Source organism: Bradyrhizobium vignae (genome assembly GCF_900324035.1).
GTDB lineage: Bacteria > Pseudomonadota > Alphaproteobacteria > Rhizobiales > Xanthobacteraceae > Bradyrhizobium > Bradyrhizobium vignae.
In genome coordinates this window covers 6,090,297-6,320,033 of record NZ_LS398110.1, presented here as the reverse complement: position 1 = coordinate 6,320,033, position 229,737 = coordinate 6,090,297, and the positions used below count along the sequence as shown (strand labels likewise).

At 62.7% G+C, this 229,737-nt stretch carries 195 protein-coding genes and 7 pseudogenes (2 of these 202 running past the window's edge); 121 read left to right on the top strand and 81 right to left on the bottom strand.

Annotation, left to right across the window (positions count from 1 at the left end):
- The 3 genes from BRAD3257_RS42050 to BRAD3257_RS30665 form a co-directional block, all read right to left on the bottom strand.
- Positions 1-514 carry the 5' portion of a glycosyltransferase family 4 protein gene (locus BRAD3257_RS42050; RefSeq protein WP_347338407.1) on the bottom strand. The gene continues 470 nt to the left of window position 1, outside the view, so 514 of the gene's 984 nt are visible here — the first part of the coding sequence; its start codon is at positions 512-514; the stop codon falls past the left edge of the window.
- On the bottom strand, positions 511-1,917 hold the full coding sequence (locus tag BRAD3257_RS30670) for a hypothetical protein (protein ID WP_122404993.1): 1,407 nt from the start codon (positions 1,915-1,917) through the stop codon (positions 511-513). Before BRAD3257_RS30670 ends, BRAD3257_RS42050 begins: the two co-directional genes overlap by 4 nt.
- Positions 1,918-2,035: 118 nt before the next feature.
- Positions 2,036-4,000, bottom strand: a complete 1,965-nt coding sequence (locus BRAD3257_RS30665) for an HAD family hydrolase (RefSeq protein ID WP_122404992.1) — start codon at positions 3,998-4,000, stop codon at positions 2,036-2,038.
- Positions 4,001-4,372: 372 nt separating this feature from the next.
- On the opposite strand from BRAD3257_RS30665, the gene BRAD3257_RS30660 reads away from it, so the two are divergent.
- Genes BRAD3257_RS30660 through BRAD3257_RS30650 form a run of 3 tightly spaced genes read left to right on the top strand, consistent with a single transcriptional unit; the run spans position 4,373 to position 7,184 of the window.
- The gene (locus BRAD3257_RS30660) at positions 4,373-5,122 is read left to right on the top strand and encodes an FkbM family methyltransferase (RefSeq protein ID WP_244607747.1); all 750 of its coding nucleotides are present in this window, start codon (positions 4,373-4,375) and stop codon (positions 5,120-5,122) included.
- A 60-nt stretch (positions 5,123-5,182) separates the two neighbouring features.
- Complete coding sequence (locus BRAD3257_RS30655) at positions 5,183-6,433, top strand: glycosyltransferase (RefSeq protein WP_122404991.1); 1,251 nt, start codon at positions 5,183-5,185, stop codon at positions 6,431-6,433.
- Between the two features lie 58 nt (positions 6,434-6,491).
- Positions 6,492-7,184: a class I SAM-dependent methyltransferase gene (locus BRAD3257_RS30650; RefSeq protein WP_122404990.1), complete on the top strand. Its 693-nt coding sequence runs from the start codon at positions 6,492-6,494 to the stop codon at positions 7,182-7,184.
- Between the two features lie 57 nt (positions 7,185-7,241).
- Here BRAD3257_RS30650 and BRAD3257_RS30645 read toward each other — a convergent pair whose 3' ends face one another.
- The gene (locus BRAD3257_RS30645) at positions 7,242-7,553 is read right to left on the bottom strand and encodes a hypothetical protein (protein WP_122404989.1); all 312 of its coding nucleotides are present in this window, start codon (positions 7,551-7,553) and stop codon (positions 7,242-7,244) included.
- Positions 7,554-8,066: 513 nt separating this feature from the next.
- Here BRAD3257_RS30645 and BRAD3257_RS30640 point away from each other — a divergent pair.
- Positions 8,067-9,137 carry a glycosyltransferase family 4 protein gene (locus BRAD3257_RS30640; protein WP_122406839.1) on the top strand — a complete coding sequence of 357 codons (1,071 nt, stop codon included), beginning with the start codon at positions 8,067-8,069 and terminating at the stop codon, positions 9,135-9,137.
- The gene (locus BRAD3257_RS30635) at positions 9,124-10,194 is read left to right on the top strand and encodes a glycosyltransferase family 2 protein (RefSeq protein ID WP_122404988.1); all 1,071 of its coding nucleotides are present in this window, start codon (positions 9,124-9,126) and stop codon (positions 10,192-10,194) included. Before BRAD3257_RS30640 ends, BRAD3257_RS30635 begins: the two co-directional genes overlap by 14 nt.
- Positions 10,195-10,294: 100 nt before the next feature.
- Here the strand turns inward: BRAD3257_RS30635 and BRAD3257_RS41325 are convergent, their stop codons facing one another.
- The 6 genes from BRAD3257_RS41325 to BRAD3257_RS30600 form a co-directional block, all read right to left on the bottom strand.
- Entirely contained in the window at positions 10,295-12,367 is a 2,073-nt protein-coding gene (locus BRAD3257_RS41325; protein ID WP_244607745.1) for a carbohydrate-binding domain-containing protein, read from the bottom strand.
- 557 nt (positions 12,368-12,924) lie between these two features.
- Positions 12,925-13,488, bottom strand: coding sequence for a transglutaminase-like cysteine peptidase (locus BRAD3257_RS30620; RefSeq protein WP_122404987.1), 564 nt, complete (start codon positions 13,486-13,488; stop codon positions 12,925-12,927).
- An 808-nt stretch (positions 13,489-14,296) separates the two neighbouring features.
- Positions 14,297-14,650: a VanZ family protein gene (locus tag BRAD3257_RS30615; protein WP_122404986.1), complete on the bottom strand. Its 354-nt coding sequence runs from the start codon at positions 14,648-14,650 to the stop codon at positions 14,297-14,299.
- Between the two features lie 364 nt (positions 14,651-15,014).
- Positions 15,015-15,590, bottom strand: coding sequence for a hypothetical protein (locus tag BRAD3257_RS30610; protein ID WP_122404985.1), 576 nt, complete (start codon positions 15,588-15,590; stop codon positions 15,015-15,017).
- Complete coding sequence (locus BRAD3257_RS30605) at positions 15,587-16,747, bottom strand: ERF family protein (RefSeq protein WP_122404984.1); 1,161 nt, start codon at positions 16,745-16,747, stop codon at positions 15,587-15,589. Before BRAD3257_RS30605 ends, BRAD3257_RS30610 begins: the two co-directional genes overlap by 4 nt.
- On the bottom strand, positions 16,731-17,582 hold the full coding sequence (locus tag BRAD3257_RS30600) for a YqaJ viral recombinase family protein (protein ID WP_430648834.1): 852 nt from the start codon (positions 17,580-17,582) through the stop codon (positions 16,731-16,733). The genes BRAD3257_RS30605 and BRAD3257_RS30600 overlap by 17 nt, the downstream gene beginning before the upstream one ends.
- A gap of 249 nt (positions 17,583-17,831) precedes the next feature.
- Between BRAD3257_RS30600 and BRAD3257_RS30595 the strand changes: the two genes are divergently transcribed.
- Entirely contained in the window at positions 17,832-18,227 is a 396-nt protein-coding gene (locus tag BRAD3257_RS30595) for a hypothetical protein (RefSeq protein ID WP_122404982.1), read from the top strand.
- A gap of 568 nt (positions 18,228-18,795) precedes the next feature.
- Here the strand turns inward: BRAD3257_RS30595 and BRAD3257_RS39395 are convergent.
- The 7 genes and pseudogenes from BRAD3257_RS39395 to BRAD3257_RS30565 form a co-directional block, all read right to left on the bottom strand.
- Positions 18,796-19,029: a hypothetical protein gene (locus BRAD3257_RS39395; protein ID WP_145987046.1), complete on the bottom strand. Its 234-nt coding sequence runs from the start codon at positions 19,027-19,029 to the stop codon at positions 18,796-18,798.
- A gap of 256 nt (positions 19,030-19,285) precedes the next feature.
- Positions 19,286-19,621 carry a DUF5681 domain-containing protein gene (locus BRAD3257_RS30585; protein WP_145987045.1) on the bottom strand — a complete coding sequence of 112 codons (336 nt, stop codon included), beginning with the start codon at positions 19,619-19,621 and terminating at the stop codon, positions 19,286-19,288.
- Positions 19,618-20,040 carry a DUF5681 domain-containing protein gene (locus tag BRAD3257_RS30580; RefSeq protein WP_122404979.1) on the bottom strand — a complete coding sequence of 141 codons (423 nt, stop codon included), beginning with the start codon at positions 20,038-20,040 and terminating at the stop codon, positions 19,618-19,620. The genes BRAD3257_RS30585 and BRAD3257_RS30580 overlap by 4 nt, the downstream gene beginning before the upstream one ends.
- Positions 20,030-20,785, bottom strand: coding sequence for a DNA-methyltransferase (locus BRAD3257_RS41320; protein WP_244608038.1), 756 nt, complete (start codon positions 20,783-20,785; stop codon positions 20,030-20,032). Before BRAD3257_RS41320 ends, BRAD3257_RS30580 begins: the two co-directional genes overlap by 11 nt.
- 138 nt (positions 20,786-20,923) lie before the next feature.
- Positions 20,924-21,358: pseudogene (locus BRAD3257_RS42475) on the bottom strand (ParB/Srx family N-terminal domain-containing protein); the annotation flags it as partial.
- 275 nt (positions 21,359-21,633) lie between these two features.
- The gene (locus tag BRAD3257_RS30570) at positions 21,634-22,284 is read right to left on the bottom strand and encodes a hypothetical protein (protein WP_122404977.1); all 651 of its coding nucleotides are present in this window, start codon (positions 22,282-22,284) and stop codon (positions 21,634-21,636) included.
- Between the two features lie 358 nt (positions 22,285-22,642).
- Positions 22,643-23,101, bottom strand: a pseudogene (locus BRAD3257_RS30565) (winged helix-turn-helix transcriptional regulator).
- A gap of 607 nt (positions 23,102-23,708) precedes the next feature.
- Between BRAD3257_RS30565 and BRAD3257_RS42045 the strand changes: the two are divergent.
- From BRAD3257_RS42045 to tnpC, 7 genes are all read left to right on the top strand, one after another.
- A complete protein-coding gene (locus BRAD3257_RS42045; protein WP_430648833.1) occupies positions 23,709-23,819 on the top strand; it encodes a tyrosine-type recombinase/integrase in 111 nt (36 codons plus the stop codon).
- An 86-nt stretch (positions 23,820-23,905) separates the two neighbouring features.
- A complete protein-coding gene (locus tag BRAD3257_RS30555) occupies positions 23,906-24,199 on the top strand; it encodes a hypothetical protein (RefSeq protein WP_145987044.1) in 294 nt (97 codons plus the stop codon).
- 191 nt (positions 24,200-24,390) lie between these two features.
- Positions 24,391-24,651: a hypothetical protein gene (locus BRAD3257_RS30550; RefSeq protein ID WP_160118877.1), complete on the top strand. Its 261-nt coding sequence runs from the start codon at positions 24,391-24,393 to the stop codon at positions 24,649-24,651.
- Positions 24,652-25,501: 850 nt separating this feature from the next.
- A complete protein-coding gene (locus BRAD3257_RS40135) occupies positions 25,502-25,663 on the top strand; it encodes a hypothetical protein (protein ID WP_162500414.1) in 162 nt (53 codons plus the stop codon).
- Positions 25,664-27,710: 2,047 nt separating this feature from the next.
- The gene (gene tnpA, locus BRAD3257_RS30530; RefSeq protein ID WP_122404972.1) at positions 27,711-28,139 is read left to right on the top strand and encodes an IS66-like element accessory protein TnpA; all 429 of its coding nucleotides are present in this window, start codon (positions 27,711-27,713) and stop codon (positions 28,137-28,139) included.
- Positions 28,136-28,492, top strand: coding sequence for an IS66 family insertion sequence element accessory protein TnpB (gene tnpB / locus BRAD3257_RS30525; protein ID WP_122404971.1), 357 nt, complete (start codon positions 28,136-28,138; stop codon positions 28,490-28,492). Before tnpA ends, tnpB begins: the two co-directional genes overlap by 4 nt.
- A 122-nt stretch (positions 28,493-28,614) precedes the next feature.
- Positions 28,615-30,093 (top strand): IS66 family transposase, encoded by a 1,479-nt coding sequence (gene tnpC, locus BRAD3257_RS30520; protein ID WP_122406836.1) that lies wholly within the window; start codon positions 28,615-28,617, stop codon positions 30,091-30,093.
- Positions 30,094-31,078: 985 nt separating this feature from the next.
- Here the strand turns inward: tnpC and BRAD3257_RS39870 are convergent.
- From BRAD3257_RS39870 to BRAD3257_RS30495, 5 genes are all read right to left on the bottom strand, one after another.
- Positions 31,079-31,234 (bottom strand): hypothetical protein, encoded by a 156-nt coding sequence (locus BRAD3257_RS39870; protein WP_160118875.1) that lies wholly within the window; start codon positions 31,232-31,234, stop codon positions 31,079-31,081.
- Between the two features lie 927 nt (positions 31,235-32,161).
- Complete coding sequence (locus BRAD3257_RS30510; RefSeq protein ID WP_122404969.1) at positions 32,162-32,434, bottom strand: hypothetical protein; 273 nt, start codon at positions 32,432-32,434, stop codon at positions 32,162-32,164.
- Between the two features lie 460 nt (positions 32,435-32,894).
- Complete coding sequence (locus BRAD3257_RS30505; RefSeq protein ID WP_122404968.1) at positions 32,895-35,291, bottom strand: peptidase domain-containing ABC transporter; 2,397 nt, start codon at positions 35,289-35,291, stop codon at positions 32,895-32,897.
- 3 nt (positions 35,292-35,294) lie between these two features.
- Complete coding sequence (locus BRAD3257_RS30500) at positions 35,295-36,545, bottom strand: beta-barrel domain-containing protein (RefSeq protein WP_122404967.1); 1,251 nt, start codon at positions 36,543-36,545, stop codon at positions 35,295-35,297.
- Positions 36,546-36,674: 129 nt separating this feature from the next.
- Entirely contained in the window at positions 36,675-36,872 is a 198-nt protein-coding gene (locus BRAD3257_RS30495) for a hypothetical protein (protein WP_244607743.1), read from the bottom strand.
- Positions 36,873-37,574: 702 nt separating this feature from the next.
- Here BRAD3257_RS30495 and BRAD3257_RS30490 point away from each other — a divergent pair.
- From BRAD3257_RS30490 to BRAD3257_RS30465, 6 genes are all read left to right on the top strand, one after another.
- Positions 37,575-38,192 (top strand): sigma-70 family RNA polymerase sigma factor, encoded by a 618-nt coding sequence (locus tag BRAD3257_RS30490; protein WP_122404965.1) that lies wholly within the window; start codon positions 37,575-37,577, stop codon positions 38,190-38,192.
- A 124-nt stretch (positions 38,193-38,316) separates the two neighbouring features.
- The gene (locus tag BRAD3257_RS30485; protein ID WP_122404964.1) at positions 38,317-38,880 is read left to right on the top strand and encodes a hypothetical protein; all 564 of its coding nucleotides are present in this window, start codon (positions 38,317-38,319) and stop codon (positions 38,878-38,880) included.
- A gap of 70 nt (positions 38,881-38,950) precedes the next feature.
- On the top strand, positions 38,951-43,666 hold the full coding sequence (locus BRAD3257_RS39865) for a beta strand repeat-containing protein (protein WP_160118874.1): 4,716 nt from the start codon (positions 38,951-38,953) through the stop codon (positions 43,664-43,666).
- A gap of 12 nt (positions 43,667-43,678) precedes the next feature.
- Positions 43,679-45,499: a type I secretion system permease/ATPase gene (locus tag BRAD3257_RS30475; RefSeq protein WP_122404963.1), complete on the top strand. Its 1,821-nt coding sequence runs from the start codon at positions 43,679-43,681 to the stop codon at positions 45,497-45,499.
- An 18-nt stretch (positions 45,500-45,517) separates the two neighbouring features.
- Positions 45,518-46,873, top strand: coding sequence for an HlyD family type I secretion periplasmic adaptor subunit (locus tag BRAD3257_RS30470; RefSeq protein WP_122404962.1), 1,356 nt, complete (start codon positions 45,518-45,520; stop codon positions 46,871-46,873).
- Positions 46,874-47,968: 1,095 nt separating this feature from the next.
- A complete protein-coding gene (locus BRAD3257_RS30465; RefSeq protein WP_122404961.1) occupies positions 47,969-48,205 on the top strand; it encodes a hypothetical protein in 237 nt (78 codons plus the stop codon).
- A 999-nt stretch (positions 48,206-49,204) separates the two neighbouring features.
- Here the strand turns inward: BRAD3257_RS30465 and BRAD3257_RS30460 are convergent.
- Positions 49,205-49,717 (bottom strand): winged helix-turn-helix transcriptional regulator, encoded by a 513-nt coding sequence (locus BRAD3257_RS30460; RefSeq protein WP_122404960.1) that lies wholly within the window; start codon positions 49,715-49,717, stop codon positions 49,205-49,207.
- Between the two features lie 197 nt (positions 49,718-49,914).
- Here BRAD3257_RS30460 and BRAD3257_RS30455 point away from each other — a divergent pair, with 197 nt between their 5' ends.
- The 10 genes from BRAD3257_RS30455 to BRAD3257_RS30410 all read left to right on the top strand — a co-directional run bounded on the left by BRAD3257_RS30455 (position 49,915) and on the right by BRAD3257_RS30410 (position 60,536).
- Positions 49,915-50,553: a 2-hydroxychromene-2-carboxylate isomerase gene (locus BRAD3257_RS30455; protein ID WP_122404959.1), complete on the top strand. Its 639-nt coding sequence runs from the start codon at positions 49,915-49,917 to the stop codon at positions 50,551-50,553.
- 55 nt (positions 50,554-50,608) lie between these two features.
- Positions 50,609-52,162, top strand: coding sequence for a class I adenylate-forming enzyme family protein (locus BRAD3257_RS30450; protein ID WP_347338406.1), 1,554 nt, complete (start codon positions 50,609-50,611; stop codon positions 52,160-52,162).
- Positions 52,163-52,206: 44 nt separating this feature from the next.
- Positions 52,207-52,944, top strand: a complete 738-nt coding sequence (locus tag BRAD3257_RS30445; RefSeq protein ID WP_122404958.1) for an SDR family oxidoreductase — start codon at positions 52,207-52,209, stop codon at positions 52,942-52,944.
- 12 nt (positions 52,945-52,956) lie between these two features.
- Entirely contained in the window at positions 52,957-54,138 is a 1,182-nt protein-coding gene (locus BRAD3257_RS30440) for an acyl-CoA dehydrogenase family protein (protein WP_122404957.1), read from the top strand.
- A gap of 23 nt (positions 54,139-54,161) precedes the next feature.
- On the top strand, positions 54,162-55,289 hold the full coding sequence (locus BRAD3257_RS30435) for an acyl-CoA dehydrogenase family protein (protein ID WP_122404956.1): 1,128 nt from the start codon (positions 54,162-54,164) through the stop codon (positions 55,287-55,289).
- Between the two features lie 15 nt (positions 55,290-55,304).
- Positions 55,305-56,492, top strand: coding sequence for an acetyl-CoA C-acyltransferase (locus tag BRAD3257_RS30430; protein ID WP_122404955.1), 1,188 nt, complete (start codon positions 55,305-55,307; stop codon positions 56,490-56,492).
- Positions 56,493-56,516: 24 nt separating this feature from the next.
- Complete coding sequence (locus BRAD3257_RS30425; RefSeq protein ID WP_122404954.1) at positions 56,517-57,527, top strand: NAD(P)H-dependent flavin oxidoreductase; 1,011 nt, start codon at positions 56,517-56,519, stop codon at positions 57,525-57,527.
- 70 nt (positions 57,528-57,597) lie between these two features.
- Complete coding sequence (locus BRAD3257_RS30420; protein WP_122404953.1) at positions 57,598-58,305, top strand: SDR family NAD(P)-dependent oxidoreductase; 708 nt, start codon at positions 57,598-57,600, stop codon at positions 58,303-58,305.
- 50 nt (positions 58,306-58,355) lie between these two features.
- Positions 58,356-59,579: an ABC transporter substrate-binding protein gene (locus tag BRAD3257_RS30415; protein ID WP_122404952.1), complete on the top strand. Its 1,224-nt coding sequence runs from the start codon at positions 58,356-58,358 to the stop codon at positions 59,577-59,579.
- A gap of 204 nt (positions 59,580-59,783) precedes the next feature.
- Positions 59,784-60,536: a Crp/Fnr family transcriptional regulator gene (locus tag BRAD3257_RS30410; protein WP_122404951.1), complete on the top strand. Its 753-nt coding sequence runs from the start codon at positions 59,784-59,786 to the stop codon at positions 60,534-60,536.
- Positions 60,537-60,937: 401 nt separating this feature from the next.
- Here BRAD3257_RS30410 and BRAD3257_RS30405 read toward each other — a convergent pair whose 3' ends face one another.
- Positions 60,938-71,032 (bottom strand): VCBS domain-containing protein, encoded by a 10,095-nt coding sequence (locus tag BRAD3257_RS30405; protein WP_122404950.1) that lies wholly within the window; start codon positions 71,030-71,032, stop codon positions 60,938-60,940.
- A 1,027-nt stretch (positions 71,033-72,059) separates the two neighbouring features.
- Here BRAD3257_RS30405 and BRAD3257_RS40450 point away from each other — a divergent pair.
- A complete protein-coding gene (locus tag BRAD3257_RS40450; protein ID WP_164937090.1) occupies positions 72,060-72,197 on the top strand; it encodes a hypothetical protein in 138 nt (45 codons plus the stop codon).
- A 246-nt stretch (positions 72,198-72,443) separates the two neighbouring features.
- Here the strand turns inward: BRAD3257_RS40450 and BRAD3257_RS30400 are convergent, their stop codons facing one another.
- The gene (locus tag BRAD3257_RS30400; RefSeq protein WP_122404949.1) at positions 72,444-72,677 is read right to left on the bottom strand and encodes a hypothetical protein; all 234 of its coding nucleotides are present in this window, start codon (positions 72,675-72,677) and stop codon (positions 72,444-72,446) included.
- A 173-nt stretch (positions 72,678-72,850) separates the two neighbouring features.
- Entirely contained in the window at positions 72,851-73,429 is a 579-nt protein-coding gene (locus BRAD3257_RS30395) for a hypothetical protein (RefSeq protein WP_244607742.1), read from the bottom strand.
- A gap of 477 nt (positions 73,430-73,906) precedes the next feature.
- On the opposite strand from BRAD3257_RS30395, the gene BRAD3257_RS30390 reads away from it, so the two are divergent.
- From BRAD3257_RS30390 to BRAD3257_RS30320, 15 genes are all read left to right on the top strand, one after another.
- Entirely contained in the window at positions 73,907-74,326 is a 420-nt protein-coding gene (locus BRAD3257_RS30390) for an H-NS histone family protein (RefSeq protein WP_283809904.1), read from the top strand.
- A gap of 410 nt (positions 74,327-74,736) precedes the next feature.
- Positions 74,737-74,952, top strand: a complete 216-nt coding sequence (locus BRAD3257_RS30385; RefSeq protein WP_122404946.1) for a hypothetical protein — start codon at positions 74,737-74,739, stop codon at positions 74,950-74,952.
- Between the two features lie 102 nt (positions 74,953-75,054).
- Positions 75,055-75,561: an A24 family peptidase gene (locus BRAD3257_RS30380; RefSeq protein ID WP_122404945.1), complete on the top strand. Its 507-nt coding sequence runs from the start codon at positions 75,055-75,057 to the stop codon at positions 75,559-75,561.
- A gap of 1 nt (position 75,562) precedes the next feature.
- The gene (gene cpaB, locus BRAD3257_RS30375) at positions 75,563-76,522 is read left to right on the top strand and encodes a Flp pilus assembly protein CpaB (RefSeq protein WP_122404944.1); all 960 of its coding nucleotides are present in this window, start codon (positions 75,563-75,565) and stop codon (positions 76,520-76,522) included.
- Entirely contained in the window at positions 76,522-77,727 is a 1,206-nt protein-coding gene (locus tag BRAD3257_RS30370) for a CpaE/TadZ family protein (protein ID WP_122404943.1), read from the top strand. The genes cpaB and BRAD3257_RS30370 overlap by 1 nt, the downstream gene beginning before the upstream one ends.
- Entirely contained in the window at positions 77,724-79,169 is a 1,446-nt protein-coding gene (locus BRAD3257_RS30365) for a TadA family conjugal transfer-associated ATPase (RefSeq protein ID WP_122404942.1), read from the top strand. The genes BRAD3257_RS30370 and BRAD3257_RS30365 overlap by 4 nt, the downstream gene beginning before the upstream one ends.
- Positions 79,166-80,098 carry a type II secretion system F family protein gene (locus BRAD3257_RS30360; RefSeq protein ID WP_162500413.1) on the top strand — a complete coding sequence of 311 codons (933 nt, stop codon included), beginning with the start codon at positions 79,166-79,168 and terminating at the stop codon, positions 80,096-80,098. The genes BRAD3257_RS30365 and BRAD3257_RS30360 overlap by 4 nt, the downstream gene beginning before the upstream one ends.
- Positions 80,095-81,003 carry a type II secretion system F family protein gene (locus tag BRAD3257_RS30355; RefSeq protein ID WP_122404940.1) on the top strand — a complete coding sequence of 303 codons (909 nt, stop codon included), beginning with the start codon at positions 80,095-80,097 and terminating at the stop codon, positions 81,001-81,003. Before BRAD3257_RS30360 ends, BRAD3257_RS30355 begins: the two co-directional genes overlap by 4 nt.
- A 2-nt stretch (positions 81,004-81,005) precedes the next feature.
- Positions 81,006-81,653, top strand: coding sequence for a methyltransferase family protein (locus BRAD3257_RS30350; protein ID WP_122404939.1), 648 nt, complete (start codon positions 81,006-81,008; stop codon positions 81,651-81,653).
- Between the two features lie 54 nt (positions 81,654-81,707).
- Positions 81,708-82,154: a hypothetical protein gene (locus BRAD3257_RS30345; RefSeq protein ID WP_122404938.1), complete on the top strand. Its 447-nt coding sequence runs from the start codon at positions 81,708-81,710 to the stop codon at positions 82,152-82,154.
- An 8-nt stretch (positions 82,155-82,162) separates the two neighbouring features.
- Positions 82,163-83,578: a pilus assembly protein TadG-related protein gene (locus BRAD3257_RS30340; RefSeq protein WP_122404937.1), complete on the top strand. Its 1,416-nt coding sequence runs from the start codon at positions 82,163-82,165 to the stop codon at positions 83,576-83,578.
- A complete protein-coding gene (locus tag BRAD3257_RS30335) occupies positions 83,578-83,997 on the top strand; it encodes a TadE family protein (protein WP_244607741.1) in 420 nt (139 codons plus the stop codon). The genes BRAD3257_RS30340 and BRAD3257_RS30335 overlap by 1 nt, the downstream gene beginning before the upstream one ends.
- A gap of 396 nt (positions 83,998-84,393) precedes the next feature.
- A complete protein-coding gene (locus BRAD3257_RS30330) occupies positions 84,394-86,019 on the top strand; it encodes a type II and III secretion system protein family protein (protein WP_122404935.1) in 1,626 nt (541 codons plus the stop codon).
- A gap of 13 nt (positions 86,020-86,032) precedes the next feature.
- Entirely contained in the window at positions 86,033-86,431 is a 399-nt protein-coding gene (locus BRAD3257_RS30325) for a hypothetical protein (protein WP_122404934.1), read from the top strand.
- Positions 86,432-86,501: 70 nt separating this feature from the next.
- Complete coding sequence (locus tag BRAD3257_RS30320; RefSeq protein ID WP_122404933.1) at positions 86,502-87,038, top strand: tetratricopeptide repeat protein; 537 nt, start codon at positions 86,502-86,504, stop codon at positions 87,036-87,038.
- Positions 87,039-87,397: 359 nt separating this feature from the next.
- Here the strand turns inward: BRAD3257_RS30320 and BRAD3257_RS30315 are convergent, their stop codons facing one another.
- Positions 87,398-87,664, bottom strand: coding sequence for a hypothetical protein (locus BRAD3257_RS30315; protein ID WP_122404932.1), 267 nt, complete (start codon positions 87,662-87,664; stop codon positions 87,398-87,400).
- 615 nt (positions 87,665-88,279) lie between these two features.
- On the opposite strand from BRAD3257_RS30315, the gene BRAD3257_RS30310 reads away from it, so the two are divergent.
- Positions 88,280-88,558, top strand: a complete 279-nt coding sequence (locus tag BRAD3257_RS30310) for a hypothetical protein (protein ID WP_174221597.1) — start codon at positions 88,280-88,282, stop codon at positions 88,556-88,558.
- 78 nt (positions 88,559-88,636) lie between these two features.
- Here BRAD3257_RS30310 and BRAD3257_RS30305 read toward each other — a convergent pair whose 3' ends face one another.
- On the bottom strand, positions 88,637-89,374 hold the full coding sequence (locus BRAD3257_RS30305; protein WP_122406834.1) for a metallophosphoesterase: 738 nt from the start codon (positions 89,372-89,374) through the stop codon (positions 88,637-88,639).
- 590 nt (positions 89,375-89,964) lie between these two features.
- On the opposite strand from BRAD3257_RS30305, the gene BRAD3257_RS30300 reads away from it, so the two are divergent.
- A complete protein-coding gene (locus tag BRAD3257_RS30300; RefSeq protein ID WP_122404930.1) occupies positions 89,965-91,395 on the top strand; it encodes an undecaprenyl-phosphate glucose phosphotransferase in 1,431 nt (476 codons plus the stop codon).
- A gap of 44 nt (positions 91,396-91,439) precedes the next feature.
- Here the strand turns inward: BRAD3257_RS30300 and BRAD3257_RS30295 are convergent, their stop codons facing one another.
- The 3 genes from BRAD3257_RS30295 to BRAD3257_RS30285 all read right to left on the bottom strand — a co-directional run bounded on the left by BRAD3257_RS30295 (position 91,440) and on the right by BRAD3257_RS30285 (position 95,031).
- Entirely contained in the window at positions 91,440-91,727 is a 288-nt protein-coding gene (locus BRAD3257_RS30295; protein ID WP_122404929.1) for a hypothetical protein, read from the bottom strand.
- A 393-nt stretch (positions 91,728-92,120) separates the two neighbouring features.
- Positions 92,121-94,322 carry a Wzz/FepE/Etk N-terminal domain-containing protein gene (locus BRAD3257_RS30290; protein ID WP_122404928.1) on the bottom strand — a complete coding sequence of 734 codons (2,202 nt, stop codon included), beginning with the start codon at positions 94,320-94,322 and terminating at the stop codon, positions 92,121-92,123.
- 31 nt (positions 94,323-94,353) lie between these two features.
- On the bottom strand, positions 94,354-95,031 hold the full coding sequence (locus BRAD3257_RS30285; RefSeq protein ID WP_244607740.1) for a hypothetical protein: 678 nt from the start codon (positions 95,029-95,031) through the stop codon (positions 94,354-94,356).
- A gap of 485 nt (positions 95,032-95,516) precedes the next feature.
- Between BRAD3257_RS30285 and BRAD3257_RS30280 the strand changes: the two genes are divergently transcribed.
- The 4 genes from BRAD3257_RS30280 (at position 95,517) to BRAD3257_RS30265 (ending at position 100,273) form a co-directional block, all read left to right on the top strand.
- Positions 95,517-96,575 (top strand): acyltransferase family protein, encoded by a 1,059-nt coding sequence (locus tag BRAD3257_RS30280; protein WP_244607739.1) that lies wholly within the window; start codon positions 95,517-95,519, stop codon positions 96,573-96,575.
- A gap of 159 nt (positions 96,576-96,734) precedes the next feature.
- Positions 96,735-98,072: a hypothetical protein gene (locus tag BRAD3257_RS30275; RefSeq protein WP_122404927.1), complete on the top strand. Its 1,338-nt coding sequence runs from the start codon at positions 96,735-96,737 to the stop codon at positions 98,070-98,072.
- 9 nt (positions 98,073-98,081) lie between these two features.
- Positions 98,082-99,188, top strand: coding sequence for an acyltransferase family protein (locus BRAD3257_RS30270; RefSeq protein ID WP_122404926.1), 1,107 nt, complete (start codon positions 98,082-98,084; stop codon positions 99,186-99,188).
- On the top strand, positions 99,185-100,273 hold the full coding sequence (locus BRAD3257_RS30265; protein WP_122404925.1) for an acyltransferase family protein: 1,089 nt from the start codon (positions 99,185-99,187) through the stop codon (positions 100,271-100,273). Before BRAD3257_RS30270 ends, BRAD3257_RS30265 begins: the two co-directional genes overlap by 4 nt.
- Positions 100,274-100,290: 17 nt before the next feature.
- Here the strand turns inward: BRAD3257_RS30265 and BRAD3257_RS30260 are convergent, their stop codons facing one another.
- The 9 genes from BRAD3257_RS30260 to BRAD3257_RS41300 all read right to left on the bottom strand — a co-directional run bounded on the left by BRAD3257_RS30260 (position 100,291) and on the right by BRAD3257_RS41300 (position 115,082).
- Entirely contained in the window at positions 100,291-101,427 is a 1,137-nt protein-coding gene (locus BRAD3257_RS30260; RefSeq protein WP_244607738.1) for a glycosyltransferase family 4 protein, read from the bottom strand.
- Between the two features lie 81 nt (positions 101,428-101,508).
- Positions 101,509-102,951, bottom strand: coding sequence for a lipopolysaccharide biosynthesis protein (locus BRAD3257_RS30255; protein ID WP_145987043.1), 1,443 nt, complete (start codon positions 102,949-102,951; stop codon positions 101,509-101,511).
- A gap of 117 nt (positions 102,952-103,068) precedes the next feature.
- Positions 103,069-104,184, bottom strand: a complete 1,116-nt coding sequence (locus BRAD3257_RS30250) for an acyltransferase family protein (RefSeq protein ID WP_122404922.1) — start codon at positions 104,182-104,184, stop codon at positions 103,069-103,071.
- Between the two features lie 234 nt (positions 104,185-104,418).
- On the bottom strand, positions 104,419-108,327 hold the full coding sequence (locus BRAD3257_RS30245) for an RHS repeat domain-containing protein (RefSeq protein WP_122404921.1): 3,909 nt from the start codon (positions 108,325-108,327) through the stop codon (positions 104,419-104,421).
- Between the two features lie 515 nt (positions 108,328-108,842).
- Positions 108,843-110,234: a hypothetical protein gene (locus BRAD3257_RS30240; protein ID WP_122404920.1), complete on the bottom strand. Its 1,392-nt coding sequence runs from the start codon at positions 110,232-110,234 to the stop codon at positions 108,843-108,845.
- Positions 110,231-111,505 carry a glycosyltransferase family 4 protein gene (locus tag BRAD3257_RS30235; protein WP_122404919.1) on the bottom strand — a complete coding sequence of 425 codons (1,275 nt, stop codon included), beginning with the start codon at positions 111,503-111,505 and terminating at the stop codon, positions 110,231-110,233. The genes BRAD3257_RS30240 and BRAD3257_RS30235 overlap by 4 nt, the downstream gene beginning before the upstream one ends.
- A 30-nt stretch (positions 111,506-111,535) precedes the next feature.
- Positions 111,536-112,870 carry a hypothetical protein gene (locus tag BRAD3257_RS30230; protein ID WP_122404918.1) on the bottom strand — a complete coding sequence of 445 codons (1,335 nt, stop codon included), beginning with the start codon at positions 112,868-112,870 and terminating at the stop codon, positions 111,536-111,538.
- 103 nt (positions 112,871-112,973) lie between these two features.
- On the bottom strand, positions 112,974-114,116 hold the full coding sequence (locus BRAD3257_RS30225; protein WP_122404917.1) for a glycosyltransferase: 1,143 nt from the start codon (positions 114,114-114,116) through the stop codon (positions 112,974-112,976).
- A gap of 252 nt (positions 114,117-114,368) precedes the next feature.
- Entirely contained in the window at positions 114,369-115,082 is a 714-nt protein-coding gene (locus BRAD3257_RS41300) for a glycosyltransferase family 4 protein (RefSeq protein ID WP_244608036.1), read from the bottom strand.
- A gap of 570 nt (positions 115,083-115,652) precedes the next feature.
- On the opposite strand from BRAD3257_RS41300, the gene BRAD3257_RS30215 reads away from it, so the two are divergent.
- Positions 115,653-116,540 carry an aldose 1-epimerase family protein gene (locus BRAD3257_RS30215; RefSeq protein ID WP_122404915.1) on the top strand — a complete coding sequence of 296 codons (888 nt, stop codon included), beginning with the start codon at positions 115,653-115,655 and terminating at the stop codon, positions 116,538-116,540.
- A 51-nt stretch (positions 116,541-116,591) separates the two neighbouring features.
- Here the strand turns inward: BRAD3257_RS30215 and BRAD3257_RS30210 are convergent, their stop codons facing one another.
- The gene (locus BRAD3257_RS30210) at positions 116,592-117,440 is read right to left on the bottom strand and encodes an MBL fold metallo-hydrolase (RefSeq protein WP_122404914.1); all 849 of its coding nucleotides are present in this window, start codon (positions 117,438-117,440) and stop codon (positions 116,592-116,594) included.
- Positions 117,441-117,522: 82 nt separating this feature from the next.
- Here BRAD3257_RS30210 and BRAD3257_RS30205 point away from each other — a divergent pair.
- A pseudogene (locus BRAD3257_RS30205) lies at positions 117,523-117,627 on the top strand (DNA-binding response regulator); the annotation flags it as partial.
- 16 nt (positions 117,628-117,643) lie between these two features.
- On the opposite strand, the gene BRAD3257_RS30200 reads toward BRAD3257_RS30205, so the two are convergent.
- Together BRAD3257_RS30200 and BRAD3257_RS30195 are read right to left on the bottom strand one after the other, a co-directional pair.
- Positions 117,644-118,438, bottom strand: coding sequence for a transglycosylase SLT domain-containing protein (locus tag BRAD3257_RS30200; RefSeq protein ID WP_244607737.1), 795 nt, complete (start codon positions 118,436-118,438; stop codon positions 117,644-117,646).
- Positions 118,439-118,487: 49 nt separating this feature from the next.
- Positions 118,488-118,786: pseudogene (locus tag BRAD3257_RS30195) on the bottom strand (alpha/beta hydrolase family protein); the annotation flags it as partial.
- Positions 118,787-118,922: 136 nt separating this feature from the next.
- On the opposite strand from BRAD3257_RS30195, the gene pgm reads away from it, so the two are divergent.
- From pgm to BRAD3257_RS30175, 4 genes are all read left to right on the top strand, one after another.
- Complete coding sequence (pgm, locus tag BRAD3257_RS30190) at positions 118,923-120,569, top strand: phosphoglucomutase (alpha-D-glucose-1,6-bisphosphate-dependent) (RefSeq protein ID WP_122404913.1); 1,647 nt, start codon at positions 118,923-118,925, stop codon at positions 120,567-120,569.
- A gap of 289 nt (positions 120,570-120,858) precedes the next feature.
- Positions 120,859-121,908: an aromatic ring-hydroxylating dioxygenase subunit alpha gene (locus tag BRAD3257_RS30185; RefSeq protein ID WP_122404912.1), complete on the top strand. Its 1,050-nt coding sequence runs from the start codon at positions 120,859-120,861 to the stop codon at positions 121,906-121,908.
- Positions 121,909-121,911: 3 nt separating this feature from the next.
- The gene (locus BRAD3257_RS30180) at positions 121,912-122,664 is read left to right on the top strand and encodes a GntR family transcriptional regulator (protein ID WP_122404911.1); all 753 of its coding nucleotides are present in this window, start codon (positions 121,912-121,914) and stop codon (positions 122,662-122,664) included.
- Positions 122,665-122,675: 11 nt separating this feature from the next.
- A complete protein-coding gene (locus BRAD3257_RS30175; protein WP_122404910.1) occupies positions 122,676-123,656 on the top strand; it encodes a PDR/VanB family oxidoreductase in 981 nt (326 codons plus the stop codon).
- A 219-nt stretch (positions 123,657-123,875) separates the two neighbouring features.
- On the opposite strand, the gene BRAD3257_RS30165 is transcribed toward BRAD3257_RS30175, so the two are convergent.
- Positions 123,876-125,837, bottom strand: coding sequence for a putative bifunctional diguanylate cyclase/phosphodiesterase (locus tag BRAD3257_RS30165; protein ID WP_122404908.1), 1,962 nt, complete (start codon positions 125,835-125,837; stop codon positions 123,876-123,878).
- A gap of 262 nt (positions 125,838-126,099) precedes the next feature.
- Positions 126,100-126,460: pseudogene (locus BRAD3257_RS30160) on the bottom strand (nuclear transport factor 2 family protein).
- 175 nt (positions 126,461-126,635) lie between these two features.
- On the opposite strand from BRAD3257_RS30160, the gene BRAD3257_RS30155 reads away from it, so the two are divergent.
- The 3 genes from BRAD3257_RS30155 (at position 126,636) to hemC (ending at position 130,109) form a co-directional block, all read left to right on the top strand.
- On the top strand, positions 126,636-127,226 hold the full coding sequence (locus tag BRAD3257_RS30155) for a TetR/AcrR family transcriptional regulator (protein WP_122404907.1): 591 nt from the start codon (positions 126,636-126,638) through the stop codon (positions 127,224-127,226).
- Between the two features lie 252 nt (positions 127,227-127,478).
- A complete protein-coding gene (locus BRAD3257_RS30150) occupies positions 127,479-129,104 on the top strand; it encodes a GMC family oxidoreductase (protein WP_122404906.1) in 1,626 nt (541 codons plus the stop codon).
- A 24-nt stretch (positions 129,105-129,128) separates the two neighbouring features.
- The gene (gene hemC / locus BRAD3257_RS30145; RefSeq protein WP_122404905.1) at positions 129,129-130,109 is read left to right on the top strand and encodes a hydroxymethylbilane synthase; all 981 of its coding nucleotides are present in this window, start codon (positions 129,129-129,131) and stop codon (positions 130,107-130,109) included.
- Positions 130,110-130,506: 397 nt separating this feature from the next.
- Here the strand turns inward: hemC and hemE are convergent, their stop codons facing one another.
- Entirely contained in the window at positions 130,507-131,541 is a 1,035-nt protein-coding gene (gene hemE / locus BRAD3257_RS30140) for a uroporphyrinogen decarboxylase (RefSeq protein ID WP_122404904.1), read from the bottom strand.
- Between the two features lie 110 nt (positions 131,542-131,651).
- On the opposite strand from hemE, the gene BRAD3257_RS30135 reads away from it, so the two are divergent.
- Both BRAD3257_RS30135 and BRAD3257_RS30130 read left to right on the top strand, forming a co-directional pair.
- Complete coding sequence (locus BRAD3257_RS30135) at positions 131,652-131,867, top strand: hypothetical protein (RefSeq protein ID WP_122406831.1); 216 nt, start codon at positions 131,652-131,654, stop codon at positions 131,865-131,867.
- Between the two features lie 172 nt (positions 131,868-132,039).
- Positions 132,040-133,944 (top strand): annotated as a pseudogene (locus BRAD3257_RS30130) (diguanylate cyclase).
- Positions 133,945-133,992: 48 nt separating this feature from the next.
- Here BRAD3257_RS30130 and BRAD3257_RS30125 read toward each other — a convergent pair.
- Together BRAD3257_RS30125 and trhO are read right to left on the bottom strand one after the other, a co-directional pair.
- Positions 133,993-134,211, bottom strand: a complete 219-nt coding sequence (locus tag BRAD3257_RS30125; RefSeq protein ID WP_122404903.1) for a SlyX family protein — start codon at positions 134,209-134,211, stop codon at positions 133,993-133,995.
- Entirely contained in the window at positions 134,201-134,983 is a 783-nt protein-coding gene (gene trhO, locus BRAD3257_RS30120; protein WP_122404902.1) for an oxygen-dependent tRNA uridine(34) hydroxylase TrhO, read from the bottom strand. The genes BRAD3257_RS30125 and trhO overlap by 11 nt, the downstream gene beginning before the upstream one ends.
- 194 nt (positions 134,984-135,177) lie before the next feature.
- On the opposite strand from trhO, the gene ggt reads away from it, so the two are divergent.
- The 5 genes from ggt (at position 135,178) to BRAD3257_RS30095 (ending at position 141,399) form a co-directional block, all read left to right on the top strand.
- Complete coding sequence (gene ggt / locus BRAD3257_RS30115; RefSeq protein ID WP_122404901.1) at positions 135,178-136,764, top strand: gamma-glutamyltransferase; 1,587 nt, start codon at positions 135,178-135,180, stop codon at positions 136,762-136,764.
- Between the two features lie 180 nt (positions 136,765-136,944).
- Entirely contained in the window at positions 136,945-137,559 is a 615-nt protein-coding gene (locus tag BRAD3257_RS30110) for a (2Fe-2S)-binding protein (protein WP_122404900.1), read from the top strand.
- Positions 137,560-137,563: 4 nt separating this feature from the next.
- Positions 137,564-138,580 carry an FAD binding domain-containing protein gene (locus tag BRAD3257_RS30105; protein ID WP_122404899.1) on the top strand — a complete coding sequence of 339 codons (1,017 nt, stop codon included), beginning with the start codon at positions 137,564-137,566 and terminating at the stop codon, positions 138,578-138,580.
- 2 nt (positions 138,581-138,582) lie between these two features.
- Positions 138,583-140,874: a xanthine dehydrogenase family protein molybdopterin-binding subunit gene (locus BRAD3257_RS30100; RefSeq protein WP_122404898.1), complete on the top strand. Its 2,292-nt coding sequence runs from the start codon at positions 138,583-138,585 to the stop codon at positions 140,872-140,874.
- Positions 140,875-140,934: 60 nt separating this feature from the next.
- The gene (locus BRAD3257_RS30095; protein WP_122404897.1) at positions 140,935-141,399 is read left to right on the top strand and encodes an FKBP-type peptidyl-prolyl cis-trans isomerase; all 465 of its coding nucleotides are present in this window, start codon (positions 140,935-140,937) and stop codon (positions 141,397-141,399) included.
- Positions 141,400-141,542: 143 nt separating this feature from the next.
- Here the strand turns inward: BRAD3257_RS30095 and BRAD3257_RS30090 are convergent, their stop codons facing one another.
- A complete protein-coding gene (locus BRAD3257_RS30090; RefSeq protein ID WP_122404896.1) occupies positions 141,543-141,761 on the bottom strand; it encodes a CsbD family protein in 219 nt (72 codons plus the stop codon).
- Positions 141,762-141,890: 129 nt separating this feature from the next.
- On the opposite strand from BRAD3257_RS30090, the gene BRAD3257_RS30085 reads away from it, so the two are divergent.
- The 3 genes from BRAD3257_RS30085 to BRAD3257_RS30075 all read left to right on the top strand — a co-directional run bounded on the left by BRAD3257_RS30085 (position 141,891) and on the right by BRAD3257_RS30075 (position 143,485).
- A complete protein-coding gene (locus BRAD3257_RS30085; RefSeq protein WP_122404895.1) occupies positions 141,891-142,403 on the top strand; it encodes a cupin domain-containing protein in 513 nt (170 codons plus the stop codon).
- Between the two features lie 128 nt (positions 142,404-142,531).
- Entirely contained in the window at positions 142,532-142,960 is a 429-nt protein-coding gene (locus BRAD3257_RS30080; RefSeq protein WP_122404894.1) for a VOC family protein, read from the top strand.
- A 36-nt stretch (positions 142,961-142,996) separates the two neighbouring features.
- A complete protein-coding gene (locus BRAD3257_RS30075; RefSeq protein WP_122404893.1) occupies positions 142,997-143,485 on the top strand; it encodes a VOC family protein in 489 nt (162 codons plus the stop codon).
- 150 nt (positions 143,486-143,635) lie between these two features.
- Here the strand turns inward: BRAD3257_RS30075 and BRAD3257_RS30070 are convergent, their stop codons facing one another.
- Positions 143,636-144,766: a hypothetical protein gene (locus BRAD3257_RS30070; RefSeq protein ID WP_162500412.1), complete on the bottom strand. Its 1,131-nt coding sequence runs from the start codon at positions 144,764-144,766 to the stop codon at positions 143,636-143,638.
- 2 nt (positions 144,767-144,768) lie between these two features.
- Positions 144,769-145,470: a FecR family protein gene (locus tag BRAD3257_RS30065; protein WP_162500411.1), complete on the bottom strand. Its 702-nt coding sequence runs from the start codon at positions 145,468-145,470 to the stop codon at positions 144,769-144,771.
- Between the two features lie 191 nt (positions 145,471-145,661).
- Between BRAD3257_RS30065 and BRAD3257_RS30060 the strand changes: the two genes are divergently transcribed.
- Positions 145,662-146,951: a phospholipid carrier-dependent glycosyltransferase gene (locus tag BRAD3257_RS30060; RefSeq protein ID WP_122404890.1), complete on the top strand. Its 1,290-nt coding sequence runs from the start codon at positions 145,662-145,664 to the stop codon at positions 146,949-146,951.
- Positions 146,952-147,005: 54 nt separating this feature from the next.
- Here the strand turns inward: BRAD3257_RS30060 and BRAD3257_RS30055 are convergent, their stop codons facing one another.
- Positions 147,006-147,647 carry an OmpA family protein gene (locus tag BRAD3257_RS30055; RefSeq protein WP_122404889.1) on the bottom strand — a complete coding sequence of 214 codons (642 nt, stop codon included), beginning with the start codon at positions 147,645-147,647 and terminating at the stop codon, positions 147,006-147,008.
- Between the two features lie 413 nt (positions 147,648-148,060).
- Here BRAD3257_RS30055 and BRAD3257_RS30050 point away from each other — a divergent pair, with 413 nt between their 5' ends.
- The 13 genes and pseudogenes from BRAD3257_RS30050 to BRAD3257_RS29990 all read left to right on the top strand — a co-directional run bounded on the left by BRAD3257_RS30050 (position 148,061) and on the right by BRAD3257_RS29990 (position 164,269).
- Positions 148,061-148,282 (top strand): hypothetical protein, encoded by a 222-nt coding sequence (locus BRAD3257_RS30050; RefSeq protein WP_122404888.1) that lies wholly within the window; start codon positions 148,061-148,063, stop codon positions 148,280-148,282.
- Positions 148,283-148,331: 49 nt separating this feature from the next.
- The gene (locus tag BRAD3257_RS30045) at positions 148,332-148,538 is read left to right on the top strand and encodes a hypothetical protein (RefSeq protein ID WP_122406830.1); all 207 of its coding nucleotides are present in this window, start codon (positions 148,332-148,334) and stop codon (positions 148,536-148,538) included.
- A gap of 119 nt (positions 148,539-148,657) precedes the next feature.
- A complete protein-coding gene (locus BRAD3257_RS30040) occupies positions 148,658-149,818 on the top strand; it encodes a winged helix-turn-helix domain-containing protein (protein WP_122404887.1) in 1,161 nt (386 codons plus the stop codon).
- 131 nt (positions 149,819-149,949) lie between these two features.
- Positions 149,950-151,302 (top strand): MFS transporter, encoded by a 1,353-nt coding sequence (locus BRAD3257_RS30035; protein ID WP_122404886.1) that lies wholly within the window; start codon positions 149,950-149,952, stop codon positions 151,300-151,302.
- A gap of 194 nt (positions 151,303-151,496) precedes the next feature.
- Entirely contained in the window at positions 151,497-152,603 is a 1,107-nt protein-coding gene (locus tag BRAD3257_RS30030) for an efflux RND transporter periplasmic adaptor subunit (RefSeq protein WP_122404885.1), read from the top strand.
- Positions 152,604-152,886: 283 nt separating this feature from the next.
- On the top strand, positions 152,887-156,024 hold the full coding sequence (locus tag BRAD3257_RS30025; protein ID WP_122404884.1) for an efflux RND transporter permease subunit: 3,138 nt from the start codon (positions 152,887-152,889) through the stop codon (positions 156,022-156,024).
- Positions 156,025-156,058: 34 nt separating this feature from the next.
- The gene (locus BRAD3257_RS30020) at positions 156,059-156,658 is read left to right on the top strand and encodes a TetR/AcrR family transcriptional regulator (RefSeq protein WP_122404883.1); all 600 of its coding nucleotides are present in this window, start codon (positions 156,059-156,061) and stop codon (positions 156,656-156,658) included.
- Between the two features lie 180 nt (positions 156,659-156,838).
- The gene (locus BRAD3257_RS30015) at positions 156,839-157,462 is read left to right on the top strand and encodes a flavin reductase family protein (RefSeq protein ID WP_162500410.1); all 624 of its coding nucleotides are present in this window, start codon (positions 156,839-156,841) and stop codon (positions 157,460-157,462) included.
- 308 nt (positions 157,463-157,770) lie between these two features.
- On the top strand, positions 157,771-160,038 hold the full coding sequence (locus tag BRAD3257_RS30010) for an acyl-CoA dehydrogenase (protein WP_162500409.1): 2,268 nt from the start codon (positions 157,771-157,773) through the stop codon (positions 160,036-160,038).
- The gene (locus BRAD3257_RS30005; protein WP_122404880.1) at positions 160,038-161,321 is read left to right on the top strand and encodes an acetyl-CoA C-acetyltransferase; all 1,284 of its coding nucleotides are present in this window, start codon (positions 160,038-160,040) and stop codon (positions 161,319-161,321) included. The genes BRAD3257_RS30010 and BRAD3257_RS30005 overlap by 1 nt, the downstream gene beginning before the upstream one ends.
- Before the next feature lie 2 nt (positions 161,322-161,323).
- Complete coding sequence (locus tag BRAD3257_RS30000; RefSeq protein ID WP_162500408.1) at positions 161,324-163,420, top strand: 3-hydroxyacyl-CoA dehydrogenase NAD-binding domain-containing protein; 2,097 nt, start codon at positions 161,324-161,326, stop codon at positions 163,418-163,420.
- 21 nt (positions 163,421-163,441) lie between these two features.
- A pseudogene (locus tag BRAD3257_RS29995) lies at positions 163,442-163,853 on the top strand (acyl-CoA thioesterase).
- A 224-nt stretch (positions 163,854-164,077) separates the two neighbouring features.
- Complete coding sequence (locus BRAD3257_RS29990; protein ID WP_122404878.1) at positions 164,078-164,269, top strand: hypothetical protein; 192 nt, start codon at positions 164,078-164,080, stop codon at positions 164,267-164,269.
- Between the two features lie 237 nt (positions 164,270-164,506).
- Here BRAD3257_RS29990 and BRAD3257_RS29985 read toward each other — a convergent pair whose 3' ends face one another.
- Complete coding sequence (locus tag BRAD3257_RS29985; RefSeq protein WP_122406829.1) at positions 164,507-164,959, bottom strand: nuclear transport factor 2 family protein; 453 nt, start codon at positions 164,957-164,959, stop codon at positions 164,507-164,509.
- Positions 164,960-165,113: 154 nt separating this feature from the next.
- Here BRAD3257_RS29985 and BRAD3257_RS29980 point away from each other — a divergent pair, with 154 nt between their 5' ends.
- Positions 165,114-165,800, top strand: coding sequence for an HAD family hydrolase (locus BRAD3257_RS29980; RefSeq protein ID WP_122404877.1), 687 nt, complete (start codon positions 165,114-165,116; stop codon positions 165,798-165,800).
- Between the two features lie 89 nt (positions 165,801-165,889).
- Positions 165,890-166,732 carry a DeoR/GlpR family DNA-binding transcription regulator gene (locus BRAD3257_RS29975; protein ID WP_122404876.1) on the top strand — a complete coding sequence of 281 codons (843 nt, stop codon included), beginning with the start codon at positions 165,890-165,892 and terminating at the stop codon, positions 166,730-166,732.
- Between the two features lie 2 nt (positions 166,733-166,734).
- Here the strand turns inward: BRAD3257_RS29975 and BRAD3257_RS29970 are convergent, their stop codons facing one another.
- A complete protein-coding gene (locus BRAD3257_RS29970; protein ID WP_122404875.1) occupies positions 166,735-167,151 on the bottom strand; it encodes a type II toxin-antitoxin system VapC family toxin in 417 nt (138 codons plus the stop codon).
- Positions 167,151-167,402, bottom strand: a complete 252-nt coding sequence (locus tag BRAD3257_RS29965) for a type II toxin-antitoxin system Phd/YefM family antitoxin (protein ID WP_122406828.1) — start codon at positions 167,400-167,402, stop codon at positions 167,151-167,153. Before BRAD3257_RS29965 ends, BRAD3257_RS29970 begins: the two co-directional genes overlap by 1 nt.
- A 289-nt stretch (positions 167,403-167,691) precedes the next feature.
- Between BRAD3257_RS29965 and glpD the strand changes: the two genes are divergently transcribed.
- The 7 genes from glpD to BRAD3257_RS29930 all read left to right on the top strand — a co-directional run bounded on the left by glpD (position 167,692) and on the right by BRAD3257_RS29930 (position 175,407).
- Complete coding sequence (gene glpD / locus BRAD3257_RS29960) at positions 167,692-169,242, top strand: glycerol-3-phosphate dehydrogenase (RefSeq protein ID WP_122404874.1); 1,551 nt, start codon at positions 167,692-167,694, stop codon at positions 169,240-169,242.
- The gene (locus tag BRAD3257_RS29955) at positions 169,239-170,315 is read left to right on the top strand and encodes an ABC transporter ATP-binding protein (protein WP_122404873.1); all 1,077 of its coding nucleotides are present in this window, start codon (positions 169,239-169,241) and stop codon (positions 170,313-170,315) included. Before glpD ends, BRAD3257_RS29955 begins: the two co-directional genes overlap by 4 nt.
- An 11-nt stretch (positions 170,316-170,326) precedes the next feature.
- Positions 170,327-171,412, top strand: coding sequence for an ABC transporter ATP-binding protein (locus tag BRAD3257_RS29950; protein ID WP_122404872.1), 1,086 nt, complete (start codon positions 170,327-170,329; stop codon positions 171,410-171,412).
- Positions 171,412-172,386, top strand: a complete 975-nt coding sequence (locus BRAD3257_RS29945; RefSeq protein WP_122404871.1) for a carbohydrate ABC transporter permease — start codon at positions 171,412-171,414, stop codon at positions 172,384-172,386. The genes BRAD3257_RS29950 and BRAD3257_RS29945 overlap by 1 nt, the downstream gene beginning before the upstream one ends.
- A complete protein-coding gene (locus tag BRAD3257_RS29940; protein WP_091898072.1) occupies positions 172,386-173,192 on the top strand; it encodes a carbohydrate ABC transporter permease in 807 nt (268 codons plus the stop codon). The genes BRAD3257_RS29945 and BRAD3257_RS29940 overlap by 1 nt, the downstream gene beginning before the upstream one ends.
- Positions 173,193-173,203: 11 nt before the next feature.
- Positions 173,204-173,533, top strand: a complete 330-nt coding sequence (locus BRAD3257_RS29935; RefSeq protein ID WP_122404870.1) for a DUF2160 domain-containing protein — start codon at positions 173,204-173,206, stop codon at positions 173,531-173,533.
- A gap of 131 nt (positions 173,534-173,664) precedes the next feature.
- Positions 173,665-175,407 (top strand): ABC transporter substrate-binding protein, encoded by a 1,743-nt coding sequence (locus BRAD3257_RS29930; protein ID WP_162500628.1) that lies wholly within the window; start codon positions 173,665-173,667, stop codon positions 175,405-175,407.
- An 80-nt stretch (positions 175,408-175,487) separates the two neighbouring features.
- Here the strand turns inward: BRAD3257_RS29930 and BRAD3257_RS29925 are convergent, their stop codons facing one another.
- Positions 175,488-176,195: a TetR/AcrR family transcriptional regulator gene (locus tag BRAD3257_RS29925; protein WP_122404868.1), complete on the bottom strand. Its 708-nt coding sequence runs from the start codon at positions 176,193-176,195 to the stop codon at positions 175,488-175,490.
- Positions 176,196-176,355: 160 nt separating this feature from the next.
- Here BRAD3257_RS29925 and BRAD3257_RS29920 point away from each other — a divergent pair, with 160 nt between their 5' ends.
- The gene (locus tag BRAD3257_RS29920) at positions 176,356-177,552 is read left to right on the top strand and encodes an ABC transporter substrate-binding protein (protein ID WP_430648832.1); all 1,197 of its coding nucleotides are present in this window, start codon (positions 176,356-176,358) and stop codon (positions 177,550-177,552) included.
- Positions 177,553-177,561: 9 nt separating this feature from the next.
- Positions 177,562-178,605 carry an aromatic ring-hydroxylating dioxygenase subunit alpha gene (locus tag BRAD3257_RS29915; protein WP_122404866.1) on the top strand — a complete coding sequence of 348 codons (1,044 nt, stop codon included), beginning with the start codon at positions 177,562-177,564 and terminating at the stop codon, positions 178,603-178,605.
- A 210-nt stretch (positions 178,606-178,815) separates the two neighbouring features.
- Here the strand turns inward: BRAD3257_RS29915 and BRAD3257_RS29910 are convergent, their stop codons facing one another.
- From BRAD3257_RS29910 to BRAD3257_RS29900, 3 genes are all read right to left on the bottom strand, one after another.
- Positions 178,816-179,916, bottom strand: coding sequence for an alkene reductase (locus tag BRAD3257_RS29910; RefSeq protein ID WP_122404865.1), 1,101 nt, complete (start codon positions 179,914-179,916; stop codon positions 178,816-178,818).
- 177 nt (positions 179,917-180,093) lie between these two features.
- Positions 180,094-180,597 carry a DUF1993 domain-containing protein gene (locus tag BRAD3257_RS29905; protein ID WP_122404864.1) on the bottom strand — a complete coding sequence of 168 codons (504 nt, stop codon included), beginning with the start codon at positions 180,595-180,597 and terminating at the stop codon, positions 180,094-180,096.
- Positions 180,598-180,990: 393 nt separating this feature from the next.
- Positions 180,991-182,307: a lytic murein transglycosylase gene (locus BRAD3257_RS29900; protein ID WP_122404863.1), complete on the bottom strand. Its 1,317-nt coding sequence runs from the start codon at positions 182,305-182,307 to the stop codon at positions 180,991-180,993.
- A gap of 552 nt (positions 182,308-182,859) precedes the next feature.
- Here BRAD3257_RS29900 and htpX point away from each other — a divergent pair.
- Entirely contained in the window at positions 182,860-183,807 is a 948-nt protein-coding gene (gene htpX, locus BRAD3257_RS29890; RefSeq protein ID WP_122404862.1) for a zinc metalloprotease HtpX, read from the top strand.
- Between the two features lie 135 nt (positions 183,808-183,942).
- Positions 183,943-184,578, top strand: coding sequence for a tetratricopeptide repeat protein (locus BRAD3257_RS29885; RefSeq protein ID WP_162500407.1), 636 nt, complete (start codon positions 183,943-183,945; stop codon positions 184,576-184,578).
- A gap of 194 nt (positions 184,579-184,772) precedes the next feature.
- On the opposite strand, the gene BRAD3257_RS29880 is transcribed toward BRAD3257_RS29885, so the two are convergent.
- Positions 184,773-185,126, bottom strand: a complete 354-nt coding sequence (locus BRAD3257_RS29880) for a hypothetical protein (RefSeq protein ID WP_122404860.1) — start codon at positions 185,124-185,126, stop codon at positions 184,773-184,775.
- 172 nt (positions 185,127-185,298) lie between these two features.
- Positions 185,299-186,105, bottom strand: coding sequence for a hypothetical protein (locus BRAD3257_RS29875; RefSeq protein WP_122404859.1), 807 nt, complete (start codon positions 186,103-186,105; stop codon positions 185,299-185,301).
- 408 nt (positions 186,106-186,513) lie between these two features.
- Here BRAD3257_RS29875 and BRAD3257_RS40130 point away from each other — a divergent pair, with 408 nt between their 5' ends.
- Positions 186,514-186,807, top strand: coding sequence for an antibiotic biosynthesis monooxygenase (locus tag BRAD3257_RS40130; RefSeq protein ID WP_014497428.1), 294 nt, complete (start codon positions 186,514-186,516; stop codon positions 186,805-186,807).
- A gap of 82 nt (positions 186,808-186,889) precedes the next feature.
- Here BRAD3257_RS40130 and BRAD3257_RS29865 read toward each other — a convergent pair whose 3' ends face one another.
- Positions 186,890-188,335, bottom strand: a complete 1,446-nt coding sequence (locus BRAD3257_RS29865) for a helix-turn-helix domain-containing protein (RefSeq protein WP_122404858.1) — start codon at positions 188,333-188,335, stop codon at positions 186,890-186,892.
- A 222-nt stretch (positions 188,336-188,557) separates the two neighbouring features.
- Between BRAD3257_RS29865 and BRAD3257_RS29860 the strand changes: the two genes are divergently transcribed.
- The 3 genes from BRAD3257_RS29860 (at position 188,558) to BRAD3257_RS29850 (ending at position 191,183) form a co-directional block, all read left to right on the top strand.
- Entirely contained in the window at positions 188,558-190,189 is a 1,632-nt protein-coding gene (locus BRAD3257_RS29860) for an isocitrate lyase (protein ID WP_122404857.1), read from the top strand.
- Between the two features lie 32 nt (positions 190,190-190,221).
- Positions 190,222-190,434 carry a DUF4170 domain-containing protein gene (locus tag BRAD3257_RS29855; RefSeq protein ID WP_024341447.1) on the top strand — a complete coding sequence of 71 codons (213 nt, stop codon included), beginning with the start codon at positions 190,222-190,224 and terminating at the stop codon, positions 190,432-190,434.
- Positions 190,435-190,628: 194 nt separating this feature from the next.
- Positions 190,629-191,183 carry a hypothetical protein gene (locus tag BRAD3257_RS29850; RefSeq protein ID WP_122404856.1) on the top strand — a complete coding sequence of 185 codons (555 nt, stop codon included), beginning with the start codon at positions 190,629-190,631 and terminating at the stop codon, positions 191,181-191,183.
- 105 nt (positions 191,184-191,288) lie between these two features.
- Here the strand turns inward: BRAD3257_RS29850 and BRAD3257_RS29845 are convergent, their stop codons facing one another.
- Positions 191,289-192,173 (bottom strand): metallophosphoesterase family protein, encoded by an 885-nt coding sequence (locus BRAD3257_RS29845; protein WP_122404855.1) that lies wholly within the window; start codon positions 192,171-192,173, stop codon positions 191,289-191,291.
- Positions 192,174-192,265: 92 nt separating this feature from the next.
- Between BRAD3257_RS29845 and BRAD3257_RS29840 the strand changes: the two genes are divergently transcribed.
- From BRAD3257_RS29840 to BRAD3257_RS29825, 4 genes are all read left to right on the top strand, one after another.
- Entirely contained in the window at positions 192,266-192,757 is a 492-nt protein-coding gene (locus BRAD3257_RS29840) for an NUDIX domain-containing protein (protein ID WP_122404854.1), read from the top strand.
- A 233-nt stretch (positions 192,758-192,990) separates the two neighbouring features.
- Positions 192,991-193,176 (top strand): hypothetical protein, encoded by a 186-nt coding sequence (locus BRAD3257_RS29835; RefSeq protein ID WP_122404853.1) that lies wholly within the window; start codon positions 192,991-192,993, stop codon positions 193,174-193,176.
- Positions 193,173-194,114, top strand: a complete 942-nt coding sequence (locus BRAD3257_RS29830; protein ID WP_122404852.1) for a glycosyltransferase family 2 protein — start codon at positions 193,173-193,175, stop codon at positions 194,112-194,114. Before BRAD3257_RS29835 ends, BRAD3257_RS29830 begins: the two co-directional genes overlap by 4 nt.
- 95 nt (positions 194,115-194,209) lie before the next feature.
- The gene (locus BRAD3257_RS29825) at positions 194,210-194,725 is read left to right on the top strand and encodes a GNAT family N-acetyltransferase (RefSeq protein ID WP_122404851.1); all 516 of its coding nucleotides are present in this window, start codon (positions 194,210-194,212) and stop codon (positions 194,723-194,725) included.
- 248 nt (positions 194,726-194,973) lie between these two features.
- On the opposite strand, the gene BRAD3257_RS29820 is transcribed toward BRAD3257_RS29825, so the two are convergent.
- From BRAD3257_RS29820 to BRAD3257_RS29795, 6 genes are all read right to left on the bottom strand, one after another.
- The gene (locus tag BRAD3257_RS29820) at positions 194,974-197,349 is read right to left on the bottom strand and encodes a TonB-dependent receptor (protein ID WP_122404850.1); all 2,376 of its coding nucleotides are present in this window, start codon (positions 197,347-197,349) and stop codon (positions 194,974-194,976) included.
- Positions 197,350-197,496: 147 nt separating this feature from the next.
- Positions 197,497-197,895, bottom strand: a complete 399-nt coding sequence (locus tag BRAD3257_RS29815; protein WP_122404849.1) for a DUF2946 family protein — start codon at positions 197,893-197,895, stop codon at positions 197,497-197,499.
- A gap of 355 nt (positions 197,896-198,250) precedes the next feature.
- Positions 198,251-200,314, bottom strand: a complete 2,064-nt coding sequence (locus BRAD3257_RS29810) for a hypothetical protein (RefSeq protein WP_122404848.1) — start codon at positions 200,312-200,314, stop codon at positions 198,251-198,253.
- A gap of 7 nt (positions 200,315-200,321) precedes the next feature.
- Positions 200,322-203,132, bottom strand: coding sequence for a DUF4159 domain-containing protein (locus tag BRAD3257_RS29805; protein ID WP_122404847.1), 2,811 nt, complete (start codon positions 203,130-203,132; stop codon positions 200,322-200,324).
- Positions 203,129-204,073 carry a DUF58 domain-containing protein gene (locus BRAD3257_RS29800; RefSeq protein ID WP_122404846.1) on the bottom strand — a complete coding sequence of 315 codons (945 nt, stop codon included), beginning with the start codon at positions 204,071-204,073 and terminating at the stop codon, positions 203,129-203,131. Before BRAD3257_RS29800 ends, BRAD3257_RS29805 begins: the two co-directional genes overlap by 4 nt.
- On the bottom strand, positions 204,073-205,071 hold the full coding sequence (locus BRAD3257_RS29795) for an AAA family ATPase (RefSeq protein WP_122404845.1): 999 nt from the start codon (positions 205,069-205,071) through the stop codon (positions 204,073-204,075). The genes BRAD3257_RS29800 and BRAD3257_RS29795 overlap by 1 nt, the downstream gene beginning before the upstream one ends.
- A 276-nt stretch (positions 205,072-205,347) precedes the next feature.
- Here BRAD3257_RS29795 and BRAD3257_RS29790 point away from each other — a divergent pair, with 276 nt between their 5' ends.
- The 8 genes from BRAD3257_RS29790 to BRAD3257_RS29755 all read left to right on the top strand — a co-directional run bounded on the left by BRAD3257_RS29790 (position 205,348) and on the right by BRAD3257_RS29755 (position 211,239).
- Complete coding sequence (locus tag BRAD3257_RS29790; protein WP_122404844.1) at positions 205,348-205,959, top strand: DUF1285 domain-containing protein; 612 nt, start codon at positions 205,348-205,350, stop codon at positions 205,957-205,959.
- Positions 205,956-206,651 carry a CoA pyrophosphatase gene (locus tag BRAD3257_RS29785; RefSeq protein ID WP_122404843.1) on the top strand — a complete coding sequence of 232 codons (696 nt, stop codon included), beginning with the start codon at positions 205,956-205,958 and terminating at the stop codon, positions 206,649-206,651. Before BRAD3257_RS29790 ends, BRAD3257_RS29785 begins: the two co-directional genes overlap by 4 nt.
- The gene (locus BRAD3257_RS29780) at positions 206,648-206,911 is read left to right on the top strand and encodes a DUF6111 family protein (RefSeq protein WP_122404842.1); all 264 of its coding nucleotides are present in this window, start codon (positions 206,648-206,650) and stop codon (positions 206,909-206,911) included. The genes BRAD3257_RS29785 and BRAD3257_RS29780 overlap by 4 nt, the downstream gene beginning before the upstream one ends.
- A 10-nt stretch (positions 206,912-206,921) precedes the next feature.
- Complete coding sequence (locus BRAD3257_RS29775; protein WP_122404841.1) at positions 206,922-208,178, top strand: CCA tRNA nucleotidyltransferase; 1,257 nt, start codon at positions 206,922-206,924, stop codon at positions 208,176-208,178.
- Positions 208,175-208,945 (top strand): sulfite exporter TauE/SafE family protein, encoded by a 771-nt coding sequence (locus tag BRAD3257_RS29770; protein ID WP_122404840.1) that lies wholly within the window; start codon positions 208,175-208,177, stop codon positions 208,943-208,945. Before BRAD3257_RS29775 ends, BRAD3257_RS29770 begins: the two co-directional genes overlap by 4 nt.
- A 144-nt stretch (positions 208,946-209,089) precedes the next feature.
- On the top strand, positions 209,090-209,422 hold the full coding sequence (locus BRAD3257_RS29765; protein WP_122404839.1) for an MmcQ/YjbR family DNA-binding protein: 333 nt from the start codon (positions 209,090-209,092) through the stop codon (positions 209,420-209,422).
- Positions 209,423-209,919: 497 nt separating this feature from the next.
- A complete protein-coding gene (locus BRAD3257_RS39860; protein WP_160118873.1) occupies positions 209,920-210,096 on the top strand; it encodes a hypothetical protein in 177 nt (58 codons plus the stop codon).
- Positions 210,097-210,789: 693 nt separating this feature from the next.
- On the top strand, positions 210,790-211,239 hold the full coding sequence (locus tag BRAD3257_RS29755; RefSeq protein ID WP_122404837.1) for a GNAT family N-acetyltransferase: 450 nt from the start codon (positions 210,790-210,792) through the stop codon (positions 211,237-211,239).
- Positions 211,240-211,503: 264 nt separating this feature from the next.
- Here the strand turns inward: BRAD3257_RS29755 and BRAD3257_RS29750 are convergent, their stop codons facing one another.
- Positions 211,504-212,490 (bottom strand): cysteine synthase A, encoded by a 987-nt coding sequence (locus BRAD3257_RS29750; RefSeq protein WP_122406827.1) that lies wholly within the window; start codon positions 212,488-212,490, stop codon positions 211,504-211,506.
- 382 nt (positions 212,491-212,872) lie between these two features.
- Complete coding sequence (locus BRAD3257_RS29745; protein WP_122404836.1) at positions 212,873-213,241, bottom strand: antibiotic biosynthesis monooxygenase family protein; 369 nt, start codon at positions 213,239-213,241, stop codon at positions 212,873-212,875.
- 95 nt (positions 213,242-213,336) lie between these two features.
- On the opposite strand from BRAD3257_RS29745, the gene BRAD3257_RS29740 reads away from it, so the two are divergent.
- Positions 213,337-213,810 (top strand): MarR family winged helix-turn-helix transcriptional regulator, encoded by a 474-nt coding sequence (locus BRAD3257_RS29740; RefSeq protein ID WP_122404835.1) that lies wholly within the window; start codon positions 213,337-213,339, stop codon positions 213,808-213,810.
- A 30-nt stretch (positions 213,811-213,840) separates the two neighbouring features.
- Here the strand turns inward: BRAD3257_RS29740 and BRAD3257_RS29735 are convergent, their stop codons facing one another.
- Positions 213,841-214,746: a LysR substrate-binding domain-containing protein gene (locus tag BRAD3257_RS29735; protein ID WP_122406826.1), complete on the bottom strand. Its 906-nt coding sequence runs from the start codon at positions 214,744-214,746 to the stop codon at positions 213,841-213,843.
- Between the two features lie 94 nt (positions 214,747-214,840).
- Between BRAD3257_RS29735 and BRAD3257_RS29730 the strand changes: the two genes are divergently transcribed.
- Positions 214,841-215,818, top strand: coding sequence for a Bug family tripartite tricarboxylate transporter substrate binding protein (locus BRAD3257_RS29730; protein ID WP_122404834.1), 978 nt, complete (start codon positions 214,841-214,843; stop codon positions 215,816-215,818).
- A gap of 110 nt (positions 215,819-215,928) precedes the next feature.
- Here BRAD3257_RS29730 and BRAD3257_RS29725 read toward each other — a convergent pair whose 3' ends face one another.
- From BRAD3257_RS29725 to BRAD3257_RS29705, 5 genes are all read right to left on the bottom strand, one after another.
- Positions 215,929-216,135, bottom strand: a complete 207-nt coding sequence (locus BRAD3257_RS29725; protein ID WP_122404833.1) for a DUF2158 domain-containing protein — start codon at positions 216,133-216,135, stop codon at positions 215,929-215,931.
- A gap of 363 nt (positions 216,136-216,498) precedes the next feature.
- Positions 216,499-217,242 carry an HAD family hydrolase gene (locus tag BRAD3257_RS29720; protein ID WP_174221643.1) on the bottom strand — a complete coding sequence of 248 codons (744 nt, stop codon included), beginning with the start codon at positions 217,240-217,242 and terminating at the stop codon, positions 216,499-216,501.
- A 5-nt stretch (positions 217,243-217,247) separates the two neighbouring features.
- Entirely contained in the window at positions 217,248-218,135 is an 888-nt protein-coding gene (hemF, locus tag BRAD3257_RS29715; RefSeq protein WP_162500627.1) for an oxygen-dependent coproporphyrinogen oxidase, read from the bottom strand.
- Positions 218,136-218,155: 20 nt separating this feature from the next.
- Positions 218,156-218,788, bottom strand: a complete 633-nt coding sequence (queE, locus tag BRAD3257_RS29710) for a 7-carboxy-7-deazaguanine synthase (RefSeq protein WP_122404830.1) — start codon at positions 218,786-218,788, stop codon at positions 218,156-218,158.
- On the bottom strand, positions 218,785-219,261 hold the full coding sequence (locus BRAD3257_RS29705; RefSeq protein WP_122404829.1) for a tRNA (cytidine(34)-2'-O)-methyltransferase: 477 nt from the start codon (positions 219,259-219,261) through the stop codon (positions 218,785-218,787). The genes queE and BRAD3257_RS29705 overlap by 4 nt, the downstream gene beginning before the upstream one ends.
- Before the next feature lie 278 nt (positions 219,262-219,539).
- Here BRAD3257_RS29705 and petA point away from each other — a divergent pair, with 278 nt between their 5' ends.
- The 6 genes from petA to BRAD3257_RS29680 all read left to right on the top strand — a co-directional run bounded on the left by petA (position 219,540) and on the right by BRAD3257_RS29680 (position 226,281).
- Complete coding sequence (gene petA / locus BRAD3257_RS29700) at positions 219,540-220,070, top strand: ubiquinol-cytochrome c reductase iron-sulfur subunit (RefSeq protein ID WP_011085272.1); 531 nt, start codon at positions 219,540-219,542, stop codon at positions 220,068-220,070.
- Positions 220,071-220,132: 62 nt separating this feature from the next.
- Positions 220,133-222,205, top strand: a complete 2,073-nt coding sequence (gene fbcH / locus BRAD3257_RS29695; protein WP_122404828.1) for a cytochrome b/c1 — start codon at positions 220,133-220,135, stop codon at positions 222,203-222,205.
- A 19-nt stretch (positions 222,206-222,224) separates the two neighbouring features.
- Complete coding sequence (locus tag BRAD3257_RS39855; RefSeq protein WP_160118872.1) at positions 222,225-222,368, top strand: hypothetical protein; 144 nt, start codon at positions 222,225-222,227, stop codon at positions 222,366-222,368.
- A 79-nt stretch (positions 222,369-222,447) separates the two neighbouring features.
- The gene (locus tag BRAD3257_RS29690; RefSeq protein WP_122404827.1) at positions 222,448-223,122 is read left to right on the top strand and encodes a dienelactone hydrolase family protein; all 675 of its coding nucleotides are present in this window, start codon (positions 222,448-222,450) and stop codon (positions 223,120-223,122) included.
- Positions 223,123-223,427: 305 nt separating this feature from the next.
- Positions 223,428-225,593 (top strand): anthranilate synthase component I, encoded by a 2,166-nt coding sequence (locus tag BRAD3257_RS29685; RefSeq protein ID WP_122404826.1) that lies wholly within the window; start codon positions 223,428-223,430, stop codon positions 225,591-225,593.
- Between the two features lie 148 nt (positions 225,594-225,741).
- Positions 225,742-226,281: an adenine phosphoribosyltransferase gene (locus BRAD3257_RS29680; protein ID WP_122404825.1), complete on the top strand. Its 540-nt coding sequence runs from the start codon at positions 225,742-225,744 to the stop codon at positions 226,279-226,281.
- 115 nt (positions 226,282-226,396) lie between these two features.
- On the opposite strand, the gene BRAD3257_RS29675 is transcribed toward BRAD3257_RS29680, so the two are convergent.
- The 4 genes from BRAD3257_RS29675 to BRAD3257_RS29660 all read right to left on the bottom strand — a co-directional run.
- Complete coding sequence (locus BRAD3257_RS29675; protein ID WP_162500405.1) at positions 226,397-227,065, bottom strand: hypothetical protein; 669 nt, start codon at positions 227,063-227,065, stop codon at positions 226,397-226,399.
- A gap of 62 nt (positions 227,066-227,127) precedes the next feature.
- On the bottom strand, positions 227,128-227,880 hold the full coding sequence (locus BRAD3257_RS29670) for a P-loop NTPase family protein (protein WP_122404823.1): 753 nt from the start codon (positions 227,878-227,880) through the stop codon (positions 227,128-227,130).
- A 207-nt stretch (positions 227,881-228,087) separates the two neighbouring features.
- A complete protein-coding gene (locus BRAD3257_RS29665; protein ID WP_122404822.1) occupies positions 228,088-229,302 on the bottom strand; it encodes a M48 family metallopeptidase in 1,215 nt (404 codons plus the stop codon).
- 141 nt (positions 229,303-229,443) lie between these two features.
- Positions 229,444-229,737: the 3' portion of a LemA family protein gene (locus BRAD3257_RS29660; RefSeq protein WP_122406825.1), read on the bottom strand. It continues 267 nt past the right edge of the window; the window shows 294 of its 561 coding nt (coding positions 268-561); the start codon falls outside the window, past its right edge — the gene reads right to left on this strand; the stop codon is at positions 229,444-229,446.

The window sequence follows — 229,737 nt, the reverse complement described above, 5'->3', positions numbered from 1 at the left end:
AGGCCAAGGCGTGCTCATGTCCATTCGGAAGAACGGCAATGTCCGCCGAGCGGAGCGGCAGGTGCCGGGCAAGTTGTTGGGCCGAATAGGCTGAAACGGTGGTGATCCTTGCAGCGCGCTTGGCCAACAGCGGTTGCAGGACGCGATAGGTCGCTCGAAATGCTGGTCGATAGCTCTCCGGTGCATCGAACACGTTGCCGTCGTGAATGCACACGACCTGATCCGGTTTGACGGCCGGCGCCGTGTTGCCGAGATTGAGCAACCGTCCGGGCCACCGCCCGGGAAGAACCAATTGCTCCCAGAGGTGTCCGTCGAGAGGCCCCGCCGTAGTGAGTGGCATGGCCTGAAGCCGAGGATCGGGAGCGGCCTTGGGGGCAATGATCGGAACGATTGCGCCGGACCCGATGAGTGCTTGATTCATTGCTGCCGTGACGCCCTGGGCGTAGCGCTGCACGCCACTTGTGGGCTGAGTCAGATAGCGGCCATTGACGGCAAAACTGCTGGATGCATTCATGCTTTGGCTCCCGATGGTTCGGACGGCGTGAGCAGCACTCCTTCGAGGTGATCCCGCGGTGAGGCGCAAGCCAGCGCGGCGAGGGCATAAAACAGCAGACCTTGCTCCACGGTCGGAGCCGCCAATGTGTCACCGATGATGAGAGCCAAACATGCATTGCGCGCGGCTAGGCGAGCGTCGGTCTCAAAAGCACGCGGACCATTCAATGGTGCGAACAGGGCTGTTGCGGCGAAAAGCAGATAGAAGGCAGTTCCCGGAATACCAACGTTGGCAAGGAGTGCGATCGGAAAACTCGATGTGCGGATGGTTCCGAGCCCAACGCCAAAACCAAAGGAGTCAAAGAAGTTCTGTAGGGCAGCCGCATTCCAAGAGCTGCGCTCGACAGCCGAGGTCGTAGAGGATTTGTTGAGTATCAACGTATCGACATAGGCATGCACCGTTTCGCTAGCTCGCTCATCGAGGAGCACGCCCAAGATCAGGATGATCAAGAGGATCGGCGTGCATAGCACAGCGGCGGAACTGAGCGGACGGTTCGGCTGAAAGCCCGATCGCCGCAGAAGTCCGGCGTAAAGGATCAAGCCGACCAGTGGAGCCCCAGCAAATCCAGTCGAGGAGGTTGACAGAATGACGAGCGCCAGCGATGCCAGCGCCATCGGGCCGGTGAGCATCGGGATCCTGCCGCTCAGAAACAGGGTGCCGGTGAACGCGAACGCGCCGAGAGTGGCGCGCGCGAAGGCGGAAGCTTCGGGAAATGAACCGACGATCCGCTTTACACCGTTGACCTGATCATCGGAGTGCATTGTGTACTGGGCGTTCCGCATGAAATCGAGAAGACTTTGGGTGCCCGTCGCATACGTTCCGACGTCCAGCATGGCGAGCAGGACGTTTCCGGCGCAATAGCCGAGTACCGCGGCGACAACGGCGCGAAAGCCGACATGAGTCGTTGCGATCGCGGCCGTGATCCCGAAGCAGGCGAGATCCGCTGCCATGTAGACAGACTGAGTAAAATTGCTGGACACTGGCCCAAGCGGGACGGTCGAGCCGGTGTCGGCGTATTCCGACGCGCCAAGAGGAACGATCTGCGTTGCGCCAGCCAGTAAACGTGGCATCAGGACAGCAGAGCCAACGCCAAAGATCACCAAGCATAACAGCCAAAATCCAGGCTGGCCGAAGCTCATGGCTCGCATCGCAGCGGCAGCCTCGTGCCGCCGAGCGAGCACTGCCGCCACGGCGAAGCTTAAGAACAGGTGTGCCGGTTGGATGTTTGCACCGCCGACGAGAATGGCGGCGGCCGCGCCAAACAGGGCAGTGCCCATCAGCACGCCGAAGGTGGCGCGATAACCGAGCGGCAGGCAAAGCAACCCGAGGAGGATGGTCAAAATCCCGATCGGTTCTACCGACATGGCGCACCGGTGCGGGTTGGCTCGAGTGCGCCGCCTCGCGTCCTAACCGGAGTCGCGGAGCCAGCGCGGCGGACCGGAAACGACACATGAAGTGCTGCTGGATTCGGCATCGGCTGTTTCAATGCTGGCGAGCCATCATGCCCCTGACAGAATGTATGGAATCGAGCATTGGCAACAGAGCGTGCTTAAGAATGGGAAAGTGCCGAGCTATTGCGCCCTCACGCCAGAGTTCAAAGCGCAGCGATGCCAGCCTGTTCAACACCGGCTGGGGTTGCTCGGCGCGCAAGGCCTGCAGCACATCGGACCTGCCAAAATCGACGGATCGGCCCGGCACTTCGAGACATCGCAATTCGCCGGCGGTAGGCCGCGTAATGGCCCGCTTGAGCCGAACCCAGGCGGGATCGGCATCGCGCAGTGCCGCCGCCCCGCCATCGATCGGAAGGCTATCCACGTAACTGAGCGCGCCGGACAGCAGTTCGTTTCCGCGGCTGGCGTCGCTGATCCCAAGCCGGATATCGCCGCAATTGGCCGCGACATCCTCTCCCTCTTCGACAAAAGAAGTGACCGAGGGGACCCTGGGCTCGAACAAGCTCTCAATCAAATGCCAGTACCGCAGGACAGAGGAGCGGACGTCGAGCGGACTATAGCGATTGCGCTCAACCACGAGGCCGAACACCTGCTTGAAATGTTCTTCGCTGTGTCCCTTATAGTTTGATCGGGCAAACTGAATGGTTTCAATTTGTAGCGCCGGAAAGGCACTGGCCAATAGCCGCTGTGTGCTTCCATAGAGACCGGTATCGCACAACAGAATTCGGCGCGCATCGCCCCGGAGCTTGGCAAAGTGCCGCTCGAATAGCGCGTTCTGCCCGCAGACGTCAGACAAAACTGCCTTCGCGCGATCATCGAACAACATGGCGTAGAATACGTCTGCACGAAATGGCTGCTTCCACTCCTCTGGCAGCTCGTAGCGTCCTCCACCAAGGGCACAAGCCACATCAAGAAACGAGCGGCCTCGAAACTCACGGGCAATCTCTTCGAGCGCAGAAGCGCTGCGAACCAGCACCGCAGCCCGCGCCGCCACGAGGCGCGAGACCATGAAGTTCTGCCGCGGCATGCCGAGCGGCAGCGAAAGTCGAGCGGCGACTCGTTCGAAAACTTCCCTTATTCCAACACCGCCCCGGGCGCAAAACAGCAAGGTCGCCTTGTCGCATGCGTCCACTTCGGCGGCGTATAGCCAAATCAGCAAACAAAACTGAGTGACGATGGGCCCAAGGACAAGACGTCCAAACGCGTACGCATTTTCGGGTCTCTCCGCTGCCGAGCACTTGCCGCGCTTTGGTCGCGACAATGCAGCCCGAGCGGCAACCAAACCGCCATTCGCCTTGCGCAAATAGCTGAACCAGACGGGCCGGGGTGTATGAATGACAGTTAGTCCAAATGCCGAGGCTTGACGAACGTCGGCGTGCGGATCATCGCCGACGTGCAGAATTCGGCCTAAGGGCACCCCTTCTGTTTCGGCGACCCGGGCAAACAGCGCACCGTCACGCTTGGTGCATCCCTGATCGGCGCTGCTGTAGATCTGGTCAACAACATCGCGCCCATGAAAATGCCAGATCAGTTCATCGAGATCTGCAGACGACAGCATGGTGTCGCTGACGGCGACAATGCGGTAGCCCGCCGCTCGGCGTGCGCGGAGAAGCCCGGCCAAGTTCCGGTTTGCAGTGAGAGAGGTCTTCTCGACCTCGAGCTCAATTGCCAATCGCGCAGCGCTCAAGGAAGCCGGAAGACCCAGCAAGCGAAGTTGCCGATCAATCACGTCGGCCAGTCGAACCTCACCGGATCCGCGCACGGCGAGCGATCGGAAGGCAACTCGCTCCGCTTCCTGTCTGGTTCTCGACAGCAGAGCAGGTTCGATTTGCCAGCCGCGCTCCCGAAGAAAGCTGCTGAACAAATGCTCACCTTGCACAATCCGTGAGCGAGCGGAGCGTACGGTTCGCAGCAGAAGCGTATCAAAGACGTCGACGGATATCAGATCGATTCCATCGGCGGCTCTGACGCGCTCGGCTAGCCTATGTGACTTCATAAATTACCGAACTCCAAACGCACCGAAATGACGCAATACGCATAACGGTCGCAAATTGATTTATGCTAGGCGAGCTCCGCAATTAGATGTTGCTCAGATCAATAAATTGCTTGTAGCATTTTGCGTGCCAACTCTGAGAGGCGTTCATATTTAAGAATTATATGGATTGGCGAATTGCCAGCCGAATTCTCACGATCTCAGCTGACAATTCCAGCGAGGGGTATCTAGAGAATAATGATGCGATCGCTTACTAAGCATGGGATTTCCGCGCTTGCTTCTGTTGCCTCCAGGGCTGCACAAAGCGCGTCGTTGCGCAGGATGATATTCAATGGCATCCGGTTGCGGCGCCCTGAAGTGGAATGTTTTGGTCGAATGGACGAGATCCGCTTCTTGGCCTACTGCTTTCTAAATCGCGACCGATCGCGATCGCAAATATTTCAAGACCTGTGGGTCAGTTACGAGCTCGGAGAGAAGCAGGGCGGGTTCTTTGTCGAGTTTGGCGCAACCAACGGCGTTACGAATAGCAACACCTGGTTGTTGGAAAAGGAATACGGCTGGCAAGGAATTTTAGCTGAGCCGAATCCATTCTGGCACGACGCGCTCGCGCAGAACCGGGCTTCGCGCAAGGATCGTCGGTGCATCAGCTCGAGCTCAGGCAAGAAGGTGCGCTTCTTGGTAACGAACGAAGTGGATCCGGAGCTCAGCGGGGTGGCCGAATTCGCCTCGGGTGATCACTTTGCAGCTGTGCGTTCTGCCGGACGAGAGATCGAGGTCGAGACGGTTTCGCTTAACCAACTGCTGGCGGACTGCAATGCTCCTCGCAGGATTGACTACATGTCGATCGACACCGAGGGGAGCGAGTACGACATCCTAAAGAGCTTCGATTTCTCCCGGTACAGCATCGATTTACTCAGCGTGGAGCAGAACCGGAAAACGGAAGCGGCGATTCAGACGCTTCTGACGACGCGCGGATACAAGCGCGTCTTTGAGGAGTTCTCGCAGTGGGACGGCTGGTATGTGCATTCGGAGCGCATGATCTCTCGTCGTGGCACGAATCTTGACAGGTGCTTTGGCGCAAGCCCCGTCCAGAACTTGGCGTTGGTCGAGAAAGCGAATGGCTGACCAGACACGGGATGAGCTTTGAATGAAAGAGTTTTCAGCACGAGCAAGAATGCCACACGCATGTCATCGTTAGAGCCCGCGGCTGAAGCAAAGTGCATCAATGTCGCAATGTTGCTCAGCTGCAGTTCCTTCGAAGGATTTTTTGGGTGGGTACAGGGTCAGACGCGCGCCAGTTATCTCGAGCGCTATCGAAACGACTGGGCGTGGTACTATGCGCGCGGTTTGAGCCGAAACGGGATTAGGCCGTTGCTCTACATCCCCTCACTGCGGGAGTCGGGAAAGTTCGCCACAGATGTGGGGATCGACGTTCGATTTTTGCCACTCGAGAGTTGGTACCAGCTGATCGAACAGGTGTGGGTCAAGCGCCTGTCGCGCCGTTCGCGCTGGTCCTTATATGCTGAGGAACGGTTGAACACGATTGCCTTTATGCAGCCGCTTCGGAAGGCGCTGGCTGCGGACAAAATTGATCTGCTGTACGTGCAGGAATATTGGAGCGGCAGGTTCGATCACCTCGCAGGTCGAATTGATCTGCCAATCGTCGGTGCAGATCATGGTGGCCTATCGGATCGTGTCGTGAAGCTGTTCAAACGCGATAGCTTTCGCAAGGCGGCGTTGCTCTATGGTCAAACCGAGCAGGAGTGTCGCATCGTCAGTCGATATGGCGGTCGATCCCGTCTCCAGCCGAACGGCTGCGACGTATCGGAGTTCTTTCCGGATGCGGCCGCGAGCCGTTCCAAGACGATCCTGACGATCACGCGTTTGACCAACAGGCAGAAACGCACGACCGACCTAATTCGCGCACTCGCCAAACTTCCAGAGGAGTGGACGCTGGACATCGTCGGCACGGGGCCCGACAAGGACCTGATGCAGGGGCTCGTGGCCAAACTCGGCTTGTCGCACCGGGTGCGATTTCATGGATTTGTCGATCGATCCAAGGTGCGCGCGTTGCTGTGCCGGTGCGGCGTATACGTGATGCCCTCGGCGAACGAGGCGGTGGCACTTGCTGTACTGGAGGCAATGGCTTGCGGTGCGGCGGTGGTTCTGAGCCGCATACGGGCGTTTGAGCAATTGGTTACGCACGGAGTTAATGGCGTGCTGTTTCCCGTCGGTGACGTAAGAGATCTATCCGCCGCCATTCTGGATGCCTGGCGCAATCGTCAATCACTTGGCCGAGCAGCAAGCGAAACCGTCCACGAAACCTACAATGCGGAGAAGCTGTACGCGGAGCTTGCAGATAGTCTGCGAAGATCCGCTCATCACACTGTCGCCACCGCGGCGGAATCAAGCTTGAACTTGGAGGCTTTGTCTTAGCGGTATAGGGCGGGAAATCATAGGCGACGGGTCGCCATCTTTCGAGAAGGTTTGCGCAATGAAGGAATTATACGAGGGTGACGCTTACGGAAAGAACAATCCGACATGGCACGAGGAGGATGCGCCGTGGAAGGCCAGTCACGTCGCGCAGATGATCCGGCGAAACAACATCCCAACCGAGCGCATATGCGAGATTGGCTGCGGGACGGGCGAGATCTTGCTGAACCTGGAAAGGACGTTTCCGGACGCGCGCTTATCGGGGTACGAAATCTCGCCCGATGCGTTCAGGCGCGCAGCGGCAAAAAGTACTCAACGTACAAAATTTCACTTGAGCAATCTTCTGGGCGAACACGATTTAGAATTCGACGTTATTCTCGCAATCGACGTGATCGAGCACGTTGAGGACTATATTTCATTCATAAAGCAGTTGCGTCGGTTTGGAACATTCAAGATCTTTCACATCCCGTTGGATCTCTCCGCGCAATCCATTTTGCGGGCTTGGCCGATTGCCGACCTCAGACGCAATGTCGGACATATTCACTACTTCTTCAAACAGTCGGCGTTGGCCACGCTCGAGGATTGCGGCTACACGATTGTCGATCATTGTTACACCGCCAGTCGGTTGGAATTGCCCAATCAGGCCTTCACAAGTCGTCTCATGCGGCTGCCCCGCCGCCTGATGTTTGCGTTCAATGCGGATCTCGCGGTGCGTTTGCTAGGCGGCTACTCGCTGCTGGTCGTCGCAAAATGAGGACCGATCCCGCAAGTCTGCTGGGTTGCGGCCATAGGCTGAGCCCTGTGATCGGCCTCAGTTGGAAGCGATCGATCCTGAATTGGACCTTCGCTTATCCGCTGCAGCCAGCTCGTCTGGCGCAATCAGCTTGCGCGGATAGGCGCGAAACAGCGCGCGGATAGTGACCCCAACAAAGTAACCGCCTTGCAAGATGGCTTGGGTGGCGAGGACGGCAAGCACGGTCTCAAGCCCGCCGAGGCGCTGATTGAGTGCCAGGAAGATCGTGACAAGCAGGACCAGCAAGGCAAAGGGGAGCAATGCCCGAAATCGGAAGCGCAGCCCCAACACCGCTCCGAAAATTGCCAGTCCAATCGCCGCGTATTCCATTCCAGTGCCCTGCGATGCGCGAAGTCCCTTCGGAAGAGCTGAACTGAACCAACGTCCTTGCGACCGGTTTCGTGCCCCTCATGCCGCTTGGGACCGGAGTTCGACACCTTGCCTCGCCGCCCCACTGACGAACCCGTCAAGTTACGGAATCACCTGTGCGAGAACGTAAACTGGCAGTGTGGCAAGATCTTGTGGCGGTGCAGCACTCACGGGCGCCAAGCCAATTTGGTGCATCCGAACAATAACTTAGGCCTGCTTGTCAGACCAAGCCCTGTGAAAGCCGCCGACGAGTCAGAATAGCAAGCGGAGCAACCAGATCAAGTTGGCGCATTCCCCGTCAACGGCTTTTTTCGGCACAGGGATTGGTGTTCCGACCGATGTCACCTTGGCAGGGTATTTGCAGCGTAAGCACCGCTGGTTGTGTTTCAGCTTGAGGTTGGTCAGCCTGGCGAACGCGCTGGACCAAGGACTGGGGTGTCTTTCATCTTCCCTGGCTATTTGCCGCAGGTGTGCATGCGTATTGTACAATTGCTCAATCATACACGCCGGCTGAATGGTCATGTGCATGCCGCCGTGGACCTCGCCTGTGCACAGGTGAAACTCGGCCATCAAGTCGCAATGGTGAGCGGCGGCGGCGATTTTGATGCCCTGCTCGCGGAAAACAATGTCGAAACCATCCGCATCGGTTTGGAGCGTCGACCTAAGGAGCTGCTGCAGGCCACGCTGTCGCTCTATCGGCTGATGCGCGATTGGCGGGCAGAGGTGGTTCATGCCCATATGATGACCAGCGCCGTCCTTGCCTGGCCAATTTGCAAGTTGCTCGGAATCCCGCTCATCACGACCGTTCACAATGAATTCGAGCGAAGCGCAGTCCTCATGGGCCTCGGAGCGAGAGTGATCGCGGTTAGTGCAGCCGTCGGTAAGTCGATGCGAAGGCGAGGCATCCCACAGTCGAGGATCCGCGTGGTTCTGAATGGAACAATCGGTGCAGCGCGGTTCGAGCAAAAGGATCGCTCGCCAGCCTCGCTTCAATCACCGGCGATCGTGTTCGTTGGCGGACTGCATCCGCGAAAAGGGCTATCGGACCTCTTTTCCGCGTTCGATATGGTTTACGCTGCGCTCGGAGCAGGACGCTTATATATTGTCGGCGACGGTCCGCACCGCGAGCAATATGCCGTTCAGGTCAGCTCGATGGCATGCGCGTCGGCGGTGACCTTCTTGGGTGCTCAGGATAATCCTTTTCCGTTCCTGTCAGGAGCCGACATATTCGTGTTGCCGTCGCATGCTGATCCCGCTCCGCTGGTGCTGTCGGAAGCGCGGGAAGCCGGCTGCGCCATCGTCGCGACCGATGTCGACGGAATTCCTGAACTGCTTGAACAGGGGAAAGCAGGCCTTCTCGTTCCCGTGGGCAACCCGCAAAGACTTGCCGAAGTATTGCGCTGTTTGCTCCAGGACCAACAAGCCGTGCTGGAATGGAAAAAGAAAAGTCAGTTCAATCTAGAGTTTCTTACAATCGAGCGAGTCGCTCGGCAAACGCTCGCGATTTACCAAGAGGCGTCCGGTCCCATTCATGCTCACGCCTGAAGCAAGCGATGTCAGTGACCCAGCTGAAGCGACGGCGTGCTCGAGAATAGAGGCCATCGATGCTGCTAGGCTCGCCGTCATCATCACCTGCTTCAATTACGAGGCTTACATTGAGCGAGCGATCAGAAGCGTCTTAGACCAGAACTGCGATGCCTGCGAACTCCTGGTGGTGGACGATGGCTCAACTGACGGCTCGTGGGAGACGATCACCCGCTGCGCGGTGACTGCATTCAAGATCGAAAACCGCGGGCAGCTAGGGGCCTGCCTGTTTGGGCTAGAGAAGACCCAAGCAAGATTCATCTTGTTCCTCGACGCCGATGATGAGCTCAAGCCAGGTTCACTGGCCAGAATCCTGGTCGAATTGGACGAGCGCGTTGCAAAACTGCAATTTGGTCTGACGCTCATCAATGCCGAAAGCAGGCCTATCGGATCGTTTTCGTCGCTCGAATCGTTTCGGGAGCGCGACCGATTGGTCAATGAGGTGCTCAGACGCGGCGTCTACAAGACGCCACCGACGTCTGGAAACGTATTTCGTCGGGATGTCTGCGAACTGCTGCGCGAGGTGGACTATGACAAGGCCGTTGATGGAGTGATTTTGTTTGTTGCTCCGTTCTTTGGTGACGTCGTCAGTCTTTCCGAAGAGCTGGGAAACTACCGCGTCCACGGCCTAAACGATTCGCAGCTCGGTCAGCTTCCAAGCGCTTCGTTGCTACAGCGCGATATCAAGAGGTTTGTGGCGCGTACCGAGCACTTGCGCGCGATTCTCGCTCGAGTGGCTCCGGGCCGAAGATTGGTTGAGCCGCAAGGCGCCTTTTACTATCGCGAGCGAAGCTTCTGCCTCCAAATCGTATCGGGAAGCAGCTCACGCGCTTCGATGTTGCCGAAACTGATAGCGAGTGTTGGCTCCGAGCCTTTCCCAATCGTTCAAAAAATGGCACTGGTTGCTTTCTTTGTGCTTGCGGCCATGCTGCCTCGCGAACCAGCCAGAGCATTGATGGCCTACAGGTCTCGAAACCGGAGACGATCGGGACGTCTCCGCGTTGTTTCGCGGCGCTAGACAAGGCGCTGTCATGGGCCCGGTGGCGGCCGTTCTCGATGCATTATTCAGCTCCTCGGACCCGTCGCCCCCCACGGGCCGAGCTATCGGTTCAACCCATCTACCCAACTAGATCATGGAAGCTGAAGAGTTGGCCGAGCACATTTCCGATCGCGCCCTGCGGAAGGTTCGTTCCGTTGAAGCTGACGGAGTCCACGTAAAGATTGCGGTCGGTGTCGGGGGTGCCGTCCCAGCGGTCGTTGAGAAAGTGGACCAGGACAGTGTGATCGCCGGGTCCCCAATCCCCGTGCACCGCAATGGTCTCGGATTGACTTGCCGCATGCGATGCATGGGCCGTCAATGTCCCACCGACTTGGTTGCCATCGACCGAGATGGTGTAGAGCGCGTCTCCAAGATAGGCATCTTCGCTGATCTTGAACACGAGTTGATCCGGACCGGCGCCGATCGACGTTGATGAGCCGTTTTGTGTTTGTGAAGGCGTACTGGTCGAATTTGTCTGCGGTGGGGGCGTTATCACCGGCGTGGTCGTTTCGGCCGATGCACCATCGTGGAAGCTGAAGGTCTGTCCGAGTACGTTTCCGATGGCGCCTTGCGGAAGGTTCGCGCCGTTGAAGCTGACGGAGTCCACGTAAAGATTACGGTCGGTATCCGGGGTGCCATCCCAGCGGTCGTTAAGGAAGTGAACCAGGACGGTGTGATCGCCCGGTGCCCAATTGCCATGCACCGCGATCGTATCGGATTGACCGCCCGCATGCGATGCATGGGCCGTCAATGTCCCGCCGACCTGGTTGCCATCGACCGAGATGGTGTAGAGCGCGTCTCCGAGATAGCCATCTTCGCTGATCTTGAAGATGAGTTGATCTGGACCGGCACCGATCGATGGTGATGAGCCGTCTTGTGTTTGTGAAGGCGTACCGGTTGGATTTGTCGGCGGTGGGGGCGTTATCACCGGCGTGGTCGTTTCGGCCGATGCACCATCGTGGAAGCTGAAGGTCTGTCCGAGTACGTTTCCGATGGCGCCTTGCGGAAGGTTCGTTCCGTTGAAGCCAACGGCGTCCACGTAAAGGTTGCGGTCGGTAGCCGGCGTGCCGTCCCAGCGGTCGTTAAGAAAGTGAACCAGGACGGTGTGATCGCCGTGTCCCCAATTCCCGTGCACCGCGATCGTGTCGGATTGACCGCCCGCATGCGATGCATGGGCCGTCAATGTGCCGCCGATCTGGTTGCCATCGACCGAGATGGTGTAGAGCGCGTCTCCAAGGTAGGCATCTTCGCTGATCTTGAAGACGAGTTGATCGGAACCGGCGCCGATCGATGTTGATGTCGGTGTTGCTTGGGGTGTGCTCGACGCAGTTACAGCGCCGTAGGTCCCGGGATCATTACCCGCGGGAGATGAGACCGGCTCTAGAGAAACAGCTGTCGCCGATGGGTCGGCCGAATAAACGCGGATGTAATCGATCTTACTGGTGATAGGTATCCCCGCGAGGCTTGCGGGCTCTTGCGTAGCCAGATTCGCCAGAAGGTACATTGGCTGATGCATGTCGCTTGGCGTTGCGCGAGTCCCAACCAGCTGGCCATCGATATAGAAACTGATCTGCTCATTCTGCCAATTCACGCCATAGGTATGATAGCCAGCAGGATTTGGCAATTCGCTGTAGACCTGGAGCTGCGTCTGCCAATTTTCATTCAACACTCGGTCCGTTGTGTGAATGGTGCTGTATGCCCCTTTACTCCAGACGCCATAGTGCTCAACCACGTCGAGTTCTTGCCACCGTCCGAGCCCATTCGGGTCGGGAAGAGTTTTCACGGGCAACAGCCAAAATGCATCCCAAGCGCCTGGTAATGACGAGAACTCCGCCCGTATCTCGAAGTAACCGTACTGTTGTGAGAAAGTCCTCTGGGTTGTTATCAGTCCGGACTCCCAGCTCCCGGGAACTCCGAATGGAGTACGATCCGGAACGGCGGTAATCGCAAGCACTCCCTGGGAAACGGAGAAAGGATCGTATCCCGAGCTGGGGTCGACGAACGAGCTGGTGCCGAAGCCGACGTCGGACGCCGCATCGCCCAGCCATTCGGCCCTGGTGTCCGCCCACTTCGTGCCGGCGCCAGTAAGTGAAATGCTCCTGGAATTGAATTCATCGTCGAACGTCAGCTTGTAACCGCTAAGATCGATCATCGAAAATCTCCGCGAGTAAAGCCCTGAACGGGACGAACGAATTATTTTGCGCGAGAAATGCTTCGAAGTTGCTGTAGCGAAAAGTGTGAGAGACTCGCTCGCGATGCGTTGATCGTTCGACGGCTCGGAGTATCAAACTTGCGTCAGTAGACAGTTCACACGGATCGGGCCGTCAGTGTCGGCATGTGAGGGCCCGACATACCGCACGCCCTTCGAGACCAAGATTTAAAGGACCGGATCACCGCGATCTCTCTCGACTATACGCCCGTCAAACCTGGAAGTGCATGGTGACGGAAGTGCATCCCTGCACCAATTTTAGGCGATTGCCCGGCGCGGACGCTGACCTCACGGTCCTGCGTCAATCCTTTTGAATCACAATAGACGCAGAGCAGTGGGCTTGGGCCGAGCCAGTCAGTTGCGGTCCGCTCATACGCCTCAGAAGCCAGCCCGCCATGACTTCGGACCAAGGCACGCATGGCCAGGTCACGTCGACTCTCCGCCAAGCAGAAGGCAGAACGCCCGCTCCGCTCCACTCCAAGTCACGCGATTCCATGGACTTACGATACGGTAAGCCTGCGCGTCCAGAGTTGCGGGTCGTGATTCGATTGTATGCGCAGAAAAGCGTATTGGTCGGAAGCTTCGTTGACGTTGAGAATGACCGTACTCAGATTGTCGAGAACCAAGATAGCTCTGCCTTCTCGTACAAGCAGAACCAGGTGGTGCTCTCCGGTTGTCCGAATGCCAACCTCCGCAAGAAGAAGAGACGAACTCGGCCAACCTGCTCGCAGTAGCAGATGGCGCTTTGTGACAGCGTAGTCCGCGCAGTTTCCCTCGCTGGGAAAGATCTGCCAGTCATAGTCATTGCGGCTTGCCGCCAACGCCTTCGGCATGATGCTGAAATTGACCATGGAATTGATCTGGTTGAGCTCTCGCCATCGCTGACTGCGAGAACGGAAATCTATGTTGCGCAGATCGCCATGTTGCTGGCAATCTTCGGGATATCGGACGCAGAACAGCGCGAACGAAAGGGGAGCGGCGACTTGCTGTTCAAAACCGCAATAGGCCGGTTGGCCGCAAATCCAATAGATTATGGCAAGTGTGCTTGCAGCAAATCTGATCATCGCGTGGTGCCTGACACAAACGACTACACCATCGCTCTATATTGCAGGCGCAATGTGGGAACGCTATATCAATTATGGGGCAATTGATGCCTAGCCTTGAAGCGTCGCTGCCGCAGCCGTTTGCCGATCCAAGAACGCGGCGCTGTTGCGCGGACGTGGTCGCGAAAGACGCAATCACGGCCTCAGAGAAAGGGGACAGACTTAACGTGTAAAAATTGGCTTCTCTGTCCAGAAAATTGCTTGGCGCACCGAGGGCCCCGACGTCATTTCGAGCAGCCGCCGGCCGTGCGCGATCGTTGCAATTTGCGGTGCCATCGCAGTAGCTGTTGGTCCCGCACAACGTACCCGACGCCCAAGCCGAGCGACAACATAGCTGCGATCAGCCAGTCCATGATGGGCTAGCCTTGCTACTCGCGCCGCATCAGCTTCCTAATCGTATGGGCAGCTTCGGCTTGAGTGAACCTTGGAAAGTAATTGAAGCTCGATCGATGCAAGCAGAAGAGCGTCGTTCTCCGCTTCAATAGCCAGCCGCTCCGGCAAGTCTTCAGATTCTGCCAACTTGCGCCCTTTATCACAGCCTTCAAGAAATCTGGCGACCCTCGCGCGTGGCGTCATACAAATTCACTCCGAAGGCTCCGGATCTCATCGAAGGTAAAGTGACGTTGATGCAATTGTTCAGACAAATTCTGGAAACGATGGTTGTATAACTCTGGCTTGCCGTCAAGTTGACAAGTGCATTCCGCTCCCGATCGGAGAGCTCCTTCGCATAGCTTGGTAGGCCTTACCGCCGACGCTAGAGCCGGGCCGGTCATCCGCGAGATACGATCTTTGCCTGAGCGATCCCGACGCGCGCGAGAGTGGCGACCGAGATCCCGCAGACACCACCAGCCACTTTGACCAGCACATCCATGAGGTCACCATGTCTATCGAGAGTGAGCAGCTGCAAGGCTTCGAGGATAACTGCGCTACCGACGACGATCAGAGTTATGAGGATAATGCGATTCGAGTAGGCCAGCACGAGCACGAGACCGAGGATGAAGAATGCGGCAAAGCGCTCGACGTTAGGCGGCGCAATCATGGGACGATCGTGAATGGGAGCGAGCGTCACAAAAGCGAGGAGGGCGAGAGTCAACCATCCCGCGGCGAGAAAGAATTTGACCATGTCTGTTATGATCCAGAGTTCGTGTTCGGTGCAATGAGGCGAACGGCGCGAACATCTGGCCCTGTGTCGCAGCGCTTATCAACCGTATCGGATGATCAAAAGGTAGGCAGGGGCCGCACGATGGATCGGCAGGACCGTTTCGAGGCGCGAGCCAGTATTTGCGTTCGTCCGAGTGAACGAGGTCTACTCCGTTTGGCCGCACTTGAGCGCCTGCTGCGGCGGAGTTTGCACCCAAGGCGGCTCCGAAGCTTGCGGGTGCGATGCTCTACTCCGATGTGCTTTGCATCCCGCGTCGGGACTCCGATCAAGCGAGCATATCCGTGAGCGCAAGTTGGCATCGAAAGTGCGCGGTTGATCAGGTCTTTCAGCGCGGCCGGCGCATCGGTGCGCTGACGAAGCGCTGGTGCCTGATCTCGCGCAGCAGCAACGTGCGCTTGGTTTGTGCGGCGTTGAGCAAGCCTTCGAACAGGACCAGGACCTCGCGCGCCTGGACGTAGACTTCGGTGGTGATGGCGTCTTGATCCAAGCCATAGGCAGCAAGCCGCGCCTCGATCTCGGTCGCGGCGATCGGGTCAATGCGCCAGCTCAGGGCATTTTGCTGCGTGTAGTATTCGGCCTGCTGTTCGAAGTCGGGATCGATCCCGATCATGTCGATGCGCCGCAGCGTCGCTTCGATCGCCTTTTGGCGATAGGTGTCGAGCAGTTTGTGCCGCAACATGCGGTAGCGCTGGATCTCCCAGGACAGCTCGGCCACATCGATGGCGAGCAGCCACTCGATCGCGGATCGGGGCGCAAGGTCCGCAAAAATGGCCTGGCGCAGCGCGTGGTAATGGTCGAGCTGTTCACCGGGCAGCAGCAGGGGCGGCGGCGCCAGGGCCGCAAACTCGGCCGGTAGCGCAGTGGCGGTCAGCCCGGGTGCGGTTTGGAAGGGGCCGTTCATCGGGATGCGGCCTCCGCGCCCAGATTGGCGAGGACGGCTGCGGCGCCGGCCGCGCTGTCGACCCGACCATGCACCGGGCTCGCCGCCCACAGCTCCTGTGCGAGCGGCAGTGGCGCGATCTGCAGGTTCGCCCACCACGCCCGCTCGTTGCCGTGCCGATGCAACTCCTCGTGATGGGCACGGCACAGGGGGACTGTGAACTCATCGCTGACCTTGCGCCCGAGCGCCCGCGGCTGGGCGAATGTCAGATGATGGGCATCGCACGGGGTTTGCCGGCACACCAGGCAGGGCTGCTCCCGGACAAACAGCAGGTGCGCCTTGCTGCGCTTGCGGGGCGGCTCCTTGGGATGAGCGAGCCCAGCCTCGGGAAGCGCGGGCTGCAGCGCAGCGTCGGCGTCACCAGCAGGCGCTGCTGGCGGGGGTGTGGCGCCACCTAAGTCGGCCGACTGCTCGGCCTGAGCACGGCCAGCGTCCTCAAGCTTGGTCTGATAAGCGGCCTCGACGCGCCGGGCATCCGGCTCCTGCAGGCTGTTCTTGAGCGGCAGGCTCGTCATGGCCCAGCCGAGCAGATCGGCGCTGGCCGGCAGCGCTTCGAGCTGGAGCAACAACTGCTCCCGGAGTGCGGCGGACTCGCCCGGCCGCAGCACCGGGGCACGGTTGAGAACACCCTTGGCGGGTTTGGCTCTCGCGCTCGTGGTTGCTTGCGGCCCGGCGGCTGGCGGGGCGGCCAACGCGTCAGGGGCGTCCAGATCATCCTCGCCGGCAATCCCGACCAGCGCGAACAGGGCGTAGCGTCGGGCGTAGGTGAGGGCCGCGCCCATGCGATGCGGCGCCTCGATGTCCCGGGCGGCGCAGACCGGCCAGTCCGAGGAGATCCACTCGCCGGAGGAATGGGCGAGCAGTGTGGTGAGGTGGATGTGACCGGTGTGCTCCTCGACCCGGGTGGTCTGGATGGTGGCGATCTCCTGCTGGCTCAAGGTCTTGCGCACGATGTCGAGGCCGCTCGCCAGCGAGGCGTAGCGAAAGGTGCGGTCGTCATCGCGCAGGAACGGCGAGCGGATCTGAGCGGTCAGTGTCTTTTCCGGGTTGGTCAGCTCGGCTTGCGCGCGGGCCAGCGCCGCCGCGATCGCGCCGATATGTTCACTGGCCTGGTGCATGGATGGCCTCCATCTCAACCGGATCAAAGCTGACGGCGCCGGCCTTAGAGCGCTTGGCGCGAACGCCGTGGCCAAACGCCTCCTTGGCATCCTCCGGCAGCAGCTTCTTGAGCTCGGCCTTGGCCAGTTCGTGCTCGGCATGGGCGCCGCGGGTGCGCAGGTAGATCGCCGCACATTCGGCCCACAGATTGGACGCGCTCATGTCGACGACCTTGACGGCGGCGAGCCGCGGCCGTGGGGTCTCGATGCCAAACAGCAGCGGTGGCTCGCCGCTCTGCACGCAGCGCCAAAACTTCTTCTCCGCGGTCAGCAGCAGGTGCTGGTAGAGCGGGTCGGCATGCACGGTGATTTCGACCCATTTGCCGCCGCCGGTGATGATCGAGAGCACCGCCGAGCGCGCCGCGACCACCCACATATTGTGCTGCAGCTGCGCCATGTGCTTCTCGGCCGCGGCCTCCTCGGTAAAGTCCCAGGGCAGCATGAACTTGGCCTCGAACACCGCGCCGGTCGGCGCGACGATGCCGTCCAGCGTGGCCGCCATCCAGCCATGGACGGGGTGCCGCACCCGCTTCTGGATGTCCGTGATCGCTTGCCCGGTGGCGGCCTGGTACCAGCTGCGGTTGAGCGCTTCGGTGGCAAGGCCGAGCTGAACGAGCAGGTTGCGCGACAAATCTTGCGGCGCGATCTCGCCGCGTTTTTCCTGCCACAGGCGCATGAGCGCGTCCTGATCATCGCCCATGATGATGCGCGCGTCCGAGCCGCCAATGAAGGCGCGGCGGTCGTGGCGGTTCAACGTGATAACGGAGTGGGGCGCCTCGGCGCCGTCGATTGCAATCGTGGTCACCGGTCTCTCCTTGGTTCACGCGGCTTGCCGCCGCACCGCCAAAACCCCCGCCGCTGCGAGGGGAAAGACCGGGGCCAAGGGCCCAAGGCCGGTCCTGGTGATTAACGCTCCTTTCGCGCGGGAATGCCAGTGCTTTCTGCAGCAATTTTGCGCTTCGTTCGGCGCGAAAAGTCTTGAAGTTTCAGGGGGTTGGGGCGAGCTTTCGGGGGCCGCAACCCGTCCCGCCGAGGAGATTCGGAGATGACATCAATTCGACAAATCGAAGCCAATCGCAGCAACGCCAAGCGCAGCACCGGGCCGACATCGGCGGGTGGCAAGACGAGGTCCAGCCGCAACGCGCTGCGTCACGGGTTGGCGCGGAGCGATATCAGTGATCCTGCCGAGGCGGCGAATCTTGCCGTCGCGATTGCTGCCGGGCTCGGGCATCCGGTCACGCCCGATGCGGCGATGGCGCTGGCGCGCTCCAAGCTGGCGCTGCTGCGGATCCGCAGCCTGCGGCAGGCGAAGTTAGGCGCAGTTTTGACCGGCCCGCTGGCGAGAGATCTGAAAAGGCTTCAAGGGCTGGAGCGCTACGACCGGGCTGCTTTGGTGCAACAGCGGCGGACGCTCCGCTTGCTCAGCGGAGCGCGCGAGTGAGGCAAGGTCAGTTGGCTTCGTTCTGGAAATTGGCCGCACCGCCTCGATAGCTGCCGGCAATGTTGCTCGACTGCGCATCGACGATGATGGGCTTAGCGCTTCGGCGCCGAACCACGAGCCGACAGAAAGTCCCGGAACAACTTCAACGGATCAGCCCAGCACTGGCGACAAATTCCACGACGTCCACATCCGCCGGACGGATGCCACCGAGCAGTTCGACCCGTTCTTCTTCATTTGCCATTCGCCAAAGAGAGCGCTGAGCGCCCCCTTTGACCTGCTGCTATTCACGTCCGGGCCGGCCGTCAGTGAGGTCGTGAGACTCGCCGGGCGGCAATGGGTGCGATCACAGCCAGTTCAGCGTGTAATCGTAGCCGTTGTCCTCATAGGCCAGTGCCTGGCTGATGCTGTCGACTTGATCGTCGTGGCGGCTTTCAGAATCGACAGCTGGGTTTCGGTGAGCTTGGAGATTAGGACTTGCCTCTCCGGCAGCGGGATGCTGCACGAGGGCGAGCCCGCGGAGGCCCGAGGCGCTGGCGGGGCAGGCCTTAGGAGTGCTCCATAGGGCGTCCTAGGCTCTCGCGAGGCAATTGGTTGGTTTTGCGGCTTCAAGAAGCAGCCGTGGCTCGCGCAGTTCGATCTCGGGCGCGGCGGTCTTGGCGATGGCTACGTCCATGGACTCTCGTTTGGCGATGCCACCACACACGCTCTGTTCCCACAGGAAGTCGAGCGAAACCTGAGCAATCTTCTGGCTTTGTGGGTGCCGGCCGCCGCCCGGATCAGGCGTTTCGGATGCGCAGCCCAAGAATCGAGTCAGGCCATCTTTTTCATAAGCTCGCGTAGAACGTCGCAAAGCGTCAAATAGGCGTCGGCCGCCTGCGAGCGCGCGCGGATAGCAGGCTTGCTGCTGCGCCTCTACGAGTACGCATGGTGCTGAGCATGACTTCACCTCGCATGGCTTGAGCGTAGTGGATCACGGTCGACCCGGCGATCTGGCGCTCGCGGTCTTCGTGCCCATTCGGTGCACACGCCCTTCCCTAAATGGCGATGACTGCCCTTGCTCAAAGCTTCATGTCGTTGTCGCTGAGGACCGTGATGAACTTATCTCCGGGCGCGGCACTTCCCGGAAAATGTTTTCGTATCTGATGAAGCAATCGTGCAGCGCCCGCATCCTTGTTCAGAGCCAGAGTGTGAATCTGGCGCAGAAGCGCTTCCCAGCGCGTCATCATCACTTCACCACCGTCGAGTTCGATTGCGACCTGCTCATTTGCAACCTTGCGGAACAGATAGGCGGTCGACATCCGACGCTTTGCTTGCCTTGGTCGTCCTTTCGGATTGCCAGACTGGCCCTTCTTGAACCGGTTGGCTTTCGGCGGATTTCGGTATCCAGTGCTCATCTTGGATATCCCAGCTCCGCATTCAGTTCGTCTATGCGATCTTGCCAGTCGCGTCCGAAGCGCTGTGCCGCCTCGGTCGTGCCGATGAACTCGTACTCGGGGACGCCTCGAGCCTCAGGCACGAAGTATTCAGTGGCCATCTTGACGATAAGTCGGGCTGCTTTCATGTCTCCTCTGATCGCTTTCACGAACAACTGGCGAAACTGGATTTCGACCTTTGTCATCCGCTTGCGTTTGCCGTTGTCAGTCACACTGATCTCTTCGTTATCGATCGCCTCCAGGACCTTTCCGGGGTCGAGCAGCCGGGGGACTTTTTTGGGTTTACCGCTTGGATTCCCGGACTGGCCCTTCTGAAAGCGCGTCGCGACGGGCGGCTTTCCATATCCAACCTCATAGGGCTTTTTCGGGTCACCGCTCATCGCCCTGCTCCCTCTCGGCTTCGATTTCGCGGAAAGGCTTGCCATCCGAAAGGCGGACCGCGTCCCGGCCGGTCAGATTCTGCCAGCGTCGGATCGCGGTATCGACATAGAGTGGATCGACTTCGATCCCGCGACATCTGCGGCCCGTTCGCTCGGCGGCAAGCAGCGTCGTGCCGCTACCCAAAAACGAGTCGAGCACGATCTCACCTCGGTTCGAGCAATCAAGCAGCGCATCCATCACGAGTTGCACTGGCTTTGCGGTCGGATGCAACTCGAGCAGATTATTGCCCTTGCGCGCCTGTGTGCTCGCGCCGTCGTAGTGCCACACGTTGGTGCGATTGCGTCCATACCTGCCGAGCTCGATATTGTTGGTGTGCCGCCCGGTGCCGGACTTGAAGACAAACACCAGCTCGTGCTGGGAGCGATAGAGCGATCCCATGCCGGCGCTGCTCTTCACCCAGACCGCGATGTTCTTCAGCTCGGAATAGACTTCGCGACCGGCTGCGAGCAGTTCGTCGGCGTGACGCCAGTCCATGCACGCAAAGTGGATCGCGCCACTTTCGCTGTATTTTGCAAGCAGCGCGCAACTACGCGTCAGAAAGCGAGTAAATTCCTTTCGGCTGAGCTCGCCGGAGCCCTGGGCGAACTCGCGATGGCGGATCTTTCCCTTCCCGGAGACGTGACCGTCGATCGGAACATTGTACGGCGGATCGATGAACACGACATGCGCGCGCTCTTCAGTCATCAAGTAGTCAAAGGCAGCCTCGGAGGTCGCGTCGCCACAATGGACGCGGTGTTCTCCCAGTTGCCAGGTGTCGCCGGTCCGGCAAACCGGTACCCCGGTCACCGCATCGGCTTCATCGTTGGGCTCGACGGTCACTCCTTCGTCGTGCTTCTGCATAGCCAGATCGATCTCGGGCAAGCTGAAGCCCGTGATCGCAAGATCGAAGTCAAGATCGAGCTCTTTCAATTCCAGAAAATTCTCGCCGAGCAGCCGCTCGTCCCAGTGGGCATGCTGAGCCAGCCTGTTGTCTGCGATCCGAAGGGCCTTGAGCTGCGCCTGCGATAGATGCCTGATCTCGACGACCGGCACACGCGGCATCCCGAGCTTTCGCGCGGCGAGAACCCGGCCGTGCCCGATCACCACCTGCCTGGTGTCGTCGACCACGATCGGCATGACAAACCCGAACTCGCAGATGCTGTCCGCGATCTGATTGACCTGACTTTGGGAATGTTGTCGCGGATTGCGGGGATCCAGCACAAGATCTTCGACGGCTCGATATTGAATCTGAAGCTCGACCAAGCCGGCATTGGCCATCGCGTTGCGCCGAGCCGCAGCTTTGGCGCTCCTTTGAGATAAGTTGGCCATATGAGTTCCTTCCACGGGTTACCTGGGTGACAGAGCTGTTCGGGGACAAATGGCTGACACCGATCGCAGGGATCTCCCAGGCGCCATGCGGATGTGCTTCGGATCGATGTTCAGACGGATCTTCACGTTGCCTGGTCCTCAAAAATTGAAATTGCAGGGCGAGAGGATCGCCTATTCGGCGGCCAGGCATCGAGTTCACAAATTGAGGAAGAAAATGAACCCAGTCATTGGCCTAATTGGATCGACACAAGCTTCTGGGGAGCGATAGGTAATTTATTGTTTTTGATCATGAATTCGAATTCTCTTGTGTATGTTAGGACGTTGAACAGGAATTCTACGTCGGCGATCAGATTGCCGTAGCCAGTCTTCTTTTCGCCCATGCGCTCCCGATCGTTGATCGCCACAGCAACCGCGGCCGCAAGATGAATCACCGGAAGGCTCGGCCGCCATACCCTTGTCTTGAAGTTTTCTGGGCTGGACTGGTTCGCGTTCTCCATTACGAGTTCAGATAGTTGGTTGACCGAAAGCCGCTTCACGCCAGCCGGAAGTTTAAAGCGGTGGCCTTCAGCGCGTTTGAGGAACGCAATAGCGACTCTGGCAGCGGCCATGCGGTCGCGAATAAGTCGGTGCAGAGGCTTTAGATCTCTCTTGATTACCTTATTGTCGCGGAAGGCATACTTCGCTTTCACCGGCTCGTTTGGATCACCACCCTCCTCAAAGCCTGCTCGTAGGTGAGACGCGCAAAGGGATGCTGCGATTTCCGCGCGCTTCGCATCCGTCGCTGATGGAAAAGCGAGGAGTGCTAGCAATGCGGCCCCGCATTCGAAGAGGGTTTCATTGCGAGCGTCGATCACGAGCGTACGAGGAGAGGGCATTTGCGAGCTCCCAAAAAGCTAAAGAATAGTTCCCAATCAACTCTCAAACGCAGCTAGCGTCGTGCATATGAGTGGCTACTTCGATAACAAGGAGTAGCAACATGACGCTCGGTCGAACAAAGGCCGCCCCCGCATCACCTCCTAACAGACGCGCCGCGCTTTCCAAATCCGGTATGCGAACTAAGCACCTCGAACGTCCCATTGGAGGCGATTTGGAGGTCGCCAAGACAAGCACTCGCTTGCCACAGGCTGTCCAACCGGAAGTACGATTGTTGACGCTACGAGCCCTCAACCCTGTCAACTTTCCTTGCGGGGCGCGGCCCAATCGACTGGACTGAGCGACCATGGCGTCATCCGCCTATGCCCGCTCTTGACCACTCTTCGCTCGTTGCTGTGCTTTTGCATGAACCGGTGAAACGTGCCGGGCACCAGGTCCCGGATGGACATGCACAGCCTTGGCCGCCAGCGGCTCACCGCATTCAGAGCAGACCATCACGGGATCGAACATCCTCTTGCAGCTCCTGTGCTCGTGCAGCAACAGCCGTCCGCGCGAATAGACCATGTGCACGTTGCCCCCAGTGCACGATCGACATGATGATCGGGTACAGATCCAGGCCCTTCTGCGTCAGAATGTATTCGTAACCCTTTGGCGCGTCCTGATATGGGATTTTCCGCAGCACGCCGAAACGCACCAGCTCTTCAGCCTGTCGGCGAGGAGATGGCGGGTAATACATAGCGACGCCTGGAAGTCGTCAAACCGTCGGATGCGGAGAAAGCACTCGCGAAGGACGAGCAGACTCCAACGATCACCGATCACCGCGACGGTGCGGGCGAGCGAGCACGGCTCCTCTTCGAGTGCATCCCATTCATCAACTTCCTCCGCGTTTTCCGGATCGCGCCGTTGTGCCGAAGCAGTATGCGGCCCCGGCTGGTCGATCACACAGCGCTTTATCTTTGAGCAGGAAACTCTCGGGCCGGGACGCGGCCGCCGCTGGCGTTCAGCGTCACCATGTATGCTTGAAAAGGATCGCAGCGATCGAAGCTGCCGCTTGGTCTGGTCTAGTGGCAATCGTAGGCGTTGTGTTCGAGGAACTCTGGTAGCCCTGCGTGAGCATGGATGATCTGTGCCGTCGCTGGGAGAGATCGGCGATGTCAAACAATAGACTGGAAATACGTCCGTGGTCGCCCGAGGAAGAGGCGCATCTGCTCATCGCAAGCGGTATGACTGCAACCGAGATCGGCCGGCAGTTAGGCCGCACTCGTTTGGCGGTTTACGGTCGATTGCAGCGCTTCCGTAAACAGGAAGGTCGCGTAAGCCGCACCAGCGGGCGCGTTTTCCCGCAATGGGCCGGTTAGTCAAGCCCGAGCCAGGCTGCTAAGTCGGTGCTGGACGACGCTGGTGCACCGCAGACGATTGTGGCAGGATAATACGGCATGCGTTGCGCCATGCCTGTGCTTCCCTCTGGATCGAAAACGGCCACAACCCGAAGCAGATCCAGCGCCTAATGGGGCATAGCTCGATCAAGGGTATTTGACGTCTACGGGCACTTTCTTTCAAACGCTGACGCGGATCAACGCGCCGCCGAAGCACTTCAGGCCCGATTGCTCGGGAGCTAATTTGATGGATTGGTTTAAGTCTCGGTTTCGGCAAAGCAAGGTAATCGCCCCCTCCTGGCCGTTGCATCTCGATGCCAGCTCCGAAGGTGCATTATCTGTGGCTCTTCAAAGCTTACCCGTCGGCGCGAGCGGATGGATTAGCAAGAGCGAGGCGGCCAAACTCTACTCAACCAGCGATGTTGCCTTCGATGAATGGGACAGCGCGGGCATACTCGCTCTTTCCGAATTCGCGGCTTACGAAGAGCACCGCTGCGATTTTCGCTTGGAGTCCGATCGCGTGATCTTCACTCGCACGTGAGCGCCACGCCAGCGCAACACCAAGGAGCTAAGCATGCCCTGACCCGCGATGGCACCAAGACGTTCCAGCGGGTCGTTATTCATCTTCGCATCGAATGTCAGGCTGCACCGGCGAACGGGCCTTTAGGGTTCTTAGAGTTCGTCCGGCTCCTAGGTGCGATAGACTAGCATCCAACTGGCGGACCTTCGCTTGTGGGTACTTTCTGCATTGACGCCAATGTCGCAGAAATATCAACTCGGCGCATGAAGGAAATGCAAGCCCAACTAGACCTGCTGCGCGCGCAAATTGCTGAATGCGAGCGACTTCAGATTGTTGCAAAAAATCAGGCTAAGCGCGACGTATATGCGCGACTGATCGTGCGCTATCGGGCCATCGCTACTGAGCTGGAGCATGCGATAGCAAATCTACCGTCATCTTTCGACACCCTCCTACGCCGCACTGAGGAGGAGTAACACCACCGCACGACGTGCGCCTTGGCCTTAAGTTTGAATTGAGCGATGGGCTAATGCTGGCCTAGTAAACGCACTGTCGGACCCAGTAGCCACCGCTCACCCGTATCCACTGGCATGGGCTCGGCGGGGGCTCTTTGATGATCGGCCACCCATGAATATCGATGTCAGTTGGCGCGGTGATGCCGCGCCAAAAGACAGCATTCGCTTTGGACGAATGGCAAACCAAACCTCCGGCGAGGCAGACAGCGGCTACGCTGCACAGCAGGAAACGGCTCATTTGTCTGATCCCGGTGAGACGTTGAACCCTTGCCGATGCTACGCGAGCCGCCGGGTTTTATCCACACCCACGAGGAGAAGTATGCCACTCCGGGGGGCGCTCCCCAACGTACAACACGGGCCGTTGCCGCTATGTTGCGTTGCGAAGTGCGCGTTTGTGAGATCAGGCGCCTCGCTCCTAATTCGGTCCTTCGAAACAGTTCATTAGCTTTCACGTGGCTTGCTAGGAACGTGCCGATTACCGCCGATTGCGGCACATTGGAATGGGAATGCCGGCCCCGGCTGTTTCTCCCGACCCGCGGCTGGGGCCGTTTTTGAACTTTTGCTGTTCGTTCAACCCGGTCCATAACTATGTTTAGAGGCGTTGCCACAGCGCTGTTTGGAATGGGTATCTTTTCGCAGCTTGATCGAGCGTTCTTCTATGGCCGCCATACCGACGCCGCGCTCAAGATTGCGCAGGAGATTGGCCGAGGCTTTGGGCTGTAGGTCCGCCGGGCTGCGCTCAACACCGCTCGCGGGACTACTTCTTCAACAGCAGTCCCAACGTTCATGCCATGCGCCTCACCGATCCAGCATGGCGGCCGAGTTCGGCGGCTATCTTCGATGTGCCAAATCCCTGCCGGGCGAGCCTGACCAATCGTCCGATCTCCTGCTCGGCCCGTTGCTTTGGCTTCGGTGTTTTCATGATGCGGCGCTCGATCCGCACCAGTTAACCAGCGAGCGAAAATTAGCCTGAGAGACGGGGCGCGCGTGATGCTGCGGGACCAAGCCGGTAGCGTTGCCGAACAGGCGAACTTGCGGAACGAAAACGACCCGAAAGGCAAGTGAAAGGAATGCGCTGTCACAACGGGACGTTGGCATGGCCGATTTTAATACCGTCATCATTTATGGGTTGTATGTTCCTACCCTGGATTGCATATTTTTCCCGTTGTCGACCACCCTATTGCTTTCAACAATCATGGTTTGGGCAGCAATGAGTAATCGAGGTCGAGTTTACAACTATTCGACTATTCTGGGCGAGCGGGTCGAGCGACTGGTCGCACTTTTTCGAGAACTGCAGACCCTCCGGCGTCGCCTCCGAGCCGCGCAGGCGAGAACGATTGCCAGGACTGGCCGTATCTCTAAAGCCAGTCGTCGAAGGAGAGTGGTTCGTCGGAGATAGCTCTTGCGAGCTCGTAGAGCCGTGCAGTGCGATGATCGAACTTGCCACTTCCGCTTTCTAGGAAGCTCACGCCAGATCGCTCGACTGCGACCTCATTATCCGCTACCCGCCCAGCACCGAAGCGTCGGAGCAACAGTCGCACAGCTCTTTGGATCGGTGCGCGATTGTTAATTTGCGTCGCGCGCGCGATTCAGGCCTGCTCTCTCCTAACGAACCAGACAAATAGATGGGGGCGGCGAGAATGATCATACGGGCCGGGGCTATTGTTGCTTTGTTGCTGATTCCGCTGGGGTCCGAAGCCTTCGCTTCGCGTCACCACAGGCCCACGGGGCGCATCTCGTGCAGCGAGGTCAGATACTACGTCGCGAAATATTCGGCACAAGTGGCCGAGATGTACGCACGCAATCATGGCGCTACTGACGCACAGATCGAACGGGCGCGACGTTGCTTGCCCTCAAACGAGACTGCAGAAACCGAGCGACCACGCGCTTATACCGATTAAGGTCGTAGATCAGCCCGATGGAAGTGCTCTTGTGCGTCGTTTGCTACACCAGGATGTAGAGCTGAGTGCTAGCATTGCCGATGATCCCGACCTGCCAACGCTCCACGATTGCGCCCTGCAAACCATGGACCGCATCCTTCAGCTTAAATCGATCGCCTGTCAGGAAAGTGCTCTACACGGCCTTGGACACTGGCACCGCGACTACAGGGAGAAGGTCAGCCACATCATCGATCGCTTCTGCGAGGCGCATCCGGGATCGACCCGCGCCTGTCGGCCTACACCCAATCGGCTCGGTGTGGATGCGCCTATGATCCGCGGGCCATGGTTGCGCCCCCCCGGCGTTGAGTGCATCATCGCGACTCAGACAGAGGCGCCGCATAGCCCAAAACTGGGCCTACGTACTCATGATCGGCTTGCCGGCTGATGTCCGCTCAACCTCCAACAGCAGTCGAAGTGTGGGCATCTGCCGAGGTCGGTACAACTCGAGCATAAGGGCCCAGAAATCCGAGATGGGCCAATGCCAAGTCGGCATAAAGTCGCAATGGAGCGACCTCTAGTTTACGAGCTTGCGATTGCTGGCAATCCTATCTTCGTTGCAACGAGCAGATCGTAATTGTCTGCAAGTCTAAGGTACATCCCACGCAGCCCCTCATCTGACGTACCAAACGCTAGGGTTCGGTACTCCTCGGCTACGTGCCGATGCCGGGCAGCTTCCGCCATGTAATCCGTGCCCATCGCAAGCTTCCTGGGAGGACCATCCCTCCGAGGAGACCATTGCGATAGATCAATGAGCAGGCCCATCATCGGCCGGCGTGTACGGGCCGGACGTTGGCTCGAGCTGCACTATGCGCGGCTGCTGGGAGGAAAAGGCTCGCTTCCGGAGTAGACCACATCGGCCCCAGCCTGGAGGTTTTTCCGGATCGAAAAACGGAGCTGGGACCGAGAGGTCTGCCGCTGTCTGGTCGGCAAACACAGCTTCATCCCAAGAAATCGTCCGCTTGGGATTCAAATTTGTGAATCCGAGTCCATGGAATATTTGTAAGCGCTGTTCAGTGGCCACCTACCGGATGACGGGGCGATCTGCGAGTCTGCGGTCCGGTTTCGACCGTTAGGCTTAGAATGGACACAGTGCATACTGCTATCACGGAGCCGGTGCGGCGGCTTGAGGTTTTCACCGGAGCCGGTCGTCGGCGGAAGTGGAGCGACGAGGACAAGGCGGGGATCGTCGCGGAGATCCTGGCGAGTGGCGACTCGGTGTGTGCCGTGGCTCGACGGCATGGATTGTCGCCGCAGCAGCTGTTTGGGTGGCGGCGTCAGTTGCGAGAAGCCGCAGGCGGTCTTTCCGAAGCGGACGAAGTACAGTTTGTGCCCGCGGTCGTGGACGCCGTGGTGCCGGCGCCGACTGCTCACCGGGAGCGCAAAGCGGTACGCAAGCCAGATAGCGGGATCATCGAGATTGAAATCGATGGCATTACGATCCGAGCCGGTCGTGGGGCGGACACGGCGATGATCGCGTCGATCGTCCAGGCGCTGAAGGCGAGCCGGTGATCGGTCCGTCAGGCGCGGTCCGGGTGATGGTGGCGACCAAACCGGTAGACTTCCGCAAGGGCATGGAGGGTCTTGCGACCCTGGTGCGCGAGAGCATGGGTGCAGATCCATTCTCGGGAGCTGTCTATGTGTTCCGGGCCAAGCGGGCGGACCGGATCAAGCTGGTGTTCTGGGATGGAACGGGCCTGTGCCTGTTCGCCAAGAGGCTTGAGGATGGGATCTTCCGTTGGCCGAAGATCGAGGATGGTGTGATGCGCCTGTCAGCGGCACAATTATCGGCGCTGCTGGAAGGACTTGACTGGCGGCTTGTGCATGAGGCGCGGGAGACGCCGGCGCCAGCGCAGCCCGGATAGCTGTTGGCAGTACTGCGGCGAAGTGAATCAGGAGCGCCGAACGCGTCGCAAGATGGCGGCGAATATGCTCTGATTTGGGTGTGAGCGACGCCCTGCCTGACGATCTCGAGACGCTGAAAGCGATGCTGCTTGCCGAGCGGTGCGAGAGCGAACGGCTGCGTCAGATCATCAAGGAAATGCAGCGACACCGGTTTGGCCGGCGGGCGGAGACGCTACCCGAAGATCAGATGCTGCTGGGCCTGGAAGACGTCGAGCAAGTCGCCGCGGACGGCAAGACGGCACAGGACGTCACTGCAGCTGAAGGCCGCGATGCGCGAGCTCCCAAGCGCCGCGGCAACCGTGGCGCGTTGCCGGCGCACCTGCCGCGGATCGAGGTCATCGTCGATATCGAGGATAAGACCTGTCCCTGCTGCCAAGGCGAGCTACACCGGATCGGCGAGGATCGAAGCGAACGGCTGGACCTGGTCCCGGCGCAGTTCCGGATCCTCGTGACCCGGCGGCCCAAATACGCCTGCCGGGCCTGCGAGGATGGGGTCATGCAGGCGCCAGCCCCGGCTAGGCTGATCGAGGGCGGATTGCCGACCGAGGCTACCGTCGCCCAGGTGTTGGTCTCCAAATATGCCGATCACCTGCCGCTCTACCGGCAGGCGCAGATTTATGCCCGTCAGGGCATTGAGCTCGATCGTTCAACGTTGGCGGACTGGGTGGGACAAGCAGCCTTCCATCTGCGTCCGTTGCATGAGCGCCTCCTCGGCAAGCTCAGGCAACGGCCAAAGCTGTTCGCCGACGAGACGACAATGCCGGTGCTTGATCCCGGCCGCGGGCGCACCAAGACCGGTCAGCTCTGGGCCTATGCGGCAGACGACCGACCATGGGGCGGCGTCGATCCGCCGGGCGTCGCCTATGTCTATGCCCCCGATCGCAAAGCCGATCGACCGATCGTTCATCTTGCAGGCTTCAAGGGGATCCTGCAGGTCGACGGCTATGCCGGCTACGCCAAACTCGCTGAGCGGGGCACTGTTGAGCTTGCGTTCTGTTGGGCGCACATGCGCCGCAACTTCTATGAGCTCGCAACACCTGGCCCGGCACCTATCGCGAGCGAGGCGCTCAAGCGCATCGCCGAGTTCTACGCGATTGAGAAGGACATCCGCGGCCGCAGCGCCGAGGAGCGTCGCCTCGTGCGGCAGCAGAAAAGCCGGCCGCTTGCTGATACCTTCCAGAAGTGGCTACACGCAAAACTCGCCCTGATCAGCCAGAAGGGCAAGCTCGCCGACGCCATCCGCTATGCGCTCTCACGCTGGGAGGGTCTGACGCGCTTCATCGATGATGGCCGTATCGAGCTCGACAACAACGCCGTCGAACGTTCGATCCGTCCAATCACGCTCAACCGGAAGAACGCGCTGTTCGCAGGTTCCGACGGCGGTGCCGAGCACTGGGCCATCATCGCATCCCTGGTCGAAACCTGTAAGCTGAATGACGTCGATCCGCTTACTTACCTGACCGACGCGCTCACCAGCATCGTAAACGGCCATCCAAACCGCGACATCGACCAGCTACTGCCCTGGGCTCATCGCGCTCAAGCCCTCAAAGCCGTGGCCTGAGAACGACGCTTACGAATATTTCTGCCCGTGGGGACGAGCTGGCAACAGGTCGTGGGAACGATGGCACGCAAGACCAACAGTCGAACTGAGAGCAGGCAGGATCGCTCCTGGCCGCCCGCCGCGGTCGCAAGCCATGGGCGACGCGGCTAGCGCTTCCTGCTAGTGGGCTTGCCTCGGCGGGGGCGCTTCTTCGGCTTGGGCCTTGTTGGTTTTTCGCTCTGTTCAGCCGCGAGAACTCGGGCTCGGATTTCCTCTAATTCAACCAGTGCAGAAACGATGCTCTGAAGACGTTCGCGAATTGCAGCAGCAGGTATCACCGCTCGACCGCGGGTGCTCATGGACGCCCCCAACTATTCTTCTTTGGCGCCGCCGTTGGGCACCCGCTCGAAGTCTTCCCTTTTCGGCGAACCTAGTCCTTAACAAATTTAAACGACGACTACCGCGTCCCAGCCAGGTCGATTTGTTCCCGGAGGGAACACTGCAGCATCCTGTCAACCGCGTATTCTCGATCCGTGCGTAAGGTGTCCAAGCGCCGGCAGAAAGCAGAACGGCGTAAAGTTTATGCACGACCAGGACCTGCTTTCCGCCAGCTCGACCTTCTCGCGACTGTGGAGCAGCAGGAGCGCGCCAGGGTCGCCGCGCGGGACGATGAGGGTGAGCGCTCAAATCGCCTGAGAGGTTATGGAGCGCATTCACGGCCGCGTGTATGAAGCCATTTGAGGCCGCCAACGAAGCGAAGCTGAAACAACGCAATCCGATACTGTGCTGGTAACGCCCGTTGCGGGAGGCTCAAATGCGTAGCCTGATTTTCGGTGCGGCTCTCCTAGTGCTCGCAACCATCGGATGCTCGACGTTTATTTCGGCTGCCCTTTCCGCAGCACGGGATGCAAAGGCCGCAACATTCTCCGAGCGGTTCGCGCCAGCAATCAAGGTTCCCTCAAGCAGCTAGTCCTGCCAGGCGAACCGGCGAGCGGATTGCGAGGCCTTAATGGGGAGCTTTGTCTTCGCGCTTGAGGAGCTCCAGTCGGCGCTCTAGCTCTTCCTTCTTCGCCAAAAGCCTCCCGGCCAGAACATCATTGACGAGGGTGTGAAGTTGCCAGAGCTCTTCAAGAGCCATGCTCTCGAAAGGCTTCCGTTCCATGAATCCCCCCGACTCGCGTATGGCACAAGGCTAGCGCGAAATAAAAAACGGTGCCACTTTGATTCGTCGTTGTTCGCCACAAGCTTCGTGAGCCTCAGCGAGCTTTCAGTAGCTGTCGCGGGCCATCTCGGCCTTCATGATCTCGGCCAGTCCCGCGCACTCTTCGGCCCGATCTCTGAGCCGTTTAGGCGCAGCACGATCCATTCGGCAAGAGCCAAGCTCGGAAACGCATCCCACCACATATAGCAAATACCGTTGAGTGCGTTGCTCGCGGCTTGGCTGAGGTGAGACAGGCGAGGCTTGCAACGAGGCTCGAACACTTTGGCAAATAGAGAAGCGACAGACCTGACGCACCGAACGCGGCCTTCGACCGGAACACCAGTTGAATAGAGCCACCGGCGATCGCCGGCGGCATTGGTATTCACAAGGTAGGTTAGGCCCTGCGCGATTTGGCTGTCGGCAAATCCCTGTAGCGCCGGCTGCCCGATTTCGACAAAGGGAAATGGTCGATGACGAAAGCAAAAAAAACAACTTCACACGTTTGCGCGGAGTGCCAAGCGTGGGTACGAACGCACTAGACAAGGGCGGCTGAGGTCGGCACGCTAACCGCCTTGAAGGCGCCTCTACGTTAGCTTTCAGAGGAATCGCCTGAACCCTTTCCTGGTTGCTGCCCTTGGTCGCGAAGTTGCTCGAGCCTACTTTCGAGGAGTTCCTTCTTAGCGGCTATCCTCGCGGCCAGCACTGAATCGACGTCCTGGTGCAGCTCCCACAACTCGTCAATGGACATATCCTGGAGCTGCTTTCGGTCAATCATTGCACTGGAACGCGTGTCTCAACGGGCTGCTTCCGCCTCGGTCTTAGGCCGGTCTAATATAGGACTCGCCGGAACGCCCTGTTATGGAGAGCCAAATACCAGTCTTGTGATTCTCAGCCCGTCAGAGCCTTGACCCACTGCTCTTCGCCTGAGCCGCCTTCGCATTCGAGGGTGACAACCGGCCCGTCACCCAGAGCAAGCTTGACATTTCTTGCGTTAGTAAGGCTTCTTATGAGTCGTTCCGATCCCGAGATTGAGCCCTCAGCAAGTACGGGATCACCCTCAGGAGAAACGGTGAGCCAGTAAGAGACTCTCTCGTTGCGCCCGTCTATGATGATGGTCCCTTCGCCGATTAGATCATCGGTTGTCTCGTCATGCACGTCCATCGTTCACCCTCCAATCGGAGAAGCCCAGGCATCGCTCGCTTCTTGGTCGATGTACGTGGTGGGCATCCTGCCTGCTTTCGGCCACCCTGCGAACGAACCTGCTGTAGCGGTTGCCATGTTGTTTCTAGTCGGAAGCCGACAATCTGGACGCACCGTCGCGCAAATTTGGCCATGCGCAGCCGCATGCTGAAGCTGCGACGGAGCGCCTTTCGCAGCCCAACTCAATAAAAGGACTGTGCTGGTGATCTTCAATGGCGAGCCCGCGCCTGGCGGGCTCCGACTTGGTGCGCGCGAGCCTCATCTTCTGTGGCCACGGCCCTTCTCTCGATTGCCCTCCCGGAATTTGACCCTCAGGCGGATCAATCAGTCTCGCGTTTGGCCGGCCGATGCCACATCCGAGCCCGTCGTCGGACGACATCGAAGCGACGCCACCCGAGATCCAGACGGCGCGAACCCGAAATCAGCATCGCGAGAAGTCGATCTTGGCCAGCGCTTCACCCGGGTTATCGGCTTTGCCGCAGTCGCCGGACGGCTTGAGGTTGCAGTCGTCTTTCGACGGCCGGCCGTAATCCTTGGGTGGTTGGCAGTCGTCGTTGGCGTCCCTCGAGCCAGGATCGCGCTTCGCGCCATTGCCCGTGGCACCCCCGGGGCAGGCATCGCGAGCGTGCGCGGTCTCGGTCGATTTCGCGCCTTCGGCGGCAAACTCGGTGGCCCCGACATCTCGCTCAGGCGCCGCTGCTGGTCTGTCGCTTGTCATTCCGACCCGAAATGGCTTCGCCGCCGCGCCAAGACGGATGAACATATCCGCTCCCTGGGTGATCTCGGGTCGGTGCGCCACGCTCACCCGCGTCATGTTTAGATGCCGAAGATTCGCATTGATTTCCTTCTCCTTCTCGGTGTCGAGATGTGCCGTGCCCTCGTCCAGAAACAGGATCTTCGGTCGCCTATAGAGCGCACGCGCAAGTAGTACTCGCTGCTTCTGCCCGCTGGATAACGAGCTTCCCATGTCGCCGATGAGGCTGTTGTAGCTCATCGGCATTGCCATGATGTCGTCGTGGATCCCGGCAATCCGCGCGCACTCGATCATCCCCTGCAGATCGAATGTCGTATCAAAGAAGCAGATATTGTCGGCAATCGACCCCGACAGCAATTGATCCTCCTGCATCACCGCGCCAATTTGCTCGCGATAGACGCGCGCTCCGATCTGGCTCAGCGGAAGGCCGTCGATCAGAACCTCTCCGCTTGTCGGCTCGAGCAGCCCAAGCATAATCTTGACAAGAGTTGACTTGCCGCAGCCCGAGGGTCCCATGATCGTCACGAATTGTCCGGGAGCAACGCACAGATTGACGTTGTTGAGAATCAGAGGCTCTCCTTCTGCATACCGGAAGCACACGTTACGCAGTTCGATCGCGCCGCGAATCTGTCGGATATAGGACAGGTCCAGGTCGTGCCCCCGCTCGAGCGGGGTGAGCGCAATGTCGGCAAGACGCTCCAGGTGCAGTCCGAGAATGCGGACATCCACCAGCTTCTCGATCAACAGCGCTGTCCGCTCAGCGAACTGCAGCTTGTAGCTGACGAACGCGAATATCATGCCAACCGTGATGAGGTTGTCCAGTGCGAGACGAGCGGCAAGGTAGATCGTGATCACGTTCTCCAAGCCAAATATCGTGTCGTTCATGGCTTTGAAGCTGATCCTCGCCCGCCCTAGCCGCACGTTGGCATTAATATACGCAGCATAGCGGTTCAACCACTGGCCCTCCCGCTCGTTCTCTCGGTTGAGCAACTTTAGGCTTTGCACCGCTCGCACGGTTTCGATGAAGGTGGAGTTCTCGTCTGCCTTGCTGTGAATGGCGGCTTCGCTCCGTTGTCGGAACATGCCGAAGAGAGCGAGCCGCAGGGCGGCATACAACGCGAACGCCAGCAGGACGACAAGTCCGAGCTGGACGCTGTAGGTGAACATCAACGCCAGCATCAACACCGACATGAGACCGTCGATCAGCCCCGTGATCAATCCCTCCGCGAGCACGTTGCGGATGGGTTCGATCGAGTTGAAGCGAGACAGGATGTCGCCGATGTGCCGCTTTTCGAAGAATGAGAGTGGCAAGCGCACCAAATGATGAAACAGCCGCGCGCCGATTTGAAAGCTCAACGTGTTCTGCAGAACAAGAATGATGAACGAGCGGGTCGCGGTCGAGGCGACCCGTATCAGGAGAAGGAGCGCGAATCCTAGCCCGAGTACGATCAGCAGATCGACATCTCCTCTGGCGATGACCTCGTCAACGGTGAGTTGCATATAGAAAGGGGCGGCGAGTAGAAGAATTTCGATGACCACCGACAGAACTAATATTTGGGCGAAAGCATAATTGCTTCCGTTCATTCCGCTCCAGAACACCGAGAACGGCAGCCGCACTCTTTCATCCGTGCGACAGAACTTTTCAGTGGGCGAGAGTTCGAGCGCGACCCCGGTGAGGTGTCTAGACGCTTCAGTGAGGGGGAGCCATTTTTCGCCGGCTGCCGGATCGTGCACCACGATCCCTTTCCTCCTGTATGCTTTCAGAACAACGAAATGAGCCATGTCCCAATGCAGAATGGCCGGCACACGTAATTGGCAGAGGTGGCCGATCTCGATTCGCAGCGGCCGACATGCCAGCCCGAGGTGAGCTGCAATCTGCATGAGGTCGCGAAGAGTGACGCCCTTTAGGGACACCGGATGCCGGCGCCGCAGGCTGTTCAGGTCAGTTCGATGACCATGATAAGATGCTACCATGGCGAGGCATGCGAGCCCGCACTCCGTCGCCTCCGTCTGCCGGATGACTGGGAGGGATCTGCGTCCGCTGAAATTCAAAAGTCCCTGCATGCGCTACATCCTCGCGCTCAACACCGGATCGAGCAGCCACCTCATCAGGGACCGTTGCTCAAGGATCACGTCGGCCCGCAGCAGCATGTCCGGCTGAAGCGGCATCTTGCGGCCATAGGCGTCGATGTCGGGCCGCTCGAGAGCCGCCGTCACACGGTAAGCTGGTTCCTTGAGGGTGATCGGCCCGGTCGTTTCGTTGCCGGTCAGAATCGTGTGGGAGACCTTTGTCACGCTGCCGCGGTAGGTGCCGAATTTCTGATAAGGAAATGCCTCATAAAGTATTCTAACCTGCTGGCCGGGGCGCACAAAGCCAAACGCGCGTGTCGGAAAGAACAGCTCCGCCTGCAAGTGCGCATCAAGGGGAATGATTTCGAGCTGCATATGCCTTGGATCGGCGATCTGGCCAACAGTCGCCTGCAGCGTGGACACGCGGCCACTCGTTGGCGCCCTGATAACGTAAGCCTGCCGCCCGTTCACCTCGGCCGCGCGCTGTTCGATCGAGGAGAGTTCATTACGCAGTCCTCGGATCCGCTCTGCGGCGACGGTGGGGAGTTGCTCGAGTGTATGCCGAGCGTCTGTCAATTGGGTGCGCCGTGCGGTGATCTGCTGATCCAGCGAGACCACGCTCTGCTTTTGCTCAAGGGCGGCCTGCTCGCGGCGCTTGAGCTCAATCGTTGGCAATGCGCCGCTCGCGGTTAGCTTAGCGCCCGTTGATACGAAGCTCTCGGAAAGCTTCAGCCGCTCGTTTTGGATGTTCCGCTGGTCCTCGAGCTGGGCAATCTCTCCTTCAATCCCCTTGATCGTGGAAGCGAGGCGATCCTGTTCCGAGGCGGTTCGTCGATCTTCCGCATCGATCTGTCGCTCGACCACATTGCGTTGCTGCGTCAGCACTGCAAGGACGGTGGCATTGACGTCATCGCCACTGGCGGTGATTTGGGAAGTGACTACGGTCAGGAGCGGGTCACCCTCCGCAACCTCTTGCCCTTCCTTCACTTGTATCGCTTTAACGAAGCCCTGTTGTGGCACGAAAATCTTGGCTGTGCCGGAGGTCGGCGTGAGATACCCGGAGACGGTCTCCTTGCGCGCGTATTGCGCGATGGAGAGAAAGCACAGAATGAGTATGACGAGCCCCACCAGGCTCCAGCTAAGGAGCGTGCTCGATAGCGGCTGCAGCAATACGACCTCACCCCAGCTGTGGCGCTGATGCAAAAAATCGACGGCTTCCTTGCGAAATAGAGCTGGCCGAGTCGCCATGGGCGCGCCTTGCTGTGCTCTTACTCATCAGCGCTGCGCGGAGTAGCGTTCCGCCGCAGCAAGACTGCGGGTCGATACCGGAGAACCGCTTCCCCTTATGGAGAAGCGGTTCGCCGACGCATCTTGGCTTTACCCAACAAAGATTTGGGACTGGGACTGCTTGGACAGCAGGCCCACCTGAACTTGGTTTCCGCTGAGGACATTGATGTCGCCAGTTCGGATCAGTGATCCATCATGGCACCCACAGCCGCCGGTGCCGGCGGCCACGAGATCGAGCTCCTCATCTGACAGTTCGATAGGGTGAGCAAGATTGGTCATCTCTAGCATGTTGGCCTCCTTTCGATGTAAGTGGCGGAACATTGATGTAACTGTTGCCACGTCATCACTAGGTGCAAGACGCCAATTTGGATGCACGGCCGCGCAAATTTTGTGAGCGGCACGCGTTTGACGCTTTGCCGCATCCTGATTGTGCAACGTCTTATGCGAGGTGAGTCAAAGCGGGTGACGGTGCGGTTTCGTCATAACGAATTGGACGTTCGGATCTTCTTGACGGCGTGACGGAGATGCGACGCGTTTCGAACGAACGCGCGCTGGGACGCTATAGCGGAGTTCGGTCCAAGAACCGCCTTAGCCTTTTGGCTGCATGATCGCTGCGCAAAGGTCTTAGACGTGGTCGGAGATGTGTGCGCTAAAGTTATGAATGCGACTTAGCGACCGTTTTTGAAGCCTCCATTTTCGAAGTCGACGAAAGGGATAACGTCGCTTCGCACGGCGACTTGCCTGGCTGACGCGCACGACGCATTACCCGCCTGCGCCGGTGACGACCGTTGGCCATTTGGCGGTCGGGAAAAAGTTTGAAAACGTCGGGAACGAAGTTGATGCTGTTGACTTGAGTTCGCCGACGGTCGATTTCGTATTTTTTTAAAACGGATCATTTAAATTAATTTTAAATGCAGGGCATTAAATGCCACGGGCAGTCCTGCAGGTGAAAGCAGTCGCGAATCTGCTTTGTGAGGGGTTACTTCGACCATGCCCCATCCATGCGCCGATGTGACGAAGGGAACGCCTCGCTCCGCCCCAGCGCGGCACGAGGGTTATTCAAATTGCGAGACGGCGCTTGATTACGAAACCGCTCTGCTGGAGTGCGCCTCCGGATCGCAGTCGGCCGTCGGCAAGATCTACGCCCGGGAGAAGGAACAACTGCGCGCGATGGCGCACCGGATCGTGCACGACAGATCGCGTTCCGAGGACGTCATCCACGACGCATTCGCGCAGATTCTCCGATGTGCGAAAGACTTCGATCCTGCGCGAGGATCCGCCCGGGGCTGGATTTACGCGATCGTCCGCAACACAGCGCTCAAGATGCGGCAGAACGCCGGGCGCGAACTCGCGCTCGAGGATGATGCATTGAATGCCATCTGCGCGCGCGAACAGACCACTCCGAACCCTGCGTCCTGTATCCCAGACAGCATGACGCTGCGAACCATGCTCGACCAGCTTGAGCCACAGCGTCGCGCGAGCCTGCTTCTGGCGATCGTCGACGGGCGCACGCACGAGGAGATTTCCGAATGTCTGCGGGTTCCCGTCGGAACCGTCAAGGCGTGGATCCGGAGAGAGCTCGTGGCCATGCGCCGGCAGCTCGAATGAGTTCTTCGCCGATGCATCCACGGGTGTGCTTCGGCGACAGTAGGGGTGGACCGCGTGGTGATCCCGGCAGGGCACGCGCGCGTGACCCTCGTGCCGTCGCAAAGCTGAAGCGAGGAGCGAAGCCATGTCTATCCTGAGCAGCGTTACGAGCATTCTCGGGCTCGGAAAGCTTGCAGGAACCGGCGTCCCACCCGAGGAATGCACGTCGACCAAGCCCGACGACTGCGGCGAGGGCAAGCAGTCAAAGTGGAATGACGATCGTAGGGGTAACGACGAGTCTTCGAACAGCGACGGAAAGGACAATTATTCCAAGCTTAGCGGCATGGGCGCCTACCCGAAAGACGCCAAGGGCGACTACCCAGCGCACGATGGTAGCTGGAAGGACGTCAAGGACGGCGAATACCAGCCCAAGGATTATTGGGACAAGGGGGCTGACGATGGCAGCAGGGGCGACACCGATCGCAGTCCGGGTGAAGCGCTAGCCAAGTTCGACTTCTCCCATGGTGAATTCGCGGGTGATTTCAGCTCGCACGGTCCCGATCATTCGGGTGACATACAGGGCGCGCTCGCTTCGATGTCTTGCGACGATGCACTCGAATACGCCATCGATTTGATGGGCCCAACGGATCACTTCGACGTAGGGCATTTCGACACGGCGACGGATACGCCGCACGACACGAACGCCTGACATGCCGAAGAGACGCTGGCGGTGAATACTGCCGGGCGAGAGTGGTTTTTGAACGAGAAAGGCGGCGGTCATGCAGCAGGTGGAAAAGCGCGAACTGTTCGAGCAAGAGCGGAAGATTTTCGAAGCCGGAGTGCAGCGCGCTGACAAGCGATCCGGATCTTTCAGTTTCTTGACCTGGTCGTTCTTCATTGCCCCGCTGATCGCCTGCGAAGAGTTCCTTGCGGCTCCGTTCAAATCCGCGCTGGCCGAGCAAGAAGACGCGACAACCGCTCAGGCAGGAGCGGGGCCGCAAGCGACGGACGACCAGCTGCCTGCGACCGATCCTGCGAAACCGGGCCCGGAGGATGAGAGGCCTAAGGGGCTGGCCGCTTCGTCGGAGACGCATGTGGCTCAGCTCGATCCGACCGGCCTCCCGGCGGAGCCGCATGAACACACGCCGAGACCGAGCACCGCTCGTGGCGACGCGATCGCCGCTGCGAACTATGGGGGTGAGGGCGGAGGTAGCGAAGATGCCGAGTCCTGCAAGCACCATGCTCACACCTCGGCCGACGTTAGTAACGTCAGTTGCGTGAACTCGCCGTCAGCAGAGTCGGACGTCGGAAGCACTGAAGTGTCTGGTGGGTCAACGCTCGAATCCATTCGATCTGATTTGCTTTGCGGCTCGTCTAGCCCGTCGATCGTCAGCTCCTTTCCCCTGCTTGGAATGGTCGGTGATCTGAGCAATGACGTGGTGCTAGGGATTGCGCCGGTCGAGGCGATGGTGCCGCCGGCGCTCACGACGACGAGCGACACCGTCAGCACGCTACCGGATGGCGAGGTCTGCGCGATGGCGCAGCCGACGCTCACGAGCCTGGCCCACACCGCGGGCACGCTGCCCGACGACGTGGCTGGAACGATTGCGGTGGTCGAAGCGGCGGTGCCGCCGGCACTCGCGACGATGACCGACACCGTCAGCACGCTGCCCAACGACGTGGCCGGCGCGATCGCGCCGCCTGAGGCGGTGCAGCCGACGCTCACGACGTTGGCGGACACCGTGGGCACGCTGCCCGACGGCATGGTTGCTACGATTGCGCCAGTCGAAGCGGCGGTGCCGCCGGCACTCGCCACGGCAACCGACACCCTCAGCACGCTGGCCAACGACGTGGCCGGCGCAATCGCTCCGGCCGAGGCAGCGCTGTCGACGCTCACGACCGTGGCCGAGACCGCGGGCACGCTGCTGCCCAACGACGTGGGTGAAACGATTGCGGCGGTCGAACCGGCGGTGCTGCCGGCGCTCACGACGGTGATCGACACCGTCAGCACGCCGCCCAACGACGTCGCCGGCGCAATCGCGCCGATCGATGCGGTGCCGCCGACGCTCACGACCTTGGCCGACACCGCGGGCACGCTGCCCAACGACGTGGTTGGAACGGTGGTTGGAACGATTGCGGCGGTCGAAACGGCAGTGCCGCCGGCGCTCACGACGGTGACCGACACCGTCGGCACGCTGGCCAACGACGTGGCCGGCGCAATCGCTCCGGCCGAGGCAGCGCCGTCGACGCTCACGACCTTGGCCGACACCGCGGGCACGCTGCTGCCCAACGACGTGGGTGAAACGATTGCGGCGGTCGAACCGGCGGTGCTGCCGGCGCTCACGACGGTGATCGACACCGTCAGCACGCCGCCCAACGACGTCGCCGGCGCAATCGCGCCGATCGATGCGGTGCCGCCGACGCTCACGACCTTGGCCGACACCGCGGGCACGCTGCCCAACGACGTGGTTGGAACGGTGGTTGGAACGATTGCGGCGGTCGAAACGGCAGTGCCGCCGGCGCTCACGACGGTGACCGACACCGTCGGCACGCTGGCCAACGACGTGGCCGGCGCAATCCCGCCGGTCGAAGCGGCGGTGCCGCCAGCACTCGCGACGATGACCGACACCGTCAGCACGCTGCCCAACGACGCGGCCGGCGCAATCGTGCCGGTTGAGGCGGTGCAGCCGACGCTCACGACGTTGGCGGACACCGTGGGCACTCTGCCCGACGGCATGGTTGCTACGATTGCGCCAGTCGAAGCGGCGGTGCCGCCGGCACTCGCCACGGCGACCGACACCGTGGGCACGCTGCCGAACGACGTGGTTGGTACGATTGCGGCGGCCGAGGCGGCGGTGCCGCCCGCACTCGCGACGACGACCGACACCGTCAGCATGCTGGCCAGCGACGTGGCCGGCGCAATCGCTCCGGCCGAGGCAGCGCCGTCGACGCTCACGACCTTGGCCGACACCGCGGGCACGCTGCTGCCCAACGACGTGGGTGAAACGATTGCGGCGGTCGAACCGGCCGTGCTGCCGGCGCTCACGACGGTGACCGACACCGTCAGCACGCTGCCCAACGACGCGGCCGGCGCAATCGCGCCGGTTGAGGCGGTGCCGCCGACGCTTACGAGCCTGGCCGACACCGTCAGCACGCTGCCTAGCGATGTGGCCGGCGCAATCGCGCCGGTTGAGGCGGTGCCGCCGACGCTCACGACCTTGGCCGACACTGCGGGCACGCTGCCCAACGACATGGTTGGGACGATTGCGGCGGTCGAAGCGGCGGTGCCGCCCGCACTCGCGACGGTGACCGACACCGTCAGTACGCTGCCCAACGACGTCGTCGGCGCAATCGCGTCGGTCGATGCGGTGCCGCCGACGCTCACGACCGTCGCCGACACCGTGAGCACGCTGAGCAACGAGGTGGTTGGCCCGACGACTGTTCCAGACAGTCAGTCGACCACGTTGCCGCAAACGGTTGCATCGGACAGCACGGGAGCTCACACCCTGGCGAGTTCAGCACCAGCCTTTGAGATCGTGGGGTTGGCAGTGGATACGGCCAACGGTGCACCTGGTGATGTATCACAGCCCACCGGTGTGGCTGGCGATGCTTTGGCGAGTGCGGCGCCGGTCGCTGACACGAGCGCGCCGGTGCTCGCCACAACAGCTGCCGCTCCGACCGATCCGGCGAGCGAGCTCTCGCATCCGGCCGACAGTGCGATTATGGCTGGCGATGCTCTTGCGAGTGCGGCGCCGGTCGCTGACACGGGCGAGCCCGTGCTCATCACAACGGCTGCGGCTCTGACCCATGCGACGAGCGACGTATCGCAACCGGCCGACACGGGCAGTGTGACTGCGAGTGCGGCGCCCGTCGCTGACACGAGCGAGCCGGTGCTCACCACAACAACAGCTGGCGTTCTGACCAATCCGACCAGCGACGTCTCGCATCCAGTCGACACAGGCAGTGTGGCGGGCGATTCTCTTGCGGCCGTCGCTGACGCGGGCGAGCCGGTGCTCGCCACAACGGCTGCTGCGCTGACCGATGCGCCGAGCGACGTGGCGCAGCCCCCCGATACGGGCAGTGTAGCTGGGGATGCTGTGGTGAGTACGGCGCCAGTCGCTGACGCGGGCGAGCCGGTGCTCGCCACAACGGCTGCCGCTCTGACCGATCCGACCAGCGACGTGTCGCATCCGGTCGACACGGGCAGTGTGGCGGGCGATGCTCCTGCGAGTGCGGCGCCGGTCGCTGACACAGGCGAGCCGGTGCTCGCCACAACGGCTGCTCCGCTGACCGATGCGTCGAGCGACGTGGCGCAACCGGTCGACACGGGCAGTGTGACTGGCGATGCTCTTGCGAGTGCGGCGCCGGTCGCTGACACGAGCGAGCCCGTGCTCGCCACAACGGCTGCGGCTCTGACCGATCCGACCAGCGACGTGGCGCATCCGGTCGACACGGGCAGTGTGGCGGGCGATGCTCCTGCGAGTGCGACGCCGGTCGCTGACACGAGCGAGCCGGTGCTCCCCACAACGGCTGCGGCCCTGACCGATCCGACCAGCGACGTGTCGCATCCGGTCGATACGGGCAGTGTGGCGGGCGATGCTCTTGCGAGTGCGGCGCCGGTCGCCGACACGAGCGAGCCCGTGCTCACCACAACGGCTGCGGCCCTGACCAACCCGACTAGCGACGTGGCGCATCCGGCCGACACGGGCAGTGTGGCGGGCGATGCTGCAGTGAGTACGGCGCCGGTCGCTGACACGAGCGAGCCCGTGCTCACCACAACGGCTGCCGCCCTGACCAACCCGACTAGCGACGTGGCGCAACCGGCCGACACGGGCAGTGTGGCGGGCGATGCTCATGCGAGTGCGGCGCCGGTCGCTGACACGAGCGAGCCCGTGCTCACCACAACGGCTGCTCCGCTGACCGATGCGTCGAGCGACGTGGCGCAACCGGCCGACACGGGCAGTGTGGCCGGCGATGCTGCAGTGAGTACGGCGCCGGTCGCTGACGCGAGCGGGCCGGTGCTCACCAGCGCCGGAGACTCGCTCAGCACGACCGAGCCCGTAGACCCGGCCGTGCCGGACACCGGCAGCGCTCAAACGTCTGGATCGGCCGACACCCTTCTTGCGCTCGCCAGCACAGCTGACGCTCCGATCGAGAGTTCGGGATCCGTGACCGCTGCCCCGCAGAACGTCGTGACGGACACATCGAATGCTGCGGTGACGACCACCGTCGCGGGCGATGTGATCGCGTTGAACGATGCGCCACCGCCTCCGGCAGATACGCTGTTCAACGGAACCCAGTATACAGACTATGGCGTCTCGCTCAGCGGCGACATCGCGCCCCCGCAGACGGCTACGTCTCAGGCGGACGCCGTACCGGCCCAAGATATTTCGGCGCCGGTGGCTGCCGATGTCCAAAATCCCGCGCCGCCGCCTCCCGATATCGTGGATGCTACTCAGATCGATCACCTTGGAACTCACGATGCCGTCCTCTAGTGGGAGGCAAACATGGCTGCTGTCGAGACACTGGACGATCCGCAGCGCACCCACTCCAGAGCTCAACTTCGCGTCACACCCAACGGCGAGGCCCGCGACTATGTCGGACCTGTCAACGCGCTGGCCGCCTGGCGTTCGGTTGCGCGCACCAACCTGATAGCAGTCGCGGCGTTTTCGGTCGTTGTGAATCTGCTGATGCTCACGTTGCCGATTTACCTCTTTCAAATATCCGATCGCGTGCTGACGAGCCGTAGTCTCGAGACACTGCTGATGCTCTCTGTTCTCGCGCTGGCGTTCATCGGTATCCTCTCGATCGTGGACATTCTGCGTCGGCAGGTGCTGGGGCGTCTTGCGACCAAGATGGAGGCGGTGCTCGGCGGCGCCGTGTTGGCGAGCAGCATCAACAACGCCAGGGCCGGCGAGGGCGGAACGATCCAGGCGATCCGCAGCCTTCACCAGGTGCGGGGTTTCATCTCGAGCCCTATCATGCTTCTGCTGATGGACGCGCCACTCTCACCACTCTACTTCGCAGTCATATTCCTCGTTCACCGACATCTGGGCTGGATCGCAGTGGTCTCGGGCCTGGTCCTCGCACTGATTGCGCTGATCAACCAGAAAGCGACCTCGGAACGTCTGAGCGAGGCAGGGCTGCATGCCGCTGAGGCCGATGCGGCGGCCGAGTCGCTGGCGCGAAATTCGCAGGTGATCAATGCGATGGGAATGCTGAGCGAAAGCATTCTCCACTGGGGGCGCCGGCAGGCGCCGGCGCTGACGGTCCAGAGCCAGGCCCTTGACCGGAATTTCTGGATCAGCGGTGCGTCGAAGTTCGTCCGGCTCGTGGCCCAGATCACGATTCTCGGTACCGGCGCCTATCTGGCCCTCCACGCCGAGATCACCGGCGGCATGATGATCGCGGCTTCGATCATTGCCGGCCGCGCCCTGCAGCCGCTCGAAGGCTTGATCGAGGGATGGCGTAGCTGCGTGCAGGCGCGATCGGCCTATGCCCGCGTCAAACAGGCGGTCGAGTCATTCCAGCGCGAGACGCCCAAGCTGCGCTTGCCAAGACCGCAAGGGCGCCTGAGCGTTGATCGGGTCTTGTATCTGCCGCCCGGCTCGAAGGAGCCGGTACTCAATGGTGTGTCGCTCGAGCTCGCGCCCGGAGAGTCGTTGGCCATTGTCGGACCGTCCGGATCGGGCAAGTCGACTCTCGCGCGCATTCTCGTGGGATGTCTGGTGCCGACAGCGGGAAAGGTCAGGCTGGACGGAACAGAGCTGCGCAACTGGGATCGCCGCCAGTTCGGGGAATATACCGGCTACTTGCCCCAGGAGGTCGAGCTATTTCCCGGTACCATCAAGCAGAACATCTGCCGCATGCGGGACGATTTGCCCGACGAGAGCATCTATGAGGCGGCGATGTTGTCGGGCATTCACGACATGGTCTGCCAGTTGAGGCAAGGATACGAGACCGTGCTCGACCGCAGTGGCGGGCCGCTCTCGGGAGGACAGAAGCAGCGCATCGCGCTTGCCCGGGCATTCTTCGGCAATCCGTCCCTCGTCGTGCTCGACGAGCCCAACTCGAATCTCGACGCAGCGGGCGAGCAGGCTCTGACCGAGACCCTGCAGCGCGCCAAGCGGCGGGGGGTCACCGCAGTGGTCGTAACCCTGCGCCCGGCGCTCCTGAACAGTGTTGACAAAGTGCTGATACTGCGGGCCGGACGCGCGGAAGCGTTCGGCTCTCCGAGCGAGGTGTTGCATCGCTTGGTTCGGTCGCCCGGCAGGCCCGGCGGAGATGCGCCGGAGCAGCCGCAGCGCATCGAATCCTCGGGCGGGTGATCAGCGCGGGAGGATAGCATGAGAGTAAAGGACGACATCGGTGAGTGGTACCGCGGTGTTCCGCTGAGCGCCAAATGGCCCATCTTCACCGGCCTTGCCATCCTGGTTGTTTGGCTCGGGTGTTTCGGCGTTTGGGCCGCAGTTGCCCCACTCAACAGTGCGGTCGTCGCTTCGGGCACGTTTGTGGCTACCGGGCAGAACAAGCTTGTCCAGCACTTCGAGGGCGGCATCATCCGCGAGATTGCGGTCAAGGACGGGGATGTCGTCGAGGCCAACCAGGTCCTCGTCCGCATGGACGATACCGCTGCCAACGCCAAACTGAGACGGCTGGTTTTGAAGAAGTATCGCCTGCTCGCCATGAAGGCGCGTCTAGAAGCTGAAATGAGCTCTTCGGATACTATCAAACCTCCGGCCGCATTCAGCGAGAGTGCACGTGATCCAGAAATCAAAGCGATTCTTGAGCGGCAACGTGCCGAGCTTCAGGCGCGCCGGGCCAGTCTGCTGACCGAGGAAAGCGTACTCGTGAAGCAGATCGCTGGGCTGGAGGAAAGCATCCGCGGATATCAGGCGCAAGTTCAGTCCACCAAAGAGCGTATTGGTTTGTTCGCCGAAGAGCTGAAGGACAAGAATTCGCTTCTTGGCCAGCAGTTGGTCCGCAAGTCGGATGTGCTGGCGCTGCGGCGTTCCGAGGCGGGTCTCGGGGGCGAGCTCGGCGAGTATCTCGGGCGCATCGCCGATTCGAAGGAACGGATCGCTCAAGCGAACGAGAGAATAGCGCAGCTCCATGCGACGGCGCTCCGGGATGCGATCAAAGAATTACGCGAGACCGAGGCGGATCTGGACGATGTTGAGGAACAGATTCGCGCAGCGCAGGACGTGGTCGACCGGATCGATGTTCGTTCGCCAGTTCGGGGCATCGTGGTGAAGAACAATTTCCATACGCCGGGCGGCGTCGTTTCTCCTGGCGCGGTCATCCTTGAACTCCTACCGATCGGCAATGAGCGCATCATCGAGGCGCATGTGAACCCGAAGGACATTTCGCATGTGAGCGTAGGTCAGGAAGCGCTGGTGCGGTTGTCGGCGCTCAACCAGCGCATCACGCCCATGGTCGGGGCGAGCGTCATCTATGTGTCAGCGGACGCCTTGGCGGAGCAAGTGAAGACCGAAGCCCGTCCCGACGGTGACACGCGTCGGGAATTCTATGTCATTCGGGTGCGCCTGGACCAGGACGATATTCTCAGGCAAATGCCTGAATTCATCCCGACACCAGGGATGCCCGCGGACGTTTACATCAAGACCGGAGAGCGCACGTTTTTCGAGTACATCATGAAGCCGGTCTTCGACAGCTTCTCGCGCGCGTTCCGCGAAACCTGAAGCGAGCATTTTGGACTTTGATGCTGAGCACTCGCGGGGACGTGAACTCAAGCCTTCGTCTAAGGCTTGCTGAACGGCGCCACTTCGCTCTCGGCCGAGAGCTCTCGGTTGCGCATACTGAAGCCGCGTTCAGGTTGATGCGGGAGATTGGTCGAGGCTTTGGGCTGTAAGGGTAAATTCGTCACTGATCTTACGCGCGACGCGCCCGCCCGCTTCGCCTTGGCGCAAGGATTGGTTAGCCCGACGTGTCACCCGGACTGCCGCGCTTCTCGAGGTTCACCGCGGCCATGCCATCTTAGTCGTGGTGCCCTCCGACACGCTTGAATGACCGGAAGGAGGAGCACGAAAAGAAATCTGATTGCACTCGGCGCCCTAACGCGCCGCAGGGGTGGCTCGTGGTCGTCCGATCGACGGGCCTTGTTGTTGATCGGCGCCGGGGACGGAGTTCCCCGTGACGCTCGCGCAGGAGCAACCGGCCTGCGCGAGGGCAGGACAACCACGACGAACAGAACGTTGACCAGTAGCCATATTCCCACAATGAGAAGGACAGTACGCACGAGGAACGACCATCGTTTGATCTAAGATCTGCCGAGCTTACCTCCTGTCTCATAGCCGTGACGCAGCCGACAGCACTACGCTCGCGCGGACCACTTCAGCGCAGCCCGGGCAAAGCACGGATTTGACAGCCCCTACCAAGATGCCGAGGCCGTTCGGGCCCCGAGCGCTTCGCGAGGGTCTGGGATCGGTCGCAGCCTAGTCCGGCGCAAAACTCAGGTCTGTGCGCTTTCGAACATTGATGCGCCTTCAGGTACGGGATTCCTATGCAGCATCCGGCGAGAGCCGGACAGGGATGGTTCGGCCTGCGAGCCGGTCGCCAAATGCCAGCGGTCGTCCTCAGCCCGCAATCCCGAAAACGCAGCTGGAGTCCTGGATTTGTTCCAGCAGGTGACCGTGGCGAGATATCGCAGGGTGAATAACCGGCGAATTCGCAGTTCGCAAAGAACCAATATCCCGTTTCGGCAGTTGACTCCGGCGTCATCCGAACAAGCAAGGTGTTTGTTTGGCCGATGAGCTTAGAAGCTGAGCCGGAACACCATGAAGGACCTCCGGCGACGATTGGAGAAGGTCCGCGCTAACGCCAGAGACTTTGCGCTGATGAGTCAGCAGGCGACGGACGTTGAAAAGCGCGAGCTGTTCAAGCGCATGGCGGATGAATTCGCTATCGAAGCTCTTGAGCTTGAGCTAATCGTGAAACAAAATGAGCCGTCGAATCCCTGCGACCAGCACGAGGTCGTGGAGTTTAAGCCGTCCTCTCAGAAGAAGCGCGGCTGACGCGGACAGAGCTAAGCCGACTGCTATATCGCGCATGCACGTCTTCGAGCGTGGCTCCGCGAGCGAGGAGGGCTGCTTACGGCGCATAGCGGAGTTTTCTCGTGAATTCCAACCGGGCTGCGCGAAAACTCCCCCGCCTGTTGTCCATCCACGCAGAAGGCGAGCAACACGTTGTCGGGCGCCGTACCATAATTGGTGTAGCCCACTGACGTAGAGGATGCCGCCGGCGATCAGCGGTCCCGGTTCCGGTGCCGGTCCATCGAGCGAGCCGCCACGCGCCGACACGCCGTTTACGGTCGCATAGTCCCGCATGGTGTCGCTCATCCGCTCAGGCCTGAATTGCCGCAGCGCGTTGCCATCAGGCGCGCGTGCCACGGCACCCGAGAGTCCCTGTTCGGGGCGGCCGCTTTCCCTGATCGCCTTTGAAATTTTTCCCTGATCCAGTTTTGACGGTTCAGTGCCAAAATGCCGTGTTTTCACGGCACTTCCTGGCGCGTTTCGACGCCGAGCGCAGGCTCGCCCGCCGGGTTTTCCCTGCAAAATTCCCTGTAAGCAGGGAATTGATCGCCGGCCGCCTTTTGCACTATTGAGCGGGCGTTTTTAATGTCGCGTTGGCTTGGGTGGAACGGAGCGGAGGCCTTCTAACTGGGGGGCGAGTTTTCCCTGTTATCGCCGTCGGCCACACTTGGTTCGGCCGCTCTTATCAAAAGGGCGCTTAAGAGCGAGACAAACAAAAGTCGACGCCACCGGCTGCCCGGCGTTGCGGCGGTTAAGGTTGTAGCTGGCCACTGATTTTTCTCGGCCTAGCCCATTTGGGGGAGACGCCAGGCGGCAGGGCTCCAAGACGCAAAATCGCCCGCTGGAGGATCAATAGTTGCTCCCCTCGGGGTTCGCATGACCCCGTCGTCTCTCCTACCGGAAGCGGCCATAGCAAGGCAATGAACTAAGGTCAGCCGAGCCACAAGCGGATGAACCACGCACGGATCGCTCGGGGCCGCCTCAAGCCGGCTCTCGACCACTCTTGGCTCGTTCCTGTGCTTTTGCATGAACCGGCGAAGATTGCCGGGCACCAGGGCCCGGATGCACATGGACGTCCTTGGCCGCCAGCGGTTCACCGCATTCCGAGCAGACCATCACGGGATCGAACATCCTCTTGCAGCTCTTGTGTTCGTGCAGCATCGGTCGGCCGCGCGAGTCGACCATATGCACGTTGCCCCAGTGCACGATCGACATGATGATCGGGTACAGATCCAGGCCCTTCTGGGTCAGGATGTACTCGTAACGCTTTGGTGCTTCCCGATAGGGGATTTTCCGCAGCACGCCGAAACGCACCAGCTTCTTCAGCCTGTCGGCGAGCAGATGGCGAGTAATCCCCAGCGACGCCTGGAAGTCGTCAAACCGGCGGACGCGAAGAAAACACTCGCGAAGGACGAGCAGACTCCAACGATCACCGATCACCGCGACGGTGCGGGCCAGGGAGCACGGCTCCTCTTCGAGTGCATCCCATTTCATCAACTTCCTCCGCGTTTTCCGGCTGCAGCAAAATAAATTCTAAAACAGAACTTATATGATTTCAATAGGATGCCTGTCTGGCAGGTATTGGATGACGAATATCATATTGACAGTTCTATAATAGAACTTATGGTTCGGACGAGGTTCAAACGAGGCGGCGGTCGAACCGCTGATGCGTCGAAGGGAAGAGCGTTGCCATGGTTGCTGCGGTGAAGGTCGAGTTTCACTTCGATTTCGGAAGTCCCAACGCTTATCTCGCCGAGCTCGCGTTGCCGGAAATCGAGAAGCGTACCGGCGTCAAGTTCAACTATGTCCCGGTGCTCCTTGGCGGCGTCTACAAGGCGACGGGCAACATGTCGCCGGCGGACTCGCTGCGCGGGATCAAGAACAAGCCGGAATACAATGCGCTAGAGACCACGCGCTTTCTGCGTCGCCACAACATCACGAAGTTCACGCCGAACCCGTTCTTTCCGGTGAACACGTTGAGCTTGATGCGCGGTGTCGTCGCGGCCGAATTCGAAGGCCTGTTCGAGTCCTATTTCCGCGCGGCCTATCACCACATGTGGGTCGAGCCCAAGAAGATGGACGACCCGCAGGTGTTCCGCGAGGCGTTCCTGTCGTCTGGTCTCGACATTGACCGCATCATCGCGCGCGCCCAGCAGGATGACGTCAAGAAGAAGCTGATCGAGAACACCACGCGCGCCGTAGAGCGCGGCAGCTTCGGCTCTCCGACCTTCTTTGTCGGCGACGAAATCTATTTCGGCAAGGATAGTCTGCGCGACGTCGAAGAGGAAATCCTCGCCCAACTCGCCAGCGCGCGGCGCAAGACCGCGTGATCATAACGTCGAGGCAAAACCAAAAGGCAAGAAGCCGTTTCTCAGGGAGGGTGCCGTGGTCTCATTGACCCAAGAGACAATAGGGAGTGTGGACGGTCTGCCGAACCGGATCCATCACGTGATGGCGCCGCATGTCGCAGCAACGCCGGATCGCATGGCGCTGGTCGATGACACCGCGACGCTGACCTATCGCGAACTCAATGGAGCGGTTCAGGCCACAGCTGACACGCTGCGTACGCTTGGCATCCGCGCCGGCGACCGCGTGATGATCGTCAGCGAGAATTCGATCCCGCTCGCTTGTCTGCTGCTCGCCGCGAGCTTGCTCGATGCCTGGGCGATCGTGGTCAATCCGCGGCTGTCGCCGCGAGAGGTCGACCAGATCCGGGATCACAGCGGCGCAAGGCGGGTGTTTTTCACTGCCGGGGTATCGCAGGAAGCAGCCACCCATGCCGTTAGGTGCGATGCGCCGCTGCAGGAGCTTGGGCCGCTGCGCGATATCGGCGTGACTGCGCTGAACGCGGACACGGCGGCGGAGCCGGTCGAAGCCGATGGCGCCAAGCAAGTCGCGGTTCTCATCTACACGTCTGGCACGACGGGCACGCCCAAGGGCGTGATGCTGACCCATCGCAATCTCCTGTTCAGTGCGCGGGGCACGGCCGGCTGGCGCAAGATGACCGCGGCCGACGTGCAGTATTGCGTGCTCCCGATCTCGCACATCGTCGGGATCTCCCTGCTCACCATGACCTTGATGGTCGGCGCGAGGGTGCGCCTGGTCGCAAAATACGATCCGGCAGCCTTGGCGAAGGCGATGGCGGAGGAGGGCATCACGATCCTCAACGGTGTGCCTGCGACCTATCAGCGCCTGTTGGAGTACCGCCGCAATGCCGGCCTGCCGAAGCTCGATCGTGGCTGCCTGCGCTTGATCGCGGTTGCGGGCGCGCCGCTGGACCTCGAACTCAAGTCGCGCGTCGAGCAGGAGCTGGGCTTGCCGCTGCTCAATGGCTACGGGATCACGGAATGCTCGCCGGGCATCTCGGGCGTCCGGATCGAGTCCCCGAGGGCGGATCATGCGGTGGGGACAGTCCTGCCGGGCGTGGAGACCAAGCTCGTGGGCCGCGACGGCAAACCAGTAGCGGGAGATGCGGTCGGTGAACTCCACGTCCGTGGGCCGAACGTGATGCGCGGCTATTATCGCGCACCCGATCTGACTGCGAAGGCGATCGATCCGGATGGCTGGTTCAATACCGGCGATCTGGCTCGCTTTGAAGGCGATGTTCTCTACATCGTTGGGCGTACCAAGGAGATGATCATTCGGTCAGGATTCAACGTCTACCCGGCCGAGATCGAGGCTGTGCTGAGCACGCACGACGCGGTGGTGCAATGCGCCGTGGTCGGACGGCCGGTCGAGGGCAATGAAGAGGTTGTCGCCTTCGTGCAGCTCATCCGCGGTTCAAAGGCGACGGCGCAGGATCTCATGGCCCACATAGCTCCGCAACTCACCTCATACAAGCGACCGTCGGAAATCATCCTGATCGACGCGCTGCCGGCGACGTCGACGGGCAAGATCCTGAAGCACAAGTTGGCTGAGTCGCTGCGCAGTCCAGGCTGACGCTTTGCCTGACAAGAAGTTCTCTCGGAACGAAGGAAAAGGCCATGCAAAAGAGAAACGCCACCGCAGCCGTGATCGGTGCAGGGGACTATATCGGTGCCGAGATCGCCAAGAAATTCGCGGTCGAGGGATTTTCGATCTATGCCGGCCGCCGCAACGGCGACAAGCTGGCGCCGCTGGTCAAGGACATCGAAGCCGCCGGCGGCGAGATCCACGCCCGTTCACTCGACGCCCGCAAGGAGGAGGAGATCATCTCCTTCCTGAGCGACGCCGATAAGCACGCGCCGCTCGAGGTCTGCATCTTCAATATCGGTGCCAACGTCAATTTCCCGATTCTCGATACCACCGAGCGGGTGTTCCGCAAGGTCTGGGAAATGGCATGCTATTCCGGTTTCCTGGCGGGACGTGAGGCAGCGCGGCTGATGACGGCTCGCGGCGGCGGCAAGATCTTCTTCACCGGGGCGACCGCGTCCTTGCGCGGTGGCAGCGGTTATGCCGCCTTCGCCAGCGCGAAGTTTGGCCTGCGGGCTGTCGCGCAGGCGATGGCCCGCGAGCTCGGTCCGAAGAACATCCATGTCGCGCATCTCATCATCGACTCCGGCGTCGATACGGAATGGGTGCGCCAGCGCCGCATCGAGGCGCTTGGCCCCAACGCGCTTGACAATCCGGACCTCTTGATGCCCCCAGCGGCGGTCGCCGGCGCCTACTGGCAGCTCTACCAGCAGCCAAAAACCGCCTGGACATTTGAGCTGGAGATCCGTCCGTTCGGCGAGAAGTGGTAAGGAGCCGGTCCGATGGAGCTGGCATTGTCGCCGGAAGATGCGGCGTTTCGCGACGAGGTTCGCGCATTCATCAGGGATCATTACCCCGAGGAAATGCGCGTTCCGAACCCCGAGACCGATCTGACCAAGGAGCAGTCGCTGCTCTGGCATCGCATTCTCTACGAGAAGGGCTGGATCGCGCCGCTGTGGCCGAAGGAGTATGGCGGCCCCGGCTGGTCGATCACGCAGCGCTTCATCTTCGAACAGGAGACCTCCCGGGCGGGGACGCTGCCGCCCCTGGCGTTCAGCGTCACCATGGTCGGCCCCGTCATCTACACTTTCGGCAACGAGGCGCAGAAGAAAAAATTCCTGCCGCGGATCCTGTCCGGCGAGGATTGGTGGTGCCAGGGCTATTCGGAGCCGGGCTCCGGCTCGGACCTTGCGACCGTCAGAACCAAGGCAGTGCGCGAGGGCGATCATTATATCGTCAACGGTCACAAGACCTGGACCACGCTGGCGCAGCACGCCGACTGGATCTTCTGCCTGGTGCGGACCGATCCGAACGCGAAGCCGCAATCCGGCATCTCCTTCCTGCTGATCGACATGAAATCGCCCGGCGTCACCGTGCGGCCGATCATCACGATCGACGGCAGCCACGAGGTCAACGACGTCTTCCTCGAAAATGTCCGCGTGCCGGTCGAGAATCTGGTCGGCGAGGAGAACAAGGGCTGGACCTACGCCAAATTCCTGCTCGGCAACGAGCGCACCAGCATGGCGGGTATCGGCCGGTCGACCCGGTACATCCAGAAGCTAAAGCAGATTGTGAAAGCGGAAATACCGGCCGACGATCCCGCGCATCTCGAGTTCCTGCGCGACATCGCCCGTATCGAGCTCGACGTGCTGGCATTGGAGGCAACCGAGCTTCGCGTGGTGGCACAGATGGCGCGCGGCATCGATCCCGGTCCGGCGGCCTCGCTGTTCAAGATCCGCGGCACTGAGATATTCCAGGATATCACCGAGCTCATCCATCGCGCGATCGGCAATTACGGTCTTGCCATCCGCGAGCATCCGGTCAGCGCCAACCGTTTCATGCCGGGCCCTGAGCACGCTCATACCGCGTCGGAGAAATACCTGAACTCGCGCAAGCTCAGCATCTACGGCGGATCCAACGAGATCCAGCGCAACATCATCGCCAAAGCCGTGCTCGGGCTCTAGCCACGGCGGATCGGGAGGAGCGGATGGATATTCAGTTCACGGAAGAGCAGGAATTGCTGCGATCCAGCGTGCAGCGCCTGCTGCGCGACCAGTACGATTTCGAGGCGCGGCGCAAGATCGTGGCGAGCGAGGAGGGCTTCAGCCGGACGCAATGGGAGGCCTTCGCCGAACTCGGCCTGCTCGCCGCGCCGTTCTCCGAGAACGCCGGCGGTCTCGGCGGCGGTCCGCTGTCGACCATGATCATCATGCATGAGTTCGGCCGTCACCTCGTCGTCGAGCCTTTCCTCGAGACGGTAGTGCTGGCCGGCAGCCTGATCGAACATGCCGGCACGCCCGAGCAGCAGCAGGCCTTCATCCCCGGCATCGTCGACGGCAACAAGATCTGGGCGCTGGCCTGGACGGAAAAGGTTTCCCGCTTCGACTTTGCCGATGTCACGACGACGGCGCGGCGCGAGGGCAACGACTACGTTCTGAGCGGCACGAAGACGATGGTGATCGCTGCGCCCTGGGCCGACTATCTGATCGTCTCGGCGCGGACGTCCGGTGACGACCGTGACCGCGCCGGCGTCAGCCTGTTCGTGGTCGACCGGCGTGCCGCTGGACTCGATCTCCAGAGCTTCAAGACGATCGACGGCCGCCGGGCCGCCGAGATCAGCCTGCGCGAGGTCCGCGGGCAATTGCTCGGGCGGGAAGGCAAGGGCGTCGCCTTGCTGGAAGCCGGTCGCGACCGCGCCATCGCCGCGCTCTGCGCCGAGGCGGTCGGCGCCATCGGCGAGCTGAATTCCGCGACGTTGGACTATTCGAAGACCCGCAAGCAGTTCGGCACGACCATCGGCTCCTTCCAGGTCCTCCAGCATCGCATGGTCGACATGTTCATTGCTCATCAGGAGGCGCTCTCCCTGATGCAACATCTCAGCCTGAACCTCAGCGCCGGTGACGGCCTGTCGCGGCTCGCCTCCGGCGCCAAGTCGAAGATCGGCTATGCCGCTAAGTTCGTCGCTGATCAGGCGGTGCAGCTTCATGGCGGCATGGGAATGACCGACGAGTTCAATGTCGGGCACTATTTCAAGCGTATCTCCTCCATCAACATCCAGTTCGGCGATCCGGCGTTCCACGTGCTGCGCTACGCGCAGCTGGACGCGGCCGCGTAAACAGAAGGGGTCAGCATGACGATTGAAGCAGTCATCGTTTCCACCGCAAGGACGGCTGTCGGCAAGGCCTATCGCGGCGCCCTCAACAACACGGACGGTCCGACCATGGCCGGGCACGTGATCGCCGAAGCGGTGAAGCGCGCCGGCATTGCGCCCGATGAGGTGGAGGACGTCGTGATGGGCTGCGCGATGCAGCAGGGCACCATGGTGATGAACGTGGCGCGCAAGGGCGCGATCCGCGCCGGTCTGCCGGTCACCGTTGCCGGCACCACCATCGACCGGCAATGCGCGTCGGGCCTGCAGGCTATCGCGGTGGCCGCACGGTCGGTCATGCTTGACGGGGTCGAGGTCGCGATCGGCGGCGGGATTGAGTCGATCAGCCTCGTGCAGAACGAGCACATGAACAAGTTCCACGCCGTCGATGACGAGCTGATGGCGATGAAGCCTGAAATGTACATGTCAATGCTGGACACCGCGGAGGTCGTCGCCGAGCGCTACAAGATCGGCCGCGACCAGCAGGACGAATACAGCCTCGAATGTCAGCGCCGCGTCGGCGCTGCGTTGCAGGCCGGCCGTTTCAACGACGAGATCGTACCGTTCACGACGAGGATGGCGCTCGTCAACAAGGACACCAAGGAGGTCACCTACGAGCAGGTGACGCTCACCAAGGACGAAGGCCCGCGTCCGGAAACCACCGCCGAGGGCCTCGCCAGGATCAAGCCGGTGTTCGAGGGCAAGACCATCAGCGCCGGCAATGCCAGCCAGCTTTCGGATGGCGCTTCGGCCTGCGTGATCATGAGCGATAAGATCGCGGCTAGGAAGGGTCTCAAGCCGATCGGCATATTCCGCGGCTTCGTCGCTGCCGGCGTCGAGCCGGACGAGATGGGCGTTGGCCCGGTTGCCGCGATCCCGCGGCTCCTCAAGCGCCACAACCTGAAGATCGACGACATCGATCTCTGGGAGCTCAACGAAGCATATGCGGTGCAGGTGATCTATTGCCGCGACAAGCTCGGCATCGATCCGGACAAGCTCAATGTCAATGGCGGCTCGATCGCGATCGGTCACCCCTACGGCATGACCGGCTCGCGCCTCACCGGGCACCTTCTGATAGAGGGTCGTCGGCGCAAGGCGAAATACGGCGTCGTGACCATGTGCATCGGCGGCGGCATGGGAGCCGCCGGTCTGTTCGAAATCGTCCACTGAGCGGCAAAGGCGGGGAGATCATTCGTGAAGACAGCGATCACTGAACTGTTCGGCATCCAGCATCCGATCATCCAGGGAGGCATGCACTATGTCGGCTTTGCCGAGCTGGCCGCTGCGGTATCGAATGCCGGCGGCCTTGGCATCATCACCGGCCTGACGCAGCGGACGCCGGAATTGCTGGCGAAGGAGATCGCGCGGTGTCGCGACATGACCGACAAGCCGTTCGGCGTGAACCTCACCTTCCTGCCGACCTTCTCGACGCCGCCTTATCCCGAATACATCGCAGCCATCAGGGAGGGAGGCGTCAAGGCGGTGGAGACGGCTGGCCGCAGTCCGGAACAGTACATGCCCGCGCTGAAAGCGGCGGGCATCAAGGTGATCCACAAATGCACATCGGTCCGGCACTCGCTCAAGGCCGAGAAGATCGGCTGCAACGCCGTCAGCGTCGATGGTTTCGAGTGCGGCGGGCACCCCGGCGAGGATGACATCCCGAACATGATCCTCTTGCCGCGGGCGGCCGATGCGCTGAAAATCCCGTTCGTGGCCTCGGGCGGCATGGCCGATGCGCGCAGCCTGGTCGCTGCGCTGTCGATGGGGGCCTCGGGCATGAACATGGGCACCCGCTTCGTCGCCACCAAGGAAGCGCCGGTCCACGAAAATGTGAAGCAGGCGATCGTCAAGGCGAGCGAGCTCGACACCGTGCTGGTCATGCGCGCGCTGCGCAATACCGAGCGCGTCCTCAAGAACAAAGGGGTCGCCCAGCTCGTCGAGATCGAGCGCAGCAAGGGCGCCAGCCTGACGATCGACGACATCCACGACCAGGTCGCGGGCGTCTATGCCAAGGTGATGGTTGACGGCGACATGGACGCCGGCGCCTGGAGCTGCGGGATGGTGGTCGGCCTCATCGACGACATTCCGACCGTCAAGGAGCTGATCGATCGCATCATGAGCGAAGCGGAGACGATCATTCGTCAGCGGCTGACCGGCTTCCTGGACGGCAAGGTTGAGACGGAGAAGGCGCGCGCAGTCGCCTGAACTGCGCTTCTGGGCACGGCAAGGTCGCGAGCCGGCATGACTTGCCGGCCGGACATGGAGGTCTGATCGCATGAGCGCACCTGTCTGTCTGATATCCGGCGTTGGGCCAGGCACGGGATCGGCGCTGGCGAGACGATTTGCCGAGGGAGGATATCGCCTCGCTCTTCTCGCCAGGAACGAGGAACGCCTCGCCGCGCTGGCGCAGCAATTGCCGGGCGCAAAGGCCTATCCGTGCGACGTGTCCGATGCCGCGCAAGTCGAGGCCGTGGCATCCGCCGTCGAACGAGATCTGGGCAGTCCCGCCGCCGTCATCCATAACGCCGTCGGCGGGGCGTTCGGCAGGTTCAGCGAAATCGATCCGGAGATCCTCAACCGCAACTTCCAGATCAACACGATGGGGCTGCTGTATCTGGCGCGGCGGTTTACCCCGGCGATGATACAGGCGGGCAGCGGCGCCGTCGTCGCGACCGGAAATACGTCGGCGTGGCGAGGCAAGCCGGGCTTTGCCGGTTTCGCTCCGACCAAGGCGGCGCAACGCATCCTTGCCGAGGCAATCGCGCGTGATCTCGGACCGCAGGGCGTCCACGTCGCCTATGTCGTCATCGATGCCGTGATCGATCTCGAATGGACGAGAAAGCGTTGGCCGGACCGGCCGGACGACTTCTTCATCAAGCCGCGAGCGATCGCGGATGAGATATGGCACGTTGTTCACCAGGATCGCAGTGCCTGGTCGTTCAATGTGGAGATCAGGCCGTTCGGCGAAGCCTGGTGTTCGTAAGGGAATAGGCGTCGCCGATCAAATCATAACAAGCTTAGGAGGAAATGTAGATGTTGATGAGGAGATTCGTACTTGCCGTGGCCGCGCTCGCGGCATTTGCGGGGATGCCGGTTCATGCCGATACGCCCGGTGTCACGGAATCGGAGATCAAGATCGGGGCGACATTCCCGTTCAGCGGCCCCGCTTCTCCGCTCAGCAACACCGGCAAGGGCCTCATTGCGTACGTTCGCTCGATCAACGACCATGGCGGCGTCAATGGCCGCAAGATCAACCTCGTGACCTATGATGATGCCTATAGCCCGCCGAAGGCCGTCGAACAGACCAGGAAGCTGATCGAAGGTGACGAGGTGGCATTGCTGTTCAGCCCGCTCGGGACACCGGGTCTCAGCGCGACCGTCAAATATGTGAACGGCAAGAAGGTGCCACACCTCTTCGTCGTCAGCGGCGCGACCAAGTTTGCCAATTTCACCGACTTTCCGATGACGACCACGGGACTGCCGAGCTACAACACCGAAGGCAAGATCTACGCGAAGTACATCACCCGGACGGCGCCCGACGCGAAGATCGCGATCCTCTACCAGAATGATGACCTCGGCCGCGATTTCGTCGCGGCGTTCAAGGAGGCGTTAAGAGCCGATTTCGATCGGAAGGTGGTCGCCTCGCCATACGAAGTTACCGAACCCACCATTGAGTCCCATGTGGTGTCACTCAAGGCCTCGGGAGCCCAGGCCTTCGTGATCGCGGGCACGCCGAAATTCACCGCCCAGGCGATCAAGAAGGCGAGCGAGATCGGCTGGTCGCCGCTCACCATCATCAACTATGTCTCGAGCTCAGTCTCCGCAACCATCCTGCCGGCCGGACCGGACAAGGCGGTCGGGGTTATCGCCGCGACCGTCACAAAGGATCCGAACGACAAGAGGTGGGCCGACGACCCGGGCATGAAATGGTATCGCCAGCACTTCGAGAAATATCTTCCCGGCTCCGACATTGGCGACAACAATTACCTGTTCGGAACCCAGCAGGGCCAGATCCTGGAGCAGGTGCTCAAGCAATGCGGCAACGACCTGTCGCGCGAGAACATCCTGAAGCAGGCGCGCAGCATCAAGGGGCTCGTGCTTCCGACGCTGATGCCCGGTATCGCGATCAACACCGGCCCGAGCAACAGTATGGCGTACACGCAGCTTCAGCTGCAACGCTGGACTGGAAGCTCCTGGGAGCAGTTCGGCAATGTTCTGAGTGCCGACCAGAACCAATCAGCACCAGAGCGCCCGTGATGCTGACCCTCCGTACCCGAGTCGGGGGCTTGGCGTGTTCGGCGAGTACGAAATCAAAAAGGCGCCCGGTGCCGAGCGGCGCAACGGCGAGAAGCCGTGGCCGGACCATATCGCGCGTGGGCATATCGGGAAAATTTGGAACAGGCGCCCCGAACGGTGGTTTGACGCTTTGGGAGCTTCGGCGTGCTCGAAGGAAGATCCGCAATGGCGCTCCAGACCGGCCCCGGGAATCGGCTTTTGGCGGCTTTGCCGCCTGCGGATCTCAACCTGCTTGAGCCTCACGTTCAGAAGATAGCGTTCGAATCTGACGCTGTGCTGGTGCGAACCGGAGATGAGCTCAAACAGGTCTATTTTCCCGTTAGCGGCGTCTTGGCGTTCCTGGTCGAGATGTCGGACGGACACATTGTCGCTTCCACTCTCATGGGCTCGGAAGGAGCGGTCGGCGCTCTCGCCATTCTAAGTCCCTCGCACTCGCCAGTCACGGCAACGGCCTATGTGGCCGGAGCTGCGCTCCAGATTCCTGTCCCACGGTTGCAGCAAGCCTATGAGCAGAGCGGCGCCATCAAGCGTGTTCTGCGCCTCCATCTCCGCACTCAATTGTTGCAGCTTCAGAATGTGGCGGCCTGTAACGCGGTGCACCCGGTGGAATGCCGTATGGCCCGCTGGCTGCTCGAGATACATGACCGCGTCGCCAACGGCGAGATTAGATTGACCCAGGAGGCGCTCGCACAACTTCTTGGCGTGCGGCGAACGACCGTGTCTCTAACGATGCGTAAACTTCGGGCAATCGGATGCATCATATCGGAGCGGCGCGGCGTCTTGGAGGTCCACCGAACGCGGCTCGAGAACGTCGCTTGTGAGTGTTACGGTGTGATGCGCCAGAGGATCAAACGAATGTATGAGGGGGAGCTGGGCTCCCCGAATGTTTCGCAGCCGCAATACTTCCCTTTCTCATGAAATCGAATGGTTTCCACGGAACAGCAGCGTTTGGCGGCACATCGAGCGGGGCAACCGTTGCCGAAGTCATCCATCGGCTTCTGACCCCCTGTGCGGGTTCTCCTCTGCAATTTTCTCGTAGCAGGGAACTGATCCTGGTGCCGCTCCGCGGAGGTGTTCTGCATCTCCGATTCCCCACTCGGGTCGGCGCGGCAGCTGATGATGTCTCGTCCATCACCTTGCCCGGTGGGGTCATTTCTGTCGGAACGACCGATTGAATGACATTGCGAGCGGCCCGACGATGTACTCGAATGCGGTTTTTTGGAAGGCGGGGATCATCATGGTCGCGGGGCCGAGATACCAGGCGAATGTTCGGCAGGCGCGCCGGGCCGAACATTCGCCCAATCCATCGCCTCGCAACGTCAGACCAGATAGTCGTGATAGCTGATAAGCGTTCCCGTGTTCTTGTCTGCCTCCGTGTGGAAGCCCGCGGCATCGTACTGGCCCAACAGGGTGATGTCGGTGGTATGGACTCCGTCAGTCACCGACAGGGTTCCTCCAGTGCCGGCCTGATTTGCGACATAACTCGCGGTCGTGCCGACCCCGAACGCCACATCGAGGAGATCGAGGTGGTCATTCCCGTCAAATCCGGACACGAGCCCGCTAAAGTCGAAGGAGTCGTGGAGCACGATTGTCCCGGTGGCTCCGGCATCAAGCGTTATCTTGGTCGATGAGGCGGCTCCGAATTCGAACGTGGCTACACCGTCCATCAAGGCGGTGCCGCCGCCAGTGACGCTGCCATTGACGGTGATGTTGGCTCCATGCGCCCACAGCCGCCCAGAATTATCGAGGTTGCTGTCGATGACCATCCCGCCGCTTCCAGTCGCCTCAAGGGTTCCGGAATTGACGATCGCGTTTGTCCCGGTATCGATATCGAGCACATTGACGCCAGTGGCGACAATCGTGCCTTTGTTGACCAGCCCCATCATCCCGTCCCCGAGATGGCCCGCGCCGGCGATCGTGTTGTCCACATTCGTCAGCGTGACGTCGGAGGTCGTTCCGGTGATCAGGTTCTGATCGCTGTCGGACAGCGCGACCTGCCCATGCCCCTGGAGCGTGATGCCGTGTTCGATCAGCTCCAGGCTTGTCCTGTTTCCGGTCGAGTTCAACTCAATTGTACCCGTGTTGTCGATGGTGCCGCTCAACGGAAGCAACGCGCCGTCGCCTATCACCAGGCTGCCGGAATTTTCCGTAACGGGGGTTTGATCGAATACGAAATTGCTCGATGTGAGCGATGTCGGAAAAGTGATCGATTGGCCTTCTCCCAACTCGATCACGGCGTTGCCGCTGGCGTCGCTCACAGTATGCGCCTGAACGTCGGCGAACGAGGTGAAGGTGGCGTAATCGATCAGATCGATTTGGTCATGCATCGCGTCGAAGTTATAAACCACGTCATGACCGATCGGCTGCGCGAACACCAGCAGGTCGTTCCCGCTCGAAGCCGTCAGATGATCGTCGCTCGACACAGCAAAGATGGGTGATCCCTTCGCATAGGCTTCGACATTGTCGGCCACGGTTGCCGTTCCCGTAGTGCCATCGGTGTTCGTCCAGGTCTGCGTGACGTTCAGCACCACGGCGCCTGCGAAATCCAGCGGCGAAGTGATTGTCATCGACTGCACATCATTTGTGTGAGCAGTCCAGGTGCCATCGCCGTTGTTCGTAGCGTTACTAAGGCTCCAGCCCAAGGGCACCCCGCTGATCGTGACGGTGATGACGTCGTTGGGATCATCTGAGGGATCGCTCAGAGCCAGGTAGATGGCCTCGCCAGCAATACCGGCAGGCGCAAGGACAGTGGCGCCGCTCCCTTTCACGATCGTGACGGTGTCAGTGTCGGCGAGGCCTCCTCCGTCGGTCGTTGTCATGGTCAAAGTCCGCGTGGTGTTGTTTGACCCGCCACTAAACGTCACGCCAGCCAAGGCCGCGTTGATGTCGGAGATCGAACCGGAGAACGTCATCGTTTTGGTGCCGTTGGCACCGGAACTGAATGTAAGGCCTGATGTGGTGGAGAGCGTCAAGACGCCGGTCGACGTTTGCGAAGAGCTGCCCAGTGAGAGTGAAACAGTCTCGATGCCGTTGTCGACATCGTTGACTCTCAGCGTGAAAGTGGCTGTTGAGCCACCACCGCTACCGTTTCCAACGGCCTGCTGCCCCGGAACGGTGTTGACCGGCGCATCATTGGCGCCGCTGATGGTAACGGTTAGCACCGCTGTGTCGGTTAGGCTGCCGTCAGTTACGGTGTAGTTGAAGGTGTCGGTCGTCGACTGGCCGACGTTGAGCGCCTGCACGGTTGCGTCGTTCTCGTTGACCACGTACGTGTAGCTGCCGTTAGCGTTGAGTGCCAGCGTGCCATGCGCGCCCACCAGGCCGACGCCCAAAGTGCCGGCCGTGCCGGCCCCCTCGATGCCGCCGGTGCGGATCGCACTGACCGTCAGGCTGCCGCTGTCGACATCGGTGTCATTGGTCAGCACATTGCCACTGCCGTTAATGCCCCCCGATCCGTTCGCCGTGCCGCCTTTCTCGGTCGCTGCCGTGGCACCCGGACTGGCACTGGTGTCATTGACGGCGATCGGCGCATCATTGGTCCCAGTGATGGTCACCGTCACGGTCCCGGTGGCGGTGCCGTCCTGGCTCACCACCGTGAACTGGTCCTGCACCTGCTGCCCGGCGGAGAGCTCATTGTGGGCGCCGTTGCCGGTGTAGCTCCAGGTGCCATTGGCATCGATGCTGAAGTCGCCGTAAGTGCCGTGGACGTTGGTCTGCGCCAGGACATGGGCCTGACCGGTATCCGGATCGGTGATGGTCAGCTGGCCGGAAGTGTTCAGCGCGGCGGCAGTATTGCCTTCGGTGACGGACTTGGAGTCCGATGAGACCGTGGCCGCATCGTTTGTGCCGGTGATCGTCACCGTTACGGTCCCGGTGGCGGTGCCGTCCTGGCTCATCACGGTGAACTGGTCCTGCACCTGCTGCCCGGCGGTGAGCTCGTTGTGCGCGCCGTTGCCGACGTAGCTCCAGGCGCCGTTGGCATCGATGGAGAAGTCGCCGTAGGTGCCATGAACGTTGCTCTGCGCCACGACATGGGCTTCGCCGGTGTCAGGATCGGTGATGCTGAGCTGGCCGCTGGTGTTGAGCGCAGCGGCGGTGTTGCCCTCAGCGACGGACTTGGAGTCCGACGAGACCGTGGCGGCATCGTTGGTCCCGGTGATGGTCACCGTGACGGTGCCGGTGGCGGTGCCGTCCTGGCTGGTCACGGTGAATTGGTCCTGCACCTGCTGGCCGGCGGTGAGTTCATTGTGGGCACCATTGCCGGTGTAGCTCCAGGCCCCATTGGCATCGATCGAGAAGTCGCCGTAGGTGCCGTGGACGTTGCTCTGCGCCACGACGTGGGCTTCGCCGCTATCCGGGTCGGTGATGCTGAGCTGGCCACTGGTGTTGAGCGCGGCGGCGGTGTTGCCCTCAGTGACGGACTTGGAATCCGAGCTGACCGTCGCCGCATCATTGGTGCCGGTGATGGTCACCGTGACGGTGCCGGTGGCGGTGCCGTCCTGGCTCACCACCGTGAACTGGTCCTGGACCTGCTGGCCGGCGGTGAGCTCGTTGTGGGCGCCGTTGCCGGCGTAGGTCCAGGCGCCGTTGGCATCGATCGAGAAGTCGCCGTAAGTGCCGTGGACGTTGATCTGCGCCAGGACATGGGCCTGACCGGTATCCGGATCGGTGATGGTGAGCTGGCCGGAGGTGTTCAGCGCGGCGGCGGTGTTGCCCTCAGTGACGGACTTGGAGTCCGAGCTGACCGTCGCGGCATCGTTGGTGCCGGTGATGGTCACCGTCACAGTGCCGGTGGCGGTGCCGTCCTGGCTCACCACCGTGAACTGGTCCTGGACCTGCTGCCCGGCGGTGAGCTCATTGTGGGCGCTGTTGCCGGTGTAGCTCCAGGCCCCGTTGGCATCGATCGTGAAGTCGCCGTAGCTGCCGTGGACATTGCTCTGCGCCACGACGTGGGCTTCGCCGGTGTCGGGGTCGGTGATGGTCAATTGCCCTGAGGTGTTGAGCGCGGCGGCGGTGTTGCCCTCAGCGACGGACTTCGAGTCGGACGAGACGGTCGCGGCATCGTTGGTGCCGGTGATCGTCACCGTGACGGTGCCGGTGGCAGTGCCGTCCTGGCTGGTCACCGTGAACTGATCCTGGACCTGCTGCCCGGCGGTGAGCTCATTGTGGGCGCCGTTGCCGATATAGCTCCAGGCCCCATTGGCATCGATCGAGAAGTCGCCGTAGCTGCCATGAACGTTGCTCTGCGCCACGACGTGGGCTTCGCCGGTGTCGGGATCCACAATCGTCAGTTGGCCCGAGGTATTGAGTGCCGCGGCCGTGTCGGCCTCGGTGACGGACTTCGAATCCGAGCTGACCGTTGCCGCGTCGTTGGTCCCGGTGATGGTCACCGTGACGGTGCCGGTGGCGGTGCCGTCCTGGCTCACCACCGTGAACTGGTCCTGCACCTGCTGGCCGGCGGAGAGCTCATTGTGGGCGCCGTTGCCGGCGTAGGTCCAGGCGCCGTTGGCATCGATCGTGAAGTCGCCGTAGGTGCCGTGGACATTGCTCTGCGCCACGACGTGGGCTTCGCCCGTGTCCGGGTCGATGATGCTGAGCTGGCCCGAGGTGTTGAGCGCGGCGGCGGTGTTGCCCTCGGTGACGGACTTGGAGTCCGAGCTGACCGTCGCCGCATCATTGGTGCCGGTGATGGTCACCGTGACGGTGCCGGTGGCGGTGCCGTCCTGGCTCACCACCGTGAACTGATCCTGCACCTGCTGCCCGGCGGTGAGCTCATTGTGGGCGCCGTTGCCGGTGTAGCTCCAGGCGCCATTGGCATCGATGCTGAAGTCGCCGTAGGTGCCGTGCGAGTTGGTCTGGGCCACGACATGGGCCTGACCGGTATCCGGATCGGTGATGGTCAGCTGGCCGGAAGTGTTCAGCGCGGCGGCAGTATTGCCTTCGGTGACGGACTTGGAGTCCGATGAGACCGTGGCCGCATCGTTGGTGCCGGTGATCGTCACCGTTACGGTCCCGGTGGCGGTGCCGTCCTGGCTCATCACGGTGAACTGGTCCTGCACCTGCTGCCCGGCGGTGAGCTCGTTGTGGGCGCCGTTGCCGGTGTAGCTCCAGGCCCCGTTGGCATCGATGCTGAAGTCGCCGTAGCTGCCATGAACGTTGCTCTGCGCCACGACGTGGGCTTCGCCGGTGTCGGAGTCGGTGATGCTGAGCTGGCCGGAGGTGTTGAGCGCGGCGGCGGTGTTGCCCTCGGTGACGGACTTCGAGTCAGAGCTAACCGTCGCGGCGTCGTTCGTGCCGGTGATGGTCACCGTGACGGTGCCGCTCGCGGTGCCGTCCTGGCTCACCACCGTGAACTGGTCCTGCACCTGCTGGCCGGCGGTGAGCTCATTGTGGGCGCCGTTGCCGATATAGCTCCAGGCCCCGTTGGCATCGATCGTGAAGTCACCGTAGGTGCCATGAACGTTGGCCTGCGCCACGACGTGGGCTTCGCCAGTGTCGGGGTCGGTGATGGTGAGTTGGCCGGAAGTGTTGAGCGCGGCTGCGGTGTCGCCTTCGGTGACGGACTTGGAGTCCGAGCTGACGGTCGCGGCATCATTGGTCCCGGTGATGGTCACCGTGATAGTGCCAGTGGCCGTGCCATCCTGGCTGGTCACGGTGAACTGGTCCTGGACCTGCTGTCCGGCGGTGAGCTCATTGTGGGCGCCGTTGCCGGTGTAGCTCCAGGCGCCGTCGGCATCGATGCTGAAGTCACCGTAGGTGCCATGAACGTTGGCCTGCGCCACGACGTGGGCTTCGCCCGTGTCCGGGTCGGTGATGCTGAGCTGGCCGGAGGTGTTCAGCGCCGCGGCCGTGTCGCCTTCGGTGACGGACTTGGAGTCCGACGAGACCGTCGCGTTGTCGTTGGTGCCGGTGATGGTCACCGTGACCGTGCCGCTCGCCGTGCCATCCTGGCTCACGACCGTGAACTGGTCCTGCACCTGCTGGCCGGCGGTGAGCTCATTGTGGGCGCCGTTGCCGGTGTAGCTCCAGGCGCCGTCGGCATCGATGGAGAAGTCGCCGTAGGTGCCGTGGACGTTGCTCTGCGCGACAACGTGGGCTTCGCCGGTGTCAGGATCCACAATCGTGAGCTGGCCGCTTGCATTGAGCGCGGCGGCGCTATCACCTTCGGTGACGGACTTGGAGTCCGAGCTGACGGTCGCCGCGTCGTTGGTCCCGGTGATGGTCACCGTCACAATGCCGGTGGCGGTGCCGTCCTGGCTCACCACCGTGAACTGATCCTGCACCTGCTGCCCGGCGGTGAGCTCATTGTGGGCGCCATTGCCGATATAGCTCCAGGCCCCGTTGGCATCGATCGTGAAGTCGCCATAAGTGCCGTGGACGTTGGTCTGCGCCAGGACATGGGCCTGACCGGTATCCGGATCGGTGATGGTCAGCTGGCCGGAAGTGTTCAGCGCGGCGGCAGTATTGCCTTCGGTGACGGACTTGGAGTCCGATGAGACCGTGGCCGCATCGTTTGTGCCGGTGATCGTCACCGTTACGGTCCCGGTGGCGGTGCCGTCCTGGCTCATCACGGTGAACTGGTCCTGGACCTGCTGTCCGGCGGTGAGCTCATTGTGGGCGCCATTGCCGGTGTAGCTCCAGGCGCCGTTGGCATCGATGGAGAAGTCGCCGTAGGTGCCATGAACGTTGCTCTGCGCCACGACATGGGCTTCGCCGGTGTCAGGATCGGTGATGCTGAGCTGGCCGCTGGTGTTGAGCGCAGCGGCGGTGTTGCCCTCAGCGACGGACTTGGAGTCCGACGAGACCGTGGCGGCATCGTTGGTCCCGGTGATGGTCACCGTGACGGTGCCGGTGGCGGTGCCGTCCTGGCTGGTCACGGTGAATTGGTCCTGCACCTGCTGGCCGGCGGTGAGTTCATTGTGGGCACCATTGCCGGTGTAGCTCCAGGCCCCATTGGCATCGATCGAGAAGTCGCCGTAGGTGCCGTGGACGTTGCTCTGCGCCACGACGTGGGCTTCGCCGCTATCCGGGTCGGTGATGCTGAGCTGGCCGGAGGTGTTGAGCGCGGCGGCGGTGTTGCCCTCGGTGACGGACTTCGAGTCGGACGAGACGGTCGCGGCATCGTTGGTGCCGGTGATCGTCACCGTGACGGTGCCGGTGGCAGTGCCGTCCTGGCTGGTCACCGTGAACTGGTCCTGCACCTGCTGGCCGGCGGTGAGCTCGTTGTGGGCACCGTTACCGCTGTAGCTCCAGGCGCCATTGGCGTCGATCGAGAAGTCGCCGTAGCTGCCGTGGACATTGCTCTGCGCCACGACATGGGCTTCGCCGGTGTCGGGGTCGGTGATGGTCAATTGCCCTGAGGTGTTGAGCGCCGCGGCCGTGTCGCCTTCGGTGACGGACTTCGTGTCGGAAGAGACCGTCGCCGCATCGTTGGTGCCGGTGATGGTCACCGTCACAGTGCCGGTGGCGGTGCCATCCTGGCTCACGACCGTGAACTGGTCCTGCACCTGCTGCCCGGCGGTGAGCTCGTTGTGGGCGCCGTTGCCGATATAGCTCCAGGCCCCATTGGCATCGATCGAGAAGTCGCCGTAGCTGCCATGAACGTTGCTCTGCGCCACGACGTGGGCTTCGCCGGTGTCGGGATCCACAATCGTCAGTTGGCCCGAGGTATTGAGTGCCGCGGCCGTGTCGGCCTCGGTGACGGACTTCGAATCCGAGCTGACCGTTGCCGCGTCGTTGGTCCCGGTGATGGTCACCATCACAGTGCCGCTCGCCGTGCCATCCTGGCTCACGACCGTGAACTGGTCCTGCACCTGCTGGCCGGCGGAGAGCTCATTGTGGGCGCCGTTGCCGGCGTAGGTCCAGGCGCCGTTGGCATCGATCGTGAAGTCGCCGTAGGTGCCGTGGACATTGCTCTGCGCCACGACGTGGGCTTCGCCCGTGTCCGGGTCGATGATGCTGAGCTGGCCCGAGGTGTTGAGCGCGGCGGCGGTGTTGCCCTCAGTGACGGACTTGGAATCCGAGCTGACCGTCGCCGCATCATTGGTGCCGGTGATGGTCACCGTGACGGTGCCGGTGGCGGTGCCGTCCTGGCTGCTCACGGTGAACTGGTCCTGGACCTGCTGTCCGGCGGTGAGCTCATTGTGGGCGCCATTGCCGGCGTAGCTCCAGGCCCCGTTGGCATCGATCGTGAAGTCGCCGTAGCTGCCGTGGACGTTGCTCTGCGCCACGACGTGGGCCTGACCGGTATCCGGATCGGTGATGGTCAGCTGGCCGGAAGTGTTCAGCGCGGCGGCAGTATTGCCTTCGGTGACGGACTTCGAGTCCGACGAGACCGTGGCGGCATCGTTCGTGCCGGTGATGGTCACCGTCACAGTGCCGGTGGCGGTGCCGTCCTGGCTCACCACCGTGAACTGATCCTGCACCTGCTGCCCGGCGGTGAGCTCATTGTGGGCGCCATTACCGATATAGCTCCAGGCGCCATTGGCGTCGATCGTGAAGTCACCGTAGGTGCCATGAACGTTGGTCTGCGCCACGACGTGGGCTTCGCCGGTGTCGGGGTCGGTGATGGTGAGCTGGCCACTGGTGTTGAGTGCGGCGGCAGTATTGCCTTCGGTGACGGACTTGGAGTCGGAGCTGACCGTCGCCGCATCATTGGTGCCGGTGATGGTCACCGTCACGGTGCCGGTGGCGGTGCCGTCCTGGCTCACGACCGTGAACTGGTCCTGGACCTGCTGCCCGGCGGTGAGCTCGTTGTGGGCGCCGTTGCCGGTGTAGCTCCAGGCCCCGTTGGCATCGATCGAGAAGTCGCCGTAGGTGCCATGCGCGTTGCTCTGCGCCACGACGTGGGCCTGACCGGTATCCGGATCGGTGATGGTCAGCTGGCCGCTGGTGTTGAGCGCGGCGGCGCTATTGGCCTCGGTGACGGACTTCGAATCCGAGCTGACCGTCGCGTTGTCGTTGGTGCCGGTGATGGTCAGCGTGACGGTGCCGGTGGCGGTGCCGTCCTGGCTCACCACCGTGAACTGGTCCTGGACCTGCTGGCCGGCGGTGAGCTCATTGTGGGCGCCGTTGCCGATATAGCTCCAGGCGCCGTTGGCATCGATCGAGAAGTCGCCGTAGCTACCGTGAACATTGCTCTGCGCGACAACGTGGGCTTCGCCGGTGTCAGGATCCACAATCGTGAGCTGGCCGCTTGCATTGAGCGCGGCGGCGGTGTTGCCCTCGGTGACGGACTTCGAGTCGGACGAGACGGTCGCGGCATCGTTCGTGCCCGTGATCGTCACCGTCACGGTGCCGGTGGCGGTGCCGTCCTGGCTCACCACCGTGAACTGGTCCTGCACCTGCTGCCCGGCGGTGAGCTCATTGTGGGCGCCGTTGCCGGTATAGCTCCAGGCCCCGTTGGCATCGATCGTGAAGTCGCCATAGGTGCCGTGGACGTTGGTCTGCGCCACGACATGGGCCTGACCGGTATCCGGATCGGTGATGGTCAGCTGGCCGGAAGTGTTCAGCGCGGCGGCAGTATTGCCTTCGGTGACGGACTTCGAGTCCGACGAGACCGTGGCCGCATCGTTGGTGCCGGTGATCGTGACTGTGACCGTCTGGGTAGCTGTCGAGCCGTGGCCGTCATTGATCGTCACCACGAAGCTCTCGGTGACGGTCTGGCCCGCAGCGAGGTATTGGGCAGCCGCGTTGTTCAAATTGTAGTGCCACTGCACCGAGCCGTTCGCGGCATTGGCCGCCTCGTTGACCGGATCGAGCGAAAACGTGCCAAGCGAGGTCGTATTCGCGGGCGACGCTACAAACGTCGCTGTGTGGGTATCACTCAGATCCACATCGGTGAAGCCGATGCTGCCTGCGGTATTCAGGGAATCCGACGGGTCCGGTTTCGACGGCGCGTCTTCCACCACCGAGCCGCTCTGCGGGCTCGAGGTCATATAGACCGCGTCGTTCACGCCATTGAACTGGAGCGTCACCGTCGCCCAGCTCAGCGTGCCGTTGCCCATCTGAATTGCGTAGGTGAATGTATCGGTCAGCGTTTGCCCGGCCGCCAGCGCTTGAAGCTGAGGGTTGATATCGCCCTTGTCGTAATGAACGGTGCCGTCCGACTCGATCCAGATGCGCGCACCGAGCGCGCTGCGGTCACCGGTTCCGGCCATGCCGGCCGCGTCGCTGCTGTACGCCACATCCTTGACCAGCAAATCCGCAGGGGCGTAGCTCTTGGTGGACGCGGAGGCGCTCGTTCCGTCGTCCAGCGAGAACAGCGTCTTGGCCGCGCCGCCAAGATCGTTTGCCAGCACGTTCAAGATGAGAATGTTGCTGGCGTCTTCCGTAAACGAGAAAACGTCGGCGTTGGCCTGCGGAGTATTTCCAAACGAAACCGTGCTGCCGCCGCCCGTGGTCTGCGTCGCCATAGCTAAATCCTCCGGATGATACGCCGTCCGCGTTCACGGACCTGGAATTGCACAATTGCGCGGTGATAGTCGGCCGATGCCTTGCCTACACCGTTGAAGAAAAATGCTCTGCTGCCGAGCAAGACTGTCGTCATGCTGAGGGCTGAGAAAATCTGCAAAGAATGCATGCGACGAACTCAAGCTTGTCTGGAGCTGGCGTCGCTCCGAGCTCGCAATAGGAGATCGCGGCCTGACAGGAACGAGAGATTGTCCTTGGGCGCCGGACCGTGCGCGACGGGATCGTTCGCGAACGGCACCCTGCGCGCGATCGAAGGATCACACGCTGACAGAAAAGAACGTGAAATCGCCTGAAGATCGGCTTCAATTTGAGCCCGGCCGAAGATGGTCTCGGACTCCCACACAAAACGCACGCGTCTCAATCTCATTCGCGGGCCCTCGTCTGCCAATGCAGAGCAGAGAGTGTCGCCGCCACATCAATTCACGCAAACCGCGAGCGTTCGCTCGGACGAATGACATGTCCGCTCGTTAGCGCCGATCTGGCCCACCTGCTGCCAAGTTACGCGAAAAGATTTAGAGCTGTATTCCCCCTGCCCATTCGTGTGCGGTCCTCGTCCGCCCACGTTGACAATATTGATCTGCAGCATTCTTCATTGATCTGCAGCATTCTTCAGCTCCCGAGTGCCGTCCGTGATAAGGAGCGATCACGATCGTTTGGCTCGGGATTTAATTAAACCTAGATTAAAATAATGCGACGGTCCATTTATTTATTCATCCGCTGCATTTAATGATTAATGCGTGAGAACCAGCAGCAAAGAGACGCTTGCGTCGCTTCGGGCAGGAAACACCGGATTCATACGGGCGTTATCCGACGTCGCGGTCGCTGCTCGGACCAACGCCGGCACAGGATCTTGCGAGGTCGTGCAAGCCGACGACATCGCGCTTAAATGATAAACTCGAGCTTGATTGATAATGGTGTTGACCTCGGCATATAATAAAAAAATATGCTTGGGGAAAATGGGAGGTTGGAATGGAAGCTGCCCGCCGCTTTCGCGCCATGGCGCTACTTTGCCGACAGACCGCCGCGCGCCAACCCGAGAGAAGCTGGAAACTGCTCGCCGAGGCAGAGTACTGGGAGCATCTGGCGGCTGCGGCCTTGACTCAGTGAGCTTGGAGTGAGCGATTTTTAGTTGCTTGCCCTTTCATCGCCTTCTTAGTTCAAGTCATAGTTCGAGGCGGTCATGTCCAGTCCGCGTCAGGTTTACAGCTGTGCCGTTCTGAGTGAACGGCGCCAAGGGCTTGTGGTGGAGCTTAGAGAAGTGGAGAAGCTTCGAACCAAGCTCCGGCGTGTAGAAGCGAGAACAATCGGCAGAAGACGGTGTGTCAAAGCGGGCAACAGAACAAGCGCCGTGTACTAACTCGGCGGCGAGACCGGCCTTTTATTCAGGACAGAACGGCCGCACCGATTTCCGTTCGACGCGGCACTTTGAAAAACCGCAACGAGCCGGTCACCCTCCCAAAGCTCCACGTCGTGCTCGCCAGACATTTGCACGGCTCGATGCCGTGCTGCCTGCTCGTCGATGCAGTCGAGCTTTGCGGCGCAGATCACTCGGCGGCTGCTGTCCACCACGAACACTTTGTACCGCATGATGGTAGTCCGATCCCAAGAAAGGGGACCGTCATCGTAATCGAATGTCCGTCCAAGTCAGGGAGAAACTCTGTGGCGGTGCGCGGAACCTTTGTACGTGTGGCAATTCAGCTATAGCCCGCGTGAACTCATCGACTTCGCGGTGAGCGTCAGGGTCAGCAGTGTGGCACGCTTCAGTGGCGCAATCTCACCGCCTGTCGAAGCGTGCGACTCGCGCTCAAGAGCGAGAAGCCCCCGAGCGTCATCAGCAGCACACCGAGCCAAGTTACCGTCCGGCTGCGCGCCTCGTCGGGCGCCTCTTCATCGCGCGCGCCCATCGGCATAGCTGGAGATAAGTCGGCTCGCGCGGCAGCGGAAAGCTTCTCCACGTCAACTTGGGGCGGCGTGGAACGCTTGGGCGTGAGTTGGTCGCTGGAAGGATCCGAGATGGGTGCCGCCGGCATCAGGATCGGCGTGCCCGCATCGACGACAGAAGTAGCATCAGCCACCCTCACTTCGCGTGCCGGCGGAGTCGGCTGAGCCTCGCCGGCCGTCGCGGAGCTTAGTACCTCGGCGCGCGCATCGCTCACCGGGCTCCGCCGTTGCCGCGCGGCCACCTTCTCGTCGGGCCTGACGGTGCGGTTGGCGATGCGACTATGAACCGGTTTTCGCAGCGTCGCGACGCCCTCGGCCAAGAACCAGCATTTGCGGCGGCCGTCCCGCCGATAGACCCAACGCTGGCCGGCGCCGGGCGGGTTGCCGGGCTTTGCCAAGCATTCCGGCTGCGCCGAAGAGGTTGCCGCGGGCTCGCGAGCAGGATCGAACAAGTCTGTGAATGGATTGGAGAGCGCAGGTGTCGCAGCAAGACCTCCAAGAAGAACCAAACTGGCGAAATAACATCGCAAATGACCGGACATCGGAAACTCCCGGTGATACGCCCACCCGGCACGAGCCTTCGCAGCGATATGGGCTCCGATACGACTTAAATCTGGCAGCGCAATGAATTAATTGTGTTGCAGGCCGGCCGAATTAATAAGCCCGCCCAGCACTCCCGGGTTGCAGCACGGGGCTACGCGCCCAATTAAAGGGCCAAAGCGCAGCTGGCGGGCCGCAAGTTTCTGGATGTCATGATCCCGATCGCGGCCTCAACGCGCGTTACCCCTCGCGGTAAATTAAATGCTCCGCCATGATGTTACCGCCGTCGGCCCTGCTCTCTGCAGTCTCCCGCATTTAAATGTGGATTATGCGGCTTGGATCTAACTGATGGCTTGTCTGCGCCGTCATTCCCGATTTGTCTGCCTGCGCCTTCTCTCAGGAATTCGGATCAAGCCATGAATACCGCGCATTTCAATTCGCTCTCTCTCGACGAGCTGTGCATACTTCACCAACAGGTGGCCGCCAGCCTCGTTCAAAGAATTTTGGTGCGGCACGCACGGCTGGAGGAACGGCTCCAGAAGATTGGACGGGCCGACGAGGCCACACGGTTTGATCGCAAGCGCCGTCCCTATCCGCCGGTGCGTCCCAAATATCGCAATCCGAAGAACCCGGCGCAGACATGGTCGGGCCGCGGCAGGCTGCCCCGCTGGCTGCGGCCGCAACTGCGAGGGGGGCGCAGGCTGGACGATTTCCTAATCGACCAGGCTTTGGTCCAAAAGCGGCAGCCGAATTGAGCGCCGCAGCCGCGATCGCGCCGGGAACAAGGCCAGAATTGATCGCCGGCGGCCTCTTACATTTTGGGGCGGGCGTTCTTGAATTTGGATGTGAATAAAATAAAGGCGCGTCATTTAATGTGATCGAAACGGAGAGGGCTCGCGTGATCTGCGGCTGCTGTCCGTATTATTCCGGTGAATCTCAATGATTAATGGTTAATCCGCGTAAGCAACTGTAACAAAACGAATTTATGGATCACTTGTCAGATTCGCCTGGTGAGGGACTCGAAAATTTAAAATCAGCAACATATTAATTATTGACTAAATATAATATTTAATGAAGAGTTTTCGAGTGGCGGCGCTTGTCGTTCGCAGCCGCTGAATTTTGCCAAGGGTGTCCTGCAATCCATCTTCAAAGAAAGGCTTTCCCTATGCTGCACTATTACATCAAGACCACCGAAGCCATGAAGCGTCTGCGCGCCGACCAGGAGGGCGTGGTTTCGTTCGAGTACATTATCGTCGCGGTTTGCATCGTTGGCGCAGTCGGCGCCGTGTTCGGCGGTGGAGCTGGCGGTCAGATCGGCTTGGCGCTGCAGAACGGGATCGGCCAGATCACCGCCACTTTCGCTAATGCGATCGCTGGTTGATACGGCCATTTGAACCCGGAAGGGGGGCAACCCAGTGCGCCCCCCTTTGCTCGAACTCCCCCTATCTCGTGCGCGTTCCACTTTTCTGAGGCGTGCATTTTCATGAGTTGGATTGCTCCCACAGCCTCGTTTCTTGAAATCGTATTGTTGCTCTACGTCGCAACGATCGACGTCGCGACGCGGCTGATCCGAAACGAAATGTGTCTGGCCCTGGCGGCCCTCGGGATCGCCAGTCAATTGGCCAATCCAATGCAAGTTGCCGAGTCGCTGATATCGGCCGCGATCCTCTTTCTGGTATTGTTCGTCCTATACGCGCGCGGAGGGATTGGCGGCGGTGATGTCAAATTGCTGACTGCGTTGGCGATCGGATTTCCCCTGACCGGCCAGATTCAGCTCGTGACCATAACTGCGCTGGCCGGCGGCGTTCTTGCCATGGTGCATCTGATGATGCGCCACCTCCCTCATCCCAAACTGGCACCCACCAGATCGTCACTCCCACGCCGGGTTTACGCGATCGAACGTTGGCGCCATTTGCGACACGCCCCGCTGCCCTACGGAGTTGCAATAGCGTGCGGGGGCATCTGGACGATTTTGAGCAAAGGATTGTGAGATGTCATCTGCGTTGCGTCTGTCGATCATCATGGTGCTTCTGCTCGCAACCACGGCGTTCGCGCTCGTCGCCTATAACATGAATTTGCCGAAGGCGCCCGCTCCGGCCCCGGCGCAAGTCACGGAGGCGGCTCCGGCACCGGCGCCTACCGGCGGATACTTCGTCGCGGCGCGTTCCTTGCCGAAGGGGACTTTGGCCCGCGAAGAAGATTTCACCGTGCGGTCGGTGCCACCGGAGCGCATTCCCCAGGGCGCGATTCTTGAAACACCGGAGTCCAAGGCCGGACTTCCCGGTTCTCTGATCCGCAGGTTCGTTGAAGCAGGTAGTCCCGTGACGTTGCAGGACATCCTGCGTCCGCGGGATCGAGGCTTCCTGGCCAGCGTCCTGGCACCGGACAGCCGTGCCATCAGCATCAAGGTTGACGAGGAGGCGGGTGTCTCCGGCCTGATCAGGCCGGGTGATCACGTGGACGTCGTGTTGACCCAGGTGTTCGAGAAGGCCGACACCGCACGTCGAGCCCTGAGCGAGACCGTTCTGCGCAACGTTCGGGTCATCGCGATCGACCAGGAGATCGTGCAGGGTGCACGACCGATTGGCGGAATGGCAGGCAAGCAAACGCAAACCGTGTCCTTGGAGCTTGCACAGGAGCAGGTCAAGAAAGTCACCGTGGCAAAGCAGCTCGGAACACTGTCTCTGGCCGTGCGTGCAGCAGTCGATCAATGGGACAAGGCCGACACTGGCGCGATGTCCAGCTGTGATGTGTCCCCGGAACTGGCTCGCCAGTACGCAATCGCACGTCAGAGAACGGCAGTCGTCATTCATTCGGGCGGCCAAGCCAAGCAATACACGGTCAGGAAGCAGGACGAGGACGCTCTCGTCAGCTGCGAGGGGACCCCGGAAGTCGTGCACCAGACCGCAACGGCCGAAAGTTATGACAACAGGTTTTCGGAGAAACGTTGATGAACATTGCCCTAGCCGTTCCGCCCGAAGAATCGACATCGATCGTCACGCGTAACCGCATCGTTTGTTTCGTAAACGACGAGATCAGCGCCGCGGCCTTGCGCAAGGGCCTCGAAGGCGCCAACCTCTCGATCAGGCGCGGCACGATCCGCAATGCGATACGGATGCTGGAATCCGACACAGACCTGTTCGCGCTGGTAACAGACATCAGCGGCATCGATGATCCCTTCACTGAACTGGAAAGGCTGGCCGGCGTCTGTCCGCCCGATGTCCGCGTAGCTGTGATTGGCGAGAACAGGGAGATCACCTTCTACCGTGAGCTTCTGGAGCTCGGCCTGGCCGAGTATCTGCCGCGGCCGCTCACGCGCGATTTGGTGCTGGACCAGTTGCGCCCCAAGCTGCTGGGCGACGTTGCCGCCAATCAGATCGATCGTGGCGGTCACGTGGTTTCGATCTGTGGGGCGCAGGGCGGGGCCGGCGCCACGAGCATCGCGATCAATCTGGCACTGCAACTCGCCGAAACCACCAAGGCCAAAGTGGCGCTGCTGGACCTTCACCTGCAGGGCGGCGAAGCCGCCGTGATGCTGGGTGTCCGTCCCGGGCCGGGGCTGCGCATCGCCCTGGAGAACCCGATGAGGGCGGACACGCTGTTCCTCGAGCGGGCGGCAATCGAAGTCAACGAGCGGGTCTGTCTGGTCTCGGCCGACGAGGATCTCGATGCGCAGCTCGAAATCACGGAAGCCGGCGTACGACACGTGCTGGGTCTGCTCCGTCAACGATTCAACTACATCGTCGTCGATGTGCCCGTCCCGTTTCCCCCGTCAATCTATCCGGTAATCAAGCTTTCCCGTCACGTGATGGTGCTGCTCGAAGCCGAGGTGACCGGACTTCGCAATGCCCACGCACTGCGCACCGCCGTCGTCAACATCGCCGGCAAAGATCGGGTCTTTACCTTGCTCAACCGCGCCGGTCGTCCCGGTGGACTCCCGAGGGAGGCAGTTGTCAAGGCGATGGGCGCAGAGCCGGACATCGTCGTTCCCGATCTCGGCAAGGGGATGACCGAGGCGCTCAATCTCGGAATTCCCGCTCTGAAGCACGTCAGGAAATTGCGACGTCACCTGGCACCGATTGTACGGGAGATCAGCGGTGTCGGCGCCGAGCGGAAGAGCTGGTGGAGGAGGGTGCTCACAGCACATCTGCGATGAAAATATTTGGAAGACGTGACGAAGAGGCGTCCGTTCTTGTAGCTGCATTGGGGACTGAGCTGCCTGGTCCTCCGGCAGGCTTGCCTCCGTCGATGCCCAACGTTGCTGTATCTGCGCCAAGCGCGCCTCCACCTGTGTCAAGCCTGCCCGCATCCGCGTCCAGGCGCGACGAACTCCCGATCCACCACCCGATAATACCGGATTCGTTGCGTGAACGGGTCATCGAGCAGATCGAGCCCGCGGTGGCGGCAACCGTTTCGCGCGAAGTTCTTCGGCGGCAGATCGAGGAAATCATCCATCAAATCGCCAACCAGGAGCGGCTCGAGCTATCGGGGCGCGAGCAGCTTCAGCTCGCGGACGAGATTGCCGACGACATGACGGGGTACGGGCCGCTCCGTCCGCTGCTGCTCGATCAATCGATCAGCGATATCATGGTGAACGGTCCCAGCAACGTCTACGTGGAGCGCAGCGGCAGGCTGGAACGAATTGCGGTGCGATTCCGCGACAATGACCATATCGCCTCCGTCGCTCAGAAGATTGCCGCGCAGGTTGGCAGGCGCGTCGACGAATCCAGCCCGATGGTGGACTGCCGCCTGCTGGATGGCAGCCGCGTCAACATCATTCTCCCGCCGCTGGCGATCCATAGTCCGTGCATCTCGATCCGGAAATTTCCAAGCCACCGTTTGGATATCGCCGGATTGATCGAAAATGGCTCAATGACCGCGGCCATCGGAAAACTGCTGGAGATCGCCGCCCGGTCTCGGCTCAATGTTCTGGTCTCCGGCGGTACCGGCTCCGGCAAGACGACGCTCCTGAACGCGATGAGTCAATTCATCGATCACAGCGAACGCATCGTAACGATCGAGGATGCGGCGGAGTTGCAGCTTCAGCAGCCGCACGTGATCAGCCTGGAGACCCGGCCTCCCAGTCTGGAGGGCACGGGGCAGGTGACGCAACGGGATCTGCTGGTGAACGCCCTGCGCATGCGTCCCGACCGGATCGTCGTTGGCGAGGTCCGCAGCGCAGAAGCTTTCGACATGCTGCAGGCGATGAACACCGGCCATGATGGTTCGATCTCCACGGTCCACGCGAATAGTACCCGGGATGCCCTGACCCGCATCGAAAACATGGTGCAGATGGGACAGGTCAACCTGCCGTCGCGCGCCATTCGAGCTCAGATTGTTGCTGCGCTGGATCTCATTGTGCAGGTCGAACGCATGCGGGACGGACAGCGCCGTATCGTTCAGATCAGCGAGGTCATCGGCCTCGAAGGGGAGGTGATCACCACCAATGACATCGCAGCCTTCGAATACAAGGAGGAGGATGAGCAGGGTCGCCTATCGGGCACCTACAGGTGCAACCTTGCCACTCCGAAATTCAAGAGCCGTCTTGTCTATTATGGACTGGATGGAGCATGGGCCGAGGCAATGAGGCAAATATGATGCCGGAGTCGGTAATCGCGTCTTTTCTGGCGCTCGCGATGTGCGCAGCAGCCATTGCGCTGTGGCTCGACGCTCGGGAGCGACGCATCAATCGCCGGCTGGCGGTTGCTCTGCCAGCTTCCCATCCGGCCAACCTACCATCCATTCGCCGGTTGGAGGCCGGGTCTCCGTCGCTGTTGCTCCATCGGTTGGCCAATTACAATCGCGAGATACCTTACATCTGGCATCCAGCCTATGTGTTGCTGGCCGGTGCCATCGCAGCAGCAGCGATCCTCTACACCAATCGCCTGCTGGGATTCTCCATTCTCTACCTGTCCCTCGCGGCGGCCATTGCCGCCATAGTCGTGGTTCGCGGCCTCTTTGGATGGCAGCAGCGCCGCTTTGCCAGGCAACTTTTTCGACAGCTGCCGGATGCGATCCAGCTGGTGACGAGCACCGTTCGATCGGGTCTGCCTGTGCACGAAGCTTTTCGCGCCCTCGCGCGCGACATGCCACAGCCAACGGCTGGGCAGTTTGCCATCGTATGCAGCGAGGTGAATCTCGGAAGATCTCCCGAGGACGCCGTCCAAAGTGTCTATCGGCGAACCCAAGTGGCGGAATATGCGATGTTCGCGGTGACCCTTGCGGTTCAGTTGAAGTCGGGTGGTAGCCTTGCGGAGACCTTACAGAACCTGGGAGACACCGTGAGGCAACGCGTTGCACTGGCCGCGCGGGCCAAGGCCCTGGCGGGAGAGGTGATCTTTTCCTCGCGGGCGCTGACAATCTCGCCCTTGCTCGGGGGCGGGGCGCTATACGCAGCCAATCCGCAAACGGTCGATCTGTTGTTCACTGATCCGGTTGGAAACAAGCTGCTGGCTTACGCGGTGGTCTCGGTGCTTGTCGGGGCCTTGGTGATAAGTTGGATGGTCAGACGGGAAACGGCACTATGACTCTTGGCCTTGGTCTGGTGGCCCTCGCATTCGCAGCCGGTGCTGCGAGCTGTGTGTTGATCATCCGCGAAATGCACATTCGCGCTTTGGACGTGCGGGTGTCGAACGCCGTGATGGGCGTTGCCGGACGATCGGCGCCGTTCCAAGACATGACGGGTTGGTTCTCGTCGCTCGGCATGCGGTACCGCCGCTTCTACGCGGAGGAAAATCTGGATCAGCTACGCGCGATTCTTCAATCAGCCGGTTTCAATCATCGTCGAGCCCTGCCGACCTGGATCGGCGTCAAGGCCGTCAGCATGTTCTTGTGCCCGATCATCGCCGGAGGGGGCGCTCAGCTCCTGGGAAAGCCGTTGCTGGACGTGCTGGTCTTCACGCTGATCGGCATGGCGGTCGGAATCGTGGGACCGCGGTTGATCCTGGCCGCACTGAAGCGGCGGTTTGATGCTGCCATTCGTCTGGGCACCCCGGATATGATCGATTTGCTGGTCGTGTGCAGCGAAGCGGGAATGGGCCTGGAGAGCGGGCTGGCACGCGTTGCGCAGGAAATGGACGAGACCAATCCCTCCATAGCTGGGGTCTTGAGGAATCTTCTTGATGATCTCCGGGTACTGCCTAGCCGCAGCGAGGCGTTCGAGAAGCTGGGAGCTACGTCGGATGGGCTGCGCCGGTTCGGAATCATGGTCGCCCAAAGCCTGCAATACGGGACGCCGATCGGTCAGGCGCTGCGGAGCATCGCCGTCGATCTCCGCCGAGAGCGTATCACCAAGCTCGAGGAAAGAGCGCACAAGTTGGGCGCCAAGCTGACCATTCCGATGGTGTTGTTCCTGCTTCCAGCCATGTTCGTCATTCTGGGAGGCAGCCCCATCCTGCACCTCGTACGTTCATTTGCCAGCTTCGGTAAGTAGCCATGAGCACAATCGTCCTGTCGAAAACCTCCGCTTACGACCGGGCCATGCAATTGTTCGGCGGCATGTGGTTCATGTTGCTGGCACTTGGCGTGGCCATCAAGCTCGGATCGTCGGCTGGGGATCCCTGGCCGTCGCTCCTGTCGAGTTTTTGCCTCGCCGTCTTCTACGTGCTGCTGGCGCTGTTGACCATCACGCGGTCGCCGGCAAAGGCGCAAGCGGATGGCCTCCTCCCGAGAATAGCGGCGTTCGTCGGCACCTACATGCCGTGGACAATCGCCTTCTTCGGCAAGACCGACCAAGCGCTGCCAAACCTGGCGTCCACTGCTTGCGTGCTGATCGGCATGATCATGATGCTGGTCACCATTCGGCATCTTGGTAGGTCATTCAGTTTGGTGCCGCAGGCGCGCAACGTGGTGCAAACAGGTCCGTATCGGTGGATCAAGCACCCACTCTACCTCGCGGAAGAAATCGCGGTGTTGGGCGTCGTGCTGAGAAACCCGACACCACTAACTGCGGCCTTGCTCATGCTGCATATCGGCGTTCAGATTTGCCGAATTTATTATGAAGAGGATCTGCTTCGGCGCAACTGCCCTGAGTACTCCGGTTACGAAGCATCGCGCTGGAGACTGATCCCCCATGTTTGGTGAGTGTTATTGATCCGGTCGACGACCGGAACGGCAAGTATCGGTCGAGGTAGGCTCATGAGCCACAAGAGGTCTTTCATCGCGGATCAACGCGGCGCTGTCGCGCTTGAGACAATGATCATCTACATTTTCTTGGCGTCGTTCCTACTTGTGCCGCTCGCCGACGTGACCGCCGCCGCCTTCCAGTTTGCCTCCGCCTGGGCGGCGTTGCGCTCCTTCGGGCAGTATGTGCAGTACTACAATCCGCTCGGCCCCGACGGCACAGTGACCTGGAGGCCGGGGCTACAGACAACAGTTGCCGGTTATCCGATCAGCAACATCCAGGTTATATGCGGCGACGCACGCGTTGCCTGCTCGTCAAGCAATATTGCTACTCCGAAGTATTTTACATTCACGACGACCGTCACTTTGGCCCCGATTGGGGCGCGCTTGCCTTTTTGGAGGTCGGTGCTGTGTCCCACCAGTTGTACGTACACGCTGCTTTACTCAGAACGCTTCCAATAGGTGCTTCTATGCGTGGTCTGCTCCATACCCGGCGAGGCTCAGCCGCCTTTGCAACAGCAATCGCCCTCGTGCCGCTCATCGGAGTGGTCTCACTCGGGGTCGAGGCCGGATCGTGGTACGCCACCAGGAAGAACGCGCAGAACGCCGCCGATGCGGCAGCCTATTCGGGTGCCTTGCGGCTTGCATGCACGATTGCTGGTGCGACGAACTGCGATCCACAGTCGGTGGATTATCGCGGCAAGGAATTCGCGGCACAGAATGCGTTTTGCAACTCAAATCCAAAAGACACCACGCCCTATCCCGACAGCCGGTGTGTGGCGAGCCTTCCAAGCAAAATCTCGCGGGCCGTGCAGATCGATATCGGCGATTATAGCGGCGACTACAATGCGGGCACGTTCACAACTCCACCTAAGGGTACCGGTAACGCCGTTCGCGCAATAATCAGCCAGCAACAGCCGGCCTACTTGGCGGCAGTACTGGGTTTTAAAACCGTCAACATCCCTGCCCAAGCCATTGCTCTGGTCCAGAACCCGACAAAACTGTGTGCGTTGGCACTTGGGCCTGGCTCGGGCGCACTTAAGCTTGGTGGCAACCTCAGCAACAACGGAACTGGCTGCGGGATGATGTCGGACACCACCGTTCAGTTTGCCAGCACGCCAACTTTCACGGGTTCGGGATGGGCGGTTTACGGTCAAACTGGCTGCACCCCAGTCAGTACATGCGGCAACATCGCTGTGACGCACAACTATTTTATGCCGAACGCAACCAATCCGCTTAGCAAGTTGAACAGCGAATCGTTCAACAGCAGGACTGGCAGTTCCGATCCGAAGACAAAGGTAACATGTCCCACCTCGCCAGCGCCGCCCGCCGGCACTAAGACTTGTTATACGACGTCCCCGAATGCTCCTCCTGCTACTGGGGCGTATGGAAACCTGACGGTGACGACCGGAGACTGGTTAAATTTCGCTCCAGGCACGTACGTCTTTTATAATGCGACAATAAAAATCAATGGCGGAACGGTCAACTGCACCGCCTGCACAAAGTGGCCGCCTGCTGGCACAGGTCTGGGCGTGACCCTGGTGTTGCTGGGAGATTCGAGCCTTTCCATCAGCGGCGGAACGGTTGCTCTCTCTGCTCCTGTTACCAATACTTTCTCGCCTGATCTGAACGGCGTCCTGATTGACGATCAGGCGCCGACGAAGTCCAGCAATGCCGTCACGATCAACGGCGGTGGTGCGGTCGCATTAGGCGGGGCGGTGTATTTCCCGTTCGTCGACGTTACCTGGAACGGAGGGACTCAAAGTTCAAACACGACGTGTTCAGAGGTGATCGCCAAAACACTCACCATGAGCGGAGGCGGCTTCCTGAGCACGGAAGGGTGTGGTCCCGTCGCTTACACCCAAGTTGTCGGTTTGGTGCAGTGATGAGAAAGCTCGACAATCGCGGTGCCGCGGCTTTCGAATTTGTCCTCGTCTTCGTAGCGCTTTTCACCTTGATATTTGCCATCTTCGATCTCGGGCGCTATGCGATTACCCTACAATCCTTGCGGACGCTCGCGAGCGCCGGCGCCCGGGCAACGATGATCAGGTGCTACGCACCTGACGTAACTAACAACAACACGTCACCCTCCGGCTGTACCGACATCAATACCTACCTGCCTGTCGCACAGAGGAAAAATGTTGCGCCTTTCCTGTATCTCGGCGGTCTCACGCCGACGATGACCGCGGGGTCCAGCAGCAACAATTTGACCATCACAGCTTCTCAAACAGCCTTTAAAATGCTGATGCCGATTTGGGGCACAAAACTCAATGCGCCGAGCGCGTCCACCATGATTCCCTTCTAGTGGTAGCATCCCACCATCCCGGAATGACGTGTGGATTTCGTCAAGCGGGCGAAAGTCGCGATTGTTCGAACAGATCTTCCGAAAATCGATAGGGGGCCTGCGGGGCAGCAGAGCAACACTGGGAACTCGTCGGAAGTTCCGCTGCGGGAAGGTCCGAGCGGGCCAAAGGTGGTGCTCCCTGGCAACATTGCAAACTTTTCTATGTCGTCGCCGCAATGCGGTAAGCGTCTCTTCTTGCAGGAGGCGGCGTCTGTGATGATGATCTCGGAAATACGAAGTAACGATTTGTAGTTGGACAGATTGTAAGCTCTCCGATGGTGCGCGGAGGCGAACTTTTGGGGACATCGAGTATGTGGATTCGCGGCGATAGCCGTGGATCGCATCGGGGGGACTCGGATGAGTGGCGGTCGCGTTTCGGGTATTAAGGTAGGGAAGCTTCTCACCTTTGGCGTGATCGCTCTAGGCGCGACGCTCGCCTCGTCTACTGACCGTACGGAAGCTGCAGACCGGCGGGGCTCCTCCGGCGGCGTGATCGTCAGCGAAATGAACGACGTCCAGCGGGTCAAGGTCGTCGTCAACAAGTCGCGCACCTTCAAGGTCGACACACCCTTTGCGACCATCGTGGCGGGCTCGTCCGACATCGTCGACGTGAAGTCACTGAGCGATCATCTGATCTACGTCCAAGGCAAGCAGACCGGCACCACCAACGTCATCCTGCTCGACTCCTCGATGAAGCAGATCGGGATCCTCGACGTCGAGGTCGTGATCGATACCGGCAATCTGCAGCAGAACATCCGCAGCAGCACTGGCGGACACGGGATCCGCGTCTCGGCGTCCGAGGGGCAGGTGGTGCTCAGCGGAACGGCGGCCGACGCGGTTACGGCCGAGCGGGCCATGGCGATCGCCACCAGCACGGTTGCGAAGGGAGGCACTGTCGTCAACGCCATGAGCGTCGCGGCCCCGCAGCAGGTGATGCTGGAGGTGCGCTTTCTCGAGGTCTTTAGGCAGGCTGGCCGCGACCTCGGTGTGAACCTTTACGCAGCGAACGCCAATGGAACCAATGTCGCAAATACCGGGCGTGGCGGAGTACTGACTGGCGCGACCGGCCGGCAACCTATCGGAGGCGTCAATGGCGATGTCGGTGCTCCCCCAACGGGCAGCCTTCCGGTACTTGGAACATTGAATACGCTTATTGGCACTGCGGGCGGTGTAGCTCCGGCACCGTTCGGAAGCTTGTTGACCAGTATCGTCCGAACGAGCAACGGCGGCTCGGTGGACTTGTTGATCTCGGCGCTGGAAACCAAGGGATTGGCTCGCCGGTTAGCGGAGCCGAACTTGACCACGCTTTCCGGCGATGCCGCCCGCTTCCTGGCCGGCGGCGAGTTTCCGGTACCGATACCGACCCAGACGTCGAACGGTTTTCCCACCATCACCATCGACTACAAGAAGTTCGGTGTTGAGTTGGCCTTCGTGCCTACCGTTCTTTCGCGGGGGGTGATCAACCTTCGAGTCGAGCCTTCGGTCAGCGAACTTGATTTCAGCAATGCGATCACCATTCAGGGGACGACCGTTCCAGCATTGACCCGCCGCGATGCGCGCACGACGGTCGAACTGCGCGACGGCCAGAGTTTTGCAATTGCCGGCCTGCTACAGACCCGTAATCGCCAGGACGTTTCGCAATTGCCATGGATTGGCTCGGTGCCCGTGCTTGGAGCCTTGTTCGGCAGCAAGTCGTACCAGCAGGAGGAAACCGATCTCGTCATCATCGTGACGCCGCGGCTGGTCGCGCCGGCGGCACCCGGCCAGCAACTGGCCTCACCGCTCGATTCGCGCCTTCCGGCCAACGACGTCGATTTCTTCCTCAACGGCCAGATGGAAGTCCGCAAGCGGTACGATGATTATGTCAATTCGGGTGGCGACGTGAAGGGACCGTACGGGCACATCATCGCTCCTGAAGTCAGGGCGCCCGTTGTAGCTCCGGCCGCTGCCGTCGAGCAGCCGGTCGTGAAAACACTCAACTGAGAGCAAGCGGGAGATGACCATGAGGTATCTGGCTCTGTTCGCACCGCTCCTGCTCGGGGGATGTTACGGGGTGGCCGGTCATGACGAGGTGGACCGCTACTTCCAGCGTTCCGACACCATCACGATGAGTGCCGGCAATGCCAAAGAGGTCAACGCCGTCACCCATACGATCCATCCATGGCCGCGATACGTCGGTGATCGCAGGATCGCCCACGACGCCCGGCGCGTAGGTGCCGCGGTCACACGCTACGGCAAAACGCAACAGCCGGTGGATCAGCTCCCCGATAATGGTGATCCGACGAAACAAATGGGCGTGCGGACGTTACCGACGCAGAACGTCAACATCGAGGGATTGGGCGCAGGTACGTCAGCCGGCGTCTCGGTACCGGTCGGCGCGGCCGGGGCCAGGTAACGGGGCCGGAAGTGAATTTTTGTTTGCGAACGGCGCAGCGGGTTCGCTGGGCCGCGGGGGATGAAGATTGATGCGGCGCATCATTTTAATGCTGACCTGTTGCTGGTTGGCGCTGGGCCTTGCGGCCTGTGACTACACGACGAGGGAAGCCGCAATCGTGGCCCCCGTGGATCCGCCGGGCGGCGACCCCGTGCAGGAGCCGACCGACGTCAAGTACTACCCGTCGGACGAACCCGTGCGGCTGGGGCTTGAGCATTTCAACCGCGGCAGTTACGGGCTGTCCCAGCGTTATTTCAAGGACGCCGTCGAGAAATCACCGAAGGACGTGACGGCCTGGATCGGGCTCGCCGCAAGCTATGACCGCCTCCGCCGGTTTGACCTCGCGGATCAGGCCTATGCCCGTGCGATCCGGCTGGGAGGCGAAACCGTTCAAATCCTGAATGATCAGGGGTATTCGTACATGCTGCGCGGCAATCTGAGTGCGGCGCGACGGAAGTTCGAAAAGGCTTATTCGCTCGATCCAGGTAATCCGGTCATCGCCAACAACCTCGAGCTTCTCAACGGCAGCCGGCGCTTCATTGAAAGGCCGCCGAACAACCAGCCCTAGCGATTGTCTCGGTAAGTACACGCGTCTGCATCCGGTCGAGGCGCGTGTAAGCCGCCTGCCGCGTTGGGCGTGTTTCTGACGCTTGTCCAGCCCCAGCTGACCGCATCGATGCGACCATCATAAGGTGGTGCAATTTGGCGCACCGCGCTCGACACAGGCGGGGTTGGCCGCGAGGTATGATCTGATACGCCGGTCGTTTCAGGTCAGGCTCGACAGGCTGGCAACGCAGGCCCGAGTCGCCGCGCTCGCCTTGGCAATCTTCTCAGCGGCCCAAATGAAAACCGCCGCTACCGTTTGCTCGGCGCGGCGGTTGATGGTTGAGGGCGTCTGGGTTGCGGTTAGCCCGTCGCTCCGGCACGTTACCGCACGTACCAATATCCCCACCAGCGCTGGGACACCGGCCGCGCCGCTGCCTTCATGGCTGCGACTTCCTCGACCGGGCGCAGCTGGGGGCCATAGATCGCGGGCGGATAGACATCATCCCACAGCACGAGTCCGCCTTGGACGGCGGCTGCACGATGATGGCCCGGAGCAACGGAGAGCTCGGCGGCGGACGCCACGGATGCCGACAAGGTGAGGCCGAGAGCAGACAAGGCAATGGATGGAATAAGGGCACGGAAGTTCATTGGATTAATCCCTCTCAGAATGAGATGCGAAATAATGCGACGGGTCCCTTACGGTTGCAAGAGCATCGGCCGACGGATCGACCCCAATCTCCCGTTGCGGAGGCGCGCGGTCTCGCGACGCACGCCTGCTCGGCCGCGACGGGTCTGGACATGTCAGGCTGCGAGAAACGTCTCTCTTGCGTCTCTCTTATATGGAGCGGCACTCATATGGAGCGTCCGATGATTGCCGCCGGGCGAGGCGAGATGCAGCAGTGCCGCCAGACCTGGCTGCCTAGAAGAGATCGCAGGTTGAACAATCTTTCGGCGTCGAGGAGTCTTCGAGAACCATGATGTCGACACACTGCTCGCTCTTGATAGGAGGCGTACGATCCAGGACGACTCCCATGACTTCTGCGTTTGTCTCCGCTTCCATCTTTGGTGCTGGCCTCATTCTGGGATACGCGCTGCGCGCCTGGCGCGTCCAACGAAGAACCGTGAACTCATCCTGCGGCGCCTCACGCCGTACGTCCGAGCCCGCTCCCACCTCGACGTTCGGCCACGCCCGACGAGCCTTCTAGGCATCGTCCAATTCGTTGCAGCATCCAGCCTCATACTGGAACGTTGGGACATGATGAAATGAGTGGGCCCAAGAAGGATGCGCCGCGACGCTATATCGTGGACGGCGCCGGACAGCGCGTGCTCGTTGGTTTGACGATCTCGGAAACGATCGAGTTCGAAGCGCTGGACAAGCCGGACACCCGCCCTGGCGCAGACTTGCTTGGAGAGGCGGCTCGTGTCCGTGAGGCCAAGCATGACAAACGTTGGGCGGAACTCTACGTCAAGCACGAGCGAGCCTGGAGCGACTGGATGGCCCAGACGCGTGCGCGTCTGGAGAAGCCGCCTTTGCTCAACTAGGGCACGATAACACCAAGGCCACTGCATCGTTGCCGCGAAGCCATCTCGCCCGTTAGTGGCAGGTAGGGAGGCCTCATATCACACCGCGATCATGCGGCTTCCCTGGATGCTCATCAGGGTGAGGTTGCCGGTCGCATAGGCGCCGGTGTCGATGTTGACGCGATTGGCCATGAACTCCGCGCTGCGGACCGGCGTGTGACCATGGACGATATACTTGCCGAAATGCTCCTCGCTCCGCAGGAATTCCTCGCCTATCCAGAGCAGATCGCGCTCGGTCTGCGCGGCCAATGGAACGCCTGGGCGCACGCCAGCGTGGACAAAGAAGAAGTCTCCGCAACTGAAGCTCAGCCGCAGATTGTCCAGGAATTCCAGGTGCTCGGTCGGCATGGCGCGAATCAAATCGCGCAGGATCGATGCCGGCTCGTCGCGCTTGAGATCCGGCGGCGCAAGCCCGTATGACATCAATGTCTGGGTCCCGCCGAAGGCAATCCAGTCCTCGAACAGTGAAGGATCTTCGAAAACCCTCACCAGAAAGGCCTCGTGATTGCCCTTGAGGAAAACCGCATTTCCCCGGCGGCTCCGCTCGACCAGGATGTCGAGGGTGGAGCGCGTATCCGGGCCGCGGTCGATGTAATCGCCCATGAAGACTTCGACGGCATAATGCGGCCGGCTGCGGGCGACGTCGGCATCGACCACCCGCAGCATGGGCTCGAGCAAATGCGCGCAGCCGTGAATATCCGAGATCGCGTAGATGCGAACTCCGTCCGGCAATTGCGGCTTGGGAATGGAGGAGTGTGGTCGCGCGAGGGATTTCATGGCGCTCATCGATCGGGTGGTCGAAAAGTTATCCCCAAGTCGCCGGCACCGGAGAGCTTCCATCCAACACGAACAACGTGAATTCGGTGGGGCCGCGACTTCGTTCTCCGACCTGATCATGCCAAAAGAAGGGCGGCATTTTTTGCCGACCTTGTTTGTGGCGGACTGCAGGAACAAGATCGGTCCGCAGGAATTGCATCACTGTCCCGAAGTGTGCGGCAAAGCTGCATGACTCGTGGAATCTTCATATTCAGCCACAGATAGAAATCCGAAGAAATTCTCGCAGCCGACTCTGTGTGCTTCGGCGGGAGCAATGCAGCGCCTCAAAGTTGAGCGGAGAGGCGCATCGGATGCGGAACTTGAGTCAAAATAGGGCACTCCGTTCACTCGTATGTCAGCACTGTGACGACATTTTCAGCGCTTCGAATTTCGCTGCGTACTTCAACACGACGCATCGTCCGTGCGCCGCAAAAGTTTTGCGTGCAGCGCCACAATGTCGCTGCGATCACTCAACACTTTCGCGCGGGGAATTGACGAGTCTTCAGCATCACGATGAGCGTCAGGCACTCTCTCGATAGGCAGAGGTTCGAATGGCTGTTGCAACTTATGGTTCTGAAAACGCCCATGCGCTTTCATCTGCGCGCGGCAGCGCTCTTCAGAGGCCTTTTCAGATCGTCGTCATCGCTACTGACTTTCTGTTGATCCTGTTGAGCTATGCGGCGGGAGCTTCGCTGTATGGTGTGGCTATCGCTTCGCCTGCCGACGGCGCATCGGTGGGAGCCGGGTTGTTCGTGGGCGTGGTGTTCGTCGGGATCGCCTATTTCCGCGACGTCTATTCCACGCACCGCCTGCTCAATCTCGTATGGCAGCTTCGAATGGCGGCGTTCATTTGGCTGACGTCGCTCACGATCCTGGCCGTCGCGGCCTTCCTGCTGAAATCGACCGACAATCTATCGCGCGGCACCGTCATCGTCTTCGCCGTGATCGGCGGGCTTGGCCTGATCAGCCTGCGCTTCGTCTGGCAGGCCGTGTTCGGCACGAGCTTTGCGCGAAGCCGGTTGGTCGATCGCAAGGTGATCCTGCTCAGCCTGAAGCCGCTCGACTTCACCTCGAGCCGATTCAAGGATCTGCGCAGGAATGGCTTCGACGTCATGCGCCATTTCGTGCTCGGAGACGACCGGGATGATGGCCAGTGGGAGCGACAGATTCGCGACGTCATCCGTCAGTCGCGCTCGGCTGACGTCGATGAATATCTGCTTGCGATCGACTGGAACGAATTGCCGATGCTGCGCAAGCTGGGGCCATACTTGCGCGCCGTCCCGCAGCCCATTCGCCTGCTGCCGGACGACCCGGTTGCTGACCTCGTGACCCGTCCCTTTTTGCCGGTCAGCGGAACCGTCGCGGTCGAGATCCAGCGACCGCCGCTCACAATTCTCGAACGGCTGCAAAAGCGCTGTCTCGACGTCGGCGTCGCTCTGTTCGCGCTCGTGCTGCTGACGCCGCTGCTGCTGACAGTTGCCATGCTGATCAAGCTGGATTCACCTGGAAACGTCATATTCCGGCAGTCGCGCCGCGGCTTCAACGGCCGGCCGTTTGAGATCTGGAAGTTTCGAACCATGACCGTTTGCGAGAATGGTGAGACGGTGACACAGGCGACGAAGAAGGATGCCCGTGTCACAAAAATTGGGCGTTTCCTCCGCATGACGAGCATCGACGAGCTGCCGCAGCTCTGGAACGTGCTGCGTGGGGACATGTCACTGGTCGGACCGCGTCCGCACGCGCTCGCCCACGACAACTACTACGACGAGCTCATCAGCAAGTATGTCTACCGCCATCACATGAAGCCGGGCTTGACGGGCTGGGCCCAGGTGAACGGATTCAGGGGGGAAACGCCGACGATCGATCTGATGGAGAAGCGGGTCGAGTACGATGTCTGGTACGTCAGCAACTGGAGCATCTGGCTCGACCTGAAGATCATGGCCCGCACCGCGTCCGCAGTGATGTTCCAGGAAGCCTACTAGTCGCTTGATGTCTCAACCGCCTGAGAGCGCTGACCCGAGGCGCCTCAGGTTCCATTGCGCGGCGGCTTGCCGAGGAGCCGCATGATCGCATCGCGCAGGGCAAGCAGCGGCGGCACGAGCACGAAGAAGGCCCCCATTGCAAGGGAGACGATGACGTGGCGGATTGAGAAAGGTTCGTCCTGCTCGATCTCGCGCCGGCTTGGCTCGATGGGCGCCGGTGAGAGCCTCGTTGCCATGGGCTGCCGAAGCGGCTTGCGCGGGGGGATCACGACCAATACGAAGAGAATGTTGAGCAAAACCCAAATAGTCAAAATCGTAAGGACGATCAGCATCCGAGCCCACCGGAAAAGAGCTGTGAGTGAGTATGGGCCGAGATTAGCCCCGGGGAACCGAGAAGGAAAGATGCCTAAAGTTTCGTCATTTTGAGGCATCAAGCCCGGATTGTCCCGTCTTAGCGACAGATGGTTGCCCATGGCGCACCGTCTTGGTCAATCCTTGCTTTTGGCTAGAGCAATAACTGCAAGTTGTGGATTCCGGATGAATACGGACGTCCAAGCAGCTGGGCACGATCTCCGACCGTCCGACGGGCTCGGGCTGTCTCGCGTGCAAGGCGCGCTCGCTCGCCTTCAAGCGACAATTCCACGAAACAAGAATAAGGCCCGCTGCCGAATGGCAGCGGGCCCGAGGTCGTTCCAGTTCGGCTGGGCGCGTCGCCGCGCCTCCGCCTAGGCGTGCTCGACGTAGTAGCTGTTGTGGTGCTTACCCTTGTAGGCCTCGATGCGCTTGAGCATCTTCGGATTGGCGCGGTTGAGCACGGCACCGAGCAGTTTCTTCTGGAGCACCTCCGACCCCGAAACCGACTCTTGAAGAGCGCTTCGTGTCGTCTGCCCCCATTCGATGACGTAGACCATGGCATCGATCAGGAGGCTGACCGCCTTGGAGTCCGCCACCGGCATCACCGGGGCAAGATCGATCACGATATACTCATAGTGCTCTCTCAGCACCTTGAGCAGCTCGGCCATCGCCTTCGATCCAATCACGTCGGCCGAATTCACCATGCGGGAAGCCACGACGGAGGGAAGGAAATCCAGTCCCGTCTCCTTGCTCCGCTGCACGTGGTAGCCGAGGCTCGCGGGGTCGTTGAGCGCCTCCACAAGTCCGCTCTTGGCGTTGGGCGCGAGCTCTCGCGTCAGCGAGCGCGTGTGCAGGTCGCCGTCGATCAGCACCGTGCGATGCCCCGTGAGAGCGATCAATTGCGCGAAATTCGCCGCGACGGTCGTTTTTCCTTCCTTGGGAAGGGAAGAGACGATGCCGATCACCTTGATCTCGCGGGTCAGGCGCGCAACGTCGATCGACACCTTGATGTTGCGCAACGTCTCGGCAAACCGCGAGAACGGATGATCGACGACATAGCGAGATATATCGGATGCGCCGGTCTTCGCGGCTGGACCGATATCGGGCAGGACGCCGAGGCACTTCACGCCGAGCTCATCCTCGACCTCGCCGGGAGTCCTGAGCACGTCGCTCAGCAGTTCACGCGCAAATGCGACACCGAAGCCGAGACAGAGGCCGCCCACCAGGCCGCCAACGAGCGCCAGGACCGTGCGCGGTGAGCTCTTTTGGTCCGGATTCGTGGCGGTGCTGATGAGACGCGCCTCGCTGAGCGGGAAGCTCTGGTTTTGCGTCGCGCTTTGCAGCTTTTCGAGGAAGTTGTTGTAGAGATTGCGATAGGTGTCGGCGGCGCTTTCGAGATCGCGCAGCTTGACCTCGGCCTGGCCGGTGTGACCGGCCTGGGCAACGAGGTCCTTGACGTTCTTCTCGAGCGACGCCTCGCGGCTCTTTGCGATCTCATAATCGCTGCGATAAGCATCCCCGATCCGATGCAGCTCGTCGGCGATGTTCTTGCGCAGCTCGTCCATCTTGTTGGCCAGATTGACCGCCGCAAGGTGAGTCTTGCCATAACGCCTGGACCAGTCGGCATATTGGGCCTGGAGGTCGAGATATTGGGCGCGCAGGCGGGTGATGACCGAATTGTTGAGAGCGTCCGTCACCGTCGGCTGCGCGAGATCCTGGTCGGAGATCGCCTCGATCCGGTCGAGCCGGGCCTTGGCCTCGGCCGTCGCAGCCCGCGCTTGAACCAGCTGCGTATTCAGGTCCGACAATTGCTGCTCGGACATCAGGCCGCGGCTGGTTCCGACGATGTTGTGCTCGGCCTTGAAGGTCTGCACGGCGCGGTCGCTGGCCGTTGCCTGCTCGCTCAGCTCGAGGCTGCGCTGCTGAAGCCATTCGGTTGCCCGCTTGGTGGACTGATATTTGGCTTCCAGCGCGCCGACAAGATAGGCATTGGCGATGGCGTTGGCGATCTTGGCGGCCTTGTCGGGGGTCCGTGCGCGATAGTTCAACGAGAGAACATATGTCGTCAGGACGCGCTCCGTTCGCAGGTTCTTCTGAACCTGCTCGACCACGGCATGTTCGATTCGTTCCTGGGTCGGCGGTTCACCGGACCCAAACAGCGAACTCACCTTGCCGATGATGAGGGAGAGAAGGCCCGGATTGGAACCTTTGAACTCCGGATCCTCCGTGAGCTTCAGACGACGAACGACGGACAGAATCAGGTCGTCCGAGTTGATGATTTCGACCTGACTGTCGACATAGCCGGTGTCGATCAGGGCGCTGTTGGTGTTGCTGTCCTTGTCCAGCACCTGTGCCTGACGCGTGTCCATCATGATGCGGGCATTCGCCGTATACATGGGTTGCGCCGTGATCAGGTAGACCATCACCAGCGCCAACGAAGCGCCGGCGCATGCCGCAATGATTGGCCATTGGCGGCGTAGCACGTCGGCCACGCGCTCGAAGCTGAGCACGGCCCCGCCGAATTCGATGCCGAACCGGTGTCCCGACTGGAAATGTTCTCTAGGCTGGTACATTTGCTAATTCGCTGCCTTTGACGATCACTGATCAATTCGGAAGGGGAACGGGCTTGAAGGGGTCGGCCAACTTGGTCTTCCATTCGCCGTCGAGCAGCGCTCCGCCTCGCGGCGGCCGCGCAAGACCCTTGCTCTGCGATTGGGCCTGCTGGGGGCCCGAGTTGTCCTCTCCCGCTGCGGAATAGCCTGATTGCACGTTGAGATCGCCGATCCGCTGCGCGAAATCCCTGATCTTGCGGGCTGCGTCGGGCTTCGTCGACGTGCACCGCTCTTCGGCGATCCGCAGCGCGGCGCCGATGGCCGACCGATCGCTTGAAGCCGATGCGGAGATGAGCGTCTGCACGGAGGGCAACACCGATGGATTGGTCGCGATGAGAGCCGAGAGCCGATATCTCAGCTTCTCCTTGTCATTGCGCAGTCGCTCCAGAAGCGAAGACGGCGACTTGACGAAGGTGTCTAGTTCGAGCTGCGAGGCGCGGTCAGAAAATTCGACGCACTGGGCGCGGCAAGCATCGCTGCTCGAAACGATCAGCGCAGAACCTATCAAAACAGTCGATAGCCATCGCGGCTGTGCATGACGACGTGTTAGTCCGCGGCCCATCCGTGTTCCTTGCTTCTGTTGCAATAGGAGAACACGCGAAACTTGGCAGGTAACTGTGTCATCTTTTTGTGCGGCGCAAACTGATGCACGATCGTCGACGACGAACAACGTTGCTCAACTTTGCGCCGGTTGCAAAAGCACGATTTGCAATGCCTGCGAGATTGGCATGTCGCGCTCATGGATGTTGCAGCTTGAAAACATATCAGGCACTCGCAGACCCGCGGGTCGCAAAACCGACACAAGTCACGGCGCGCTTGTATTGTTCCCTCGGACAAAAGAATTTTTGCTGCGACATCCATACGCAGACAGACCAATGTGTTGGGAATGGCCTCTACCGCAACAGCGCCGAATTTCGCGCACACTTTCCACGCAAATACTCGCAATCATCACAGCTGATGGAATTTGCGCCCGAAGCACGCGGCGCCTCAAACAAAAAGTGGCGTGAAGTTGGCGCTCACATGTCCGAATGATCTACGAGCATTGAAAGTATCGTCGGTCGTCATGCATCGCGTGCGAGTCCGTGGATCGCAGAGATTGAACACGCGCGAGACCTGATCCACACTGCTGCGGTGCAATAGCTATGGAATGTTGATGTGACGGAGTTGGTTCATCGTGAGAAGGCGCATGTCCTGCCGCTCGACAGCATTCGGGGGATCGCCGCGACTTCGGTGGTGATTCACCACCTTCTGCTGATGCCGACTTTCCTCGCGGCGTTCCCGCACAATGCGTGGATCAACTGCTCGTTCTTCAGAAGCGCCTGGCTGCTGGTCGATTTGTTCTTCGTTCTCAGCGGGATCGTCATGTCGCTCAGCTACGTCGAGAGCGACTTCGGGCGCTTCTCGCTGCGCGAGTTCATGGTGCGGCGCCTGGCAAGGGTCTATCCGCTGCACATCGTCATGCTGATGGCCAATCTGTTGTTCCGCCTCGTGCGCATCAGTCTGGTCATGGCGGGTGTCGTGGTGGCTGCGCCGGCGGCCTTCGAGGTGAACAACGCCTATTCCTTCGTGCTCAACGTCCTGCTGCTGCACTCCATGGGGTTCATCGACTATCTCAGCTGGAATGCGCCGAGTTGGAGCATCAGCGTCGAGTTCTACACCTATCTGGTATTCGGCCTTGTCGTCCTGTTTGCCCAGCGCATGCGTTCGCTGTTGTGGTTCTACGGTCTCTGCGGGCTGCTTGCGGTCGGGAGCCTCGTCTTCATCATTTTCGGGCTCGACAAGAGCAGCCTCGGGCTTCAGACCGACTTCGGCATCCTGCGCTGCTTCGTGAGCTTCTTTCTGGGCGTGCTGACGGTGCGGATCGTCGATCGGCTGCCGGCCATGCCGGGCCCTGCGGTCCAGGGCATGGTGCAGTTCGTCGCCATGATCGCCAGCATCGTCCTTGTGTCGGTGGCGGAGACCAATCCCGCGGCGACCTTCCTCGCGCCGGTGACGTTCGCGATCTTCCTCGGCAGCTTACTCGCGTTTCCGGATGCGATGCTGGTGCCGCGGTTGCTGGTGGCAGGGCCACTGGTCTGGCTCGGGCGCCGCTCCTACTCGATTTACATGGTGCACGCGCTCGTGGTGCTGCTGGCCGAGTATTTCGTGCGCGCGCTCGGGCCGGGCGGATCGCCGCGCTCGATTCGGTCTGGGCCGGTCTGCCCGCAACGCTGAATCTCGTCGTCTCACTTGCCGCCGTGCTGGCGGTGTCGCACTTCACCTATCTCTACGTCGAAATCCCTGGCGGCAGGCTGATGCGGAACGCTCTTGGCAGCCGGTCCGATTTCTCGGCTTCCCCGGCGCCATCGGCGCGGCCGACGAACTGAGCCGGACATGACCATCCTCACGCTGAACCGTCCCCGAATCACGCTGATCAGCCTCAACATCGAGGCGATCGCGCTCGGCGTCTATCTGGTCCGCGACGCCTTCGGCGGCGTGATCCGCTACTACACCAGCATCTATCACATGGATCCGCTGTGGTATCTGCCGGACGCAGTTGCGCTTCTGTGCCTCGTCCAGTTCTTCGTCCATTGCATCCTGCGCAATCGCAGCACCCTGGCCCTGCTGGTCTTCGTGCAGATCATGCTGTCGCTCGTGCTCGGCTATTTCATGCTGGGGACGATGAACGCAGCGATCTCGTCCTTCAAGATGATGCTGCCGGTGTTCGTCGGATTCTGCTTCTGCGATTCGAGTCTGGGCTCATACCGAAAGCTTCTGTCGGTCATCGCCGTGACCTTCTATTTGTCCGTGATCGGCGTTTTCCTGACGAAATTCTACGCGATGCCTTGGGTGGGCTACAAATACGAATCCTTCGGCGCGGTACGGGAGGCCGGCCGGTTGTGGTGGGCCTATGGCGGCGACGACCAGCGCCTGATGGGCTTTGCGGCCGACAACACCATGGCCGCCTTCTTCATCCTGGTATCGTTCGCAATCACGTCAATCCGCAAGAGCACGTCCTGGTGTATTGGGGCCGGATCGATCGCTATTTATGTGGTTTGGCTGACCACCAGCAAGACGACATTCATTGTCCTGTCGTTCTATTTGTTGCTCCTGCTTCTTGTACGAATGTTGCCGGAGCGGTCTCGCTTTTTGGCTGTTCGGGGCATCGCGTTGTGGTCGTTTGCTGCGATCCTGATTCCGCTCTTCATGATCCTGCTCGCGTCAGGCACGCCGGCGGTCCCGCACTCGACGCTGTACAGCATTCTTGATCGCATCAACAACAGCTGGCAATTGCCCTTCGTCTACATGACTCAGCTGATGCCGATCGGGTTGGTGACGGGTTGCGGTGCGGGCTGCTTCAACTATCCGCAGCAGCTGTTCTCGCCGCTCGCGTCGTTTTGGGTGCCCGTCGACAATTTCTACATCGGGACGTACCTGATGTTCGGTCTCCCCTTCGTCGCGTTCATGGTGATGGTGTTCCGGGCGACGTTCGGTGCGACCGACGTGTACAAGCTGACGCTGCTCTTCGTCGTCAACCTGTTCACGATCACGGTCTTGAATTACGGCCCGGCCTCCGGCCTGCTGATCATCGCATTGAGTTTCAGCGAAGTGTTCTCGCGGCGCGCGACCTCTGCACGTGGGGCCGACGCCGTGCCAATCGTCATGCGGCCTCCGATGCGGCCACTGGATGGCTTCAGCCCGGATCTGCCGGCGGCGAGCGGAAGCAGGTGAGAACGAACGATGCATAGACGGCTCGCATTCATCGACACGCTGCGCGGCATTGCCGTGCTGTCGGTCCTGGTCCAGCACGTGTTCGAGTTGATCGTCGAGAAACACCCGACGGGCGCCTATTACTGGCCCATCCACGACGTGTTTGGCTACTACATGAACTTTGGCCGGTTCGGCGTCGTGTTGTTCTTCTTCGTCAGCGGCTTCGTCATTCCGTTCAGCTTTCCGGACAGCACCACGCCCGTGCGGGATTTTACGATCAGCCGCTTCTTCCGTCTCTATCCGGCCTACTGGACGTCGCTCCTGGTCGGGCTCGTGACGATGCAGCTCTTGGAGTCGAAAGTCTATCCGCTGGGGCAGGTCGCCGCCAACGTGACGATGTTGCAGACCTTCGTGAACGTCCCGAACCTCTGGGTGTTCTACTGGACGCTGGCGATCGAGCTGCTGTTCTACGTCGGGTGCACGATTCTCTTTGCGATGGGGTTGCTGAACCAGCGCTTCACGGCGGTGACGATCGTCGTTGCGGCCGCGCTGGTCGGAACCACCGCCGCGCTCATGATCGAGAACAGGACCGTCTCCTCGGTGATGGAGGTCGGGTTGAACCTGTCGGCCATGTTCCTGGGCAAGATCATCCGCGACACCGTCGTCGGCAGCAAACTGCGCTGGACCCACGTGGCCGTCTGCACGCTTCTGTATGCGATCTTCGCCGCCACCCTGTCCGATCGGCGGTTCGGAGGCGTGTATCACGAGAATTTCTTCTACAGCTATTCGATCGGATCGGCCTATGTCTGCGCGGCGCTGGTCTTCATCGCCTTTGCCGTGTTCGGCGAGCGAATGGCGTGGCGCCCGATGGCGTTCGTTGGCGTGATCAGCTATTCGGTCTACCTGATGTCGCCATTCGTGATCGTCGCCGTCCATCGCCTCGTTTGGTTCGGCAACGGGCCGCTGGGATGGTCGCTCTTCCTGGCCGTGATCCTGGCGTTGTCGATCCTGGTCAGCTGGATGACTTACGCCTTCGTCGAGAAACCCTGCATTTCCTTCGGGCACAGGTTCCGCTCGGCGCGACGGAAGCCGGTCGTGCTCGAGCCCGCCCTCAGCACCCAGGGTGCCGCGGAGTGATCAAGACACCGCACCAGCCGGGCGCCGCCTATGACGGATCGTTCGTTCCGTCGGTCCAGGGCCTGCGGGGCATCGCCGCGCTGAGCGTGCTGATGGATCATTTCTACGACATGCCGAAGGGCGGCATGTACGACATCCCGGACCCCGGCTTCCTGCCACCGCTCTGGTCCTGGCTGCAATCGGCGATCAATGTCGGCGGGCACGGCGTCGAGCTGTTCTTCATGATCAGCGGATTCCTGATCCCGGCGAGCCTGGTGCGGCACGGGTCGCTGTCGCGGTTCTTCTTCGATCGCGTCCTGCGCATCATGCCGGTGTTCGTCGTGCTGCATCTTGCGTTGTTCGCGATCGGTCCGATCGTGGCCTACAAGTTCTTCCGCGGCATCGATCTGAGCAGCTATCTCGCAATCTTTGCGGCCAATCTGTTCTTCGTGCAGGACGCGCTCGGCCTGCCCATTGCCCAGCAGAATGCCTGGACGTTGACCTATGAGTGGGCGTTCTACATCTGGTTTGCGCTGACGTTCTCGACCTGGCGCACCGGGGGCAGATTGCTGGCGGCACCTTTGCTCTTGCTTGGCATCGCCTGCCTGATGCGCTGGCCGATCACCGCCTTCTTCTGCATCGGCATGCTGTTCAGCGCCACCGGATTCCGCATCTCGATTCCGGGGCGTGCCGGCTTGCTCGCCGGCCTTGCCTGCGGAGCGGCGCTGTATGCGAGCCTGGTGCTGTTTCATCCCTTCGTCGGTCTAATTCCCGGATTTCTGCTGTTCGGCATGGTGCTTGCTCCGGACTCCGGCATCGGCAAAGCTCTGAGCACACCGGCCCTGCAGTATGTCGGCAAGATCAGCTACAGCCTCTATCTCGTGCACCCCTTCGTGCTCTTCCCCTTGCAGATGATCGGCCTGAAGCTGGTCGCCGTCGGCGTGGATCGCTGGCTGCTGTGGGCCGCCTTCATCGGGCTCGGGCTCGTGATGTCACTCGTTGCGAGCGCGATCAGCTATGAATTGATCGAGGTCAGGCTGAGGCGATTGCTGGACGGTGCGATCCGCAGCATGTTCTTTCGACCGCAGGTCGAGCAATCGGTTTGAGAGGCCGCCTGTCGCGGTCAGCTCACGGTGCGGACAGCGAGCCGGTGATAGGACCCGAGTAGCTGCTCGGCGATGCGATCCCAGTTCAAGAGTCCGGCTGCGGTCTGCCGCGCGCCTTCGGTCAATGTCGCGGTTAGAGGCTTGGAGGTCAGCACGCGTTCGAGGGCGTCGGCCAATGCCGTGGCGTCGCCGGGCGGAACCAGCAGTCCGTTGACGCCATCCGTCACGACGTCGGGAATGCCGCCGGTCGCACTGGCGACGACGGGCCGGGAATTGCCATAGGCGGAAGCAAGCACGCCGCTCTGCGTTGCGTCCTTATAGGGCAGGGCAACAACTGTGGCGGACTGAAACAGTCGTCCGGTATCTGCGGGCGAGATATAGGCGTTGATGGTCTTGACCGTCGGCATCGCCTCCATTCGCGCGCCGAGCCGTGTCATCTCGGGGCCGCGGCCGGCGACGATCGCTTCATGGGCGACACCGCGCTTGGCCAACATGTCGATCGCATCGATGAAGACGTCGAGACCCTTGTAAGCCCACATCCGCCCAAAAAACAGGATGCGTGCAGCTTCAGGCGCGGTGACCGCACCTCCGGCCGGCGGCACCATGAGCACGCCGTGCATGCTGGAGACCGTTTCGCCTTTGAAGTCGGGCGAGGCGCGGCGAAAATCGACAATACAGCTCTCGCCATGCGTGGTGACGACCGATGCGGCTGCGCGCATGCGCCCGCGCCAGGCATCTTCACGTGGCGAGGTGCCGGAGCCGCCTTCCGAATGCGGAATCGCATCGTGAACCGTCAGCACCAGCGGAATGCCAAGCGGACGGAGAAACTGGATCAGCTTGGACGTGTAGATCTCCGGAACTTCGTGACAATGAATCACGTCGGGACGAAACGAAATTATGTCCAGGAACGAGGCCGGGATGCCGATCGCCCCGCCGCGGCGCAGGCTCAAGTCACGAATTCTCGTCTCAAACGGAGCCGTCACGGCGATATCGGCCAATTCCCATTGCTGATTGGCGTCTTTGCGGTTGAGCACCAGCCGGACGTCGCAATGGCGGGCCAATCCCGACGCGAGACGGTAGGAATATTCCGCAAAATGTGGTGCGTAGATCGCCACACGCAAACGTGGACTCTGATGGGCAACAGTGCCGTGCACGGTGATCTCCTGGTTCCCTGACCTTCCTAGATCAGATGATCCTCAACGCCTGATGATGCCGCAAGATTGGGAGGTCAGTGTTCAATTATCGGCAAAGCGCATGCTGACCCTCGTCTTGGTCCATCCGTGCGAGACGTACCGATACATCTCACGTCGCGCGGAGGGGAACATCGCGATGACAAGCAGCGATACCGCGTAGGATAGGCCAAAGCAGGCCAGCAGAGTTGGTAGGTCGCCAGAGAGCCGAGCCATCATCGCGTCGCGCAGCAGGTGAACGCTGATGATCGATGCGATCGCGCCCGCAAGGTGTGGCGCGATTGATTGCACGATATCGCGATGGCCGACGGGACCTCTGCGTCCGACGAACCACCACAGAATGGGTGTTCGCAGGCATTCGCTGACCGAATATGCCGCCGCCACGCCCGCCGGCCCGTAGTGCAAGCCGCAGACGAATGCGATCACGGAGGTGATTGCGACGAAGAGTCCCCACTTCATGTATTCACGCGATCGTCCCTGGCTGAGGAAGAGCCAGTTCGCCGGGCTATTGGTCGCTTGCAGGAGTGCGGCGACGCTCAACCCTACAAAGACCGGAGTCACTTCCTTCCAGCGATCTCCGAGCAAGGTCTCAACCAGAGGGCCGGCGGTCGCAATCATGAAGGCGACCCCCGGCAAGACCACCGTATAGGCTGGCAACACGGCACGGCGATACGACTGACGGTAGCGCTCGGTTTCGTTGAGCAGGCTGGATAGGGTCGGAAGCATGATCCGGACCATCGGATTGGTGATTTGCTGAAGCGGAAAGAGCAGCAGCCTGTAGGCCCGATTATAGACACCAAGGGATGCCGCGCCCCACACCTGCCCGATCAGGACGCTGTCGATGTTGCGGGAGAAGAACTCAGCGAGGTTGTAGCCGGTTACGCCGAGGCCAAAGCTCAGCATCCCCCGCGATTGCCCGATGGACCCTGGCCGCGACGGCAACCATCCCGAGCTCAGCCAGGCGCCGCTTGCGAGTACCACCCCGGACGTCAGGCTGCCGGCGAGGATCGCCCAGTAGCTGTGGTAGATCAGGGCCATGGCGATCGATGCCGCAAGTCCGGACAAAGCCGCCATGGACTCGATCGCGGCGAGCGTCCAGAACCTCATTTGTCTGGTGAGGAGCGACAGATGTTGAACGTCTGCACCGCTGAGCAGGAGGGTGAGACTCATGCTTGCAGTGAGCGCCGCCAGCTTGGGCTCGCCATAGAACTTTCCGACCAGGGGGGAGAGCACAACAAGCGTCAGCGCCAGTGCCGCTCCGATGGATAAATTGACCCAAAACAGCGAACTCAGGTCGCGTTGGCTGAGCGAGTCCTTCTGAACGGTGGCATGTCCAAGCCCGAGGTCCTGGAACAAGACTGCGAAAGCGAGCACCGGGGATGCCATGGCGAAAATGCCGAAATCAGCGGGAGTAAGCAGCCGCGAGAGGATGATCACCGAACCGGCCTGCGTTCCCACGCGCACGATTTGGGTGGCAATGGCGGCCATCGCGCCCGCGCGAACTCGTCTCGCGTGGGTCTCCTCCGAGTAGCGTGGATTTAGCTCGATCAATTCGATTGCCTCTGCAAATCGCTCGCGGCGAGTGAGGTCAAAGCATGAATGCCGTCAGCGGGCATTCGCGGACTCCACAACGGCGGTATCGAGCGAGGATGTGGTCAAGACCTGCCGCGAACGCGGTCGACCATACCGATTGATCCAGTCGCGTGCCGGCCTTTCAACATAAGCATATGTGACATCGGCTGTGATCATGAGCAGGAGGCAGCATGCGAGCACGAACAGCGGAAAATCATTTGGGCCCAATGAGAAGTGCCGCCAGATTGGAAGGAAAACGAGAATGATCAGAAGCTCATGCAGCATGTAGACCGAGTAGGATGTGTTGCCGAGACGGCCCAACCATGCAGCACCGGGAACCCGATCAAGCGCGCTCTCACCGACCGCCGTCAGCAGGATCGCCAGCGAGAACAGGATGATCGCAAGATCGGGCTTGGCGAACATGTTGAGGATCAGGACCGCCATCGCGAAAACTGCAACGCCGAGGAAAATGACGACTCTCTTGCGGTAGCTCCCTGATAGGCGGAACAGAATGGCGAGAAGAATGCCGTTCAGGAAGCTAGGCAGCGCCCTCAGCATTCCATAGTCGAAGTTCGCGCCATACATCTGCGATCGTTCATGCCAAATCGGGAGATGGCCATGGGCAAGGATGCCGTACGATGCGGCGACGATCAGCGCGAGAAGCACTGGCGATACGCTCCTTGCGAGATACATCAGGAGCGGGAACAAAAGATAGCAGAACAGTTCCGCGCTGATCGACCATGCGGGCGTGTTGAAGCTGAGGTGATCGGTGACGCCCCAGGCCTGAACCAGGAACAGGTTGTAGATGAAGTCCGATACGCTCGTATGTGAGGCGGAATCGTGAATGCCGATGAACGCGACGCCCCCGAAAGCCAGCAGTGTCAGAAGATGCAGCGGATAGATCCGGGCGATCCGGCGAAGCATGAAGCGGAGATAGGAATGGCCCTCGCCGGAGTTGGCCGGATAAGAATACGAAATGACGAAGCCTGAGAGGATAAAGAACATGTCGACGAACAGGCCGAATGATCCATTCCAGGCCGGAGAAATGCCGGGGTCAATGTTTTTCAGGTGAAAGACAAAGACTCCAAGCGCGGCAACGAACCTGTAGAAGTCGAGGACGACAAAGCGTCGCGGTTCATTGCCATCCATGTCGCCACATCGCGCTGTTCAAGACCGAGCGCAACGGTAAATGCAAATTGTGACGCAAGTTCGGACCATGCTGCATCGCGACGCAACGGAGCATTGCGCCGATCAGAGAGTCGAACAGGCTGTGCCTGCTCAAACGCGAGGCAAGGGCCTAAAGGTTGATCGAAGGGTCGGATCGCAAGCGGCGATCCAACCCTTCTTCGTCAAAGAGAAGCCGAAGATTAGCCGTCCGCCGGTTCAAACGAAGGCAAAGTCATGGCTGGTAAGATTGGTGACGTAATTGTTCTTGATCAGGATCGAGTCGTTTGCCGACAACTGGATCGCCACGTCCGTCCCCCATTGCGACATTTGGAGGTGGCCGTAATCGGACACCAATAGCTTGGAAATCGCAATCGTATCGTGATTTGCCGTGTCGCCTGCCTTGAAGTTCAGGATCTGATCATGGCCATGATCGTAGAGGATAGTGGTTGAATTTGGCGCCGACGAAAACAGATCGTCACCATTTCCGCCCTGGATGCTGATTCCGGCGGCGACCGCCGTCACGTTGTGGGTGCCATCCGGCTTCACGTCGTCGAAGGACTGCAGAGCACCAGCCGAGTTGTACTTCTCGTGCTGCGTCGTGCCGGCCTGCCCGTTGAAGTTGAAGAGAAAGATGTCCTTGCTGGCGTCGGCATGTTGAGCGATCTCCTGGGTCTTGGTCCCGCTGCTGTCATAGATGTCGGTCAGCGTGCTGCCGTCATTGTTGAGCACCTGGGTGTAATCCAGGGTGCCGTCCGCGTGAGTCCGGGTGATTGCTACAACATGCCCGGCAGCATCCAGATGCTGGTGCTGGGTGGTGTAGCTTTGACCGGTGATGTTGTAGCTCCAATTGTCCGAGGTTCCGTCGGGGTTAGTGATGTAGGCGGCGCTTTTCACGCCGCCGGCATAGATCGTCGTCGAGCTATAACCGTCGGATTTTGTCGTCACCTCGCTCGTCAGCGTTCCGCTCGCGTCATACCAATCGGAGGTCTTCGTACCGCCGGACGTCTGCACCAGCGTGAAGGCCAGGCTGTTGTCGGCGTGGGTCCGGACGATGTTGGTGAGAAAGCCCGTCGAATCGTAGGTGTCGTGCTCGGTGGTATAGTTCTGACCGACGACATCATACAGGAAGACATCCTTCGACCCGTCGGCATGATGATCGGTCTCGTCCGTCTTGTTGCCCCTGGCATCGTAGTTGCTGACAGAGCTGCTGCCATCGGCATTGATGTGCTGGACGTAATCAAGCGTGCCGTCAGAATGCGTTCGGGTGACGTCGGTGATGTGGCCTGCTGCGTCGAGGTATTGATGCTCGGTCGTATAACTCTGGCCCGCGATGTTGTAGCTGTAGTTATCGTGGCTCTGGTCGGCATTGGTGATGTAGGCGGCCGTCTTTACGCCATTGGCGTAGACGGTCGTCGAACTCGAGCCGTCGGCGTTTTGCACGACCTCGCTGGTGAGGGTGCCCGTCCCATCATACCAGTCGGATGTCTTGGCGCCGCCACTGGTCTGCTTCAGCGTGAAAGCCAGGGTGCCGTCGGCGTGGCTGCGCTCGAGCAAGGTCAGAAAGCCCGTTGCATCATAATGATCGTGCTCGATCGTGTAGTTCTGCCCAGTGATGTTGTAGAGCCAAAGGTCTTTGCTGCCGTCGGCGTGTGCATCCGTCTCGCTAATCTTCGTTCCCGTGCTGTCGTAGTTGACGACGACGCTGCTGCCATCGTTGTTGATCACCTGGGTATAGTCGAGCGTTCCGTCGGCATGCTTCCGGGTGACGGCGGTCACCTTGCCCGTAGGATCGACGTGCTGGATCAGCGTCGTGAAACTCTGACCCGTTATGCCGTAGCTGTAATTGTCCTGGCTGCCGTCCGCGTTGCGGACATAGGCCGCAGTTTCGGCCCCGTTGCTGAAGAGTGCGGTCGAATAATAGCCGTCGGCCTTCTGGACCACTTCACTCGTGAGATGTCCGGTGGCGTCGTACCAGTCGGTTGTCCTGGTTCCGTCGGTGCTCTGCACCAGGCTGAACGCCAGGCTGCCGTCGGCGTGGCTGCGCTGCAACGAGGTGAGAAAGCCGGTGCGGTCGTAGACGGCGTGTTCGGAGGTATAGCTCTGCCCGACGATGTTGGAGGTCCAGACATCGATGCTGTGATCGGCGTGATAATCGGTCTCGACCTGCTTGACGCCGGCGGCGCTGTAAAGCGTGATCGCGCTGCTGCCGTCGCTGTTAAACAGCTGCGTCGATTCCAGCGTACCGTCCGCATGGGTCCGGGTCACACTCGTGACATGCCCCGCCGCATCCAAGTGCTGAACCTCGGTCGTGTAGCTCTGGCCGGTGATGTTATAGGCGTAGTTGTCCTGGGTGCCATCGGCATTCAGGATGTAGGCCCTCGTCTTCACCCCATCGGTGTAGAGCGTCGTGGAGTAGGCCCCGCTGGCCTTCTGCACCACTTCGCTGACGAGAACGCCCCCGATTGTATAGGTATCGGTGGTTCTCGTGCCATCGGTTGCAAGATGGATCAGCGCCGTCTTGATCCCATTGGTATAGCCGAAGGAATCCTGCGAGCCGTCGGAATAGTCTATGGTGGTCGTGAAGGGGCGGCCGCTGTCATCCAGACCGGTATTGGAATTCGCGGTAAGCGTTCCGGTGGAATCGTAAGTGAGAGTGTTGCTCCAGGTCGCGGCCGTATTCGTTACCGAGAAGGAATATCCACCCTGGATCTTGGACAGCGCGCTGCCGTAATGGGCGATGATGTAGTCCATCGTCGCCTTCGAGGCGACCGGAAGGACGTGCGAGTCGGTCAGCGTGATGCTCTGCAGCGCCGTCGACTTGCTGAGGTCGGACAGTTGCGGCGCGATCTCGGCGGCCGTGCCGCTGACGCTGGTCCGGGTGTCCGGGGGAGTCGGGGTGGTCGCAGGCGCGTCGATCTCGATGACCAGCGGATGATCGCTGACCGGAACGGTGATCGTGCTGACGTCTGTATAGCTGGCGATCGCCGTAGTTCCCGTCAGCGTGTCGTACACCTTGACCGTGTGATGGACGGCCCCGAGGTTCACCGTGACCGTCTGGGTCGGATTGGATATCTCGGTATCGGTCGCATCGTTCCAGAGCTTCGGCTCGGCCCAGACGACGAGCTCGTAGGCGCCGTTGCTCTTGCCGAGCACCATGCTGTTGCCCGAGGCCGGCATGTTGCTGAGGGTGTAGTTCAATGGATCAGTCGGCTGCAGTCCGCCCTTGCCGTCGTCGGCCAGAATGGTCGTCAGGTTATGAATCGCCGTCGCGGCGAGCTTCGGCGTGCCGTCGGAGTTGAACAGCCCGAAGTTCGCTTCCGGATCGGCATTGGCGGCGGAGGAATCGCGGTCGAACATCTCGTAGAGATAGGTCGCGCTCACGCCGGCCTTGTAGGCATCGACCAGCGTGTTCAGGATCGACTTTGCCTGCACCGTCTCGTCGACGCCGAGATACTGCGTGTTGGCTTGCGTGGTGTAACCGGTTTCCGTGATGACGACAGGCTTCCCCGGCGCCGCGGTCGAGACGGCGCTCAGCGTTGCCGCAATGGAGCTGCTCGGAGTCAGGCTGGTGCTGACATAGGCGTGCGCGTTGGCGTAGTCGACGGAGCCCGACATGTTGCCGAGCTGGCTGTAGCCTTGCGGATCGTTGTAGGCCAGCGACAGATTGTAGACGGGGGTGTTGGCGAGCGCGGCGTTGGAATTGACGGCCTGATAGAGCGCGCTCTGGAACTGAGCCGCGGCACTGAGGCTCGAGCTGCCATTGTAGCTGAAGGGCTGGTGATTGGCCTCGTTGAGACCTTCGATGGCGCTGATGCTTCCCGGATGGCTCGCCGCGAACTTCTCGAGCGAGACGATGTAGTTCTGCAGCCCGGTTGCGCCTGTCTGAGGCAGGGCGGACGATACCAGGAAGTCGAACTTGTAACCGGCAGCGGCCAAGCCATCAACCATAGGTTGTGAAGCCGGGCTGGTTCCCATCGCGTCGCGGAGATGGCTGACGCCGAGGTACTTCAGGTTGTCGACCATCAGTGCGAGATTGTTGTAGTCGGTCCACCCGAAGCCGGCGTGCGTGTTGACGCCGATGGAGTTGACGAAGCCGCTGGCGGACAGGACGGTTTGATCGGACATTGCACACTCTAGTTTCATCGCGAGCGAAATTGCTCGCAGGGATTTGCGTTCAAGCTTCTCTATCGAGTGTGAATTTCAGATAAAAATGAAAGCTACAAATCGCGAGCGAAGGAAGTTCCTTGTGCAGGAACTGATTTGCTCGTGTCGTAGCAGAATATTGATGCGATGCCGGTGCAGGATGGCGCGAGGAAGGCACTTTCAAGATTTTCGCGTTTTGCACTGCTGAATGTGTATGCGCAAGCCGTACGAACACGACGAGCTTGCAATGGAACACGCGGCACTCTTGCAGTGCTCGATGCCGGCTAAGGGCGCTCTGCCGTGTCCGCAATCCGACGGGCATCTTCACCTGCAGTCCATAGTTTCTGCACAGGACGTTTGCAAATGCCGTTTCTACGGGCGGTTAAATTATAGGGGGTGCACGCAGCGGTTGTGGTGCCGTTCATGATGGTGCACGCACGCACAGCGGGAATCGGGACGCGAGGCTGGTTCCGTGCCGCAACCACGGGTACGGCGAATCAGCTGCGGCGGGTGAGCATGAGAAAGTCGCCGCGCCATGCGATGATCGCAGTCGCGAGCGCGGCGATCACGATCTTGCCGCCGAGCCATGCCGCAGGCTCCGTCGGCATCGAACCGAGCGAGCCGATCAGGATTGCGGCCACCAGCGCCTGCGCGACCAATGACCCGCGCGGAAATGCCTCAAACCGCAGCGTAGGACCCAGCGCGACCAGAATCGTCGCGAGGGTGGCGAGCGAAGCGCAGTTCACCGCCCCCCGCGGCGACAGGCCGGCCGACGCCGCGACCAGGGAGAGGGCCACGACGATGGCGAGCTGGCCGGCCGCGACCAGCACCAGCCTGGTCGCCAGCTTCTCGAGATGGGGGACAACCGCGATCGTCGCCTGCAAATGGGTATGCAGGAAATAGAAGGCGGCGATCGCCGGCGCCGTCTCCAGGAATCCACCCAGGCTCTCGTGCGGCACCAGGATCCGCGCAGCATCAGGAATGAAGCCGACCAGCCCGCCGAGCAGCACGAGTGTCGTGCAGATCATGAACTCGAACATGCGGCGCGCCGATTGCACTGATTTTGCGCCGGTCCCGTGCTCGAAATCGTTGACGACTTCGGGATAGCTCACGGTGTGGATCGCCGCATTGAGAACCCAGAACGGGCGCTGCAGCAGGTCGAGCGCAATCGAGAAGCCGGCGCCAGCCCCCGTCGCACCCAGCCGGCCAATGACGATGATTCGGAGCAGCACCGGCACCGACAGATGGATGACGGATGCGGCTGCGGCGAGCATGCCGTAACGGGAGAAATCCCCCCAGTCGGCGAGCATCGTCTGCAGCGAAACGCGTTCCAGCGGGGTGCGATAGGCCGCCAGCGCCGCGACAAGGCCCAGTGCGTGGCCGGCGCTAACGCCGAGCAGCGCCGCTTCGGTCGTTCCTGAAACCGCTGCTCCCGCGGCGGCCCCGGCCAGAAGAGCGGTGGCCCGGAACGCAAGAAGAAAGGACGCGATGCCCAGCCGATCGGAGAGGCGGACCGACAGGAAATAGAGATCCGTCAGGCCTTGAAGCACGGATATGCCGAGGCCCAGCGCGATGATCCCTGTCGGGAGCGCGCTGGCCAAGGATGCACAACTCCCGATCACGACGAGCGCGCCCGCACTCGACAGGCCTGCGGCAAAGAGCGACCATCTCAGCCGCGCCGCCTCCTTCTCCCTCGCTGCCGCCAGAAAGCGCAGTCCGGCAAGCTGGAGCCACTCGAACATGAGGACGCAGAGCAACTGGCTAGAGGCCAGGGTGAAGGAGAAACTGGTGTAGGCGGCGGCGGGCAGCAGATGGCTGAGCGCGAAGATCAGGATGATCGCCGCGGCACTCTGGTAGACGTAGCCCGCCATCGCGAAGAGGCGTGTCATCTCGGAATGAGGCGCTCCTTGCCGACGGTCGATCCCTGTGGCGCTTCAGTCATTGCTGCGCGCATGCGCGACATCCGTTGCTCGCGCAATTGCTCATACAGGTTCTTGTATGAAGACAGCACGTCGGCAAATATCCATTTGTTGGTATCGGCGATCAGGCGTCGGCTGATCTCGTCGATCTTGTGCGGATCCGACGCGACTGCGAGCATGCTCCTGGCCAGGGATTTGGGATCTGCGTCGGTCAGCCAGCCCGTCACGCCGTGCTTGATGACCTCGGGCATGCCGCCAAAGCGCGTTCCGAGCAGCGGCCTGCCGGCCGCCTTGGCATCTGCAACGACGAGTGGACCGGGGTCGTGCCAGATCGACGGGGCTATCACCACGTCGACCTGCCTGTAGAAATCGTCCGGCGAGACAAAGCCCATGAACTCGATGCGCGCGTCCGGAGCGAGCGCCCTGAGGCGTCGTTGCTCCTCGTCGCTGACCCGGCCGGCGATCAGCATCCGGATGCGATCACGGGGCAGCATAGCAAGGGCCCGCATCAGGTTGTCGATGCCCTTTTCCTCGGTGAGGCGGCCAATGAACCCGAACGTCACTTCCGTGGTGCAGATCGAACGAGGGTAGGGCGCGCGCGGCGGCTCGGTCGAGGCGTTGCGGATCACGGTGCGGATCGGCGTCTCCGAGAACATGCCCATATCGGTATGAATCGACAGCACACGCTCGCTCACGCCGACCACGGCGCTCAGCCAATGTGTGGCCCGCTTGCGATGAAAGCTCAGAATTCCGCAGCTCGTGCAGGTGTGCTCGCAAGACCGTCCCTTGTCGAAGCGGGAGCAGCGTGGACAGGTCAGATAGTAGTCGTGAAGCGTATGCAGCACCGGCACGCCGAGCTGGGCGGCAACGCGCCAGATCGCGGTGGTGAGACCCGACAAATTGTTGGAGTGCAGCACGTCCGGCTTGAAGGCCCGGACTCGCTCCGCGATCAGGGGCGCCTGCATCTGCCAGTCGTCGATCGCGTGCCAGACGCCGCGTAAAGCGGCGTTCTTCTGCTCCATGAAGGGCAGATAGATGTTCCGCACCGGCGCGGAATAGACGTTGATGCCGTTGCAGCTTTCGCGCTCCTGCCCACGGGACGATGCGGTCCGTATCACCTCCACCTCGTCTCCGCGCTGCACCAGGCCTTCGGCGAAACGTCGCGCGAAGATCTCTGCACCGCCAACGATCTTTGGTGCCTGAGGCGTCGGATAAAGCGTGGACGTCAAAAGAACTTTCATCACGTAACCTCATGTCTTCAAAAATCGCGCCTACCGCGCCGGCCTTATCTCCAGGGCGGGAGCGGCACCGTTCTTGGCTGCAATCAGAACCGGTGTGCTCGAAACCGGAATCCAGGCCCCGGATGCAGGTGTTGCGGCCGCATCGCACGGCAGTGCATAGGTAGCGCCCTGCTGATCGCCTTTGAGCCGGATTTCGTAACGTCGATCCGGAGCCTCGGACCAGACCGCGACTCTGCCGCCGGACGTCGTGGATGCATTGATCGAAACGACGCCGCTGGCGAGCTCGCGTCGCTCGGCACTCAGGCTGGAGCGAATGAAGGCCCAGGCGCCCTGGGCTGCACAGGCGACGGGCTTTGGCGAATTGTCGAAGCGATAAAGGCCAAAGTTATGCTCCAGCTCCGATGGATTCTTGCCGCTGTCCTTGAGCTCGTAAATCCAGATCCCCTTGAGCCAGCGCGTCGCGGTCGACGCCCACAGGATGAGCTGCGCCGTATTGTCGGCCTGGGCCTGTTCGCTGACGCCGCATTTGTTGGTGGGCGTGGTCCAGCCCGTCTCGGTGACATAGATCGGGAAGTCGGCATTTCCGCTCGCCTGGCCGACGAGCCGGTGAAACGCCGTGAGCCGCTCGATGATTTCGGCCGAGCTGCGTTTGCTCGGGCCCATGCAGAAATTGTAGAGATGGATCGACGCGCCGTCGGCATATTGCAGAATGCCGGTCCGCAGCATCTTCTCCGTCCATGTCCAGCCCGGATCGTCGCCGAGCGCGCCAACCAGGAAAGGCGCGTTCGGCGCCACCCGCTTGACCGCTGGTCGTGTGGCCTCGGCAAGCGCCAGATAGTTCTCCGGCGAGAAGGCGGCATCCTTCTTCGCCGCCAGGTTCCACTCGTTCCAGAGCTCGAACAGGGGATGCTGCGCCACGACCGATTGCGCCGCCGCGGCAGCATAGTCCGCGAACCGCTGCCGCGCCTCATCGGTCGTTGGCGGCGAGGAATTCGGAACGAGATGATGGCCGAAGGCGAGGATCAGGAGGGGACGCGCGACCCCGGATTTGACTTGCGCTTCGAGCCTGCCGAGCCTGGGCGTGAAGCCCATCCGGCGTCCGCCGACCTCGAAATCGGACCAGGGAAAATCGTCGCGGAAGGCGTTGAAGCCGAGTTGCTTGATCTGGGCGATGTTCTCTGCGGGCACGTATCCGCGCTCGCTCACCGGCCCGCCCAGCCCCTGATGGGTGCCGACGCCGAGCAGGAATCGCGTGTCGAGCGGTTGAGCCTGCTGAGCGCAGGCAGGGACCGACAGAACAATGGACGAGATGAGGCCCGCGAGGCGGAGGACACTGTCGCGGACCAAGGTGCGTGGGCGTGTCATGGTCTAGATCACGCGCGACGCACTGGCGGTGACATCAAGCCCGGCCCAGGGCATTGCCATCGCGATCTCCTGCATCTGCAGGGGCAACCGTGCATTTTGCTCATCAGAAATTCTTTGAGAGATCCGACTGCAGTCCCGCTTTCGCTTCGACCGGTGTCTGGTCGTCCTGAAGGAGCTCGACATAGACCTGCTGCAATTCTCCATGCGTCTTCTGAACGTCATACAGCTGCTTGAAGCGGTCGTAGCCGCGCTGTCCCAGCACCTTGAGATCGAGATCGAGCGCTCGCCGGAACCCGTCGACGAGCGGCTGAACGGCGACGGGTTCGCAGAGCACGCCCGTGACGCCATCGACGACGATCTCGGGCAATGCGCCGCTATGGAACGCCAGGATGGGCTTGGCTGCGCGCATCGCTTCCAGGGCAACGAGACCGAAGGCTTCCCATCGTGATGGAATCACGACGAGGTCGGCGGCCTCGAGCTGGGTCTCGATGGTCGGGCGGTCCAGCCAGCCCAGCAGGCTCACGTTGGATGGGACCGTCGGGCCTTCATACTTGTTGACGACGGAGGCACCGACCATGCGGATGTCGAGCACATCCTCGAGCGAGCGCGCCGCTTCGATCAGGAGATCAAAGCCCTTCTGCCGGTCCAGGCGTCCAATGAACAGCACCTTGACTTTCTTGGATGTTGTCCAGTCCGCCGCGACGGGCTGCGGCGTGCGGCTCTTCGAGATGCCATTGTGGACGATGGTGAGGCGCTCGGCGGGAATTCCCGCGCGGACCGCCTCATTATACTCGTCACCGGAGATGCAGATGATCCGGTCCGACGTGCGCGCGAGAAGATTTTCTGCTGCCTTCGTGATGAGATGGCTGAGACGACCGGTCTCGCGCGAAAATGCCCAGCCGTGTGGGCAATAGACCACACGCGGGCCGTTCGAGCGGGCCGCCAGCACGGGCCGGAGCACGAGGCCTGCAAAGGAGGAATGCAAATGCACCACGTCCGGCCGGAAGGCGTCGAGGGCTTGCATGCTTGCGCGCAACATCTGGAACAGCCCGGAGACGCTGCGGCCGGTCCGCTCGAACGTCGTAATCTGGCTGTCATCGATCGCGCCGAGATCGCGACGATGATCCGAGGGCACGACATAGTGCACGTTGTCGGCGCCGAAGCTCGCCTGTTGCTGCGGATGCAACTCGTTCAGATAGCTGGCAATCCCGCCGCGGATCGTCTCGGCGACGTGCAGCACTTTCATCGTCTGCCTTGCGTAGGGCCGCGTTGGAGAGCCGGACATCGTGTATCCCTGTTCTGAGTTCGCTACTGCGAAACACAGTTCCTCGAATACGTAGCGATATTGGGGCAGCGATGTGGTCATGTTGCGCCAAGCTCTTCGTGCGTGCGATCACCCGCAAGAACGAGAAATTTTCATGGAACTATGCAAGAAGCCGCGAGTTGCAAATCGTTTGTGCAAAAACCGTTGCGCGCGAGAGGCGAGCTGCGTCGAATTTCAAGCAGCGCTGGCGACGTTCGCCGGCGCTGCGAGGTGATCGAGCAGAGCCTTCGCCGATTTTTTCCACGAATAGAATGTCACGCGATCCTGTTGCCGCATGCGTTCCTGGTCCGAGATCACGCCCGCTGCCAATCTTTCGAGCATGAGCTGCTTCAATGCTTCGGCATCGGTGGCGCGAAAATACGCGGCCGCGTCACCGCACGTCTCCACGACGGCATCAGCCGTCGAAGCGATGACCGGGCAACCGAAGATCATGGCTTCGAGCGGCGGCACGCCGAATCCCTCATAGAGCGAGGGAAACACGAATGCCGATGCATGCGCATAGAGAGCCGCAATCTCGCTGTCGGTCAGACGGCCAGCAAGCAGCAGGCCTGCAGCCCCTACGCCCGAATTGTCCTGAAAGACTTTACTGTTATCGCCGCCGACGATGACCAGGGGAACGTCGGGCCGATCGAGCAGCTGGATGGCGCGGATCGCGACGGAAAGATTCTTGTTCTTGGTCCTCGAGCCCACATAAAGGAAGAATTTCTGCGGCTGAAGGCCGAGCCGGGCAATGATGCCGGGATCTGGTTTCGTCTTGGCGAAGTGCTCTGCGCTGTTGGGGAAGACCGGGATCTCTGTTGCCGATAGATTCAACACCTCGGCGAGCTCTCCGCGCGAAAAAGCCGATACGGTTGCGATGCTTGCGCGCCGGGCGAGCAGCCGGCCCATGGTTCGGTGAACTGCCAGATAGCGCCAGTTGAAGAAGTCGGGCCGGCGAAAGACTTGGGCGTCGTGGATCACGACGAGGTGGTCGCGATGGAAGACGGGACCGGAATTGGCCAGACTGATCAGGCGGCCTCCGGCGGCGGCGCGCGCGAGATCGATTTGATCCCACGCATGTCCATGCAACCGGCCGACTGCGCGGATCTTGATCCGCTCGAGATCAAGGCTCTCGCTTGCATCCGCAGGCGTCAGCAACTGCCAGTCCGCATTGCGCAGCGAGGCTGGAGTCTGCTCAGACGCCAGCAGCACGTCGATGGCCTTGACCACTTCAGCGGCATAGCGCTGAACGCCCGTGAGCTTTTGCGACAGAAAGCGGCCGTTGATGAAGAATTTCAATTGGCTACCACGATGGTTCATGGAGTCCCGGCCGGGGTCGCGGGGAGCTCGCGGTGGAGGAACCGCAAGTGAGCAATCGTTAGGTACAGAAATATGACGCAGCTCGGCATGGCTCCGAGGCGCCGCCTGCATGGCCGGCGCCGCCTTGCTGCGTCTGAGTCCGCGGTGTAGAGGTCGGCAATGACCGACGACACCCACTCCCTTCGCAGCGGCTCCCTCACCGCCACCATCAAGGCGCACGGCGCCGAGCTGTGCTCGCTGAAGGACGGCGGCATCGAATTCCTTTGGCAGGCGGGGCCGGAATGGCCGCGTCACGCGCCGCTGCTGTTTCCCATCGTCGGGCGTCTTGCGAATGACGAATTGCTGCACCAGGGCAAATCGTATCGGATGACCCAGCACGGCTTTGCCCGCGACAGCCGCTTTGTGTGGGCAGAGCGCGGCGAGAGCCGCTGCACCCTCGTGCTCCATGACAATGAGGCGACGCGCGCGCTCTATCCGTTCCCGTTCCGGCTCACGGCCGCCTATGCGATCGATGATTCCGGTCTCGATCTGACGCTCACGATCGCCAACACCGGCAAGGAGACATTGCCGGCTTCGATCGGCGGCCATCCCGCCTTCAACTGGCCGCTGCAGTCCGACGCGGCAAAGCAGGACTATGCGCTGACCTTCGCGCGCGCAGAGTCGTCTCCCGTCCGCCGTCTCGATGGTGGACTGCTGCGCCCGGCAGTGCAGCCGAGCCCGGTCAAAGGTGCCGCGCTGCCCTTGTCCGAATCCCTATTCACCGACGACGCCATCATCTTCGACCGGATCGAGAGCACTTCGGTCCGCTATGCCGCGGGGCAGGGGGCATCGATGGGGCCCTGGCTGAAAATGTCCTGGCGCGGCTTTCGCGAACTCGGCGTCTGGTCGAAACCGTCAGGTGCGCCGTTCCTCTGCATCGAGCCCTGGCGCGGCTATGCCAGTCCCGCCGGCTTCGACGGCGAGTTCACCGACAAGCCGGGCCTGATGCACATCGCGCCGGGCGCTGAAGAAGAGTTGTCCTACCGGATCGAGGTCGGATCGTCCTGACGCCGAACAGATTCCGCACGCATGATTGCGGCGCGCGTGCTTCGATGATGCTCAGACCTCGATACGCGTGAGATCCTCGCCGAGCACGACCGGCCCCGCATAGTCCTGCCTGACATCCTCGAGCAGCGCGTTCAACATGGCATCATCGCTGCGCGGCCGGTGATGGGTCAGCGCGAGCTTCTTGACGCCGGCCTTGGCCGCGATCTTGCCGACCGTGTCGCCACAGGCGATCGTGTATTTCGCAAGCCGGCGCAAATGCTCGTTGTTGATCTCCGGCGTGGCGAGAAAGCAGCACTGGACCAGCAGGTCGGCTCCCTCAGCCAGCCGCTCGAGCCCGGGGCAGGGCACGGTGTCGCCGGAAATTGCGATGATCTTGCCCTGCGCTTCGAAGCGGTAGCCGAGACACATCCAGCGCGCGAGGAAGGCCGGCGGCATGTCGAGGCCATCGCCATGCGAGACCAGCTCGGCGCTGATCTTCCAGCGCCCGGTGTCGAGAACAGGACCCGGCACGATGTCCGTTGCGACGACAGGCTTCCAGCCGCCGAAGCTGGGTTCGCCCTTGTCCCGCCACGCGATGTCCTTGTCGTAGACCTGCGTGATCAGCGTGCTGACGAGCCGCTCGGTATCCGGCGGTCCATAGACGCGCAGCTCGTCCTTGCGCCCGTCCATCCATGAATTCAGCATCACGTCGTAGAGGTCGCCGATGTGGTCGAAATGGTGATGCGTGAGAAAGACCGTGTTGATGGCGCCGAGCGGCACGCCGGCCTTGCTGAGCTGCACCACGACGCCGCGGCCTGCGTCGAACAGGATATTCTCGTCGCCGAGCCTGATCAGCGTGGTGGTCGCCATGCGGCGCGGGTCCGGGCGCGGACCGCCGGTGCCGAGCAGTATGACCTCCATGACGCCACCTCCAAGTGCAGGCTTTGGAGCACAGTAGATGCGAAGCGTGCGGCCGAGCAAGCCGCGGCGGGCTGCCGGTGGCATGGATCGCAGCCTCGGGCTTGAGGTCGCCGGCGACCACTACGTCACCAAGCCGATCAACTTGAGCGATCTGCTCGCGCGCGCAGAGTTCGCGCTCAGTGAGCGGTTGTAGGACATCATCGTCAGCGCGATGCGACGCGCTTCCATCGTGCTTCGATGCGTGCCTTGATCTGGCTGATGCGGGCCTCGTGTGCGGCCCAATAGGCGCGGCTGGCGGTCGCGGTGCCTTGACGGTAGCGGGCATAGACCGCTTTGGGCTGCACCGCGATCTTCGGGCGGCTCGCCGGTTTTGCCGGAGCCGGAGCAGCGACCGGGGGCGGCGGATCCGGAGCAGCCGCAGCTTCGGTCCCTGCCGACGAGGCGTTCATGGCAACGAGACGGTTGCGGGCCCGGTTGCAATAGACCTGCGACCGCGCGGTCATCTCCTCTTCGCCATGACCTGCCCGGTATTTCATCAGGGCGCGGCAGAGGTCGCCGCCCTCCAGCTGCCAAGCCCGGCTGAGATAAAGCACCCCGTAATGGATGTTGATATCAGGCTCCGCCAATTCCGCATTGCTCCCGCGGAAGCCCAGCATCGCCGCCGTCTCGGGGCGCACCTGCATCAGGCCGATTTCGCCCGCGCTGCCGATGATCGCCGGGTTATAGCCGCTTTCGACGAAGACGACCGCTTCGGCGATATCGGCCGGTAAATTGGTGCTTTTGGTTTCTCTCTCGATGATCTTCCGGATCATGGCCCGCGATGACGCCGTTTCGCCGGCGCCGAGCTCCGTGTTGGCTTTCGCGATCGTCGAGGTCGTGTGCGGCCCGTCGATATCGCCGTCGCCGGCATGTGCACCGATCGGGGCCGACAAGAGCAGGACGACCGCGAGGTGTCTCCACATCGCGCCGAGTATGAAGCGTGCCCGATCCCACAGCATGGGTTTGTCATAGCGCTCCGGAGTTAACAAACCGGCCTCTGGCGCGAGGTCACTGGCGCGCGCGGGCGCTCTGATCAGTGGACCTTGCTTGCGAAGGCTCCGCCAGCTGGTCATCGACCGCATAGAGCGTGCAGACGGGCGACCATTTCATGCAGGCCGCCAGCGAGTCGCGCGCGGCGTGGCTGAGGCGCGACCCGCGCGCCAGCCGTAGCCGCCGTTCGGCGACACGGCAAAAGCCTTGTGCGGCAGCATGCTTGCGAGATAGCGCGCGAACTCGGCCCGCGCGGCCTCATTGAGCTGGTGCGGTGGCGGCAGCGGATCTGGCGGGCTCAGGATGCCGTGGCTGAGATCCGGAGCGGTTGTCCCGCATGTCATGCGAACCACAACCCAAGGAACGCCTTCCCCCTCGCGCGTGTTGTGCCCTTGGCGGGGGCACGGCCGATGCTATGGTGTCCCGCACTCACGACAGAACGAGGATATTTCAGTGGCTGATGTTCATCCCGCGGCGGGCAAGCAGGCTTCGCCGGACGCGCTCACAAATATTCCGCGGCTGGTGACGGCCTATTTCGCCGGCAAGCCGGATGCGTCCGATCCGGCGCAGCGCGTGGCGTTCGGCACGTCCGGCCATCGCGGCACCTCGTTCAAGAACACGTTCAACGAAGGCCACATCCTCGCGACCACGCAAGCCATTTGTGATTACCGAAGAGAAAAGGGCCTGACAGGTCCGCTCTTCATCGGCATCGATACCCACGCGCTGGCTGAGCCGGCGCTGGTCAGCGCCATCGAAGTGTTCGCCGCCAACGGCGTCGACATCATGATCGACAAGGACGGCGGCTACACGCCGACGCCTGTCATCTCACACGCCATCCTCACCTACAACAAGGGCCGCACCAGCGGCCTCGCCGACGGCGTCGTCATCACGCCCTCCCACAATCCGCCCGAAGACGGCGGCTACAAATACAATCCGCCGCATGGCGGCCCGGCCGATACGGATGTGACCGGCGTCGTCGAGAAGCGCGCCAACGCCTATCTCGCCGGCGATCTCGAGGACGTGAAGCGCATCGACTATGCCAAGGCGCGCAAGGCGGCGAACGTCCACGCCTACGACTTCGTCACCCCCTACGTCGCCGATCTCGGCAATGTCGTCGATCTCGATCTCGTCAAATCCGCCGGCGTTAATATCGGCATCGATCCGCTCGGCGGTGCCGCCGTGCAGTACTGGCATCCGATTATCGAGCGCCATGGCCTCAACGCAACCGTCGTGAACCAGGCGATCGATCCGACCTTCCGCTTCATGACGGTCGACTGGGACGGCAAGATCCGCATGGACTGCTCCTCGCCTTACGCGATGGCGAGCCTGATCGGCATGCGCGACCGCTTCGACGTCGCCTTTGCCAACGACACCGACGCCGACCGCCACGGCATCGTCACCCGCACCGGCGGCCTGATGAATCCGAACCATTATCTGGCGACCGCGATCTCCTACCTCTTCGCGCATCGCCCGAACTGGGGCAAGAGTGCTGCGATCGGCAAGACCGTGGTGTCGAGCTCGATCATTGACCGCGTCGCCAAGAAGCTCGGTCGTAGGCTGGTCGAGACGCCGGTCGGGTTCAAATGGTTCGTCGACGGCCTCCTCACCGGCAGCTTCGGCTTCGGCGGCGAGGAGAGTGCAGGGGCCTCGTTCCTGCGCCGCGACGGCACGGTGTGGACCACCGACAAGGACGGCATCATCCTCGGCCTGTTGGCTGCCGAGATCATGGCCAAGACCGGTTGCGATCCCAGCCAGCTCTTTGGCGATCTCACCGCCGAGTTCGGCATGCCCCATTACGCGCGCATCGACGTTGCCGCGACCGGGCCGCAAAAGAACATCCTGAAGTCCGTCACGCCCGAGCAGCTCGGCCTCGAGGAGCTCGCCGGCGATCCGGTGCGCTCAACGCTGAGCAAGGCGCCCGGCAACGGCCAGCCCTTCGGCGGCATCAAGGTCGAAACCGATTTCGGCTGGTTCGCCGCAAGGCCGTCGGGGACGGAGGATGTCTACAAGATCTACGCCGAAAGCTTCCGCAGCGCCGAGCACCTGACGCGGATTCAGGAGGAAGCGCAGGCCGGCCTGGCGAAGGTGTTCGCGGCGTAAGGTGTTCTGCAGCCGGCACGCCTTTCTCTCGCCCTCCGAGAGGGCCGCCACATTTTTCCGGTGTCATCGCCCGCGAAGGGGGCGATCCAGTACGCCGCGCCTGAAGTTGTGTGAACCAATGTCTGCCGCGGAGTACTGGATTCCCCGCCTTCGCGGGGAATGACAGCGGATGGTATGTATACATAATGGAATGTGAAGGTAATATAATACGGCATTTTTGAGCCTTGAACGTTTCCTTTCTCCTGCTATTGTATACATAAAGCATACATAAGCCGTGGGAGTGAGACCGATGACAAAACCCTTTCCCATGAACGCCTGGTACGCCGCCGCCTGGGACGCTGAGGTGAAGCCGGCGCTGCTGCCGCGGACGATCTGCGGCAAGCATGTCGTGATGTATCGGAAAGCTGACGGCTCGGTGGCCGCGCTGGAGGACGCCTGCTGGCATCGCTTGGTGCCGCTGTCCAAGGGGCGGCTGGAGGGCGACACCGTCGTCTGCGGCTATCATGGCCTGAAATACAATGCGCAGGGCCGCTGCACCTTCATGCCCTCGCAGGAGACCATCAACCCCTCGGCCTGCGTGCGCGCCTATCCCGTCGTCGAGCGCCATCGCTACATCTGGCTCTGGATGGGCGATCCTGCACTCGCCGATCCCGCGCTCGTGCCCGACATGCACTGGAACGACGATCCCGCCTGGGCCGGCGATGGCAAGACCATCCATGTCAATTGCGACTACCGCCTTGTGCTCGACAATCTCATGGATCTCACCCACGAGACCTTCGTGCACGGCTCGTCGATTGGAAATGACGCGGTGGCGGAAGCGCCGTTCGACGTCACCCATGGCGAGAAGACCGTGACGGTGACGCGCTGGATGCGCGGCATCGAGCCGCCGCCGTTCTGGGGCAAGCAGCTCGGCAAGCCTGGCCTCGTCGATCGCTGGCAGATCATCCGTTTCGAGGCGCCGTGCACCATCGCCATCGACGTCGGCGTGGCGCCGACGGGCACCGGCGCGCCGGAAGGCGACCGCTCGCAGGGCGCCAACGGCTTCGTGCTCAACACCATCACGCCGGAGACGGAGAAGACCTGCCATTACTTCTGGGCCTTCGTTCGCAATTATCGCATCAGCGAGCAGCGCATCACCACCGAGATCCGCGAGGGCGTCTCCGGCATCTTCCGCGAGGACGAGCTGATCCTCGAAGCGCAGCAGCGCGCGATGGACGAGAACCCCGACCGCATCTTCTATAACCTCAACATCGACGCCGGCGCGATGTGGTCGCGCAAGCTGATCGACCGGATGGTGGCGAAGGAAAACGCGCCAACGCACCTCCAGGCCGCGGAGTAGATCATGGCCGAGCGTGAGGTCGACCGCTCCGTCTCGCAGACCGTGAAGGCGCAGCTCGCGCTGCGCGATCAGATTCTGTCGGGGTCTTTACGCCCCGGCGAGCGCATCTCCGAGCTGCAGGCGGTGGAGACCACCGGCGCCTCGCGCACGCCGGTGCGCATGGCGCTGGTGCGGCTGGAGGAGGAGGGCCTGCTGGAGGCGATCCCCTCGGGCGGCTTCATGGTGAAGGCGTTCTCCGAGCGCGACATCTCCGATTCCATCGAACTGCGCGGCACGCTGGAAGGTTTGGCTGCGCGCTTTGCCGCCGAGCGCGGCGTCTCCGCGCGCGAGCTCGAATCGTTGAAGGAGTGCCTTTCCGCAATCGACGAATTGCTCCGCCAGGTGCCGATCTCGGTCGATGCCTTCTCGTCCTATGTCACGCTGAATGCGCGTTTCCACGCGCTGCTCACGGAACTGTCCCGCAGCCAGCCCCTGATCCGGCAGATCGACCGCGCCTCAGCGCTGCCGTTCGCATCGCCAAGCGGCTTCGTGATGGCGCAGTCGGCGCTGCCCGAGGCGCAGCAGATCCTGATCATCGCCCAGGAGCACCATCGCGTCGTGATCGACGCCATCGAGAACCGCGAGGGCGCGCGCGCCGAGGCCATCATGCGCGAGCATGCCCGGCTCGCGGTGCGAAACCTGCGGCTCGCGCTGCGCAACCGCACCCATCTCGACCTCTTGCCGGCGCTCGCGCTGATCAAGACCGCAACCGATTGAGGGCAGTCACAATGCGCTTCGTCGAAACCCGGATTCCGGCGACACTCGTCTCGACGCGCGATCTCGCGCCCGGCATCCGCGAATTTCTGATCAGGCCGGATCAGTTCGACGTCACGTCCTATCCGGTCGGCAGCCACATCAATGTCAGCGTCACCATCGACGGCCTGCCGGAGACGCGATCCTATTCGCTGGTCGGCGAAGCCTCTTCGCATGGCTTCAGAATAGCGGTGCGCCGCGCTGAGGATTCCCGCGGCGGCTCGCGCTACATGTGGCAGCTCGCACCCGGCGCGCGCCTCGACATCACCCGGCCCGCTTCGCTCCTTGCGGTTGACTGGGCTCGCGAAAACTACTGCCTGATCGCCGGCGGCATCGGCATCACCCCGATCCTCGGCGCGGCGCAGGCACTGGCGCGGCGCGAGGCAAACGTCGCGCTGCATTACGCCGTGCGCTCGCGCCGTGAGGCCGCCTATCTCGACGATCTCGCCGCGATGCTCGGGGACCGTCTGGTTGTTCACGCCAGCGACGAGGGCCGGCGGCTCGATCTCGACGCGCTGTTCGCCTCGTTGCCGCAAAGTACGCTGGCCCTGTTCTGCGGCCCGATGCGGATGCTGGACGCCGCGCGCCATGCCTGGATCGGGGCCGGCCACCCGCTGCCCGATCTCCGCTACGAGACCTTCGGCTCCAGCGGCACGCTGCCGACCGAAACTTTTCGCGTGCGATTGAAGGACTCGAACGTCGAACTCGAGATCCCGCGCGAGCGCTCGATGCTGGACGTGCTCAACGCCAGCGGCCACGAGGTGATGTACGACTGCAAGCGCGGCGAATGCGGCCTCTGCGCCATCGACGTGGTCGCGGTCGACGGCGAGATCGATCATCGCGACGTCTTCTTCAGCGATCATCAGAAACAGAGCAACCGGAAGATCTGCGCCTGCGTCTCCCGCGCGCGCGGCACCATCACGGTGGACACCCTGCTGCGGGCGGATGCGATCTGACACTAAAGCGCGATGGGATCAGGATGAATCGCCGTCGCGCTTCAGGTTATTGTTTGAGCATGATCTTTTCGGAAAACCGCTGCACACTTTTCCGGATCATGCTCTAGGAGAGGTCGCCATGCCCGGGCTTGTCCCGGGCATCCACGTTCTTCATGCTCGGAGCCGACGCGTGGATGGGCGGTACGAGCCAGGCCATGACGCGTTTGGAAGCGCTGGCACCTACGCCGCGTAAATCGCCCGAAGCTTCTTCGTATCGAGCAGCGCCAGCACGCCATCGGCCGAAACAGGCCGGCTGATGAGATACCCCTGCACCTCGTCGCAACTGATCTGGCGCAGATATTCGAGCTGGTCGGCGGTCTCGACTCCCTCCGCCACCACGCCGATGTCGAGGTCGCGTGCCAGCGAAATCACCGACTTCACGATCGCGGCGCAGTCCGGCTGCACCAGCATGTCGCGGATGAAGGACTGGTCGATCTTGATGCGGCTGAACGGCAGCTTGCGCAGGTATGTCAGCGACGAGAAGCCGGTGCCGAAGTCGTCGAGCGCCACGGTGACTCCGAGCTCCAGCAATGCGTTCAGGACCGTCGCGGCCGAGCCGTATTTCGACAGCAGCATCGATTCCGTGATCTCGATCTCGAGCCGATGTGGGGCAATCTTGGCGTCGGCGAGCGCCTGCACGATGATCTGAAGAATGCCTGTATTGTGGAACTGCGCCGCGGAGAAGTTCACGGCGACCCTGATCTCTTCCGGCCATTGCGCCACGGTGGCGCAGGCGCGGCGGATCACCCATTCGCCGATCGCGTGGATCAGCCCGGTCTCTTCCGCGATTGATATGAATTCACTCGGCGGCACCAGCCCGCGCGAAGGATGCCGCCAGCGCAACAGCGCCTCGAAGCCGGTGATCCGGTTGTCGCGGATATCGAGGAAAGGCTGGAACACCAGGAACAGCTCGTTTCGCGCGATCGCGCCTTCGAGGTCCGACTGCAGCGCCTTGCGGTCGCGAGATAGCCTGTCGTCCGCTTGTTCGAAGAAGCAGACCGTGCCCGGCCCCGCCTTCTTGGCACGGTAGAGCGCCGCATCGGCGTTCTTCATGACGTCGAGCGCCGTGTTGCCGTCGCGAGGGGCCAGCACGATGCCGACGCTGGTCGCGCCGATGATCTGGCGGTCTTCGATCTGGAACGGTTCGTCGAACGCCGCGACGAAGCGCTCGGCGATTTCGAGCGCATCCTCGGGCCGCGCCAGATTGGCCATCACCAGTGCGAACTCATCGCCGCCGATGCGCGCTATGTGCTCGGCCGTGCGGGTGCAGCGCTGCAGGCGGCCTGCGACCTGCACCAGGAAGTCATCGCCGGCGGGATGGCCGAACTTGTCGTTGACCTCCTTGAAGCGATCGAGATCGAGCAGCAGCACCGCGAACTCCTCGCCGGAAAGGGCCAGTCGCTTCAGCGCGGCATCGAGCGTCTCGTTGAAAGCGAAGCGATTGGGCAGCTGCGTCAGCGAGTCCTGGCGCACCGTGCGCTCCGCCTCGATCTGCCGTATCACGCGCCGCGCGAACGAGAACGAATTGACGAACACGTTGCGCAGCAGCACGCTGCCATAGACCACGACGAGGAAGGCGATCAGCAGGAAGGCCAGGTCGCCGTTCCTGCTGAGGCAGATCGCGATGCCGAGGAAGATGGGCGCCGTGAACGCGATGGCCGCGATCGGGATCGTGGCGAAGGCCAGTGCGCCTCCGGCCAGCATGCCCGAGCACAGGCAGGTGATGACGAGCTGTCCGCCGGTCGAGGCGCCGGCGAAGAACGCGACGGGGACGATGCCCCAGGCGGAGCCAAGGATGAAGGCATTGCGCACCAGCCGGTGCATGGCGCGGCGCGAGACGAATTGCGGCTTGGTAATGCGGCGCGCGGCGTAGGATTGCAGGCAAAATCCGATCGCGGCGGCGGCGACCGCGACCGCCCAGATCAGGGCGAACATCCGGTCCGGCGACTGCCACAGCGCGATGGCGAGTACGATGGCGTTGCAGGCATTGGCGAGCATGATGCCGACCGAATAGCCGAGCACCAGCGACATCTGTTCGGCGCGGATATGGCCGGCCATCGCCTCGTCGGTTGCGGGACCGCCAAAGGCCGACAGATCGCCGGCGAACAACCGTGCGACATAGTTGGTCGTTTGAGTCCGCATCCCAGAGCCTAGCAGCAGGGCCGTTCGTCCAGCTCGATCCGGAGAATTCGCTACAAACCTTTGACGAACTATGAATTTTCCACGCTAGCCAGCTTGGCTGCGACCACTCCTGCGTGTTCAAAGCAAGATATCGATAACAAATCGATACAAATGCGACGCCTTGCGTTACGGATGTAACGGAAGGAGCATGTTAGCGACCAGTTCCGCTGTCATGTCCCCGGGCTGAACATCAAGCCGGGCGATGACAGCAGTGCTCGGGGCTTCACCGCCCCAGCTGCTTCGGGTCGTAATAGAACCGTTCCTCGATCAGCTCATCGCCCCGCCAGGCCTGCCACGCGATCTCGTCCAGCGTTCGGACGACGCCTTCGGCATTGGTGAAGCTGAAAACCCAGCGCGTGGCGACGTGGTCGCCCTCGATCAGGCTCGGGCCGACGCGGACGGCCTTAACCTCCTTGAAAGCGGCCAGCACGCCGCGCTCCTTTGCCGCCAGCTTGTCGCGCCCCATCGTCGGCTCGGCGTTGTTCTCGTAGGTGGCAGCATCGGGCGCATAGAATTGCTCGATCGCGCCGACGAAGTCCCTCCAGCAGTTTCGCAAAGGCTTCGACGATGTCACGGCTCGGCATGACGACCTCACGATTAAAACCGACTGATAGTCGGTAAATACCGACCGATGGTCGAAAAGTCAACTGGCCGTCCGCGCTGAATTCGACTAGAGGGGGGAGTGAGTTTGAATCGATGCGAGCCAAGAACTCGGAACATTTCTCCCCGTCGGGGAGAGGTGGACGCAAGACGAGAGCCATGGCGAAACAGGCGGAGCGGCGGGCGGCGACGACGGAAGCGATCCTGACGGCGGCGCGCCGCTTGTTCGGCACGCAAGGCTTTGCCGCCACTACCATGGACGAGATCGCCGAAGGCGCCTCCGTCGCCAAGGGCGCGGTCTATCATCACTTCAAGACCAAGGAGGCGGTGTTCGAAGCCGTGTTCGATCAGGTCTCGCGCGACCTCGTTGCCGAGATCGACCGCACGGCGCGGGCAGAGAAGGACGTGCTCGCCGCGATGGTCGCCGGCACCCAGCATTACTTTGCCGCGACCGCCAAGGGCCCGACCGGCCAGATCATCCTGCGCGACGGTCCCGCCGTGCTCGGCTGGGAACGCTGGCGCGAGATCGACGCGCAGCACTTCGGCGGCAAGATGCCGCGTGCGCTTTCCGCAGCGATGGAGGCCGGCCTGATCGCGCGGCAGCCGGTCGAGCCCTTAGCGCGGCTGCTGCTCGGCGCCGTGACGGAGGCCGCGGTCGCCTGCGCCGGCCGTGCCGATATCGCAAGGGCAGGCGCGGAATATGCCCGTGCGTTCAAGTCGCTGGTCGAGGCACTGCGCGTGCGCGCATGATTGTGTTAATGCGGAGCGAGTGATGTGGATGGTGTTGACGCCGCACTCGGTCACCTCTCCCGTAGGGAGAGGTCGGATAGCGTCGTAGATGCGATCCGGGTGAAGGGGTACGGTCTCACTTGCCATTGCGGCTCCTCACCCGGATTGCTACGGACGATGCTGCGCATTGCCGTGCGCAATCCGACCTCTCTCCGCTGGGAGAGGTGAAGTGACGAACTGGAAACGCCATACCGACAAAAAGAACAGTAGCGCATGAACGCAAATTCCTCTCTCGCACTCAACGATCCCGAATTCGATTACGTCATCGTCGGCGCCGGCTCTGCCGGCTGCGTGCTGGCCAATAGGCTCTCTGCGAACGGCAAGCACAGCGTGCTGCTGCTCGAGGCCGGCCCGAAGGACTCCAACATCTGGATCCACGTCCCGCTCGGCTACGGCAAGCTGTTCAAGGAGAAGAGCGTCAACTGGATGTACCAGACCGAGCCGGAGCCCGAGTTGAAGGGCCGCCAGGTGTTCCAGCCTCGCGGCAAGACACTGGGCGGCTCGAGCTCGATCAACGGCCTGCTCTATGTCCGTGGTCAGCACGAGGACTATGACCGCTGGCGCCAGCTCGGCAACACGGGATGGGGGTATGACGACGTGCTGCCCTATTTCAAGAAGGCCGAGGACCAATCGCGCGGCGCCGATCACTATCACGGCACGGGCGGACCGCTGCCGGTCTCCAACATGATCGTGACCGATCCGCTGTCGAAGGCTTTCATCGATGCTGCCGTCGAGACCGGTCTGCCCTACAACCCTGATTTCAACGGCGCGACGCAGGAAGGCGTCGGCCTGTTCCAGACCACGACGCGCAACGGTCGCCGCGCCTCCACGGCGGTGGCCTATCTCGGCCCTGCCAAGGCCCGCGGCAACCTCAAGATCGAGACGGGCGCGCTCGCCCAGCGCATCCTGTTCGAGGGACGCCGCGCCGTCGGTGTCGAGTACCGCCAAGGCGCTGCCTTGCGCCGCGCACGGGCGCGCAAGGAGGTCGTGCTGTCGAGCGGGGCCTACAACTCGCCGCAACTGCTCCAGCTCTCCGGCGTCGGCCCTGGCGATCTCCTGCGCAAGCACGGCATCGAGGTGGTGCTGGACGCACCGGGCGTCGGTCACGACCTTCAGGACCACATGCAAGTCCGCATCGTGATGCGCTGCTCGCAGAAGATCACGCTCAACGACACCATCAACCATCCGCTTCGTCGCACCATGGCCGGCGCGCGCTATGCGCTGTTCCGCAAGGGCTGGCTGACGATCGCGGCGGGCACGGCCGGAGCCTTCTTCAAGACCAGTCCGCGGCTGGCTTCGCCAGACATCCAGGTGCACTTCCTGCCGTTCTCGACCGACAAGATGGGCGAGAAGCTGCATGATTTCTCCGGCTTCACCGCCTCGGTGTGCCAGCTACGTCCCGAAAGCCGCGGCTCCCTGCGCATCAAGAGCGCGGACCCGACCGTGCCGCCGGAGATCCGCATCAACTACATGTCGACCGAGACCGATCGAACCACCAACGTGGAGGGTCTGAAAATCCTGCGCAAGATCCTGAACGCGCCGGCGCTGAAGCCGTTCGTGGTCAGCGAGTACGATCCCGGGCCAAAGGTATCCACGGATGCCGAGCTGCTCGATTTCTGCCGTGAGCGCGGCAGCACCATCTACCATCCGACCTCGACCTGTCGTATGGGCAATGACGCGCTTGCCGTGGTCGATCAGCGGCTGAAGGTGAGGGGGCTCGACGGCCTTCGTGTCGTCGACGGCTCGATCATGCCGGACCTCGTGTCGGGGAACACCAACGCGCCGATCATCATGATCGCTGAAAAGGCCTCCGACATGTTATTAGAGGAGGCGCGTTGATTTGCGGCTAGAAAGGACAGCGGCTTGGCTACGCGACTGAAGATCGGCACCCGTAAGAGCGCCATGGCGCTGGCACAGACGGACGAGATCGCGCGCCGCCTGACCGCCGCCGTGCCGGGTCTCGACGTCGAGATCGTCAAGTTCGACACCACGGGCGATCTGGACCAGACCAGCAAGCTGCTGCCACATGGCGGCAAGGGCGGCGCTTTCGTGGCGCAGATCCGCGCCGCCGTGCTCTCGGGCGAATTGCAGGCGGCGATGCATTCGCTGAAGGACATGCCGGGCAACGAGGACACGCCCGGCCTCGTCATCGGCGCCACGCTGTCGCGCGATCCGCCGAGCGACGCGCTGGTGCTGCGCGATGGCGTAACGCTGGAGGCGCTGCGTCAGTCGCGCGGCAAGGGTTTTAAGATCGGCACCAACGCCGTGCGCCGGGCGGCTTATGCACGGCGGTTGTTCCCGGAGGTGGAAGTGATCCATTTCCGTGGCGCCGCCGACACCCGCGTGCGAAAACTCGACAACGGCGAGAAGCAGCGCCTGCCGGATGGCGGTGCGGTGGGGCCGGCAGATGCGCTGATCATGGCGCGTTCGGGCCTCGATCGCGTCGGTCTGTCGAGCCGCATTGCGCACGAATTCACCGCGGCGGAGATGCTGCCGGCGGCGGGGCAGGGCATCGTCGCGGTCGAATGCGCGGCGCGGGACTGGCAGACGCGACAAATTCTGTCATCGATCGACGATCCCTTGGCCCACGCCTCAGCCGATGCCGAGCGCGAGGTGCTGTGGGTGCTCAACGGTCATTGCAATTCGCCGGTGGCGGGCTTCTCGACCATATCAGGCGATCAGATGTCGCTCACCGCCTCGGTGCTCGACCTCTCCGGCAACACCATCATCGAAGCTTCGTGCACGGGCCCGGCCAATCGCCCGCGCGAGCTCGGCCGTGCGGTAGGGCTCGATCTGCTGGTGAAGGGTGCGGCGGAGATCATCGAGCGCAGCCGCCCGCGCTGACGCGCTTTCCGCGACCGCCGTCGTCATTGCGAGCGCAGCGAAGTAATCCAGACTGCTACCCGCGGAAAGATTCTGGATTTGCTTCGCTGAGCCCGTCATCGGGCCGCGCTTCGCGTGGACCCGCTGGCTCGCAATGACTGGTGTGATGAGGAGCCGTCGTCTAACCCGCTGCACCAAGAGCCGGTTGGCACGCTGGCCTTTCTCGAAGCGGGGCAGCGGCGCGATGATGCCATACTGCTCCTGTTTTGCCCGACGAGTCAAACCTCGGCGCGATCTGGTGCGATGACGTCTCATCTGATTTCAGCGCGCGCTAAGTCATTGATCGGGCGTGGTCTCTCTACTGTGCATGGGGTTGTTTTCGCACTTTTTTGTTTGCGCCTCCCGAGAGGCGGAAAGATCATCCCCGCACCCGCTTGATCATCTGCTCGACATGAGCGATCGGCGTCTCCGGCTGGATGCCATGGCCGAGATTGAAGATCAGCCGCCCTTGCGCAAAATTGGCCAGCACGTCGTCGACCGCGCGGTCGAGCGCGGCGCCGCCTGCGATCAGCACCAGCGGATCGAGATTGCCCTGCACCGCGACCTTGCTCTGCACGCGCTCGCGGATGAAGGCCGGCTCCGCGGTCCAGTCGATGCTGACGCCGTTGACGCCGGTTGCCTCGACGTAAGCGGGCAGCAGCGCGCCGGCCCCGCGCGGAAAGCCGATGATCTTCGCATCCGGCACCTTCGCACGCACGCCCGCCACGATGCGCCGCGTCGGTTCGCTCGACCAGCGCGCGAACTCGGTTGGCGGCAACACGCCGGCCCAGGTGTCGAAGATCTGTAACGCGTCGGCACCGGCGGCGAGCTGCGCCAGCAGATATTCGATCGAGCTGTCGACCAGCACGTCGATGATTTTGGAGAATGCCTCGGGATGCCGGTACGCCATCATCCGGGCCGGCGCCTGGTCCGGCGTGCCGTGGCCGGCGACCATGTAGGTCGCCACCGTCCACGGCGCCCCGCAGAAGCCGATCAGCGCGGTCCTGGGATCTAGCGCGTCGCGCACGATCTTCAGTGCGTCGAACACCGGTTGAAGCTTGCCGAGATCAGCGCGCCGCGCCAGCGTCGCGACCTTTGCCGGATCGTCGAGCGGCTCGAGCCGCGGGCCCTCGCCGACCTCGAACCGCACCGAGCGTCCGAGCGCATAGGGGATCACCAAAATGTCGGAGAAGATGATCGCCGCGTCGAAGCCGAATCTGCGGACCGGTTGCAGCGTGACCTCGGCGGCAAGCTCTGGATTGAAGCAGAGATCGAGGAAGCCGCCGGCCTTGGCGCGCACCTCGCGATATTCCGGCAAGTAGCGCCCGGCCTGACGCATCATCCATGTCGGCGGGACGGTCTGGCGCTGGCCGGAGAGCACGTCGATGAAAGGCTTTTTTGCAGACTGGGGCACGAACTGTCCTGATGCAGATTTGAGGTTCCTGATACACCGCCAAAGGCCCGAGCGGAACAGGGGAACCGAGGCAAATGCGCCGCGTTGACCGGCGAATGGAGGAGGATCTCATGGCTCAGACATTCAATCCCGCCCCGCACGACAAGCACGCCGAAGATCTGCGCGAGGCCCTCGCTGCCGATCGCAATGCCAAGCTCGACGCCGGGCTGAAGGATACGTTCCCGGCTTCAGATCCCGTAAGCGCCGCACAGCCGACGCCTTCGAAGGCCGATGCGGATGCCGAGCATTCCTCATTCTGGGACAAGGTTAAGGCCATCTTCAGCTAGCAGCATCGCGCGCCGGACTCCGATAGGCGTGCTAATGTCTTGTTAGCGATGCCTGGATCATTGCGTCCGTAAGACTACTGGAAACGGGGGAGTCGCCGCGTATTCCGGTACTGATTTCAGACTTCAATAACACCAGCGGCAGAGTCTCCCGTCGATCGGAGAACCCTGCCGCATGAGCGCTGTTACCCAACGAGCCGGATGGAGCCGTCTGCCGCTGCGCGCGGCGGCTTTCGTCGTGCTGACCTGCACGACCATCCTCGGCGTCAGCGGTTGGCGCGAATGGGCGGCACGCGACGCGGTCCTCAAGGCCGCCGAGGCGGAGATGGCGAACGTCGCCCGTTCGCTGACACAGCATGCCGAGGACAGCCTCGATCTCCTGGACTCCGGCGTCGTCGGCGTGGTCAGCCGGTTGGAGATGGATGGCACTGGACCGGCCACGATCGCCAAGCTCGGCAACCTCCTCGAAGCGCGCAAGAAGGCGATCGCGCGCATCCACAGCCTCGCCATCATCGACGATCAGGGCAACTCGCTGACCTCGCCCGGTACGATCGGCTCGACCTTCAGCGACGATGCGTTCTTCCGATATCACCAGCTCTCGCCGAAGCGCGAGGCCTATGTCGGCCGTCCCGTGAAGAGCCTCCTGGACGGCGAGTGGGTCATCACCCTGTCGCGCCGCTTCAACAAGCAGGACGGCAGCTTCGGCGGCGTGGTGCTCGCGACCACCAGCTCCGGTTATCTCTCGCATTTCTACGAGCAGTTCGAGATCGGCCGCAACAGCGCTGTGGCGCTGATGCACGGCGACGGCCTGATCATCGCGCGCAATCCCAGCAACGAGACATTCGTCTGACGCAGCGTCTCCGACAAGCCGTTGTTCCGCGAGCCGGATCTGCAACGGCCCAAGGGTGCCTATCATTTCAAGTCGTCGCTGGACGGTGCCGAGCGCGTCAGCTTCTTCAATCGCAGCAGCCGCTTCCCGCTCCTGCTGCTCGCCACCGTTGACAAGGACGAGTTGCTCGCGCCCTGGCGCGCCGCGGCAATCTCCCGCATGCTCTACGTGCTCGCGCTGGTCATGCTGATCGCGGTCATCGGCGGCGTGCTGGTGCGGCAGTTGCAGCGGGGCCAGCGCATGGCCGTCGCGCTGGCCGAGAAGGAGGCGCATTTCCGCCTGCTCGCCGAAGGCTCCAGCGACATGGTGACGCGCATCGGGCTCGACGAGCGGCTGCGCTACGTCTCGCCCTCCTCGGTCCGCATCGTCGGCTGGCGTCCCGATCAGTTGATCGGCACGCCGGCTCTTGCAGGCATCAATCCGGAGGATCTGCCGGAGGTCCAGGCGATCGTCGACGCCATGAAGCGTGGCGAGAAGGAGGAGGCGCGTCTCACCTATCGCAACTCGCACCGGCAGAACGGCGAAATCTGGCTGGAATCGACCATGCAGGTCACACGCAAGGACAATGGCCGCATCGACGGCGTGGTCGCGATCTCCCGCGACGTCACCGAGCATAAGAAGCTGGAAACCAGGCTCGAGACCCTTGCGATCGAGGACAGCCTCACCGGCCTCGCCAATCGCCGCCGCTTCGACGAGCGGCTGAAGGAGGAATGGGCCCGCGCCTATCGCGACCGCTCCAGCCTTGCTTTGCTGATGATCGATGTGGACCACTTCAAGGCCTACAACGATGAATACGGCCATCCCGCCGGCGATGCCTGCCTGCGCCGGATCGCAAAAATCATCGCGGCCGAAACGCAGCGCGCCGGCGATCTGGCGGCGCGCTATGGCGGCGAGGAATTCGCCGTGCTGCTGCCGAACATCGACGCCGCCAGCTGCGCAGGGGTCGGCGAGCGGATCCGCAGCGCGATTCACGAGGCCGGCCTCGTTCATCGCACCAATCTGGCGGCCGGATGCGTCACCGCCTCGATCGGCGGCGCGACCTGCCGGCCGGTGCTGGAGCGCACGGCGGGGGTGGCCTCGCTGGTCGAAGCTGCCGACCGGGCGCTCTACGCCGCCAAGGACGCAGGCCGCGACCGCCTGGTGATGTCGGGTGAGGTGGCCAGCGTGATGCTCAAGGCGTCTGGTCAATAAGCCGCCCTGAGTCCCGGACGCGACGCTGCGTGCCCATGGCACGAGATCTCAATAATGCGGTGGACGCTCGTTGGCAGGTCCCGGCGCGTTTGCCTCGGCCTCCTGGAGCCGCTCATTGAGCTGAGCGATCTGCCGCGTCAACGCGTCGATCTGCTTCCACTGTGCGGTGATGGTCTGGTTCAACGTCTCGATCGTGTCGTCCTGGTATGCGAGGCGCGTCTCCAGCACGTCGATGCGCTCGCTCAGCGTCTTGATCTCATTCGTCACGGCCGTGCCCCAATTCCTGTTCGCGCAGGCCCCGTTCGCGCAAGCCGTGGCCGAGCGCCAAGCGCTCGTCGAACACGAAGCACTCGCCGCGCCAGCGGCTCTCCGTCTCCGGCACCTCCTCGAGATATTTGAGGATGCCGCCCTTGAGGTGATAGACCTCGGCAAAACCGCGGGCGAGCAGATGCGCGCTCGCCTTCTCGCAGCGGATGCCGCCGGTGCAGAACATCGCGATCCTGCGGTGCCGCGCCGGATCGAGGCTGGCTGCGGCAAAATCCTTGAACTGGCCAAAGCTCTTGATGCCGGGGTCGACCGCGCCCTCGAATGTCCCCATGGCCACCTCGAAGGCGTTGCGGGTGTCGAGCAGCAGCGTGTCGGGCGTCGCAATCAGCGCGTTCCACTCGGCGGCATCGACATAGGTGCCCACTTGGCGGGCCGGGTCGGCAGTCTCGTCGCCGAGCGTGACGATCTCCTTCTTGAGCCGCACCTTGAGGCGCCCGAACGGCATCGCTTCCGCAGTCGAGAATTTCAATTCGAGATTGTCGAGCCGGCCGCCGAACATGTTGCCGTGTGCGAGCTCGCTGGCGAAGGCGTCGATCGCCTCCGGCGCACCGGCGACCGTGCCGTTGATGCCCTCCTGCGCCAGCAACACGCTGCCCTTCAGATGAAGGCCAGCGCAGAACGCGCGCAGCGGCTCGCGCAGCTCGCGGTAATCGGGGAGGGCGACGAATTGATAGAAGGCCGCGACCCTGGTTGTCGAATTCCGATCAGACATGGCGGCTCGTTTAGCAGGCGGCGGCCCTCCGGAAAACCCGCACGGCGGTTTGCCTCGAAAATCCATACGCCCAGCGGATGGCAGCCATTTGCCTGGTATGCCAGCATTGCCCCGCCGGGCGGGAATGTGTCATGTAGACGCGGTTTTCGAGATGGCGCGCACCCGCGCCGACGGCCAAGAGAGCAAGACATTCGATGAGAAACTTTCATTTCCCCGGCAGGTCCACGGTCCATGCCACCAACGCGATGGTGGCGACCTCGCATCCGCAGGCGTCGCTCGCCGCGATCGAGGTGCTCCGTGAGGGCGGCACGGCGGTGGACGCGGCTGTCGCGGGCTCGGCCCTGCTCGGCGTGATCGAGCCGCAATCGACTGGCATCGGCGGCGACTGCTTTGCGCTGATCCAGCCGCGCGGCGAGGGCAAGATCGTCGCCTATAACGGCTCCGGCCGCGCGCCCAAGGCGGCGAATGCCGACTGGTATCTCGAGCGCAAGATCAACTCCGTGCCGCTGACCTCGGCGCATGCGGTCTCGATCCCCGGTGTGATCGACGCCTTCGCGACCGTGCTGCGCGACCACGGCAAGTTCGGTTTCGACCGCCTGCTCCAGCCCGCGATCAAGGCGGCCGAGGAGGGCTATGTCGTCGCGCCCCGCATCGCCTTCGACTGGAAGAACCAGTTCGAGAAGCTGAAGAACGGCACCAACACCGTGCGCTACCTGCTGCCCGGCGGCAAGCCGCCGGTGGCCGGCGACATCATCCGCCAGGTCGAACTCGGCAAGACGCTGCGCGCGATCGCCAAGAACGGCCGCGACGCCTTCTACAAGGGTGAGATCGCGGAGGATATGGTCGAGACGCTGCGCGGCATCGGCGGCCTGCACACGCTCGACGATTTCGCCGCGCACACGACCGAAGTGACCACGCCGATCGGCACCATGTACAAGGGCTACGACGTCTGGCAGTGCCCGCCGAACGGCCCGGGCGTCACCGCGCTCTTGATGCTCAACATCCTGTCGCGCTTCGACCTGAGCAAGTACGCGGCCGTCAGCGTCGAGCGCTTCCATCTCGAGGCGGAAGCCGCGCGCATCGCCTACATGAACCGCGAGATGCACGTCGCTTCTCCCGAGCACATGAAGATCAATGTCGCCGAGATGCTCGAGAAGGGCTTTGCCAACGAGTACATCAGCAAGATCCGCATGGACGGCATGCTCGACCTGCCGAACGTCGCGCCGCCGATGAACCCCTCGACCATCTACATCACGGTGGTGGACAAGGACCGCAACGTCTGCTCGTTCATCAACTCGGTCGCGCATTCCTTCGGCTCGGCGATCGTCTCGAACAAGACCGGCGTCTTGTTCCAGAACCGCGCCGGCGGTTTCCGCATCCAGCCCGGTCATCCCAACTGCATCGAAGGTGGCAAGCGCCCGCTGCACACGATCATGCCGGGCCTGCTCACCAAGGGTGGCCGTTCCACCATGTCCTTCGCAGTGATGGGCGGCCAGTACCAGCCGACCGGCCAGACTCATCTGCTGACCAACATGCTCGATTACGGCTGCGACGTGCAGGAGGCGATCGACATGCCGCGCGGCCTGCACTACGAGGGCCAGTACCAGCTCGAGGAAAGCGTGCCGGCTGCGATTGTCGAAGGTTTGAAGAAGCTCGGCCACAAGACCACCAGCGTTGTCGGCCCGCTCGGCGGCGCCCAGGCGATCTGGATCGACTGGGACAAGGGCACGCTCACCGGCGGCTCCGATCCGCGCAAGGACGGCTGCGCGCTCGGCTATTGAGCCCGCGCGGGGTTCCGCGCGCGAGATCAGGACGCGCGATCAGGAAAAGTTGACGAGGGGCGGCGCGGCATTTGCAGCGCCGCCTCTTCTCGTTCGGAACTGCACTCATTGCTCCAAGTTATGCGGCGATGAGCGGTGCAGGCGTGCGCTGCTTTTCTCGATAGCGGCGGAGGCCGGCCCATGTCCGACAAATCAAGTTCCCGACCATCTGGATTCGATCGGCGCGCCTTCATGGCCGGGGCCGCCGGAAGTGTGCTGGTTCCGATGACGGCGCGCGCGGCCGCGCAGGATGCAAATGCGCCCGTTGCGCAGGATCCGTCGCTTCCCGTTGAGGTCACGCTGCGGGTGAACGGCGAGGACAAGCACCTGAGCCTCGACGCACGCACCACGGTGCTCGATGCGCTGCGTGAACATCTCAAGCTCACCGGCAGCAAGAAGGGTTGCGACCACGGCCAGTGCGGCGCGTGCACGGTGCTGATCGATGATCGCCGGGTGGTATCGTGCCTGACGCTGGCGGTCGCCGCCGAAGGGCAGGAGATCACGACGATCGAGGGCCTCGCCACCGACGACCGTCTGCATCCGATGCAGCAGGCCTTCATCGACAACGACGCATTCCAGTGCGGCTACTGCACGCCTGGCCAGATCATGTCCGCCGTGGCCTGCGTGAAGGAGGGGCATGCGGGAAACGAGGCCGACATCCGCGAATATATGAGCGGCAATATCTGCCGCTGCGCCGCCTACCCCAATATCGTCGCCGCCGTGAAGCAGGCCGCGCCCGAGATCATGAAAGGCTAGGCGCATGCGACCGTTCTTGTATCAGAGAGCATCAGACTCGAATATGGCCGTGCAGGCGCTCGGCGCCGCAGCGGCCGCCAACAATCCATTGACGAAAGCGATGGCGCAACCGCTTGCCGGCGGCACCACACTGATCGATTTGATGAAGCTCGATGTGATGCGGCCCGCCACGATCGTCGATATCAATCCGCTGGCGCGCGCCTGGTCGGCGATCGAGCCAGGCAGTGATGGCTTGCGGCTCGGCGCGCTCGCAAAGATGTCCGACGTGGCCGCCCACGCCGAGATTCAGCGCAGCTATCCGGTGATCGCGGATTCGCTGAAGCTCGCCGCCAGCGCCCAGCTGCGCAACATGGCGACGCTCGGCGGCAATGTGATGCAGCGGACGCGTTGCAATTACTTCCGCGATGTTTCCTATGAAAACTGCAACAAGCGCAATCCCGGGTCTGGCTGCGCCGCAATGGACGGCGTCAATCGCATGCATGCGGTGCTCGGTACCTCCGATCAGTGCATCGCGACCTATCCTGGTGATTTTGCCCAGGCGCTGATCGCGCTGGATGCTACGGTCGAGATCACGGGCAAGGCCGGTACGCGCACGATGCCCTTTGCCCAGTTGCACAAGGCCCCCGGCGACACGCCTGAGATTGAGACCACGCTTCAGCCTGGCGAGCTGATCTCGGCGTTCTCCATTTCCGGACGCTGGCCGCGCTCGGTGTATCTCAAGGCGCGCGACCGACAATCTTACGAATTCGCACTCTCATCGGCCGCGATCGCGCTCGATGTGCAGGACGGCACGATCAGGGACGCGCGCGTCGCGCTCGGCGGCGTCGCCACCGTGCCGTGGCGGGCGCGCGAGGCGGAGGCGCTATTGAAGGGGCAGAAGTTCGATGAAGCGCTGGGACAGCGCATCGCCGAGGCCGCCTTTGCGGACGCCCGCGGCCGTCGGCACAACAGCTTCAAGATCGCGCTCGGCAAGCGTGTGGTGGCTCGTGCGCTTCAGCAGGCCGTAACGATGGAGATCTGACCATGACCGCTGCAGCTCCCGAGCCCAAGGCGAATATGGGCCAATCCGTGCCGCGCTATGATGCGGCCGCAAAGGTCACGGGGCGGGCGACCTATGCCTCGGACATGCCGCTGGACAATCCGGCCTACGCATTCCTGGTCACCAGCGCCATCGCCAAGGGTCGTATCGACCGCTTCGACCTCGACGATGCCGGGCGCGTCCGCGGCGTGATCGACATCGTCACGCACGAGAACGCTCCGAAGCTGAAGGAATCGAAACTCTTCAGCAACGGCGGCTATGCCGGCACCACGATCCAGCCGCTGAAGTCGGCCGAAATCGCGCATGACGGCCAGATCATCGCCGTGGTCATCGCGGAGAGCTATGAGGCGGCGCGCGAGGCGGCCAATCGCGTCAAGGTCAGCTACACCGCGGCGGCGCCGAGCGCGAGCTTCGACTCGCCGGGGACGACCATGGCAGCCGCCAAGGGACAGAACGCGCAGTTCAAGGAAGACCCCGCGGTCGGCGACTTCGCCAAGGCGTTCGAGACGGCCGAGGTCAAGCTCACCGCTTCCTACGATACGCCGACGCAGCATCACAATCCGATGGAGCTGTTCACGACCAGCTGCGTGTGGATGGGCGACAATCTCGTCATCTACGAGGGCAGTCAGTACGTCTATGGCCTGAAGAACGGCGTGGCCGAGCAGCTCGGCATCGACGCCGACAAGGTGCGTGTGGTCAATCCATATGTCGGCGGCGGTTTTGGTTCGCGCGGCTCGATGACGCCCCGGACTGCCATCATCGCCGGCATTGCCAAGCGCCTGAACCGCCCGATCAAGCTGGTCCCGACACGCGACCAGGGCTTTACCATTGCGACCTATCGCGCCGAGACGCGGCATGAGATCAAGCTCGGTGCGAACCGGGACGGAAGGCTGGTCGCTTTGAGGCATGAGGGGGCCGAAGTCTCCTCGCGCCCCGACGCCTATTGCGTCGGCGGCACCAAGACGACGACGCGGCTCTATGCTTGCCCGAATGTGGACAGCCTGGTCTCGATCGTGCGCGCCGATCGCAATACGCCCGGCTTCATGCGATCGCCCCCTGAGGTGCCGTATTTGTTCGCGCTGGAGAGCGCGCTGGACGAGCTTGCGGTCAAGCTCGACATGGACCCGATCGAGCTTCGCCGCATCAACGACACCACGAACGAGCCGATCAACGGCAAGCCCTACACGTCGCGCTCGCTCATGGCCTGTTTCGACGAAGCCGCAAAAGCGTTCGGCTGGGCGCAACGCTCGCCTCAGCCGAAATCGATGTCGGACGGCGACTGGTTGATCGGCTACGGCTGCGCCGCGACCTGCTATCCGACGCAGATGGCGCCGTCCGCCGCGCGCGTGCGCCTGCAGCGCGACGGCCGCACCCGCGTCGAGATCGCCGGACACGAGATCGGCACCGGTGCTTATACCGTCATCGCCCAGACCGCGGCTGAGCGGCTCGGCGTACCGCTCGAGAAGGTGGCAGTCTTCATCGGTGACAGCGACCTGCCGCCGGCGCCGGTGGCGGGCGGTTCGAACTCGACCGCCAGCACCTGTTCTGCGGTGATGATGGTGTGCGACCAGATCCGCCAGCGCCTGTTCAAGGCGGTGATGCCGAGCGACAGCCTCGCCGACAAGGCCAAGGAGACCGTCGGCATCAGCCCGGCGCCGTCGACTCAGGCGGCGAGAGGCGATCGCTCCCTCGATCTCGACAAGGCCTTCGATGCGCTCGGCGTCGGCGTGGTCGAAGAGTATGGCGAGTGGAAGCCGGAGGGCGCGCCGCTGGATTCCTTCCAGGCCATGCACACGGGTCACGTGCGGTTGATCGGCGGTCACGCCATGAAAGACCAGATCGCCTACGCCTTCGGGGCGGAGTTCGTCGAGGTCCGCGTCAACCGCTTCACACACGAAATCCGCTGTCCCCGCCTGGTCGGCGCGTTCGCGGCGGGCAGAATCATGAATCCGCGCACCGCGCGCAGCCAGCTCATGGGCGGTCTGATCTGGGGCATGTCCTCGGCGCTGCTGGAGGCCACCGAGATCGACGAGCGCAATGCGCGCTACGTCAACGACAATCTTGCCGACTACCTCGTGCCCGTGAATGCCGATGTGCCCGGCGTCGAGGTGATCATGCTTTCCGAGCAGGACGACCATATCAACCTGGTGGGCGCAAAGGGCCTTGGCGAGCTTGCCAATGTCGGCACCAATGCTGCGGTCTGCAACGCGCTCTATCACGCCACCGGTCAGCGTATCCGCAAGCTGCCGGTGCGGCTGGAAAATATCGAGATCTAAGGGGTGGAAACGGCGACGGCGTTGGGTTAGACACCTCCCGCCTCAAACGGAAGGTGCCTTATGCAGCGTTTCCGGCGCGTGCTCCTCGCCCTGATGTCCGCACTCGCGATCACCGTGATCGCGGGCGTGTCGCATTTCGCTTCCACCACGGCCTCGGCCCAGACCGCAGGAAAGACCATGACCACAGCTTCAGGCTTGCAGATCATCGACTCCACCGTCGGCACCGGTGCTTCGCCGCAGCCCGGTCAGATCTGCGTGATGCACTATACCGGCTGGCTCTATGAGAACGGCCAGAAGGGCAAGAAATTCGACTCCTCGCTCGATCGCAAGGAGCCGTTCGAATTCCCGATCGGCAAGGGCCGCGTCATCGCCGGCTGGGACGAAGGCGTGGCCTCGATGAAGGTCGGCGGCAAGCGCACGCTGATCATCCCGCCGCAGCTCGGCTATGGCGCGCGCGGTGCCGGCGGCGTGATCCCGCCGAACGCGACGCTGATGTTCGACGTGGAATTGCTCGCGGTGAAGTGACGGCCTAGCCGTCATTCCGGGGCGGTGTGAAGCACCGACCCCGGAATCTCGAGATTCCGGGTTCGCTTCGCGCCCCGGAATGACGGCTCAAACAACAAGACCGGCCTGCCGGCCGGTCTTGTTCATTTTCGATCTTACGCGCGTTACTCTGCCGCGCGACGTGCCGCCGCGGCGGCGCGATCCATCGCATCCTTGGCGGCGTCCTTGGCATCGCCCATGGCCTGCTGACCCTTGCCCTTGACCTCCTGCACCGCGCCTTCGCCCTTCATGCGGTCGGATCCGGTGGCCTCGCCGACGCCCTGCTTGGCCTTGCCGATCGCCTCGTTGGCGTTGCCCTTGATCTTGTCGCTCGTGCTACCCATGAAACGCTCCTTCCATCTTGCTCGGTGCGACAACGCTCGGCAGCTGGCAGCGTTCCGATTTTGGTATGGCTTGCGGCTGCGCCTTTGGGTTAGTTTTGCCGCGCACGGAACCAACAGAAAGCAAGTCCAATGACCGGCCATGACCACTCGCATTCCCACCGTGACCACGATCACGACGATCGCTGGAAACATGACGGCGTGCGCGTCATTCCCGGCAACCAGCTCGATACCAATGTGCCGTCGACGCCAGGCATGGACCGCGCAGCCGCCATCAATTTCGCCCGCGTCGGGGCGCAGAAATTGTGGGCGGGCACGGTCAGCATCAAGCCGGATGCCAAGACCGGCGCGCATCATCACGGCCATCTCGAAAGCGTCATCTATGTGGTGAAGGGGAAGGCGCGGATGCGCTGGGGCGAGAGCCTGCAATTCACGGCGGAAGCCGGTCCCGGCGACTTCATTTTCGTCCCGCCCTATGTGCCGCACCAGGAGATCAATGCCAGCGCGGACGAGGTGCTGGAATGCGTTCTGGTGCGCAGCGACGGCGAGGCGGTGGCGATCAACCTCGACATCGAGCCAGTCGAGAAGCCCGAGACCGTGCTGTGGATCGACCCGGTGCACCGGGATCCCAACGAGAAGAAGTAAGACTCTTCAGGGGCGCGGGCGCGGCGCGATAGAACCCGCAGACCGGGATTCAAAAAATCGTCGGAAGCGGTGTCGGATGGCGGCCTGGTCGTCCGTCCTTGGGCAGAACCCCGCCCAAGGAGCTTCCAATGCCCAAGATGATCTTCGTCAGCCTGCCGGTGACCGACCTCAAGCGCGCGACCGCCTTCTACGAGGCGGTCGGCGCGGTCAAGAACCCGCAATTCAGCGACGAGACCGCGAGCTGCATGGTCTTTTCCGAGACCATTTTCGTCATGCTGCTGACCCACGACAAATTCCGCCAGTTCACGCCGAAGCCGATCGCGGACGCCAGGACTTCGAACCAGGTGCTGCTCTGCCTGTCCGCGGACAGCCGCAGCGATGTCGACGATATCGTCGCAAAGGCCGAGGCTGCGGGCGGGATGCCCGATCCCAGCCCGAAAGACGAATACAGCTTCATGTACGGCCGCAGCTTCGAGGATCCCGATGGTCATATGTGGGGCGTGAACTGGATGGACCTCGCGGCCGCCCCCCTGCAGCCCGACGTGGCGAACGCCTGATTCAAGCCCATCAAGACCTGAAGAGGAGCATTCACGATGTCCAAGCTCGTGCCCTGTATGTGGTTCAACGGCGATGCCGAGGACGCCGCAAAATTCTACGTCTCGCTGGTCCCGAACTCAGAGATCACGCACGTCCAGCGCAACGTTTCGGACGGGCCCTCCGGCAAGGAAGGCTCCGTGCTCGTGGTCGAGTTCACCGTGGCCGGACAGCCGCTGGTCGCGCTCAACGGCGGCATGAAGATGGAATACACCCACGCGATCTCGCTGATGATCCATTGCGACGACCAGGCCCAGGTCGACAGCGTCTGGAACGCGTTCCTCGCCCATGGCGGCAGGGAGGAGCAGTGCGGCTGGCTGAGGGATCGCTGGGGCGTGGCCTGGCAGGTGGTGCCGAAGGTGATCTTCGAGTTCCTGTCGAGCCCCGATAAGGCCGCGGCCGCGCGTGCGATGCAGGCCATGATGAAGATGGTGAAGCTGGACGTGGAAGCCTTGCGCCGCGCGTTCGAGGGCAAGTCGGCAGCGTGAAGGTCGGAATGCTCTCGTCATGAGATCGGTGTCATCGCCCGGCTTGATGTTCAGCCCGGGGACATGACCGACGGGTGTTCGGGGACATAGCCGACACATTCCCCGCTTTGCGCGGGGAATGACAGCAGAGTTTGTGGCCGCGGGCCGCCGCTAATAGTTGATCCTCAGCCCCACGCCGCCGTGGATCGTATTGCCCACCGGCTGCGGGCCCAGTGTGCCGTTGGCGAACAGGTCCACGATCCAGCCCTTCTGCACGCGGAAGCCGAGGCGGCCGCCATATTCGAACCAGCCCTGGTTGCCCATGGTCGGCACCACCACACCGTTGCCGGTCACCGTGGCGACGATGCCGCTATGGCTGGCGAACGACTGCACCCAGCCGCCATTGATGTTGGTCTCGATGTTGCTGCCGAACAGATGCGTCCACTGGCCGCCGATCTTGATGAGGCTGGTGCGGTCGGTGCCGGTCGCGATGCTGGCGTCGAATGGATTGAACGCCACTGCGCTGTCGGTGTAGCCCGACACACGTTGCCAGAGCTGCCAGACTTCGATCGAGGCCGCGACCTCGTCGCGCGGCGAGAAGCGGCTGATCCAGCCGGCACGGCCGTAGACGGCGTAGTTCGATGCGTTGGTCGAGCTCGTCACGCTGACCGGGCCGAGGCTGGTGTCGTAGCTGCGCGTGTAGCGTGCCTTCTCCCATGGCGTCAGAATGGTGCCGACATCGAAGAACGGGCGCGACGAGCCCCAGTCGGTGAAGTCATAGCGTAGCGCGAAGGCGCCGATCGGCGCGCTCGTGATCTTGTAGCCGCCTTCGTTGTATTGCGTGTAGGCGATGCCGGCGAGCAGCGACAGATTGTTGGTCAGCTCCTTGCGGCCGTGGATGCCGGCCGAGAACGAGCCGGCCGAGCCGAACGCGCTGATGCAATCGCTGCAATTGATCTGCTCGTTGACACCGAGCAGCACCGTGCCGAGCACCCGGTTGGTGATCATCTGGTTGAAGCGCTGATTGGCGAGGCCGCCGATCGAGTTGCCGCTGGAATCCGCACCGGTCGGCGTCGGGCTAGGAGACGGATAGGGCGACGGCGACGGCGAGGGATAGGGACTAGGCGAAGGGGAGGGCGTCGGGGACGGTGAATAGGTCGGCGTAGGCGACGGCTCGCTGCATTCGATCTCGCAGATCGCCTGGGCTGCCGCCGGAAGAACATCGAACGCGACAAGCGCAAGCGCCGCCACGGCGGAAAGCAAGCCGGCGAGGATGAGGCGCTTCAACGGGAGCTTCGCCATCGTCAACGCCCGCACAGCATGCCGTCGTCCTGGACGGCGGGCGTGATGGTCGGCGGGGCGCCGGCGTACTGGTTGATCGCGCACAACCCGGCGCTCGCGGCGCAGTTGGCGGCGAAGGTCCAGGGCGGCGTGTTGGTCTTGGTGATGCTCACCTTGCCGCCGGTCGATGTGATGATCGCGGTGTCGCCGGGCTGGGTGAGTTGCACGCACTGAGAGCTTTTCGTGCAGACGCTGGCTGCGCCGTCCTGAAGCACGACCACGGAGCGCCCGCGTTGCGAGAGAATGTCGAGTGTGGTGCCGCGCACGCCGATGGTCGCGAGCGGCGTCGTGATCTTGTAAGCGGCCTTTTCGGAGTGCCCGGTGACGAAGCGGAAGGCGCCGGTGGTCATGCGGATCGCGACGTCGCGATAGCTGTGCTCGTCGTTGAAGACGGTGCGGTCGAGCCTCAGCGTGGCGCTCGGCCCGAGCGACAGATTGGTGCTGTCGGCCATCACGAAACGCGCCGCGCTGTCGGCGCCGGTCCGCACGGTCTCGTCGCGCAGCATGCTGTCGCCGACATTGATCGGCGTCGTGGTCGCGGCGACGCGCACCACCTCGTTCTGGATCACGACGGCCTCGCCGACGCGCGTCTGCGCCTGGGCGCCGGACGCCGCGCAGATTGCGGCCGTGAGCAATATCGGGAAAAGCCAAAAACGCAAATTCATTTCGCAACCGATCGATGTGCCCCTGATCGTACCGGATCGCGCGCGCTTCTGATGTGGCGGAATTATCACAAGCGGCGCGGGACGTGCGTCATGCTTAGTGACAGCTGCGGCAGAATGCGTTCAATGACGAGAACCACTCTCTTTTTCTCAGCGGTGAAGCAGATTTGCCACGCAAGACGGCCCCACAAAAAATGCTCGAATCGCCCGCGGTTCCAGGGGTGTCGCGGAGCGCAGTGATTGCTGTCGCGATTTTCCTGGTTGCGCATCTGGCGCTGCTGATCGGTCTCACCACGCCGGAAAAATTCGTCTTCGACGAGGTGCATTACGTGCCGGCGGCGCGCCAGATGCTGGCGCCCGTGATGTCGCAGCCGATGCTCAATCCGATGCATCCGCCGCTGGCCAAGGAGCTGATCGCGGCATCGATCGCAACTTTCGGCGACAACGCGCTTGGCTGGCGTTATCCCGCGACATTGTTCGGCGCGCTCGCGATCGTCGCGATCTATCTGTGCGGTCTTGCGCTGTTTTCCGCGCAGGGGCCCGCGATCGCCGCGGCCCTGATCGCCGGCCTCAACCAGATGCTGTACGTGCAGGCGCGCATCGCAATGCTGGACATTTTTGCGCTCGGCTTTGGCCTGCTCGCGACCGCGGCCTTCATGCATGGGTTTCGCAGAGAGCGGCCCCAGGCGATGTTTGCGCTCGCGGGGTGCCTGTTCGGCTGTGCGGCGGCCTGCAAGTGGAGCGGCCTGTTTCCGCTTGGCGTGTGTATCGTCATCGTTGCGGTGATCCGCTTGATGCAGGGCTGGCGCACGCTGTTCGCCGACCCGAAGCCGGGCGATTGGTATCGGCCGGAGCTTTGGCCAAGCCTGAAGCTGCATCATATCGCGCTCTGCTTCGCGGTCTTGCCGACGGTGGCCTATCTTGCCGCCTTCGTTCCGCTCTATGGATTGTCGCTGCCGGATTTGATCGAGGCGCAGCGGCGGATCTTTGCCGACAACACCACGACGGCCATCGCCGGCCACACCTATGTGAGCGCATGGCCGTCCTGGCCGTTGCTCGCGCGGCCGGTGTGGTTCCTGTTCGACAAGACGACGGAGGACCACGTCGCCGCAATCGTCTTCCTCGGCAATCCGCTGGTAGCGTGGCCGGCGCTGCTCGCGCTCGTCGTGGTGCTGCGCGATTTCATCGTGGCGCGGCGCTGGGACGCGTTCCTGATCGCGGCATTTTATTTCGGTCCCTGGCTCGCCTGGGCGTTGCTGCCGCGCACCCTGGGTTTCATCTATTACTACCTGCCGGCTGCAACCGCAGCGTCGCTGGCGCTGGTCTACGTGCTGCGCCGGGAGGGGCTGCCGCGCTGGCTGCTGTGGGCTTATGTCGGCGTCGCCGCGGCCGCCTTTGCAATCATGCTGCCGATTTCCGCGGCCTTCATCGGCACCTCGATGAAGGGCTTCAACCGGCTGATGCTGTTCCAAAGCTGGATATGACATCGCCGCCTGCCGGGCTGCGGCAAGCGGCGTGTTTTGCCCGACGGTCGCGAGTTACTTCGCCGCCGTCTTGGTGTCCATGTTCACGACCTGGACGCGGCGGTTGATCGGGTCGGCGCCGTTGGCGGCATCCTTCAGCTTGGTCTTGCCGTAGCCGACGGTGACCAGATCATTGCCGTTGAGACCGTAGTTCTGCACCAGGTACTTCTTGATAGTGTCGGCGCGCCGTTCGGAGAGCCCTTGATTGTACTCTTCGCTGCCGATCGCGTCGGTGTGGCCGGCGACCACGAAGGTCGAGCCCTTGAGCGCCGGATCGGACAGAGCCTTGCCGAGCGCCTGCACCGAGGCCACCGACGTCTTGGCGATATCGGCCGAGTTGTAGTCGAACTGGATCTCCAGATCGATCTTCGGCTTGGTCGCAGCGAGCTCGGCGATCTGCTCGCGTTCGCCCGTCGAGAGCGACCTGGTCGATCGGTTGCGCACGGTGTTGAGGAAGGCGGCTTCCTTGGCCTGCGCGGTCGTGTCGGCCTGCGGACCGACGGAGAGGCCGCGGGTCACCGGCTTCGGCTTCAGCGCATCGACGATCTGGCTGGCGGAGATGTTGTTGTCGCCGGCCAGCGCAAGGCTCGCCGTCATCGACAGGGCTGCGGAGAGGGTTATCGCCTTCAGTCCAAAGAACTTATCAAAAAGGGTCATTGTCGTATCCTCGCTGTTACGCCCGATGGCGATTTGATGCCGCGAGCCTAGGGCAGGTTCAACGGCACTGACGTGATCTTGGTCACATTCGAAAGTGCGAGCCGAGCTCACTCTTGGTCGGGCTGGCTTGTTCGCGGTTTGCTTCGAACTGCTCCCGAGCGGGTTCCCGGAAATGCGCTTTCACCGATCGTCGCAAAGGCGTCGCGTCGCGGCCCGCCCGCGAACAAGAATTCGTCCAGAAGCCCGCCTAGCACGCGTCAATCATTCGACAATTTGTCCCCTCCGCGACAGGAGCCGAGTTCCGTCCAGTGCCGAGGCCAATTGACCATCAGCGTGACTATCAGTTCTATCGCAGCGGCCCTCCGGATCGGACACTGTCCCTGAGCTCAACGCCCATTTATATCGGCGCAGCGATGATCGCAGTGGCAATCCTGCTGTCGACGCTGATCTCGGGGCTGACCTCCCGCTATATCGGGCTCGAAGGGCCGACCGACGAGAACATGTGGCTGGTCGACCGCCTCACCGGCAGCGTTTATCGCTGCCAGGCGGAGGCACGCGGCAAGGCCGTGTGCGAGCCGGATGTCGCGACCGGAAGCCTCGGTGACCGGTCGAAGGCGCCGAAGGACGGCCGCTGATCCTGTCTTCGCAGCGCAGCAAGATAATTGTGTAGCGTCCACACTTTCGCTGTCACCCGCATCCGCGGCGATGATGGCCTGCACCAAGGACAACATGATGAAGTCCGCCGCCGCGATAGGCGGTACGCCAGATACCTCGGCCAAGATGGCGTCCAACAAGGAAATGGCCATGGCCAGCACCGACATGAGCAATGGCAAGATAAAGAGTGCCTGCATGCACTACATGAAATCGCAGAAAGCAATGATGGCGAAGTAGGCTTCGGCGCGTCATCCGCCGCGCTGTCAGCAGATGGCAGCGCGGTTTTTCTTTGGCCGCTCCCGCGGTCTTCTTTCCTCCTTCTTGTTGGCGCGAATCCCGCTACATTGCCTGCTGCAATGTCCCGTACGCCCAAACCGCTTCCACTCACCACGACACAGGCCCGGCGGATCTGGCTGCATGCCCAGCGGTTGGACGAGCGCATCCCGTTCGGCGACGGAGCGCAGGCCGTGGCGGACGCGGTCGCCCATCTCGGCTATGTGCAGATCGACACCATCAACGTCATCGAGCGGTGTCATCACCACATCCTGTTCAGCCGCATTCCGTCCTATCGTCGCGCCGATTTGGGCCAAGCCCAGAGCACCGACAAGAGCGTGTTCGAATACTGGACGCATGCGTTGTCCTACGTCCCGGCGAGCGATTTCCGCTTCTTCCTGCCGGCGATGCGCGAGCATCGGCGCGAGGGGCACAAATGGTTTGCTTCGGTGAAACCCGCCGACACGCGCAAGGTGATGCGGCTGCTGCGCGCCGGTCCGCTGACGATCCGCGACATCGATGACGACGTGCTGGTCGAGAAGGAGCATCTGTGGCAGAGCCGCAAGCCGTCGAAGCGGGCGTTGCAGCTCGCCTTCTATACCGGCGCCGTGACCATCAGTGAGCGCCAGGGCATGCTCAAGACGTACGAGCTGATGACGCGCCATTTCGGCTGGGACAAGCTGCCGAAGGCGGCGTCGGCTGGGGAGATCACGGCCTATCTGCTCGACCGCGCGCTGCGCTCGCAGGGCGTGGTCAGCCTCGATTCGGTCTGCCATCTCGACGCGCCGCGCAAGAAGCCGGTCGCGCGCCTGATCGCCTCGCGCGTCCGCCGCGGCGAGCTCCTGCCTGTTACGATCGAGGGCGCCGGCAAGCAGGAGCACTGGGCCTCGCCCGCAGCGTTGGAGCCGCATGAGGTATCGCCCGATCTCGTCCACATTCTTTCGCCGTTCGATCCCCTGATCATCCAGCGCAAGCGCACCAATCTGATCTTCGGCTACAACCACCTGTTCGAAGCCTATGTGCCGAAGGCCAAGCGCAAATTCGGCTACTTCGCGCTGCCCGTGCTGGTCGGCGACGAGATCGTAGCCGCGCTCGATCTCAAGACCGATCGGCAGGCGAAGAAGCTGTTGATGCAGAAATGGACCTGGGTCGGGCAGGGCAAGAAGACGGCGGGACGAAAGGAGCTCGAGCGCAAGATCGAGGACGAGCTCGATCGCTTCGAGCGGTTTCAATTGGCGGAGTGAGACGCCTTCTGCGTCGGCGCAATGGCTTGATCCGGCTGCGCCCCGTGCATTGCTCGCTCCATTGACTCTTTGCCCGCGATGCTCAAAACCGGCCACTCGGCCCACAAAAGCAACAACCCCGGGGGGAAGCCATGAGCCAGACCACCTATGCCGGTTCCGCCGGCGGCGCCAAGAGCGCCAGCAAGGGCGCCAGCAAGAGCGACATCGAAACCTCGACCATCCGCGCCATCTCCTGGCGCCTGATTCCGTTCCTGGTGCTGGCCTACTTCTTCTCCTATCTCGACCGCGTCAATCTCGGCTTCGCCGCGCTGACCATGAACGCCGAGCTGAAATTCACGCCGCTGATCTTCTCCTGGGGCGCCGGCATCTTCTTCATCGGCTATTTCATCTTCGAGGTGCCGAGCAACCTCGCGCTGGAAAGATTCGGCGCGAGCCGCTGGATCGCCCGCATCATGGTGACCTGGGGCATCATCTCGGCGCTGATGGCGGTGGTGAGCGGCGTCACCAGCTTCTACGTGCTGCGCTTCCTGCTCGGCGTCGCCGAGGCCGGCTTCTTCCCCGGCATCATCCTCTATCTCACTTATTGGTACCCGGCCGAATATCGCGCCCGCTTCCTCGCGGCCTTCGCCATCGCGGTGCCGGTCTCGACCGTGATCGGCGCGCCGATCTCGGGCCTCTTGCTCGGGCTCGACGGCATGATGGGGCTGAAGGGCTGGCAGTGGCTGTTCATCATCGAGGGCATCCCCTCGGTGCTGCTCGGCATCGTCACCTGGTTCTATCTCACCGACAAGCCGGAGAAGGCGGACTGGCTCTCTTGCGAGCAGAAGGCCTGGCTCAAGGCGAAGCTCGATGCCGAGATCGCCATCAAGCAGGCCGTGAAGCATCCCTCGCTGGGCGAAGCCTTGTCCTCGCCGAAGGTGATCGCGCTCAGCCTGATCTATTTCGGCTTTGTCGGTGCGCTCTATGGCATGCAGTTCTGGCTGCCGCAGATCGTCAAGGCGTTCGGCCTCACCAACGCGCAGACCGGCTTCGTCACCGCGATCCCCTATCTGTTCGGCACCATCGCCATGATCCTGTGGGCGCGGCATTCGGATGCGAGCCGCGAGCGCGTCATGCATGTCGGTGCCCCGCTGCTGCTCACCGCCGTCGCGCTCGGCGTCTCCTCCTATCTCACCGATCCCATCCTCACGATGGTGGTGCTGACGGTGGCCGCGGTCGGCGTGTTCTGCTGCTTCGGCGTGTTCTGGACCCTGCCGACCGCCTGGCTCTCCGGCACGGCGGCGGCCGGCGCCATCGCCCTGATCAACTCGATCGGCAATCTCGCCGGCTTCGGCGGTCCCTATCTGATCGGCTGGGTCAAGGAGGCCACCGGCCAGACCTCGACCGGCCTCCTGGTGCTCGCGGTGCTGCCGTTGATCGCCGGGATCCTCGTCTTCGCCGGCGGCCACGACAGCAAGCACGAGTTCAGCGAACAGAAGCGGTGAGGGCGAAACCCACCGCTGCGTAGATCCTATGGGTGACGGGTGGTCTAGGCGCCATCCGGGCACCCGCCTGGCAACGGTCCTCTGAAACGCTCACCAGCCTTGACGATCACGCTTTCCTGATGACTGACGATTATTGACTTTTATCAGTGATTAGTCGACATTCCTCTCATTCGAGATGCTAGGAGTGTCCTTCGATGTTCGTCCGGTCCGTTTTGTCGAGCTATTCCAGGCTGTTGGCAGGTGTGTCGCTGGCCCTGATGGCCGCGAGCCTCGCCGGATGCAATGATACCGTCGCCGAGAAGGCCGAGCCCCCACGGCCGGTCCTGGTCGCGACCGCGCATTATGATGCCGAAACTCCGGAGCGCAGCTTCGTCGGGACCATCAAGCCGCGGATCGAAAGCGATCTCGGCTTCCGCGTCGCCGGCAAGGTGGCAAAGCGCCTGGTCGAAGTCGGCCAGACGGTCGAGGTCGGCCAGCCGCTGGCCACCCTCGACGAGGTCGACCTGAAGCTCCAGGCCGAGCAGGCGGTGGCGGAGCAGACCGCCGCAACCGGCGTGCTGGCCCAGGCCGCTGCCGCCGAGCAGCGCGCCAAGGATCTGAAGGCGAAGGGCTGGACCACGGATGCGCAGCTGGATTCGAGCCGTGCGGCCGCCGACGAGGCCCGCGCGCGCCTCGATCGCGCCGTTCGCTCGGTCGAGCTGACCAAGAATTCCCTTTCCTACGCGACGCTTGTTGCCGACGCCCGCGGCGTCGTCACCGCAACGCTGATCGAGCCCGGCCAGGTGGTCGCCGCGGGCCAGGCTTCGATCCGTGTCGCCCGCTTTGCCGAGAAGGAAGCGGTCGTCGCGATCCCTGAGACGCTGGTTGGACGCGCCAAGTCGGGCGTCGCCAGCGTCACTCTTTGGTCCGAGCCGGATAAGAAATATGCGGCCAAGCTGCGCGAGATCGCGCCGGCCGCCGACCCGGCCACGCGCACCTATCTGGCAAAGTTCTCGCTGCCCGAGGCGGACGACAAGGTCGCGCTCGGCATGACCGCGACGCTGACGCTGTCTGACGCCGCAACCGAGCGCGTCGCCCGGCTGCCCCTGTCGGCGCTGTTCAACGAAGGCGGCAAGCCGTCCTTCTTCGTTGTCGACGACAATGGCTCCGTCACCTTGAGGCCGGTCGCAGTGAAGTCCTACGAGAGCAACGACGTGCTCATCACCGGCGGTGTCGAAGAGGGCGCCAAGATCGTCGCCCTCGGCGTGCAGAAGCTCGATCCGAGCCAGCGGGTGCGGATCGTGTCGTCCCTGAGTTTCTAGTTCCCGTCATTCCGGGGCGCGCGTAGCGCGAACTACCGTGCGCAATTGCGCCCCTGAGAATCTCGAGATTCCGGGTCTGGTCCTTCGGACCATCCCGGAATGACAAGGAAATTGAGTTCCGTCGTGTGAGGTGAGTTTCGGCCTTTGTCCCTAAGCAAAGGCTGAAGCGGCGAAGCGATCCAGAACCTGCCCAGCCCCCTGGATTTGCTTCGCTGCCTCGCGACGACGGTTCGAACAGAGCGGCTGTGGTTGTTTGCAACTGGATCGTCTTTCGGAGAGTGCGATGAAGCGCTTCAACCTTTCGGCCTGGGCCGTCAGCCATCCGACGCTGGTTCTCTTCCTGATGGTCGTGCTCGGCGTTGCCGGCTTCTTTTCCTATGAGAAGCTCGGCCGTGCCGAGGATCCGTTCTTCACGGTGAAGGTGGTCAACGTGTCCGTGATCTGGCCCGGCGCAACCGCGCAGGAGATGCAGACGCAGGTCGCCGATCCCATCGAGAAGAAGATCCAGGAGCTGCCCTATTTCGAGAAGGTGCAAACCTACTCCAAGCCCGCCTTCACCGCGCTCCAGGTCACCTTCCGCGACAACACGCCGCCGAAGGACGTGCCCTACCTCTTCTACCTGCTGCGCAAGAAGCTGGTCGACGTGCAGGGCCAGCTGCCCTCCGGCATTCTCGGACCCGTCGTCAACGACGAGTTCTCCGACGTCGATTCCATCCTGTACATGATGACCGGCGACGGCGCCGACTATGCCCAGCTCAAGAAGGTCTCGGAAGGATTCCGTCAGCGCCTGTTGAAGGTGCCTGGCGTGACCAAGGTCGACGTCTACGGCAACCAGGACGAGCGCATCTTCGTCGAGTTCAGCCACGCCAAGCTCGCCACGCTCGGCATCACGCCGCAGGCACTGTTCGATTCCCTTGCCAAGCAGAACAACGTGACGCCGGCCGGTACGGTCGAGACTTCGTCGCAGCGCGTGCCGCTGCGCGTCACCGGCGCGCTCGACGGCGCCAAGGCCGTCGCCGAGACCCCGGTCGAGAGCAACGGCCGCGTGTTCCGTCTCGGCGATATCGCCACCGTCACCCATGGCTTCGTCGATCCGCCGAGCTTCGTCGTGCGCCAGGAAGGCAAGCCCGCGATCGGCATCGGCATCGTCACCGCCAAGGGCGCCAACATCCTCGATCTCGGCAAGGAGGTCGAGAAGGCGACCGCCGAGTTCATGAAGGCGGTGCCGCAAGGCATCGACGTCAAGCTGATCGCCGACCAGCCCAAGGTGGTCGAGCACGCCGTCGGCGAGTTCGTTCACTCCTTCATGGAGGCGCTCGTCATCGTGCTGTTCGTCTCGTTCCTGGCGCTCGGCTGGCGCACCGGCATCGTGGTCGCGCTGTCGGTGCCCTTGGTGCTCGGCATTGTCTTCATCGTCATGAACACGATGTCGCTCGACCTGCATCGCATCACGCTCGGCGCGCTGATCATCGCGCTCGGCCTGCTCGTCGACGACGCCATCATCGCGGTCGAGATGATGGTGGTGAAGATGGAGCAGGGCTGGGATCGCATGCGCGCGGCGTCCTTTGCCTGGGAATCAACTGCGTTTCCGATGCTCACGGGGACGCTGGTCACGGCCGCTGGCTTCCTTCCCATCGGCTTTGCCAATTCCGCGGTCGGCGAATATGCCGGCAGCATCTTCTGGATCGTGGCGATCGCGCTGGTCGCCTCCTGGTTCGTGGCGGTGATCTTCACGCCCTATATCGGCGTCAAGCTGCTGCCCGACATGAAGGCCCACCACCACCATGATCCGCACGCGGTCTACGAGACCCGGATGTACCGGGGCCTGCGCGCCATCGTGCAATGGTGCGTCAACCATCGCATCACCGTGGTGGCCGCGACCGTCGGCGTCTTCATTGCTTCGATCGTCGGCTTCGGCCATGTCCAGCAGCAGTTCTTCCCGCTGTCGGAGCGGCCCGAGCTGTTCCTGCAGCTGCGCCTGCCCGAGGGTACCGCCTTCAACGTCACCGAGAAGGCGGTGAAGGAGGCCGAGACGCTGCTCAAGGATGACCAGGACATCGAAACCTACACCGCCTATGTCGGCCAGGGCTCGCCGCGCTTTTGGCTCGGCCTCAACCCGCAGCTGCCGAACGAGGCCTTTGCCGAGATCGTCATCGTCGCCAAGGGCGTCGAAGCGCGCGAGCGCGTCAAGGCCAAGATCGAGAATGCGGCAGCTGACGGTTTCCTCTCCGAGGCGCGCGTGCGCGTCGACCGCTTCAACTTCGGTCCGCCGGTCGGCTTCCCCGTCCAGTTCCGCGTGATCGGCCCCGACGCCAACAAGGTGCGCGAGATCGCCTATCAGGTCCGCGATGTCATGCGGCAGAACAAGAGCGTCAAGGACGTCCAGCTCGACTGGAACGAGCAGTCTCCCTATCTCAAGCTCGTCGTCGACCAGGATCGTGCCCGCGCCATGGGACTGACCCCGCAGGACGTCTCGCAGGCACTCGCGATGCTGATCTCGGGCGCGCAGGTCACCACCGTGCGCGACGGCATCGAGAAGGTCGGCGTGGTCGCCCGTGCGATTCCCTCCGAACGCCTCGATCTCGGCGGTGTCGGTGATCTCACCATCACCTCGCGCAATGGCGTCGCTGTGCCGCTGCAGCAGATCGCCAGAATCGAGTATTCCCATGAGGAGCCGATCATGTGGCGGCGCAATCGCGACATGGCGATCACGGTGCGCTCCGACGTCGTCGACGGTGTGCAGGCGCCCGATGTCACCAACCAGATCACGCCGAAGCTGAAGGCGATCAAGGATCATCTCGAGCCGGCCTACCGGATCGAGCCGGGCGGGGCGTTCGAAGAGTCTGCCAAGGGCAACGCCTCGATCTTCATCCTCTTCCCGGTGATGGTCATGGTGATGCTGACGCTGCTGATGATCCAGCTGCAGAGCTTCTCGCGCTTGATCCTGGTGTTCCTGACCGCGCCGCTCGGCATCGTCGGTGCCTCGCTCGGCCTCAACGTTGCCAATGCCCCGTTCGGCTTCGTGGCCCTGCTCGGCCTGATCGCGCTCGCCGGCATGATCATGCGCAACACCGTGATCCTGGTCGACCAGATCGAGACCGACGTCTCCCACGGCCTGACCCGGCGCGAGGCGATCGTGGAAGCGACCGTCCGCCGCGCCCGTCCGGTGGTGTTGACGGCGCTGGCCGCCATCCTCGCCATGATCCCGCTGTCGCGCTCGGCCTTCTGGGGCCCGATGGCGATCACCATCATGGGCGGCTTGTTCGTCGCGACCTTCCTGACGCTCCTGTACCTGCCGGGTCTTTACGCCCTGTGGTTCAGGAAGAGCCTGGACGAGGCCGGCACCGCCGAACAGCCTGCCGCGCCGCAGCATGGGAGCGATGACCGGCGCGCAATTCCACTTGCTGAGGCGGCTGAATAAGTGAGATGAAGTACTGAGGAACGAGTCCTGAGAGATGACACTGGTTGCGGAACATATCGAAGGCGACACCCGGGATCGTATTCTCGAGGTGGCTGAGCGGCTGTTCCGCCAGATCGGTTACCAGAAGACCACGGTCGGCGACATCGCCAAGGAACTCCGGATGAGCCCCGCCAACGTCTATCGCTTCTTCGAATCGAAGAAGGCGATCCACCAGGCGGTGGCCCGGTCGCTGATGGGGGAGGTCGAGCTCGAGGCCCAGCGGATCGTGGCGAGGCCCGGTCCGGTCAAGGACCGCTTCCGCGAGTTGCTCACCACCATCCACCGCATGAACACCGAGCGCTATGTCGGCGACAACAAGCTGCATGAGATGGTCGAGATCGCCATGCAGGAGGACTGGGACGTCTGCGTCTCCCACATGGAATGTATCGCCGGATTGATTGGGCAGATGATCGCGCAAGGCGTGGCCTCCGGCGAGTTCGAGGCTCCCGACCTGCAACTGGCTGCGCTCTGTTCCTGCACCGCGATGATGCGCTTCTTCCACCCGCAGATGATCGCCCAGTGCGCCACCAAGCCGGGCCCGAACATCGACCAGATGATCGATTTCGTCATCGCGGGTCTGTCCCCGCGCCACTGACGGGCGGGGCCGTTTCTTCCTATAAGCAGGCCGACCGCTCCGGCTGACGGCCGCGTGGCGGTCCGGGACGGATCATCAAACTCCGTCATTGCGAGCGTAGCGAAGCAATCGAGGCTGTCTCCGCGGACGGATTCCGGCTTGCTTCGCTGCGCTCGCAATGACGAGCAGGGGAAAGCCAGCGTGACCGACAAAGACCTCCACTTCTACGAGCCCTCCAAGGGCCACGGCCTCAAGCACGACCCCTTCAATGCCATCATCGCGCCGCGGCCGATCGGCTGGATCTCTTCGCGCGACGCCAGGGGCCACGTCAATCTCGCGCCCTACAGCTTCTTCAACGCGTTCTGCTACGTGCCGCCGATCATCGGCTTCTCCTCTACCAACTGGAAGGACACGGTCGAGAACATGCAGCAGACCGGCGAGTTCGTCTGGAATCTGGCCACGATGGACCTGGCGAAGCACATGAATGCGACTGCGGCCCATGTCGCCCCCGAGGTCGACGAGTTCGAGGTCGCGGGCCTCACCGCTGTACCCAGCAAGCTCGTCAACGTGCCGCGCGTGGCTGAGAGCCCCGTCGCCTTCGAGTGCAAGGTGTCCGATATCGTCCGCCTCAAGGGTGCCGACGGCAGGGAGGCCGACGCGTGGCTGACCCTCGGCGAGGTCGTCGCCGTCCACATCGACAAGGCCTTGATCAAGGACGGCGTCTACCAGACCGCCGCCGCCCGCCCCATCGTTCGCGCCGGCCGCCGCGGCGACTATTTCGAGATCAAGCCGGAAAACATGTTCGAGATGGTGCGGCCGGATTAGGCCGGCTTTTCTCTCCACGCGTCATTCCGGGGCGCGCCGTCAGGCGCGAACCCGGAATCCATTCATCGACCCACGCTGCCGCACGATGGATTCTCAGGTGCGCAATTGCGCACCAGAGTTCACGCTTCGCGCGCTCCGGAATGACGGCGAGAGATCGACCCCATTTTCTCTCCCGGAACTGCCGCCGCACCCTCGCCGTTATGGTTCGGGGCCGCCAGGCCGCGTCAATTTTGCAGGCGAACGCTCCACCGCGGCCAGCCAATTTCCGCTAAAATGCCCGACACCCGCGCCGATGCATGAGGTCCGCCATGAGCTTCCGCCGCGACACCCTGACAAAGCCGATCTTCTCCTGGGCGCGCGGCGTGTTGCCCGCGATGTCCGATACCGAGCGCGAGGCACTGGAGGCGGGCGACGTCTGGTGGGATGCCGATCTTTTCACCGGCAACCCTGATTGGTCGAAGCTGCTGAAGGTCCGGCAGCCGACGCTAACGGACGAGGAACGGGCCTTCCTCGATGGTCCCGTGGACGAGCTCTGCGCCATGCTCGACGAGTGGAAGATCTTCTGGGAATTGCGCGATCTGCCGCAGGACGTCTGGCACTTCGTCAAGCGCGAAAAGTTCTTCGGCATGATCATTCCGAAGGAGTTCGGCGGGCTCGGCTTCTCGCCCTACGCGCATTCGGAAGTGGTGCGCAAGATCTCGACCCGCTCGATCGCCGCGGCCGTTACCGTGATGGTGCCGAACTCGCTCGGTCCCGGCGAGCTCCTGATGCGGTTCGGCACCAGGGAGCAGCAGCAGCGCTGGCTGCCGCGCCTCGCCGACGGCCGCGACATTCCCTGCTTCGGCCTCACCAGCCCGGAAGCCGGCTCCGACGCCGCCTCCATGGTCGACACCGGCATCATCTGCAAGGGCGACTTCGAGGGGCGCGAGGTCGTCGGCCTCAGGTTGAACTGGCACAAACGCTACATCACGCTCGGTCCGGTCGCGACGCTGCTCGGCCTCGCCTTCAAGGCTTATGATCCCGATCGCCTCGTCGGCGATCAGGAAGAGCACGGCATCACCGTGGCGCTGATCCCGACCAACCTGCCCGGCGTCGAGATCGGGCAGCGCCATCTGCCCTCGATGCAGGTATTTCAGAACGGCCCGAATCGGGGCCGCGACGTGTTCATCCCGCTCGACTATGTCATCGGCGGCAAGGAGCGGCTCGGACAAGGCTGGAAGATGCTGATGACCGCGCTCGCCGCCGGCCGCGGCATCTCGCTGCCGTCGCTCTCTGCTGCGGGTGCCGCCTATGCCGCGCGCACCACCGGCGCCTATGCCCGCATCCGCGAGCAGTTCGGCATCTCGATCTCCAAGTTCGAAGGCGTCGAGGAGCCGCTCGCGCGCATTGTCGCGACTGCCTACCAACTCGATGCGGCGCGCCGGCTGACCTGCGCGGCGCTGAATGCCGGCGTTCATCCCGCCGTCATCTCCGGCATCATGAAGCTGCACGCGACCGAGCGGATGCGGGTTGCGATTGACGACGCCATGGACATCCATGGCGGCAAGGCCGTGATCGACGGTCCGCAAAACTATCTCGGCAATCTCCATCGCGCCGTGCCGGTCGGCATCACGGTGGAAGGCGCCAACATCCTGACCCGCAATCTCATCGTGTTCGGGCAGGGCGCCATCCGCGCCCATCCCTATCTGCTCGACGAAATGAATGCGCTGGCGGATGCCGATCGCGAGCGCGGGCTCACCGCGTTCGACAAGGCGTTCTGGAAGCACGCCGGCCACAGTTTCCGGACTCTGTTTCGCGCCTTGGGCCGCAGCTGGACCTTTGGCGCATTCGCGCCGGCGCCCGATGCGGGCGAGGCTACGCCATTCTACCGCCAGCTCTCGCGCTATTCGGCGGCCTTTGCGCTCTGCGCCGACCTGACGCTGCTGACGCTCGGCGGCGCGCTCAAACGCAAGGAGATGCTGTCGGCCCGCTTCGGCGACATCCTGTCCGAACTTTATCTGCTCTCGGCCGCGCTGAAGCGCTGGCAAGATGAAGGCCGCCAGAAGGAAGATTTTGCCGCGTTGGAATGGTGCATGGCGACCGGCTTCAAAACCATCGAGAACCGGCTTGCCGAGATCCTCGCCAATCTGCCCAACCGGTTCGTCGCCGGCTTCCTCAAGGTGGTGGTCCAGCCTTTCGGCGCCCGTGTGCTCGGCCCTTCCGACCGCGTCGTGCACCGATGCGCGAGCCTGGCGCTGGAGCCATCGGCGGCACGCGAGCGCCTCACGCCGGATCTGGCCCATGTCGATGACGACGGCGGCTTTGCCCGGCTGGAACGCGCGTTCAAGCTGGTCGCGAGCACGGACGCCATCGCCAAGCGCCTGCGTGCCGCGCGCGTCCGCGACTGGAAGGAGGCGGTCACAAAAGGCGTGATCACGCAAGCCGAGGGCGAGCAACTCGCCGCTGCCCGCGAAGCCGTCGCAAAGGCGATCGAGGTCGACGATTTTGCGCCGGATGTACTGTCGCCGATTTACAAGAAAACCGTCAACGTGCATCAGTTCTTCCAGGAACTCGGTGAACAGAGGGCGGCGAGCTGATGGCGCGACCGGTATTCATCGTCGACGGCAGTCGGACCCCGTTCTTGAAGGCGCGTTCGGGGCCAGGTCCGTTTACGCCGGTCGATCTCGCCGTGCAGTGCGGCCGGCCGCTCCTGGCGCGCCAGCCGTTCGCCCCTGACAGCTTCGATCAAGTCATCCTCGGCTGCGTCAACGTGATCGCGGACGAGATGAATCCCGCCCGCGTTGCCGCGCTCCGGCTCGGCATGGGCGAGGACATGGTCGCCTTCACCGTGCAGATCAATTGCGGCTCCGGCATGCAGTCGATCGACACCGCCTACCGCTACATCCGCGAAGGCCATGCCGACATGATCCTCGCCGGCGGCACCGAGGCGCTCAGCCACGCGCCGCTGGTTTGGCCAAACGCGGGCGTGCGCTGGTTTGCCGGCCTTGCCACCGCCAAGGGCGTTGCCGCGAAGATCGCCTCGGCGTTCAAGCTGCGGCCGCGCTATCTCAAGCCGATCATCGGTCTCGAGCGCGGCCTGACCGATCCCGTCACCGACCTGAACATGGGCCAGACCGCCGAGGTCGTCGGCCATCTCTTCGGCATCACGCGCGCGCAGTCCGATGCCTATGCCGCCGAGAGCCATCGCCGCCTCGCGCATGCGCAAGGCGCGGGTTTTCTCAAGGGCGAGGTCGAGACCGCCTTCTCACGCGACGGCAAGTTCTTCGACCACGATGACGGCGTGCGGCCGGACTCGACGCCCGAGTCTCTGGCAAAGCTGAGGCCGGTGTTCGAACGCCCCTGGGGGCAGGTCACCGCCGGCAATTCCTCGCAGATCACCGACGGCGCGTCCTGGATCATTCTGGCTTCCGACGCGGCGGTGGCCAAGCACAAGCTGACGCCGAAGGCCGTCATCGTCGACAGCCATTGGGCTGCGCTCGACCCCAGCGTCATGGGGCTCGGTCCGGTGATGTCCGTAACGCCGCTGCTCACGCGCAACGACCTCACCATCAAGGACGTCGAGACCTGGGAGCTGAACGAGGCTTTCGCCACCCAGGTGCTCGGCTGTCTCGCCGCGTGGAACGACGACAAGTTTTGCCGAGAGATTCTCGGGCTCGACGGCGCGGCCGGTGAGATCGACCGCGATAGGCTCAATGTCGACGGCGGCGCCATCTCGCTCGGCCATCCCGTCGGCACCTCCGGCAACCGCATCGTGCTGCATCTCGTCAACGCGATGAAGCGGCTCGGCACGCGGCGCGGCGTTGCCACCGAATGCATCGGCGGCGGGCTCGGCGGCGCCATGCTGATCGAGGCGGTGTGACCATGGATTCCAAGATCATGACTGCGCTTGGCGACCGGCTGCTGGAGCTCGGGCCCAAGCCGGCGGCAGACAGTCGCTACAAGCATTTCAAGTTGACGCGCGATGCCGACGGCGTCGCCTGGCTGCTGTTCGATCGCGCCGAGACGAGCGCCAACTCGCTGTCCTCCGACGTGATGGAGGAGTTCGACGCCGTGCTTGCAGCGATCGAGACCGAGCGTCCCGCCGGCCTCGTCATCCGCTCGGCAAAGCCCTCCGGCTTCATTGCGGGCGCCGATGTCAACGAATTCCGCGGTGCGTCCGACCCTGGAATGGTGGAGACGCGCATCCGCGCCGCGCATGCGGTGGTCGACCATCTGGAAGCCTTGAGGCTGCCGACGGTCGCGGTCATCCACGGCTTCTGCCTCGGCGGCGGGCTCGAGGTGGCGCTGGCCTGTCAGGCGCGCATCGCCATCGACGGCGCGCGCTTCGGCTTCCCGGAGGTGATGCTCGGCCTGCATCCCGGCCTCGGCGGTACCGCGCGGTTCACCGCGCTGGTCAATCCGACCCAGTCGATGGCGCTCATGCTGACCGGCCGCACCATCGACGCGCGCCGGGCCAAATCACTCGGCCTCGTCGATGCCGTGACGCAGGAGCGGCACGTCCAGGGCGCCGTGAGGGATGCGCTGTTCGGCCGGCTCAAGCGGTCCAAGCCCGGTCTGCTCGCGCGTGCGGCCAATCTCGGAGCGATACGTGGCCTGCTGGCCAAGCGCATGCGTGCGGAGGCGGCAAAGGCCGCATCCCGCGAACATTATCCCGCGCCTTACGCGCTGATCGATCTCTGGGAGACCCATGGCGGCAGCAAGGCCGCGATGCTGAAGGCCGAGCAGGCGTCCTTCGCCAAGCTGATGGTGACGCCGACCGCGCAGAATTTGATCCGCGTGTTCTTCCTGCGCGAGCAAATGAAGAAGGCCGCAGGCTCCGGCAGCACGGTGAAGCACGTCCACGTCATCGGCGCCGGCGCCATGGGCGGGGACATCGCGGCCTGGTGTGCGGGGCAGGGGCTGCGCGTCTCGCTCGCCGACATGAAGCCGGAGCCGATCGCGGGCGCGGTCAAGCGCGCGGCCGAGCTCTACGGCAAGATCATCCGCAAGCCCACGGAGGTGCGCGACGCGCTCGACCGCCTTATCCCCGACATGGACGGTGAGGGTGTCCGTAACGCCGATCTCATCATCGAGGCAGTGCCGGAGAAGCTGGAGCTGAAGCAGAAGGTCTATGCCGGCCTCGAACCACGGATGAAGCCCGGTGCGATCCTCGCCACCAATACCTCGAGCATTCCGCTTCAGGATCTGCGCACCACGCTGGCGCGGCCGGAGCGGCTGGTCGGCCTTCACTTCTTCAATCCGGTATCGCGGCTGCAGCTGGTCGAGGTCGTCAGCCATGACGGCAACCCCCCTGAGGCGCTGAAGGAGGCGCTCGCCTTCGTCGGCGCGATCGACCGACTGCCGCTCGCGGTGAGGACCTCACCCGGCTTCCTCGTCAACCGCGCGCTGACGCCGTACATGCTGGAAGCGATGGTGATGCTGGACGAGAAGATCGACCAGCGCCTGATCGACGCCGCGGCCGAGCAGTTCGGCATGCCGATGGGGCCGATCGAACTCGCCGATCAGGTCGGGCTCGACATCTGCCTCGACGTCGGCGACATGCTGCGCACCAAGTTCGGCGATCTCCTGCCGCCGACGCCGGCCTGGCTGCGCGAGAAGGTCGCCAAGGGCGAGCTCGGTCGCAAAGCCGGCAAGGGTTTTTACACCTGGAGGGACGGCAAGGCCGTGAAGGCGCCGCTGCCGGAGACCGGCCCGCGCGTCACCGACCAGATGATCGATCGCCTGGTGCTGCCGATGTCCAATGTCTGCATCGCGTGCTTGCGCGAAGGCATCGTCGATGATCCCGATGCGGTCGACGGCGCCATGATCTTCGGGACCGGCTATGCACCGTTCCGTGGCGGTCCGCTGAACTATGCCCGCACGCGCGGCGCGGAAAACATTGTATCCACCCTGCGTGCGCTGGCGGAGCGATTCGGCGAGCGCTTCGCGCCCGATCCGGGCTGGGACAATTTCAATTGAGCAATCTCGAGCGAGAGAGGCATGAACGAACAAGCCACGACCGGGCCGAGCGGTGATCTCTGCATCCGCACGCTGGCGATGCCCGCCGACACCAATGCCAACGGTGACATCTTCGGCGGCTGGCTGCTGAGCCAAATGGATGTCGGCGGCGGCGTGTTCGCCTCGAAGGTCGCGCGGTCGCGCACCGTGACGGTCGCGATCGAGGCGATGAATTTTCGCAAAGCGGTCTATGTCGGCGATCTCGTCTCGGTCTATGCCAATCTCGTGCGCGTCGGGCGCACCTCGCTGACCGTGCATCTCGAGGCCTGGGCATTGCGGCGCAAGGAGCTGCATCCGTTCCTCGTCAACCGACGGCAATTTCACCTACGTCTCGATCGACGATCACGGCCGCCCACAGCCGATCCAGCGAAACGATCCGCCGAGCGCGACGTAGTCGCGCGCGACGCTCTGCCTCATCTCACGACGACGCGGCAAGCGCTGCCAAACGCGGCGCCCGTGCGTCATGCCCGTCGCGGCTTCGCCAAGAACCAGTCATAAAACGGATGAGGTACCGGCGTACTCAATTGGGTGTCGATTCGGGGTGGAAACGGCCTCAAATGCCTGGGAACCTTTGGGCAGGAGCACCGTTATTTGCCCGCACTGAGGAATCCACGGACCATGCCGGACAGCTACATCATCGAAGTCGATTCGCAGACCGCGGGTATCGTCGTTCGTTCTTCTGGAGGCTATCGCTTTTTCGCGTCATCCGACCGCTTCAACCGTCTCGAAGGCCAGCTCTTCCGCAACGCGCGCGAAGCAGAACGCGCCGCACGCAGGCTGGTGAATGGCGATGTAAAGGAGGCGGCGTAAGCGCCTTCCGCTGGTGATTTTGATGCGCGAAGCGTGGTCGGAATTTTTTGCCGCGCACGCCGCTGCCCTTCTCCCCTTGTGGGAGAAGGTGGCGCGAAGCGCCGGATGAGGGGTTCTATCGGCGGCCTCAAAGGCAGGTTGCCCCGCGGAAGTATACCCCTCACCCGACTCGCCGCTATGCGGCGAGCCGCCCTCTCCCACAAGGGGCCCCACAGGGGGAGAGGGTCAGAAGCGCGGTCACAGCTTCGTCGCTGCGCGCGACAAGAGCTTCCACTCGTCGCCCTGCTTCTGCCAGTTCATCAGGATGTGAAGGTTGGTCGATACTTTCTTCCCATCGGCGGCCATCTCCTGCTCGCCCAGCCAGTGGAAACGCACGATCGCTGCAGGGCCGACGACCTTGATGGTGGGATCCTTATATTCGATCGACAGGAATTTCGATTTGCCGTCCGTGGCATTGGCGATGAACGTCGCCTTGTCCTCGACCTTGCCGCTGGAATGGCTGTAGCTCAGCTCCTCCGCGCACAGCGCGCCCAGCGCTTTCGGATCGGCCGCGATCTGGGCAAGGCGGAAGGCCTCGACCTGCTTCGCCACGGCTTCCTCTTCCGCTGAAGCGGCGAGCGCCGGCATGGCGAACGCGAGCGCCGAGACGGCGAGAGTCGAGAGAGCCAGATCGCGTCGGTTGATCGTCATCGTTTCCTCCTTTTTGATCTTGGCCAGAGTGTTGCAGCCGCGCGCGGCTTTGTCGAGTGTCGCGGCATCGTCATGCACGCGCATGATTGCGCGACAGAGGCAATATTGATACCCCTTCTGTATTGATACGTTGGGTATTCGGAAAAGTGCGGAAATGATCGAGGCGAAAGAGCGAGCAATGGGGCGGGCATTGCTGTTCGATATCGACGGCACACTGGCCGACACCGATGCCCTTCATCGCGAGGCCTTCAATCGCGTGTTCGGCCCGCGCGGCCATGTCGTAGATGACGAGCGCTTCAAGCGCGAGCTCCAGGGCTTTTCCAACGTGTCGATCGGGGAGCGATTTCTGCCGGACGAAACGCCGGAACGACGGATCGCCATCCTCGACGAGAAGGAGGCGATTTTTCGCGGCCTCGTGGCGGGCCAGATCGCGCCGCTGCCGGGCCTGATGGCGCTGCTCGACCGGGCGGACGCCGCCGGCATCCCCATGGTCGCGGTGACCAACGCGCCGCGTCTCAACGCGGAGCTGCTGCTGTCGGGGCTTGGCATCACCGAGCGGTTCAAGGCGATCGTGATCGGCGACGAGCTGCCGCACGGAAAGCCGCATCCGCTGCCCTATCAGGAAGGGCTGCGCTTCGTCGGCGCCAGCGCGGCGGGCTCCATCGCGTTCGAGGACTCCCGCTCCGGCGTGCAATCGGCCGCCGCGGCCGGAATCCCGACCATCGGGATGCGCACCACGCTCGGCCATGCCGATCTCGTTGCAGCCGGCGCTATTGCGTCCGCGAGCGCCTATGACGATCCTGACCTGCTCGCGCGTGTTGCCACGGCAATGGCGTGGTGAGATTCCTGGTCGGCTAGCCGGTGGGTTCCGGCATTGACCGGAAGCGCGAACCGCCGCACCATGCATCATCCTGATTTGAGGCCGTTGCCGTGACCGGACTGACCCATCGCCAAGCCGAAATCCTCAACATCGCGCGCGCCTCCGGCCGCGTCATGGTCGACGAGCTGGCGCGCCGGTTCGAAGTCTCCGCGCAGACCATCCGCAAGGATCTCAACGATCTCTGCGAACGGAGATCGCTGACCCGCATTCATGGCGGCGCCATTATCGCCTCCGGCGTGGAGAATCTCGCCTATGAGGCGCGCCGTTTCGTCGCCGCCGACGAGAAGAAGGCGATTGGCGCTGCAGCCGCCTCGCTGATCCCGAACGGTTGCTCGCTGTTCATCAACATCGGCACCACGACGGAGGAGGTCGCGAGCGCGCTGACCTCGCACGAGGACCTCCTCGTCATCACCAACAATCTCAATGTCGCGATGCTGCTCTACCGCCATCCCCGCATCGAGGTGGTGGTGGCCGGCGGCACGGTGCGGCGCGCCGACGGTGCGGTGGTCGGCTCGACCGCGACGCAGCTGATCGGCCAGTTCAAGGTCGACTATGCCATCATCGGGGCGTCCGCGATCGACGAGGAGGGCGCGCTGCTCGACTTCGACTATCGCGAGGTTCAGGTGGCGCAGGCCATCATCGCCAATGCCCGCAGCGTCATGCTGGTCGCCGATTCCACCAAGCTGCGCCGCAGCGCGCCGGTGCGCATCGCCCACATCACCCAGATCCAGACCTTCGTGACCGACCAGGAGCTGCCCGAGCGCCTCGCCACGATCTGCCACAGCAAGGGCATCGAGGTGGTGGAGGCGCTGCCGAAGGGGGCGGATATCGACGATGCGGCCGATGCTCAGGATGCGGCACCGGAAGTCGCGCCGGTCGTGCGGCTGCGCTAAATTTAGGTGCCGCTCCACGGATTCAGCAGCGTCACGCCCGTAGGGTCGAAATCCCCCACATTGCGCGTAACGACCGTCAAGCCGTGAACAAGCGCGGTCGCAGCGATAAGGGCGTCGCGTTCGGCCCACGGGTTGGGAACATGCAGCTGGGCGCAACGCTGCGCCACGGCGGTGTCGATCGCCAGAATCCTTCCTTCGAAGCGGGCCAGAATGTGATCGTTGATCCAGGCACGCAGGACAGCACCTTGCGCCGCGTCTTTGCGCTCGATCAGGCGCGCACCAAGTTCAATCTCAAGAATCGAGATGGCGGACATGAAAAAATTCGCCGCAGGCACAGCATTGGCCCAAGCGAGGACATTGCGATTGGCCTTGTCCGGCCGCCTCAGTTCGGAAATGACATTGGTGTCGAGCAGAAACATCAGTCGAGATCAGCGGGCCTGGAAATGCCGCCGGTCACGCGAGGCGGTTCGAAATCGAAGTCCGCGTTCGCCTGTGCCAGAGCTTCGGCAAGGCTCATATGCCCGCCGCTCAGGCGCAAATAATCCTCGATCCTCAATAGGACATGGGCCGGGCGACCGCGGTCGGTAATAAAGACGGGACCCTGCGATGCGGCTTTCTTGGCGCCGCTGGTATCTTGATTGAATTGTCGGCTGGTCAGGGTGGTCACCATCGTTTGAGCCTCCAAGCCGTGGCTATGCTCCGCCTGCGGAATCTACGTAGAGATGTTGCTACATTCAAGTCCGCGAGCAGGTCGGTTGACGGGCCCGCATCAGCCTGCCGTTCAATCAAGCTGTTTGCCCCTAAATCTGCCCGCCCGGCTGCTGATTTCGCTGTCTCATTGCCGTTGAAAAAGTTCCTCTTTCACTTCCTTCCGCCTCTCTTTCGTCTTGCTTTCGTTTTCCGGTGTGATCTAATCAAAAACGAAAGTAACCGCTCGAGGAACGGGCGGTCGCCGGGGGATGCGTCTGTTGGAGCGTATTTTCGATCTCGCCATCATCGGAGGCGGTGTTAACGGTTGCGGCATCGCGCGCGACGCGGTGGGCCGCGGCAACACGGTTTTCCTGTGCGAAATGAACGATCTGGCGAGCGGAACCTCGTCCTGGTCGACCAAGCTGGTGCATGGCGGCCTGCGCTACCTCGAATATTACGAGTTTCGGCTGGTGCGCGAGGCGCTGATCGAGCGCGAGATCCTCTGGGGCATCGCGCCCCACATCATCCGCCCCCTGCGTTTCGTTCTGCCGCATCATGCAGGGCTCCGCCCCGCCTGGCTGCTGCGCCTCGGCCTCTTCCTTTATGATCACATCGGCGGCCGCCATCTGCTGCCCGCCACGCGCTCGGTCGATCTCAAGCGCGATGAGGTCGGCAAGCCGCTGATCCCGAACCGCTACAGCCGCGCCTTCGAATATTCGGACTGCTTCGTCGATGACGCCCGCCTCGTCGTGCTCAACGCGCGCGATGCTGCCGACAAGGGTGCGGAGATCCGCACTCGCACCCGCGCCACCGAGATCCGCCAGGCCGACGGCCTCTGGACCGTCAACATGGTCAACATGCTGACCGGCGAGCGCTCGCAGGTCCGGGCGCGTGCGCTGGTCAATGCCGGCGGTCCCTGGGTCGAGGACGTGCTCGGCCGCGGTGCCGGCGTCAATGCCAAGGCAAAAGTCCGCCTGGTGCAGGGCTCGCACATCGTCGTGAAAAAGCTCTACGACCACGACCGCGCCTACATGTTCCAGAACGCCGACGGCCGCATCATCTTCGTGATCCCGTACCAGGACGATTTCACGCTGATCGGCACCACCGATCGCGACTATGACGGCGATCCCGCCAAGGTGAAGGCGACGGCTGAGGAGATCGAATATCTCTGCAAGGCGGCAAGCGAATATCTGGCCAAGCCCGTGACGCCCGAGGATGTGGTTTGGACCTATTCCGGCGTGCGTCCCCTCTACGACGACGGCGCCAGCGAGGCCAAGGCCGCAACCCGCGACTACGTGTTCGAGCTCGACACGCCCGGCGGGACGCCGCTGCTGTCGATCTATGGCGGCAAGATCACGACCTATCGCCGGCTCGCCGAGGAGGCGCTGGAGCGGCTCGCGCCCTATCTTCGCAGTGCCAAGGCGCGCGAAGGGTGGACCGGCAAATGGCCGCTACCCGGCGGAGATATGGACGTCTCCGCCGTCGATGGCCTGATTGCGGAATTGCAGCGCGGCTATCCGTTCCTCAGCCATGAGCATGCCCGGCGCCTCGCGCGCGCCTATGGCACCCGTGCCATCAAGCTGCTCGGCGATGCGAAATCCGCCGCCGATCTCGGCGAGGCCTTCGGTGCGACCCTGACCGAGCGCGAGGTCCGCTATCTCATGGCCAATGAATGGGCCGTCACCGCCGAGGACATCGTCTGGCGTCGTTCCAAGCTCGGCCTGCGACTAACCGCCGACGAGATCGCGGCGCTTGACGGCTGGATCAGGACCCACGCCGTGCCGCAAAGTCCTCTGCTGGAAGCGGGAGGACGCTCATGACCGTGACACTCGATCACGTGACCCGGACCTTAGACGGCGTGCCGCACATTCGGGACGTCTCGCTGACGCTGGAGAGCGGCACGCTCAACGTCCTGCTCGGGCCGACGCTGTCGGGCAAGACCTCGATCATGCGATTGCTCGCAGGCCTCGACAAGCCGACATCAGGCAAGGTGCTGGTCAATGGCAAGGACGTCACCGGCGCCGACGTGCGCCAGCGTTCGGTCGCGATGGTCTATCAGCAGTTCATCAACTACCCCTCGCTGACGGTCTACGAGAACATCGCTTCGCCCTTGCGCGTGCAGGGCAAGCCGCGCGATGAGATCGAGGCGCGCGTGGCGGAGGCGGCAAAGCTGCTGCGGCTCGAGCCATTCCTGAAGCGCACGCCGCTCCAGCTCTCCGGCGGCCAGCAGCAGCGCACCGCGATCGCCCGCGCGCTGGTCAAGGGCGCCGATCTCGTGCTGCTCGACGAGCCGCTCGCCAATCTCGACTACAAGCTGCGTGAGGAGCTGCGCGCCGAGCTGCCGCGCATCTTCGAGGCCTCCGGCGCGATCTTCGTCTATGCCACCACCGAGCCGAGCGAGGCGCTGCTGCTCGGCGGCAACACGGTGTGCATGTGGGAGGGGCAGGCGCTGCAGATGGGCGAGACCTCTAACGTTTACCGCCGGCCGCAGACCTTGCGCGTCGCGCAGGTGTTTTCGGATCCGCCGCTCAATCTCGTCGGCCTCGAGAAGGGGAATGGCATGGTCCAATACGCCGGCGGGAGTGCAGCGCCCGCGTCCGGGCTTTATGCCGGTCTGCCCGACGGCTTCTACCGCATCGGCTTCCGTGCCCATCAGCTCGGGCTCGCCAGTGGCCAGGCCGATCGCCACGCCTTCCACGCCACTGTCACGGTGACCGAGATCACCGGTTCGGAGAGTTTCGTGCATCTGACCCGCGATGGTTCGAACTGGGTGGCGGTGCTGCACGGCGTGCACGAATTCGAGCCCGGCCAGACCATCCATGCCGTGCTCGATCCCAATGATGTTTTTGTGTTCGACGCGGCTGATCGCCTCGTCGCAGCACCGAGCTCCTGAGGAGGTGCGTCATGGCCCGCATTGACCTCGTCGATCTCGCCCACTCCTACGGCGGCAACGGTGCCGCGCCGGAGAGCTTTGCGCTCAAGCCCGTCACCATGACTTGGCGGCAGGGCGGCGCCTATGCGCTGCTCGGCCCGAGCGGCTGCGGCAAGACCACGCTGCTCAACGTCATTTCCGGCATCATCACGCCGTCGCGCGGAAAAATCATGTTCGATGGTGTGGACATCACACCGCTGTCAACCCAGAAGCGGAACATCGCCCAAGTGTTCCAGTTTCCGGTGATTTACGACACCATGACGGTCGGGCAGAATCTGGCGTTCCCGCTGAAGAACCGCGGCGTGCCGAAGGCCGAGATCGACCGGCGCGTCGCCGAGATCGGCCGCCTGCTCGATCTCGAACCCTATCTCAATCGCAAAGCAACTCGGCTCACGGCGGATGCCAAGCAGAAGATCTCGCTCGGCCGCGGCCTCGTCCGCTCCGACGTCGCCGCTGTGCTGTTCGACGAGCCGCTGACGGTGATCGATCCCGAGCTGAAGTGGCAGCTTCGCTCCAAGCTGAAGGCGCTGCATCGCGAGCTCGACCTCACGATGATTTACGTGACCCACGACCAGACCGAGGCGCTGACTTTCGCCGACACCGTCGTCGTCATGCATGACGGCCGCGTGGTGCAGAGCGGCACGCCGGCCGAGCTGTTCGACAAGCCGGCGCATACCTTCGTCGGCTATTTCATCGGCTCGCCCGGCATGAACATCCTGCCAGCGGAGGTGCGGGGACGCGAGGCCAGGCTCGACGGCCACGTCATCGCGCTCAACCGCAGCTACGACAACCTGCCTGCGGGAGCGAAGATCGAGATCGGCGTCCGTCCCGAATTCGTCGAGGTGGTCACGCCCGCGCCGGGCCTGCTCACCGCGAAGATCGAGCGCATCGACGATCTCGGCCGCATCCGTTTCGCGCGTGCGCGCCTTGGCGACGCAAAGCTCGCGGCGCGCGCCCCTGGCGGCTTCACCAGTCCGGACGGCACCGCCGGGCTGAAATTCGACCCGTCGCATGTGCACGTCTATGCCGACAGCCTTCTGGTGGAGGGAGCCGCCTGATGGACAAGACCGTCAACCAAAAAGCCTGGTTTCTGGTGCTGCCGGTATTCCTGGTCGTCGCCTTCTCGGCGGTGCTGCCGCTGATGACGGTGGTGAACTATTCGATGCAGGATACGTTCGGCAATAACCAGTTCTTCTGGAACGGCGTCGGCTGGTTCAAGGAACTGCTCGATCCCTCGACCGATCTCGGCGGCCGCTTCCTCGCCTCGCTCGGGCGTAACCTGTTTTTCTCGCTGGTGATCCTCGCCATCGAGGTGCCGCTCGGCATCGTCGTCGCGCTGTCGATGCCGCGCGAGGGCTGGACGGTCGCGGCCTGCCTCGTGATTCTCGCGCTTCCGCTCTTGATTCCGTGGAACGTGGTCGGAACGATCTGGCAGATCTTTGGCCGTCCGGACATCGGCCTGCTCGGCTATGTGCTCAACGCTGCCGGCTTCGACTATAACTACGTCTCCAACGACATCGATGCCTGGGTCACCGTCATCGTGATGGACGTCTGGCACTGGACCAGCCTCGTCGCGCTGCTCTGCTACGCTGGCCTGAAGTCGATTCCCGAAGCCTATTACCAGGCCGCGCAGATCGACGGCGCCTCGCGCTGGGCGGTGTTCAAGGCGATCCAGCTGCCCAAGATGAATCGCGTGCTGCTGATCGCCGTGCTGCTGCGCTTCATGGACAGCTTCATGATCTACACCGAGCCCTTCGTCGTCACCGGCGGCGGGCCCGGCAACTCCACGACGTTCGTGTCGATCGAGCTCGTCAAGATCGCGCTCGGCCAGTTCGACCTCGGCAAGGCCGCGGCGCTGTCGCTGGTCTACAACCTGATCATCCTGATCGTCTGCTGGATCTTCTACACCGTCATGACCAATGCCGGCGTCGAACGCAAAGTCCAGGCTTCGAGCGAGGAGGCGATGGAGCCGAAGCCTTCGGCCGCGCTCAAACCCGTGCCCGCGCTCAAGCCAAAGGAAGGAGTGGCCTGATGCATTCGATTCCCGGCCGCCGCCTCGTCATGGGGCTGTTCCTGATCTTCCTGCTGCTGCCGATCTATTGGCTCGTCAACATGAGCTTCAAGACCAACAGCGAGATCGTCTCGACGATGACGCTATGGCCGCACACCCCGACGCTGCAGCACTACAAGCGCATCTTCACCGACGAGAGCTGGTATTCCGGCTACATCAATTCGCTCGAATACGTCGTCCTCAACACCATCATCTCGATCGCTGTGGCGCTGCCTGCGGCCTATGCGTTCTCGCGCTACCGCTTCCTCGGCGACAAGCACCTGTTCTTCTGGCTGCTGTCGAACCGCATGGCGCCGGCCGCGGTCTATGCGCTGCCGTTCTTCAACCTCTATTCGGCAATCGGGCTGTTCGACACGCCCTGGGCCGTCGCGCTCGCGCACTGCATCTTCAACGTGCCGCTGGCGGTCTGGATCCTCGAAGGCTTCGTCTCCGGCGTGCCGCGCGAGATCGACGAGACCGCCTTCCTCGACGGCTATTCCTTTCCGCGCTTCTTCATCAAGATCCTGGTGCCGCTGATTGCGAGCGGCATCGGCGTCGCCGCCTTCTTCTGCTTCATGTTCTCCTGGGTCGAGCTTCTGCTGGCGCGCACGCTGACCTCGGTGCAGGCCAAGCCGATCGCCGCGATCATGACGCGCACGGTCTCGGCCGCCGGCATGGACTGGGGCCTGCTCGCGGCTGCCGGCGTGCTCACCATCATCCCGGGCGCGCTGGTGATCTGGTTCGTCCGCAACTACATCGCGCGCGGCTTCGCGCTCGGCCGCGTATAAGGGGGGCGATCATGGAGTCTATTGCATGGATGGCCTGGACGCTGCCGACCGCGATCTTCTTCGCCGGGCTGGCCTGCACGCTCGCGGTGATGACGTGGCTCGCTGCGGTCTATCCGGAGGCCGAGCGCATCGGCGTTCTCAGTATTCCGACCACGCGCGGCGACCGTCTGTTCATCTCGCTGATCGCGGCCGCCGTCATCCATCTCGTGTGGATCGGCCTCGTCGGGACCGATCCGATCGCCACGCTGCCGATCGGCGAGGAGGAGTTTGAAATTTCGAGCCTGTGGCTCGCAAGTGGAATTTCGCTGGCCACGGCAGTGCTTGTTTTTCGCACGGTCTGAAGCTCGCGAAGGGACGGCCAGATCCGGGGGGCAACCCGGGCCTGTATAAAAGTTTGTCGCTGCAACGGAGGAACAACATGCGACAGTTTAGGAGAAGGAAAGGTCCATTGACCAAGAATAGTTTTCTGACCATGTCCAGCGCCGCTGCGATCGTAGCAGTGTCGTTCGCCGTCTCGGCGCCGGTTCGCGCCGCCGACGACGCCGTGATCCAGAAGTGGATCGCGGAATTCCAGCCCTCGACGCTGTCGAAGGAAGATCAGAAGAAGGAGCTGGAGTGGTTCGCCAAGGCCGCCGAGCCGTTCAAGGGCATGGAGATCAACGTCGTCTCCGAGACCATCACGACCCACGAATACGAGTCGCAGACGCTGGCCAAGGCGTTCTCCGAGATCACCGGCATCAAGCTCAAGCACGACCTCATCCAGGAAGGTGACGTCGTCGAGAAGCTGCAGACGCAGATGCAGTCGGGCAAGAACGTCTATGACGGCTGGATCAACGACAGCGACCTGATCGGCACGCATTTCCGCTACGGCCAGACCGTGGTGCTGTCGGATTACATGACCGGCGAGGGCAAGGACGTCACCGATCCCATGCTCGACGTCAACGACTTCATCGGCAAGTCTTTCACGACGGCTCCAGACGGCAAGCTCTACCAGCTGCCCGACCAGCAGTTCGCCAACCTCTATTGGTTCCGCTACGACTGGTTCACCAATCCGGACTACAAGGCCAAGTTCAAGGCCAAGTATGGCTACGAGCTCGGCGTGCCCGTGAACTGGTCCGCCTATGAGGACATCGCCGAGTTCTTCACCAACGACATCAAGGAGATCAACGGCGTCAAGGTCTACGGCCATATGGACTATGGCAAGAAGGACCCCTCGCTCGGATGGCGTTTCACCGACGCCTGGCTGTCGATGGCCGGCAACGGTGACAAGGGCATTCCGAACGGCCTGCCGGTCGACGAATGGGGCATCCGCATGGAAGGCTGCCGCCCGGTCGGCTCATCGGTGGAACGCGGTGGCGACACCAACGGTCCGGCCGCGGTCTATTCGATCACCAAATATCTCGAGTGGCTGAAGAAGTATGCGCCGCCGCAGGCGCAGGGCATGACCTTCTCTGAAGCCGGCCCCGTTCCGGCGCAGGGCAACATCGCCCAGCAGATGTTCTGGTACACCGCCTTCACCGCCGACATGGTGAAGCCGGGCATCGCCGTGATGAACGCGGACGGTACGCCGAAGTGGCGTATGGCGCCCTCGCCCCACGGTGCGTACTGGAAGGAAGGCATGAAGCTCGGCTACCAGGACGCCGGCTCCGCGACGCTGCTGAAGTCGACCCCGCCGGACCGCCGCAAGGCAGCCTGGCTCTATCTCCAGTTCATCGTCTCCAAGTCGGTGAGCTTGAAGAAGAGCCATGTCGGTCTCACCTTCATCCGTGAATCCGACATCTGGGACAAGTCGTTCACCGAGCGTGCGCCGAAGCTCGGCGGCCTGATCGAGTTCTACCGCTCGCCCGCCCGCGTGCAGTGGACCCCGACCGGCAACAACGTGCCCGACTATCCGAAGCTCGCGCAGCTGTGGTGGCAGAACATCGGCGATGCGTCGTCCGGTGCGAAGACGCCGCAAGCCGCGATGGATGCCCTTGCGGCTGCCCAGGACTCCGTGATGGAACGTCTGGAGAAGTCCGGCGTGCAGGGCGCCTGCGGTCCGAAGCTGCACAAGAAGGAGAAGCCGGAGTACTGGTTCGCCAAGGCCGAGAAGGACGGCACCATCGCGCCCCAGCGCAAGCTCGCCAACGAGAAGCCGAAGGGCGAGACGGTCGACTACGACACGCTGATCAAGTCGTGGCCGGCGACCCCGCCGAAGCGCGCGGAAGCGAAGTAAGCGGCGCGCAGCGTCATCAAAATGAAAGGCCGGGAGCGATCCCGGCCTTTTTCTTTCATGCCGCATTCACTTCGCCGACCTTACTCCTTCCGCTTCACAGAATCTTCGATCATCTTCTGCACGTGTGCCAGCCAGGCGTTCCGCATCGCCTGGTCCGCAAGATCGATCTGCGTGTAACTCGACAACGTGTAGAGGTTGGCGCGGTAGAAGTAGGTGAGCGAGAGGATCGACAGATAAAGATGGAAGCGGTCGCAGCCCGCCCTGAACTCGCCCCGTTCGACCCCGCTCTGGAGCACGCGCTCAAGCATGCCGAGCTGCGTATTGGCAAAGCTGCGACGGATATTGTTCTTGACGTGACGGCCCTTGAAGAGATTTTCCGTGGCGAGAATGCTCAATAGCTCCGGATGGGCCCAATAATAGTTCCAGTTGAAGGCAACCAGCGCCGCCAGCGACTGGCGCGGGCTGGAAAAATCGAGGTCGAGCGCCTCTTCCGACGCGACCAGATCGGCATAGCAATGCTCGATGACCTGATGAAAGAGCTTCTCCTTGCTCTTGAAGTAATAATAGAGCATCCGGTCGTTGCTCTTGGCGGCCTTGCTGATGCGATCGACCCGCGCGCCGCCGTAGCCTTCGCGGGCAAACTCGGCGACGGCCGCACGCAGAATGGCTTCACGGGTCTGATCGGGCGCTCGCGTCCGTCGAACCGTTGAGGCCCTTTTCCGCTTGGCCGCCCGCTTGAGGCGCGGGCCGGCCAGTGTGCGGGCTGGCAGCTCTGTATCGTTGGCCATTGCGTATCCCAGGGAATCACAGCCAGCAGGATGGGGCCTGCCATTTTTTTGGCAAGCCCCGCCGATTCTTCGCCATTGACAACCATCAGCTCGTGGTATTCGCTATGTAGTAAGTACTACATACATACGCGAGTCCCAATGGCGGGAGGCTGATATGCGCATTTCGGCTGCTGCGAAGTTCGTCGGACTTATCCTGGCGGTGGCCTGCGCCCCAGGCCGGGCCGCAGAGCCACCGCCGATCAAGATCGGCGAGATCTCAAGCTATTCGGCCCTCCCGCTGGGGACCCGCGGTTATCGCCAGGGCTGGGAGCTCGCGCGCGACGAGATCAACGGGAAAGGGGGCGTGCTCGGCCGCAAGCTCGAGATCATTGCCCGCGACGACGCCGGCAAGCCGGACGTGGCCATCACCGCAGCCGGTCAGCTCGTCGACGGTGAGCAGGTCGAGCTCCTGACGGGCACGATCCTCTCCCATGTTGGCCTTGCCGTCGCCGATTTCGCCAAGCAGAAGCGGACATTCTTCCTCGCCTCGCAGCCCCTGACCGATGCTCTCATCTGGGAGAAGGGCAATCGCTATACGTTCAGGCTGCGGCCGAGCACGTATACCCAGGCCTCCATCCTGGCAAAGGAGGCGGCCAAGTTCCCCGTGCGGCGCTGGGCGACGATTGCACCGAACTACGAGTTCGGTCAGGCGGCGGTGGCGAGCTTCAAGCGCGAACTGAAGCGATTGAAGCCCGACGTCGAATTCGTCTCCGAGCAGTGGCCGCCGCTCGGCAAGATCGATGCCGGTGCAGTCGTGCAGGCAATGGCGGGGGAGAACCCGGATGCCATCTTCAATGCGACGTTCGGATCGGATCTTGTCAAGCTCGTGCGCGAGGGATCGACGCGAAATGCCTTCGCGAACCGCGCCGTGGTAAGCATTCTCTCCGGCGAGCCGGAATATCTGGCACCGCTGAAAGATGAGGCGCCGCCCGGCTGGATCGTGACCGGATATCCCTGGAGCGAGATCAAGACAGCTCAGCATGACTCGTTCTTGAAGGCCTATATCGCCCGATTCAAGGAGCCGCCCAACATCGGCGCGCTCATCGGCTACACCAACACGCTGGTCCTCGCGAAGGCGATCGAGACCGCCGGCTCGACCAAGTCCGACGATCTGATCAAGGCGATGGAACACCTGAAGGTCGACACGCCGGTGGGGCCGATCGCGTTCCGTGCGATCGATCATCAATCCACCATGGGCGTCTACGTCGGCAAGCTCGCAGTGCGAGACGGCCAGGGCATAATGACCGACTGGCGCTATGTCGACGGTGCCGATTACCAGCCCGCCGACGCCGAGGTCATGGCCAAGCTCAAGAACTAGAGGTGCCGCATGAACCTGTTCGCTCCCCGCAATACCTGGTACCCGCTGACGTGGTCTCGCAACGTCACGCGCTCGCTGTCGCGCCACCGCATCCTCGGCATGGACCTTGTCGTCTATCGCAGCGAAGGGGGTGGCGTCGTTGCGCTCGACGACGCATGTCCACACCGGTTGGCGCCGCTGTCGATGGGCAAGCTCAAGGGCGATGCGATCGAGTGCGGCTATCACGGCATGACGTTCGGGGCCGACGGACGCTGTGTCCGGATTCCGGGGCAGCCGATGATCCCGCCGAATGCACGTGTGTCGTCCTATCCGCTCAGGGAGAAGATGGGGCTGGTCTGGATCTGGCCCGGCGATCCCGCACTCGCCGACCCCTCGCGGATCTATGATCTGCCGCAATATGGTCAGAACGACTGGCATGCGGCGGAAGGAGACGCTCTTCGAATCGAAACCAACTATCTCAACCTTGCCGACAATCTCTGCGATCCCGCGCATGTCAGCTTCGTCCACCTGTCGACGCTCGGCAATTCGGCCAGCGAAGACATTCCGGTGGAGCACACCTTTTCCGAGGATGGCGTGCTGGTGTGGCGGTGGATCAGGAACGCGCCGCCGATCCCGCTGTTCGCCAAGTACGGCAATTTCGCCGGCAACGTCGATCGCTGGCATTACTATGACTATATCGCGCCCTGTATCGCGGTAATCGATTTCGGCAGCGCGGATGCCGGCAAGATCGCAGATCCCATTGACCGGGACAGGGGACTGCGCATCTTCGCATGCCACTTCATCACGCCGGTCGACGACCACATCTGCATCGATCACTGGCTCCATGTGCGCAATTTTGCGCTTGACGACGGCGACGTCGATCAGCGCCTGCACGCCGATTTCCGTATCGCCTTTAACGAGGACAAGGAGATTCTGGAGCGAATCGAGAAGGTCGCGCAGGCCCGCCCCAATGCCAAGACAATCCGTCTCGCCATCGATGCCGCCCCGCAGCGCATGCGTCGCATCGTGGAACGCATGGTGGCTGCGGAGAGCGAGACGCGCGCATTGGCGTGAGCCTGCCGGCAGGCACAGGCCGGCAGCGGCCCCGGCCTTCTCGAGCGGTGAGCGGATCCTGTTGCCGCACAGTCATTGCGAGCGCAGCGAAGCAATCCAGAGTCGTTCCGCGGATGCAGTCTGGATTGCTTCGTCGCATCAGTGCAAAATTGCTTCGCAATTTTGTCACTACCTCCTCGCAATGACGGAGGATGGAGTGACGACGGGCGGCTACTCCGCCGGCTCGGCCGCCAGCGTCGGGTAGTCCGTATACCCCTTGGCGCCGCCGCCGTAGAACGTGGTCTTGTCCCAGTCGTTCAGGCCTGCGCCCTGCTTCAGCCGCTCGACCAGGTCGGGGTTGGAGATGAACGGCTTGCCGAAGGCGATGAGATCGGCCGCGTTCGCCTCCAGCATCTTGGTGGCGAGGTCGAAATCGTAGCCGTTGTTGGCGACGTAGGCGCCGGAGAACCGCTTGCGCAAGGAGGCATAGTCGAACGGCGCGATGTCGCGCGGGCCGCCGGTGGCGCCCTCGACGACGTGGAGATAGGCGAGCTTGAGCGCGCTGAGGCCGTCGACGATGTGGTCGAAAAGCGGTTGCGGGTTGCTGTCGGAGAGATCGTTCGCCGGCGTCACCGGCGAGATGCGGATGCCGGTGCGGTCGCTGCCGACCTCAGTGGCAACAGCCCCGGCGACTTCCAGCATCAGCCGCGCGCGGTTCTCGATCGAGCCGCCATAGGCATCGGTGCGCTTGTTGGCGCCGTCCCGTGCGAACTGGTCGAGCAGATAGCCGTTGGCGCCGTGGATCTCGACGCCGTCGAAGCCGGCTTCCAGCGCGTTCGTCGTCGCACGCTTGAAGTCGTCGATAATGCCGGGAATTTCGGAAAGCTCGAGTGCGCGCGGCTCGGAGACGTCGGCGAAGCCGCCGTTGACGAAGGTCTTGCCCTTGGCGCGGATCGCGCTTGGCGCCACCGGAGCTGCGCCATTCGCCTGGAGATCGACATGCGAGATGCGGCCGACATGCCAGAGCTGGATGAAGATCTTGCCACCGCGCTCGTGGACGCGGTCGGTGACCTTGCGCCAGCCGGCGACCTGATCCTTCGAGTAGATGCCGGGCGTGTCTTGATAGCCTTGGCCCTGTTGCGAAATCTGGCTCGCTTCAGTGATCAGGAGGCCTGCGGAGGCGCGCTGGGCGTAATAGTCGGCGGCGAGTGCGCCGGGCACGAACGTGCCGGGAACGGCGCGGTTGCGCGTCAGCGGCGCCATGACCAGGCGGTTGGCCAGCGTGATCGGGCCGAGCTTGTAGGTCTCAAGCAATTTGGTCGAACGGCTCATGGGAAATGTTTCCAGGCGGTGAGAGGTCTTGAACACTTGTGCATCGCGACATCAGGCGCAAGGGATGAGCCATACGGAAAGTGCAGGCGAGCTACGCGTCAACGCCCGCGTAGCACAATTCATACGCCATTTTGGCCACGACAGTGGAATACGGCTGTCGTGGCCGTGCAATCGCAATCAGTTTGCACCCAGGAAATCGCGTTTGCCGATCTCGACGCCGTTGTGGCGCAAAATACCGTGGGCGATCGCGGCGTGGAAATAGAAGTTCGGCAGCGAGAACGAGCTCAGGAATTGCTGGCCCTTCATGGTGATGGATTTGTCGGGGCCGGCCGGGAAGGTGACGTCCCTGACATCGGCGCCTTCGAACTGCTCGGGCTTGAACGACTTCACATAGTCGATCGTCTTCGCCAGCCGCTGCTTCAATTCCGCGAAACTGGTCTCCGTGTCGGGCGTCGACGGCACCTCGCTGTGGGTCAGCCGCGCGCAGCCCTTGGTGGCGAAATCGCTGACGAGCTGGATCTGCTTCGACAGCGGCAGCATGTCCGGGAAGAGGCGGGAGCCGAGCAACACGCCCGGGTCGATCTTTTTCGCTGCGCAATGCGCCTCGGCCTTGGTGAGCAGGCCGGTCAGGCTGTTCAGCATTTGCAAATAGGCGGGAACGACGGCGTCGTGGAAGGACATGTGATGCTCGCTTCGATGAAGGAAAATCTCAGGAGAAAACCTGAGTTACTCACATGGGAATGTCATGGAAAAATACAATCGCGAGAAGCGGCTTGTGCAATGCGAAAATTCTCTCCAGGTGTCATCGCCCGCGAAGACGGGCGATCCAGTAAGCCGAGACGGCAGTGATTGACCGAGAGGCCGCGGCGTACTGGATGCCCCGCCGGCCGCCTTCGCTAAAGCTTCGGCGCCCCTGGACCTTCACCCCGGCGAAGCCTTGGCGTAGCCGGGTCGCGGGGCATGAGAGGAGGGCTTAAAGCGCGATGAGATTTGGATGAATCGTCATCGCGCTTTAGCTTGTTGTTTACGCATGATCTTTCCGGAAAACCGCTTCGCACTTTTCCCGATCATGCTTTAGCGCACCACGCCCGCCGGTTGCGCCTGCGCCGTGCTGCCGCGCATGCGGGCGAGCAGCTCTGCCGTCGGCCAGGAATCCGCCGGCAGGCCGTACTTGATCTGCATTGCCTTCACGGCCGCGCGGCTCTGCTGGCCGAGCACGCCGTCGATCTTGCCGACATTGAAGCCGGCTTGGACGAGGAGCTGCTGCAATTGCTTGAGTTCATTGAACGGCAGCTGCGCGACCGGCGCGGCAGGTTTGCGCATCGGCGGCGCGCCCGCGATGCGCGAGGCGAGATAGCCAGCCGTGGTCGAATAGATCAGCGAATTATTCCACTCCGTGTAGGCCGCGAAATTCGCGTATGCCATGAAGGCAGGACCGGTCCGTCCCATCGGCAGCAGCACGGAGGCCGGCAGGTTGTCGCTCGGCAGCGGTCGTCCGTCGGGATAGGTCACGCCCAACTGCGCCCATGTCGAGCGCGGCTCCCGCACCGTGAGATCGGTCTTCTCCCACGGCAGGTTTGGCGGCACCTTGATCTCTTCCAGCCATGGCTCGCCGCGCCGCCACTTCAATCCGTTTGCGATGTAGTTCGCGGTCGAGCCGATTACATCAGCCCCAGAGTGCAACAGGTCGCGCCGCCCGTCGCCGTCATATTCGACGGCGTAGTTGACGTAATGCACGGGCAGGAATTGGGTCTGCCCGAGCTCGCCGGCCCAGGAGCCGATCATCTCGTCGGGATGCAGATCGCCGCGGTCGATGATCTTCAGCGCGGCGATGGTCTCGTTCACGAACATCTCGGAGCGGCGGCAATCATAGGCGAGCGACACCAGTGATTTCAGCGTCGGCAGGTTGCCCATGTTGGCGCCGAAGTCGCTCTCGAGGCCCCAGAAGGCGGCGATCACGGCCGGCGGTACGCCATACTCCTTCTCGGCGCGCGCGAACGCGGCAGCGTATTGCTTGATGTGCTGCTGTCCGTTCTGCATGCGATAGGGCGCGGCCATGCGTCCGGCAAATTCAGTGAAGAGCTGGCCGAACACGCGCTGGCCGCGGTCGCGATTGACGATGCCCTGGTCGTAGACGAGATAGGGCGAAGCCTCCGCGATTGCGCGCTGCGACACGCCGGCGGCCGCCGCCTGTTGCTTCACGTCGGCCAGGAAGCGATCGAAGCTCGCGCCGTTATGGCACGAGGCCGCGCGCGGCGAGGGGACCGTTGCTTTTGGCGCGACGGGCCTGGGGGACGGCGGCGCGAACTGGGCGGAGGCGGGTAGGGCGAGGGCAAGCGAGACCGCGATCGTTGCGATCGCAAGGCGAGAACCAAAGCAGTTCAGCGGCATCAATATCTCTGGTGCTGTCAGGGGAAGCCGCTAGGCGGCCAATACGGCGCGTTTCACCGCGAGGGGAAGGGCTGTGTCGCGAAAGAGGGTTTTCGGATAAAGGTAATCCTCGCCACGCAGATTACCAGTTGCTTGCTTCGCGACTTCGTCATGATCCTCGGAACATGTTCTTGATCTTGAATTCCTTGCGGCCGATACCGCCAGCTTCATACCAATGTATCTCACCAATGTATCTCAGCGAGATGGGTAGAGCCATCGCATAATCGGACTTGGGCAATACCCTTGCGCTTTCGCCAGCGTCCCTCCCCTAGATTCGCCGCAGCCGGGCAATTTCGCGATACCCGAGCCACTGGCGAAAGTTTCGACGTCGGTAATCTCGCCGAGAATTTCGAATTGCATGGCCGCGATCGTGCCCGGCCGTTCCTGCCCGGGTCAAGTGCCGCGGCTCCGCGACGCACCCGGAAACCTTGCACCCGGGCCGGGGTCATCCCCACCTGATATGTGCCGGCCTGCAGGCGTTCCAGCGGCCGCGGCCGGCCAGGAGGGACGGCCATGAACTATCTTCGTACCGCAATGCTGCTTGCAGGCCTGACCGCCCTGTTCATGGGCGTCGGCTATCTGATCGGTGGCGCCTCCGGCGCCATGATCGCGCTCGTCATTGCCGCCGCGACCAATCTCTTCACCTATTGGAACTCCGACCGCATGGTGCTCTCGATGTATGGGGCTCATGAGGTCGACCGTTCGACCGCGCCGGAGCTGGTCGGCCTCGTCGCCGAGCTCGCGGGCCGTGCAGGCTTGCCGATGCCGCGCGTGTTCCTGATGGACGAGATGCAGCCCAATGCATTCGCGACCGGCCGCAATCCTGAAAACGCCGCGGTCGCCGTCACCACCGGTCTTGTGCGCCAGCTCAGCCGCGATGAGCTCGCCGGCGTGATCGCGCACGAGCTCGCGCACATCAAGCATCACGACACGCTCTTGATGACCATCACCGCGACGATCGCCGGCGCCATCTCCATGCTCGCGCAGTTCGGCATGTTCTTCGGCGGCCACCGTGACAACAACAGCGGTCCGGGTATCGTCGGCTCGATCCTGTTGATGATCCTCGCCCCGCTCGGTGCCATGCTGGTCCAGATGGCGATCAGCCGCACCCGCGAATATGCCGCGGACAATCTCGGTGCGCGCATCGTCGGACAGCCGATGTGGCTGGCCTCCGCGCTGGTGAAGATCGAGGGTGCCGCCCACCAGGTCGCGAATTTCGAGGCCGAGCGAAATCCCGCGACCGCGCACATGTTCATCATCAATCCGCTGTCGGGCCACGGCGTGGACAATCTGTTCGCCACCCATCCCTCGACGCAGAACCGCGTTGCCGCCCTCCACCAACTCGCGGCCGAGCTCGGCACGCGCGCGGCACCGTCGGTCGGTGCCAACGAGAACTACCCGCCGCGCGGTCCCTGGGGCCACTCGTCCTCGCCTGGCCCCTCACGCGGGCCTTGGGGCTAACGGAACCGGTAGGGATTTGCGTCCGGCTTTGTGACCTGGCGCACATGGGGTCGTCCCCGCCGGTGTTAAAAGTTCGGCGTGACCATTCCTTCGAAAGGGGATGCGCGGCCGGCCCTCTGCCGGCCGCCGTCGAAGATGACCAGAGCTGCCGTACCATTCCTGATCGTCCTTTGCGTGCTCGTCGGCCTGTCCACGCACATGGTCGTCAATTGCGGCGACGAAGACGATCCCGACATCTGCTCGGCCGTGATCGGCTTCTCGCCGCTGCGGGGCTCGCTGATCGCCTTCGCCTATGAGGGGCGCGGGCGGATCGCGCTGCGCCACGGCGATTTCAAGCGCGCCATCGCCGATTTCGACGAGGCCATCCATCTCAATCCCAACCGCGCCTCGCTCTATCGCGACCGGGCGCTGGCGCGCCGGCAGAACGGCGATCTCGAGCTTGCCATTGCGGATTACGACGAGGCGATCGCGCATGATCCCAAGCTCGCCGCACCCTATCACCAACGCGGTCTCGCGCTTGCCGCCACGGGCGATCTCGATCGCGCCATCCTGAGCTACAACACGGCGGTTCGCCTCGATCCCTCGGACGCACAAGCCCGCCTTGATCGGGGTCTGGCATTCCTCGCCCGAGGTCAGATCGACGACGCGCGCGCCGATTTTGAAGCCGCCCTGACGCTGCCGGCCGGCAAAGACGTCCGCGCCCGCGAGGCCGCACGCGCCAGGCTCGCCGAGCTCGCCAGCGCCGAGCCGCTCGCCGTGCCAAGGCGGTGAGAGATACCTAAAGCGGCATTCGCCGCTGCAAGCGAAGCCGGGTGAGAGTTTCTATCCTCACGAACAGTCTGGCGAGCGGAAAGAACCCTCATCCGGCGCCATAGCCGAAGCTTCGTTTCGGCGTTCCTAAGAACGGCGGCTGAAGGCCGCCTATGCCACCTTCTCCCGCAGGGGGAGAAGAAAGAAAGCATCCACTACTTCGCCTTCTTGGCCTTCTTCGCCATTGCCTTTGCCGGCTTCTCCTTCGCCGGCTTCTCCTTCACCGTCTTCTCCTTCACCGCAACCGGCGTGCTGGCGGCCAGGCGCATCGATCGGGCGTAGCTGTCGGCGACGTTGTCTGCGGACATCTGCAGGCGCTTGGCGGCGGCGGTGGCCTGCTCCATGGTGGCCTTGGCCAGCATCTTGAAGCGCTCGCCGGTCTCCTTGCCCTTGGCCTTGGCCGCAAGGCCGTTGAAGCGATCCCGCCGCTCCTTGGCGCGGGTCATCAGGCCCGTATGCAGCTGTCTGGCCAGTTGCCGGATCACGACATCCAGGTCGGCTTCCGCCATGTTCTCTTATCCCCTTCGAAAAACGATATCGATGCGGCGGGACTATGCAGATCGGGCCCCGCCTTGGCAATTCCCGCCGGCGCGTCATCCGCAGCTTCCGGCTGACAAAACAAAAAAGCCGCGCATTCCGCGCGGCTTTTGGGTGGTCTGGCTTGAGAACGCCAGGTCTGCCTCACTTCAGCGAGGCGACCGGGCCGTTCGAGGCCGCCGGCTCGGGATCGAAGCCGAACACACCGACCAGGTATTTGTAATAGTCCGGCATCTTCTCCTTGAGCGCCTCGCGCGACTTCGGATCGTGGAATTCGCTCTTTCCGGAGAGAAAGATGCTGGCGGTCACGGCGAAGAACTCCATGGGGTTCTTCATCGCATAGGATTCCTTGGGCAGCTGGTCCTTGGACTTGGCGAGGGCATAGTAGCCGATCACGCCCTTGTTGGCGTAGCCGTCCGGCAGCAGCCGCGCGTGATAGGCGTGCAGGAGCTCGTGCAGCAGCACGGCCTCCTTTTCGTAGCGCATCATGTCCGGCCGCAGCATGATCACGCCGAGCCCCGAATCGACCGCGAGATCGACGGCGTTCGGATTGGTCCAGCGCTGCTTGTCGTGGTCCCAGACCGTAAGGGTCCGGGGCGCGGTGCGTTGGATGTCCGGCGTGACCCGGCCGTAGCAGGCGGTGGCGGCGCCTTCGTCGAGGCAGGCGAGCTCGCTCGCGACGATCGGAACGGTGTGGAAGAAGCGCAGCACGCGCGGGGACAGGCCGACGCCTTCGACGACGTCGATCTGGCTCTTCAGGTTCTCGGTGAGCTTGGCAACATCCTTGCGGTCGCGGTTCTCGGAGATGTCGAACATGTAGCCGCGGTAGCTCTGGAAGCCCGGCGGCAGCGCCTGCGCTGCCTCAGCGGTCGCATCGAGCGCCCCGGCCCTGGATGGATTGGCAAAGAGCGCGCCGACGATGGTTGCGGTCAGCAGCAACGCAATGCGCATGATGAACCCCCTGATGTCACTTCGCCCAGCACAATAGGCTGCCGTTGTTTGCGAAAAGTGAGTGCGGCGAGACTAAGGCACCGATGTTGAGGCGTGCTTAATCCTTGGTTGCAGATCGCGAAGGCGGATTAGGGCCGGGTTAACCAAGGAGAGCCGGCTCGAAGTGGCCATTGGCGAGGCCAGCAAACTGCTTCCCCGTCATCCCGAGGTGTGAGGCTGGCGATGCGGATGCATCGTCAGCCGAGCCTCGAAGGATGCAAGGCCGGGATGCTGCATCCGGGCCCTCCATCCTTCGAGGCTCATTATGGGGCGCTCGGCGCCGCCATAGTGAGCGCCTCAGGATGACGGGGTTTGCTGTCAGGTGTAAGCTCACAGCACCAAGCTTCAGATAGCCGGAAGGAGGATGCCATGTATGCCGCCATCCGTCAGGCCAAGGCGAAAAGCGGGAGCGCGGAAGAGCTGGCGCGCCGCATCAAGGACGGTGCCGTTCCGATCATCAGCGACGTCGACGGCTTCCGCGCCTATTATGTCGTCTATGCCGGCGACGACACGGTGACCGCGATCTCGATCTTCGACAAGTTCGAGCAGGCGGAGGAAGCGAACAGGCGCGCCATCGCCTGGATCGAGAAGGATCTCGGCCCGCTGCTCGCAGGACATGCGAGCGCGGCGGCCGGGCCGGTGATCGTGCATACGCTGGCGTGAAGTGCGGCAGTCTCGTGCCCCGGACGCAGCGCAGCAGCACAAGAGCGCTGCTGCGCGTCCGGGGCACGAGAGCTGAATACCGTCACAACTCCCGTGCATTCGAGAAGGCGAAGCTCGACACCCGCCGCGTCGTCTCGTCCAGGATCAGCGTGCGCGTGATCGGCGGCTCGGCGCGCTGGGCGCAGTTTTCGCGCTCGCAGAGGCGGCAGTTGACGCCGATCGGTGTGCCCTCTGTCTTCTCCAGATCCATGCCGGCGGCGTAGGTCAGGCGCGCGGCGTGGCGGATCTCGCAGCCGAGGCCGATGGCAAAGCGCGGCTGCGGCAGCGGATGCGGCGCGACGGGGCGGCGCACCATCTGCGCGATCGAGAAATAGCGCGTACCGTCGGGCAGTTCGATCACCTGCTTGAGCAGGCGGTCCGGCGTGTCGAAGGTCGAGTGCACGTTCCACAGCGGGCAGGTGCCGCCGAATTTCGAGAACGGGAAGGTGCCGGAGGAGAAGCGCTTTGAGACGTTGCCGGCATTGTCGACGCGGAGCAGGAAGAACGGAATGCCGCGCGCATTCGGCCGCTGCAGGGTGGTGAGGCGGTGGCAGACCTGCTCGAAGCCGGCATTGAAGCGCTGCGCCAGCACGTGGATGTCGTAGTTGAGTGCTTCGGCGGCGGCGAGGAAGGCCGGGTAGGGCATCATCACGGCGGCCGCGAAGTAGTTGCCGAGTGTGATGCGGAACAGCCGCCGCGGCGCGTCGTCGAGCGGTCCTGCGCGGCCGATGATGGTCTCCAGATGCTGCGCACATTCGCCGAGCCCGAGCTGGAAGGCGAGCTGGAACGCGCGGCCGGGCGGGTCGACCAGCTCGGAGATCAGGAGCTGGCGGCGATGGCGATCAAAGCGCCGGAGCGTCTCGCGCATCACATCGACCGGCATGATGCGGGTCTGGATCGAATGCTTTTCGCGCAAGCGCGCGACCAGCGCCGCGTACAGCCCTTCGGCCGGCACGTTCAGCTCGTCGCGCAGATTTTCCGCGGCCTGCTCCAGCTCCGGAAAATAGTTGCGGTTGGCCTCGATCAGCTCGCGTACGCGCTCGACCGGATTGGCCTCGTAGCGCGTGCCGACGTCGCGGTCGGCCATCTGCGCGGCGGCCAGCGTCTCGCCCTGGCGGGCCTCGGTATAGGCGGCGTAGAGCCGCTGCAGCGCGTGGGTGACGCCGGGGCAGAGCTCGGCGAGGTCGCGCAGCTCCTGCTTGGGCACGTCGATCTGACGGAACAAGGGATCGGAGAAGACCTCGTTGAGCTCGGCAAAGAAGCGGTCCTCGTCCGCGGTGGCGAGGTCGCGCAAATCGAGATCATAGGTCTCGGCCAGCCGCAGCAGGATCTGCGCCGTAACCGGTCGTTGGTTGCGCTCGATCAGGTTGACATAGCTCGGCGATATCCCGAGCCCCTCGGCAATCTGGGTTTGCGACAGCCCCAATTGCTGCCGGATCCGCCGGAACCGCGGGCCGACAAAGAGTTTCTTGCCGGAATCGGCGGGCATTTCTCAGATCTCCGACGCTTCGAGGGCCAGCTCTACTGACCAATTGTTACAAACTTTACAAAATAACATCTGTTACATGTTCTGATGTTACATGACATCACCAATAAAAAACAAGGCCTCTATACGAAATTTCTGTTTTCACGTTTAGCTCCTGACACGCATTTCGCAATGCACTGTCAAGAATGTCGATGGCAAGCCATCGCCAGTGAAAGGATCAGGCACATGAACTACCAGCTCCGCGGCATCAACGCGCTCCAGCGCCCGGCCTCGTATCAGAGCGAGATCGAGGCGGCCCAGGCGCTTCTCGAGACCAAGCCGACCTGGAACGGCGTGACGGCCGAGGCCGTCGCCCGCATGCGCCTGCAGAACCGCTTCAAGACCGGCCTCGACGTCGCCCGCTACACCGCGGCGCTGATGCGGGCCGACATGGCCGCCTATGACAACGACCCTACCAAGTACACGCAGTCACTGGGGTGCTGGCACGGCTTCATCGCCCAGCAGAAGCTGATCTCGGTCAAGAAGCATTTCGGCAAGACCGATCGCACCTACCTCTATCTCTCGGGCTGGATGATCGCGGCGCTGCGCTCCGAGTTCGGTCCGCTGCCCGATCAGTCGATGCACGAGAAGACCTCGGTGCCGGCCCTGATCGAAGAGCTCTACACCTTCCTGCGTCAGGCCGATGCGCGCGAGCTCAACGACATCTTCCGCAGCCTCGACAAGGCGCGCAAGGAAGGCGACAAGATCCGTGAGAAGGAGCTGATCGAGAAGATCGACAACTTCCAGACCCATGTCGTCCCCGTCATCGCCGACATCGATGCCGGCTTCGGCAACGCCGAGGCGACCTATCTGCTCGCCAAGAAGATGATCGAGGCGGGCGCCTGCGCGCTGCAGATCGAGAACCAGGTCTCGGACGAGAAGCAGTGCGGCCACCAGGACGGCAAGGTCACCGTGCCGCATGAGGTCTTCCTGGCGAAGATCCGCGCCTGCCGCCACGCCTTCCTCGAGCTCGGCGTCGAAGACGGCATCGTCGTGACCCGCACCGACTCGCTCGGCGCCGGCCTGACGCAGCAGATCGCCGTCAGCCACAAGCCCGGCGACATCGGCGACCAGTACAACAGCTTCCTCGATTGCGAGGAGGTGACGCCGGAGAACGCCCGTAATGGCGACGTCATCATCAACCGTAACGGCAAGATGATGCGTCCGAAGCGGCTGCCCTCCAACCTCTACCAGTTCCGTCCCGGCACCGGTGCGGACCGCTGCGTGCTCGATTGCATCACCTCGCTCCAGAACGGCGCCGACCTGCTCTGGATCGAGACCGAGAAGCCGCATATCGAGCAGATCGCCAGCATGGTCGATCGCATCCGCAAGGTCGTGCCGAACGCCAAGCTCGCCTACAACAACTCGCCGTCGTTCAACTGGACCCTCAACTTCCGTTGGCAGGTCTACGACGCCTGGAAGGAAGCGGGCAAGGACGTCAGCAAGTACAACCGTGCCGAGTTGATGAAGGCGGAGTACGACGAAACTCCGCTGGCGCAGGAAGCCGACGAGCGCATCCGCACCTTCCAGGCGGATTCGGCCAAGCGTGCCGGCATCTTCCACCACCTGATCACGCTGCCGACCTATCACACGGCGGCGCTGTCCACCGACAATCTCGCCCGCGAGTATTTCGGCGAGCAGGGCATGCTGGGCTACGTCAAGAACGTCCAGCGCGCCGAGATCCGTCAGGGCATCGCCTGCGTGAAGCACCAGAACATGGCCGGCTCCGATATCGGCGACGACCACAAGGAGTACTTCGCCGGCGAAGCTGCCCTGAAGGCGGGCGGCGTCCACAACACCATGAACCAGTTCGGCTAACGAATCACGCTACTCTCGACAGGAGACTGACAATGACCAAAGGCAGCAATTTCTGGGTGATCGGCGGCGAGTTCGGTTCGATGAACTTCCACAAGCTCGTCGAAGGCTCGGCCCAGGTCAAAGGTCCCTTCAAGACCCGCAAGGAAGCCGAGGACTGCTGGCGCGAGGTCTCGGAAGAGAGCCGCCACAAGGCGGGCGTCCGCTTCTCGATCGTGGAAGAGCCGCAGCGCGCCCCGGCCGCCTGATCAGGCGGCTGCCGAGCTTACCTTAAGGAGACGTCCAAGGACGGATGGTCCCATCCAGGCCTAGCCTGGGTGGGATCGTCTGTTTTTGGCACAGGTAAACGTTGTGGGCGCCGTAAGTATCTGGAATTGTGGGCCTTTGCGGAGGGTGTGGTTGCTGATAGGTTAATGACGGACAGTCGAGGACGAGGCCGACAATGTCAGAGCCCGAGACCAGCGGGACCCATCCCGGCCAGCCACGCCCGGTGCGGCTGCGCGATGCGCTGCTGCGCGCGCGGATCGAGGCCGCCGACCGGACCGGCGTCGTCGTCGATCTCAGGGACGCCGAGGTGGCGCGGCTCGAGATCCTCAACGATGCGCTCGATCCCTTGTTCGCGCAGGTGCCGGACAAGATCGACCTGTTCGACCGCGGCATCAGCCAGGGCGATACGCCGCGACTGTGGATCGACGTCGTCGCCCATATCGTGATGGGGCGCGACAAGCGGATGTACCGCTTCGTCCAGGACACCCGCTTCGGCCGCATCGTGCTCGCCGAATCACACGACACCGCTGTGATCGTCGATGCCGTTACCGACTACGTCGCGCGCCGCATGATCGAGCGCGAGCATGCGATGGCGGTCCTGCCCGAACCGCAAGCAGCGGCCGCCGAGCCGCCGCGCCGCTCACGCTTCTGGCCATTCGTGTTCGGCTTCGTGCTCGGCGCTGCCGCCTTGTTCGGAGTTGCCGTGCTTGCGGTCTTGCGAAACTGGTGAGGCGCTCACCGTCGTCACTGCGAGGAGCCCTTGCGACGAAGCAAGCCAGACTGCCTCCGCGGAGAGATTCCTGGATTGCTTCGCTGCGCTCGCAATGCCAGCAAATCAAATCAACCGTGTGTGCTTGATCTGTCCGATCTGGAATCCAGCCCCGAGGCTCCGCACCGTCTGCTCGCAGCGCCAACCGGCATTGTCCTTCTCGATTCTGAACAGATTATACGCCGCCGCCGGATAGCGTCCGTGCGCGAGCGCGGAGGCCGAGGGCACGCCGAGCGCTGGAATATTGCCGTTGGGGCCTTCGACCCATATCGTCGAATGAACGTGGTCGTGCCCGTGCAGGACCAGCTCGACGCCATGACGCTTCAACAGCGCCAGCAATTCCGGCGCGTCCGTCATCCGCTTCTGGCGTGCGCTGGACTTCAGCGGATGATGCACCAGCAGCACGCGGAAGACGTCCTCCGTCGCGAGCCCTTCGAGGACGTCCGCGAGCGAGGCGAGCTGATCGCGGCCGAGCGTGCCTGTCGCCATCAGCGGCAGGGTCGGCACCGCCGTGGACAGGCTGATCAGCGCGAGCGGCCCGCGCCGGCGCACCGCGGGGAAGGCCGCGGCGCCGGGTGTATCCGCGGCGATGTAGTGCAGGAACGTCTCGCCGAAGCGATGACGCGTCGCGCTGACATAGGCGTCGTGATTGCCGGGAATCGCGGTCACGCGTTCGGGCGGGCCGACACTCTCGAGCCAGGCCAGCGCCGGCGCGAATTCCGCCTCCAGCGCGAGGTTGACGAGATCGCCCGTCACCGCGATGTGGTCGGGCGCCTGCGCCTTCATGTCGGCGACGAGCGCGTCGAGAACCTCGCGGCGCTGGTACTTGTGGCGGTTGCGCGTCCAGTTGACATAGCCGAGCGCGCGCTTGCCGGCGAGCTCGATCAGCCGCGGCTTCGGCAAAGGCGCCAGATGCGGGTCGGACAGATGGGCGAGCGTGAAGGGGGCCATGACGCGCGATTGCCTCGCTATTGCTCCGCTGTAATGGCAAGGTCGCGAGGAACGCGCAAGCAGGGCCTGAAATGGGGCGGCAAGGAAGCCTGATGGGAGAACGTCTGAACCGGGTCCGACGGAAGTTCGAGCCGTTGCTGCGGCGGATCTTCCACGTCTATTTCCTGCTCGTCCGCGGCATGACGCTCGGTGTCCGCGCCGTGGTGCTGGATGCCGACAACCGCGTGTTCCTGGTCAGGCACAGCTACGTCAGCGGCTGGTATCTGCCGGGCGGCGGCGTCGATTTCGGCGAGGCCATGGAAGAGGCGCTGCGGCGTGAGCTCAAGGAGGAGGGCGATATCGATCTCACCGGCGAGGCGGTCCTGCACGGCATCTTCCTCAACAGCCACGTCTCCCGCCGCGACCACGTCGCAGTCTACGTGGTGAGGCAGTTCAGGCAGGATCGCCCGCCCGAGCCCAACCGCGAGATCGTCGAATGCGGCTTCTTCGCCATCACCGCGCTGCCCGAGGGCACCACGCCCGGCACGCGGCTGCGGATCGCGGAAGTGCTGGATGGCAAGCCCCTGATTGCGACGTGGCGCTGAGGGCGGCCTGTGCTAAAGCATGATCCGGAAAAGTGCGAAGCGGTTTTCCGGAAAGATCATGCGTAGACAACAAGCTAAAGCGCGATGACGATTCATCCAAATCTCATCGCGCATAGACCGAGATTTGGTTCACTCGATGCGAGCCAGGAATTCAAGGCACCTCTCCCCGGCGGGGAGAGGTGGACTGAATCCGCGGCTCGAGTAACGCGCCCCAAAGGCCCTTCGGATACTGGATGAATTTCATCGTCAACCTCGGCTCCTTCTTGAGCCATCCGATCTTCACGCCCTATTACATCGTGCCGATCGCGATGCTTTCCCTGTGGAGCACCGCGTTCGCCTGGCTGATGCAGCAGGAACAGGCACGGCAGGCTGCGCCGCTCGGGCGCGAGCCGACAAGCCTCGGAGTGCCGTCGCGATGACCTCAACGCAACTTCGCATCGCCGTGCTGGTGCCCTGCTACAACGAGGAGGCGGCGGTCGCGACCGTCGTTGCCGATTTCCGCAAGGCGCTGCCCTCGGCGGAGATCTACGTCTACGACAACAATTCGCGCGACCGGACCGCCGCGGTTGCGCGCGAAGCCGGCGCGATCGTGCGCAGCGAGCGCCGGCAGGGCAAGGGCCACGTCGTGCGCCGCATGTTCGCGGACATCGAGGCCGACGTCTATGTACTGGTCGACGGCGATGCCACCTACGATGCGCCGAGCGCGCCGCGCATGATCGACAGGCTGCTCGACGATCATCTCGACATGGTGGTCGGCCTTCGCGTCGATCAGGTCCAGGCCGCTTACCGGCTCGGCCACCGCACCGGCAACCGCATGCTCACCGGCTTCCTGTCGTCGACCTTCGGTTACGCTTTCAAGGACATCCTGTCCGGCTATCGGGTGTTCTCGCGCCGCTTCGTCAAATCCTTTCCCGTCCTTTCCGACGGTTTCGAGATCGAGACCGAGCTCGCGGTCTATGCGCTGGAACTGTCGCTGCCGGTCGCCGAGGTCGAGACGCCCTACTATGCACGCCCTGAAGGCTCGTTCTCGAAGCTCAACACCTGGCGTGACGGATTTCGCATCCTCGGCACCATGCTGAAGCTCTACCGTTCGGAGCGGCCGTTGCGCTTCTTCACGGTGATCGGGATCCTGTTGGCGCTGGCTTCGATCATTCTCGCGATCCCGATCGTGATCACTTTCATCGAAACCGGCCTCGTGCCGCGACTGCCGACCGCCGTGCTGTCGATGGGCCTGATGATCATGGCCCTGCTGTCGGCGTCGTCGGGGCTCGTGCTCGACACGGTCACGCGAGGGCGGCGCGAGATGAAGATGCTGGCCTACCTGTCCCAGCCGGCATTGAAACGGGATGCAGGTTGAGCAAGCCTGCAGCTCGCCCCGCTGGGAGCTGTGAAGCCAGGCACTGACACCGCCCATGGACCTTCGCATGCGCAAGTGCTACTCCGCGAATTGACATGAACGATCTCTCAGTGACCATCCTTCCCGAAGCCGCCGGCGACGCCCAGGCGATCGAGCGGCTGCACGAACGTACCTTCGGTCCCGGCCGCTTCGTGCTGAGCGCCTATCGGATTCGCGAGCACGTCGATCATCTGCTCGAACTGTCCTTCACCGCCCGCATCGGCACGCTGCTGGTCGGTTCGGTCAGGCAATTGCCGATCCTGATCGGCGACACGCCCGCGCTGTTGCTCGGGCCGCTCACCGTCGAGCCGCCGTTCCGCGACCGCGGCATTGGCCGTCTGTTGATGGAGCGCGCGCTGAAGGACGCCAGGGAAAAAGGTCATCGCCTCGTGCTCTTGGTCGGCGACGAGCCCTATTACAGCCGCGTCGGCTTCAAGCCGGTCCCCAAGGGCCGCGTCACCATGCCCGGCCCCGTCGACGCCGCCCGCATCCTGGTGTTCGAGCTCGTCGACGGCGCCTTCGAGGGCGTGTCAGGCCCGGTCGGCCCCGATTGGAGCAAGGCGCGAGGGTAGCTGCTAAGTCCGTAGATCCTATCGGTGACGGGTGGTCAGGGGTGAGTTGCGCCTACGACCACCAACTCACCCGGAGGATCGATCAGGCCGTGGATTGGAAGCACGGCGGCGCCTCATCCTCCGTCATTGCGAGCGTAGCGAAGCAATCCAGAATCGTTCCGCAGAGGCGGTCCGGCTTGCTTCGTCGCAAGAGCTCCTCGCAATGACGGTGTATGCCGGAGCTATTTAGGCCCCGGCATAAGCAATGCTCAGAACTTGAAGTTCGCGAACGCCCTGACGCCGATGCCGGGCATCAGCACCTGGTCCTTGGTGTAGGACACCGAGTTGCGGATGTTCTCGTTGAGGAGATTGTTGCCGACGAGGCCGACCTGCATCTCGCGCGCGCCGAAGGCGTTGGGGTTGAGCTTGGTCTTGTAGCTTACCTCCGCCTTCAGCAAATTGTAGCCAGCCGTCGGCGTCTCCGCGATCACGGCGACGTTGTTCTGCGCAAAGGCGTGCAACAGGTTGATCCGCATCAGCCAGTTGTCGTCGCGCCAGAACACCCCGCCACCCATGCGCACCGGCGGAATCCGCGGCACGTTGGTGCCGTCGCTGAAGGTGGCGCGGACCACGTCGAGCTGGTTCTCGATGCCCCAGATGCCGCCCTGGAACGCACCGATATCGAGCTGCGATTGGAATTCGCCGCCGCGGAAATTGGCATTGCGTTGCGAATAGACCGCCTGGTTCAACTCGGCGCCCGGACTGCCGCATGAGGCGAAGTCGCCATCGCACATCACCCCGGTGAGGCGGCGATAGATGAAATTGTCGAAATGCGTGTAGTAGACGGTCGCTTCGAAGCGGAGCGGTCCCGTCGCCTTGCGCACGCCGAGTTCGACGGACTTGGCGGTCTCTATCGTGAGGTTCGGATTGCCGATGTCGAAGGTCGCGGTCGCATCGTGGCCGCCGCGCGAGAACAACTCGGCCGGTTTCGGTGCGCGCTCGACATATTGCGCGGTGATGCTCCCGACCATGCCGCCGGGCAGATCCTGCAACAGGCCGATGCTGCCGCTCTTGGGCGTGAAGGACGGATTGCGGACGATGCTGGTTTGAGGGCTGCCGTCGGGCAGGAAATCCGCCGGGAAATCCGGCGTCGACCCGTGCAGCTCGACATGCTCAATGCGGCCGGCGATCTGCGCTCTCGTCTGTTCACTGAACTTGAACTCGTTGAAGGCGTAGCCGGCAATGCGGTAGTTGCGGTTCGGGTCCCACAATCCGTTGAACAGCGAGCCTGGATCGTCCGGACTCGGCGCTGTCAGCTCCTGATGGCCTGCCTGAAAGCCGAACGCAGTCGTCACCTCGGCAAAGCGTGCATTGAACGGCATCAGCTGCGTCTCGACGCGGATCTCCTCTTCCCGATTGGTGAAGGTCTGCCGGACGCCATCGGTCGTCGGATCAGTGGGATCGGCGAGACCCAGCTCGTTGTGACGGTAGTTGGTGGCGCCGGCCCAGAAGCGGATCGTGTCGATCGCGGCGCCATCCGGGCGATATTCGCCCTTGACGTTGATCTTGGTCTGATGCGCATCGATCCGGGTTCGGTGATCGGCGCCATCGATGCCGGGGATATGATAGAGCGAATCGTTCTGCGTGATCGACGCGCCGATGAAGCCGCCCGTGAAAATGTAGGACCCGCCGATCGAGGCGCCATCCGAGCGCGTCGCCGAGTTCGGCTGGCGATTGCCGACTGGCCGCGTCTGGTCGAACAAGTATGGATAGCTCGGAATGTAATAGTCGGACGTCGTTCGCCCATAGGCATCGGCGTGGAACGCAAAATTGCCGCCGCCGGTATCGAGCAGCACGCCGCTTTCGACGCCACGATCGACCGAGCTGAACGCAGTGCGCGTCTCGGCGGTGACGCAAGGCGAGGTCGCGGCGCTCGCGAGGGGCGCCTTGGTCGGCAGGCCATAGGTCTGGAAAGACGGCGCGCAGGAGGGCAGCGCATCCGGAATGCGGTTGTTGGTGGCGCTCACGACGCCGCCGATCGAGGTCGAGCCGTAGCGCAGCGCCGCCGGCCCGCGTACCACTTCGACCTGGTTGGTGGCGAGCGGATCAATCGGGACGAAATGATCCTCGCCGAGATCGGAGGCGCCGCCGGAATTGGTGCCGTTCTCGACGATGCCGACGCGGTTGACGTCGAGACCCCGGATGATCGGCCGGCTGGAGGCGCCGGGCGCAAAGCTCGAGCCGGTGATGCCGGGCTTTGAGAACAGGAGATCGCCGAGCTGGCCGCCGCCCTCGCGGCGGATCTCCTCGTTCGGCACCACGGTGACGGTGGCGAACTGGTTGGTCACGATTGGCAGCACGCCTTGCTGAGGCGCGGCCGTCGCGGGCGCGGCCGTCGGTGCCGGCGTTGCTTCCGCGGTGCGCTGCTGGCTGCGCGACCGCCCGGTGCGCGCGACACGGACCGGGCTGCGGGTCGGCACGACCCTACGCACGATCGGGCTCGGCGCCGTCACGGTGACGGCCGGGATCTCGGTCGAGGATTTGTCCTGCGCCGAGTCTTGGGCAAGCGCAGGTGTGGCGGCGGCGCCGAGCAGGAGCAGGCTGGCTCCGCCAAGGCGCTGCGCGCGTCGCAATTGAAATGACATGGTCCTGATTCCAGTCAGGCGCCGTCCGGATGATGCTCTGCTGATCGGAGGCGGCCTGCCGTCGCAGCGCGACGGAATTCGACTTCAACTTTTCCCGGACGATCGCCTGAAACGGCGAACTCGGGCGTGATCACGTGATGCTGGGAGTCAGGATGCAGGAGGGGCGCGCGGCTGGAACGCCGTGCCGGCCGATTTCAGATGGATGAATTCGGCGTCCGTGGTGCGGTAGAGCAGCTCGATCGCCTGCGGCAGCTGCAGAAGCGGCGGCGTCGCGAACAGGACCGTGCCCGCCATCGCGACGACGGCGCAGATGGCACAATTGTCGTCGACCGGCTGCTCACGGTCGGGGGCAGAGGGCGATTGCTTCTGGACCGCCGCACGCTCGACCGAGGCGACCGACTTGGCGCCGTCCGTCTGCTGGAGCGAGGTGAGGGGGGCAGCCTGTGCGAACCAGTGGCTATGGCCGAAGGTCAGCGCGAATTGCACCAGCATCGCGAACAACGCGAGCCGGGCACCGTGCCTGATATGCGACCGGGCCCACTTCATCTGCAAACGCCACCCCACATCGCGAGGCGCCAAACCCTGACGTCGCGACGTTACAATATAACATCGCGCGATCGGCTAAGGGATGTCAACGGTGGGCGGGCTCACTGACGTGGGCCAGCCTCGCGCTGTGTCATTCGGGCAACTAACGCCTGCAGCCATCCTTCGAGACGACCGCTTTAGACGGGTTCCGCAGGATGAGGCGGAGTGGATGGCGACAGCTTCAACAGGGCGCAGTGTTGCTTGGCCTCGTGAGGAGACCGCTGGAAGCGGTCGTCTCGAAGGACGAGGCGTGCGGTGAGGCGTTGCCAAAGGTCATATGCGATTGTCCTCGCGAGGCGAGTCTCATCCGCCTTGTTCACCGCCCCTCGCGGACCCACGTCGCGGCGAAGGCGCCGAGCAGCAGCAGAAGGCCGATCAGGCCGGCGAAGATCGGCAGCACGCCGACGCCCTTGACGACGCTGGCGTCGCGTATCCGCACGCCCATCCAGCCGTCGCCGGCAAAGACGCTGGCCGAACGCACGGGCAGGATGCGCGGCAGCTCGACGCTGGAGCCACTGGCGACGCGCACGGCGTTGCCGCCCGTTGCCTGTGTCAGCGGCTTCAAGGTATCGACGGTGGAGGTGACTTCCGAAAACTCCTTCGGATTGGTCGGGCCGACATTGATCAGCGCCTTCAGCGTGCCGTCGGTGGCCTGCCACAGGCCGAGCTCGTTCGCCGGCAGGCTGGCGCGCCACTCGCCGGGATCGCCGGGGCTCAGTGTCAAATCGTGCGACACGCCCGACGGCGAGGTCACGCTCACCGGCTGGACGCTGTCCGCCATGGTCTGGCGCACCACGACGAGATCTTTGCCCTGCGCCTGGAGGCGCAGCGCTTCTTCATCGAGGTCCGGCTGCTTCATCAGCCAGTGCGACATCCGCCTGAGCAGATCGAGATGCGGGCCGCCGCCTTCATAGCCGCGGGCCCACAGCCAGATGTGGTCGGAGAGCAGAAGCGCCACGCGCCCCTCGCCGAAACGCGACAGGAACAGCAGCGGCTTGCCATCGACGCCGGTCATGACCGGCGGGTTGACGGCATTGCGGGTATCGACGGTGCGGAAGAAGCGGCTCCAGCGCGGCGGCTCGCTGGCGGAGCCCTCGAGGCCGCGCGTGACGGGATGGCGTTTGCCGATGTCGGAGAGATGCGCATAGAACGGCTTCTCGGTCACGCCGACCGGCTCGGCGGGCAGCACCGAATCCAGTGGCGTGCGCCAGATGCTGGTGTTGGAGGCATAATCGGGGCCCGCCGAGACCAGCACCGCGCCGCCCGCGCGCACGTAACGCGCGATGTTGTCGAAATAGGCGATCGGCAGCACGCCTTGGCGGGCGTAGCGGTCGAAGATGATCAGCTGGAATTCGTTGATCTTCTGCTGGAACAATTCGCGGGTCGGAAACGCGATCAGCGACAATTCGTTGATCGGCGTGCCGTCCTGCTTCTCCGGCGGACGCAGAATGGTGAAGTGCACGAGATCGACGCTGGCGTCGGATTTGAGCAGGTTGCGCCAGGTGCGCTCGCCGGAATGCGGCTCGCCCGAGACCAAGAGCACGCGCAGCTTGTCGCGCACGCCGTCGATCGCGACCACGGCGCGGTTGTTCACCGGCGTCAATTCGCGTTCGAGCGGCGAGGCCTCGATCTCGACGATGTTCGGGCCGGCATGCTTGATGTCGACGTCGACGCTGGCGGCCTGGCCGCTCGAGAGCGTGCGCTCGTTGATGACCTCGCCGTCCCGGCGGACCGTGACCCTGGCGCGCTCGCCCGTGACGCCCTGGTCATCGAGGCGGTAGCTGATGGTCTGGGTCTGGCCGACGATGCCGAAGCGCGGTGCGGCGGTGATCGCAATGCGGCGGTCGCGCTCGTCCTTCTGTCCGGTGATCAGCGCGTGCACCGGCGCCTGGAAACCGAGCGCGGCAACGTTCGCGGGAATGTCGTGGACGCGGCCGTCGGTGATCAGGAACGCGCCGGCGACGCGGTCGACCGGCACGTCCGACAAAGCCGAGGCGAGCGCGCCGAACAGCTTTGTGCCGTCGGTCTCGCCGTCGGCCTGTCCGGCATCGACGACGCGCACTTCAAGGCCTTTGATCTTCTTCAAGGCATCGACCAGCGCTTCCTGCGCAGCTGCGGCCTCGCGATTGCGGTTGCCGAAGTTCTGGCTCGGGCTCTTGTCGACGACGATTGCGGCGACCGAGGTGAGGGGATCGCGGTCCTCGCGTGTGAAAGAGGGATTGGCGAGCGCCAGCAGGAACAGCGCCAGCGCGGCCACGCGCACCGCAGCGCCGCGCGCCCGCGCCACCAGCAGCAGAAGCGCGATCACGACGATCGCGGCCAGCGCGAGCCACAGGACGATCGCGGGAACGAGCGGCGTGAATGCGATGCCGTAATTCATGTCGATCCTATTGCCCCAGCCGTTCGATCAGGGCCGGTGCGTGCACCTGGTCGGCCTTGTAGTTGCCGGTCAGCGTGTACATCACGATGTTGGCGCCGGCGCGGTAGGCGAATTCGCGCTGACGGCTGTCGCCCCCGGTCACCGGCAGCATGGCCTGTCCGTCGGGCCGCACGGCCCAGGCGCCGGCAAGATCGTTCGAGGTGATGATGATCGGCGAGACGCCGTCGCCGCCGCGCGCCGGCCGCTGCGCGCTGTCCTCGTTGTCTTCGCGCGGCAACGTTTCGACCCAGGTCTGGCCGGCGGTGAAGCGGCCGGGGAAGTCGCGCAGCAGATAGAAGGTCTTGGTCAGCACGTGCTCGCGCGGCACCGGCTCGAGCTCGGGCACGTCGAGCGACGACAGGATCTCGCGCAGGGTCTGCATGCCCGGGGTCTGCGACGCGCCGTTCGCGCCGGGCGGCGCCTCGATCGCGTCGCGGGTGTCGAACAGCACGGTGCCGCCCTGCTTCATGTAGGCGTCGATCTTGTTGATGGCTTCATGCGGCGGCTTCGGTGCGCCCGGCACGATCGGCCAGTAGATCAGCGGGAAGAAGGCGAGCTCGTCGCGCGCGGGATCGACGCCGACGGGGTCGCCGGCCTCGAGCGCCGTGCGCTGGGCCAGGAACAGCGTCAGCCCGTTCATCCCCGCCTTGACGATGGAATCGACGTCGGCATTGCCCGTCACGACATAGGCGAGGCGGGTCTGCGACACCGCTTTCATCGCGAACTCGTCGGATACGCCGTCGGCGCGCGACGGCGTCGGCGCGAGCGATGCAAACCCCGCGAGCAAGGCGAGCACGATCATGGCGGGTGCGGCGCGGCGGCGCAGCAGCGCGGCAATCCCGCCGCCGATCACCGCGACGATGATGGCATCGATCAGGAACAGTGCAAGCGAGGTCGACAGCAGCCAGCCGCGCAAGTCGCGCGGCTCGGCATTGGTGTAGGTGGCGTGCCGGGCGCGGAGGCCCGCGGTGTTCAGGGCCGCGATGCGGTCGGCGCTAGCAAGCGTGTTCACGGCGAGCGGTCCTTCTGCCGGACCATAGAAGCCGGGCGGATGATCTGAGGTGGCGCGGTCGCGATAATCCGCGGCCAGCGGCTTTGCAGTCGCAGGCGGCGGGCCGAAGGCGCCGAAACCGTCGAGGATGTGCAGCGGCGCCACCGTCTCGGTGGTCGCTTCGCTGGCAACGCCGGCGCCGGGCTTGGTGGTGTAGCCGGACATGTCGACCACACGCCTCAGCATTTCGACGAAGATGCCCGACATCGGCAGATCCGACCAGCGCATGTCCGCGCTGACGTGGAACAGGCCGACGATGCCCTTGCCGCGATGCTCGCCGGTGACGAGCGGCGTGCCGTCTTCCAGCGAGGCCCAGCTCTTGGTGGCGAGCACGGCGTCGGGCTCGGCCAGCACCTGCCGGCTCACCGTGACGTCCTTGGGCACCGCGACGCCGGCAAACGGGCCATCGCCCGCGAAGGCGGCGAGATGCTGCGGCTTCTCCCAGGTCAGGCTGCCGCCGAGCGTGCGGCCGCCCTTGCGCAGCTTGACCGGCACCAGATCGTCCTCGGCCTGCGCCAGCCTTGGCCCTGCAAACCGCACCAGCACGCCGCCCTGGTCGATCCAGGCATTGAGGCGCTCGCGCAGCTCAGGCGCGATCGTGCCGACATCGGCGAGGATGATCATCGGCAGCTTCTGGTCCAAAAATTGCGTGATGCCCTGCTGCGGCGAGCCCTTGTCGGCGAGCCTGACGTCGGCGAACGGCGCCAGCGCGCGAGTGAGATAGAAGGTCGGCGCCAGCAGCGGCTGCGCGGTCTCGCTGGTCGAGCCCGAGACGATGCCGACGGCGCGGCGGCGCCAGCGTTTGTCGAGCAGCTGCACCGCGCCGGCGGAGCGCTCGCCCGAGATCTCGAGCCGCGTGATGTCGTTGCGCAGCTCGACCGGCAGATCGAACGAAGCTTCGGTCTCCATGTCCTGCGGACCGAACGAATAGCGGGCTTCGCCGATCGGCGAGGCCTTCTGGTCCAGTGCGCGCACGGTGCCGACGGCGATGCCGCTGTCGGTGCGCAGCACCTTCACCGTCATCTTCGCCGCGGCGTTCTCGGCGGCGACCAGGGCCAGCGGCGAGGAGGTGCCGCCTTCGAACACGGTCAGGCTGCGATCGCCGATGGTCTTGCCGAGGCCAGCCACGAAGTCCTCGCCACGGCCGGTGTCGACGCCGTCGGACAGCCAGGCGATCTCGCAGTCGCCGGTGACCTTGAGGAAACGCTCGACCGCAGCCAGCGTCTCGATGCGATCGATCGAATAGGGCTTCGGCGCGAGTTGCCGCAGCGCGACGCGCGCCGCCCCCGCCGGCATCAGGGTGATGTCGCGGTTCGGCTCGGACAGCGGCACCAGCGCAATGGCGCGGCGGTCGTTGTCGGCATTGGCGATCAGCTCGTCGGCGGTCCTGATCCTGACGTCCCAGTGCGAGGCGGCGCTCCAGCCGTCGTCGAGCATGATCATCAGCGGCGCCTTGCTGCCGGCGAGGCCGGTTTGCGGATTCCAGATCGGGCCGGCGGCGGCGAAGATCACCAGCGCGGCGGCCAAGAGGCGAAGCGCGGTCAGCCACCACGGCGTCCGCGATGGCGTTTCTTCCCTTGGTGCGATGTCGAACAACAGCCGCGTCGGCGGAAACTCGATGCGGCGCGGCCGCGGCGGCATCACGCGGAGCAGCCACCACAGCACGGGCAGGCTGACGAGGCCGATCAGGAGCAGCGGTTGAGTGAAGGCGAGCGGCAATCCCATCATGCGGCCGGCCCCGCCTTGATCGTCGTGGTGCGGGCGCCCGACTTGCTCACCTGCATGCCCGCATGCAGGAACAACAGCAGTTCGGCGGCCGAGCGGTCGGTCGCGTGCGTCGTGAACAGCCAGTCGAGCTTGTTGGTCTCGGCACGGATCTGGTCGCGATGCAGCGCGAGCCGCGCGGTGTAGTCCTGAACCCAGCTCTCGGCGCGGCCGGCGGTGATCACGCCGAAGCCTTCGGGCTCGACGAACTCGACGCGGCCGGAATAGGGGAACGATTCCTCGGCGGGATCGACGACCTGCACAATCGTGCCATGCGCGCCGGAGCCGGAGAGCCCTGCGAGCATCGTCCTGATCTCGGAGATCGGCGACCAGAAATCCGACAGCACGATGATCTCGGCCAGCGCGGCCGGAACGAAGGACGGCGGCAGGCTCAGCCGGTCGGCATCGTCATGCAGCATCGCCTGCGCCATCTTGTCGATGACGGTGCGGCTCGCGGTCGGCGCCATCAACCCGGGAATGCCGACGCGCTCGCCGCCGGCGACGAGCAGCTCGGCCAGCGCGAAGGCGACGATCAGCGTCCGCTCGAGCTTGGATTCGCGCGCGCTCTTCGAGGCGAAGGCCATCGAGGGCGAGCGGTCCGGCCAGATCCAGACCGTGTGCGAGGCTTCCCATTCGAGCTCGCGGACATAGAGATGATCGTCGCGCGCCGAGCGGCGCCAGTCGACGTTCTGCGCCGGCTCGCCCGAGACGAAGCGGCGGTACTGCCAGAAATTTTCGCCGGACCCGGCGCGGCGCCGTCCATGCAGGCCGTGGATGACGTTGGCGGCGACGCGGCGGGCCTCGAGCACCAGGCGCGGCAGCGAAGCGGCGAGCGTGCGGCTTTCGCCATCGGCACGTCGGATCGCCAGTGTCTCCTTCGCTGCGTGCCCGTTCTCTGCTGCCATCAACCGATCCGTGTCTTCAATTGCCGGATCACGTCCGGAATCGTGCGGCCTTCGGCGCGCGCCTGGAACGTCAACGCCATGCGGTGCTTCAGCACGGGTTCGGCGAGGTCGAGCACGTCGTCGACCGACGGCGCGAGGCGTCCGTCGATCAGCGCACGCGCGCGTACCGCCAGCATCAGGGATTGGCTGGCGCGCGGGCCGGGTCCCCAGGCGATGAACTTGCCGGCTTCGCCGGCGTCCGGACCCGGGCGGGCCGAGCGCACCAGCGACAGGATCGCCTCCACGACGGAATCGCCGACCGGGAGGCGACGGATCAGCCGCTGCGCGGTGATCAGCGCATCGGGCGTCATCGCGCCCCTGGCCAGCGTCTCCTCGGCGCCGGTGGTCTCGAACAGGATGCGGCGTTCGGCATCGCGATCGGGATAGTCGACGTCGATCTCCATCAGGAAGCGGTCGAGTTGCGCTTCCGGCAGCGGATAGGTGCCTTCCTGCTCCAGCGGATTTTGCGTCGCGAGCACGTGGAACGGCTTCGGCAGATCGTGGCGCGCACCGGCGACGGTGATGTGCTGCTCCTGCATCGCCTGCAAGAGCGCCGATTGCGTGCGCGGGCTCGCGCGGTTGATCTCGTCGGCCATCAGCAGCTGCGCGAACACGGGACCGGCAATGAAGCGGAAAGCGCGCTTGCCCGTGGTGCTCTCGTCCAGCACCTCGGCGCCGAGGATGTCCGACGGCATCAGGTCGGGCGTGAACTGGATGCGCTTGGCATCGAGACCGAGTGTGACGCCGAGCGTCTCGACCAGCTTGGTCTTGGCGAGACCCGGCACGCCGATCAAGAGCGCATGGCCGCCGGAGAGGATGGTGACCAGCGTGTTCTCGATCACGCGATCCTGACCGAAGATGACGGAGGCGATCGCGTCCTTGGCCGCGCGAATCTGGCTCGACACCTGCTCGGCCGAACGGACGATCCCGTCCTCGAGTTTCTCGACACTCTCCGCCATTCGTTCGCTCCTTCAGCCTGCCACGCGGCTTGCTTGCATCGTCAGGTCAGCACGTCACGTCAGGTCAGCACGTCACGTCAGGTCATGGGCCCTATGCTAGACTTGCAGGAAGGCCATGTATTCGTTGAATTAACCTATCCCCACCTTATCGGCTTCGGGGTATGTACGGCATCACGAAGTGGCGACCTCCACACCGGGCTATTCCGGATGGAACCGCACACCCGAGTTCAACGTAGATCTGCACCAATCGTGCCAATCACAAGGTCAAGGCAAACCATGGCGAACCAAGGGCAGAGCGCCGATCGCGGTCTTGAGGGGCTGACTGCCGCCGCAAAAAGCGCTGCCAATGCGGAAGGCGCCAAAAAGGGCCTGCCGCCGGTGCATCTGTGGAATCCGCCGTTTTGCGGCGATCTCGACATCCGAATCGCGTCCGATGGTACTTGGTTCTATCTGGGGACGCCAATCGGCCGTCCTGCCTTGGTCCGGTTGTTCTCGACCATCCTCAAGCGCGAGGGCGACAAGCATTTCCTGGTCACGCCGGTCGAGAAGGTCGGCATCCGCGTCGATGATGCGCCGTTCATGGCGGTCGAGATGCAGAAGGACGGCGAGGGCCATCATCGCGTGCTGCGCTTCCGCACCAATGTCGATGACTGGGTCACCTGCGATGCCGCGCACCGGCTGCGCTTCGAGCAGGCGCAGGATGGCGGGCTGACGCCCTACTTGCACGTCCGCGCCGATCTCTGGGCCAAGGTCACGCGCGCGCTCTATTACGATCTGGTTGACATGGGCGAGGAGCGGATGGTCGATGGCCAGCCGATGTTCGGTGTCGAGTCGGCCGGCGAATTCTTCGCCATGGCCGATGCGGAGCAGGTGAGGGCCGCGCTTTGAACAAGCCTATCCCCAAGAGTGAGGTTGAGAGCGAGGCTGAGGGTGATCCCGCCATCTTGGGCGCGGCGGATTTCTTCGCGCGCTCCAGGGCGCGGCTCAGCTTCGACGTGCCGCCCGGCCTCTACGATCCCAACATCATCCCCACCTCGGGCGATCCCGGCACCGACAAGATGCTCGAGATCATCGCGCGCGAGCAGCCGGTGCGCCCCGCAGCGGTGCTGATCGCGGTGGTCGACCATCCCGAGCCCACCATCCTCTTGACGCAGCGATCGGCGCATCTCAACGACCATGCCGGCCAGATCGCGTTTCCCGGCGGCAAGATCGACGCGACCGATGCCTCGCCGCTCGATGCGGCGCTGCGCGAGGCCGAGGAGGAGGTCGGGCTGTCCAGAGACTTCGTCGAGCCGCTCGGCTATCTCGATCTCTACGGCACCGCCTTCGGCTTCCGCATCCTGCCGACGGTGGCGAGGGTCAGGCCCGGCTTTTCGCTCACCATCAACCATTCCGAGGTTGATGATGCGTTCGAGGTGCCGCTATCCTTCCTGATGAACCCTGTGAACCACCAGGTGCACAGCAAGGAATTCCGCGGCATGGCGCGGTCCTACTACGCGATGCCGTTCGCGGAGCGCTACATCTGGGGGGCGACGGCGGGAATGCTGCGTGTGCTGTATGAGCGGATCTATTCATCATGATCCGGACGGTTCTGACCGAGATCGGAATCTTCCTCGTCCCCTTTGCCGTCTATGCGTTGTTCCTGGCCGCCACGCGCTCCGGCCTGTTCGCGCGATCCTCCTGGCCGGTCGCGATCGTCGCGCGCCTCGTCCTGGTCGCGCTCGTGCTGGTCATCGCCGGCCTGATCGGCCTTGCGCATTTCTCCGGCGCGCCGCCGGATTCGACCTACATCCCCGCCCATATCGAGCACGGCAAGCTCGTGCCGGGCGTGGAAAAATAGGGACCGATTGATGAGCGCGGAGCCTTTACTTGCCCATGCGCCCTGGCTGACCGCAGGCGGGACCGCGCGTGTCCTGGCGCTGCTCGGCACCGATGGCGAGGAGGCGCGGGTGGTCGGCGGCGCCGTGCGCAATGCACTGCTGGGCCTTCAGCCTGGTGACATCGACATCGCGACCACGGCGCTGCCTGAGGAGGTGATGCGGCGCGCCAAGGCCGCCGGCATCAAGGGCGTGCCGACCGGCATCGACCACGGCACCGTCACGCTCGTCATCGACGGGCACCCCTATGAAGTCACGACGCTGCGCGAGGACACCGAGACCTTCGGCCGCAAGGCCAAGGTCGCCTTCGGCCGCGACTGGGTGAAGGATGCCGAGCGGCGCGACTTCACCATGAATGGCCTATCGGTCGATGCGAGCGGTCTCGTCTACGACTATGTCGGCGGCATCGCGGATGCCAAAGCCCGTCGCGTGCGCTTCATCGGCGATCCCGATCAGCGCATCGCCGAGGATTATTTGCGCATCCTGCGTTTCTTCCGCATCCACGCCGCCTTCGGCGCCGGCGAGCCCGACCGCGACGGCTATCTCGCCTGCATCCGCCGACGCGCGGGCCTGGCCAACCTGTCGGCCGAGCGGGTGCGCATGGAGATGCTGAAGCTGCTGGTGGCCGGCGGTGCAGCCGCGGCCGTGCTGGCCATGGCCGAGGGCGGATTGCTGCAGGCGTTGACTGGCGGCGTGGTCTACACCGGCCCCCTGGCGACGATGATCGCGATCGAGCGCGAGCTCGGCCTGCCGGCAAGCAGCACGCGGCGGCTGGCCGCCCTGACGGTCGCCGTCACCGAAGATGCCAAGCGCGTCGCCGCGCGCTTGCGGCTCACCAACGCGGAAACCAAGGCGCTGGATTCGATGGGCCACCGCTGGTGGCGCTTGGCCGCCAAGGACGAGGCCGATGCACGGCGTTTGCTCTATCGGCTCGGTGCGGAGCGCTACCACGATCGCGTCCTGCTCGGCTGGGCGCGCGCCGCCGGCGAGGTGCGTTCGCCGCGCTGGCGCGCGCTGGCCGAGCTGCCGCAGCGCTGGACTGCGCCGAAATTTCCGCTGAAGGCCGCCGACTTCATCGCGCGCGGTCTGACCGAAGGACCCGCGCTCGGGCATGTGTTGACACTCGCCGAGGACGCTTGGCTTGCGGCGGATTTTCCACTAGAGCAAGCCGCACTCGCTGCCATCGCAGATCAAGCTGCGGCTCGCATCAGCCGCGATGAGAGAACGTGACCATCGTCTCGGGCTTCGCCGACATCTCGATTTTCCAGCTCCTGCTGGTCGCAACGGTGGCGTTGTTTGCTTCGATCATCGGTGGTCTCGCCGGCTACGGCACCGGCGCCCTGATGCCGCTGGTGCTGGTGCCGCTGGTCGGCGCCGAGCCCGTGGTGCCGATCATCGCGATCTCCGCGATGCTGACCAATGCGAGCCGCGCTGTTGCCTATGTCCGCTATGCCGACCGCCGTCGCGTGCTGATCGTGCTGGCCTGTGCGACGCTGACCACCGCGCTCGGCGCCTATGGCTACACGCGCCTCACCAATGCCGGTGCGGCGCTCGTGATCGGCACCATGCTGATCCTGAGCGTGCCGCTGCGCCGCGTGCTCCGCCGCCGCCAGGTCAAGATCGGCGACGGCGGCCTCGCCGCCGGCTCGGTCGGTTATGGTGTGCTGGTCGGCGGCACCTCGGGTTCAGGCGTGATCCTGCTCTCGCTCCTGATGGCGGCCGGCCTCGAAGGTGCCGCCGTGATCGCGACCGACGCGATGATCTCGCTCGGCACCGGCCTGATCAAGATCTCGGTGTTTGGCCTCGCCGGCGCCGTGACGGCGCAGGTGCTCGCCTTCGCGCTGCTGATCGGCGGAATTGCGATCCCCGGCGCGTTCCTCGCCAAGGCTTTCGTGCAGCGGATGCCGGTGCATATCCACACCGCTATCCTGGACGTCGCGGTGATCACGGGAGGGCTGGTGATGATCTCGGCGGCGGCGAGGCAGCTGATCGCTTAGATTGACGTTTGCAAGTGAAGAGTGGTCGGCTCTAGCCACGGTAGCGGACATCTTCGGCTCATGCGCGCAGGACGGCTTTTGACCCCGTGTTAAAAGCCGCGACTCGGCTAGAATATCGGGGAGCTGTTCTTTCACGAGGTGCCGATGGCCACGGGCGCAGACCTTCGCCGCATAGCCCTGTCGCTGTCCGAGACCACGGAGGCCCCCCACTTTGATCGCGCCGCTTTCAAGGTGGCCCGGATCTACGTGACCCTCGCCGCTGACGGCAAGACGGCCAACTTCAAGTTCACGCCAGACGAGCAGGAGCTCAAATGCGTCGTGGCGCCGGAGGCGTTCGCTCCGGTACCGAACGCTTGGGGCAAGCAAGGCTGGACCACGGCAACACTGGCGAAGCTGACACCGGGCGAGCTGAAGTCGGCACTTGAGACAGCGTGGCGCCACGCTCTACCGAAAGCGCGGAAGTCCAAACGCGACTGAGCAGTGCTTGTCCCTTAGAATGCGCTGAGACGGCAGACTTGTCGGACACCGTTCGCTTCCAACCGAAGTCGAGAGGCAATGACATCTGATGGTATTGCTCCAGTCTCGGGTTCAAGAACTGACGTCTTGCGTCAGGACGTGTGCCGAGGCTGCCAAATTTGGTGGCTTCATCACAAGATTTGACACATCGAGCAAATCGTAAAAGAGCAAAATCGGCAAAATCGAAACAGCCCGCGCTGCACCGGCCGCGCGGGCTTTGCTATGCTGTCGTGAATAATTGGGGCGCTATGCATGAGGCTGGGCTGAAACCGGGCCGCTTGTGGCAACGCAAGCGCTCCGGATGGTCCGTTCGCCTCGTTTCAGGGTACGATCGAATGCGACGAACTCGGACACTCGTTCGACAGAGGCCGGACCTTGTCCGCGCCGGCCGCCAATTTCGTGTCTGCCCCGCCGAAAAGGAGTAGAGTGTCCCAGGGTCACATCCGAGGAGCAGCACCATGATCCAACTCCCCGAGCTGGTTCCCGCCAGGATCGACCGGCATGTCTTCGCGATCATGCCCAACACGATGCCGCCTCGAGATCCTGATGACGATGAAGACGATGAAGAGGAAGAGCAGGACGATGAGGACCAGACCGACGAACCGCCGGTCGTGCGCGAGCCGGACGAGGACTAGGCGGGACGTTTGGACGTAACCTGAGCTTCGGTGGGTGCGATCCCCGGCTTGCGTGCGGCGCGCTGGCGCGTCCGGCGATCGTCAAGTCGATCTGATTCCGAGAGCAGCGGGCAGGCGCTAGCTGCACCAAGCTTCTCGGCGCAGCAGTCCGTCGGCGTTCGCGGGTAGAGGAGGTGAGCATGACTCTCATATGGCTTGGCGTGCTCCTCGTTTTCGGCGGCGTTCTCCAAATGGCGTTTCAACCCATCTGGCGAGGCCGATTCAGCGGCGGAAGGTGGCTTCGCTCCGGGCGTGACACGCTGGAGCCTGAAAGGCCAGGCAGCGGCTTCGGCATCAAATCGAACTGGCCTGGAGTTGCGATGGTCGCGCTCGGCGGCGCTTTCTTGCTGGCCGGAGCTGCCATCTGAGTTGAAACGCATGTTTCGGGCGTTGCCTGTTATCTGCCGCGCCAATGTGCCAGCGCGCAGGTTATGGTGTCTGATTGAGATCGATTTTCCGGCATTGAGGGCAATACAACCTAAGCTTACGATGACCCGACACTCCCGAGCCCAGTGCACGGGATTCAATCCGCAGATCTTTGATCGCATTCAACAACAGCGGGGCCAGTCAGTTAGAAAGCTCCCGGCCTCTAGTGATTATCCTATCTGACCGTGACCGGTGAGACACTGTCCCCATTTTTGTGAGATCTACGAAATGCACGAAGCCATTGTCCGCTCTGCCACTCAACTCGATCTGGCCGGAGTGTTGAACCTCTACCAACACCTTCATCCGCATGAGCCTCCGCTGGAAACGATGAAGGCTGAGCGCGTTTGGAAGACCTTGCTTACTTCCGACTTCATGACCGTGATCGTGGCGCAAACAGCAGAACTGCTTGTATCCTCGTGCACTCTCGCGGTTGTGCCGAACCTTTCTCGGGGCGCTCGATCATACGGGGTCATTGAAAACGTGGTGACTCACGCTCAGTACCGCAACCTGGGGCTTGGCCGGCGGGTTCTTGCATACGCGCTTGATGTTGCCGCGCGCGCCGATTGCTACAAAGTCCATTTGGCGACCGGTTCGAAGCGAGAGACGACGTTACGGTTCTACGAGAGCGCCGGGTTCGATCGTGGGGAAAAAACCTACTTCGAAGTGCGACGTTCCTAGCCTGTGGTGTCATAGACGAGAACGGCAAGCTCGGGCCGGCATGACTTCCGTTGTTGGCCCGAAGGCGAAGATTGCGGCGAATGCCCGCAAGCCATCAATGGAGACGGGATGGGACATTTGCGGAGCCGGGGCCGGCTCGCCGCGATTGGCTCGATGCCGAGTCTACAGGTCGGAACGAACTTGAGCCGTCACGACCCATATTGCCGCCTTGAGTCTGACCCCATCAGGTCCAACATGTGCTGCTGAGGCTCTCGATGCCGGTTGCTATCGCATCCAATGCGGGGTGGGCAGGTTCTTCTTGCGCAGAAATTCCGGGTTGAACAGCTTGGATTGATAGCGTTGTCCGCCATCCGCAAGGATGGTCACGATGGTTTTGCCCGGACCGAGGTCGCGCGCGAGTCGCATCGCTCCAACAATGTTGATGGCGCTGGATCCACCGAGCACAAGCCCTTCGTGCTCGATCATATCGAATAGAATGGGCAACGCCTCCTCGTCCGTGATCTGATACGCTGCATCAATCGGCGTGCCTTCCAGGTTCCTGGTCACACGCACTTGCCCGATCCCCTCAGTGATCGAGTCTCCTTCGGTCGTGAGCTCTCCCTTGGTGAACCAGTTGTAGAGCGCGGCCCCCATGGGATCGCTGAGCGCGATCCTGATCGCCGGATTGCGCTCCTTGAGGGCTCGCGCAACCCCGCCCAAAGTCCCGCCGCTGCCGACAGCACAGGTAAAGCCATCAATCTTTCCGCCCGTTTGTTCCCAAATCTCCGGCCCGGTCGTGCGGTAATGGCCCTCACGATTGGCAACGTTGTCGAACTGGTTAGCCCAGAATGCACCGAGTTTTTCGGCGAGCTGACCGGAATAGCGGGCGTAATGACCCGGATTTGAATAGGGAACGGCGGGGACCAGTCGCAGGTCCGCGCCGCACAACCGCAGCATATCCTTCTTTTCCTGACTCTGCGTATCGGGCATCACGATCACGCTCCGATAGCCGCGTGCATTCCCGACGAGCGTAATGCCGATGCCGACATTTCCCGCCGTGCCTTCGACGATGACGCCGCCCGGCCTGAGCTTGCCACTTCGCTCAGCATCGTTGACTATGGCGAGGGCCGCGCGATCCTTTATCGATCCACCAGGATTGAGAAACTCGGCCTTGCCGTAGATCTCGCAGCCTGTGGTCTCCGACGCCATTCGCAGCCTGATCAATGGCGTATTGCCGATGGAGTCCAAAAATCCCGTTCGGATACCGTTCATCGCTTGCCCGCCTTCGCGCTCCCGCAACTTTAGGCTGCTCAGCGGACAATTCCGTTCTCTAGTTCAGGCGATATCAGCAACGACTTTGGCGTCCCGCCCAGAAAATCGGCAATTGTATTCCCAGTGTTTCATTTCGGCTTGTGACCAAAGGCGAAGATCGCGCGGCGCGCCATTCATTGGCGAGGAAGGACCCCGAGCCTCGCGTCACCGCCAGCGCCGGGACCAATAGCGGGAAGCCCAACGGCATTACGCTCGCGTGTGACGCAAGCACTTCAGTGAGAACCGCGGAGATTCAGAACGTTGCAATCGTCACCAGTGCCGTCGCGCCGGCTATCGGATGAAGAATCTTGGCCATTGTCCAACTCCAGCTCGTGCCGGGCGATCACGCGACGCAGATGTCGGGCACCGCGACCTTTTGGAACAGGTGAGGGGAAGCGACGGCGGAAGAGGGATACGCCGAGATCTTCGATCTGAACTCAGGGTGCGTGAACGCGGCGCGGAAATGGGCGCTCGATTCCCAGACGGCATAGTTCAGGTAGGTCGGGCGATCGCCGATCGCGCGGTGAAGCTGGGTGGAGATGAAGCCGGGCTGCCGCTTCATGAAGGCAGCATCGTCCTGCCAGACCTGGAGGAAGCTCTGCTCGTCGGCATTGTCGAGCGTGAAGACATTCACCAGCACAACGGGACCGGCGTCGATGCCGAGTTGGCGATCGATCGGAAAGGTGGGGTCGAGAGGACGCAGGAATGGCATGAAACCTCCGATATTTGGTTGCATGATGTCAATATGGTACGATACGTCAAATACTAAATTGACATAATGATGTCAATATAACTTTATGGTGACAGATGCTGAAATCCCAACGAACGCCGGCCGGCGATGCTTTGACCGGCCTCATGCTCGACCTGTTCCGGCTCAACAGTCTGCTCTTGACCGCAGGCGACCGCTTGGTGGCGCGGCTTGGGCTGACGAGCGCGCGCTGGCAAATTCTCGGCGCAATTGTTCATGCCGAGCGATCCCAGCCGGTCGCATGGCTGGCCCGCGATCTCGGTGCCAATCGCCAGAACGTGCAGCGGATCGTCAACGACCTGCACGCGGAAGGGCTTGTGGCGTTCGAGGCCAACCCGCACCATCGGCGTGCTCAACTTGTCGTCTTGACCGAGAAGGGACGGCGCGCTTTCGATGCCGCCATGGCTTTGCAGGCGCCTTGGATCAACGGCCTTTCGGAAGGGCTCGCGATCAAGGATCTGCAAGCCGTTCATCGTGTGGTCACGGCTCTTCGGAAGAAACTGGAGAGCAACGATCCAGATGATCTGAAATGATCACTCCGCGACCTCGGGAGTTCCGGGACGTCAGATCCTGGGCCTTTTCTTTGCCATCGCCCGAACCAGGCTCAAGAATTTCTTGAGGACCGGCGACGGATCGTCTCGCCGCCAGGCCAAACCAAGAAAGGCCTTTGCCGAGGCATCTGCAAGAGGAAGATAAGCGACCCCTTTCATGCGCGCGCTCTGCATCGTTGAAGGCACCAGCGCGATGCCCAGTCCGGCCGCTACCAGGCCGAGTGCCGATGTGATTCTGGGGGCCGGCTGGCCAAGACGAGGTGCAAATGCAGCTCTATGGCAAGCTGCGATAGTCTCGTCGTGCAAACCGGTTCCGGCCGGCCCGATCATGATGAACTGTTCGTTTGCAAGGCTCTTCAGGGAAACTGCCTTGGATTTGGTTCTTGCCGCGCGGTGATGGCTTGGTAAGGCGACGACCAAAGGCTCCTCTTGAAGAGGGGCGACGATGACTCCGTCTGCATGGATCTGGGGCGCGCGCACGAAGGCAACGTCCATCTGGTCGTTGTTGAATTGCGCAACGATGTCATTGCTCAGCCCCTCATGCAACACGAGGCAGACCCGCGGATTGGCTTCCCTGAAGCATCGAATCGAGTCTGGAACGAACGGGTTAAAGGGCGCTGTTGGCGCAATTCCGATACACAGAGTGCCCTGTTCGCCGCGTGCCGCACGCCGGGTCGCATCAATCGCGCGATCGAACTGTGCAAGGACCGCCTTGGCTTCGCTTAACAGGACTTGACCCGCGACGGTCATTTCGACGCCGCGAGGCGTGCGACGGAAGAGTTGAACGCCCAGATCTCGTTCCATCAGGCTGATCTGTCGGCTGAGAGGCGGCTGCTGGATATCAAGGCGCTCCGCTGCGCGGGTGATATGTCCTTCCTCGGCAACCGCAACGAAATATCTGAGGCGACGTAGGTCCACAGCATACCCTGAAAGTATCAAGATCGGCCTAAGCATATCATAGCGGAATGATGGTCCAAACGTTAGTTGTACGGCCGGCAGCAAGGAGGGCGACATGCAACTGCGCAGGCGCGATTTTGTGAACGCCGCGTTGGCGACGATAGGGACATCAGTTCTGCCTCGGATCGCCTTGGCCGAAGGCTACCCGGCGCGAAGCGTACGGCTTGTTGTCGGATTTCCCGCCGGAGGGCCGGTCGACATCGCCGGTCGCTTGATCGCCCCATGGCTTTCCGAGAGACTCGGTCAGGAGTTCGTCATCGAAAACCAGCCGGGGCAGAGCGGGAATGTGGCGACGAGATCGGTGGTCAAGTCAGACCCTGACGGTCACACGCTTCTCGTTTGTGGACCGGTGAACACTATCAACTCGACCCTTTTCAAAGGGCTCGATTTCGATTTCGCCCGTGATATCGCGCCCGTTGCGTTCTTGTATCGGGTCCCGCTGGTGATCGAGGTGCATCCCTCAGTTCCAGTCCGGACGGTCACGGAATTTATCGCCCACGCCAAGGCCAACCCGGGAAAGCTCAAGATCGGATTCGCGGGTCACGGTACGCCTCAGCACATCGGCATCGAACTGTTCAGGACGATGACCGGCATCGATGTTGCGCTGGTGCCATATCTCGGTTCAACGCCCGCGGTCGCCGCACTGTTGGCAGGAAGCATTGACGCAATGTTCGACCCCATGCCCTCGTCGATTGCGCACATCAGGCGAGGCGAGCTCATTCCGATTGCGGTGACAACTTCGAACAGGTCTGCGAGTCTGCCCGACGTGCCGAGTGCCGCCGAGACTGTCCCTGGCTACGAGGCCGGTTCATGGTTCGGCATAGGTGCTCCCAGAATGACGCCGACAGACATTGTCGAAAGGCTCAACCGGGAGGTTAACGCCGCGCTCGAGAACGCCGCCATGAAGACCAGGATTGCAGAACTCGGGGGAACGAGCATCCTCGGTTCATCCACACAATTCTCCGAGTTCATCGCCCAAGAGACTGAGAAGTACGCCCGCGTCATCCGCTCGGCAGGAATTGAAGTTAATTGAGAAGCCGTTCCCCCTCCTGGCCGCTGCACGACATCCAGCGATGTCCGCTATTGGCAAAAGCGGACATCGGGAGCACCGGAGCGGAAAGCTCCGGCCCGACGTGGATGCGCCTACTCCTCGTCCTCATTCTCGTCTTCGTCGTCCTCTTCCTCATCTTCCTCGACCTGCATCAGCACGGCGAGCGGCAGCGTCTCGCGGAACAGGTCGCCTTCCATGCCCATCCAGAGGCAGAGCGCCTCGTTTTCCTTCACCTCCGCGACGGTCAGCGGCTGGCCGCCGGATTTCAGCATCACGACATCGCCGGCTTTCAGATCCATGGATTGTCCTTTCGGGTTGATCGACGCGGGGGAGGCTAGCAGGCGGTCATGACACGCCGATCACGCGAGGCGCATGCCGGCAAAGCGCGCCGGTGCCGCGCGGCACCTCTCCCTGCGGGACCCTGCGGGAGAGGTGACCCCGAGTCCCGAGCGCGCATCGATTCAACCAAAACTCATCCGCTTTGGCGAACGGGCGCAGCTCGCGCGGAAGCGCTGCCCATCGCATGCATTGCGACGATGGCATTATGCCCCTGTTTTGCCCGACGGGTCAAAGGCGATTCGTAAAATCCGTAAGCCTTTGATTTTGCAGCAGCGCCCTACTGTGCATGGGGTTGTTTTCGCAGTTTTTGTTGTCGTGCCCCGTTACAGCTGGTCCGGCACGAGCTCAGTCAGCGAGCGGATGATGCGGTCGGGCTTGACCGTCGATCCCTCGGGCAGGCCGTCGCCATGCACGTCCATCCAGATCGAATAGATGCCGAGGCGCTGCGGCGTCACGACCTCCCATTCCAGATTGTCGCCGATCATCCAGGTATCCTCAGCGGTGACGCCGAGCGCCTCCATCGCGTGCAGATAGGCGCGCTCCTCGGGCTTGCCGAAGCCGTGCTCGCCTTCGATCTGGATGTGATGGAAGCGGTGCGCCAGCTCGAAGCGCTCGACCTTGGCGCGCTGCATGTCCGCGGCGCCGTTGGTGACCAGTGCGAGCTTGATGCCGAGCGCCTTGAACTGGTCGATCGCCTCATGCGCGCCGGGGAAGACGAACATCTCCTCCTCGCGATAGGCGGTGAAGCGGTCCGCGAGGCGAATGGCGAGATCATCGGGCAGGGCGCGATGGCCGGCGGCCGCGAGCGCGGCAAAACCGCCCTTGACCGTGAGGTGACGGGCCTCGGCGAGCTTCATTCGCCACGCCGGCTCCGCATTGGCCCAGAAGTTTCGCGCGAACGCGAGCACGGCCGTTGCGACCATCGGCGGCGGCAGCGGCGCCAGTTCCTCGGCGAACTCGGCCGTGATCGTGTTCCAGGCGATCTCGGGCCGGCCATAGGCCGACAGGATGGTGTCGTCCATGTCGATCAGCATGGCGCGCGGGAGCGGCTTTGCGGCGGGCTTCATCGCGGTCACGGCCACTTCACCTCCGGCGGCAGCGACGACAGGATCGAGTCCACATTGCCGCCGGTCTTGAGTCCGAAGATGGTGCCGCGGTCGTAGAGCAGGTTGAACTCGACATAGCGGCCGCGCCGGATCAGTTGCTCCTCGCGGTCTGCCGCGGTCCAGGCGCTCGCGAAATTGCGCCGCACGATCTCGGGATAGATCTTCAGGAAGGCGCGGCCGACGTCCTGGGTGAAGGCGAGGTCGGCATCCCAGTCGCCGCTGTCGTGCCAGTCGTAGAAGATGCCGCCGATGCCGCGCGCCTCTTTCCGGTGCGGCAGGTAGAAATACTCGTCGCACCATTTCTTGTACTTGTCGTATTCGGCAACGCCGCTGTGCTGGTTGCAGGCCTGTTTCATCGCGGCGTGGAACGCGATGCTGTCGGCATCGTCCTGCGTCCGCCTTCGCTCCAGCACCGGCGTGAGGTCGGCGCCGCCGCCGAACCAGGCTTTCGTGGTGACGACGAAGCGCGTGTTCATGTGCACCGCGGGCACGTTCGGATTGCGCATGTGCGCGATCAGCGAGATGCCGGAGGCCCAGAATTTCGGATGCTCCGCGGCGCCCGGAATCTGGGCGCGAAACTCGGGCGCGAATTCGCCTTGCACCGTCGAGCAGTGCACGCCGACCTTCTCGAACAGGCGGCCATGCATCATCGACATCACCCCGCCGCCGCCAGGCGCGCCAGAGTGGTCGGTGCGCTGCCAGGGCGTGCGCTTGAAGCGGCCGGCTTCGCCCGGATAGAGGCTTTGCGGTGCGTCATCCTCGAGCCGCTCGAAGCTCGCGCAGATGTCGTCGCGCAAGCGCTCGAACCAGGCGCGGGCGCGGGCCTTGCGGTCTTCGATTGTCGAGGCGTCCATATTCATTTGCCGGTCGCGTCCTATCTGATGCCGAGCGATTTGTGCGTCTGCACGCTCAGCCGCCATTGCGGATGGCGCAAGCAATAGTCGATCGCGCGCGCGGTGTTCTCGACGACCTCGGGCCCGTCCATCGGCTGCAGCGAGAAGCGTTCGAAGGCGAGGTCCTCAAATGCTTCGGGCATCGCCAGCGCCTGGGGATAGACCAGCTTCAGCTCGTGGCCGCGCCGCAGGACCAGCTCGCTGCCGCCCTTGGGGCTGACGCAGATCCAGTCGAGCCCCTCAGGAGCCGCGATCGTGCCGTTGGTCTCGACGCCGATCTCGAAACCTCTCGCGTGCAGCGCGTCGACCAGCGCGGCGTCGACCTGGAGCAGCGGCTCGCCGCCGGTCAGAACCACGTAGCGGTTGGCGGCGGATGCCGTCCATTGCGCGGCGATGGTGTCGGCGAGTTCCGCAGCCGAGCCGTAGCGGCCGCCGAGGGTACCATCGGTTCCGACGAAATCCGTATCGCAGAACTTGCAGGTCGCTTCCCCGCGGTCGGCCTCGCGGCCGCTCCAGAGGTTGCAGCCGGCAAAACGGCAGAACACGGACGCGCGCCCGGCATGGGCGCCTTCGCCTTGCAGGGTCAGGAAGATTTCCTTGACCGCGTAACTCAAATCTCTCTCCTCAGTCCTTCTTCGGCGTTCCGGATCTGCCGCAGCGCCTCGCCTGCGGCCATGGCGGCTGCCATCGCCACATTGAGCGAGCGCAGCCCCGCCTTGATCGGGATCACCAGGCGCGCATCGGCGGCCTCGACCACCGCGTCGGTGACGCCGGCGCTCTCGCGCCCGAATAGCAGGATGTCCGAGTTCTGGTAACGAAAATCGCGGTAGTCGGTGGCGGCCTTGGTCGTGAACAGCAGCAGCCGGGAGCCCTGGCCTGCGCGCCAGTCCTCGAATTTCGACCAGGAGTCGTGACGGGTCACGCTGACGTGGTCGAGGTAATCCATTCCCGCCCGGCGGAACAAGCGGTCGGAGAAGGGGAAGCCGGCGGGCTCGATGATATGGGCGGCGAACCCCAAGCAGGCGCAGAGCCTGAGAATCGTGCCGGTGTTCTGGGGAATGTCAGGCTGGAAAAGCGCTATCTGCATGGGCGGCGGCGGGCTGGTTGCGGGCGCAAAATGTCTCAATGAAACATCGCACCCCCGGGAATTCGTGCATTGCACGCTCCCGCGCCGATAGCGGGCTTGCGCTCGCCCGGCAAGGGTGCCAATAGAACGATTCTGGACTGCTGTTTTCCCCGTTTGGGCGTGAGCAAGCAAAGTTCTGCCGCCGCGGGGGGCCGCGGGCGCCGGCAGCCTTTCCGGGGACCTCATGGGCGCCCCCCGGAGCGGTTCCACCGGTCGCATAAGAAGAAAGGGTTGGAATCGTGACGACAGCGTCTTCGGCGGACCATCCGACACGCCGTGATTTCTTATTCGTTGCAACGGGGGCAGCTGCAGCAGTAGGGGGCGCGGCTGCGCTCTGGCCCTTCATCTCCCAAATGAATCCTGATGCCTCGACCATCGCCGCCGGCGCGCCGATCGAGGTCGATCTCAGCCCGATTGCGGAAGGCCAGGACATCAAGGTGTTCTGGCGCGGCAAGCCGATCTACATCAGCCACCGCACCAAGAAGCAGATCGACGAGGCGCGCGCCGTCAACGTGGCGAGCCTGCCCGATCCGCAGTCCGACGAGGCCCGGGTCAAGTCCGGCCACGAGCAGTGGCTGGTCGTGATCGGCATCTGCACCCATCTCGGCTGCATCCCGATCGCTCACGAGGGCAATTACGACGGGTTCTTCTGCCCCTGCCATGGTTCGCAGTACGATTCGTCCGGCCGCATCCGCCAGGGGCCTGCGCCCGCGAACCTGCCGGTCCCGCCGTACCAGTTCGTTTCCGATACCAAAATCCAGATCGGCTGAGCCTCGGACTATCGTCCGAAGCTTCGCGCCGTCTCGTCGTTTTATTTCCTCAGGATCGCATCATGAGCGGACCATCCGACTACCAGCCGAGCAATCCGGCCCTGCAATGGATCGAGCGGCGTCTGCCGATCTTTGGTCTCATCCACTCCTCCTTCGTCGCCTATCCCACCCCGCGCAACCTGAACTATTGGTGGACCTTCGGCGCCATCCTCTCCTTCATGCTGGCGATGCAGATCCTGACCGGCGTGGTCCTGGCGATGCACTACACGCCGCAAGCCGATCTCGCCTTCAAGTCGGTCGAGCTGATCGTTCGTGACGTGAACTACGGCTGGCTGCTGCGCAACATGCACGCGGTTGGCGCCTCGATGTTCTTCGTCGCCGTCTACGTCCACATGTTCCGCGGCCTTTACTACGGGTCGTACAAGGAGCCGCGGGAAGTGTTGTGGATCCTCGGCGTCATCATCTACCTCCTGATGATGGCGACCGGCTTCATGGGCTACGTGCTGCCGTGGGGTCAGATGAGCTTCTGGGGCGCCACCGTCATCACCAACCTGTTCTCCGCCATTCCCTATGTCGGCGAGAGCATCGTGACGCTGCTGTGGGGCGGCTATTCGGTCGGCAACCCGACGCTGAACCGCTTCTTCTCGCTGCACTATCTCCTGCCGTTCGTGATCGCGGGCGTGGTCGTGCTGCACGTCTGGGCGCTGCACGTCGCCGGCCAGAACAATCCTGACGGCGTCGAGCCGAAGACGGAAAAGGACACGGTGCCGTTCACGCCGCACGCGACCATCAAGGACATGTTCGGCGTCGCCTGCTTCATGCTGCTGTACGCCTGGTTCATCTTCTACATGCCGAACTATCTCGGCGACGCCGACAACTACATTCCGGCGAACCCGGGCGTGACGCCGCCGCACATCGTGCCGGAATGGTATTACCTGCCGTTCTACGCGATCCTGCGCTCGATCCCGAACAAGCTCGCGGGCGTCGTCGCGATGTTCGGGGCGATCATCATCCTGTGCTTCCTGCCTTGGCTCGACAGCGCCAGGACCAGATCGTCGAAGTACCGTCCGCTCGCCAAGCAGTTCTTCTGGATCTTCGTCGTGGTCTGCATCCTGCTCGGCTATCTCGGCGCCCAGCCGCCGGAAGGCATCTACGTCGTCGCCGGCCGGGTCCTGACGGTCTGCTACTTCGCCTACTTCCTGATCGTGCTGCCGCTGCTCGCGCGCATCGAGAAGCCGCGGCCGGTGCCGAACTCGATCTCTGATGCGGTGCTCGCCAAGACCGGCAGCCGATCGACACCGATGGTCTCGACCGCGATCGTGCTCGCGCTCGCAGGATCATTGTTCGCGGGCTCGATCGACAGCGCGAAGGCGTCCGAAGGCGGCGACAACCCGCCGGCCAACAAATGGTCGTTCTCGGGCCCTTTCGGTAAGTTTGATCGCGGCGCGCTGCAGCGCGGCCTGAAGGTCTATAAGGAGGTCTGCGCCAGCTGCCACGGCCTGTCCTATGTCGCCTTCCGCAACCTCGCCGAGCCCGGCGGGCCCGGCTATTCGGTGGCGCAGGCGACGGCCTTCGCATCGGACTACAAGATCAAGGACGGTCCGAACGATGCGGGCGACATGTTCGAGCGTCCGGGCCGGCCGGCGGACTATTTCCCCTCGCCGTTCCCGAACGAGCAGGCTGCGCGTGCCGCGAACGGCGGTGCGGCGCCGCCCGACCTGTCCCTGATCACCAAGGCGCGCTCCTATAAGCGCGGCTTCCCCTGGTTCGTCTTCGACTTCTTCACCCAGTACCAGGAGCAGGGCCCGGACTACGTCGCGGCGGTGCTTCAGGGCTTCGAGGAGAAGGTGCCGGAGGGCGTCACCATCCCGGAGGGCTCGTACTACAACAAGTACTTCCCGGGCCATGCCATCAAGATGCCGAAGCCGCTCAGCGATGGCCAGGTGACCTATGACGATGGCTCACCGACCACGGTCGCGCAGTACGCCAAGGACGTCACCACGTTCCTGATGTGGACCGCCGAACCGCACATGGAAGCGCGCAAGCGCCTCGGTTTCCAGGTGTTCGTGTTCCTGATCATCTTCGCGGGCCTGATGTACTTCACCAAGAAGAAGGTCTGGGCCGCCTCGCACTGAGCGGCGCGAGACTCGATGAATGAAAAAGCCCCCGCAGGGGGCTTTTTTGTTGACGCAACTCGCCGTCATTCCGGGGCGCGCGAAAGCGCGAACTATGGTGCGCGATTGTGCACCTGAGAATCTCGAGATTCCGGGTTCGGTGCTGCGCACCGCTCCGGAATGACGGGAGTGTGGATTGCGTCGCGCCCGCCTAGCCGCCACAATAACCTCAACCGCTCCCCCAAATCTCACCGGAGGACACCATGGGAACCACCATCACCTTCAAGCGCCCGGACGGCAAGGACGCCTCGGGCTATCTCGCCAATGCCGCGCGCGGCAATGCGCCGGGCGTGGTCGTGATCCAGGAATGGTGGGGCCTGTCGGACCAGATCAAGGGCCTGTGCGACCGCTTTGCGCTCGCGGGTTTCGATGCGCTGGCGCCCGATCTCTACAAGGGCAAGGTGGTGCCCTATCACGACACGGAGAGCGCCAACAAGGAGATGAACTCGCTCGACTTCATGGACGCGACCACGCAAACCGTGCGCGGTGCCACGCAATATCTGTCACGCAATGGCGCCAAGGTCGGGCTGACCGGGTTCTGCCTCGGCGGCGCCGTGACCATCATCGGTGCGACCAAGATCCCGGAGCTCGCGGCCGGCGTCGTGTTCTACGGCATTCCGCCGGAGCAGGCGGCCAAGCCTGCGGACGTCAAGATTCCGCTCCAGGCCCATTTCGCCAATAAGGACGATTGGTGCACGCCGGAGTTGGTCAGCGGCTTCGAGAAGGCCATGAAGGCTGCCGGCAAGTCACTGGAGCTGTTCCGCTATGATGCCGAGCACGCCTTCGTCAACGAGCAGCGCCAGGCCGTGCACGACCGTGAAGCCGCCGAGCTCGCCTGGGGCCGGGCGACGGAGTTTTTCCGGAAGCATCTGGGGTAATCGCTCGTAGCGCGGACGGAGCGCAGCGCAATCCGGGGACTTTCCAATTGGGCGCGAGCCCCGGATTACGCTGCGCTCCATCGTGCCTCACCCTTGACGCCGCCCCCGCGCCATGGTGAGTATCCGCCCCATGAGCACCGCCGTCCGCCCAGCCCGTCTTTGGTGGCGCACCTCCTGACGAGGTGGCCGGTGCGATTTCTTTTCCCAAAATCGTCGAAGGTCGCCAGCACAGCGCGGCGGCCTGATCGTTTGTCCTGTGTGGCGTTCCCTCGGCAAGTCTCGTAAGAGGACCCCAAGAGGATCACATGAACAGGACCGTCTTTGCCCTTCCGGCCAGAAGTGAGTACGCGACCCGCGCGGGTCTTGCGATCACGCGCGTGGCCGAGCAATTCACCGGCGGCGCCAACAGGCTCGACGATCTCGTCAGCCTGCTCGACCGCCGCCGCGGCGTGGTGCTGTCCTCGGGCACGACCGTGCCTGGCCGCTACGAAAGTTTTGACCTCGGCTTCTCCGATCCACCCCTCAGGCTCGAGACCGCTGGGGTCAATTTCAAGCTGGAAGCGCTGAACGCACGCGGGCAGGTGCTGATCGCCTTCCTCGCCGACGTCCTGCGCGAGCCCTGCGTGGTGATCTCTGAGAAGTCGGCGACGCGCCTTGCCGGTCACATCATCCGCGGCGATGCCCCGGTCGAGGAGGACCAGCGCACCCGCCGCGCCAGCGTGATGTCGCTGGTGCGCGACCTCGTCGCTGCCTTCTCCGCCAATGATGACGGTCTGCTCGGCCTGTTCGGTGCCTTCGCCTACGACCTCGTGTTCCAGATCGAGGACCTCGTGCAGAAGCGCCCGCGCGAGGCCGACCAGCGCGACATCGTGCTGTACGTGCCCGACCGCCTGCTTGCCTATGACCGCGCCACCGGCCGTGGCGTGGTGCTCTCCTACGACTTCGCCTGGAAGGGCAAATCGACGGAAGGCCTGCCGCGCGAGACCGCCGACAGCCCATATCTGAAGACACCGCGCCAGGGCTTTGCCGATCACGCCCCCGGCGAATATCAGGCCACCGTCGAGACCGCGCGCGCAGCCTTCGCGCGGGGCGATCTGTTCGAGGCGGTGCCGGGCCAGCTGTTCGCCGAGCCCTGCGACCGCTCGCCGGCCGAAGTGTTCCAGCGCCTCTGCGTCATCAATCCGTCGCCCTATGGCGCGCTGATGAATCTCGGCGAGGGCGAGTTTCTCGTCTCGGCTTCGCCCGAGATGTTCGTGCGCTCGGACGGCCGCCGCGTAGAGACCTGCCCGATCTCGGGCACGATCGCACGCGGCACCGATGCGATCGGCGATGCCGAGCAGATCCGCCAGCTCCTGAACTCGGAGAAGGACGAGTTCGAGCTCAACATGTGCACCGACGTCGACCGCAACGACAAGGCACGCGTTTGCGTGCCCGGCACCATCAAGGTGCTGGCGCGCCGCCAGATCGAGACCTACTCAAAGCTCTTTCACACCGTCGATCACGTCGAAGGCATGTTGCGTCCCGGCTTCGACGCGCTCGACGCCTTCCTCACCCATGCCTGGGCGGTGACCGTGACCGGCGCGCCGAAGCTCTGGGCAATGCAGTTTGTCGAGGATCACGAACGCTCGCCGCGGCGTTGGTATGCCGGTGCAATCGGCGCGGTGAATTTCGACGGCAGCATCAACACCGGCCTCACCATCCGCACCATCCGCATGAAGGATGGCCTCGCAGAGGTGCGCGTCGGCGCCACCTGCCTGTTCGACTCCGATCCCGCCGCGGAAGACCGCGAGTGCCAGGTCAAGGCGGCTGCACTGTTCCAGGCGCTGCGCGGCGATCCGCCGAAGCCGCTGTCGACCTTCGCGCCCGATGCCACCGGTTCGGGCAAGCAGGTGCTGCTGATCGATCACGACGACAGCTTTGTCCATATGCTCGCCGACTATTTCCGCCAGGTCGGCGCCAGCGTCACCGTGGTCCGCTATGTGCATGCGCTCGACATGCTCAAGCAGAAGAGGTGGGATTTGCTGGTGCTCTCGCCCGGTCCCGGACGTCCTGAGGACTTCGGGATCAAGAAGACCATCGATGCGGCGCTGGAGCAGAAGCTGCCGGTGTTCGGCGTCTGCCTCGGCGTGCAGGCCATCGGTGAATATTTCGGCGGCGAGCTCGGCCAACTCAGCCATCCCGCCCACGGCCGGCCCTCGCGGGTCCAGGTGCGCGGCGGGCGCCTGATGCGCAACCTGCCGAACGAGATCGTCATCGGCCGTTATCACTCGCTCTTCGTCGAGCGCGATAGCATGCCGGAGGTGTTGTCCGTCACCGCCAGCACCGAAGACGGCGTCGCCATGGCGCTCGAGCACAAGACCCTGCCGGTCGCCGGCGTGCAATTCCATCCGGAATCGCTGATGTCGCTGGGCAACGAGGTGGGCTTGCGTATTGTCGAGAATGCGTTCCGGCTGGATGCTGGGACGAATTGAATGAGTGTCGTCATTGCGAGGAGCCCGCGACAAAATTGCGAAGCAATTTTGCGCTGGCGACGAAGCAATCCAGACTGCTGCCGCGGAGAAGAACTGGATTGCTTCGCTTCGCTCGCAATGACGGTGGAGAAGCCAGAGCGAGATAACCATGACCTTTGACCACGACATCAAGGCGAGCGTCCGCACCATCCCGGACTATCCGAAGCCCGGGATCATGTTCCGCGATATCACGACCCTGCTTGCGGATGCCCGCGCGTTCCGCCGCGCCGTGGACGAGCTCGTCAATCCCTGGGCCGGCAACAAGATCGACAAGGTCGCCGGCATGGAAGCCCGCGGCTTCATCATCGGCGGGGCGGTGGCGCACCAGCTCTCGGCCGGCTTCGTGCCGATCCGCAAGAAAGGCAAGCTGCCGCACACCACCGTGCGCATCGCCTATTCTCTCGAATACGGCATCGACGAGATGGAGATGCATGTCGACGCCATCCAGCCCGGCGAGCGCGTGATCCTGGTCGACGACCTCATCGCCACGGGCGGCACCGCCGAAGGCGCGGTGAAGCTGCTGCGCCAGATCGGCGCCAACGTCGTCGCCGCCTGCTTCATCATCGACCTGCCCGAGCTCGGCGGCGCCACCAAGCTGCGCGCCATGGACGTGCCGGTGCGCACGCTGATGACGTTCGAGGGGCATTGAGCGGACAAGAAATACAGTCCGTCTTATAACGCCATTGGCTGCGGCCTCGGTTCACCTCTCCCCGTGGTCGACCGTGGTCGGGAAAGATGGGCACCAAGTCGGCGGCCCAAGAAGCCTACGATCGTTGCAGGATCAGGCTGAGCTCGAGCTCCCGGAAGGCGATGTAATTCCGCCGGGTCCATTGGTGCAGCTCGGTGGAAGAGTCCTTCTCCTGGCGCAGATAGCCGGTGAAGGAGAAGGTCAGCCGGTCGATATAGGTTTTGAGGAAGCCGGGCAGCGCCGGTAAGCGGAACAGCCGGCCGCCTTCCATCGCGGCCGGCAATTCGCCGCGCACGACATATTCGTTGTCGACCGTGATCAGATTCATCCGCGGGATCTGCCCGCGCAGCATCTCGTGGGCGCGGGCCGAGACGCGGTCTGTGTCCGCGACGAACAGGATCTGCGGCGCGACGTGGCGGCGTGCGGCTTCCTTCAGAAGGCCGATCTCCTCGGTCATCTTGAAGAATTCGTCGAAGGCATGGAAGCCGAGATCGATCACCTTGGCGAGGCCGTCATCGACGATGACGCGGTCCATCAGCTGCATCTTGCCGTAGGTGTCGGTCACGTCGGCGGTCTCGGTGATGCCAGGCAGGTAGTCCAGCAGCGACGGCTCCTTCAGGTTGACGTCGAAGGCCGCGACATTGCCGTTCTTGAGCAGCAGGAATTCGGCGAGCAGCCGCGCCAGCAGGGTCTTACCGACCTGCGGGCGGGGCGAGCAGATGATGTAGACGGGCGTTGCGGGCATTATGGACTATTATTTGAGCCAACTCGTCGCCCAATCCAGCCGTATCCGCCCAATGGCCGCAACTATTTTTCGCTGTTGCGGGTCACCGGCTTCGAACCGACGATGTCGGTCAGGCGGATGCGGTCGAACTCGCTCCAGACGTTCGCCAGCCAGTGCCGGACATAGCCGCGCAGCACGAACGAATAGTTGGCGGCATCGTCGTTGATGCCCTTGTTGGCGACGAATTTCAGGAACGGGACGGAAGACACCTCGACCTGTTCATAGGCCATTTCGTTGAGCTTGGGGATGGTCAGCTCGGTCGCGTCCTTGATGCGGTGGAAATACGAATTGTAAGTCGCCTGGTCCCACTGGAAGAACTGGGTGTCATTGATGAAGTTCTTCACCAGGAAATATTTTGCGCCGCCCATGAAGCCGGCGGTCTCGGCGATCTCCTCCAGCGAGGCGATCGAGGGTCCCAGGATGTGGAACACGGCAAAGGTGATCTGGCCGGCCTTGGCGGCGTCGAGGAACCCGATGTCGCGCAGCGAGGCCAGCGCCGGCGAGAGCAGGCCGGCGCGGACGTCGATCACGGTCACCGACGGGCTCACGGTATTGAGCGTGTCGAAGATCTTCATCTGGTCGGCCGTGGTCGTCATGTCGACGATCTCGGTGATGTCGGGGTGGAAGCGCTTCAGGGTTCCGCGCGGAGACTCCGTGTCGAACGCGCGCGTCGGCACGTTGTTGGCTGAGAAATAATCGAGCAAGGTACGCGACACCGTGGTCTTGCCGACCCCGCCCTTGTCCGCGCCCACCACAACCACTGCCGGCTTTGCCATTGCTGTCCCCTAACGCGCCCCCGATCGCGAGGTCGCAATCGGCCAGGCCCCAAATCGATGTCCCAAAAGACGTCCCAGGTCTGCTGTTGGGCGCGAACATGGCAGAAACAAGGGAGAATTCAATTCCTTGCGCCCCTGTTGCGGCAATTCCCGAGGTTTTTCCCTATCGGTGTCAAACCTGCCACGAACGGCGCCCGATCGCGTGGCTCAGTGGCGGCCCCATGGTCCCATCGGATTGGCTGGAAGGACGCCTGAGGGGCTTGGTGTGGGAACGGGCGGCGGATTGGCCGGAGCGGCTGCATCGCCCCATGGCCCGTGCGACAGCGGCGGTGGGGTATCTTGCGCTCCGGGCTGTTCCATCTCGGGTTGATCAGTCTCTTCAGTGGGGCCTGGCAGGGGACCAGGGTCACGGCCGCCGGCGAACTTGACCAGCGCATCGACCCGGGACTGCACGGAAGGGTGGGTGGCGAACAAATCGGCAAAGCCTTCGCGCGGATTGTCGACGCAGAGCTCCATCACGGCCGAGGTCGCGCCGGGCAGTTCGCCGCGGCCCTCGATCTTGCGCAGCGCCGAGATCATGGCATCAGGGTCTTTCGTCAGCTCGACCGAGCCGGCATCGGCGAGATATTCGCGCGACCGCGATAGCGCGAGCTTCACCACCTGCGACAGCAGCCAGGCCAGAACGATCAGCACGACCGCGATGATGATGACGATGATCGCGCCGCCGCCGGAGCTCTTGCTGTCGCTCGACGACGAGGACGACCGCGACGACGAGGAGGAGCCCGAGGACCATGAGCCGCCGGAGCTCGGGCTCCAGTCGAAGCTCGTGAACAGGCGGAAGAACAATTCGCCGAAGAAGCCGACCGCACCGGCGATGATGACGGCGACCACCATGAGCTGCACGTCGCCGTTCTTGATGTGGGTCAGCTCGTGGCCCAGCACCGCCTCGATCTCCTTGTCGTTCAGCGCATCGAGGAGACCGGTGGTGACGGTGATCGAATATTGCCGCGGATTGAGGCCCGTCGCGAACGCGTTCAGCGCCGGGCTCTCCATGATCTTCAGCTTCGGCATGGTGATGCCGCGCGAGATGCAGAGGTTTTCGAGCAGATTGTAGAGCCGCGGCTGTTCCTGCCGGGTCACGTCGTGGCCGCCGGTCACGGCGTCGATCATCGACTGGTGGAAGAAATAGGCGATCACGACCCAGGCGGCCGTCACGATCGTCGCAACGGGCGCCGCGACGATCAGGTCGTGGAAGGCGCGTTTCAAATAATAGGCGACAGTCTCGTTGCCGTTGATGACGACCTCGGCGACCAGCGCGCCGGCATAGACCAGCACATAGACCAGCACGAACAGGCCGGCGAGCAGCAGCATCGAACGAAACTTGTTCGAGGCGATGTGCGTGTAGAGACCATACGCGGCCATGGCTGCTTCCGTTGGCTTCCGTCATTCCGGGACACGCCAACGGCGTGAACCCGGAATCCAGAGCTTAGTGTCTCGCTCGAGGTTCCGGGTTCGCGTCTTCGACGCGCCCCGGAACGACGAAGGTGAGGGGTCATGTTGCAATCAGAACTTCACCTGCGGCGCCGCCTCGACCTCGGTGCGGCTCGTGCCGAGATCGAAGAAGTCCTTCCTGGTGAAGCCGAACATGCCGGCGAACAGGGCGGCGGGCATCTGCTGGATGCCGGTGTTGTATTCCTGGACCGCGTTGTTGAAGAAGCGACGGCTGGCCGCGATCTTGTTCTCGAGATCGGAGAGCTCGGATGCGAGCTGCTGGAAATTGGCATTGGCCTTGAGGTCGGGATAGGCTTCCGACAGCGCGATCAGCCGGCCGAGTGCGCCGGAGAGCTGGTTCTCCGC

Excerpts from the sequence above, each read along its gene's own strand:
- BRAD3257_RS30670 (WP_122404993.1), bottom strand. The coding sequence starts at position 1,917 with ATGTCGGTAGAACCGATCGGGATTTTGACCATCCTCCTCGGGTTGCTT.
- BRAD3257_RS30665 (WP_122404992.1), bottom strand. The coding sequence starts at position 4,000 with ATGAAGTCACATAGGCTAGCCGAGCGCGTCAGAGCCGCCGATGGAATC.
- BRAD3257_RS30660 (WP_244607747.1), top strand. The coding sequence starts at position 4,373 with ATGGACGAGATCCGCTTCTTGGCCTACTGCTTTCTAAATCGCGACCGA.
- BRAD3257_RS30655 (WP_122404991.1), top strand. The coding sequence starts at position 5,183 with ATGTCATCGTTAGAGCCCGCGGCTGAAGCAAAGTGCATCAATGTCGCA.
- BRAD3257_RS30650 (WP_122404990.1), top strand. The coding sequence starts at position 6,492 with ATGAAGGAATTATACGAGGGTGACGCTTACGGAAAGAACAATCCGACA.
- BRAD3257_RS30645 (WP_122404989.1), bottom strand. The coding sequence starts at position 7,553 with ATGGAATACGCGGCGATTGGACTGGCAATTTTCGGAGCGGTGTTGGGG.
- BRAD3257_RS30640 (WP_122406839.1), top strand. The coding sequence starts at position 8,067 with ATGCGTATTGTACAATTGCTCAATCATACACGCCGGCTGAATGGTCAT.
- BRAD3257_RS30635 (WP_122404988.1), top strand. The coding sequence starts at position 9,124 with ATGCTCACGCCTGAAGCAAGCGATGTCAGTGACCCAGCTGAAGCGACG.
- BRAD3257_RS41325 (WP_244607745.1), bottom strand. The coding sequence starts at position 12,367 with ATGATCGATCTTAGCGGTTACAAGCTGACGTTCGACGATGAATTCAAT.
- BRAD3257_RS30620 (WP_122404987.1), bottom strand. The coding sequence starts at position 13,488 with ATGATCAGATTTGCTGCAAGCACACTTGCCATAATCTATTGGATTTGC.
- BRAD3257_RS30615 (WP_122404986.1), bottom strand. The coding sequence starts at position 14,650 with ATGGTCAAATTCTTTCTCGCCGCGGGATGGTTGACTCTCGCCCTCCTC.
- BRAD3257_RS30610 (WP_122404985.1), bottom strand. The coding sequence starts at position 15,590 with ATGAACGGCCCCTTCCAAACCGCACCCGGGCTGACCGCCACTGCGCTA.
- BRAD3257_RS30605 (WP_122404984.1), bottom strand. The coding sequence starts at position 16,747 with ATGCACCAGGCCAGTGAACATATCGGCGCGATCGCGGCGGCGCTGGCC.
- BRAD3257_RS30595 (WP_122404982.1), top strand. The coding sequence starts at position 17,832 with ATGACATCAATTCGACAAATCGAAGCCAATCGCAGCAACGCCAAGCGC.
- BRAD3257_RS30585 (WP_145987045.1), bottom strand. The coding sequence starts at position 19,621 with ATGAGCACTGGATACCGAAATCCGCCGAAAGCCAACCGGTTCAAGAAG.
- BRAD3257_RS30580 (WP_122404979.1), bottom strand. The coding sequence starts at position 20,040 with ATGAGCGGTGACCCGAAAAAGCCCTATGAGGTTGGATATGGAAAGCCG.
- BRAD3257_RS41320 (WP_244608038.1), bottom strand. The coding sequence starts at position 20,785 with ATGACTGAAGAGCGCGCGCATGTCGTGTTCATCGATCCGCCGTACAAT.
- BRAD3257_RS30570 (WP_122404977.1), bottom strand. The coding sequence starts at position 22,284 with ATGCCCTCTCCTCGTACGCTCGTGATCGACGCTCGCAATGAAACCCTC.
- BRAD3257_RS30555 (WP_145987044.1), top strand. The coding sequence starts at position 23,906 with ATGGATTGGTTTAAGTCTCGGTTTCGGCAAAGCAAGGTAATCGCCCCC.
- BRAD3257_RS40135 (WP_162500414.1), top strand. The coding sequence starts at position 25,502 with ATGGCGGCCGAGTTCGGCGGCTATCTTCGATGTGCCAAATCCCTGCCG.
- tnpA (WP_122404972.1), top strand. The coding sequence starts at position 27,711 with ATGGACACAGTGCATACTGCTATCACGGAGCCGGTGCGGCGGCTTGAG.
- tnpC (WP_122406836.1), top strand. The coding sequence starts at position 28,615 with ATGCTGCTTGCCGAGCGGTGCGAGAGCGAACGGCTGCGTCAGATCATC.
- BRAD3257_RS39870 (WP_160118875.1), bottom strand. The coding sequence starts at position 31,234 with ATGGAACGGAAGCCTTTCGAGAGCATGGCTCTTGAAGAGCTCTGGCAA.
- BRAD3257_RS30510 (WP_122404969.1), bottom strand. The coding sequence starts at position 32,434 with ATGGACGTGCATGACGAGACAACCGATGATCTAATCGGCGAAGGGACC.
- BRAD3257_RS30505 (WP_122404968.1), bottom strand. The coding sequence starts at position 35,291 with ATGCAGGGACTTTTGAATTTCAGCGGACGCAGATCCCTCCCAGTCATC.
- BRAD3257_RS30500 (WP_122404967.1), bottom strand. The coding sequence starts at position 36,545 with ATGGCGACTCGGCCAGCTCTATTTCGCAAGGAAGCCGTCGATTTTTTG.
- BRAD3257_RS30495 (WP_244607743.1), bottom strand. The coding sequence starts at position 36,872 with ATGCTAGAGATGACCAATCTTGCTCACCCTATCGAACTGTCAGATGAG.
- BRAD3257_RS30490 (WP_122404965.1), top strand. The coding sequence starts at position 37,575 with ATGCCCCATCCATGCGCCGATGTGACGAAGGGAACGCCTCGCTCCGCC.
- BRAD3257_RS30485 (WP_122404964.1), top strand. The coding sequence starts at position 38,317 with ATGTCTATCCTGAGCAGCGTTACGAGCATTCTCGGGCTCGGAAAGCTT.
- BRAD3257_RS39865 (WP_160118874.1), top strand. The coding sequence starts at position 38,951 with ATGCAGCAGGTGGAAAAGCGCGAACTGTTCGAGCAAGAGCGGAAGATT.
- BRAD3257_RS30475 (WP_122404963.1), top strand. The coding sequence starts at position 43,679 with ATGGCTGCTGTCGAGACACTGGACGATCCGCAGCGCACCCACTCCAGA.
- BRAD3257_RS30470 (WP_122404962.1), top strand. The coding sequence starts at position 45,518 with ATGAGAGTAAAGGACGACATCGGTGAGTGGTACCGCGGTGTTCCGCTG.
- BRAD3257_RS30465 (WP_122404961.1), top strand. The coding sequence starts at position 47,969 with ATGAAGGACCTCCGGCGACGATTGGAGAAGGTCCGCGCTAACGCCAGA.
- BRAD3257_RS30460 (WP_122404960.1), bottom strand. The coding sequence starts at position 49,717 with ATGAAATGGGATGCACTCGAAGAGGAGCCGTGCTCCCTGGCCCGCACC.
- BRAD3257_RS30455 (WP_122404959.1), top strand. The coding sequence starts at position 49,915 with ATGGTTGCTGCGGTGAAGGTCGAGTTTCACTTCGATTTCGGAAGTCCC.
- BRAD3257_RS30445 (WP_122404958.1), top strand. The coding sequence starts at position 52,207 with ATGCAAAAGAGAAACGCCACCGCAGCCGTGATCGGTGCAGGGGACTAT.
- BRAD3257_RS30440 (WP_122404957.1), top strand. The coding sequence starts at position 52,957 with ATGGAGCTGGCATTGTCGCCGGAAGATGCGGCGTTTCGCGACGAGGTT.
- BRAD3257_RS30435 (WP_122404956.1), top strand. The coding sequence starts at position 54,162 with ATGGATATTCAGTTCACGGAAGAGCAGGAATTGCTGCGATCCAGCGTG.
- BRAD3257_RS30430 (WP_122404955.1), top strand. The coding sequence starts at position 55,305 with ATGACGATTGAAGCAGTCATCGTTTCCACCGCAAGGACGGCTGTCGGC.
- BRAD3257_RS30420 (WP_122404953.1), top strand. The coding sequence starts at position 57,598 with ATGAGCGCACCTGTCTGTCTGATATCCGGCGTTGGGCCAGGCACGGGA.
- BRAD3257_RS30415 (WP_122404952.1), top strand. The coding sequence starts at position 58,356 with ATGTTGATGAGGAGATTCGTACTTGCCGTGGCCGCGCTCGCGGCATTT.
- BRAD3257_RS30410 (WP_122404951.1), top strand. The coding sequence starts at position 59,784 with ATGGCGCTCCAGACCGGCCCCGGGAATCGGCTTTTGGCGGCTTTGCCG.
- BRAD3257_RS30405 (WP_122404950.1), bottom strand. The coding sequence starts at position 71,032 with ATGGCGACGCAGACCACGGGCGGCGGCAGCACGGTTTCGTTTGGAAAT.
- BRAD3257_RS40450 (WP_164937090.1), top strand. The coding sequence starts at position 72,060 with ATGGAAGCTGCCCGCCGCTTTCGCGCCATGGCGCTACTTTGCCGACAG.
- BRAD3257_RS30400 (WP_122404949.1), bottom strand. The coding sequence starts at position 72,677 with ATGCGGTACAAAGTGTTCGTGGTGGACAGCAGCCGCCGAGTGATCTGC.
- BRAD3257_RS30385 (WP_122404946.1), top strand. The coding sequence starts at position 74,737 with ATGCTGCACTATTACATCAAGACCACCGAAGCCATGAAGCGTCTGCGC.
- BRAD3257_RS30380 (WP_122404945.1), top strand. The coding sequence starts at position 75,055 with ATGAGTTGGATTGCTCCCACAGCCTCGTTTCTTGAAATCGTATTGTTG.
- cpaB (WP_122404944.1), top strand. The coding sequence starts at position 75,563 with ATGTCATCTGCGTTGCGTCTGTCGATCATCATGGTGCTTCTGCTCGCA.
- BRAD3257_RS30370 (WP_122404943.1), top strand. The coding sequence starts at position 76,522 with ATGAACATTGCCCTAGCCGTTCCGCCCGAAGAATCGACATCGATCGTC.
- BRAD3257_RS30365 (WP_122404942.1), top strand. The coding sequence starts at position 77,724 with ATGAAAATATTTGGAAGACGTGACGAAGAGGCGTCCGTTCTTGTAGCT.
- BRAD3257_RS30360 (WP_162500413.1), top strand. The coding sequence starts at position 79,166 with ATGATGCCGGAGTCGGTAATCGCGTCTTTTCTGGCGCTCGCGATGTGC.
- BRAD3257_RS30355 (WP_122404940.1), top strand. The coding sequence starts at position 80,095 with ATGACTCTTGGCCTTGGTCTGGTGGCCCTCGCATTCGCAGCCGGTGCT.
- BRAD3257_RS30350 (WP_122404939.1), top strand. The coding sequence starts at position 81,006 with ATGAGCACAATCGTCCTGTCGAAAACCTCCGCTTACGACCGGGCCATG.
- BRAD3257_RS30345 (WP_122404938.1), top strand. The coding sequence starts at position 81,708 with ATGAGCCACAAGAGGTCTTTCATCGCGGATCAACGCGGCGCTGTCGCG.
- BRAD3257_RS30340 (WP_122404937.1), top strand. The coding sequence starts at position 82,163 with ATGCGTGGTCTGCTCCATACCCGGCGAGGCTCAGCCGCCTTTGCAACA.
- BRAD3257_RS30335 (WP_244607741.1), top strand. The coding sequence starts at position 83,578 with ATGAGAAAGCTCGACAATCGCGGTGCCGCGGCTTTCGAATTTGTCCTC.
- BRAD3257_RS30330 (WP_122404935.1), top strand. The coding sequence starts at position 84,394 with ATGAGTGGCGGTCGCGTTTCGGGTATTAAGGTAGGGAAGCTTCTCACC.
- BRAD3257_RS30325 (WP_122404934.1), top strand. The coding sequence starts at position 86,033 with ATGACCATGAGGTATCTGGCTCTGTTCGCACCGCTCCTGCTCGGGGGA.
- BRAD3257_RS30320 (WP_122404933.1), top strand. The coding sequence starts at position 86,502 with ATGCGGCGCATCATTTTAATGCTGACCTGTTGCTGGTTGGCGCTGGGC.
- BRAD3257_RS30315 (WP_122404932.1), bottom strand. The coding sequence starts at position 87,664 with ATGAACTTCCGTGCCCTTATTCCATCCATTGCCTTGTCTGCTCTCGGC.
- BRAD3257_RS30310 (WP_174221597.1), top strand. The coding sequence starts at position 88,280 with ATGAGTGGGCCCAAGAAGGATGCGCCGCGACGCTATATCGTGGACGGC.
- BRAD3257_RS30305 (WP_122406834.1), bottom strand. The coding sequence starts at position 89,374 with ATGAAATCCCTCGCGCGACCACACTCCTCCATTCCCAAGCCGCAATTG.
- BRAD3257_RS30300 (WP_122404930.1), top strand. The coding sequence starts at position 89,965 with ATGGCTGTTGCAACTTATGGTTCTGAAAACGCCCATGCGCTTTCATCT.
- BRAD3257_RS30295 (WP_122404929.1), bottom strand. The coding sequence starts at position 91,727 with ATGCTGATCGTCCTTACGATTTTGACTATTTGGGTTTTGCTCAACATT.
- BRAD3257_RS30290 (WP_122404928.1), bottom strand. The coding sequence starts at position 94,322 with ATGTACCAGCCTAGAGAACATTTCCAGTCGGGACACCGGTTCGGCATC.
- BRAD3257_RS30275 (WP_122404927.1), top strand. The coding sequence starts at position 96,735 with ATGACCATCCTCACGCTGAACCGTCCCCGAATCACGCTGATCAGCCTC.
- BRAD3257_RS30270 (WP_122404926.1), top strand. The coding sequence starts at position 98,082 with ATGCATAGACGGCTCGCATTCATCGACACGCTGCGCGGCATTGCCGTG.
- BRAD3257_RS30255 (WP_145987043.1), bottom strand. The coding sequence starts at position 102,951 with ATGGCCGCCATTGCCACCCAAATCGTGCGCGTGGGAACGCAGGCCGGT.
- BRAD3257_RS30250 (WP_122404922.1), bottom strand. The coding sequence starts at position 104,184 with ATGGATGGCAATGAACCGCGACGCTTTGTCGTCCTCGACTTCTACAGG.
- BRAD3257_RS30245 (WP_122404921.1), bottom strand. The coding sequence starts at position 108,327 with ATGTCCGATCAAACCGTCCTGTCCGCCAGCGGCTTCGTCAACTCCATC.
- BRAD3257_RS30240 (WP_122404920.1), bottom strand. The coding sequence starts at position 110,234 with ATGACACGCCTCTTCGCGATGGCGGGCTACGTCTACCAGAGTGCCGCG.
- BRAD3257_RS30235 (WP_122404919.1), bottom strand. The coding sequence starts at position 111,505 with ATGAAAGTTCTTTTGACGTCCACGCTTTATCCGACGCCTCAGGCACCA.
- BRAD3257_RS30230 (WP_122404918.1), bottom strand. The coding sequence starts at position 112,870 with ATGACACGCCCACGCACCTTGGTCCGCGACAGTGTCCTCCGCCTCGCG.
- BRAD3257_RS30225 (WP_122404917.1), bottom strand. The coding sequence starts at position 114,116 with ATGAAAGTGCTGCACGTCGCCGAGACGATCCGCGGCGGGATTGCCAGC.
- BRAD3257_RS41300 (WP_244608036.1), bottom strand. The coding sequence starts at position 115,082 with ATGGGCCGGCTGCTCGCCCGGCGCGCAAGCATCGCAACCGTATCGGCT.
- BRAD3257_RS30215 (WP_122404915.1), top strand. The coding sequence starts at position 115,653 with ATGACCGACGACACCCACTCCCTTCGCAGCGGCTCCCTCACCGCCACC.
- BRAD3257_RS30210 (WP_122404914.1), bottom strand. The coding sequence starts at position 117,440 with ATGGAGGTCATACTGCTCGGCACCGGCGGTCCGCGCCCGGACCCGCGC.
- BRAD3257_RS30200 (WP_244607737.1), bottom strand. The coding sequence starts at position 118,438 with ATGCTGTGGGATCGGGCACGCTTCATACTCGGCGCGATGTGGAGACAC.
- BRAD3257_RS30185 (WP_122404912.1), top strand. The coding sequence starts at position 120,859 with ATGACAAAACCCTTTCCCATGAACGCCTGGTACGCCGCCGCCTGGGAC.
- BRAD3257_RS30180 (WP_122404911.1), top strand. The coding sequence starts at position 121,912 with ATGGCCGAGCGTGAGGTCGACCGCTCCGTCTCGCAGACCGTGAAGGCG.
- BRAD3257_RS30175 (WP_122404910.1), top strand. The coding sequence starts at position 122,676 with ATGCGCTTCGTCGAAACCCGGATTCCGGCGACACTCGTCTCGACGCGC.
- BRAD3257_RS30165 (WP_122404908.1), bottom strand. The coding sequence starts at position 125,837 with ATGCGGACTCAAACGACCAACTATGTCGCACGGTTGTTCGCCGGCGAT.
- BRAD3257_RS30155 (WP_122404907.1), top strand. The coding sequence starts at position 126,636 with ATGGCGAAACAGGCGGAGCGGCGGGCGGCGACGACGGAAGCGATCCTG.
- BRAD3257_RS30150 (WP_122404906.1), top strand. The coding sequence starts at position 127,479 with ATGAACGCAAATTCCTCTCTCGCACTCAACGATCCCGAATTCGATTAC.
- BRAD3257_RS30135 (WP_122406831.1), top strand. The coding sequence starts at position 131,652 with ATGGCTCAGACATTCAATCCCGCCCCGCACGACAAGCACGCCGAAGAT.
- trhO (WP_122404902.1), bottom strand. The coding sequence starts at position 134,983 with ATGTCTGATCGGAATTCGACAACCAGGGTCGCGGCCTTCTATCAATTC.
- ggt (WP_122404901.1), top strand. The coding sequence starts at position 135,178 with ATGAGAAACTTTCATTTCCCCGGCAGGTCCACGGTCCATGCCACCAAC.
- BRAD3257_RS30110 (WP_122404900.1), top strand. The coding sequence starts at position 136,945 with ATGTCCGACAAATCAAGTTCCCGACCATCTGGATTCGATCGGCGCGCC.
- BRAD3257_RS30105 (WP_122404899.1), top strand. The coding sequence starts at position 137,564 with ATGCGACCGTTCTTGTATCAGAGAGCATCAGACTCGAATATGGCCGTG.
- BRAD3257_RS30100 (WP_122404898.1), top strand. The coding sequence starts at position 138,583 with ATGACCGCTGCAGCTCCCGAGCCCAAGGCGAATATGGGCCAATCCGTG.
- BRAD3257_RS30095 (WP_122404897.1), top strand. The coding sequence starts at position 140,935 with ATGCAGCGTTTCCGGCGCGTGCTCCTCGCCCTGATGTCCGCACTCGCG.
- BRAD3257_RS30090 (WP_122404896.1), bottom strand. The coding sequence starts at position 141,761 with ATGGGTAGCACGAGCGACAAGATCAAGGGCAACGCCAACGAGGCGATC.
- BRAD3257_RS30085 (WP_122404895.1), top strand. The coding sequence starts at position 141,891 with ATGACCGGCCATGACCACTCGCATTCCCACCGTGACCACGATCACGAC.
- BRAD3257_RS30080 (WP_122404894.1), top strand. The coding sequence starts at position 142,532 with ATGCCCAAGATGATCTTCGTCAGCCTGCCGGTGACCGACCTCAAGCGC.
- BRAD3257_RS30075 (WP_122404893.1), top strand. The coding sequence starts at position 142,997 with ATGTCCAAGCTCGTGCCCTGTATGTGGTTCAACGGCGATGCCGAGGAC.
- BRAD3257_RS30070 (WP_162500412.1), bottom strand. The coding sequence starts at position 144,766 with ATGGCGAAGCTCCCGTTGAAGCGCCTCATCCTCGCCGGCTTGCTTTCC.
- BRAD3257_RS30065 (WP_162500411.1), bottom strand. The coding sequence starts at position 145,470 with ATGAATTTGCGTTTTTGGCTTTTCCCGATATTGCTCACGGCCGCAATC.
- BRAD3257_RS30060 (WP_122404890.1), top strand. The coding sequence starts at position 145,662 with ATGCTCGAATCGCCCGCGGTTCCAGGGGTGTCGCGGAGCGCAGTGATT.
- BRAD3257_RS30055 (WP_122404889.1), bottom strand. The coding sequence starts at position 147,647 with ATGACCCTTTTTGATAAGTTCTTTGGACTGAAGGCGATAACCCTCTCC.
- BRAD3257_RS30050 (WP_122404888.1), top strand. The coding sequence starts at position 148,061 with ATGATCGCAGTGGCAATCCTGCTGTCGACGCTGATCTCGGGGCTGACC.
- BRAD3257_RS30040 (WP_122404887.1), top strand. The coding sequence starts at position 148,658 with ATGTCCCGTACGCCCAAACCGCTTCCACTCACCACGACACAGGCCCGG.
- BRAD3257_RS30035 (WP_122404886.1), top strand. The coding sequence starts at position 149,950 with ATGAGCCAGACCACCTATGCCGGTTCCGCCGGCGGCGCCAAGAGCGCC.
- BRAD3257_RS30030 (WP_122404885.1), top strand. The coding sequence starts at position 151,497 with ATGTTCGTCCGGTCCGTTTTGTCGAGCTATTCCAGGCTGTTGGCAGGT.
- BRAD3257_RS30025 (WP_122404884.1), top strand. The coding sequence starts at position 152,887 with ATGAAGCGCTTCAACCTTTCGGCCTGGGCCGTCAGCCATCCGACGCTG.
- BRAD3257_RS30020 (WP_122404883.1), top strand. The coding sequence starts at position 156,059 with ATGACACTGGTTGCGGAACATATCGAAGGCGACACCCGGGATCGTATT.
- BRAD3257_RS30010 (WP_162500409.1), top strand. The coding sequence starts at position 157,771 with ATGAGCTTCCGCCGCGACACCCTGACAAAGCCGATCTTCTCCTGGGCG.
- BRAD3257_RS30005 (WP_122404880.1), top strand. The coding sequence starts at position 160,038 with ATGGCGCGACCGGTATTCATCGTCGACGGCAGTCGGACCCCGTTCTTG.
- BRAD3257_RS30000 (WP_162500408.1), top strand. The coding sequence starts at position 161,324 with ATGGATTCCAAGATCATGACTGCGCTTGGCGACCGGCTGCTGGAGCTC.
- BRAD3257_RS29990 (WP_122404878.1), top strand. The coding sequence starts at position 164,078 with ATGCCGGACAGCTACATCATCGAAGTCGATTCGCAGACCGCGGGTATC.
- BRAD3257_RS29985 (WP_122406829.1), bottom strand. The coding sequence starts at position 164,959 with ATGACGATCAACCGACGCGATCTGGCTCTCTCGACTCTCGCCGTCTCG.
- BRAD3257_RS29980 (WP_122404877.1), top strand. The coding sequence starts at position 165,114 with ATGATCGAGGCGAAAGAGCGAGCAATGGGGCGGGCATTGCTGTTCGAT.
- BRAD3257_RS29970 (WP_122404875.1), bottom strand. The coding sequence starts at position 167,151 with ATGTTTCTGCTCGACACCAATGTCATTTCCGAACTGAGGCGGCCGGAC.
- BRAD3257_RS29965 (WP_122406828.1), bottom strand. The coding sequence starts at position 167,402 with ATGGTGACCACCCTGACCAGCCGACAATTCAATCAAGATACCAGCGGC.
- glpD (WP_122404874.1), top strand. The coding sequence starts at position 167,692 with ATGCGTCTGTTGGAGCGTATTTTCGATCTCGCCATCATCGGAGGCGGT.
- BRAD3257_RS29955 (WP_122404873.1), top strand. The coding sequence starts at position 169,239 with ATGACCGTGACACTCGATCACGTGACCCGGACCTTAGACGGCGTGCCG.
- BRAD3257_RS29950 (WP_122404872.1), top strand. The coding sequence starts at position 170,327 with ATGGCCCGCATTGACCTCGTCGATCTCGCCCACTCCTACGGCGGCAAC.
- BRAD3257_RS29945 (WP_122404871.1), top strand. The coding sequence starts at position 171,412 with ATGGACAAGACCGTCAACCAAAAAGCCTGGTTTCTGGTGCTGCCGGTA.
- BRAD3257_RS29940 (WP_091898072.1), top strand. The coding sequence starts at position 172,386 with ATGCATTCGATTCCCGGCCGCCGCCTCGTCATGGGGCTGTTCCTGATC.
- BRAD3257_RS29935 (WP_122404870.1), top strand. The coding sequence starts at position 173,204 with ATGGAGTCTATTGCATGGATGGCCTGGACGCTGCCGACCGCGATCTTC.
- BRAD3257_RS29930 (WP_162500628.1), top strand. The coding sequence starts at position 173,665 with ATGTCCAGCGCCGCTGCGATCGTAGCAGTGTCGTTCGCCGTCTCGGCG.
- BRAD3257_RS29925 (WP_122404868.1), bottom strand. The coding sequence starts at position 176,195 with ATGGCCAACGATACAGAGCTGCCAGCCCGCACACTGGCCGGCCCGCGC.
- BRAD3257_RS29915 (WP_122404866.1), top strand. The coding sequence starts at position 177,562 with ATGAACCTGTTCGCTCCCCGCAATACCTGGTACCCGCTGACGTGGTCT.
- BRAD3257_RS29910 (WP_122404865.1), bottom strand. The coding sequence starts at position 179,916 with ATGAGCCGTTCGACCAAATTGCTTGAGACCTACAAGCTCGGCCCGATC.
- BRAD3257_RS29905 (WP_122404864.1), bottom strand. The coding sequence starts at position 180,597 with ATGTCCTTCCACGACGCCGTCGTTCCCGCCTATTTGCAAATGCTGAAC.
- BRAD3257_RS29900 (WP_122404863.1), bottom strand. The coding sequence starts at position 182,307 with ATGCCGCTGAACTGCTTTGGTTCTCGCCTTGCGATCGCAACGATCGCG.
- htpX (WP_122404862.1), top strand. The coding sequence starts at position 182,860 with ATGAACTATCTTCGTACCGCAATGCTGCTTGCAGGCCTGACCGCCCTG.
- BRAD3257_RS29885 (WP_162500407.1), top strand. The coding sequence starts at position 183,943 with ATGACCAGAGCTGCCGTACCATTCCTGATCGTCCTTTGCGTGCTCGTC.
- BRAD3257_RS29880 (WP_122404860.1), bottom strand. The coding sequence starts at position 185,126 with ATGGCGGAAGCCGACCTGGATGTCGTGATCCGGCAACTGGCCAGACAG.
- BRAD3257_RS29875 (WP_122404859.1), bottom strand. The coding sequence starts at position 186,105 with ATGCGCATTGCGTTGCTGCTGACCGCAACCATCGTCGGCGCGCTCTTT.
- BRAD3257_RS40130 (WP_014497428.1), top strand. The coding sequence starts at position 186,514 with ATGTATGCCGCCATCCGTCAGGCCAAGGCGAAAAGCGGGAGCGCGGAA.
- BRAD3257_RS29865 (WP_122404858.1), bottom strand. The coding sequence starts at position 188,335 with ATGCCCGCCGATTCCGGCAAGAAACTCTTTGTCGGCCCGCGGTTCCGG.
- BRAD3257_RS29860 (WP_122404857.1), top strand. The coding sequence starts at position 188,558 with ATGAACTACCAGCTCCGCGGCATCAACGCGCTCCAGCGCCCGGCCTCG.
- BRAD3257_RS29855 (WP_024341447.1), top strand. The coding sequence starts at position 190,222 with ATGACCAAAGGCAGCAATTTCTGGGTGATCGGCGGCGAGTTCGGTTCG.
- BRAD3257_RS29850 (WP_122404856.1), top strand. The coding sequence starts at position 190,629 with ATGTCAGAGCCCGAGACCAGCGGGACCCATCCCGGCCAGCCACGCCCG.
- BRAD3257_RS29845 (WP_122404855.1), bottom strand. The coding sequence starts at position 192,173 with ATGGCCCCCTTCACGCTCGCCCATCTGTCCGACCCGCATCTGGCGCCT.
- BRAD3257_RS29840 (WP_122404854.1), top strand. The coding sequence starts at position 192,266 with ATGGGAGAACGTCTGAACCGGGTCCGACGGAAGTTCGAGCCGTTGCTG.
- BRAD3257_RS29835 (WP_122404853.1), top strand. The coding sequence starts at position 192,991 with ATGAATTTCATCGTCAACCTCGGCTCCTTCTTGAGCCATCCGATCTTC.
- BRAD3257_RS29830 (WP_122404852.1), top strand. The coding sequence starts at position 193,173 with ATGACCTCAACGCAACTTCGCATCGCCGTGCTGGTGCCCTGCTACAAC.
- BRAD3257_RS29825 (WP_122404851.1), top strand. The coding sequence starts at position 194,210 with ATGAACGATCTCTCAGTGACCATCCTTCCCGAAGCCGCCGGCGACGCC.
- BRAD3257_RS29820 (WP_122404850.1), bottom strand. The coding sequence starts at position 197,349 with ATGTCATTTCAATTGCGACGCGCGCAGCGCCTTGGCGGAGCCAGCCTG.
- BRAD3257_RS29815 (WP_122404849.1), bottom strand. The coding sequence starts at position 197,895 with ATGAAGTGGGCCCGGTCGCATATCAGGCACGGTGCCCGGCTCGCGTTG.
- BRAD3257_RS29810 (WP_122404848.1), bottom strand. The coding sequence starts at position 200,314 with ATGAATTACGGCATCGCATTCACGCCGCTCGTTCCCGCGATCGTCCTG.
- BRAD3257_RS29805 (WP_122404847.1), bottom strand. The coding sequence starts at position 203,132 with ATGATGGGATTGCCGCTCGCCTTCACTCAACCGCTGCTCCTGATCGGC.
- BRAD3257_RS29800 (WP_122404846.1), bottom strand. The coding sequence starts at position 204,073 with ATGGCAGCAGAGAACGGGCACGCAGCGAAGGAGACACTGGCGATCCGA.
- BRAD3257_RS29795 (WP_122404845.1), bottom strand. The coding sequence starts at position 205,071 with ATGGCGGAGAGTGTCGAGAAACTCGAGGACGGGATCGTCCGTTCGGCC.
- BRAD3257_RS29790 (WP_122404844.1), top strand. The coding sequence starts at position 205,348 with ATGGCGAACCAAGGGCAGAGCGCCGATCGCGGTCTTGAGGGGCTGACT.
- BRAD3257_RS29780 (WP_122404842.1), top strand. The coding sequence starts at position 206,648 with ATGATCCGGACGGTTCTGACCGAGATCGGAATCTTCCTCGTCCCCTTT.
- BRAD3257_RS29775 (WP_122404841.1), top strand. The coding sequence starts at position 206,922 with ATGAGCGCGGAGCCTTTACTTGCCCATGCGCCCTGGCTGACCGCAGGC.
- BRAD3257_RS29765 (WP_122404839.1), top strand. The coding sequence starts at position 209,090 with ATGGCCACGGGCGCAGACCTTCGCCGCATAGCCCTGTCGCTGTCCGAG.
- BRAD3257_RS39860 (WP_160118873.1), top strand. The coding sequence starts at position 209,920 with ATGATCCAACTCCCCGAGCTGGTTCCCGCCAGGATCGACCGGCATGTC.
- BRAD3257_RS29755 (WP_122404837.1), top strand. The coding sequence starts at position 210,790 with ATGCACGAAGCCATTGTCCGCTCTGCCACTCAACTCGATCTGGCCGGA.
- BRAD3257_RS29750 (WP_122406827.1), bottom strand. The coding sequence starts at position 212,490 with ATGAACGGTATCCGAACGGGATTTTTGGACTCCATCGGCAATACGCCA.
- BRAD3257_RS29745 (WP_122404836.1), bottom strand. The coding sequence starts at position 213,241 with ATGCCATTCCTGCGTCCTCTCGACCCCACCTTTCCGATCGATCGCCAA.
- BRAD3257_RS29740 (WP_122404835.1), top strand. The coding sequence starts at position 213,337 with ATGCTGAAATCCCAACGAACGCCGGCCGGCGATGCTTTGACCGGCCTC.
- BRAD3257_RS29730 (WP_122404834.1), top strand. The coding sequence starts at position 214,841 with ATGCAACTGCGCAGGCGCGATTTTGTGAACGCCGCGTTGGCGACGATA.
- BRAD3257_RS29725 (WP_122404833.1), bottom strand. The coding sequence starts at position 216,135 with ATGGATCTGAAAGCCGGCGATGTCGTGATGCTGAAATCCGGCGGCCAG.
- BRAD3257_RS29720 (WP_174221643.1), bottom strand. The coding sequence starts at position 217,242 with ATGAAGCCCGCCGCAAAGCCGCTCCCGCGCGCCATGCTGATCGACATG.
- hemF (WP_162500627.1), bottom strand. The coding sequence starts at position 218,135 with ATGGACGCCTCGACAATCGAAGACCGCAAGGCCCGCGCCCGCGCCTGG.
- BRAD3257_RS29705 (WP_122404829.1), bottom strand. The coding sequence starts at position 219,261 with ATGCAGATAGCGCTTTTCCAGCCTGACATTCCCCAGAACACCGGCACG.
- fbcH (WP_122404828.1), top strand. The coding sequence starts at position 220,133 with ATGAGCGGACCATCCGACTACCAGCCGAGCAATCCGGCCCTGCAATGG.
- BRAD3257_RS39855 (WP_160118872.1), top strand. The coding sequence starts at position 222,225 with ATGAAAAAGCCCCCGCAGGGGGCTTTTTTGTTGACGCAACTCGCCGTC.
- BRAD3257_RS29690 (WP_122404827.1), top strand. The coding sequence starts at position 222,448 with ATGGGAACCACCATCACCTTCAAGCGCCCGGACGGCAAGGACGCCTCG.
- BRAD3257_RS29685 (WP_122404826.1), top strand. The coding sequence starts at position 223,428 with ATGAACAGGACCGTCTTTGCCCTTCCGGCCAGAAGTGAGTACGCGACC.
- BRAD3257_RS29680 (WP_122404825.1), top strand. The coding sequence starts at position 225,742 with ATGACCTTTGACCACGACATCAAGGCGAGCGTCCGCACCATCCCGGAC.
- BRAD3257_RS29675 (WP_162500405.1), bottom strand. The coding sequence starts at position 227,065 with ATGCCCGCAACGCCCGTCTACATCATCTGCTCGCCCCGCCCGCAGGTC.
- BRAD3257_RS29670 (WP_122404823.1), bottom strand. The coding sequence starts at position 227,880 with ATGGCAAAGCCGGCAGTGGTTGTGGTGGGCGCGGACAAGGGCGGGGTC.
- BRAD3257_RS29665 (WP_122404822.1), bottom strand. The coding sequence starts at position 229,302 with ATGGCCGCGTATGGTCTCTACACGCACATCGCCTCGAACAAGTTTCGT.